203 protein-coding genes and 6 pseudogenes (2 of these 209 running past the window's edge) are annotated in these 226,481 nt (G+C 70.8%); 80 read left to right on the forward strand and 129 right to left on the reverse strand.

The features are described 5' to 3' along the window. The 10 genes and pseudogenes from ACWIYF_RS18640 to cysN form a co-directional block, all read left to right on the forward strand. A protein-coding gene (locus tag ACWIYF_RS18640) for a glycosyl hydrolase family 28-related protein (protein WP_448624323.1) crosses the window boundary here: on the forward strand, positions 1–1,166 show its 3' portion. It extends 487 nt beyond the left edge of the window; only the last 1,166 of its 1,653 coding nucleotides appear in the window; its start codon lies off the left edge, out of view; it ends in the stop codon at positions 1,164–1,166. 181 nt (positions 1,167–1,347) lie between these two features. Then, entirely contained in the window at positions 1,348–2,904 is a 1,557-nt protein-coding gene (locus ACWIYF_RS18645) for a glycosyl hydrolase family 28-related protein (RefSeq protein WP_448624324.1), read from the forward strand. Between the two features lie 474 nt (positions 2,905–3,378). Then, positions 3,379–3,426: pseudogene (locus tag ACWIYF_RS18650) on the forward strand (hypothetical protein); the annotation flags it as partial. Between the two features lie 15 nt (positions 3,427–3,441). After that, positions 3,442–5,307, forward strand: a complete 1,866-nt coding sequence (locus tag ACWIYF_RS18655; protein WP_448628768.1) for a multicopper oxidase family protein — start codon at positions 3,442–3,444, stop codon at positions 5,305–5,307. Further along, on the forward strand, positions 5,304–5,969 hold the full coding sequence (locus ACWIYF_RS18660; RefSeq protein WP_448624325.1) for a hypothetical protein: 666 nt from the start codon (positions 5,304–5,306) through the stop codon (positions 5,967–5,969). The genes ACWIYF_RS18655 and ACWIYF_RS18660 overlap by 4 nt, the downstream gene beginning before the upstream one ends. Before the next feature lie 147 nt (positions 5,970–6,116). Beyond that, entirely contained in the window at positions 6,117–7,739 is a 1,623-nt protein-coding gene (locus ACWIYF_RS18665; RefSeq protein ID WP_448624326.1) for a fibronectin type III domain-containing protein, read from the forward strand. A gap of 132 nt (positions 7,740–7,871) precedes the next feature. Then, positions 7,872–8,828 (forward strand): sulfite exporter TauE/SafE family protein, encoded by a 957-nt coding sequence (locus ACWIYF_RS18670; protein ID WP_448624327.1) that lies wholly within the window; start codon positions 7,872–7,874, stop codon positions 8,826–8,828. A gap of 52 nt (positions 8,829–8,880) precedes the next feature. Continuing rightward, the gene (locus tag ACWIYF_RS18675) at positions 8,881–9,684 is read left to right on the forward strand and encodes a 3'(2'),5'-bisphosphate nucleotidase CysQ (RefSeq protein ID WP_448624328.1); all 804 of its coding nucleotides are present in this window, start codon (positions 8,881–8,883) and stop codon (positions 9,682–9,684) included. After that, positions 9,681–10,586 (forward strand): sulfate adenylyltransferase subunit CysD, encoded by a 906-nt coding sequence (gene cysD / locus ACWIYF_RS18680; RefSeq protein ID WP_448624329.1) that lies wholly within the window; start codon positions 9,681–9,683, stop codon positions 10,584–10,586. Before ACWIYF_RS18675 ends, cysD begins: the two co-directional genes overlap by 4 nt. Next, on the forward strand, positions 10,586–12,502 hold the full coding sequence (cysN, locus tag ACWIYF_RS18685; RefSeq protein WP_448624330.1) for a sulfate adenylyltransferase subunit CysN: 1,917 nt from the start codon (positions 10,586–10,588) through the stop codon (positions 12,500–12,502). The genes cysD and cysN overlap by 1 nt, the downstream gene beginning before the upstream one ends. A gap of 16 nt (positions 12,503–12,518) precedes the next feature. Here cysN and ACWIYF_RS18690 read toward each other — a convergent pair whose 3' ends face one another. Then, entirely contained in the window at positions 12,519–12,722 is a 204-nt protein-coding gene (locus ACWIYF_RS18690; protein ID WP_448624331.1) for a hypothetical protein, read from the reverse strand. 286 nt (positions 12,723–13,008) lie between these two features. Between ACWIYF_RS18690 and ACWIYF_RS18695 the strand changes: the two genes are divergently transcribed. Next, the gene (locus tag ACWIYF_RS18695) at positions 13,009–13,269 is read left to right on the forward strand and encodes a hypothetical protein (RefSeq protein ID WP_448624332.1); all 261 of its coding nucleotides are present in this window, start codon (positions 13,009–13,011) and stop codon (positions 13,267–13,269) included. 12 nt (positions 13,270–13,281) lie between these two features. Here ACWIYF_RS18695 and ACWIYF_RS18700 read toward each other — a convergent pair whose 3' ends face one another. Beyond that, complete coding sequence (locus ACWIYF_RS18700; protein WP_448624333.1) at positions 13,282–14,037, reverse strand: helical backbone metal receptor; 756 nt, start codon at positions 14,035–14,037, stop codon at positions 13,282–13,284. Further along, entirely contained in the window at positions 14,034–17,276 is a 3,243-nt protein-coding gene (gene icmF / locus ACWIYF_RS18705) for a fused isobutyryl-CoA mutase/GTPase IcmF (RefSeq protein ID WP_448624334.1), read from the reverse strand. The genes ACWIYF_RS18700 and icmF overlap by 4 nt, the downstream gene beginning before the upstream one ends. A 101-nt stretch (positions 17,277–17,377) precedes the next feature. Between icmF and ACWIYF_RS18710 the strand changes: the two genes are divergently transcribed. After that, entirely contained in the window at positions 17,378–18,229 is an 852-nt protein-coding gene (locus tag ACWIYF_RS18710; protein WP_448624335.1) for a 3-hydroxybutyryl-CoA dehydrogenase, read from the forward strand. Then, positions 18,229–18,714, forward strand: coding sequence for a PaaI family thioesterase (locus ACWIYF_RS18715; protein ID WP_448624336.1), 486 nt, complete (start codon positions 18,229–18,231; stop codon positions 18,712–18,714). Before ACWIYF_RS18710 ends, ACWIYF_RS18715 begins: the two co-directional genes overlap by 1 nt. On the opposite strand, the gene ACWIYF_RS18720 is transcribed toward ACWIYF_RS18715, so the two are convergent. From ACWIYF_RS18720 to ACWIYF_RS18730, 3 genes are all read right to left on the reverse strand, one after another. After that, positions 18,690–19,967: an acyl-CoA dehydrogenase family protein gene (locus tag ACWIYF_RS18720; RefSeq protein ID WP_448624337.1), complete on the reverse strand. Its 1,278-nt coding sequence runs from the start codon at positions 19,965–19,967 to the stop codon at positions 18,690–18,692. The genes ACWIYF_RS18715 and ACWIYF_RS18720 overlap by 25 nt on opposite strands. A 52-nt stretch (positions 19,968–20,019) precedes the next feature. Next, positions 20,020–20,763, reverse strand: a complete 744-nt coding sequence (locus tag ACWIYF_RS18725; RefSeq protein WP_448624338.1) for an SDR family NAD(P)-dependent oxidoreductase — start codon at positions 20,761–20,763, stop codon at positions 20,020–20,022. 98 nt (positions 20,764–20,861) lie between these two features. Next, on the reverse strand, positions 20,862–21,467 hold the full coding sequence (locus ACWIYF_RS18730; RefSeq protein ID WP_448624339.1) for a TOPRIM nucleotidyl transferase/hydrolase domain-containing protein: 606 nt from the start codon (positions 21,465–21,467) through the stop codon (positions 20,862–20,864). 93 nt (positions 21,468–21,560) lie between these two features. On the opposite strand from ACWIYF_RS18730, the gene ACWIYF_RS18735 reads away from it, so the two are divergent. Continuing rightward, entirely contained in the window at positions 21,561–21,947 is a 387-nt protein-coding gene (locus tag ACWIYF_RS18735) for an ArsR/SmtB family transcription factor (protein WP_448624340.1), read from the forward strand. Continuing rightward, complete coding sequence (locus ACWIYF_RS18740) at positions 21,944–22,420, forward strand: SRPBCC family protein (protein ID WP_448624341.1); 477 nt, start codon at positions 21,944–21,946, stop codon at positions 22,418–22,420. The genes ACWIYF_RS18735 and ACWIYF_RS18740 overlap by 4 nt, the downstream gene beginning before the upstream one ends. A gap of 8 nt (positions 22,421–22,428) precedes the next feature. Here the strand turns inward: ACWIYF_RS18740 and acnA are convergent, their stop codons facing one another. Next, the gene (gene acnA, locus ACWIYF_RS18745) at positions 22,429–25,251 is read right to left on the reverse strand and encodes an aconitate hydratase AcnA (protein ID WP_448624342.1); all 2,823 of its coding nucleotides are present in this window, start codon (positions 25,249–25,251) and stop codon (positions 22,429–22,431) included. 264 nt (positions 25,252–25,515) lie between these two features. Between acnA and ACWIYF_RS18750 the strand changes: the two genes are divergently transcribed. Genes ACWIYF_RS18750 through rraA form a run of 3 tightly spaced genes read left to right on the forward strand, consistent with a single transcriptional unit; the run spans position 25,516 to position 27,925 of the window. Further along, the gene (locus ACWIYF_RS18750; RefSeq protein ID WP_448624343.1) at positions 25,516–26,205 is read left to right on the forward strand and encodes a GntR family transcriptional regulator; all 690 of its coding nucleotides are present in this window, start codon (positions 25,516–25,518) and stop codon (positions 26,203–26,205) included. Continuing rightward, positions 26,202–27,407 (forward strand): MFS transporter, encoded by a 1,206-nt coding sequence (locus ACWIYF_RS18755; RefSeq protein ID WP_448624344.1) that lies wholly within the window; start codon positions 26,202–26,204, stop codon positions 27,405–27,407. Before ACWIYF_RS18750 ends, ACWIYF_RS18755 begins: the two co-directional genes overlap by 4 nt. A 41-nt stretch (positions 27,408–27,448) precedes the next feature. Further along, a complete protein-coding gene (gene rraA, locus ACWIYF_RS18760) occupies positions 27,449–27,925 on the forward strand; it encodes a ribonuclease E activity regulator RraA (RefSeq protein WP_448624345.1) in 477 nt (158 codons plus the stop codon). Positions 27,926–27,930: 5 nt separating this feature from the next. On the opposite strand, the gene ACWIYF_RS18765 is transcribed toward rraA, so the two are convergent. The 6 genes from ACWIYF_RS18765 to ACWIYF_RS18790 all read right to left on the reverse strand — a co-directional run bounded on the left by ACWIYF_RS18765 (position 27,931) and on the right by ACWIYF_RS18790 (position 33,894). Continuing rightward, the gene (locus ACWIYF_RS18765; RefSeq protein ID WP_448624346.1) at positions 27,931–28,464 is read right to left on the reverse strand and encodes a TIGR03086 family metal-binding protein; all 534 of its coding nucleotides are present in this window, start codon (positions 28,462–28,464) and stop codon (positions 27,931–27,933) included. 59 nt (positions 28,465–28,523) lie between these two features. Then, positions 28,524–29,549, reverse strand: a complete 1,026-nt coding sequence (locus ACWIYF_RS18770) for an NAD(P)-dependent alcohol dehydrogenase (RefSeq protein WP_448624347.1) — start codon at positions 29,547–29,549, stop codon at positions 28,524–28,526. Then, a complete protein-coding gene (locus ACWIYF_RS18775) occupies positions 29,546–30,289 on the reverse strand; it encodes a DUF4386 domain-containing protein (protein ID WP_448624348.1) in 744 nt (247 codons plus the stop codon). The genes ACWIYF_RS18770 and ACWIYF_RS18775 overlap by 4 nt, the downstream gene beginning before the upstream one ends. A gap of 19 nt (positions 30,290–30,308) precedes the next feature. Then, positions 30,309–30,578, reverse strand: coding sequence for a hypothetical protein (locus ACWIYF_RS18780; protein WP_448624349.1), 270 nt, complete (start codon positions 30,576–30,578; stop codon positions 30,309–30,311). 76 nt (positions 30,579–30,654) lie between these two features. After that, on the reverse strand, positions 30,655–33,357 hold the full coding sequence (locus ACWIYF_RS18785; RefSeq protein WP_448624350.1) for a LuxR C-terminal-related transcriptional regulator: 2,703 nt from the start codon (positions 33,355–33,357) through the stop codon (positions 30,655–30,657). A 156-nt stretch (positions 33,358–33,513) separates the two neighbouring features. Further along, positions 33,514–33,894, reverse strand: a complete 381-nt coding sequence (locus tag ACWIYF_RS18790; protein ID WP_448624351.1) for a hypothetical protein — start codon at positions 33,892–33,894, stop codon at positions 33,514–33,516. A 315-nt stretch (positions 33,895–34,209) separates the two neighbouring features. On the opposite strand from ACWIYF_RS18790, the gene ACWIYF_RS18795 reads away from it, so the two are divergent. The 5 genes from ACWIYF_RS18795 to ACWIYF_RS18815 all read left to right on the forward strand — a co-directional run bounded on the left by ACWIYF_RS18795 (position 34,210) and on the right by ACWIYF_RS18815 (position 38,411). After that, the gene (locus ACWIYF_RS18795; protein WP_448624352.1) at positions 34,210–35,055 is read left to right on the forward strand and encodes a mycofactocin-coupled SDR family oxidoreductase; all 846 of its coding nucleotides are present in this window, start codon (positions 34,210–34,212) and stop codon (positions 35,053–35,055) included. Positions 35,056–35,375: 320 nt separating this feature from the next. Continuing rightward, positions 35,376–35,699: a TraR/DksA family transcriptional regulator gene (locus ACWIYF_RS18800; protein ID WP_448624353.1), complete on the forward strand. Its 324-nt coding sequence runs from the start codon at positions 35,376–35,378 to the stop codon at positions 35,697–35,699. Positions 35,700–35,714: 15 nt separating this feature from the next. Beyond that, positions 35,715–36,992, forward strand: a complete 1,278-nt coding sequence (locus ACWIYF_RS18805) for an NAD(P)/FAD-dependent oxidoreductase (RefSeq protein WP_448624354.1) — start codon at positions 35,715–35,717, stop codon at positions 36,990–36,992. 37 nt (positions 36,993–37,029) lie between these two features. Continuing rightward, the gene (locus ACWIYF_RS18810; RefSeq protein ID WP_448624355.1) at positions 37,030–37,509 is read left to right on the forward strand and encodes an STAS domain-containing protein; all 480 of its coding nucleotides are present in this window, start codon (positions 37,030–37,032) and stop codon (positions 37,507–37,509) included. Positions 37,510–37,760: 251 nt separating this feature from the next. After that, the gene (locus tag ACWIYF_RS18815; RefSeq protein WP_448624356.1) at positions 37,761–38,411 is read left to right on the forward strand and encodes a trimeric intracellular cation channel family protein; all 651 of its coding nucleotides are present in this window, start codon (positions 37,761–37,763) and stop codon (positions 38,409–38,411) included. On the opposite strand, the gene ACWIYF_RS18820 is transcribed toward ACWIYF_RS18815, so the two are convergent. Beyond that, a complete protein-coding gene (locus ACWIYF_RS18820; protein WP_448624357.1) occupies positions 38,408–39,721 on the reverse strand; it encodes an amidohydrolase in 1,314 nt (437 codons plus the stop codon). The genes ACWIYF_RS18815 and ACWIYF_RS18820 overlap by 4 nt on opposite strands. A gap of 69 nt (positions 39,722–39,790) precedes the next feature. Here ACWIYF_RS18820 and ACWIYF_RS18825 point away from each other — a divergent pair, with 69 nt between their 5' ends. Both ACWIYF_RS18825 and ACWIYF_RS18830 read left to right on the forward strand, forming a co-directional pair. After that, the gene (locus ACWIYF_RS18825) at positions 39,791–40,708 is read left to right on the forward strand and encodes a patatin-like phospholipase family protein (RefSeq protein WP_448624358.1); all 918 of its coding nucleotides are present in this window, start codon (positions 39,791–39,793) and stop codon (positions 40,706–40,708) included. Further along, positions 40,705–41,406 (forward strand): hypothetical protein, encoded by a 702-nt coding sequence (locus ACWIYF_RS18830; protein ID WP_448624359.1) that lies wholly within the window; start codon positions 40,705–40,707, stop codon positions 41,404–41,406. Before ACWIYF_RS18825 ends, ACWIYF_RS18830 begins: the two co-directional genes overlap by 4 nt. Before the next feature lie 67 nt (positions 41,407–41,473). Here the strand turns inward: ACWIYF_RS18830 and ACWIYF_RS18835 are convergent, their stop codons facing one another. Both ACWIYF_RS18835 and ACWIYF_RS18840 read right to left on the reverse strand, forming a co-directional pair. After that, complete coding sequence (locus ACWIYF_RS18835) at positions 41,474–42,436, reverse strand: SMP-30/gluconolactonase/LRE family protein (protein WP_448624360.1); 963 nt, start codon at positions 42,434–42,436, stop codon at positions 41,474–41,476. Positions 42,437–42,528: 92 nt separating this feature from the next. Beyond that, positions 42,529–43,617 carry an SDR family oxidoreductase gene (locus tag ACWIYF_RS18840; protein WP_448624361.1) on the reverse strand — a complete coding sequence of 363 codons (1,089 nt, stop codon included), beginning with the start codon at positions 43,615–43,617 and terminating at the stop codon, positions 42,529–42,531. Positions 43,618–43,979: 362 nt separating this feature from the next. On the opposite strand from ACWIYF_RS18840, the gene ACWIYF_RS18845 reads away from it, so the two are divergent. Then, a complete protein-coding gene (locus ACWIYF_RS18845) occupies positions 43,980–45,791 on the forward strand; it encodes an acyclic terpene utilization AtuA family protein (protein ID WP_448624362.1) in 1,812 nt (603 codons plus the stop codon). On the opposite strand, the gene ACWIYF_RS18850 is transcribed toward ACWIYF_RS18845, so the two are convergent. Beyond that, a complete protein-coding gene (locus ACWIYF_RS18850) occupies positions 45,760–47,484 on the reverse strand; it encodes an N-acyl-D-amino-acid deacylase family protein (protein WP_448624363.1) in 1,725 nt (574 codons plus the stop codon). The genes ACWIYF_RS18845 and ACWIYF_RS18850 overlap by 32 nt on opposite strands. A gap of 123 nt (positions 47,485–47,607) precedes the next feature. Continuing rightward, entirely contained in the window at positions 47,608–49,107 is a 1,500-nt protein-coding gene (locus tag ACWIYF_RS18855; RefSeq protein WP_448624364.1) for a flavin-containing monooxygenase, read from the reverse strand. A 261-nt stretch (positions 49,108–49,368) separates the two neighbouring features. Here ACWIYF_RS18855 and ACWIYF_RS18860 point away from each other — a divergent pair, with 261 nt between their 5' ends. Continuing rightward, on the forward strand, positions 49,369–50,256 hold the full coding sequence (locus ACWIYF_RS18860) for a helix-turn-helix domain-containing protein (RefSeq protein ID WP_448624365.1): 888 nt from the start codon (positions 49,369–49,371) through the stop codon (positions 50,254–50,256). Between the two features lie 29 nt (positions 50,257–50,285). Here ACWIYF_RS18860 and ACWIYF_RS18865 read toward each other — a convergent pair whose 3' ends face one another. From ACWIYF_RS18865 to serA, 5 genes are all read right to left on the reverse strand, one after another. Beyond that, the gene (locus ACWIYF_RS18865; protein ID WP_448624366.1) at positions 50,286–51,431 is read right to left on the reverse strand and encodes an iron-containing alcohol dehydrogenase; all 1,146 of its coding nucleotides are present in this window, start codon (positions 51,429–51,431) and stop codon (positions 50,286–50,288) included. After that, on the reverse strand, positions 51,428–51,733 hold the full coding sequence (locus tag ACWIYF_RS18870; RefSeq protein ID WP_448624367.1) for a putative quinol monooxygenase: 306 nt from the start codon (positions 51,731–51,733) through the stop codon (positions 51,428–51,430). Before ACWIYF_RS18870 ends, ACWIYF_RS18865 begins: the two co-directional genes overlap by 4 nt. Before the next feature lie 10 nt (positions 51,734–51,743). Then, positions 51,744–52,256, reverse strand: coding sequence for a DinB family protein (locus ACWIYF_RS18875; protein WP_448624368.1), 513 nt, complete (start codon positions 52,254–52,256; stop codon positions 51,744–51,746). A gap of 90 nt (positions 52,257–52,346) precedes the next feature. Beyond that, positions 52,347–54,071 (reverse strand): SpoIIE family protein phosphatase, encoded by a 1,725-nt coding sequence (locus ACWIYF_RS18880; RefSeq protein WP_448624369.1) that lies wholly within the window; start codon positions 54,069–54,071, stop codon positions 52,347–52,349. 87 nt (positions 54,072–54,158) lie between these two features. Beyond that, the gene (gene serA / locus ACWIYF_RS18885; RefSeq protein WP_448624370.1) at positions 54,159–55,364 is read right to left on the reverse strand and encodes a phosphoglycerate dehydrogenase; all 1,206 of its coding nucleotides are present in this window, start codon (positions 55,362–55,364) and stop codon (positions 54,159–54,161) included. A 76-nt stretch (positions 55,365–55,440) separates the two neighbouring features. Here serA and ACWIYF_RS18890 point away from each other — a divergent pair, with 76 nt between their 5' ends. After that, complete coding sequence (locus ACWIYF_RS18890) at positions 55,441–56,325, forward strand: TIGR03854 family LLM class F420-dependent oxidoreductase (RefSeq protein WP_448624371.1); 885 nt, start codon at positions 55,441–55,443, stop codon at positions 56,323–56,325. Positions 56,326–56,332: 7 nt separating this feature from the next. On the opposite strand, the gene ACWIYF_RS18895 is transcribed toward ACWIYF_RS18890, so the two are convergent. Continuing rightward, the gene (locus ACWIYF_RS18895) at positions 56,333–56,758 is read right to left on the reverse strand and encodes a TIGR03668 family PPOX class F420-dependent oxidoreductase (RefSeq protein ID WP_448624372.1); all 426 of its coding nucleotides are present in this window, start codon (positions 56,756–56,758) and stop codon (positions 56,333–56,335) included. A gap of 67 nt (positions 56,759–56,825) precedes the next feature. Between ACWIYF_RS18895 and ACWIYF_RS18900 the strand changes: the two genes are divergently transcribed. Beyond that, complete coding sequence (locus ACWIYF_RS18900; protein WP_448624373.1) at positions 56,826–58,364, forward strand: AMP-binding protein; 1,539 nt, start codon at positions 56,826–56,828, stop codon at positions 58,362–58,364. 127 nt (positions 58,365–58,491) lie between these two features. Further along, on the forward strand, positions 58,492–59,481 hold the full coding sequence (locus tag ACWIYF_RS18905) for an LLM class flavin-dependent oxidoreductase (protein WP_448624374.1): 990 nt from the start codon (positions 58,492–58,494) through the stop codon (positions 59,479–59,481). Here ACWIYF_RS18905 and ACWIYF_RS18910 read toward each other — a convergent pair. Further along, a complete protein-coding gene (locus ACWIYF_RS18910; RefSeq protein ID WP_448624375.1) occupies positions 59,456–60,403 on the reverse strand; it encodes a TIGR03619 family F420-dependent LLM class oxidoreductase in 948 nt (315 codons plus the stop codon). The genes ACWIYF_RS18905 and ACWIYF_RS18910 overlap by 26 nt on opposite strands. 205 nt (positions 60,404–60,608) lie before the next feature. On the opposite strand from ACWIYF_RS18910, the gene ACWIYF_RS18915 reads away from it, so the two are divergent. Continuing rightward, positions 60,609–62,441, forward strand: a complete 1,833-nt coding sequence (locus ACWIYF_RS18915; RefSeq protein ID WP_448624376.1) for a S8 family serine peptidase — start codon at positions 60,609–60,611, stop codon at positions 62,439–62,441. A 39-nt stretch (positions 62,442–62,480) separates the two neighbouring features. Beyond that, entirely contained in the window at positions 62,481–62,726 is a 246-nt protein-coding gene (locus ACWIYF_RS18920) for a hypothetical protein (protein WP_448624377.1), read from the forward strand. Positions 62,727–62,744: 18 nt separating this feature from the next. Here the strand turns inward: ACWIYF_RS18920 and ACWIYF_RS18925 are convergent, their stop codons facing one another. The 9 genes from ACWIYF_RS18925 to ACWIYF_RS18965 all read right to left on the reverse strand — a co-directional run bounded on the left by ACWIYF_RS18925 (position 62,745) and on the right by ACWIYF_RS18965 (position 73,551). Next, entirely contained in the window at positions 62,745–63,482 is a 738-nt protein-coding gene (locus ACWIYF_RS18925) for a hypothetical protein (protein WP_448624378.1), read from the reverse strand. 149 nt (positions 63,483–63,631) lie between these two features. After that, positions 63,632–64,396: an SDR family NAD(P)-dependent oxidoreductase gene (locus ACWIYF_RS18930; RefSeq protein ID WP_448624379.1), complete on the reverse strand. Its 765-nt coding sequence runs from the start codon at positions 64,394–64,396 to the stop codon at positions 63,632–63,634. Positions 64,397–64,500: 104 nt separating this feature from the next. After that, positions 64,501–66,237, reverse strand: a complete 1,737-nt coding sequence (locus tag ACWIYF_RS18935) for an AMP-binding protein (protein WP_448624380.1) — start codon at positions 66,235–66,237, stop codon at positions 64,501–64,503. Between the two features lie 156 nt (positions 66,238–66,393). After that, positions 66,394–66,855 (reverse strand): PaaI family thioesterase, encoded by a 462-nt coding sequence (locus ACWIYF_RS18940; RefSeq protein ID WP_448624381.1) that lies wholly within the window; start codon positions 66,853–66,855, stop codon positions 66,394–66,396. Then, on the reverse strand, positions 66,839–68,041 hold the full coding sequence (gene fahA, locus ACWIYF_RS18945) for a fumarylacetoacetase (protein WP_448624382.1): 1,203 nt from the start codon (positions 68,039–68,041) through the stop codon (positions 66,839–66,841). Before fahA ends, ACWIYF_RS18940 begins: the two co-directional genes overlap by 17 nt. Then, positions 68,038–69,255, reverse strand: coding sequence for a homogentisate 1,2-dioxygenase domain-containing protein (locus ACWIYF_RS18950; RefSeq protein WP_448624383.1), 1,218 nt, complete (start codon positions 69,253–69,255; stop codon positions 68,038–68,040). The genes fahA and ACWIYF_RS18950 overlap by 4 nt, the downstream gene beginning before the upstream one ends. A 14-nt stretch (positions 69,256–69,269) precedes the next feature. Then, positions 69,270–71,153 carry an FAD-dependent monooxygenase gene (locus ACWIYF_RS18955; RefSeq protein WP_448624384.1) on the reverse strand — a complete coding sequence of 628 codons (1,884 nt, stop codon included), beginning with the start codon at positions 71,151–71,153 and terminating at the stop codon, positions 69,270–69,272. A 1-nt stretch (position 71,154) separates the two neighbouring features. Next, entirely contained in the window at positions 71,155–72,501 is a 1,347-nt protein-coding gene (locus tag ACWIYF_RS18960) for an MFS transporter (protein WP_448624385.1), read from the reverse strand. A gap of 99 nt (positions 72,502–72,600) precedes the next feature. After that, a complete protein-coding gene (locus ACWIYF_RS18965; protein ID WP_448624386.1) occupies positions 72,601–73,551 on the reverse strand; it encodes a LysR substrate-binding domain-containing protein in 951 nt (316 codons plus the stop codon). A gap of 64 nt (positions 73,552–73,615) precedes the next feature. Here ACWIYF_RS18965 and ACWIYF_RS18970 point away from each other — a divergent pair, with 64 nt between their 5' ends. The 7 genes from ACWIYF_RS18970 (at position 73,616) to ACWIYF_RS19000 (ending at position 82,530) form a co-directional block, all read left to right on the forward strand. Next, complete coding sequence (locus tag ACWIYF_RS18970; RefSeq protein WP_448624387.1) at positions 73,616–74,542, forward strand: LysR family transcriptional regulator; 927 nt, start codon at positions 73,616–73,618, stop codon at positions 74,540–74,542. 223 nt (positions 74,543–74,765) lie between these two features. After that, positions 74,766–75,956 carry an acyl-CoA dehydrogenase family protein gene (locus ACWIYF_RS18975; RefSeq protein WP_448624388.1) on the forward strand — a complete coding sequence of 397 codons (1,191 nt, stop codon included), beginning with the start codon at positions 74,766–74,768 and terminating at the stop codon, positions 75,954–75,956. Then, entirely contained in the window at positions 75,953–77,212 is a 1,260-nt protein-coding gene (locus ACWIYF_RS18980; protein ID WP_448624389.1) for a CaiB/BaiF CoA transferase family protein, read from the forward strand. Before ACWIYF_RS18975 ends, ACWIYF_RS18980 begins: the two co-directional genes overlap by 4 nt. Then, on the forward strand, positions 77,209–78,375 hold the full coding sequence (locus ACWIYF_RS18985; RefSeq protein WP_448624390.1) for a mandelate racemase/muconate lactonizing enzyme family protein: 1,167 nt from the start codon (positions 77,209–77,211) through the stop codon (positions 78,373–78,375). Before ACWIYF_RS18980 ends, ACWIYF_RS18985 begins: the two co-directional genes overlap by 4 nt. A gap of 1 nt (position 78,376) precedes the next feature. Further along, the gene (locus tag ACWIYF_RS18990; RefSeq protein WP_448624391.1) at positions 78,377–79,549 is read left to right on the forward strand and encodes a CaiB/BaiF CoA transferase family protein; all 1,173 of its coding nucleotides are present in this window, start codon (positions 78,377–78,379) and stop codon (positions 79,547–79,549) included. A gap of 115 nt (positions 79,550–79,664) precedes the next feature. After that, complete coding sequence (locus tag ACWIYF_RS18995) at positions 79,665–80,939, forward strand: MFS transporter (RefSeq protein ID WP_448624392.1); 1,275 nt, start codon at positions 79,665–79,667, stop codon at positions 80,937–80,939. A 580-nt stretch (positions 80,940–81,519) separates the two neighbouring features. Then, positions 81,520–82,530: an Ldh family oxidoreductase gene (locus ACWIYF_RS19000; protein WP_448624393.1), complete on the forward strand. Its 1,011-nt coding sequence runs from the start codon at positions 81,520–81,522 to the stop codon at positions 82,528–82,530. Here ACWIYF_RS19000 and ACWIYF_RS19005 read toward each other — a convergent pair. The 15 genes from ACWIYF_RS19005 to ACWIYF_RS19075 form a co-directional block, all read right to left on the reverse strand. Further along, positions 82,503–82,946 (reverse strand): Zn-ribbon domain-containing OB-fold protein, encoded by a 444-nt coding sequence (locus ACWIYF_RS19005; protein WP_448624394.1) that lies wholly within the window; start codon positions 82,944–82,946, stop codon positions 82,503–82,505. The two genes, ACWIYF_RS19000 and ACWIYF_RS19005, sit on opposite strands and share 28 nt — an antisense overlap. After that, positions 82,943–84,157, reverse strand: a complete 1,215-nt coding sequence (locus tag ACWIYF_RS19010; protein WP_448624395.1) for a thiolase family protein — start codon at positions 84,155–84,157, stop codon at positions 82,943–82,945. Before ACWIYF_RS19010 ends, ACWIYF_RS19005 begins: the two co-directional genes overlap by 4 nt. Positions 84,158–84,216: 59 nt before the next feature. Continuing rightward, entirely contained in the window at positions 84,217–84,621 is a 405-nt protein-coding gene (locus tag ACWIYF_RS19015; protein WP_448624396.1) for a Zn-ribbon domain-containing OB-fold protein, read from the reverse strand. Next, positions 84,618–85,730, reverse strand: coding sequence for a thiolase family protein (locus ACWIYF_RS19020; protein WP_448624397.1), 1,113 nt, complete (start codon positions 85,728–85,730; stop codon positions 84,618–84,620). Before ACWIYF_RS19020 ends, ACWIYF_RS19015 begins: the two co-directional genes overlap by 4 nt. A gap of 86 nt (positions 85,731–85,816) precedes the next feature. Further along, positions 85,817–87,400 (reverse strand): class I adenylate-forming enzyme family protein, encoded by a 1,584-nt coding sequence (locus tag ACWIYF_RS19025; RefSeq protein WP_448624398.1) that lies wholly within the window; start codon positions 87,398–87,400, stop codon positions 85,817–85,819. Between the two features lie 64 nt (positions 87,401–87,464). After that, positions 87,465–88,184 (reverse strand): ABC transporter ATP-binding protein, encoded by a 720-nt coding sequence (locus ACWIYF_RS19030; protein ID WP_448624399.1) that lies wholly within the window; start codon positions 88,182–88,184, stop codon positions 87,465–87,467. Next, on the reverse strand, positions 88,168–88,941 hold the full coding sequence (locus ACWIYF_RS19035) for an ABC transporter ATP-binding protein (protein WP_448624400.1): 774 nt from the start codon (positions 88,939–88,941) through the stop codon (positions 88,168–88,170). Before ACWIYF_RS19035 ends, ACWIYF_RS19030 begins: the two co-directional genes overlap by 17 nt. Before the next feature lie 2 nt (positions 88,942–88,943). Beyond that, positions 88,944–90,017 carry a branched-chain amino acid ABC transporter permease gene (locus tag ACWIYF_RS19040; RefSeq protein ID WP_448624401.1) on the reverse strand — a complete coding sequence of 358 codons (1,074 nt, stop codon included), beginning with the start codon at positions 90,015–90,017 and terminating at the stop codon, positions 88,944–88,946. Between the two features lie 47 nt (positions 90,018–90,064). Further along, complete coding sequence (locus ACWIYF_RS19045) at positions 90,065–90,943, reverse strand: branched-chain amino acid ABC transporter permease (RefSeq protein WP_448624402.1); 879 nt, start codon at positions 90,941–90,943, stop codon at positions 90,065–90,067. 87 nt (positions 90,944–91,030) lie between these two features. Continuing rightward, positions 91,031–92,224, reverse strand: coding sequence for an ABC transporter substrate-binding protein (locus ACWIYF_RS19050; protein WP_448624403.1), 1,194 nt, complete (start codon positions 92,222–92,224; stop codon positions 91,031–91,033). Positions 92,225–92,735: 511 nt separating this feature from the next. Next, complete coding sequence (locus ACWIYF_RS19055) at positions 92,736–93,986, reverse strand: CaiB/BaiF CoA transferase family protein (protein WP_448624404.1); 1,251 nt, start codon at positions 93,984–93,986, stop codon at positions 92,736–92,738. Next, positions 93,973–95,253 carry a CaiB/BaiF CoA transferase family protein gene (locus ACWIYF_RS19060; protein WP_448624405.1) on the reverse strand — a complete coding sequence of 427 codons (1,281 nt, stop codon included), beginning with the start codon at positions 95,251–95,253 and terminating at the stop codon, positions 93,973–93,975. Before ACWIYF_RS19060 ends, ACWIYF_RS19055 begins: the two co-directional genes overlap by 14 nt. Before the next feature lie 3 nt (positions 95,254–95,256). Next, entirely contained in the window at positions 95,257–96,498 is a 1,242-nt protein-coding gene (locus tag ACWIYF_RS19065; protein WP_448624406.1) for an acyl-CoA dehydrogenase family protein, read from the reverse strand. After that, positions 96,495–97,238, reverse strand: a complete 744-nt coding sequence (locus tag ACWIYF_RS19070; protein WP_448624407.1) for a GntR family transcriptional regulator — start codon at positions 97,236–97,238, stop codon at positions 96,495–96,497. The genes ACWIYF_RS19065 and ACWIYF_RS19070 overlap by 4 nt, the downstream gene beginning before the upstream one ends. A 38-nt stretch (positions 97,239–97,276) precedes the next feature. Then, positions 97,277–98,287, reverse strand: coding sequence for an alcohol dehydrogenase catalytic domain-containing protein (locus ACWIYF_RS19075; RefSeq protein WP_448624408.1), 1,011 nt, complete (start codon positions 98,285–98,287; stop codon positions 97,277–97,279). A gap of 104 nt (positions 98,288–98,391) precedes the next feature. Here ACWIYF_RS19075 and ACWIYF_RS19080 point away from each other — a divergent pair, with 104 nt between their 5' ends. Further along, positions 98,392–99,636 (forward strand): MFS transporter, encoded by a 1,245-nt coding sequence (locus tag ACWIYF_RS19080; protein WP_448624409.1) that lies wholly within the window; start codon positions 98,392–98,394, stop codon positions 99,634–99,636. A gap of 42 nt (positions 99,637–99,678) precedes the next feature. Here ACWIYF_RS19080 and ACWIYF_RS19085 read toward each other — a convergent pair whose 3' ends face one another. From ACWIYF_RS19085 to ACWIYF_RS19110, 6 genes are all read right to left on the reverse strand, one after another. Beyond that, complete coding sequence (locus ACWIYF_RS19085) at positions 99,679–100,698, reverse strand: MaoC family dehydratase (RefSeq protein WP_448624410.1); 1,020 nt, start codon at positions 100,696–100,698, stop codon at positions 99,679–99,681. Continuing rightward, positions 100,695–101,573, reverse strand: a complete 879-nt coding sequence (locus tag ACWIYF_RS19090) for an HpcH/HpaI aldolase/citrate lyase family protein (protein WP_448624411.1) — start codon at positions 101,571–101,573, stop codon at positions 100,695–100,697. Before ACWIYF_RS19090 ends, ACWIYF_RS19085 begins: the two co-directional genes overlap by 4 nt. A 34-nt stretch (positions 101,574–101,607) precedes the next feature. Continuing rightward, on the reverse strand, positions 101,608–102,570 hold the full coding sequence (locus ACWIYF_RS19095; RefSeq protein WP_448624412.1) for a cyclase family protein: 963 nt from the start codon (positions 102,568–102,570) through the stop codon (positions 101,608–101,610). Next, complete coding sequence (locus ACWIYF_RS19100) at positions 102,567–103,004, reverse strand: Zn-ribbon domain-containing OB-fold protein (protein WP_448624413.1); 438 nt, start codon at positions 103,002–103,004, stop codon at positions 102,567–102,569. The genes ACWIYF_RS19095 and ACWIYF_RS19100 overlap by 4 nt, the downstream gene beginning before the upstream one ends. Before the next feature lie 79 nt (positions 103,005–103,083). Next, positions 103,084–104,271, reverse strand: a complete 1,188-nt coding sequence (locus ACWIYF_RS19105; protein WP_448624414.1) for a thiolase family protein — start codon at positions 104,269–104,271, stop codon at positions 103,084–103,086. Positions 104,272–105,475: 1,204 nt separating this feature from the next. Further along, the gene (locus tag ACWIYF_RS19110; protein ID WP_448624415.1) at positions 105,476–106,489 is read right to left on the reverse strand and encodes a LacI family DNA-binding transcriptional regulator; all 1,014 of its coding nucleotides are present in this window, start codon (positions 106,487–106,489) and stop codon (positions 105,476–105,478) included. A 147-nt stretch (positions 106,490–106,636) separates the two neighbouring features. Between ACWIYF_RS19110 and ACWIYF_RS19115 the strand changes: the two genes are divergently transcribed. Genes ACWIYF_RS19115 through ACWIYF_RS19140 form a run of 6 tightly spaced genes read left to right on the forward strand, consistent with a single transcriptional unit; the run spans position 106,637 to position 115,078 of the window. Then, complete coding sequence (locus ACWIYF_RS19115; protein ID WP_448624416.1) at positions 106,637–107,953, forward strand: ABC transporter substrate-binding protein; 1,317 nt, start codon at positions 106,637–106,639, stop codon at positions 107,951–107,953. Next, positions 107,950–108,867, forward strand: a complete 918-nt coding sequence (locus ACWIYF_RS19120; protein ID WP_448624417.1) for a carbohydrate ABC transporter permease — start codon at positions 107,950–107,952, stop codon at positions 108,865–108,867. The genes ACWIYF_RS19115 and ACWIYF_RS19120 overlap by 4 nt, the downstream gene beginning before the upstream one ends. Continuing rightward, positions 108,864–109,769 carry a carbohydrate ABC transporter permease gene (locus tag ACWIYF_RS19125; protein WP_448624418.1) on the forward strand — a complete coding sequence of 302 codons (906 nt, stop codon included), beginning with the start codon at positions 108,864–108,866 and terminating at the stop codon, positions 109,767–109,769. Before ACWIYF_RS19120 ends, ACWIYF_RS19125 begins: the two co-directional genes overlap by 4 nt. A gap of 31 nt (positions 109,770–109,800) precedes the next feature. Continuing rightward, positions 109,801–112,065, forward strand: a complete 2,265-nt coding sequence (locus ACWIYF_RS19130) for a hypothetical protein (RefSeq protein WP_448624419.1) — start codon at positions 109,801–109,803, stop codon at positions 112,063–112,065. After that, a complete protein-coding gene (locus ACWIYF_RS19135; RefSeq protein ID WP_448624420.1) occupies positions 112,058–113,962 on the forward strand; it encodes a glycoside hydrolase family 127 protein in 1,905 nt (634 codons plus the stop codon). Before ACWIYF_RS19130 ends, ACWIYF_RS19135 begins: the two co-directional genes overlap by 8 nt. 12 nt (positions 113,963–113,974) lie before the next feature. Continuing rightward, positions 113,975–115,078, forward strand: a complete 1,104-nt coding sequence (locus ACWIYF_RS19140; protein ID WP_448624421.1) for a LacI family DNA-binding transcriptional regulator — start codon at positions 113,975–113,977, stop codon at positions 115,076–115,078. A 29-nt stretch (positions 115,079–115,107) separates the two neighbouring features. On the opposite strand, the gene ACWIYF_RS19145 is transcribed toward ACWIYF_RS19140, so the two are convergent. Then, entirely contained in the window at positions 115,108–116,526 is a 1,419-nt protein-coding gene (locus ACWIYF_RS19145; protein WP_448624422.1) for a serine/threonine protein kinase, read from the reverse strand. 251 nt (positions 116,527–116,777) lie between these two features. Between ACWIYF_RS19145 and ACWIYF_RS19150 the strand changes: the two genes are divergently transcribed. From ACWIYF_RS19150 to ACWIYF_RS19160, 3 genes are all read left to right on the forward strand, one after another. Further along, positions 116,778–117,902 carry an endonuclease/exonuclease/phosphatase family protein gene (locus ACWIYF_RS19150; RefSeq protein WP_448624423.1) on the forward strand — a complete coding sequence of 375 codons (1,125 nt, stop codon included), beginning with the start codon at positions 116,778–116,780 and terminating at the stop codon, positions 117,900–117,902. Positions 117,903–119,084: 1,182 nt separating this feature from the next. Then, positions 119,085–119,369 (forward strand): type II toxin-antitoxin system Phd/YefM family antitoxin, encoded by a 285-nt coding sequence (locus ACWIYF_RS19155; protein ID WP_448624424.1) that lies wholly within the window; start codon positions 119,085–119,087, stop codon positions 119,367–119,369. Then, positions 119,366–119,653, forward strand: a complete 288-nt coding sequence (locus ACWIYF_RS19160; protein WP_448624425.1) for a type II toxin-antitoxin system RelE family toxin — start codon at positions 119,366–119,368, stop codon at positions 119,651–119,653. The genes ACWIYF_RS19155 and ACWIYF_RS19160 overlap by 4 nt, the downstream gene beginning before the upstream one ends. 209 nt (positions 119,654–119,862) lie before the next feature. On the opposite strand, the gene ACWIYF_RS19165 is transcribed toward ACWIYF_RS19160, so the two are convergent. The 12 genes from ACWIYF_RS19165 to ACWIYF_RS19220 all read right to left on the reverse strand — a co-directional run bounded on the left by ACWIYF_RS19165 (position 119,863) and on the right by ACWIYF_RS19220 (position 131,052). Then, the gene (locus tag ACWIYF_RS19165; RefSeq protein ID WP_448624426.1) at positions 119,863–120,222 is read right to left on the reverse strand and encodes a DUF202 domain-containing protein; all 360 of its coding nucleotides are present in this window, start codon (positions 120,220–120,222) and stop codon (positions 119,863–119,865) included. After that, positions 120,219–120,545 carry a YidH family protein gene (locus ACWIYF_RS19170; RefSeq protein WP_448624427.1) on the reverse strand — a complete coding sequence of 109 codons (327 nt, stop codon included), beginning with the start codon at positions 120,543–120,545 and terminating at the stop codon, positions 120,219–120,221. Before ACWIYF_RS19170 ends, ACWIYF_RS19165 begins: the two co-directional genes overlap by 4 nt. Before the next feature lie 125 nt (positions 120,546–120,670). Continuing rightward, positions 120,671–120,859 (reverse strand): hypothetical protein, encoded by a 189-nt coding sequence (locus tag ACWIYF_RS19175; protein WP_448624428.1) that lies wholly within the window; start codon positions 120,857–120,859, stop codon positions 120,671–120,673. A 74-nt stretch (positions 120,860–120,933) separates the two neighbouring features. Then, the gene (locus tag ACWIYF_RS19180) at positions 120,934–121,707 is read right to left on the reverse strand and encodes an SDR family NAD(P)-dependent oxidoreductase (RefSeq protein ID WP_448624429.1); all 774 of its coding nucleotides are present in this window, start codon (positions 121,705–121,707) and stop codon (positions 120,934–120,936) included. Then, the gene (locus ACWIYF_RS19185) at positions 121,704–122,624 is read right to left on the reverse strand and encodes a formylglycine-generating enzyme family protein (RefSeq protein ID WP_448624430.1); all 921 of its coding nucleotides are present in this window, start codon (positions 122,622–122,624) and stop codon (positions 121,704–121,706) included. Before ACWIYF_RS19185 ends, ACWIYF_RS19180 begins: the two co-directional genes overlap by 4 nt. Position 122,625: 1 nt before the next feature. After that, the gene (locus tag ACWIYF_RS19190; RefSeq protein ID WP_448624431.1) at positions 122,626–124,947 is read right to left on the reverse strand and encodes an arylsulfatase; all 2,322 of its coding nucleotides are present in this window, start codon (positions 124,945–124,947) and stop codon (positions 122,626–122,628) included. A 37-nt stretch (positions 124,948–124,984) separates the two neighbouring features. Then, positions 124,985–126,406, reverse strand: a complete 1,422-nt coding sequence (locus ACWIYF_RS19195; RefSeq protein WP_448624432.1) for a DUF1254 domain-containing protein — start codon at positions 126,404–126,406, stop codon at positions 124,985–124,987. Positions 126,407–126,480: 74 nt separating this feature from the next. Beyond that, positions 126,481–127,635: a phosphotransferase gene (locus ACWIYF_RS19200; protein ID WP_448624433.1), complete on the reverse strand. Its 1,155-nt coding sequence runs from the start codon at positions 127,633–127,635 to the stop codon at positions 126,481–126,483. Then, on the reverse strand, positions 127,632–128,315 hold the full coding sequence (locus ACWIYF_RS19205) for a TetR/AcrR family transcriptional regulator (protein ID WP_448624434.1): 684 nt from the start codon (positions 128,313–128,315) through the stop codon (positions 127,632–127,634). The genes ACWIYF_RS19200 and ACWIYF_RS19205 overlap by 4 nt, the downstream gene beginning before the upstream one ends. Then, positions 128,312–129,196 carry an ABC transporter permease gene (locus tag ACWIYF_RS19210; RefSeq protein WP_448624435.1) on the reverse strand — a complete coding sequence of 295 codons (885 nt, stop codon included), beginning with the start codon at positions 129,194–129,196 and terminating at the stop codon, positions 128,312–128,314. Before ACWIYF_RS19210 ends, ACWIYF_RS19205 begins: the two co-directional genes overlap by 4 nt. Continuing rightward, positions 129,183–130,013: an ABC transporter ATP-binding protein gene (locus tag ACWIYF_RS19215; protein WP_448624436.1), complete on the reverse strand. Its 831-nt coding sequence runs from the start codon at positions 130,011–130,013 to the stop codon at positions 129,183–129,185. The genes ACWIYF_RS19210 and ACWIYF_RS19215 overlap by 14 nt, the downstream gene beginning before the upstream one ends. Before the next feature lies 1 nt (position 130,014). After that, on the reverse strand, positions 130,015–131,052 hold the full coding sequence (locus ACWIYF_RS19220) for an ABC transporter substrate-binding protein (RefSeq protein ID WP_448624437.1): 1,038 nt from the start codon (positions 131,050–131,052) through the stop codon (positions 130,015–130,017). Between the two features lie 271 nt (positions 131,053–131,323). On the opposite strand from ACWIYF_RS19220, the gene ACWIYF_RS19225 reads away from it, so the two are divergent. Then, positions 131,324–132,673 carry a DUF1254 domain-containing protein gene (locus ACWIYF_RS19225; protein ID WP_448624438.1) on the forward strand — a complete coding sequence of 450 codons (1,350 nt, stop codon included), beginning with the start codon at positions 131,324–131,326 and terminating at the stop codon, positions 132,671–132,673. A 695-nt stretch (positions 132,674–133,368) separates the two neighbouring features. Here the strand turns inward: ACWIYF_RS19225 and ACWIYF_RS19230 are convergent. After that, the gene (locus ACWIYF_RS19230; RefSeq protein WP_448624439.1) at positions 133,369–134,037 is read right to left on the reverse strand and encodes an acyl-CoA-like ligand-binding transcription factor; all 669 of its coding nucleotides are present in this window, start codon (positions 134,035–134,037) and stop codon (positions 133,369–133,371) included. 56 nt (positions 134,038–134,093) lie between these two features. Between ACWIYF_RS19230 and ACWIYF_RS19235 the strand changes: the two genes are divergently transcribed. After that, on the forward strand, positions 134,094–134,921 hold the full coding sequence (locus ACWIYF_RS19235; protein WP_448624440.1) for a mycofactocin-coupled SDR family oxidoreductase: 828 nt from the start codon (positions 134,094–134,096) through the stop codon (positions 134,919–134,921). Between the two features lie 14 nt (positions 134,922–134,935). Beyond that, entirely contained in the window at positions 134,936–135,790 is an 855-nt protein-coding gene (locus ACWIYF_RS19240; protein ID WP_448624441.1) for a mycofactocin-coupled SDR family oxidoreductase, read from the forward strand. A gap of 322 nt (positions 135,791–136,112) precedes the next feature. On the opposite strand, the gene ACWIYF_RS19245 is transcribed toward ACWIYF_RS19240, so the two are convergent. Together ACWIYF_RS19245 and ACWIYF_RS19250 are read right to left on the reverse strand one after the other, a co-directional pair. Beyond that, on the reverse strand, positions 136,113–137,279 hold the full coding sequence (locus tag ACWIYF_RS19245) for an acyl-CoA dehydrogenase family protein (RefSeq protein ID WP_448624442.1): 1,167 nt from the start codon (positions 137,277–137,279) through the stop codon (positions 136,113–136,115). A 182-nt stretch (positions 137,280–137,461) separates the two neighbouring features. Then, positions 137,462–137,641 (reverse strand): hypothetical protein, encoded by a 180-nt coding sequence (locus tag ACWIYF_RS19250; RefSeq protein WP_448624443.1) that lies wholly within the window; start codon positions 137,639–137,641, stop codon positions 137,462–137,464. Positions 137,642–138,216: 575 nt separating this feature from the next. Between ACWIYF_RS19250 and ACWIYF_RS19255 the strand changes: the two genes are divergently transcribed. After that, entirely contained in the window at positions 138,217–138,417 is a 201-nt protein-coding gene (locus tag ACWIYF_RS19255) for a hypothetical protein (RefSeq protein WP_448624444.1), read from the forward strand. A 100-nt stretch (positions 138,418–138,517) separates the two neighbouring features. Here the strand turns inward: ACWIYF_RS19255 and ACWIYF_RS19260 are convergent, their stop codons facing one another. Next, positions 138,518–139,999: a PucR family transcriptional regulator gene (locus tag ACWIYF_RS19260; RefSeq protein WP_448628769.1), complete on the reverse strand. Its 1,482-nt coding sequence runs from the start codon at positions 139,997–139,999 to the stop codon at positions 138,518–138,520. A 159-nt stretch (positions 140,000–140,158) separates the two neighbouring features. On the opposite strand from ACWIYF_RS19260, the gene ACWIYF_RS19265 reads away from it, so the two are divergent. The 4 genes from ACWIYF_RS19265 to ACWIYF_RS19280 all read left to right on the forward strand — a co-directional run bounded on the left by ACWIYF_RS19265 (position 140,159) and on the right by ACWIYF_RS19280 (position 145,442). Beyond that, positions 140,159–141,058 carry an FAD binding domain-containing protein gene (locus ACWIYF_RS19265; RefSeq protein WP_448624445.1) on the forward strand — a complete coding sequence of 300 codons (900 nt, stop codon included), beginning with the start codon at positions 140,159–140,161 and terminating at the stop codon, positions 141,056–141,058. Between the two features lie 140 nt (positions 141,059–141,198). Beyond that, positions 141,199–141,663 carry a (2Fe-2S)-binding protein gene (locus tag ACWIYF_RS19270; RefSeq protein WP_448624446.1) on the forward strand — a complete coding sequence of 155 codons (465 nt, stop codon included), beginning with the start codon at positions 141,199–141,201 and terminating at the stop codon, positions 141,661–141,663. Between the two features lies 1 nt (position 141,664). After that, a complete protein-coding gene (locus ACWIYF_RS19275; protein ID WP_448624447.1) occupies positions 141,665–144,010 on the forward strand; it encodes a xanthine dehydrogenase family protein molybdopterin-binding subunit in 2,346 nt (781 codons plus the stop codon). 37 nt (positions 144,011–144,047) lie between these two features. Then, complete coding sequence (locus ACWIYF_RS19280; protein ID WP_448624448.1) at positions 144,048–145,442, forward strand: amidohydrolase family protein; 1,395 nt, start codon at positions 144,048–144,050, stop codon at positions 145,440–145,442. A 163-nt stretch (positions 145,443–145,605) separates the two neighbouring features. Here the strand turns inward: ACWIYF_RS19280 and ACWIYF_RS19285 are convergent, their stop codons facing one another. The 5 genes from ACWIYF_RS19285 to ACWIYF_RS19305 form a co-directional block, all read right to left on the reverse strand. Further along, the gene (locus ACWIYF_RS19285) at positions 145,606–145,944 is read right to left on the reverse strand and encodes a histone-like nucleoid-structuring protein Lsr2 (protein WP_448624449.1); all 339 of its coding nucleotides are present in this window, start codon (positions 145,942–145,944) and stop codon (positions 145,606–145,608) included. A gap of 635 nt (positions 145,945–146,579) precedes the next feature. Next, entirely contained in the window at positions 146,580–147,443 is an 864-nt protein-coding gene (locus tag ACWIYF_RS19290; protein ID WP_448624450.1) for a diguanylate cyclase domain-containing protein, read from the reverse strand. Between the two features lie 1,449 nt (positions 147,444–148,892). Next, positions 148,893–149,411 (reverse strand): hemerythrin domain-containing protein, encoded by a 519-nt coding sequence (locus ACWIYF_RS19295; protein ID WP_448624082.1) that lies wholly within the window; start codon positions 149,409–149,411, stop codon positions 148,893–148,895. A 397-nt stretch (positions 149,412–149,808) separates the two neighbouring features. Next, entirely contained in the window at positions 149,809–150,552 is a 744-nt protein-coding gene (locus ACWIYF_RS19300) for an SDR family NAD(P)-dependent oxidoreductase (protein WP_448624451.1), read from the reverse strand. Positions 150,553–150,603: 51 nt separating this feature from the next. Further along, positions 150,604–151,371, reverse strand: coding sequence for an SDR family NAD(P)-dependent oxidoreductase (locus ACWIYF_RS19305; RefSeq protein WP_448624452.1), 768 nt, complete (start codon positions 151,369–151,371; stop codon positions 150,604–150,606). Between the two features lie 172 nt (positions 151,372–151,543). Here ACWIYF_RS19305 and ACWIYF_RS19310 point away from each other — a divergent pair, with 172 nt between their 5' ends. The 4 genes and pseudogenes from ACWIYF_RS19310 to ACWIYF_RS19325 all read left to right on the forward strand — a co-directional run. After that, a complete protein-coding gene (locus tag ACWIYF_RS19310) occupies positions 151,544–152,317 on the forward strand; it encodes a GntR family transcriptional regulator (RefSeq protein WP_448624453.1) in 774 nt (257 codons plus the stop codon). 150 nt (positions 152,318–152,467) lie between these two features. Next, positions 152,468–153,592, forward strand: coding sequence for an aromatic ring-hydroxylating oxygenase subunit alpha (locus ACWIYF_RS19315; protein WP_448624454.1), 1,125 nt, complete (start codon positions 152,468–152,470; stop codon positions 153,590–153,592). 90 nt (positions 153,593–153,682) lie between these two features. Then, complete coding sequence (locus ACWIYF_RS19320; protein WP_448624455.1) at positions 153,683–154,135, forward strand: nuclear transport factor 2 family protein; 453 nt, start codon at positions 153,683–153,685, stop codon at positions 154,133–154,135. Positions 154,136–154,355: 220 nt separating this feature from the next. Continuing rightward, positions 154,356–154,526 (forward strand): annotated as a pseudogene (locus tag ACWIYF_RS19325) (site-specific integrase); the annotation flags it as partial. 422 nt (positions 154,527–154,948) lie between these two features. Here ACWIYF_RS19325 and ACWIYF_RS19330 read toward each other — a convergent pair. Both ACWIYF_RS19330 and ACWIYF_RS19335 read right to left on the reverse strand, forming a co-directional pair. Beyond that, entirely contained in the window at positions 154,949–155,200 is a 252-nt protein-coding gene (locus ACWIYF_RS19330) for a Txe/YoeB family addiction module toxin (protein ID WP_448624456.1), read from the reverse strand. Continuing rightward, positions 155,197–155,436, reverse strand: coding sequence for a type II toxin-antitoxin system Phd/YefM family antitoxin (locus ACWIYF_RS19335; protein WP_448624457.1), 240 nt, complete (start codon positions 155,434–155,436; stop codon positions 155,197–155,199). The genes ACWIYF_RS19330 and ACWIYF_RS19335 overlap by 4 nt, the downstream gene beginning before the upstream one ends. Positions 155,437–155,511: 75 nt before the next feature. On the opposite strand from ACWIYF_RS19335, the gene ACWIYF_RS19340 reads away from it, so the two are divergent. Next, positions 155,512–155,877, forward strand: coding sequence for a hypothetical protein (locus ACWIYF_RS19340; protein ID WP_448628805.1), 366 nt, complete (start codon positions 155,512–155,514; stop codon positions 155,875–155,877). Next, positions 155,790–156,365, forward strand: a complete 576-nt coding sequence (locus ACWIYF_RS19345) for an acyl-CoA dehydrogenase family protein (RefSeq protein ID WP_448624458.1) — start codon at positions 155,790–155,792, stop codon at positions 156,363–156,365. Before ACWIYF_RS19340 ends, ACWIYF_RS19345 begins: the two co-directional genes overlap by 88 nt. 259 nt (positions 156,366–156,624) lie before the next feature. Here the strand turns inward: ACWIYF_RS19345 and fdxA are convergent, their stop codons facing one another. The 4 genes from fdxA to ACWIYF_RS19365 all read right to left on the reverse strand — a co-directional run bounded on the left by fdxA (position 156,625) and on the right by ACWIYF_RS19365 (position 159,739). Continuing rightward, positions 156,625–156,951: a ferredoxin gene (fdxA, locus tag ACWIYF_RS19350; RefSeq protein WP_448624459.1), complete on the reverse strand. Its 327-nt coding sequence runs from the start codon at positions 156,949–156,951 to the stop codon at positions 156,625–156,627. A 445-nt stretch (positions 156,952–157,396) separates the two neighbouring features. After that, on the reverse strand, positions 157,397–158,647 hold the full coding sequence (gene mftD / locus ACWIYF_RS19355) for a pre-mycofactocin synthase MftD (protein ID WP_448624460.1): 1,251 nt from the start codon (positions 158,645–158,647) through the stop codon (positions 157,397–157,399). A 212-nt stretch (positions 158,648–158,859) separates the two neighbouring features. Next, on the reverse strand, positions 158,860–159,396 hold the full coding sequence (locus ACWIYF_RS19360) for an NADPH-dependent FMN reductase (RefSeq protein WP_448624461.1): 537 nt from the start codon (positions 159,394–159,396) through the stop codon (positions 158,860–158,862). Between the two features lie 145 nt (positions 159,397–159,541). Beyond that, complete coding sequence (locus ACWIYF_RS19365) at positions 159,542–159,739, reverse strand: ferredoxin (protein WP_448624462.1); 198 nt, start codon at positions 159,737–159,739, stop codon at positions 159,542–159,544. 669 nt (positions 159,740–160,408) lie between these two features. Between ACWIYF_RS19365 and ACWIYF_RS19370 the strand changes: the two genes are divergently transcribed. The 3 genes from ACWIYF_RS19370 to ACWIYF_RS19380 all read left to right on the forward strand — a co-directional run bounded on the left by ACWIYF_RS19370 (position 160,409) and on the right by ACWIYF_RS19380 (position 163,586). Beyond that, positions 160,409–161,665, forward strand: a complete 1,257-nt coding sequence (locus ACWIYF_RS19370) for a cytochrome P450 (protein ID WP_448624463.1) — start codon at positions 160,409–160,411, stop codon at positions 161,663–161,665. A gap of 145 nt (positions 161,666–161,810) precedes the next feature. Beyond that, positions 161,811–162,317: a cupin domain-containing protein gene (locus ACWIYF_RS19375; RefSeq protein ID WP_448624464.1), complete on the forward strand. Its 507-nt coding sequence runs from the start codon at positions 161,811–161,813 to the stop codon at positions 162,315–162,317. Positions 162,318–162,725: 408 nt separating this feature from the next. Continuing rightward, a complete protein-coding gene (locus tag ACWIYF_RS19380; RefSeq protein WP_448624465.1) occupies positions 162,726–163,586 on the forward strand; it encodes a hypothetical protein in 861 nt (286 codons plus the stop codon). Between the two features lie 536 nt (positions 163,587–164,122). Here the strand turns inward: ACWIYF_RS19380 and ACWIYF_RS19385 are convergent. From ACWIYF_RS19385 to ACWIYF_RS19435, 11 genes are all read right to left on the reverse strand, one after another. Next, positions 164,123–164,290, reverse strand: coding sequence for a hypothetical protein (locus ACWIYF_RS19385; RefSeq protein ID WP_448624466.1), 168 nt, complete (start codon positions 164,288–164,290; stop codon positions 164,123–164,125). A gap of 209 nt (positions 164,291–164,499) precedes the next feature. Then, entirely contained in the window at positions 164,500–165,456 is a 957-nt protein-coding gene (locus ACWIYF_RS19390) for an SDR family NAD(P)-dependent oxidoreductase (RefSeq protein ID WP_448624467.1), read from the reverse strand. A gap of 107 nt (positions 165,457–165,563) precedes the next feature. Continuing rightward, the gene (locus ACWIYF_RS19395; RefSeq protein WP_448628770.1) at positions 165,564–166,484 is read right to left on the reverse strand and encodes a 2-hydroxyacid dehydrogenase; all 921 of its coding nucleotides are present in this window, start codon (positions 166,482–166,484) and stop codon (positions 165,564–165,566) included. Between the two features lie 328 nt (positions 166,485–166,812). After that, entirely contained in the window at positions 166,813–167,598 is a 786-nt protein-coding gene (locus tag ACWIYF_RS19400; protein ID WP_448624468.1) for an SDR family NAD(P)-dependent oxidoreductase, read from the reverse strand. A 260-nt stretch (positions 167,599–167,858) separates the two neighbouring features. Beyond that, the gene (locus tag ACWIYF_RS19405; RefSeq protein ID WP_448624469.1) at positions 167,859–168,710 is read right to left on the reverse strand and encodes an isocitrate lyase/PEP mutase family protein; all 852 of its coding nucleotides are present in this window, start codon (positions 168,708–168,710) and stop codon (positions 167,859–167,861) included. Between the two features lie 66 nt (positions 168,711–168,776). Next, positions 168,777–169,865 carry an LLM class flavin-dependent oxidoreductase gene (locus ACWIYF_RS19410; RefSeq protein ID WP_448624470.1) on the reverse strand — a complete coding sequence of 363 codons (1,089 nt, stop codon included), beginning with the start codon at positions 169,863–169,865 and terminating at the stop codon, positions 168,777–168,779. Positions 169,866–170,112: 247 nt separating this feature from the next. Continuing rightward, entirely contained in the window at positions 170,113–171,255 is a 1,143-nt protein-coding gene (locus tag ACWIYF_RS19415) for a sugar ABC transporter substrate-binding protein (protein ID WP_448624471.1), read from the reverse strand. A 158-nt stretch (positions 171,256–171,413) separates the two neighbouring features. After that, the gene (locus ACWIYF_RS19420) at positions 171,414–172,508 is read right to left on the reverse strand and encodes an ABC transporter permease (RefSeq protein WP_448624472.1); all 1,095 of its coding nucleotides are present in this window, start codon (positions 172,506–172,508) and stop codon (positions 171,414–171,416) included. Then, positions 172,474–174,063 (reverse strand): sugar ABC transporter ATP-binding protein, encoded by a 1,590-nt coding sequence (locus ACWIYF_RS19425; RefSeq protein WP_448624473.1) that lies wholly within the window; start codon positions 174,061–174,063, stop codon positions 172,474–172,476. Before ACWIYF_RS19425 ends, ACWIYF_RS19420 begins: the two co-directional genes overlap by 35 nt. Before the next feature lie 1,125 nt (positions 174,064–175,188). Beyond that, positions 175,189–175,704, reverse strand: coding sequence for a pyridoxamine 5'-phosphate oxidase family protein (locus tag ACWIYF_RS19430; RefSeq protein WP_448624474.1), 516 nt, complete (start codon positions 175,702–175,704; stop codon positions 175,189–175,191). Positions 175,705–175,899: 195 nt separating this feature from the next. Then, the gene (locus ACWIYF_RS19435) at positions 175,900–177,039 is read right to left on the reverse strand and encodes an ABC transporter permease (protein ID WP_448624475.1); all 1,140 of its coding nucleotides are present in this window, start codon (positions 177,037–177,039) and stop codon (positions 175,900–175,902) included. Between the two features lie 640 nt (positions 177,040–177,679). On the opposite strand from ACWIYF_RS19435, the gene ACWIYF_RS19440 reads away from it, so the two are divergent. Next, the gene (locus tag ACWIYF_RS19440) at positions 177,680–178,234 is read left to right on the forward strand and encodes a nuclear transport factor 2 family protein (protein WP_448624476.1); all 555 of its coding nucleotides are present in this window, start codon (positions 177,680–177,682) and stop codon (positions 178,232–178,234) included. A gap of 443 nt (positions 178,235–178,677) precedes the next feature. Further along, entirely contained in the window at positions 178,678–179,853 is a 1,176-nt protein-coding gene (locus tag ACWIYF_RS19445) for a flavin reductase family protein (protein WP_448624477.1), read from the forward strand. A 717-nt stretch (positions 179,854–180,570) separates the two neighbouring features. On the opposite strand, the gene ACWIYF_RS19450 is transcribed toward ACWIYF_RS19445, so the two are convergent. After that, on the reverse strand, positions 180,571–181,389 hold the full coding sequence (locus tag ACWIYF_RS19450; protein WP_448624478.1) for a FadR/GntR family transcriptional regulator: 819 nt from the start codon (positions 181,387–181,389) through the stop codon (positions 180,571–180,573). A gap of 949 nt (positions 181,390–182,338) precedes the next feature. After that, a complete protein-coding gene (locus ACWIYF_RS19455; protein WP_448624479.1) occupies positions 182,339–182,806 on the reverse strand; it encodes an acyl-CoA dehydrogenase family protein in 468 nt (155 codons plus the stop codon). Between ACWIYF_RS19455 and ACWIYF_RS19460 the strand changes: the two genes are divergently transcribed. Beyond that, entirely contained in the window at positions 182,762–183,223 is a 462-nt protein-coding gene (locus tag ACWIYF_RS19460) for a hypothetical protein (RefSeq protein WP_448624480.1), read from the forward strand. The genes ACWIYF_RS19455 and ACWIYF_RS19460 overlap by 45 nt on opposite strands. Before the next feature lie 8 nt (positions 183,224–183,231). Here ACWIYF_RS19460 and ACWIYF_RS19465 read toward each other — a convergent pair whose 3' ends face one another. Both ACWIYF_RS19465 and ACWIYF_RS19470 read right to left on the reverse strand, forming a co-directional pair. Then, positions 183,232–183,687, reverse strand: a complete 456-nt coding sequence (locus ACWIYF_RS19465) for an SRPBCC family protein (protein WP_448624481.1) — start codon at positions 183,685–183,687, stop codon at positions 183,232–183,234. 280 nt (positions 183,688–183,967) lie between these two features. Then, positions 183,968–185,143 (reverse strand): amidohydrolase family protein, encoded by a 1,176-nt coding sequence (locus ACWIYF_RS19470; protein ID WP_448624482.1) that lies wholly within the window; start codon positions 185,141–185,143, stop codon positions 183,968–183,970. Between the two features lie 285 nt (positions 185,144–185,428). Between ACWIYF_RS19470 and ACWIYF_RS19475 the strand changes: the two are divergent. From ACWIYF_RS19475 to ACWIYF_RS19485, 3 genes and pseudogenes are all read left to right on the forward strand, one after another. Further along, positions 185,429–186,246 (forward strand): annotated as a pseudogene (locus tag ACWIYF_RS19475) (3-hydroxybutyryl-CoA dehydrogenase). 11 nt (positions 186,247–186,257) lie between these two features. Next, positions 186,258–186,524, forward strand: a pseudogene (locus ACWIYF_RS19480) (acyl-CoA dehydrogenase family protein). 148 nt (positions 186,525–186,672) lie between these two features. After that, on the forward strand, positions 186,673–187,161 hold the full coding sequence (locus tag ACWIYF_RS19485) for an acyl-CoA dehydrogenase family protein (protein WP_448628771.1): 489 nt from the start codon (positions 186,673–186,675) through the stop codon (positions 187,159–187,161). A 243-nt stretch (positions 187,162–187,404) separates the two neighbouring features. On the opposite strand, the gene ACWIYF_RS19490 is transcribed toward ACWIYF_RS19485, so the two are convergent. From ACWIYF_RS19490 to ACWIYF_RS19575, 18 genes and pseudogenes are all read right to left on the reverse strand, one after another. After that, complete coding sequence (locus ACWIYF_RS19490) at positions 187,405–187,875, reverse strand: nuclear transport factor 2 family protein (protein ID WP_448624483.1); 471 nt, start codon at positions 187,873–187,875, stop codon at positions 187,405–187,407. Positions 187,876–187,967: 92 nt separating this feature from the next. Continuing rightward, positions 187,968–188,855, reverse strand: a complete 888-nt coding sequence (locus ACWIYF_RS19495) for an LLM class F420-dependent oxidoreductase (RefSeq protein ID WP_448624484.1) — start codon at positions 188,853–188,855, stop codon at positions 187,968–187,970. Positions 188,856–189,012: 157 nt separating this feature from the next. Further along, entirely contained in the window at positions 189,013–189,483 is a 471-nt protein-coding gene (locus ACWIYF_RS19500; RefSeq protein ID WP_448624485.1) for a nuclear transport factor 2 family protein, read from the reverse strand. A gap of 315 nt (positions 189,484–189,798) precedes the next feature. Further along, positions 189,799–190,755: a sugar ABC transporter substrate-binding protein gene (locus ACWIYF_RS19505; RefSeq protein WP_448624486.1), complete on the reverse strand. Its 957-nt coding sequence runs from the start codon at positions 190,753–190,755 to the stop codon at positions 189,799–189,801. Between the two features lie 874 nt (positions 190,756–191,629). Next, a complete protein-coding gene (locus ACWIYF_RS19510) occupies positions 191,630–192,388 on the reverse strand; it encodes an enoyl-CoA hydratase/isomerase family protein (RefSeq protein WP_448624487.1) in 759 nt (252 codons plus the stop codon). Positions 192,389–192,432: 44 nt separating this feature from the next. Further along, positions 192,433–193,167: an SDR family NAD(P)-dependent oxidoreductase gene (locus tag ACWIYF_RS19515; RefSeq protein WP_448624488.1), complete on the reverse strand. Its 735-nt coding sequence runs from the start codon at positions 193,165–193,167 to the stop codon at positions 192,433–192,435. Positions 193,168–193,309: 142 nt separating this feature from the next. Then, the gene (locus tag ACWIYF_RS19520; RefSeq protein ID WP_448624489.1) at positions 193,310–194,293 is read right to left on the reverse strand and encodes an IS481 family transposase; all 984 of its coding nucleotides are present in this window, start codon (positions 194,291–194,293) and stop codon (positions 193,310–193,312) included. Positions 194,294–194,675: 382 nt separating this feature from the next. Continuing rightward, a complete protein-coding gene (locus ACWIYF_RS19525; protein WP_448624490.1) occupies positions 194,676–195,701 on the reverse strand; it encodes a Gfo/Idh/MocA family protein in 1,026 nt (341 codons plus the stop codon). A 660-nt stretch (positions 195,702–196,361) separates the two neighbouring features. Then, on the reverse strand, positions 196,362–196,829 hold the full coding sequence (locus ACWIYF_RS19530; RefSeq protein WP_448624491.1) for an amidohydrolase family protein: 468 nt from the start codon (positions 196,827–196,829) through the stop codon (positions 196,362–196,364). A gap of 47 nt (positions 196,830–196,876) precedes the next feature. Further along, a pseudogene (locus ACWIYF_RS19535) lies at positions 196,877–197,326 on the reverse strand (hypothetical protein); the annotation flags it as partial. A 175-nt stretch (positions 197,327–197,501) separates the two neighbouring features. Then, positions 197,502–198,320: a mycofactocin-coupled SDR family oxidoreductase gene (locus ACWIYF_RS19540; protein WP_448624492.1), complete on the reverse strand. Its 819-nt coding sequence runs from the start codon at positions 198,318–198,320 to the stop codon at positions 197,502–197,504. Between the two features lie 33 nt (positions 198,321–198,353). Then, positions 198,354–198,767 (reverse strand): Zn-ribbon domain-containing OB-fold protein, encoded by a 414-nt coding sequence (locus tag ACWIYF_RS19545; RefSeq protein WP_448624493.1) that lies wholly within the window; start codon positions 198,765–198,767, stop codon positions 198,354–198,356. After that, on the reverse strand, positions 198,767–199,969 hold the full coding sequence (locus ACWIYF_RS19550; RefSeq protein WP_448624494.1) for a thiolase C-terminal domain-containing protein: 1,203 nt from the start codon (positions 199,967–199,969) through the stop codon (positions 198,767–198,769). Before ACWIYF_RS19550 ends, ACWIYF_RS19545 begins: the two co-directional genes overlap by 1 nt. An 82-nt stretch (positions 199,970–200,051) precedes the next feature. Then, the gene (locus ACWIYF_RS19555) at positions 200,052–201,257 is read right to left on the reverse strand and encodes a CaiB/BaiF CoA transferase family protein (RefSeq protein ID WP_448624495.1); all 1,206 of its coding nucleotides are present in this window, start codon (positions 201,255–201,257) and stop codon (positions 200,052–200,054) included. Positions 201,258–201,292: 35 nt separating this feature from the next. Further along, a complete protein-coding gene (locus tag ACWIYF_RS19560) occupies positions 201,293–201,433 on the reverse strand; it encodes a hypothetical protein (protein ID WP_448624496.1) in 141 nt (46 codons plus the stop codon). A gap of 445 nt (positions 201,434–201,878) precedes the next feature. After that, on the reverse strand, positions 201,879–203,384 hold the full coding sequence (locus tag ACWIYF_RS19565; RefSeq protein ID WP_448624497.1) for a class I adenylate-forming enzyme family protein: 1,506 nt from the start codon (positions 203,382–203,384) through the stop codon (positions 201,879–201,881). Positions 203,385–203,397: 13 nt separating this feature from the next. After that, complete coding sequence (locus ACWIYF_RS19570) at positions 203,398–203,706, reverse strand: hypothetical protein (RefSeq protein WP_448624498.1); 309 nt, start codon at positions 203,704–203,706, stop codon at positions 203,398–203,400. Between the two features lie 568 nt (positions 203,707–204,274). After that, complete coding sequence (locus ACWIYF_RS19575; RefSeq protein WP_448624499.1) at positions 204,275–204,541, reverse strand: hypothetical protein; 267 nt, start codon at positions 204,539–204,541, stop codon at positions 204,275–204,277. 249 nt (positions 204,542–204,790) lie between these two features. Here ACWIYF_RS19575 and ACWIYF_RS19580 point away from each other — a divergent pair, with 249 nt between their 5' ends. From ACWIYF_RS19580 to ACWIYF_RS19590, 3 genes and pseudogenes are all read left to right on the forward strand, one after another. Then, positions 204,791–205,672, forward strand: coding sequence for an enoyl-CoA hydratase-related protein (locus tag ACWIYF_RS19580; protein WP_448624500.1), 882 nt, complete (start codon positions 204,791–204,793; stop codon positions 205,670–205,672). Between the two features lie 73 nt (positions 205,673–205,745). Further along, positions 205,746–206,639 carry an IS982 family transposase gene (locus tag ACWIYF_RS19585; RefSeq protein WP_448624501.1) on the forward strand — a complete coding sequence of 298 codons (894 nt, stop codon included), beginning with the start codon at positions 205,746–205,748 and terminating at the stop codon, positions 206,637–206,639. A 133-nt stretch (positions 206,640–206,772) separates the two neighbouring features. After that, positions 206,773–206,868, forward strand: a pseudogene (locus ACWIYF_RS19590) (IS982 family transposase); the annotation flags it as partial. Positions 206,869–207,197: 329 nt separating this feature from the next. On the opposite strand, the gene ACWIYF_RS19595 reads toward ACWIYF_RS19590, so the two are convergent. Continuing rightward, positions 207,198–208,709: an aldehyde dehydrogenase family protein gene (locus ACWIYF_RS19595; RefSeq protein ID WP_448624502.1), complete on the reverse strand. Its 1,512-nt coding sequence runs from the start codon at positions 208,707–208,709 to the stop codon at positions 207,198–207,200. 329 nt (positions 208,710–209,038) lie between these two features. Here ACWIYF_RS19595 and ACWIYF_RS19600 point away from each other — a divergent pair, with 329 nt between their 5' ends. After that, positions 209,039–209,986 (forward strand): enoyl-CoA hydratase-related protein, encoded by a 948-nt coding sequence (locus ACWIYF_RS19600; protein WP_448624503.1) that lies wholly within the window; start codon positions 209,039–209,041, stop codon positions 209,984–209,986. 231 nt (positions 209,987–210,217) lie between these two features. Here the strand turns inward: ACWIYF_RS19600 and ACWIYF_RS19605 are convergent, their stop codons facing one another. After that, positions 210,218–211,216, reverse strand: coding sequence for an amidohydrolase family protein (locus ACWIYF_RS19605; protein ID WP_448624504.1), 999 nt, complete (start codon positions 211,214–211,216; stop codon positions 210,218–210,220). A 149-nt stretch (positions 211,217–211,365) separates the two neighbouring features. On the opposite strand from ACWIYF_RS19605, the gene ACWIYF_RS19610 reads away from it, so the two are divergent. After that, positions 211,366–211,878, forward strand: a complete 513-nt coding sequence (locus ACWIYF_RS19610) for an enoyl-CoA hydratase/isomerase family protein (RefSeq protein ID WP_448628772.1) — start codon at positions 211,366–211,368, stop codon at positions 211,876–211,878. A gap of 718 nt (positions 211,879–212,596) precedes the next feature. Here the strand turns inward: ACWIYF_RS19610 and ACWIYF_RS19615 are convergent. From ACWIYF_RS19615 to ACWIYF_RS19665, 11 genes are all read right to left on the reverse strand, one after another. Next, positions 212,597–213,511, reverse strand: a complete 915-nt coding sequence (locus ACWIYF_RS19615; protein WP_448624505.1) for an SDR family oxidoreductase — start codon at positions 213,509–213,511, stop codon at positions 212,597–212,599. A 193-nt stretch (positions 213,512–213,704) separates the two neighbouring features. Further along, positions 213,705–214,469 carry an SDR family NAD(P)-dependent oxidoreductase gene (locus tag ACWIYF_RS19620; protein ID WP_448624506.1) on the reverse strand — a complete coding sequence of 255 codons (765 nt, stop codon included), beginning with the start codon at positions 214,467–214,469 and terminating at the stop codon, positions 213,705–213,707. Between the two features lies 1 nt (position 214,470). Further along, the gene (locus tag ACWIYF_RS19625) at positions 214,471–215,001 is read right to left on the reverse strand and encodes a GNAT family N-acetyltransferase (protein ID WP_448624507.1); all 531 of its coding nucleotides are present in this window, start codon (positions 214,999–215,001) and stop codon (positions 214,471–214,473) included. Then, positions 214,998–216,071 (reverse strand): alpha/beta fold hydrolase, encoded by a 1,074-nt coding sequence (locus tag ACWIYF_RS19630; protein ID WP_448624508.1) that lies wholly within the window; start codon positions 216,069–216,071, stop codon positions 214,998–215,000. The genes ACWIYF_RS19625 and ACWIYF_RS19630 overlap by 4 nt, the downstream gene beginning before the upstream one ends. Continuing rightward, the gene (locus ACWIYF_RS19635; RefSeq protein ID WP_448624509.1) at positions 216,040–216,363 is read right to left on the reverse strand and encodes a hypothetical protein; all 324 of its coding nucleotides are present in this window, start codon (positions 216,361–216,363) and stop codon (positions 216,040–216,042) included. Before ACWIYF_RS19635 ends, ACWIYF_RS19630 begins: the two co-directional genes overlap by 32 nt. Further along, positions 216,363–217,451: an alpha/beta fold hydrolase gene (locus ACWIYF_RS19640; protein WP_448624510.1), complete on the reverse strand. Its 1,089-nt coding sequence runs from the start codon at positions 217,449–217,451 to the stop codon at positions 216,363–216,365. The genes ACWIYF_RS19635 and ACWIYF_RS19640 overlap by 1 nt, the downstream gene beginning before the upstream one ends. Continuing rightward, positions 217,448–219,055, reverse strand: a complete 1,608-nt coding sequence (locus tag ACWIYF_RS19645; RefSeq protein WP_448624511.1) for an AMP-binding protein — start codon at positions 219,053–219,055, stop codon at positions 217,448–217,450. Before ACWIYF_RS19645 ends, ACWIYF_RS19640 begins: the two co-directional genes overlap by 4 nt. A gap of 413 nt (positions 219,056–219,468) precedes the next feature. Continuing rightward, positions 219,469–220,047: a GTP cyclohydrolase I FolE gene (folE, locus tag ACWIYF_RS19650; RefSeq protein ID WP_448624512.1), complete on the reverse strand. Its 579-nt coding sequence runs from the start codon at positions 220,045–220,047 to the stop codon at positions 219,469–219,471. Between the two features lie 113 nt (positions 220,048–220,160). After that, entirely contained in the window at positions 220,161–220,469 is a 309-nt protein-coding gene (locus tag ACWIYF_RS19655; protein WP_448624513.1) for a hypothetical protein, read from the reverse strand. Between the two features lie 248 nt (positions 220,470–220,717). Beyond that, positions 220,718–221,755 carry an NADPH-dependent F420 reductase gene (locus ACWIYF_RS19660; protein ID WP_448628773.1) on the reverse strand — a complete coding sequence of 346 codons (1,038 nt, stop codon included), beginning with the start codon at positions 221,753–221,755 and terminating at the stop codon, positions 220,718–220,720. 55 nt (positions 221,756–221,810) lie between these two features. Next, on the reverse strand, positions 221,811–222,257 hold the full coding sequence (locus ACWIYF_RS19665; RefSeq protein WP_448624514.1) for a riboflavin kinase: 447 nt from the start codon (positions 222,255–222,257) through the stop codon (positions 221,811–221,813). A gap of 145 nt (positions 222,258–222,402) precedes the next feature. Between ACWIYF_RS19665 and ACWIYF_RS19670 the strand changes: the two genes are divergently transcribed. The 3 genes from ACWIYF_RS19670 to ACWIYF_RS19680 form a co-directional block, all read left to right on the forward strand. Continuing rightward, the gene (locus tag ACWIYF_RS19670) at positions 222,403–223,251 is read left to right on the forward strand and encodes a mycofactocin-coupled SDR family oxidoreductase (RefSeq protein WP_448624515.1); all 849 of its coding nucleotides are present in this window, start codon (positions 222,403–222,405) and stop codon (positions 223,249–223,251) included. A gap of 758 nt (positions 223,252–224,009) precedes the next feature. Next, a complete protein-coding gene (locus ACWIYF_RS19675) occupies positions 224,010–225,458 on the forward strand; it encodes a CoA transferase (RefSeq protein ID WP_448624516.1) in 1,449 nt (482 codons plus the stop codon). A 408-nt stretch (positions 225,459–225,866) separates the two neighbouring features. Next, a protein-coding gene (locus ACWIYF_RS19680; protein ID WP_448624517.1) for a 2-oxoacid:acceptor oxidoreductase subunit alpha crosses the window boundary here: on the forward strand, positions 225,867–226,481 show its 5' end (the start). The gene runs 1,266 nt beyond the window's last position; the window shows 615 of its 1,881 coding nt (coding positions 1–615); it begins with the start codon at positions 225,867–225,869; the stop codon falls past the right edge of the window.

Raw genomic sequence — 226,481 nt, forward strand, 5'->3', positions numbered from 1 at the left:
GGAACGCCGACTTCGCGGCGAAGTCCGACGGGGTGCAGATCAGCGGCGCAGGCACCATCGGTGCGGCCGACCACGGCCGCACCGGCGTGATCCTCGGCCTCTACGGGGACGACGTGGCGATCCGGGACATCACGGTCGACACCTACGCCGGCGGCCAGGCGGTCATGTTCGCCGGCGACCGCGGGCGCATCGAGCGCGTCACCGTCCGCAACAGCGCCGCGAAGACCGGGACCGGCGGCATCCGGGTCATCGGCGGCACGGACTTCCTCGGCACCGACTGCCACGTCGAGTCCGGCGACGACTGCTTCCAGTTCGTCCCGATCGGCAACCCGGAGGCCGAGCCCACCCTCTACAACCAGAGCATCTCCGGGGGCAGGTTCACCGGGTGCACCGGCGTCAGCGCGGTCAGCCGGTTCATGGTCGCGCTGCTCGAGTTCACCGGCGGCGACCCCGGCACCACGGACATGGACGCCTCGGTGTCCGACTGCTCCTTCGTCGACTGCCACGGTGCCGGGGCCAACCGGGGCATCGTCGTCAAGAACACCCACAGCAGCGGAGCCATCCAGCGTCTGACGTTCACCGACTGCTCGGTCGACATGTCCGCCGCCGCGGACGAGTCCACCCAGGAGATCCGGGTGCAGACCGCCCCGGAGTCCCGGGGGGCGATCCGTGACGTGACCTTCACCCGCACCGACATGACCCATGCCGTGAACAGCACGCTGCGGGCCGGCGGCCCGAACATCAGCGGCCTGACGTTCGACGACTGCACGTTCACCGCGCCGACCGGGGCCGCCCCGCTCACCGCCGTCGTCGACGGCACCGACCGACCGACCTTCCGCGGGTGCACCTTCGTGGGCGCTCCCGGCAAGCGGATGCTCGTCGCCGGGCCCGCGACCCCCGTGACGGCGCTGTCGGTCGAGGACTGCACGTTCACCGAGATCAGCGACCGCGCGTTCGGGGTGGACGTGCTCAAGGTGACCGGGGCCCGGGTGACCGGCTCGACCTTCCGGTCGGCCGCCGGGACGACGACCGCGCGGGCGATCCGGGTCGCACCCGGGGCGAGCGGGGTCGTGATCGAGGGCAACGACTTCACCGGCATCTCCCACGCCCAGCCGATCGCCGACCGCGCCGTCGACACCACCCTGGGCAGCAACCGGGGCCGGTGAGCCCCCCGCCACCGGTACCGCGCGGTCCGTCGCCCGGCTACTGGTCACGGCCGTAGTTCGGGTTCATCCTGACCCGCACGGCGCCGGGCCCAGGCCGCCGTCGGGTCCGCCGACCGCTCAGCCAGCGCGGCGCCGGCCTCGCGACCCGCGCACGCCGGTGCGCCCCGGAATCGAGGTCCCGATGGACGATCGACCGCCTGCCGACCCCGCGCGCCACGACACCGGGACCGAGCCCGGCCGGGTGGCCGCGCTGTTCAGCCGCCGCACCGCCCTACGCCTGGGCGGCGTCGGGCTGGCCGTCGTCCCGCTGGCCGACTGGCTCTTCCCTGCCGAGGCGCCCGCGGCCGTGGCCCTCAACGCCAAGGACTTCGGCGCCACCGGGAACGGGACCACCGACGACACGGCCGCGGTGCAGCGGCTCCTCGACGCGACGGCGCAGCAGGCGACCGTGGGGGTGTTCCCCTCGGGCACGTACCGCTGCACGCGCAGCCTGCTCCTGCCGGCCGGCGCGCAGCTGCAGCTCAACAGCGGCGCGCGGCTGCTCAAGGACTGGGCCACGACCCCCGGCCTCGCGAACGCCTTCCTGCGCAACAAGGACTTCGCCGTGCGGTCCGACGGCGTGCGCATCACGGGCCCGGGGACGATCGGGGCGCGGAACAGCACCCGGACCGGTGTGATCGTCGCCCTGTACGGCAACGACGTCCTGCTGCGGGACCTCACCATCGACACCTACGCCGGCGGGCAAGCGGTGCTGTACGCCGGCGACCGGGGGCGCATGGACCGGGTGCGCATCCGCAACAGCGCGGCGGCCACCGGCACCGGCGGCATCCGGGTGATCGGCGGCGCGGACTTCCTCGCCACCGACTGCGACGTCCAGTCCGGCGACGACTGCCTGCAGTTCGTCCCGATCGGCGACCCGACCGCGCTGCTGTTCGACATGAGCATCACCCGCGGCAGCTTCTCCGGGTGCACCGGCACCAGCACGGTCAGCCGGTTCATGGTCGCCCTGCTGGAGTGGACCAGCGGGGACGGCGGCATGACCGCGTCGGTCACGGACTGCTCCTTCAGCAACTGCCGCGGCTCCGGCACCAACCGGGGCATCGTCGTCAAGAACACGCACAGCAGCGGAACGATCCAGCGGCTCGCGTTCACCGACTGCTCCGTCGACATGGCGCGGGCCGCCAACGCGGAGACGCAGGAGATCCGCGTCCAGACCGACCCGACCTCGGGCGGGTCCATCCGCGATGTGACGTTCCTGCGCACGAACATCACCCGGCCGGTCAACAGCGTCCTGCGCGTCGGCGGACCCAACATCAGCGGGCTCACCTTCGACAGCTGCACCTTCGCCAAGCCGTCCGGAACGGCGAACGTCCTCGCCGTGGTCGAGCAGGCCGACAGCGTGCGGATGCTCCGGTCGTCGTTCACGGGTGCAGCCGGCAAGCGGCTGCTCGTGGCCGGGCCGACCGCACCGGTGACGAACTTCTCCGTGGAGGGGTGCCAGTTCACCGAGATCGGGAACGGGTTCTGGGGGGTCGACCTGGTCGGCGCGAGGGGGGCCCGCGTGGCCGGGTCCACCTTCCGGCAGGCCGCGGGGGCGACGACCGCCCGCGCGGTCCGGGTGTCGGCGGCCTGCAGCGGGGTGGTCATCGAGGGCAATGACCTCACCGGTCTGACCAACGCCACGAAGATCACCAACAGCGCGACGGACACGATCATCCGGGACAACCGCGGCGGCTGACCGCGCCGCACCCGGCTCCATGAGCGCCGCTCCCCTCGCGGCGAATGAGTCCGTCCGCCATTCCATCGGTGCGGGCGGTGCCACGAGCGTCGGCTCGATATTCCGGCTCAGCCTTTCACCCAGCCGAATACCCACCGGAGGCCACTGCGCCTTCGAATTGATTCCGGGTCGGATTCACCGGCACATTTCTCCGCCGTGCGGCTCGCCGAACCACGGCTTCCGTCCGGGGACGAGGCGGGGGATGTCGCACAGACCGTCCCGGGCGCCCGTGATGAGGCTGACCAGCGATCCCGGCGGTAAACCTGAACGCAGCGGCATGGGATGACAACGGTCAGTGAGCCAACGTGGCCGACGGAGTCCCTCACCCCCCAAATTTCGGGATCACCCTCCCCCCTCGCTTCGGCTGTGACGCGTGGGTCGCGGCCAGCAGTCTTTTGCCTAGTCAGTGCGGGGATCGCTCGAGGGAGCCGGTAAATGGAATCGCCCAGTTTGTCGCGACGTGACGTCCTGAAGATCTCGGCGGCGGGGACGGCAGCAATGGCCCTTCCCCTGTCGGGGGTCCTGAAGGCGGCGACGGCGTCCCAGCTGCCGGCGAGCCAAATGCCCACGCCGTTCACGGCGAACTTCAAGGCGCCGTCCGTGCTGGAGCCGGTCAGGCGGGACGACATCCGCAGCAACGTCTACGGATATGTCCCCGCCGACTACGTCCCCGCGCCGGGCGATGACCACTTCCCGGGAGAGCCGATCACGGGCTCCGACTATCTCGGCACCGACTACTACCGGATCACCGAAGGCAACGTCCAGGTCCAGCTGATCCCGGGCATCTGGACGAAGATGTGGGGCTACAACCGCTCGGTCCCGGGCCCCACCATCCGGACCTACCTGCAGCCCGACCCGGACAACCCCGGCCAGAAGATCCCCCGCCGGACCGTCGTGCAGGTCATCAACGACCTGCCGAAGCGCCACCCGACGCTCGGCTACATCCCGTGGACGTCCCTGCACCTGCACGGCTCGCCGTCCAAGCCGCAGTACGACGGGTACGCCGCCGACCTGACCAACCCGGGCGAGTGGAAGAACTACCAGTACCCGAACAACGCCACCCCGCGGACCCTCTGGTACCACGACCACGGCGTCCACCACACCGCCGAGAACGTCTACATGGGCCTGGCCGCCCAGTACCACCTCGTGGACGAGGAGCTGGAGAAGGCGCTCGGTATCCCCAGGTGGGACCGGGACAAGGCCGCGGCGGGCAAGCCGCAGTACGAGTTCCCGCTCATCCTCGGCAACGTCTCGTTCACCGCCGAGGGCCAGCTGCTGTTCGACGACAGCAGCCAGTCAGGCGTCTACGGCGACGTGAACCTGGTCAACGGGGTGGCGTGGCCGAACATGAAGGTCGAGCCGCGCAAGTACCGGTTCCGGATCCTCAACGGCACCCTCGCGCGCGGCTACAAGCTCCGGTTCAGCAACAACATGTCGTTCAAGGTGATCGCGACCGACGGCGGCTTCATGCAGACCGCGCAGGAGGTCACCACCCTCACCATCGGCATGGCGGAACGCTACGAGATCATCGTGGACTTCGCGCCGCTGAAGGGCACCAAGGTCCAGTTGCTCAACGACGGCGTCGCCAACGCCGTGGACTTCGAGCACACCGGCAAGGTGATGCAGTTCGAGGTCGGCAAGGGTGTCACGAGCTTCGAGGGCAACCAGTGGCCCAGCGCCCTGGGCCCGGCGCACCCGGTCATGACGCTCAAGGCCGCCGACCGGACCGCGGTCCGCAGCATGCGGCTGCACCGGAGCAACAGCATGTGGAAGATCAACGACCTCACCTGGGACGACGTCGTCCAGTCCAAGTACGAGTACGTCTTCGCCAACCCCAAGCGCGACGACATCGAGATCTGGGACGTGACGAACGACTCGGGCGGCTGGTTCCACCCGCTGCACATCCACCTGATCGACTTCCGGGTGCTCACCCGCAACGGCGCGCCGCCGCGGCCCGAGGAGAAGGGCCCGAAGGACGTCGTCTACGTCGGCGAGAACGAGACCGTCCGCCTGCTCATGCGCTTCGAGCACGAGGAGGGGCGCTACATGATCCACTGCCACAACCTCTCGCACGAAGACCACGACATGATGTTCCAGTACCAGGTGGGCGATCACAGCATCGACTGCGACTCGATCAACAGCGCCCCGCCGCAGCCGCTGCCCGCCCCGGAGCTGACCGGGGAGCTGCCGGCAGACGTCCAGCCGGTCCCGCCGGCGGCAGCGCCCGTCGCTCCCGAGGGCACGAGCACCTCGACGTCGTCCGAGAGCACGAGCACCTCGACGACGGGCACCGGCACGACGAGCGAGCCGGTCACCCCGCCCGTGTCGGACACCACGACGACCACCTCCGGCGGTACGGCGTGACCGCGTCGGTGATCACCCCGGAGCGGACGCCGTCCGCTCCGGGGACCGAGGCAGGCGACGGCGCGGCCCTGTCCCGGTGGCTGCGGATCGGCGCGCTCGGCGCCGGGGCCGCGGGCGGTCTGCACGTCGCCGTGGCGGTCGACCACCTGGGCGCCGGGGAGCTGGCGGTCGGTTTCTTCCTGCTCACGGCGGCCGCCCAGCTCGGTCTGGCGGGCTGGCTGCTCATGACCAGCTGGACCGGCTTCCGGCCCGACCGCCGGCTGGTCACCCTCGCCCTGGTCGCCACCGTGGCGCTGATCGGCCTCTACCTCGTGGCCTACACGACCAGCCTGCTCGACGCCTTCGCGGTCACCGACGCCGCCGGTGGACACGGCAGCGCCCACGCCGCCTCCAACCACGACCCGGGGATCGATCCGGTCACCGGGGTCGACTACTCGACCGGCATCGCGGTCCGGTCCGGTCCGGTCGCCATGGCCGGCGAGGTCGCGCCGGTTCGGCACGCGCCAGGGCTCCTCGGCCCGGTGACCGTCGCCGCCGAGGCGCTCCTGATCGCCGCGCTCACCGCCCTCCAGCCGGCCAGGTGGCGGCGGTACACGGTCAACGGGCTGCTCGCCCTCGGTGGCCTCGCCTGGGCGCTGTGGTTCACCGGCGTCCTCGGCTAGCCGGACCGCGCCACCGACCCCACGGATCGGGCGGCCGCGCCACCCCCACGCGCGGCTGCCCCGCACCTCTCCCTGCGCACGACAGTCGTTCCAAGATCCGTCACTGCTTCGGTGACGGGGGCCGCACCAGCTGATACGGAGCATCCGATGCCATCCCACGCACGACGCCGGAGCTGGATCTCCGCGCGGTACCGCCGCCTCGTCGTCCTCCTCCTGGCCGCGACCCTGCTGCCGCTGGGCCTGGCGACGACGTCGAACGCGGCCACGGAGATCACCGTGACCAACCCCGGTGGGCTCACGGAGGCCGGCCCGGTGAACCCCGCGTACGGGTTCCCGGCGTGGTACCAGGACAACAAGGGCCTGCGGCTGGAGGCCTGCGTCGACCACCTGAACCCGCTCTGCGGCATCCCGGTGGCCGAGGTGCCCAACCCGAGCGCGCCCGTGTCGTTCCCCGCCAACTTCCCCGCCGAGTTCTTCTACCAGCTGGTCGAGGCCGACGTGACCCTGCGCGGCGGCGGTACGGCCACGCTGGTCCTCGGCCTGGAGGGCGCGTGGCTCAACGAGGCGGTCCGCGCCGGCGACCAGACCGTCTTCGCCCGCGTCCGTGTCGACGTCCGGAACGCCGCCCCCGGTACGACCTACAAGTTCAAGCACCCGTTCGGCGAGCTGACCGTCGACACCGACGGGGACGGCCGCGGCCGTTTCGTCGAGGACAAGACGCCGGCCCTGAACAACTTCGACACCCCGCTCGCCGGCAACCTCGGGCCGTTCCTGCGCTGGCGGCCCACCGTGCTGCCCAACCCGCCGGCCGGCTACGTCGGTGACCCGGCCGTGCCGCACCAGGTCACCGGCAGCCCGTTCAGCTACAACCGGTTCACCGCCTGGCAGGGCGACCTGCAGGAGGGCACCACCGACCTGTTCAGCATCTCCGGCAAGATCGCGACCAACACCGGCCTGACCGTCGACCGGGCCGCCGTCAACGGCGGCTTCCTGGACGTGTTCGCCACCAGCAAGGGCACGCAGCTCGAGGTGGCCGGTCAGGACGGGCGCTTCCCCACCACCCCGATGAAGAACGACCCCGGCAGCGACCGGTTCTACGCCCGCGTCCCGCTGCAGGCCGGCGCGGCCCTCCCCACGGAGGTCACCGTGCGCAACACCGGGGACAGCCCGGTCAGCTCGAAGACCTACAAGATCAGCGGCATCACGGTGAACCAGGCCACCTACGACGGCACGAACCTCACCGTGGCGGCCACGGCCGTCGCGCCGGCCAGCTACCCCCTCGAGGTCGTGGGCCTCAAGAACGCCGGTACCGCGGTGAAGCTGACCTCGGCCGCGCCGGTGAGCACCCCGGTGCTCGCCCCGCCGGCCACGGTGACGGTCAAGGACGCCGCCGGCACCACGGCCAGCCTGCCGGTGACCATCCTGGCCGGTCCGGCCACCCCGGGCGGCGGTTCCGGCGGCACCACGCCGGACCCGGCCTCGCTGCCCGGCGCCCCGACCGGTGTCCAGGCCACCGTCGAGGACGGGCAGACCAGCGTCACCTGGGTGGCACCTGCCAGCACCGGCACCTCGCCGCTGATCCGCTACCTGGTGACCGCGGTCGACCCGGCCGGCACGGTCTTCCGGGCCACGGCCACCCCGGACACCTTGAAGGCGGTGGTGACGGACCTGATCAACGGCACCCGGTACACGGTGCGGGTCCGCGCGGTGAACAGCTCCGGCACCGGACCGTCGTCCGCGCCGGTGACCGTCACCCCCGCGGCGCCGTAGCCGCACAGACCGACCGGTCCACCCCGTCACGGGGCGGACCGGACGGACCGAGGGCCCGCCATGACCCCCCGCATGGCGGGCCCTCGGCGCACCCGGACGCTGTAACGTCCCGGCGCGTTCCGAGGAGGGCGCGTGGACTGTTGCGATCCGGCGGTCGCGACCGCCGGCCTGTTCGTGGGCGTCGTCGTGGGGTTGACCGGCATGGGCGGCGGGGCGCTGATGACGCCCGTCCTCATCATGTTCTTCGGCGTCAACCCGCTGGCGGCGGTGTCCAGCGACGTCGTCGCCAGCTTCTTCATGAAGCCGATCGGCGGGCTCGTGCACCTGCGGCGGGGCACGGTGCACCTGGGACTGGTCCGCTGGCTGTGCGTGGGCTCGGTCCCCGGCGCCTTCTGCGGAGTGCTCCTGCTGCGCACGCTCGGCTCCGGGGAGCAGCTCACGGAGATCCTGCTGCTCGTGATCGGCGGCGTCCTCGTCCTGGCGTCGGCCGGCATGGTCGCCAAGGCCTACCTCCACCTGCTGCTCCGGCAGCGCCTGCGCCGGGCGGGCGGGCAGCCGGAGCCCGAGCAGGCGATCGCCACGGTGCCGGTGCGCCGGTTGGCCACCGTGCTGGTCGGCGCCGGTGGCGGGCTGGTGGTGGGCATGACCTCGGTCGGCGCCGGATCGCTGATGATCGTCGCGCTCCTGCTGCTCTACCCGAGGCTGAGGGCGGGACAGCTGGTCGGCACCGACCTGGTCCAGGCCGTGCCCCTGGTCGCGTCCGCCTCGGTGGGTCACCTCCTGTTCGGCGACTTCACGCTGGGCCTGACCGTGAGCGTCCTGGTCGGGGCGATCCCGGGGGTCTGGCTGGGCGCACGGCTCTCGTCCCGATCGCGCGGGGGTCTGGTCCGCAGGGCGCTCGCGGTCGTGCTGCTGGCGTCGGGGCTCAAGCTGCTCGGCGTCCCGACCGGCCTGGTGCTCGTCATCGTCGGCACGGCGGTGGTCGCCGGCACACTCGCCTGGGCGTGGCTGCGCGGCCGCCTCGGGGAACCGCCGCGCCCCTGGCAGCGCCGGCTCCGGGGTGGCCCCGCGCGCACCCGGCTCCGATGACCGGCGCACCGCGGCCTTCAGCATCCGCCGGGACTTCCGTACCTTCGGTCGCATGAGCGCCCGACCGGCGGCCGACGACGCGGCGTGCGTGCCCGCGCTCTCCGACGTGCAGGTGGCCGCCGCGCTCGCCCGCGACGCGGGGAGCCGGCTGCAGCACCTGCGCCGTGACCCGGCCGGCCTGACACCGGACGAGCTGAGGAAGCGGGGCGACGCCGAGGCGCAGGCCCTCCTCGCCGCGGGCCTGGCGGCGGCTCGCCCCGGGGACGCCGTGCTGTCGGAAGAGGCGGCCGACGACCGCGCCCGGCTCGAGGCGGCCCGGGTGTGGATCGTCGACCCGCTGGACGGCACCCGCGAGTTCTCCGAGGGTCGGGCCGACTGGGCCGTGCACGTCGCTCTGTGGGAGCGGGGCGACCTGGTCGCCGGCGCCGTCGCGCTGCCGGGGCTGGAGATGGTGCTCGCCTCGGACCCGCCGCCGGCGGTCCCGGAGCGTGACGAGCGCCGCCCTCTGCGCCTGGCGGTGAGCCGCAGTCGGCCGCCGGCCGTCGCCACGGCCGTGGCCCGGGCGCTGGGCGCCGACCTGGTCGAGATGGGCTCCGCCGGCTTCAAGGTGGCGGCGGTGATCCGGGGCGAGGTCGACCTGTACGTCCACGGCGGCGGGCAGTACGAGTGGGACTCCGCGGCTCCGGTCGCCGTCGCTCGGGCAGCCGGGCTGCACACCTCCCGGCTGGACGGGGCGCCGCTGCGTTACAACCAGGCCGACCCCTACCTGCCCGACCTCCTCGTCTGTCGGCCGGAGCTGGCGGATCGGGTCCTGACCGTTCTCGGCGACCAGCAGCAGGCCCGGGAGGAGTCGTGACCGGCACGCTCACGCACTTGCAGCGGCTGGAGGCCGAGAGCATCCACATCCTGCGGGAGGCGGTCGCCGAGAGCGAGCGCCCGGTGATGCTCTATTCCATCGGCAAGGACAGCTCGGTGATGCTGCACCTGGCGCGGAAGGCCTTCCACCCCTCTCCCCCGCCGTTCCCGCTGCTGCACGTGGACACCACGTGGAAGTTCCGCGAGATGTACGAGTTCCGGGACAAGACGGCGGCCCGGCTGGGCCTCGAGCTGCTGGTGCACCAGAACCCGGAGTGCCTCGAGCTCGGCATCAATCCGTTCACCCACGGGTCGGCCGTGCACACCGACATGTGGAAGACCCAGGGGCTCAAGCAGGCGCTGGACAAGTGGGGCTTCGACCTCGCGTTCGGCGGCGCCCGCCGGGACGAGGAGAAGTCCCGGGCGAAGGAGCGCATCTTCTCCGTCCGGACGGCGCAGCACCGCTGGGACCCGAAGCAGCAGCGCCCGGAGCTCTGGCGCACCTACAACGTGCGGCACGGCAACGGCCAGAACATCCGGGTGTTCCCGCTGTCGAACTGGACCGAGCTCGACGTCTGGCAGTACATCCTGCTCGAGCAGATCCCGATCGTGCCCCTGTACCTGGGGGCGCCCCGCCCGGTCGTCGAGCGGGACGGCGCGCTGATCATGGTCGACGACGACCGGATGCCGCTGTTCCCCGGCGAGGAGCCGCAGCTGCGCAGCGTCCGCTTCCGCACCCTGGGCTGCTACCCCCTCTCCGGCGCCGTGGAGAGCACCGCCGACACCCTGCCCGCGGTGATCCAGGAGATGCTGCTGACCACGACGTCGGAGCGGCAGGGCCGGGTGATCGACCACGACTCCAGCGGCTCGATGGAGAAGAAGAAGCAGGAGGGCTACTTCTGATGACAGCTGGGGGGGTGGGGGGAGACACCGCGCTGATCGCGGCGGACGTCGACGCGTACCTCCGCGCTCACCAGCACAAGAGCATGCTGCGGTTCATCACCTGCGGCAGCGTCGACGACGGCAAGTCCACGCTGATCGGCCGGCTGCTCTACGAGTCGCACCTGGTGTTCGAGGACCACCTGGCCGCGCTGGAGGCGGACTCGAAGAAGGTGGGCACCCAGGGCGGCGAGCTGGACTTCGCCCTGCTGGTCGACGGCCTGGCCGCCGAGCGCGAGCAGGGCATCACCATCGACGTCGCCTACCGGTTCTTCGCGACCGAGAAGCGCAAGTTCATCGTCGCCGACACCCCGGGTCACGAGCAGTACACCCGCAACATGGTGACCGGGGCGTCGACGGCCGAGGCGGCGGTGATCCTCATCGACGCGCGCAAGGGCGTGCTGACCCAGACCCGCCGGCACAGCTACCTCGTCTCGCTGCTCGGCATCCGGCAGGTCGTGGTCGCGGTCAACAAGCTCGACCTGGTCGACTACTCGCAGCGGGTCTTCGAGTCCATCGAGGCCGACTACCGCGCCTTCGCCGCCCAGCTCGGGCTGACCGACGTCGTCTGCATCCCGATGTCGGCCCTGCGCGGCGACAACATCACCGAGCCCAGCCCGCACACCCCCTGGTACCACGGGCCGACGCTCATCGGCTGTCTGGAGACCCTGCCGGTGGGCCGCTCCGCGCAGGACGGCCCGTTCCGGATGCCGGTGCAGTGGGTGAACCGGCCCCATCTCGACTTCCGCGGGTTCGCGGGGCTCGTCGTGGGCGGCCGGGTGGCGGTCGGCGACCGGGTGCGGGTGGTTCCGTCCGGTCAGGAGAGCACCGTCGCTCGGATCGTCACGATGGACGGCGACCTCGAGGAGGCGATCGCCGAACAGGCCGTGACCATCACGCTGACCGACGAGATCGACGTCAGCCGGGGCGATCTGCTCTGCGCCGCCGAGTCACCGGCCGCCGCCGCCGACCAGTTCGAGGCGCACGTCGTCTGGATGGCCGAGCAGGAGATGCTCCCCGGCCGCCCCTACCTGCTCAAGCTCGGCACGGCCACCGTGCCGGTCTCGATCGGGCGGCCGAAGTACCGCGTCGACGTCAACACGCTGGAGCACGCCGCGGCGCCCACCCTGGCGCTCAACGAGATCGGCGTCTGCAACCTCAACCTCGACCGGCCGATCCCCTTCGACCCCTACGCCGAGAACCGGGACACCGGCGGCTTCATCCTCATCGACCGGCTCACCGACGCCACCGTCGGCGCCGGGATGCTGCACTTCGCGCTGCGCCGCGCGCAGAACATCCACTGGCAGGCGCTGGACGTGAACAAGGAGGCGCACACCGCGCTCAAGGGCCACCGGCCCTGCGTGGTCTGGTTCACCGGCCTCTCCGGCGCCGGGAAGTCCTCCATCGCCAACCTGCTGGAGAAGCGGCTGCACGCCTTGGGCGTGCACACCACGCTGCTGGACGGCGACAACGTGCGGCACGGGCTGAACAAGGACCTCGGCTTCACCGCTGCCGACCGCGTCGAGAACATCCGCCGGGTCGCGGAGGTCGCCCGCCTGATGGTCGACGCCGGGCTGGTCGTGCTCGTGTCCTTCATCTCCCCGTTCCGTCTCGAGCGCCGCATGGCCCGCGATCTCGTCGGCCCGGGCGAGTTCTGCGAGGTCTTCGTCGACACCCCGCTGGCAGTGGCCGAGCAGCGCGACGTCAAGGGGCTCTACGGCAAGGCCCGCCGCGGGGAGCTGACGAACTTCACCGGCATCGACTCGCCGTACGAGCCGCCCGAGCACCCGGAGATCCGGATCGACACCACGACGACGACGCAGGAGCAGGCGGCGGAGGAGATCGTGGCCCGGCTGCGCGCGATGAACGTCCTGCCCTGACCGCCGTGTCCGCGGGTCAGGCCTCCTCGGGGGCGATCAACCAGGCCCGGGCCGATTCGTAGTCCTCCGCGACGCCGAGGACCCGGTAGCCGGTGCCGGTCTGCTCGAGCAGTAGCCATGCGTCGTCGAACGCCTCGACGACCGTGTCGTCGCACCGGTCCGGCAGCCCCTGGGGAAAGCGGGCCGAGCGGATCTCGCGGCGCGAGATGGGCGGGGTCACGGGACGCCGGCCCCGACGCGCCGCGGGCAGGCGAGCATCCTCTCGTCAGACAGACCGTCCATCGGGAGTCCTCACGCCGGGGCGAGAACCGATTCTGTCCCGGATCTCACGCTCGGTCACCCAACGACCGGACGCCCAGGACGGTTCGGCGACCCGGCCACGCCCGGACCCCCAGTTGTGGGCGCGTGCCATCCCCCGCATCAGGTCTGCTTTCTGTCGTACCCGAGGGCCACGCTGTGCCTGTCCGGATCTCACCGGCGGATCAGGGGAGAAGGGCGAGGACGAGATGAGGACCTACGACCCCGCGGACGGCATCCTCTACGTCCACCTGGCGCAGGACGTCGACGCTCCGGCAGCCCCGCCACAGCCCCGCGACGAGTGCACCCGGTTGCCCGCCGACTACGCGAACGCGTCCCTGCGGCCCAGGCTCGGCGACTCCCCCACGACCGGCGCCCGTCCCGCACTCGTCCTCCTGCCTGGAGGCGCGGCGGCCGCCGACCGCCCGGCCGCCGCCCCCGCCGCGCCGGCGCTGCGCCTGGCCCGGTAGCGGCAGGGCGCCTCAGCCGCCGCGGATCTGCCGCAGCAGGTCGGTCCGGGCGGTCGCCAGCGACGGGCCGTACCAGGTCAGCTGCCGGCCGGAGACCAGGACGGTGCGCTGGCCGGGGAACGCCTCCGGACCGTCCTCGGCGGTGAAGACGTAGGGCTCGTCCGGGAGCAGCACCAGGTCGGCCCCCGCCCCCTGCAGTCTCTCGAGCTCCACCCGCGGATAGCGCTCCTCCCCCGAGCCGAAGACGTTGACCAGGCCGAGCCGGGTCAGCAGGTCGCCGGTGAACGTGCGGGCGCCGACCACCATCCAGGGATCCCGCCAGATGGGGACGGCGACCCGCAGCTCCGGCCGCGGCGCCGGCCGGCTCCACTCGGCGGACGCGGTCGCCAGCCAGCCGGGTTCGCCGACGTCGAGGACGTCGGCGAACAGCCGCCGCATCGATCGCAGCGCCTCGTCCACGGACTCGATGACGGTCACCCAGACCGGCACGCCGGCGGCCCGCAGCCGCTCGACGTCCAGGCGCCGGTTCTCCTCGCGGTTGGCCACCACGAGGTCCGGGCGGAGGTCGAGGATCGCCGTCCGGTCGGGGTTCTTCGTGCCCCGGACCCGGACGACGTCCAGCCCGGCCGGGTGGGTGCACCAGTCGGTCGCGCCCACCAGCCGCTCGGGCACCGTGACCGCGAGCGCCTCGGTCAGCGACGGCACGAGTGACACGATTCGCCGCGGCGGGCCCCCGAGGACGACCGGGTGGCCGAGGTCGTCGATCACACGTTGCGGCGGTACTGGCCCCCGACCTCGAAGAACGCGTCGGAGATCTGTCCCAGCGAACAGACCCGGACGGCGTTCATCAGCTCGGCGAAGACGTTCCCGCCCTCCATCGCGACCGCCTGCAGGCGGGCCAGCGCGGCGGGCGCCTCGTCCGCGTGCCGGGCGTGGAAGTCGGCGAGCCGGTCGAGCTGGGACTGCTTCTCCGCCTCGGTCGCGCGGGCCAGCTCCACCGTCCGCGGCTCCTCGTCCTGGTCCGGGGCGAGGAAGGTGTTGACGCCGACGATGGGCAGGCTGCCGTCGTGCTTGCGGTGCTCGTAGAGCATCGACTCGTCCTGGATGCGGCCGCGCTGGTAGCCGGTCTCCATCGCACCGAGGACGCCGCCCCGCTCGGCGATGCGGTCGAACTCGGCCAGCACCGCCTCCTCCACCAGGTCGGTGAGCTCCTCGATGACGAACGAGCCCTGCAGCGGGTTCTCGTTGCCCGCCAGGCCCCACTCCTTGTCGATGATCATCTGGATGGCCAGCGCCCGGCGCACGGACTGGGCGCTGGGCGTGGTCACCGCCTCGTCGTAGGCGTTGGTGTGCAGGCTGTTGGCGTTGTCGTAGATCGCGCAGAGGGCCTGCAGCGTCGTCCGGATGTCGTTGAAGTCCATCTCCTGGGCGTGCAGCGACCGGCCCGACGTCTGCACGTGGTACTTCAGCTTCTGCGACCGCTCCCCCGCCCCGTACTTCTCCTTCATCGCCACGGCCCAGATGCGCCGGGCCACCCGGCCGATCACCGAGTACTCGGCGTCCATGCCGTTGGAGAAGAAGAAGGACAGGTTGGGCGCGAAGTCGTCGATGTCCATGCCGCGGGCCAGGTAGGACTCGACGTAGGTGAAGCCGTTGGCCAGCGTGAACGCCAGCTGGCTGATCGGGTTCGCCCCGGCCTCGGCGATGTGGTAGCCGGAGATGGAGACCGAGTAGAAGTTGCGCACCTGGTGGTCGATGAACCACTGCTGGATGTCGCCCATGGCCCGCAGCGCGAACTCGGTGGAGAAGATGCAGGTGTTCTGGCCCTGGTCCTCCTTGAGGATGTCGGCCTGCACCGTGCCGCGGACGTTGGCCAGCACCCAGGCGCGGATCTCCTCGGCCTCGGCCGCGTCGGGCTCCCGGCCCTCCTCCGCGCGGAAGGCGTCGAGGCGCTGGTCGATCGCGGTGTTGAGGAACATCGCGAGGATCGCCGGCGCCGGGCCGTTGATGGTCATCGACACCGAGGTGGTCGGCGAGCAGAGGTCGAAGCCCGAGTAGAGGACCTTCATGTCGTCGAGCGTCGCGATGGACACACCCGAGGTGCCGACCTTGCCGTAGATGTCCGGCCGCAGGTCCGGGTTGCGGCCGTAGAGCGTCACCGAGTCGAACGCCGTCGACAGGCGGGTGGCCTCGCCGCCGGCGGAGAGCAGCTTGAAGCGGCGGTTGGTGCGGAAGGCGTCGCCCTCGCCGGCGAACATCCGCGCCGGCGCCTCGCCCTCCCGCTTGAACGGGAACACCCCGGCGGTGAACGGGAAGAAGCCCGGCAGGTTCTCCCGGCGCAGGAACCGCAGCAGGTCGCCCTCGTCGCGGGTGCGCGGCAGCGCCACCCGGCGGACCTTGTTGCCCGAGAGGGTCTCGCGGGTCAGCGGGGTGCGGATCTCCTTGTCCCGCACCCGGTAGACGTACTCGTCGCCGGAGTAGTCCTCGACCCGGGCCGGCCAGGACTCCAGCAGCTCGCGCACCTCGGGCAGCAGCTCGCCGTGCGCCTGCGCCTCGAGCTCGCGCACGCGGGCGGCCGCCGGCTCGTCCCCCAGCAGCCCGGCCGCGGTGCGCAGCGACTGCCGCCGGTGCACGACGTCGGCCTGCGCCTCCGTCGTCCGGTGGTAGCCGCGGACGGCATCGGAGATCTCCGCCAGGTACCGCGACCGCGCCGACGGGACGACGCTGGTGAGGCCCGAGGAGGCGCGGACGTCGACCCGCGGCAGCACGCCCGCCCCGGCCGGCAGCCCCTTGGCCACCAGCAGGTCCTTGAGCTGCTGGTAGAGCGCGGTGACGCCGTCGTCGTTGAACCGCGCGGCGCTGGTGCCGAACACCGGCATCCGGTCCCACGGGACGCCGAACTCCTGCCGGTTGCGGACCAGCTGGCGGGCGACGTCGCGGCGGGCGTCCTCGGCCCCACGGCGCTCGTACTTGTTGATCGCCACGACGTCGGCGAAGTCGAGCATGTCGATCTTCTCCAGCTGCGACGCGGCACCGAACTCCGGCGTCATGACGTAGAGCGCCACGTCCGAGAACGGCACGATGCCGGCGTCGCCCTGGCCGATGCCCGGGGTCTCGACGACCACCAGGTCGAAGCCGGCGGCCTTGACCGCGCAGAGGATGTCGTCGAGGTGCTCGGGCACCTGCGCACCGGCGGTGCGGGTGGCCAGCGAGCGGAAGAACGTCCGGGCGCGGTCGCCGGTCTCCAGCGCGTTCATCCGGATCCGGTCGCCCAGCAGCGCGCCGCCGCCGCGGCGCCGGGTCGGGTCGATCGCCAGGACGGCGACCCGCAGCTTGTCCTCCTGGTCCAGCCGCAGTCGCCGCAGCAGCTCGTCGGTCAATGACGACTTGCCCGAGCCGCCGGTCCCGGTGATGCCCAGCACGGGCACGGTGCGCCCGGCGGCCGCCTCCCGCAGCCGCGCCGCCAGCTCCGGCGAGCGCCCCGACTCCAGCACGGTGAGCGCCCGGGCCAGCGCGGCGGGGTCGCCGGCGAGCAGCGCCTCGACGTCGGGCTGCGCCTGCGTGAGGTCCGCGTCGCACTCCCGGATCAGCTGGTTGATCATCCCGGGCAGGCCGAGCCGCTGGCCGTCCTCCGGCGAGAAGATGGTGACGCCGCGCTCGCGCAACAGCGCGATCTCCTCGGGGACGATGACGCCCCCGCCGCCGCCGAACACCTTCACGTGGCCGGCACCGGCCGCGGCGAGCCGGTCCACCAGGTAGCTGAAGTACTCGACGTGCCCGCCCTGGTACGAGGAGATCGCGACGCCCTGGACGTCCTCCTCGATCGCCGCGCGCACCATCGTGTCGACGCCCCGGTCGTGGCCGAGGTGGATGACCTCGGCGCCCTGCGCCTGCAGCAGCCGCCGCATCACGTTGATCGCGGCGTCGTGCCCGTCGAACAGGCTGGCCGCGGTGACGAACCGGACCGGGTGGACGGGGACGTGCAGGTCGGACGGCGCGCCGGTCATGCCACTCCCTGGCGGAGAACTAGTAGGACGTCCATGTAAGTTACGGGAGAACTGCTAGGACGTCCAACTACCCGGCTGGGCGGCGCAGAGAGAGGAACGGCATGGACCGGATCGCGGTCATCGGCGGGGGCACCATGGGCGCGGGCATCGCGGAGGTGTGCGCCCGGGCCGGCTCGGCGGTCGTCGTCGTCGAGGCCGATCCGGACGGCGTGGACCGCTGCCGGTCGCGGATCGAGACCTCGCTGCAGCGCGCCGTCCGCGCGGACCGGCTCACCGCGGTCGAGGCCGAGGCGGCGCTGGCCCGCATCGACGTGGCCACCGAGCTCGAGGCCGCGGCGGCGGCCGACATGGTCATCGAGGCGGTTCCCGAGGTCGAGTCGCTCAAGCTCGACCTGTTCCGCCGGCTCGACGCCATCCTCGGGCCGGACGCGATCCTGGCCTCGAACACCTCCTCCATCCCGCTGGTGAAGATGGCCAGCGTCACCGGCCGGGCCGACCGGGTCGTGGGCGTGCACTTCTTCAACCCCGCCCCGGTCCTGCCGCTGGTGGAGATCGTGGCCAGCCTGCTGACCTCGGACGAGACGCTGCTCGCGGTCACGGACTTCGCCGAGAAGCGGCTGGGCAAGACGACGATCCGCTCCCAGGACCGGGCCGGCTTCATCGTCAACGCGCTGCTGATCCCCTATCTCCTCTCCGCCATCCGGATGCTGGAGTCCGGGTTCGCCAGCGCGCAGGACATCGACGCCGGCATGGTCCAGGGCTGCGCGCACCCGCAGGGCCCGCTCGCGCTGGCCGACCTGATCGGCCTGGACACCACCGCCGCCGTGGCGCAGTCGATGTACGAGGAGTTCAAGGAGCCGCTCTACGCGCCGCCCCCGCTGCTGCTGCGGATGGTCGACGCCGGCCTGCTGGGCCGCAAGACCGGGCGCGGCTTCTTCCCCTACGCCCGCTGATGGACGACGACGTCCTGAGCATCCAGGAGCGGCTCTACCCCGAGCTCACCTGCTTCGGCTGCGGTCAGAAGAACGCGTCAGGGCTCCGGCTGCGCAGCTACCCGGCGGCGGACGGCGTGACCGCCACCTTCACGCCGTGGCCGGAGCACGACAACGGCCTCGGCTACCTCAACGGCGGGATCATCTCCACGCTGCTCGACTGCCACAGCGCCGCCGCCGTCGTCCTCGAGGCGCACCGGCGCGGCTGGGTGAGCACCGCGGACGCCGCGCTGCCCTACGTCACCGCCGGGCTCGACGTCCGCTTCCTCCGGCCGACCCCGCTGACCGAGCCGCTGCACCTCGTCGCGACCGTCACCGAGGCGCGGGAGGACGAGATGGCCGCCGCCGTCGAGATCGTCTGGGACGGCAAGCCCCGGGCCGGGGCGGTGGCGCACTGGAAGCGCTGGCGTCCCCGCCCGGGTCAGGGGGCCGGCGGCGCCCCGTAGAGCTCCCGCGCCCGGCGCTCCTGCTCGTGGCGGATGTAGGACGGGAACATCGCGGGCTCCGGCTCGAACTCCTTGAGCACCTCGCGGGCCACGACCGTCTTGTGCACCTCGGTCGGGCCGTCGGCGAGGCCGACGTGGAAGGAGTTGATGACCCACTCCGCGAACGGCATCTCGTGGGAGAGGCCCAAGGAGCCGTGCAGGTGCAGCGCGGTGGCGGCGATGTCGTGCAGCACCGTGGGCATGGTCGCCTTGACCGCCGAGACGTTCTTGCGGATCGCCTTCCAGTCGTGGCCCTGGTCGGCCAGCCAGGCTGTCTCGAGGACGAGCAACCGGAACTGGCGCAGCTGGATCCAGCCGTCGGCGATCTTCTCCTGGACCATCTGCAGATCGGCCAGGCGCCGGCCCTTGGTGGTGCGGGACAGCACCCGCTCGCAGGTCATCTCGAACGCGCGGGTGGCCTGGGCCAGGGTGCGCATCGCGTGGTGCATGCGGCCGCCGCCGAGCCGGGTCTGCGCGACGGCGAAGGCCTCGCCGCGCCCGCCGAGCATGTTCTCGGCCGGCACGCGGACGTCGGTCAGCCGCAGGTGCGCGTGGGTGTCCTCGGGCTCGCCGTAGAAGCCGTAGTTGCGGACGATCTCGATGCCCGGGGTGTCGGTCGGGATGATGAACATCGACGCCCGCCGGTAGGGGTTCGGCGCCTCCGGGTCGGTGACCACCATCATGATGTAGAACGCCGCCGTCTCGGCCTCCGAGGCGAACCACTTCTCGCCGTTGATCACCCACGTGTCGCCGTCGAGGACGGCGGAGGTCCGGAACCCGAGCGGGTCGGCGCCGCCCTGCGGCTCGGTCATCGAGAAGCAGGAGACGACCTCGTTGGCCAGCAGCGGCTCGAGGTACTTCTTCTTCTGCTCGGGCGTGCCGAAGTGCGCCAGGATCTCGGAGTTGCCCGTGTCGGGTGCCTGGGCGCCGAAGACGATCGGCCCGAACCGCGACATCCCGAACTTCTCGTTCATCAGCGCGAGCTTGAGCTGGCCGTACCCCTTGCCGCCCAGCTCGGGACCGAGGTGGCAGGCCCAGAGGCCGCGCGCCCTGACCTCCGCCTGCAGCGGCCGGACCAGCCGCACGAACTCCGGGTCGTGGATGTTCCACTGGCTGCCCAGGAGGAAGTCCAGCGGCTGGACCTTCTCCCGGACGAAGGTGTCGATCCAGTCCAGTTCCCGCTGGAACCCGGGATCGGTCTCGAAGCTCCACATCGCGGTCAGCCTCTCTGCTGGGGACGGGTGGACGCCGTCGGCGGGGTCGTGGTCAGCGCCAGCCGCCGTCGAGGCGGAGCAGGGCGCCGGTGGCGTAGGAGGAGGCCGAGGTCGCGAAGAACAGCGCCGCGCCGACGATCTCGCCGGCCTCGCCGCAGCGGCCCAGCGCGACCGTCTGCTCCATCTCCTCGCGCATGCCCTCCGGCCAGTGGGTGGCGATGTCGGTGAGGAAGGGGCCGGCCTGGATGGTGTTCACCCGGACCTTGGGGCCGTAGGCCTGCGCGAAGCCCTCGGTGAGCACGTGCAGGCCCGCCTTGGCGGCGGCGTACGGGAGCGCGAGGCCGCGCGGCCGGATCGCCTCGATGGAGCCGATGTTGATGATCGAGCCGCCGTCCCCCTCGGCCATCCGGGCCCCGATGACGGCGGTGAGCCGGAACGGCCCGCGCAGGTTGACCCCGATGACCTTGTCGAACAGCTCCTGGCCGACCTCGGCGAGGCTCGGGTAGTGCGGGGACAGCCCGGCGTTGTTGATCAGGACGTCGACGCGGCCGAACTCGCCGTAGACGGTCTCGATGAGCTCGTCGCACTGCTCCCAGGAGCTGACGTTGACCGCCACGGGCAGCGCCGTGGCGCCGTACGCCTGCCGGGCCTCCTCGGCCACCGCCTGGCAGTTCGCCAGTTTCCGGCTGGCGATCACGACCCGGGCCCCCTGCTCGGCGAAGGCCAGCACCATCTCCCGGCCCATGCCCCGGCTGCCGCCGGTGACGACGACGACCTTGTCCTTCAGTTCGTCCATGCCGCGCTCCTCGACTCCGGTGGCGGTGCTGGGGCGTGCCTCACCTTGCCAGCATCGAGGAGCCGGGCCGGACGGGTGTCGTCGGCCCGGGGACACCCCTACGACGACGTTGCCGCCAGGAGCCGCTCGAGCGGGCGGGGCACGCGGTCGGGCTCGACGGCGAGGGTGAGGGCCCGGGCGTACGTGGCCTTGCGACCGCTCGTGGTGCCCAGGAAGCGGTGCAACTGCCGCTCGATGCCCCGTGCCCGCTGCGCCGGCTGGATCTGGAAGCGGCGGAACCGCTCCAGGTCTCCCTCGGTCGCGAGCACGCCCAGGGCGGCCTCGACGCCGAGTGCGCGGATGAGCTCGTCCTCGAGGTCCGTGACGCAGACGAAGAACCCGAGCGACTCCATGGCGGAGCGGGTCAGGCCTTCGCCGAAGCCCGCCTGCTGCAGACCGCGACGGAAGTACCCCTCCTCGGCCTCGTCGCAGAGCCCTCGCACGGGAACGGCCGGCCCCTGGGATCGGAGCACCCGCAGGTACCGGGCGGCGCCCATCGCACCGCCCATCGCCACCACGGCCACGCCCTCCGCGGTCAGGTCTCGGCGCTGCCGCGCAGCGAGAGCCGCCACCGCCGCCTGGTCGCTGACGCCTTCGACCAGCACGACCATGCGCACCTTCCTGCTGGGCAGTCCCTCGGTCACCGGACTCGGCAGGACGCGCACGGCGGGAGTCTCGCAGCACGCCCGCGCGCGGTCATCCCGGTTCCGCCAGGCCGCTCTTGACCGCGCGGCTTCGTTCGTCCACGCTTACCGTTCGTGGGCGCTTACGGAGCGGACGAGGCGTGGAGCGCGCTCGGCGACCCGACCCGGCGGGCGATCGTCGCCTGCCTGGCCGAACGGCCGCGGGCCGTCGGCGAGCTGGCCGACGCGCTGCCCATCAGCCGCCCGGCGGTCTCCCAGGCGCTCGCCGTCCTGAAGGCCGCGGGCCTCGTCACCGATCGCGCGGCGGGGACCCGCCGCATCTACCGGCTCGACCCCGCTGGGGTGGCCGCCTTGCGCGACCAGCTCGACACCTACTGGAACAGGGCGCTGGCCGGCTACCAGGACGCCGTCGCTTCCCCCGACGCCGCCGACCCCGACGACGCACCGGGCGCCGGCGGGGAGCACGACGTTCCCGGAGCACCAGGACAGGAGAGGCCATGACCCAGGCAGCCACCGCCGCCGTGCGCAAGCAGATCGTCGTCGCCGCGTCCCAGCAGCGGGCGTTCGAGGTGTTCACCGCGGGCTTCGGGGACTTCAAGCCGCGCGAGCACAACATCATGTCCTCCCCGATCGCGCGGACGGTGTTCGAGCCGCGGGTCGGCGGGCACATCGTCGACATCGCCGAGGACGGCAGCGAGTGCCGCTGGGCGCGGATCCTGGCCTACGAGCCGCACGACCGGGTCGTGTTCAGCTGGGACATCGGACCGGACTGGCAGCTGGTGGCCGACCCGGAGAACGCCAGCGAGGTGGAGGTCCGGTTCATCGCGGAGTCCGCGGACCGCACCCGGGTGGAGCTCGAGCACCGCCACCTCGACCGGCACGGCCCGGGCTGGGAGGCCGTTCGCGCGGGCGTCGACGACGAGGCGGGCTGGCCGCTGTACCTGGACCGCTACGCCGCCCTGTTCGGCCGCTGACGTGCCGCTCAGGGGGCCGGGCTCTCCGGCTGCGTTCCGAGCAGGTCCCGCACGACGAAGCGCATGATCCCGCCGTGCCGGTAGTAGTCGGCCTCCCGCGCGGTGTCCAGGCGGACCCGGGCGCGGAAGGGACGCCCGTCGGCGAGCACGGTCACGGTGGCCGGTCCCCCTCGCCGGGCCACCGCCTCGGCCAGCCCGTGGACGTCGAAGACCTCGGTGCCGGTGAGCCCGAGGGTGTCCGCGTTCTCGCCGTCGAGGAACTGCAGCGGCAGCACCCCCATGCCGACCAGGTTCGACCGGTGGATACGCTCGAAGGACTCGGCGAGGACCGCGCCCACGCCCAGCAGGGCGGGGCCCTTGGCGGCCCAGTCCCGGGACGAGCCGCTGCCGTACTCCTTGCCGGCCAGCACCAGCAGCGGGACGTGGGGCTCGCGGTAGGCCAGCGCGGCGTCGTAGACGGAGGTGACCTCGCCTGTGAACAGGTTCTGCGTCCAGCCGCCGACTGTGCCCGGCACCAGCTGGTTGCGCAGCCGGACGTTGGCGAAGCAACCGCGCATCATCACCTCGTGGTTGCCCCGACGGGAGGCGTAGGTGTTCAGCTCGAACCGGGGCACCCCGAGGCCGGTCAGGTACTGCCCCGCGGGAGTGTGCGGCGGGATCGCCCCGGCCGGGGAGATGTGGTCGGTGGTCACCGAGTCGCCCAGCTTGACCAGCACCCGCGCACCGGTGAGGTCCCGCACCTGGGTCGGCTCGGGCGACATGCCGTCCAGGTAGGGCGGGCGGCGCATGTACGTGGAGCCGGCGTCCCAGGCGAAGGTCTCCCCCACCGGCGCGTCCAGCCCCCGCCACCGGTCGTCGCCGGAGAACACGTCGGCGTAGGCGCGGGTGAACATGTCCGCGTCCAGGGTGGCCTCGATGACCTCCTGGACCTCCCGCGAGCTGGGCCAGACGTCCCGCAGGTACACCGGCCGCCCGTCCGAGCCGGAGCCGAGCGGTTCGGTCATCAGGTCGACGTCCATGGTGCCGGTCAGGGCATAGGCGATGACCAGCGGTGGTGAGGCCAGGTAGTTCATCCGCACGTCGGGGTTGATCCGCCCGTCGAAGTTCCGGTTGCCCGACAGCACGGAGACCACGTTCAGGTCGTGCTCGTTCACCGCGGCCGACACCTCCTCGATGAGCGGGCCCGACGCGCCGATGCAGGTCATGCAGCCGTAGCCGGCCAGGTGGAAGCCGAGCTGCTCGAGGTAGGGCGTGAGTCCGGCGTCGTCGAAGTAGTCGGTGACGGTCCGCGAGCCCGGCGACAGGCTGGTCTTCACCCAGGGCTTGCTGCGCAGCCCTCGTTCGACGGCCTTCTTCGCCAGCAGGCCGGCGGCGACCATCACCGAGGGGTTGGAGGTGTTCGTGCAGGAGGTGATGGCGGCGATGGCGACGCTGCCGTGGCGCAGCTCCTCGCGACCGCCGGCGAGGGTGGCCGGCACGGGCCGGTTCGCCGTGGACGACGGCGGGGCCGGCTCGGCGACGGTCGCAGGCGCCGCCGGGGTCTCGCTGTCGACGGCCGGCGGGTCGCTCGCGGGGAACGACTCCTGGGACGCCTCGTCCACCCAGGAGGCGGGCACCGCCGCGCCGGCGTCCAGCGCCAGCGCCGCGCCGAGCGCCGACCGGAACGCGGTCTTCGCCGCGTCGAGGGGCACTCGCTGCTGGGGCCGGCTCGGGCCGGCCAGCGACGGCACCACGCCGGCCAGGTCCAGCTCCAGGAGCTCGGTGTAGCGGGGCACGACCGCGGGATCGTGCCAGAGTCCCTGCTCCTTGGCGTAGGCCTCCACCAGGTCCACCCGCTCCGCCGGCCGGCCGGTGAAGCGCAGGTACCGCAGGGTCTCCTCGTCGATCGGCCAGAACGCGCAGGTGGAGCCGAACTCCGGGCTCATGTTCGAGATGGTCACGCGGTCGGCGAGCGAGGTCTGCGCGACCCCGGGGCCGTAGAACTCGACGAATTTGCCGACCACGCCGTGGGCACGGAGCATCTCGGTGATCGTCAGCACGAGGTCGGTGGCCGTCGCGCCCTCGGGGAGCGCCCCGTGCAGGCGGACCCCGACGACCGGGGGCAGCAGCATCGACAGCGACTGGCCGAGCATCGCCGCCTCGGCCTCGATGCCGCCGATGCCCCAGCCGAGCACGCCCAGCCCGTTGACCATCGTGGTGTGCGAGTCGGTGCCCAGGCACACGTCGGGGAACGCCCAGCCGTCGTCGTCCATGACGACCCGGGCCAGGTACTCGACGTTGACCTGGTGCATGATCCCGGTGCCCGGCGGGACGACGGCGAAGTTGCGCAGCGTCGACTGCCCCCAGCGCAGGAACCGGTAGCGCTCGCTGTTGCGGGCGTACTCGATCTCGACGTTGTGGGCGAAGGCGTCCGCCCTGCCGAAGACGTCGGCGATCACGGAGTGGTCGACGACGAGCTCCGACGGGATGACCGGGTTGATCAGCTCGGCGCGGCCGCGCAGCGCGGAGGCGGCGTCGCGCATGGCGGCCAGGTCGACCAGCGTCGGGACGCCGTTGGTGTCGTGCAGGAAGATCCGCGACGGGCTCAGGTCGACGGCCGCACCCGCGGCTCCGTCCAGCCCCCAGGCCAGCAGCGCCTGCACCTGCTCGGCGGTGACCCGCACGCCGTCCTCGTGGCGCAGCAGGTTCTCCAGCACGATCTTGAGGCTGATCGGCAGCCCCGCCGGGGCGATGTCGCCGAGCCGGTGGATCGCGAAGCGCCGCTCCCCCACCGCGAGCTCCCCTGCGGTGCCGAAGCTGTTGCGCTCGACGACGGCGCCGTGCGTGCTCACCGGACTTCTTCCCCCTCGGACGTGACGTGCGGCCAGCAGCCGGCAGCCGGTGTTGACGTGGCTGCCCGGTACCACGCACCGGGCGGTCACCTCTTGCAGACCGCGTAGTGCGGCGCCGAGCGACGCACCCTGCACTCTATAACCTATGAGGAAGATCCAATGGTGTGCTGCCCCCCAAGCCGTCAGGGTCCTTCTCGGTCCGGTGTGGCGATCCGACCCTCGCCGGGTGGGTAGGTTATAACCTGTTCACCGACAGGGGGTCCGATGACGCAACCGGCAGAGCTCTACGCGACGAAGAGCGACTTCGCCTACACGCGCGTGCGTGAGCTCATCCTTTCCGGCCGGCTCGAGCCCGGCTCCGTCATCAACCAGGCCCTGCTGGCCAGGGAGATCGGCATCAGCACGACGCCGCTGCGCGAGGCGCTGCGCCGGCTGATGCAGCAGGGCCTGGTCGAGCTGGACGCCCACCGCGACGCGCGGGTCACCCAGCTCGACGCCGAGGAGGCCCGCGATCTGCTCGAGGTGCGCCGCTCCCTCGACCCGATGGCCGCCTCGCTGGCCGCCGAACGCCGCACGAAGCAGGATCTCGCCGAGATGCGAGCCGGCCTGGAGGGGCTCGACGCACTGCCGAGCAACCCCTCCATGGCCCAGCTGATCGCCCATCGCCGGTTCCACACCGCGGTCTACCGCGCGTCGCACAACGCGCTGCTCATCGAGATGCTCGACGGCCTCTGGGACACCGCCGACCGCTACCGGCGACACGGCCTGCAGATCGAGCGCAGCCCGGAGGAGCGGGCCATGAAGGCCAACGAGCACACCCTGCTCTTCCAGGCCATCGCGGAAGGTGACGGCGAGACCGCCGCCGACGTGATGCGCGCCCACATCCGGACCAGCCTGGGGGCGAAGTCGGCCTGGCGTCTGGCGAAGCCGGCTGCCTCGTCGGACGAGTCTTGACCGGTGAGGACGTCGTCCGGGCCGGCCGGCCGGGGCGTCGCCTGCTGGCACTGCTGCTCGTCCACTCGGTGCTCACGCAGGTCATCACGTTCGTCGTCCGCCCGGCGGTGACCTACCGGGCCATCGAGCTCGACGTCCCCGGCGGATGGCTGGGCGCCCTCGCCGCCTCCTTCGCGGTCGTCCCTTTGCTGCTCGCGGTGCCCTCCGGTCAGGCCACCGACCGGTTCGGGGAGCGCCGAGTGATGCTGGTCGGCGCGTTGCTGCTGACCGCCTCGGCCGCCGTCCTGCTGTCCGCCGGCTCGACCCCGGCCGGGCTGATCGCCGGGATCGTCGTGCTCGGCACCGGGCATCTGCTCTGCGTCGTCGGGCAGCAGGCCGCGGTCGCGAATGCCGCGCCCGCCGGCACCTTCGACGCCGCCTTCGGCTACTACACCTTCGCCGCGTCGCTGGGCCAGGCCGTCGGCCCGGGCCTGATCATCGTCGCCGGGGGACGGCAGGCGGTGCCCGACACCGCCGCCCTGTTCCTGGTCTCGGTCGGGATCGGGATCGTCCTCACGCTCAGCGCCGTGTTCCTCCGAATGCCGCCCCGGCTGGCCTCGTCGCGGGAGCAGGAGGCCGGTGGGATGCGGACGCTGGTCCGCCTGCCCGGCCTGCTCCGAGCGCTGATGGTCAGCTGCATCGTGCTCGCCGCGGTCGACATCACGCTGGTCTACCTGCCCGCGCTCGGCGCCGACCGCGAGCTGGCCGCCGGCTTCATCGGGCTGCTCCTGACCCTGCGTGCCGTCGCCTCGATGACCTCGCGCCTCTTCCTGGGCCGGCTGGTGACCCTGCTCGGCAGGCGCCGCCTGCTGATCGGCACCGCGGTCCTGTCGGCGCTGTCGATGGCCGCCCTCGGCCTGCCGCTGCCGCCGGCCGCCATGGGCTGCCTCGTGGTCCTGCTGGGCCTGGGCCTCGGGGTCGGTCAGCCGCTGACGATGGCGTGGCTGGCGACGTCGGCACCGCCCGGGCTGCGCGGCCGGGCGATGTCGCTGCGCCTGACCGGCAACCGCCTGGGCCAGGTGGTCATCCCGTCCGCGGTCGGCGCGGTCGCCGCCGGCGTCGGCGCGGCCGGCGTCCTCTGGGCCACCGCCGCCGCGCTGGGCGTCGTCGCCACCCTCTCCCGCGGCCTGGCCGGGGACGCTCGCCCCCCGACCACGACCTGACCCTCCCCCGTCCCGCATCCACGCCGGCAGGAGGAACCCCCATGAGCTTCACGACCGCCGACCTGTACGACGAGCACGGCGACGAGCTCGGCTCGTGCGACCTGCAGTTCCGCCAGTTCGGCGGGCACCGCAGCTTCACCGGCCCGGTGACGACGGTCCGGTGCTTCGAGGACAACGCGCTGCTGAAGTCGACGGTCGAGCAGCCGGGCGAGGGCCGCGTCCTGGTCGTCGACGGCGGCGGGTCGGTGCACCGAGCCCTCATGGGGGACAGCATCGCCACGATCGCGGCCGACAACGGCTGGGCGGGAGTGGTCATCAACGGCGTGGTCCGGGACTCCGCGGTCCTGCCGAGCATCGCCGTGGGCATCAAGGCCCTGGGCTCGAACCCCCGCAGGAGCACCAAGAACGGCACCGGTGAGCGCGACGTCCCGGTGAGCTTCGGCGGGGTCACCTTCAACCCGGGCGATCAGGTGTGGTCCGACGACGACGGCGTCGTCGTCCTGCCCGTCACTCGCTGACGTCGTCAGACCGACCGGCCGGCGAACGCGGCCGCCCGCTGGTAGGCGTCCGCACCGTCGGGCGCCGGCTGCTCGGGACCGAACGCAACGCTCCGGTTGTCCTCCGTGAGGTTGGCCTGCATGAACGCCAGGCCGCGTTCGGCCACCTCCGCGTCGAGCGCGCCCGTCGAGCGGCCCGTGGCCTCGGCGAGGTCCCACGTGTGCACCGCGAACTCCGCGCACAGCCAGTCGAGGGCGACGGGTGCGTTCCCGGCATCGCGATCGCGCCACGCCCGGACGAGCTCGTCGGCGTGCGAGCGGAACGCGGCGGCGGGGTCGTCACCGGCCGAGGGCGTCGGTGCCGACCAGTCGATCGGCTCGCCCCGCACCATGCGGGTGAACCTCGTCGGCGCGGCGACGATGTGGTCGACCAGGTCCCGGACGGTCCACTGCTCGCACGGTGTCCCGTCGCCCAGCGCTGCGCGCGGGACGTCGTCGAGCAGGACGGCCAGCTGGTCCAGCGCCCGGCGCAGCACCGCCGGGTCGTCGTCGGAGGTCACCGATCCACGCTAGCGACGCCCCGGCCTGCGGAGAACAGCGAAGCGAACGGGGCGCCGGGTCACGACGACGCCTCCCCCGCCGACTGCCCGGTGGACGACGGCGCGGGACCGTCGCCGGGGATCCGGAGGACGACGTTGCCCCGCTTGCGCCCGGTGTCGACGAAGCGGTGCGCCTCGGCGACGTCGGCGAGGTCGTAGGTCCGGTCGCGGACCGCCCGGTACCGGCCGGCCTCGGCGAGGTCGACCAGGAAGCGCAGGTCGTCGCTGGTGGTCGTGCCGACGCGGCCGGTGACCAGGTGCCCGGTCCGCCGGCTGCGCAGGGGCGCCCGCAGCAGCCCGGGCAGGTCGGCGATCACGAGCAGCAGCGCGCCGCCCGGCTTCAGCAGGTGCCGGACGCGCTCGAACGGCGCGTTGCCGACGCAGTCGACGATCACGTCGTAGGTGGCCGCGTCGGCGGTGACGTCCTCGGTCGTGTGGTCGATCACCCGGTCGGCGCCGAGCGAGGTCACCAGCTCCCGGTTGGCGCCGCTGCAGACGCCGGTCACGTGCGCGCCGGCGTCCTTGGCCAGCTGCACCGCCGCGGTCCCGACGGCGCCCGACGCCCCGTTGACCAGGACCGCCGTCCCGGGTGCCAGGTGCGCCTGCCTCAGGAAGCCGCGGGCGGTGAGCCCGCCGAAGACCAGGGTGACGGCGTCCTCGAAGCCCATGTTCCGCGGCTTGCGCGCGATCGCGTCGCCCTTCCGGACTCGGGCGTACTCGGCGTGCCCGCCGAACCGGGCGTCCAGCATGGCGATCACCTCGTCGCCCGGCGCGAACCCCGTGACGCCCGCGCCGACGGCCTCGACGACGCCGGCGACGTCCATGCCCAGCACGCGACGCTTCGGCCGGAAGGCGCCGATGCCGAACGCGGCGAGCAGCCAGAGCCCGCGGGGCACCTCGCGGCTGCGGGCGCGGTGGTCGGCGGCGCTGACGGTGCTCGCGTGCACCCGGACGAGGACGTCGTCCCGGCCCACCGACGGCGTGGGGACCTGCTCGACGTGCACCTGCTCCGGTCCGCCGAAGCGGCGGTAGACCGCGGCCCTCACCGGGGGGCCCGAGCGGAGGGGAGGGCGGCGACGGCGGACGGCCGGAAGCCCTTGACGGTCAGGTAGACGCCGAGCGAGAACTCCCACACGGCGATCGGGAGCGCGGCCAGCGCAATCGGGCCCATCCTGTCGAAGACGCCGAAGAAGATCGCGATGTCGGCGGCGAGGAGCAGCGGGGCGCCGATGAGCCCCAGCGTGGGGAGGATGCGGGGCACGAGCCCCGAGCGGTACAGCACGTAGCCGAGGCACAGCGCGTTGAAGACCGGCATCAGGCTCTGCGAGAGCAGGAACGTCCAGTCGTAGACCGCGAGCAGGGTGGAGCCCGTGGTGACCAGCGACGCCGGGTCCGCGCCGGCGGTTCCGGCGACGTCGTTCCGCAGGGTGACGATCGACAGCATGCTGACGACCCCGACGATGATGAGGCTGCCCTCCACCACGCGGGAGGCGACGAATCCGAGGGCGGCCGTCTCGCTGACGCGCCGTGTCACCGGGAACAGCACGACGGCCGTGCCGATGCCGGCCAAAGCGACGACGACCTCGGAGAACGAACCCCACAGCACGCCGGTGTCGCTGCCGGCGCCCAGGACGAAGTCGGCGCCGTCCCGCGCGGGCTGGAACACGATCAGCGTGGGCACCGACACGAACGTGATCAGGTACAGGACGCCGGCGGCCAGGGAGGTCCGGCGCATCGGGTCGGCCGGCACCGTCGTCGACGGTGCGGGCGGGGTGGTGGTCGTCATGGCGGTCTCCTGAGTGGCTTCAGTGGGGTCGGCCAGGGGCCGGAGCGGGGTGGTCGGCGTCGAGCCGGGTGACCGAGACCAGAGGAAGGCCCAGGTCGCGGATCCGGGTCAGCACGCCGTGCAGGGCTGCCTGGTCGGCCACCGGGCCTGACAGGACGGTGGTGCCGTCGCCGGCGGGGCTGACGGTCATCCCGTCGAACCAGGCCGCCCAGCGGGGGTCGAGGCGGCCCCCGAGGCGGATCTCGTAGCGGCTCGAGTCGGCACGTCGGCCGCTCGTGCTCTCCGTCATGGAGGGAACGTAGGAAGAGGGGGGTGAGAACGGATCACCATGTGTGGTGATCCGGGTGGTGAGCGACGGCCGGTGCCTACCGGTCGGAAGCCAGCAGGTCGAGTTCCTCGCCCCGGCGGACGGCCGCGCGGCGGCTGGTCACGCCCAGCTTGGCGTAGATGTTCTTGGTGTGGGTGCGGACGGTGTTCACCGACACGAACAGCTGCCGGGCGATGTCCGGGCCGTCGAGATCGGTGCCGAGCAGCCGCAGCACCTCCAGCTCGCGCGCGCTCAGCGGATCGACCAGACGCGGTGACGCCGGCGCGGCCTCCGGGGAGGGCAGGAGCCGGCGGGCGTAGCCGGCGGCGGTGCCCCCCGAGGCGGCCGCGGTCAACAGACCGGTCATGGGCCGCCCTTCGTCGAGGAGGATCCGGGCGTAGCCCTGCGGTTCGGCCAGCGTCAGCGCCCGCCGCAGCGCCGCCAGCGCTGCGACCATGTCGCCGCGGGCCTGCTCGGCGAGGGCCTGCACCACCAGCACCTCGAGGACGCTGCCGGTCCGCCCGCCCTCTTCCGCCGCCTGCAGCAGCCGGGCCAGCAGCCGCGCCGCCCCGGCGATCGAGCGCTCGTCGCCGTCGGCCGCGAACCGGGCGACCAGCGCGCGGGCCAGGGCGACGTGCTCGAACTCGCGCAGGTAGTCCGGGTCGTCGTCGACGGACAATCCCCGCTCCCCCGCCCAGGCCAGCGCGTCGGCCCACCGGCCCTGTCGGGCGTACAGCCGTGCCCGCAGCGCGGGGATCGGGCGCACCTCGGGGAAGAAGTCGCCGACGTAGCGGCGCTCGGCGTCGTCGAGGAGGGCGAGCGCGCCGTCGGGGTCGCCCCCGGCCTCGTGGACGCGGGCCATGGCGACCCGCCGGCGGTACGGATTCTGCGGCATGCCCACGTGCTCGCCCAGGTCCTCGGCGGCGGCGAGGTGGCCCCGGGCGGCGTCGAGCTCGCCGCGTTCGGTCAGCACCCCGGCGATGCCGACGTGCATGTCCGCCGCTCCGCGCAGCACCTGCCCGGTCTCCGGGGTCACCAGGCGCAGCGCCCGCTCGTAGGTGGCCATCGCGGCGCCGAGCCGGCCCTGCGCGAGGCGGATGTCGGCCAGCGCGATCGAGCAGCCGGCCACGTCCGACAGGTGCCCGGCCCGCTCCAGGTGCACCGCGGCGTCGGCGTACCAGCGGTAGCCGCCATCCAGGTCCCCGCTCCCCCAGTACGCGAGCCCGAGGAGGCCGGCGGCGGCTCCGCGGCCGAGGTGGTCGTCCGCGCCGGCGCGGTCGAGCGCCTGCCCGGCATGGGTGATCGTGCCGGCCGCGTCGCCGGACAGGAGGGCCTGACCGGCGCGGTACATCGAGATCGCGGTGGGGATGCGACGGAACGCCTCGTGGTCCACGACGACCATCTCCGCCGACGGCGCGGGAGGGTCTTGGCCGCCGGCCAGCCACCGCTCGGCGTCCCGCAGCCGCGCCTCGACCCCCTCGATCTCGCCGTGGATCATCAGCGCGCCGGCGTATCCGACGCTGAGCACCGGCCGGGACCGGAGCACCTCGTCCGGCAGGGCCTCCAGCCAGCGGCGCATGGTGGCCTCCTGCCGGCCCTGCTGCAGTGCCGGCAGCGTCAGCTCGACGAGGTCCGCCGCCCGTGCGACGTCCCCGCCGGCCAGCGCGTGACCGATGGCCTCGGCCCGGTCGCCGTTGCGCTCGTGCCAGTCGCCCGCCCGCCGGTGCAGCTCGGCCACGGCGTCGGGTTGCTCGTCGAGCAGGTGCGCCTGCAGGACGTCGGCGAACAGGTGGTGGTAGCGGTACCACCGGCGGCGGTCGTCGAGCGGCACCAGGAACAGGTTGCCCCGCTCCAGGGCGGCCAGCATCGCCTTGCCGTCGTCCCGGCCGGTGACCGCGTCGCACAGCGGGCCGGTCAGCCGGCCGAGGATCGAGGTCTGCAGCAGGAAGCCGCGGATCCGCTCCGGCTGGCGCGCCAGGACCTCGTCGACCAGGTAGTCGACGATGTAGCGGTCGTCCCCGGCGAAGCCCGCGACGAAGCCGCTGACGTCGTCGCGGCCCTGCATCGACAGCGCCGCGAGCTGCAGCGCGGCGATCCATCCCTCGGTGCGCCCGTCCAGCGCGGCGACGTCACCGGCGGTCAGGGCCAGCCCCATGACGCCGGTCAGGTACTCCGCGGCCTCCTCGGGCGTGAACCGCAGATCGGCGGCCCGCAACTCGACCAGCTCACCGCGCCCGCGCCACCGGGCCAGCGGCAGCGGCGGGTCGGCGCGGCCGGCGAGCACGAGGTGGACCTGCGCCGGCAGGTGCTCCACCAGGAACGCCGTCCCGTCGTGGATCTGGGGCGACTCGATGACGTGGTAGTCGTCGAGCACGAGGACGACGTCGTCCGGGAGGGTGGCGAGGTCGTTGACCAGCGCGCCCAGGACCGCCTCCGCCGACGACTGCGGCGACGACAGGAGCCCCAGCGCGCCCACCCCGACATCGGGCGCCGCCGTCCGGAGCGCGGCGATCAGGTAGGCCCAGAACAGCGCCGGGTCGTTGTCCCGCGGGTCGAGCGAGAGCCACGCCACCGACCGCCCGTCCGCGGAGCCCAGCCACTCGGTCAGCACGGTGGTCTTACCGAAACCGGCCGGCGCGGAGACAAGCGTGAGGGGCGCGTCGTCCGCCCGGCGCAGGCGCTCGATCAGTCGCGCCCGCGCCACCAGGCCGCGGCGCCGCCGGGGGACGTGGAGCTTCGTCTCGAGCAGTGGTCCCGCCATGTCCCCATCTTCGCGGGGGCCGTCCTCGTCGTCGGCACCGCTCGTCCTCGACCAGCCGGGACGGGCGGACCGTCACCACCGGGCACCGGCCGAGCCGTCGACACCCACGACCTCCCGCAGCCGCACGGTCCCGTCGACCGACGCTGCTCCGCAGGCTCAGTCCGCCTCCGGCCTGCGCCGCGGGCGGCCGGGCGACGCGTCGTCCCCCGGCTCCTGCCCCGTCCCGCCGGTTTCCGGGAGCCCGCCGACCATCGGCAGGCAGGTCGTCGTGCACGCCCTGCCCAGCTCCGGCCAGTAGCGCCACAGCAGCCATCCCAGCGCCGCGGCGGCGCCGATCCCCAGCCCCGCGACCGGCGCCCCGACGAGGACGAACATGATCGCGATGCAGACACCGCCGATCGCGAGGGCGCGCACCCCGTCGCCTCCGCGGGACCTCCGGGTCCACGGCTGACCGCCGGTCCCGTCGCGCTCCCCCGCCTCGGCCGCGTACGACCGCTCGATCTCCTTCCAGGCCCGCTGTTCCTGATCACTGAGCACGGTCCACCTCCTCCTGCCCCCACCATGCGGGAGCCGACGGCACCCCGGCCAGGGCCGCCGCCGGTCACCTCGCCCGGGTCGTCCTTACCGGCTACCGGCAACGAAGCCGGCCGATCGCAGTCCGAGCAGTCGCGGGGGCCATGCGGAGCGGCGTCCGTCGCCACCTTGCCGACGACCGGCAAGGTGGCGGTGCCGGAATCGGCCGGTCGCTGCCCTGATCCGGCGACCTGCGGGCGAGCACAGTGAGGCCAGGTCGCGGGAGCCGCGGTTCCCGCAGAGCGGTGTCGTCCGGACACCAGGAGGAGAGGAAGCGCCATGGCAGGGCGAGCAGAAGGCAAGGTCGTGCTCATCACCGGGGCCGCCCGCGGCCAGGGGCGGTCGCACGCGGTCCGGCTCGCCGAGGAGGGCGCGGACATCATCGCGGTGGACATCGCCGCCCCCATCGGCAGCGTCACCCCGGAGTTCTACCCGGCAGCGACGCCGGAGGACCTGGCCGAGACCGTGCGGCAGGTGGAGAAGCTGGACCGGCGGATCGTCGCCAAGCAGGCCGACGTCCGCGACATCGAGGGCCTCACGGCCGCGATCGACGACGGCGTCGCGCAGCTGGGCCGGCTGGACGCGGTGATCGCCAACGCCGGGATCTTCACGTTCGGCACCGAGACCCACAAGGTGCCCGAGCAGGCGTGGCAGGACCTGATGGACGTCAACCTGACCGGGGTCTGGCACACCGTCAAGGCGGCGACGCCGCACCTGCTGGCGGCCGGCGGCGGCAGCTCCGTCACCCTCATCAGCTCGCTGGCGGGCTTCAAGGGGCTGGCCAACGTCGCGGCCTACACGACCACCAAGCACGGCGTCGTCGGGCTGATGAAGGTCCTGGCCAACGAGCTGGGGCAGCACGGCATCCGGGTGAACACCGTCCACCCGAACGCCGTCGACACGCCCATGGTGAAGAACGAGACGACCTACCGGCTGTTCCGGCCGGACCTGGAGCACCCGACGCTCGAGGACGCCGAGCCGGCCTTCGGCGGGCTCAATCCCTTCGGGATCGGGTTCATCGACCCGCTGCACGTGTCCCACGCCGTCCTGTTCCTGACCTCCGACGAGGCCCGGTACATCTCCGGCACGCAGCTGTCGGTCGACGCCGGCGCCGCGATCCGGTGAGCGGACGTGGGTGGCGGGGGGCCTGCCGGCCGTCGGCAAGGACCAGGGGTGCCAGTTGACCGGCGGCCGACCTATGTGGCGACCGCTGCGGCGGTGGAGGGTCGGGTTCCGCGACGGCGGTCAGGCGGCGAGGAGGTGACCGGGGTGGACACAGGGACGTCGGCACCGGTGCGCTCGACGGTCCTTCTGGATGTGCTCCGACGCAGTCAGGACCGGGCGCCGCCGGGAGCGGACCGACCTCACCGAGGTCGCACACCACGTCCCGACGCGCGCTTCCACCGACCGGTGGGCGCGCTTTTCGTTTCTGGAGGAGAGCACACATGTCCGTTCCCATGATCACGCCGACGCCGACCGCGACGCGGTGGGACTCCTTCCGGGTCCTGCTCGAGGAGCAGCGCGCCGACTGCGTCCGGCAGCGCGAGCTGGCGCTGGCGGAGGCGGCCACCGCGATGCCGGATCCGGTCGCGATGAGCCGCGCCGCGAGCCTGCTGCACACCATCGACGAAATCGATGCGGCGCTCGACCGGATCGCCGACGGCACCTACGGCGTGTGCGCGCACTGCCGGGTCGACATCCCCCTCGAGCGGCTGGAGTTCCGGCCCTTCGCGGCCGGCTGCGTGGCCTGCCAGGCCTCGGTGCGCTGATCGGCCGGCGCGGACATGTCCCACATCCCCCAGGGGCCGGCGTTCGTGGCCGGCCCACCGAAACGCGTGGCGGTGATCGGCGCCGGCATGGTCGGCCTGTCCTGCGCCTGGTTCCTGCAGGAGGCCGGCGTGCAGGTCACCGTCTACGAACGTGACCACGTGGCCGCCGGCGCCTCCTGGGGCAACGCCGGCTGGCTGACCCCGGCCCTGACCGCCCCCCTGCCCGAGCCGGCGGTGCTGCGCTACGGCCTGCGTGCGGTGCTCAGCCCGCGCTCCCCGGTGTACCTGCCGCTGCGCGCCGACACCACGCTGGTGCGCTTTCTCACCGGCTTCGTCGCGCACAGCACCGCGCGGGCGTGGCGGCGGGGCATGGCCGCCTACGTGCCGCTCAACGAGCGCGCCCTGGAGGCGTTCGACGTGCTCGCCGCCGGCGGGGTGCTGGCGCCCACCCACCGCGCCGAGTCGTTCCTGGCCTGCTTCCGCACCGAACGCGAGGCCGAGCGGCTGTGCGTCGAACTCGAGCAGATCCGCGCCGCCGGGCAGCACGCCGGCTTCCACCCGGTGACCGGCTGGCGGGTGCGCACGGTGGAGCCGACGCTGACCGAGAGCGTGGGCGCGGCCGTGCAGATCCACGGACAGCGGTACCTCCACCCACCGGAGTTCCTCACCAGCCTCGCCTTCGCGGTGCAGGCCCGCGGCGGCGAGGTCGTCCAGGGCACCGACGTGGCGCATCTGCAGCACCGCCCCGGCGGCGTCACCGTCGTCACGGACGCCGGGGACCGGCTGCGGCACGACGCCGTCGTCCTCGCCACCGGCGCGGAGCTGGCGCGACTGGCCGCCCCGTTCGGGGTGCGGTGGCCGGTGCAGGCCGGGCGCGGCTACAGCTTCAGCGTGCCCGTCGAGCGGATGCCGCACGGCCCGCTGTACTTCCCGACCCAGCGGGTTGCGTGCACGCCGCTGGGTGAGCGGCTGCGGGTGGCCGGGATGATGGAGTTCCGCCGTCCCGGCGATCCGCTCGACCCGCGCCGCATCGCCGCGATCGTCGACGCCGTCCGCCCCTTCCTGCGGGGCGTGGACCTGGACGACCGGCGCAACGAGTGGGTCGGCTCCCGCCCCTGCACTCCCGACGGGCTGCCGCTGCTCGGGCCCACCGCCTCGCCGCGGGTGTTCGTCGCCGGCGGCCACGGCATGTGGGGCATCTCGCTCGGCCCGATCACCGGCCAGTTGATGGCGCAGGCGGTGCTCAAGGGTGAGACCCCGCCCGAGCTGGCCCCGTTCGATCCGCTGCGCTGACCGGCCCGGCATTCCTCTTCCGCAAGGAGCAACCCCCGTGCTGCACCCCACCGCCCGCCGCTCCGCTCCCGGCCCCGGTCCGCTGCTGTCGGTGACCACCCTTCCCGACCCGCGGCCGGGTCGGGTGGTCGTCGAGGTCGTCGGCGAGGTCGACGCCTACACCGCCCCCGCGCTGGACGTCTGCCTGCAGTCCCAGGCGCGCCAGCCCGGCGTCCGTGAACTGGTCGTCCACCTGGGGCAGGTGACGTTCCTCGGCGCGGCCGGGGTCACGGTGCTGGCGCAGGCGGACCGCCGCTGCCGGATGCGCGGCGCCCGGCTGGTGATCCGCACCGGCGGCCGGCGCGCCGTGCTCCGCCCGCTGCGCCTCAGCGGTCTGACCGATGTCGTGGCCGTCGACCCGGCCGAGCGCGACCGCCCGCAGCCGCGGACCCCGCGGACGACCGGGCGGCCACGAACCGGCCCACGTCGCCCGTCGGCGCGCCGCCCCGGGGGGCGGCTGCTCAGCAGCGGCCAGTAGCGGGACCTGCGGCTCCGAATCGTTCAGCACGGCCACTCCTTGCCGACTCACCATGCCGACGACAGCGCCTCCGGCCACGTGCCTGCCCGGTCGGATGGGGCAGGCTGGCCTTGCCGATCCCCGGCAATTCCACGGGAAGGAGCGCAGATGCCGCACAACGCCGGACGTCGGCCTCCCGGCCGGCGCGCGACAGCGTCGGAGGACGCTCGGAGGAGGGCGGTCCGGCCGCCGAGCCCTGGTAGAACCGCGGGATGGGTTCGGAGGCGCTGCTGCTCCTCGCGCTGGACCTCGCCGGCACGTTCGCGTTCGCCCTCAACGGCGCGCTGACCGCACTGCGGGTGACCCGGCTGGACATCGTCGGCGTCGTCACCCTCGGCATGATCACCGCGCTCGGTGGCGGGATCATCCGCGACGTCCTGCTCGACAGCCTCCCGCCGGCCACCTTCAGCGACTGGCGCTACCTCGCCGTCGCGGCCGGCGGCGGTCTCGTCGCCTTCCTCTTCGGCCGCCACCTGGAGCGGCTGAACACCCCGATCACCGTGCTGGACGCCGCGGGCCTGAGCCTGTTCGCGGTCACCGGCGCCAGCAAGGCGCTCGACCTGGGGCTGGGCCCCGCGCAGGCGGTCATCCTGGGCGCGGTCACCGGCGTGGGCGGTGGAACCCTCCGCGACGTCCTGGTCCGGGAGATCCCCTCGGTGCTGCGCAGCGGCCTCTACGCCATCCCGGCCCTGGTCGGCGCCACGGCCACGGTGGTGGTCACGGTGCTCGACGGCTACGGCCTGGCCTCCGCGCTGGCCGCGGCCGCGCTCTGCTTCGGCATCCGGATGGTCGGCGTCCGTTTCGACCTCAACGCGCCGACGCCCCGGAGACCGCCCGGAACTGGGCCCGGCGGCGATCCCTAGGGGGCCAGCCAGGCCAGCGCGCCGACGACGAGCGCCTGGGTGCCGGTGTCCAGCGTCGGCTGGAGGACCGGGGCGAAGCGGGCGGAGTGGTTGACCGGGATGTCCTGGGCGATCCGGCCCGCCTGCTCGGCGGCGTCGTAGACCGCGGCGTCGATCCCGCCGACGAACCAGTAGGTGTAGGGCACGCCCAGCGCGTCCGGGATGTCGCTGAAGTCCTCGCTGGCCGACTGCGGGCCGGCCGGGGCGGCCCGCTCGCCGAAGAAGTCCGCGAACGCCTCGGCCACCCGCTCGGTGGTCGGCGGGTCGTTGTCGGTCAGCGGGAAGTGGTCGAACAGCTCGAACTCCGGCTCCTTCGGGCAGCCGGAGGCCTGGCACTCCGCGGTCACGATCCGCCGGACGGCCATCAGGATCGTCGTGCGGGTCGAGTCGCTGAACGTGCGGATGTTGAGCTGCAGCGTGGCGGAGTCGGGGATGACGTTGCTCTTCGTCCCGGCCTGGAGGCTGCCGACCGTCAGCACGGCCGTCTCCCCGGGGGCGACCTCGCGGGAGACGACGGTCTGCAGCCGGACGACGATCATCGCGGCCAGGACCACGGGGTCGATCGCGGCCTGGGGCATCGAGCCGTGCGCCCCACGCCCGTGCACGACGATGCGCATGCTGTCCGCGGTGCTCAGCGCCGGGCCGGCGAGCGTGCCCACCCGCCCGGCCGGCAGCGGCAGCACGTGCTGTCCCAGGGCCACCTGCGGAGCCGGGATCAGCTCGGCGAGCCCGGACCCGACCATCCGCCGCGCGCCGTCACCGACCTCCTCGGCCGGCTGGAACAACGCGATCAGCGTTCCGCTCCAGTGCTCCCGGGCGTCGGCGAACAGCTGCGCGGCCCCGGCCAGGCACGCCACGTGCATGTCGTGGGCGCAGGCGTGCATCACGGGCAGCTCGTTGCCGTCGGCGTCGGTGGCGGTGACCTCGCTGGCGTAGGCCAGACCGGTCTGCTCGCGCACCGGCAGCGCGTCCATGTCCGCCCGCAGCAGCACCGTCGCGCCGTCCCCGTTGCGCAGGACGCCGACGACGCCGGTCCCGCCCACCCGCTCGTGCACCTCGAACCCCGCACTCCGGAGCCGACCGGCCACCAGGCCTGCCGTCCGTGTCTCCTGGTGCGAGAGCTCGGGGTGCTCGTGGACGTCGCGGTACAGCTCTTCCTGCCACGGCCTCGTGGTGCGCAGACCGGCGAGGACGGCGGACACGGCTGATTCGGAGACCATGGCGCCCTCCACGACGACAGGGCGGATCTGCCCGCCTCCGGGGGGTTCCACGCGCGCGGGGTAAGAAGTCCGCCCGCGCCGACACCAATCAGACGTGGGAGCGCGAGCAGGTCACCGGCGATGACGACGGCGTTCGTCCTGTCCGGCGGCGGCAGCCTCGGCGCGGTCCAGGTCGGCATGCTGCGGGCGCTGGCCGAGCGGAGGATCACCCCGGACCTGCTCGTGGGCACGTCCGCCGGGGCGCTCAACGCCGTCTTCGTCGCGGCGCACGGAACCGGGCCTGCCGCGCTCGACCGGCTCGCCGCCACCTGGGTCGGGCTGCGGCGGGACGACGTCTTCCCGGTGCGGGCGCCGCAGATGCTGCTCGCGCTGGCCGGCGCCCGCGACTCGCTGTGCGCGCACGACGGCCTGGAACGCCTGGTGCGGCGGCACGTGGCGCTGGCGAGCCTGCAGGACGCCCCCATCCCGGTGCACCTCGTGGCCACCGACCTGCTGTCCGGCGAGGAGGTGCTGCTCTCCGACGGGGACGTGCTCAGCGCCGTCCTGGCCAGCAGCGCCGTCCCTGCCGTCCTGCCGCCGGTGCAGCGGGACGGGCGGACCCTCATCGACGGCGGACTGGCCGACAACGCGGCCATCTCGCAGGCGGTCGCCCTCGGCGCCGACCGGGTCTACGTGCTGCCGACCGGCTACGCCTGCGCGCTCCCGTCACCGCCCACCCGGCCGCTCGCGGTCGCCGTCCAGGCCCTGACCCTGCTCGTGCAGCAGCGGCTCATCGCCGACGTCGCGCTGTACGCCGACCGGGTCGACCTCGTCGTCCTCCCGCCGCTGTGCCCGCTGCGCATCTCGGCGGTCGACTTCCGCCACGCGGCCGTGCTGGCCCGGCGGGCCCACGCCTCCGCCGCTGCCTGGCTGGACAGCGGCGCGGCCTCGCTGCCGAGGCCGGAACGGATCCTGGGCCTGCACGGCCACCCGTCCGAGGACGAGCACCGCCGACGCCCGGCACCCGGTTCCGGCCTCGACCGAAAGGACGTGTCATGACGACCCTCCCGGTGTCCCGCCGCCGCCCCGTGGCGATCACCCTGCTCATCGCGGCGCTGCTGTGCGGACTGCTGGTCGCGCTCACCGCCGGCCGGCAGGCGGACGCCGCGCCGGGGCCCGGTCACGGCCACGACCACGCCTCCGGGCTGCCGACGGCGGCGCAGGTCGCCTTCCACGACCAGATGCGCACGCTCTGGGAGGACCACATCACCTGGACACGGCTGGCGATCGTCACCTTCGCCGACGGGTCGGCCGGCTTCGACGCCACGGCTGCCCGGCTGCTGCAGAACCAGGTGGACATCGGTGACGCCGTCGAGCCGTTCTACGGCCCGGCCGCCGCCGACCAGCTGACCGCGCTGCTGCACGACCACATCACCATCGCCGTGGAACTCCTGACGGCCGCGAAGGCGGGCGACACCGCGGCGTTCGACGACGCCAACGCCCGCTGGTACGCCAACGCCGATCAGATCGCGGAGTTCCTGGCCGCCGCCAACCCCCGCTTCTGGGCCGCCGACCTGCTGCGCGACGCCATGAAGACCCACCTCGACCAGACGCTGGTCGAGGCGTCGGCGGAGCTGACGGGCGACTACGCGGGCAGCGTCGCCGGCTACGAGGAGATCCACCACCACATCCTCGAGATGGCCGACCTGCTCAGCTCGGGGATCATGAGCCAGTTCCCCGACCGCTTCCGTCACTGAGCACGGACGCGGCGCCGGCCCGGCCGGGTGCTGTCACCCGGCCCGGCCGTGCCGCGACCCGCCCGGCTCACCAGGGCAGCCGCTGGGCGACCACCTCGAACGGGGCGGTGGGTGCCTGCTCGTCGAACCGGCTGTCGACCAGCAGCAGGCGCCCGCGGGCCTCCTTGCCGGTGGTGAAGACGCGGTCCGGGTCGGTAGGGGTCTCGCGCAGGAGCCGGGCGGCGTCGGCGTCCCGGTCGAGGTGCAGCGTGGTGATCACACGGGCCTGGTTGCGGATCACGATCAGCGTCGATCCCCGCAGCACGAGGCCGTCGGCGTCGGTCAGGTCGACGTCACCGGTGTCGATCCGGGTGGCCTCCCGCGTGCGCAGGTCGAAGCGCCACAGGATTCCGGTGTTCCCCTGGGCGACGACGAGGGCACACTCGTCGGGCGACACCACGATGCCGCCGAGGTTGAACCCCTCCTGCGTGGCGATGGTGGCGGTGGCGTCCGCCCACAGGCTCACCTGCCACTCGCCGTGCTCGCGGCCGACCCGGAAGATCTGCGGGGCGTTGGAGTTGGTGAAGTACGCCGCGCCGTCGGGGCCGATGGTCACGTCGTTGAGGAAGGCGTTCTCCACGCCGACGTCGAGGGCCGCGAGGAGGTCGCCGTCGGCGGCGTAGATCCACAGGTCGGGTCGGTCGGTGTCGATCCCGTTGGGCCCGCCGGCGATGTAGACCCGGCCGCGGTGGTCGGTGGTGATGCCGCGGGCGGTGGTGCGCCCGTCCGCGCCCTCGTCCAGCCACACCTCGGTCTCCCCGGTGCGGACGTCGCCGCGGTGGATCTCGCCGCCGGTGGTCTCGCTGACGTAGAAGGTCCGCTCGGCCGGGTCCACGCCGATGCCCTCGAACTTCGACACGCCCTCGTCGCCGTCCAGCAGGTAGACGTCGGGCCGGTCGCCGTGCCGGTCGTCGGCGGCGGCCGCGGGCACGCCGAGCAGCGACACGCCGAGCGACAGCGCGACGGTGGCAGGGACGAGTGGACGGCGCATGGGAACTCCCGGGGTCGATGGATGCGGGTCCGCGCTCCGCAGGGTTACCCCGGGGGCCCGTCGGTCGATCGGCGCGCGTCGAGGAGTTCCGGTCACTGCGCCGGCGGCAGCACCTTGCGCTCCTGCAGCACCCGCAGCCAGTAGCAGAACGACTCCTCGGTGTCGTACGTCTCGCAGAACCCGGCCTGCTTGATCTTCACCGTGCTGACGAAGGCCGGCGGCGGTAGCTCGGTGGCGCCGTAGGCGAAGCAGAAGTCGGCGTAGTGGTGCGATTCGCCGAGCAGTTCCGGCATCGAGATCGGGCGCAGCTCGTGCCGCTGCACGATCCGGTCCCACACCTCGGCCCGAGCCGGGAGGAACTCGGCGAGGCTGAGCGGCTCGTCCGGACCCACCTCGACACCGAGCACCTCGGCCATCGCCGGCCACAGGTCCCGCCACGAGAAGACCTCACCGTTGGTGAGGTTGAAGTGCTGGGCATCGGCCTGCGGAGCGGTGGCCGCCCAGCGGATGGCGTGCGCGACCAGCCGGGTGTCCACCGCCTCCCACACGTAGGGCACCCCGCCGGGGAAGCTGAACGGGCGTCCCTCCTCCCGGCAGATGGCCGCGTAGGCGCCGATGACCGGCGGGAGGTTCATCACCACGCCGTAGTTCGGCCCCACGATCAGCTGCGGCCGGAAGATCGTGTACCGCAGGCCCCGCTCGGTGGCCTTCTCCTTGAGGTAGTCCTCCTGCAGCCAGTAGAAGTTCTCGTGCTGGTCGCGCGGCTGCCGTTCCCTGGCGGGGATGCGCATCGGGTGCAGGTGGATCCCGTAGGCCTTCGTCCCCTGCAGCAGCGTCACGTGCTCCAGCGCCGAGTCACCGGCCAGCGGCTCGATGAGGTGCTCCAGCATCGCCAGGTTCGTCTGCATCTGGTCCTGCTCGGTCCAGCCGGCGATCAGGCCGGGCTTCTCGAAGACCGCGGCATAGACCACATGGCTGACGTCGCCGATGCCGGCGAAGGCCGCCTTGCACGCCGCCTCGTCCTGTAGATCGACGGGCAGATGCGTGAACGGACGGTCGGAGAACACCTCGGGCCGGCGTCGCGAGACGGCGACGACGTCCCAGTCCTCCTCCAGGAAGGCGTCCACGGTGGCCGCACCCACCAGTCCGCTCGCCCCGGCGATCAGCACCCGCTTGACCATGATCTCCCCCTGCGGCTCGGCATCGGCTTCCCACCGGAGACGCTGTCAGCGGGCAGGACCGGGCACAAGAGCCGCGCGTAGCAGGGTTCGTCCCGGCCCGGACGACGTCGCGTCCGTAGTGGCAGCCCGCCTGCAGGACGACGATCTCGTCGCCGTCTACCCGTGTGGGGCAACCGGTTTTTCAGCCGGATGCGGGGCAGCCGTCCCGGTGACCGCCGTCGGCGTCGTCGTCGCCATGCCTCGGTTGGCTCGGATCCTGATCCGACATTGACGTCAACGGCAAAGCGGGCCACTCTGCGGCGACGGGCCCGCACCGCCGCGGCCCTTGCTCGACCACCGCCCGGTTGACCAGGGAGGCACTCGTGAGCGACCGCGCCGTCCGGATCGCCAACTTCTCCGGCTACCTCGGCGACCGGTTCACCGCGATCGAGGAGGCCCTCGCCGGGGATCCGGTCGACGTCCTCATGGGTGACTACCTGGCCGAGGTCACGCTGGCCGGGCTGGCGACCGGCTTCCGGCAGCATCCGGAGCGCGGTGGCTACGTGGGCTACTTCCTCCGGCAACTCCAGCCGCACCTGACCACGATCGCCGAGCGCGGGATCAAGGTGATCAGCAACGCCGGCGGTTTCGCGCCCGATCGCATGGCGGGGGCGGTGCGGGCCATGGTCGCCGAGGCGGGGCTGTCGCTGCGGGTGGCGCACGTGGAGGGCGACAACCTCATCGACCGGCTCGGCGAGCTGCACGCCGAGGGCCACGCGCTGGAGAACCTCGACACCGACGCCCCGTTGAAGGACTGGGGCGAGGAGCCGATCGCGGCCAACGCCTACCTCGGCGGGTTCGGCATCGCGGAGGCGCTGCGGGCCGGCGCCGACATCGTCATCACCGGGCGGGTCACCGACGCCTCGCTGACCGTGGGCCCGGCTGCCTGGTGGCACGGCTGGACCCCGGACGACGTCGACGCGCTCGCCGGCGCGGTCGTCGCAGGGCACGTGATCGAGTGCGGCGCCCACGCCACCGGCGGCAACTTCTCCGGCTTCCTCACCGTCCCCGGGATGGCCCGCCCGGGCTTCCCGATCGCCGAGGTGGCCGCCGACGGCAGCAGCGCGATCACCAAGCACGCCCGCGACGGCGGCATGGTCACGGTCGACACGGTCACCGCCCAGCTGCTGTACGAGATCCAGGGGCCGCGCTACCTCAACCCCGACGCCACCGTGCACCTCGACACCGTGCGGCTGACCCAGGTCGGGCCCGATCGGGTCGCGATCGGCCCGGTCACCGGATCACCGCCGCCGCCGACGGCGAAGGTGGCGGTGTTCGCCCAGATCGGCTACGAGATCTCGACGATGCTCTTCTGCACCTCGCCACAGGTCGCGGAGAAGGTGGCGCTGCTCCGCGAGCAGTTGGGCCTGCACCTCGACGGGGTGGTCGACCAGCTCGACGTCACACCGCTGGGCACCGCGGCGGTCGACCCGGCGACGCAGTGGGAGGCCACGGTCCCGATCCGCGTGATCGCGACCGGCCGCAGCCCCGAGCAGCTGCGGGGCTTCGCACCGGCGGTCGCCGGCCTGTACCTGCAGGGGTTTCCCGGCTTCCACCACGACGGCCATGCCCAGCAGGCGCGGGAACCCTGGCCGCGGATCGACTACTGGCCGGCGCTGCTGGAGGCGGAGGTGCTCGCCCACCGCGCCGTCCTCGACGACGGCACCGTGCGCGCCGCTCCGCTCCCCTCCCGCTGGGCCACACCCGAGGAGCTGGCGCAGGCCCCGTGCCCGGAACCGTCCCCCGCCCGGTCGACCAGCGGGCAGCGGATCGAACTCGGCACGCTCGTCCATGCGCGCGCCGGCGACAAGGGCGGCAACTCCAACGTCGGACTCTGGGTGCCGGACCCGGCCCACTGGGAGTGGCTACGCAGCACGCTGTCGACCGACGGACTGCTCGCACTGATGCCGGAGGCCAAGGACTGCACCGTCGTCCGCCACGAGTTCCCGCACCTGCGTGCCGTCCACTTCGTCCTCAAGGGGCTGCTGGGCACGGGCGGGTCGTCCAACCTCCGCGTGGATCAGATCGGCAAGTCGGTCGGCGAGTACCTGCGCGCCAAGCACGTCCCGGCGCCGGAGGGTGCGGCCGGTCGAGCCGGCACGCTCACGCCGGGACCGCCTGCGGGCCGCGGATGAGCCGGCCGGGCAGCTCGCCGGTCTCCTCCCCGTCGGTGTAGGTCTCGACGCCCCGGACGAACGTGTGCCGGTAGCCCTCGGCCCGCTGCAGCAGCCGCCGTCCCCCGCCGGGCAGATCGTGGTGCACCTCCGGCCGCCGCAGCCGCAGCCGCTCGAGGTCGATGACGGTGAGGTCGGCGCGGTAGCCCGGGGCGAGCACGCCGCGGTCGGCCAGCCCGACAGCGGCGGCCGTGTCGCGGCACTGCCGCTGGACGAGGAACTCCAGGCCCAGGGTGCCGGTCCCGCGGTCCCGGGCCCAGTGCTGCAGCAGCGTCGTCGGGAACGAGCCGTCGCAGATCGAGCCGACGTGGGCGCCACCATCGGACAGGCCGGGCAGCGTGCACGGGTGCTCGAGCATCTCGCGCACCGGCTCGAGGCTGCGGTCCTCCCAGTTGGCCGTCATGACGTAGATCAGGCCGCGACCGCCGTCGGCCAGCAGCACGTCGTAGGCGAGGTCGGCGGGCTCGCGGCCCTCGCGGCGGGCCCGCTCGGCGAGCGAGTCGGCCGGGTCCGGCTCGTAGTCCGGCGGATCGGACAGCTCGTACATCAGGTGGTACTTGTCGATCAGCCGGCCGCCGATCAGGGCGGTCTTCTTCTCCCGCGTCTGGGCGGCCAGCACGGCCGCCTTCGTCTCCGGCCGGGCCAGCCGGGCGGCCTGCTCGGCGAGCGGGAGGCCGGCCAGCTCCTGCCAGACCGGGTTGGTCATGAACGGGTGCAGGGTGAGCTCCAGACCCATGACCAGCCCGACACCGCGCGCGGCCACCTGCGCCCGCATCGGCAGGCCGGCGGCCTGGGCCTCGGCGAGACGCTCGAGCACCGTGCGGTAGCCGGACGGGTCGAAGTGGGTCTGCACCAGCGACGCCGACAGCGGCCGGCCGGACGCCTGCACCATCCGCCGCATGATGTCGAGGTCCACGTCGACGTCGAGGAAGTCGGTGACCAGCTGCAGTACGCCACGGCCGGTGGCGCCCACCGCGGTCGCGATCGCGACCAGCTCGTCGAGGCCCGCGTCGTAGGACGGCGTCAGCTCGCCGTCCACGCTCTTGTGGTTCAGCGTCCGCGAGGTGGAGAAGCCCAGCGCGCCGGCCTCGACCGCGGCCGCCGCGAGGCGGCTCATCTCGGCGACCTCCTCCCCCGTCGCCGCGCCGCCGGCCACCGCCCGCTCGCCCATGACGTGCACGCGCAGCGCGGCGTGCGGCACCTGGGTGCCGATGTCCAGGTCGAACCGCCGTCCGCCGAGGACGTCGAGGTACTCCTCGTAGGACTCCCAGTTCCAGGGCAGCCCCTCGTGCAGGGCGGTGCCGGGGATGTCCTCGATGCCCTCCATGAGGTCGATCAGCCGCTGGTGGTGGGCCGGCACGACCGGGGCGAACCCGACTCCGCAGTTGCCGGCCACCACCGAGGTGACCCCGTGCCAGGCCGAGGGCTGCAGCCGCGAGTCCCAGGTCGCCTGGCCGTCGTAGTGGGTGTGGATGTCGACGAAGCCCGGTGCGACCACGGCGCCCTCGGCGTCGATCTCCCGCCGCCCGCGGCCGGCGACCCGCCCTACCTCGGTGATGCGGTCGCCGGTGATCGCGACGTCCGCCGTCCGGCGCGGCGCCCCGGTCCCGTCCACCACCGTGCCGCCCCGGACCACCACGTCGTGCTCGGGCATGCGCCGTCCTCTCCCCGTGACCGGGCCACCCCGACGATGCGGGCTCCGGTCTCGGACAGTAGGGCCGCGGGGCGGCGCCGCGGTAGCGATCCGGAGCCCGGCTCCGGCACGGCCCCCGGGTCCTCAGCCGGCGGCGGGCACCAGTTCGTAGTCCTCGACGGCGAGCTCCGCGGTGCGCTTCCGGTAGTCCTCGACACTGCCCGACCAGTTGTTGGTGATGCGGCCGTCCGGGGTCTTGTACCAGCTGTTGCAGTTGCCGGCGAAGGAGCTCTGCCGCAGCTCGTCCTGCAGCTGCGCGTTGTAGTGCTCGAGGACCTCGGGGCGCAGGTCCAGCGCCGCGCTCTTCTGCTTGCCCACCTCGAGCGCCCGGAGCACGTAGTCGAACTGGCACTCGAGCATCGCGATGATCGAGTTGTGTCCGAGGTTGGTGTTCGGTCCGTAGAGGATGAACAGGTTGGGGAACCCGGACACCGTCATCCCCAGGTAGGCCTCCGGGGCCTCCCGCCACGCGTCCCGGAGCGAGACGCCCTCGCCGCGCCGGGGCGGCCAGCTCTTCGGGGAGCGGCCGATGATCTCGACGTGGCCGATGAACGACAGCGTCTCGAACCCGGTGGCGTAGATGATCACGTCCATGTCGTGCAGCCGGCCGTCCGCCGTCCGGACGCCCTGGGGTTCGATGCGCTCGATCCCCTCGGTGACTAGCTCCACGTCGTCCCGCATGAGCGCCGGGTAGAAGGTGTCGGCGATCAGCAGCCGCTTGCAGCCGATCGGGTACTTCGGCCAGAGCTTCTCCCGTAGCTCCGGGTCGGGGATCTGCGCCTCCAGGTGCTCGCGGGCGACCCGGGTGAACTCCTCGGCCACCGGGTTGTCCTCGAGCTTCATGGCGCCGATCCAGCCCTCGTGCTCCCAGTAGAAGGCGTCGCGGCTCTCGCGCAGCTTCGCCGGGTCGTCCAGGAACTCCCGCCGCTCCTCCTCGGTGTAGGGCCGGTCCAGGCGGGGGACGACGTAGTTGGGCGTGCGCTGGAACACCGTCAGGTGGCCGGCGGCCTCGGCGACCTCGGGGATGAACTGCACGGCGCTGGCCCCGTTGCCGATGCTGGCGACCCGCTTGCCGGTCAGGTCGACGTCGTGCCGCCAGCGGGCGGAGTGCCAGGAGACGCCGTCGAAGTGCTCTCGCCCCTCGATGCCCTTGAAGCTCGGGCGGTTGAGCTGCCCCCAGGCCGCGACGAAGGCGCGGGCGCGGACCTGCTCACCGCTGAGCGTGGTGATCAGCCACAGCCCGCTGTCCTCCAGCCACACCGCCTCGGTGACCTCGGCGTTCAACCTGATGTGGTGGTTGAGGCCCTGCCGGGCCACGAGCCGCTCGATGTTGGCCTGGATCTCCGGCTGCATCGCGTAGACCTGGCTCCAGTCCGGCTGCTCGTCGAAGGAGAACCAGTACAGGTGCGACTGCACGTCGCAGCTGGCGCCGGGATAGCTGTTGTCCCGCCAGGTGCCGCCGACCCGGTCCTCCTTCTCCAGGATGACGAAGGACTCCTCGCCGGCCATCTTCAGCTTCATGCCCATCCCCAGCCCGGCCAGGCCGGCGCCCAGGATGGCGACCTCGTAGACCTCGGTGTGCACGGCTCCCCCTTCGGTGGTCCGCGACCGCCGCCGGCCGCGGTTGGCTCGATCGAGTGCCCGGGAGGAGCCGGCGGTACCGACCCGCTCCGGCGGCATACCGAGACGATGACGGCCGAGGGGCCGCGCGGGCTTGAACGCAGCGAGCACGGCGTTGAACAAACGTGCGGAGGCCCGGCCGGGCCGCGTCTGCGCGCCGCCGTCCCCGGCCCTACGCTCGAAAGGCATCGGCGTCGACGCGGACGCGCATCCGGAGGCCTACCGATGACCCAGCGGTTGATCGCCCCCGACGAGGTCCCCTCCTGGGTACCCGGGCAGCTCACCGTGCACAGCCCCGACGTGGGATGGGACCGGCTGTCGGTCCGCGGGTACCGCTACGGGCCGTCCGACGTCCTCGTGCCCGGGCTCCGGGACTACACGATCGTCGCCTACCGGCGGGGATCCACCCCCATGCGCCGGTGCATCGATGGCAGGTGGACGGCGGAGGACGTCGTCCCGGGCGACGTCTCCCTGCTCACCCGCGCCACGGAGTCCCACTGGGTGTGGCCACGGGACATCGAGGTCGTCCACGCCTACCTGACCCGGGACGAGCTCGCCACGACGTGCCGGCAGATGTACGAACGGGAGGTCGAGGACGTCGAGCTGCACGATGCCGTCAAGGCCTCCGACCCGGCCGTCCACCGCACGGTCATGCAGATCGCGCACGAGGCCGCGGAGGGCGCTGCCGGCAGCAAGCTCATGGTCGACTCCCTGTCCTGCCAGCTCGCCGTGCACGTCCTGAGGAACCACGCGCACGTGCTGTTCCGCGAGTGCAGCGGGACCGGCGGCCTCAGCCTCGGACAGGAACGTGCGGTTCGCGACTACGTCCACGAGCACCTCGCCGAGACGATCTCCCTCGACGATCTGGCCGGGGTCACCGGGTTGAGCCGGTTCTCCTTCGCCCGCAAGTTCCGGGAGACCAGCGGCACGACGCCGCACGGGTTCGTCCTCCGACAGCGAGTGGAGCGGGCCCGCACGATGCTGGAACGCACCGACATCCCGCTCCCCGACGTCGCTGCCGGGTGCGGCTTCGCGGATCAGTCGCACATGACCCGCGAGTTCAAGAAGCGGCTGGGCGTCACGCCGGGCCGGTACCGGAGCCGGCAGCGCTGACGACGGGGCCTCATCTGCCGCCGACGGGGTCACGCCGCTGCGTCGAGCACCCGGACCAGCTCCTCCGCGGTGAGCCGCACGGGGTTGCCCTGCATGCTGCTGGAGCGGGCCGCCTTCTCGGCGACCTCGGCGTGGTGCGCCGGCCGCAGGCCCACCGCCGCCAGGGGTGGCACGTCCAGCGCGGCGACGGTCTCGCGCAGCCAGGCCACGGCGTCCTCGACGGTGGCGTCGTCCCGTCCGGTCAGCATCCGGGCGACCTCGGCGTAGCGGCGGAGTCCGGCGGAGCCCGGCTCCCGCTCGCGCAGCGCTCGCAGGTTCGCCTCGACCACCGGTGCCAGGAGGACCGCGCAGACCGCGCCGTGCGGTGCGTCGACCATGCCGCCGACGACGCCCGCGACGCCGTGCACCGCCCCCAGCTTGGCGTTGGCCAGCGCGATGCCGCCGAAGAGGCTGCACAGCGCCATCTCCTCGCGCGCCGAGGGGTCGTCGCCGTGCTCGTAGGCGCGCCGCAGCGCCCGCGCACCGCGCCGCAGCCCCTCGGCCGCCACGGCGTCGGTCGCCGGGTTGGCCCGTGGCGAGACGTACGGTTCCAGGCACTGGGTCAGCGCGTCGAGCCCGCTGCCGGCGGTCACTGCCGGCGGGCAGGTGAGCGTGAGCAGCGGGTCGACCAGGGCGACCGCCGCCAGCAGGTGCGGGCTGCGGATGCTCGCCTTGAGGCCGTGCTCCGGCGAGCTGAGCACGGCGTTGGCGGTCGCCTCGGCCCCGGTGCCCGCCGTGGTGGGCACCGCGACGAAGGGCACGGCCGGCCGCCCGATGGGCCTGCCGCGGCCCACCACCTCCAGGTGGTCGAGCGGATCGGTCCCGTTGCCGAGCAGCACCGCGACCGCCTTGCCCAGGTCCAGCACGCTGCCCCCGCCGATCGCGACGACCACGTCGGTGTCGGCGCTGCGCGCCTCGCCGGTCGCGGCCCGGACGTCGCCGACCGTCGGCTCGTGCGCGACGGTCACCACGGCGACCGGGTCGACCTCGCCCAGCAGGTGGCGGTGGCGTGCCGGGTTCGCGCCCGTGCACAGCAGCACCCGCCGCCCCAGGCCGGCCAGCAGCTCCGGGAGCTCGGCGGCGCGGCCCGGCCCGAACAGCACCCGTCGCGGAACGGCCAGGTCGAAGCTGCTCACCAGCCGTCGTCCCCGGGAAAGGCGGTGGTGAAGCGCGCCGAGGTGCGCGGCGCGGCCATCATCCCGGCGACCGCGTCGCGCCAGCGCGCGTAGTGCGCCGTCTGCTTGTGCGCGTCGGCCGCCGACTGGTCCACGTACACCTCGTTGAGGACCACGTGCCCGGCGTCGGCCTCGTCGCGCAACACGTCGAAGCGGCGGACGCCGGGCTCCTGCAGCGAGGCCGACGCGTTGCGCCGGGACTCCTCCAGGAACGCCTCGAGGTGCTCCGGCCTGACCCGCACGTGCACGTGGACGACGAGCATCAGACCGGTGTCAGCCCATCGTCTTCTGGCCGTCGATCGATTCCCGCAGGATGTCGGCGTGACCGGCGTGCTGAGCGGTCTCGGCGATGACGTGCAGGAAGACCCGTCGGGCCGACCAGCGGGCGCCCGGCTCGAACCACGGTGCCTCTGGCAGCACGTGCTCGGCGTCGAGGTCCGGGAGGGTGGCGACGAGCTCATCGGTGTGCCTGGCCACCGCCTCGTAGTCGGACAGCACCCCTGCCAGCGTCTCCCCGGGCGCGAGGTGCCAGTGCCGGGCCACGGCGTCGGGACCCCAGTTGCGGTGCATCGCCTCGGCGCCGCCCTCGGCGAACCGCACCCAGCCGGACTCCGTGGCTGCCACGTGCTTGATCAGCCCGGCCAGGTTGAGTGCGCTGGCGGTCGGCCGCCGCAGCGCCTGCTCGTCGGTCAGGTCGCGGACCGTGAAGCGCAGGAAGGCCCGGTGCCGCCGCAGCGACTCGATCAGGTCGGCCCGCTCGCGCGTGAGTGTGGTCGTACCGGTCATGGGATCTCCCCTTCCCGTCGTCCTCCGGTAGGTCGGTGCCGACGCTAGGGGCAGGGAGTGCCGGATGGGACGAGGATCGGCGTCCGCGGGTCAACCGCTCGCGTCGTGCGGGTGCAGGCGGACGGCGAGCACGGCGACGTCGTCGACCGGGTGGCCCGGGACGAGCCGTCGCAGGAGCTCGTCGCACAGCTGCGTCGGCGGCCGGTCGGCGAGCCCGGACAGCGCCTCCTGCAGCCGGGCCAGCCCGGCGTCCAGACCGACGTGACGGCGCTCGACGAGCCCGTCGGTGTAGAGCAGCACGGTGCTGCCGGGCTCGACCTCCGCGACGGCGTCGTGCCGGGGATGCCCCAGGCCGAGGCCGAGCATCGGTCCGGGGACGCCGGTCAGCCAGCGGGAGTCGCCGGCCGGGCTCAGGACGGCGGGTGGCAGGTGCCCGGCCGACGACCACCGCAGCACGGACCCGCCGTCCGGGGCTCGCTCGAGCCGCACGACGGCCGCGGTGGCCAGCGTGTCAATGTCCAGCAGCCGCATCGCCCGGTCGAGCTTGGTCAGCACCGCGGCCGGCGTGGCCTCGTCGAGCGTGGTGGCGATCCCGCGCAGCAGGCTGCGCAGCTGCCCCATCGTGGCCGCCGCGGCGGTGTCGTGACCCGTGACATCCCCGATGACGAGCATCGTGGAGCCATCGGCCAGCGGGAACGCGTCGTACCAGTCCCCGCCGACGGCGGCGGCCTCGGTCGCCGGCAGATACCGGACGGCGATCTCGGCGCCCTTGGGCTGCTGCGGAGCCGTGAGCATGCTGCGCTGGAGCTGCTCCGCGACCTGGTGCTGCTGGTCGTACAGCCGGGCCTGGCCCAGCGACAGCCCGGCGCGGTCGGCGATCTCCTGCGCTGTCGCCGTGCCCTCGGCGTCCGGTTCGCCGGAGTCGTAGAACAGGGTCAGCACGCCCAGGATGCGACCGCCCGCGCGCATCGGCACGACCATTACCGAGGCCGGGGCCAGCGCCGCGAACAGCTCCCGCGCCCGGCCCTGCGGGAGGTCCTCGAGCGCCTCGGCTCCGCTCGTCACGGCGCGGGCGCCGGTGTGCCACGACGGCTGCAGCCCCGAGATGCCCGCCAGGACACCGCGGCGCTCCCTCGCGTACTCGGCCAGCGGGGCGCGGCGGGCAGGGTCGGCGTGCCAGCTGCCCACAGCGTCGGGGACGCCCCGGGCGTCGATGACGGTCACGACGCAGCCGTCGGCGAGCGCGGGGACGACGAGGCGCGGCAGCCGTTCGGCAACCACGGTGGCGTCCATCGTGCCGGCGAGCTCGGCGCCGACCTGCAGTATCAGGCGCAGCCGGGCGGTCGCGGCATCGACGGCGATGCTCCCTGGCACGCGCCCGATGGTGGGCTCGCGGGTGCGCTCGGCCGTGACGTCCCGGGCCGCGGCGAGCAGCCGCGTCGCCCCGCCGTGAGCGCCGCACACGGCCCGCCCGCGCGCCGAGATCCACCGTGTCTCGCCGTGCACTCCCCGGATCCGGCACAGCGCGTCGAAGTCGCCGCACGTGTCGATCGCCGTCCGCACCAGCCGCCGGAGCCGGGTGAGATCCTCGGGATGCAGGCGGGACTCGAAGGCTGCGACGTCCTGCGACCCGTGGATCCGCCGGTCGTAGCCGAACAGAGCGAGCAGCCGGTCGTCCCAGTCGAACGCACCGGTGTCGAGGTCCCAGGTGAAGGTTCCGACGCCGGCCGAGGTGGCCGCCAGCTCCGCGGCCAGCGAGGTGGCCTGCCGCCCGGCCTCGCCGCTGCCGTCGGGCTCGGGCGTCCGGCCTCCCACCTGGCCTCCCCCACGGGTGCGATGCGCGACTGCGACGTGTCAGTGACACGCTACGGCGCGATGCCGGCCGACCGCGCGTAGCCTGCCTCAGCGGCTCCCCGCGAACGTCGTGAGGCGGACGGTCTCGGGCAGCGCCCGGAGCGCCGTCAGCAGGGCCGGGGGCGGCTCGCCGTTGACGTCGGTCACGACGTAGCCCAGCTGTCCGCGGGTGGCCAGCACCTGACCGTCCACGTTGAGCCCGTGCTCGCCGATCAGCGCGTCGGCCCGGGCCAGCACGCCCGGCACGTTGTGGTGCAGCAGCGCGAACCGGGCCGCCGAGGATCCGTGCAGCGCGACCGCGGGCAGGTTGACGCTCAGCGTCGTCGTCCCCGTGCGGGCGTAGTCGACCAGCTTGCCGGCGACGAACCGCCCGATGTCGTACTGCGCCTCCTTGGTCGATCCGCCGACGTGCGGGGTGAGGATGACGTTGGGCAGCCCGCGGAGCACGGAGTGGAACGCGTCGCCCTGCTCCTTCGGTTCGTCGGGGAACACGTCGATGGCCGCGCCCGCGATGTGACCGCTCTCGATGTGCTCGCGCAGCGCCTCGTGGTCGACGACGAACCCGCGGGAGAGGTTGAGGAACAGGCTGCGCCGGCGCATCCTCGCGAACTGCTCGGCGCCGAACAGACCCGCGTTCCCGGCGCGGCCGTCGACGTGCAGCGTCACCGTCTCCGCGCGTTCCAGCAGCTCCTCCAGGCTGCCGCAGGCCTCGGCGTTGCCCAGGGCGAGCTTGTCCTCCAGGTCGTAGAACAGCACGCGCATGCCCAGGGCCTCGGCCACCACCGACAGCTGGCTGCCGATGTTGCCGTAGCCGACGATGCCCAGCGTCCGGCCCCGGATCTCGTGGCTGCCGGTCGCCGACTTGTCCCAGATCCCTGCGTGCAGCGCGCGGTCCCGGTCGTTGAGCCGCCGGGCCAGGCTGATGATCTCCGCGATCGCCAGCTCGACGACGCTGCGGGTGTTGGAGTACGGCGCGTTGAACACCGCCACCCCGGCCGCCGCCGCCGCGACCAGGTCGATCTGGTTCGTGCCGATGCAGAAGGCGCCCACCGCCGCCAGCCCCGGATTCCGCTTCACGACGTCCGCGGTCACCTGCGTCTTCGACCGGATGCCCAGCAGCTCGACACCGTCCAGCGCGGCGGCCAGGTCGGCCTCGTCCAGCGCTCCCCGGCGGCAGTCCACCTCGTAGCCGGCCGAGGACAGCAGCTCCACCGCCACCGGGTCGACGTTCTCCAGCAACAGAGCTCGGCGCATGTCGGACGATTCTCCTCACGACCTCTGGCGGTCGCGCCATCGGTCCCGAGTCCATGGGCAGCGAAACGGAGACGACATGAAGATCCGGATCGGGCTCGGCCTGAGCCCGCTGCACCCGGACGACGACTTCGCCACCGTGGTGGAACGGGTCGAGGACGCCGGGATCGACTCCCTGTGGCTCTCCGAGCAGATTCAGTCGGCGCAGGTGGAGCCGATGATCGGGCTCGCGCACGCCGCAGCCCGGACCACCCGCTTGAAGGTCGGGACCTCGGTGACCGTCCTCCCGGGCCGGCACCCCGCCCTGGTGGCCAAGCAGGTCGCGTCGCTCGCGTGGCTGGCGCCGCGCCGGATCCTGCCGGTCTTCGGGCTGCAGCCGTTCCGCCCCGCGGACCGGGTCCTGTTCCCCGTTCCGGGCGGGCGTCGCGGCGCCGTCCTCGACGAAGCGATGCTGCTCGTCCGGCTCCTGCTGGAGCAGCCCACCGTGACCTTCCACGGCGAGTTCTTCGCCGTCGACGAGATGAGCATCGGGCCGCTGCCGTCGCGCCCGCTGGACCTCTGGCTCGGCGGGTCGGCCGCCGGTGCGCTGCGCCGGGTGGGGCGGCTCGCGGACGGATGGCTCGGCAGCATGCTCACCCCGGATGAGTCCTCGGCCGCCGTCTCGACCATCGCCGCGGCGGCCGCGGAAGCGGGCCGGGCCATCGAGCCCGACCACTACGGGATGTCGCTGCGCGTCGTCCTCGACGACGCCGCCGAGAAGGTGCTCGCGGAGACGGTCGCCCGACGCCCCGACGTCGATCCCCTCGAGTTGGTCGCGCTCGGATGGGCCGGCGCACGCGAGCTGGTGTCCCGCTACGTGGAAGCGGGCGTCAGCAAGTTCGTGGTGCGGCCGGCCTCCCATCCCGGCTCGTGGGAGCGCTTCGCGACCGACTTCTCCGCGGAGTTGTCAGGCCTCGAGAACTGACCGACGGTCACTGGCCGCCGGCCCATCCCGTCACGCCGACGACACGGAGCACCAGCACCCGCGAGAAGGGCTGGTCCCGGTACTGCGGGTAGGCGTGCTCCAGCCTGGCGGCGAGATCCGCCGCCCGGGCGGCCACGGCGTCACCCTGCCAGCGCAGCTCGGCTCGCACCCACCACAGCCGTGACCAGTCGTCGGGGTCCCAGTGCTCCACCAGCAGCGCGGCCCGCGGGTCGGTCTCCAGGTTCCGCTCCCGCTGCAGCCGCGACGACGACTTCGGCTTGACCCGATCGACGGGCACGCCCACCCAGCCGTCGTCGTCCACCACGTACACGACGGGCACCGCGTCGACGCCGCGCTCGGAATGCACCGTGCACAGGACCCCGTGGTCGTGCGCGGCGAGCCGCGTCCGCGCCTCGGTCTCGGTGAGCCTCATCGGGCCTACGCTTACCCGGGCGCCTGGGCGCCCGCGACTCGCTGTCACTCAGCAGTTGGGTGGTGCGATGAACGTAGCCGTGTGGGTGGAGCGGCAGGGCCGGCGTCGGCCGGACGCCCCGGCCCTGGCAGACGGTGACCGGGTGCACGCGAGCTGGCGGGCGTTCGCCGCCCGGACGGCCGGCGCGGCCGCCGGCCTGCGGGAGAGCTTCGGGCTGTCACCGGGCGACCGGGTCGCCATCGTGATGCGCAACCGGCCCGAGTACCTCGAGGCGCTGTTCGCCATCTGGCACGCCGGTCTCGTCGCCGTGCCGGTCAACGCCCGGCTCCACCGCGACGAGATCGGCTACATCCTCGGCCACAGCGGGTCGGCGGTCGTCGTGACCGACGACGAGCACGCCGAGGACGTCGAGCCGCTGGTCGGCACCGTGGATGCGCTGCGGGCGGCGGTGCCGGCGCCCGGACCGCGGTGGGACCGGCTCACGGGGTCGCCGCCGACGCCGCTCGTCGACCGGCAGCCGGCAGATGCGGCCTGGCTCTTCTACACCAGCGGCACCACGGGACGGCCCAAGGGAGCGACGCTCACGCACCGCAACCTGCTCTTGGCGTCGCTCAGCTACTTCGCCGACATCGACCAGGTGATGCCGCAGGACTGCATCCTGCACGCCGCACCGCTGTCGCACGGCTCGGGTCTGTACGGGCTGCCGCACGTGGCCCGGGGAGCGGTGAGCGTCGTGCCGCACTCCGGTGGTGTCGACGGCGACGAGATCGCCGCCCTCCTGGACCGGTGGCCGGGCATGTCGCTGTTCGCCGCTCCCACCATGGTGAAGCGCCTGGCGGGCGACCGCGCCGTCGCCGCCGCTGACCTGTCCCACCTCAAGACGATCATCTACGGCGGCGCGCCGATGTACCTGGCCGACCTGGAGGACGCCCTCGGCGTCTTCGGTCCCCGCCTGGCCCAGATCTACGGGCAGGGCGAGTCGCCGATGACGATCACCGGCCTGTCCAAGGCCGACCACGCCGAGCGGGACCACCCCCGGTGGCGGGAGCGCCTGCAGAGCGTCGGCTTTCCCCGCACCGACGTCGAGGTCCGCGTCGTCGACGGCGCGGACCGGGAGCTCCCCGCCGGCGAGCTCGGCGAGGTGGTGGTCCGGGGCGACGTCGTCATGGCCGGCTACTGGAACCAGCCCGACGCCACGGCCGAGACGCTGCGCGGCGGCTGGCTGCACACCGGCGACGTCGGCAGCTTCGACGCCGACGGGTACCTCACGCTCCGGGACCGGTCCAAGGACCTGATCATCAGCGGCGGGATGAACATCTACCCCCGCGAGGTGGAGGAGGCACTGCTCCGCCACCCCGGCGTCCGGGCCGCCGCCGTCGTCGGCCGGCCCGACCCGGACTGGGGCGAGGCGGTGGTCGCCTTCCTGGTGGCCACTGACGGCACCGCGCCGCCGCCGGTCGAGGACCTCGACCGGACGTGCCTGCAGCACATCGCCCGGTACAAGCGCCCCAAGGACTACCGGTTCGTCGACGCACTCCCGATGAACAACTACGGCAAGGTCCTCAAGCGGGAGCTGCGCGATCGGCTCCTGGCGGCCGACGCCTGAGGAGGGCGACCCCCGTCCCAGGAGCTGTTACGGTCCGCCTCGGCAGGCGAGTCGGATGGCTCGGAGGTGCCACCCGACGCAGCGTCGGCCGTCGAGGTCCGCGACCGCTCGGGAAGGACATCCCGCCATGAAGCTCGCCCTCTACCTGCCGAATTTCCGGGACAAGGTGACTGTCCAGGAGCTCGAGGACCTCACCAGCCTGGCCGAGGAGCTCGACTTCGACTCGGTCTGGACCCTGGACCGGATCGTCGTCCCCGAGGCCTCCGACCGCGGGGAGCTGCAGTACTCGTTCGGCATGATGGTGGAGTTCCCGAAGGCGCTGCCGGTGTCGTCCCGCGGTCAGTGGTACCAGGGCTGGCCGCTGATCCCGTGGCTCGCGGCCAAGACGACGAAGGTGCGGATCGGGATGAGCATCACCGACACGCCGTACCGCGCGCCCGGCGTCCTCGCCGCGGAGCTCGCCACCGTCGACCACCTCTGCAACGGCCGGCTCAACGTCGGCGTGGGGGCGGGCTGGATGCCCGAGGAGTTCGCCGCGGCCAGCGCCTCGCACATCTTCCCGAAGCGGCACGCGCACGTGCGGGAAACGATCGAGATCATGCAGGGCATCTGGACGAACGACCTGTTCGAGTACCACGGGGAGTTCGCCGACTTCGACCGCTGCGGCTTCGGCGTCAAGCCGCTGCAGAAGCCGACCCCGCCGATCTACTTCAGCGGGCTCCGGGACCCCAAGCGTGCGGCCAACCGCGTCGCGAAGTACGGCCTGGCGGGCTGGATCGGCATCCAGGACACGCCCGAGGAGCTCCAGGAGTGGCGGGGTGCCATCGCGCGCGAGCTGGAGGAGCAGCACGGGAGGTCGATCGACGACCTCGAGATCTCCAGCATGATCTGGTTCGTCATCACCGACGAGGAGACCGACCAGACGCCGCGGGGCAAGGGGACGAACCTGCTGGCCGGGACCGTCGCGCAGATCACCGACATGCTCAAGCGCTACCAGGAGGCGGGGCTGACGATGCCCCTCCTCTGGCCGCCGTTCCAGGACGTGCCGGTCTCCAAGACGCTCGACGACCTCAAGCGTCTCAAGGAGGAGATCATGCCGAAGGTGGACGCCGGGTAACGGGCGCGAACGCGTCGAGGACGCGGTCCGCGTACGCGAGTGCCGCGTCCGGGTCGACGTCGGGGGCGACGACCCGGGGCGAGAAGTTGAGGTCGAGGAAGACCTCGGTGACGCCCTGCGCGTGCAGCGCGGCGAGGTCGTCGAGCACCTGCTCGCGCGTCCCCTGGAGTGGCCGCCGCTGCCCGCCGGGGTCGTCGTCGAGGAGGTCGACGAGGCCGCGGACGACGAAGCGCAGGGCCTCCGGGTCGCGGCCGGCCTCGCGGGCGCCGTCGCGCACCGTCTCGATGTCCGCGCCGATGCGGGTGAGGTCGTGCCGGCTGCTGCTGATCCAGCCCTGGGCGAGCCGCCCGGCGCGGCGCAGTGCCGGCTCGGCCGCGCCGCCGAGCAGCACCGGGGGATGCGGTCGCTGCACGGGCGGGGGGCTCTGGTGCGAGCGCGGGACGGTGTAGAACTCGCCGGCGAACTCGACCGGGTCCTGCGTCCAGAGGGCGGTGAGGCAGCGCAGGTACTCGTCCATCCGTGCGCCGCGGCGCTCGAAAGGCACGCCGGCGGCGGCGTACTCCTGCCGCAGCCAGCCGATCCCGAGCCCCACGGTGAGCCGGCCCCCGGAGAGCACGTCGATCGACGTCAGCGCCTTCGCGAGCAGCGCGGGTGCGGTGTACGGCGCGCAGATGGTCGCCGTCCCCAGCCGGATCCGGTCGGTGTGCCCGGCGACGTGCGCGAGCGAGATGAGCGGGTCGTGCACCGTGCGGTACGCCGCGTCGAGCTTGCCGCTGGCGGGGTAGAGCACGCGCTGGAAGCTCCACAGCGACGCGTACCCGAGCTCCTCGGCGCGACGGGCGGTGCGACGCATGTTCGCCGGCGTGGCCCAGTCCCCGGACACCGGCAGGCCGAATCCGAGCAGGGGCAGGTCATCCGTCACGGCGCACGACTCTGCCAGGTCACGGCCCAGTCCTCCCGCTCTGCGGCACCCACGCGAGGAGACGCGGGGGTGATGCCCACGTGACGCCCGGCTGCCTAGCGTGCCGGGACGACGGGCGCTCCTTGCTTGGGAGATGCGCGGCCGGCGCAGGGCCGGCCGGCGCCATCCGGACCGCGGCGCACCGTGACCGAGGGGATGTCACGCGATGACCACGGACCTGCCGGGCCCGACCGACCGCACCGCTGCCGATGGCTTCACCTTCACACCGCTGACCGGCCCGGGAGGCGCGGAGCCCGCGACCATGGACGTCCGGCTGCAGCGGCTGCTGGCCTGGCGCCAGCACGGCAACTCCAAGCCCGCGACCTCCAGCACGGCGGCCGACGAGGTCGCCGTGGTCGCGAAGGTGACGGCGGTGGACGACTTCGTGGCGATGTCGGAGGTGACACCCGGCGTTCAGGTGGGTGCCACGGCCGACGACGGGACGACGATCGTCACGGCGCGGGTGCCCCTGGCGCGGGTCGACCATGTCCGCAGGCAGCCCTTCGTCGTCAGCCTCAAGGCCGCTCAGCGGCTGTCGAAACAACTCCACGCCACGGTCGGGGAGATCGGTGCGCGACCGCAGGACCTGCCGCCCGGCTCCGCGCAGGGTGCAGGAGCCGTGATCGGCATCGTCGACATCGGCTGCGATTTCGCACACCACAACTTCCTGGACGTCGACGGCCACACCCGGCTGCGCAAGCTCTGGAACCAGAACGGCACCGGCTCCGGTGAGCCGGGGTTCGCCTACGGCGACGTGCATCTGGCGGCCGACATCAACGCCGCGCTCGACAGCGGCGACCCGTACGCGGCACTGAACTACTCCCCCGAGCCGAACGCGCACGGGACCCACGTCATGGACATCGCTGCGGGCAATGGAGCGGGAACCGGCGTCCCCGGCGTCGCGCCCTTCGCCGAGCTGCTCTTCGTCGACGTGGCGAACACCGACATCCCCTGGGAGGGGGCGTCGGTCGTGGGCAGCAACTTCGGTGACTCGGTCCAGCTGCTGGAGGCGCTGGTCTACATCTTCCAGGAGGTCGGGACCCAGCCCTGCGTGGTCAACATCAGCCTGGGCACCAACGGCGGACCGCACGATGGCACCACGCTCGTGGAGCAGGGCATCGACCGCCTGCTCACCCAGGCACCTGATCGGGCGGTCTGCATCGCCGCGTCCAACTCGTTCGCCGACGGCATCCACGCCGCCGGCACGGTGCCGGCCGGGGGTTCGCTCGACCTCGCGTGGCTGATCGCGCCGGGTGACCAGACCGAGAACGAGCTGGAGTTGTGGTACCCCGGGGATCGCCGGCTCGCCCTGGAGATCGTCGCCCCGGACGGCCAGAGCGTGGGCAGCCTCGCGCCCGGCCAGAGCAGCACGGCCTCCCAGGGCGGCCAGGTGGTGCTGTTCGCGGCGAACCGCCTCGGGGACCCGAACAACGGGGACAACACCATCGGGGTCTTCCTCGCCCCGGTCGTGTCGTCCGGGCGGTGGGTGCTCCGACTGACCAGCGCGGACGGAACGGAGGTTCCCTTCCACGCCTGGGCGGAGCGGGACGACGACGGCCAGTCCACGTTCGAGGAGCCGCTGGACAACTCGCACACGATCGGCTCGATCTCGTGCGGGCAGAAATCGATCGTGGTCGGCTCGTACGACGCGCACAAGCCGGCGAGACCGCTCTCCTGGTTCTCCAGCGCCGGCCCGACCCGGGACGGGCGGGAGAAGCCGGAGGTCTCGGCCCCCGGACACGATGTCGTCGCGGCCGCTTCCCTGTCGAAGACCGGAACGACGCGGAAATCCGGCACCAGCATGGCGAGCCCGGCCGTGACCGGGTGCGTGGCACTCCTGCTGGCCGAGGCCGCGGCGCAGAACCGGTCGCTGGACGTCGACGAGATCCGCAGCATCGTCGTGGAGACCGCCCGGTCGGCGCCACCTCCGGCCGGCGTGTGGGACGACCGGTACGGCGCCGGCCGGGTCAGCGCGTCGGGGATGATCGCGCGACTCTGACCCGTCGCCAAGGCGACAGCCCGGTCGTAGCCTGACCGTGTGCCCGAACCGCTGCGATTCGACGAGGGCTCGGCCGGCCGGCCGCGGAATGCCCCGGGCGCCGGTCGGAGCCGGGTCATCGTCAAGGTGCGGAAGCCCGGCTACGTACCGGAGGGCTTCGCGCTGCGGACCCGCGTGGACGACCTCATGTTCACCGCCGACGCCGGGGAGGCCGACCTCGCCTCCGCTGCGGCCGATCCCGACGTGGAGTCGGTCGAGCAGGGGCGCCCGCTGCACCTCTCCTGAGGCACGTCTCGTCCACGGTCAGGAGGTCCCCAGGGCCTGCTGGACGAGGAGCCTGACCACCTGCCGCGTCTTGGGTTCCTGATCCCGCGCCGGCGCGAGGCCCAGCGAGGCGAGGTGGGCCGCGAGCGCCTCCTGCGTGCCCACGGCCTCGTCCAGGTCGGCGACGGCGGAGAGCTCCAGGAAGTCGAGCGCCCCGACGGTCCACCTCTCGGCCCGCAGGTCGAGCCCGGGCGGTGCGCCGTCCACCGAGCCCCACCGCGTCGCCAGGACCGGTGGCAGCACCGTGAGCGCTCCGACGTTGATCCGCACCGGGGCGCAGTCCCGGAGGAAGTCCAGCTGGTCGGCCAGGAAGAGGTCCTCGACGTCGCGCCGTCCCGCAGCCACCTCGGCGACGAGGCCCTCGTGGCGGTCGGCGGAGTGCGACACCGCCAACGTCCGGTGATCCCCGGCCCAGTCCGCCTCGATCTTGAGGTCCCAGTCCTCGCCCTTGGTCGCGGCGAGCCAGTGGTCGGTCAGCTGGGACCGGCGGCCCGGCCGGAGCTTGACGGTCACGTCATCCTTGCCGTCCGGCTTGTCCCGCGCCCGGAGGATCACGCCCGCGTCCAGCAGCGGTGTGGCGGGCGACGTGCCCGCCGCGACGTCCTCGCAGAAGTGGATCCGCCACTGCGGCCGGCCGGACGGCAGGCCCAGAGCGGCGACGGCGGCCTCGATCCCCTCACCGAGGGTCACCTTGATCTCGACGCGGTCGAGTCGCATGTCGCCCACCCCGTCCGTCGGTGCTCCGTCGCGGCGGCCCGGTCGGCGTCGCGACGTGCGCGGGACGATAGGCGGGAGCCGTCACCGGCCTGTCACGGCTCCCGCCTCCGTGCCCGACGCGACCGGCAACCGAACACCTCGGTCCCGGCTCAGTAGTGGATCGCCCGAGGCTGCCCGCCGCCGCAGGCGATGGCATCGCCGGTGATCGAGCCGGCTCGAGGCGAGGCCAGGAACGTGACGACGTCGGCCACCTCGTCGGCGTCGACCACCCGACGGATGCTGTTGCCGGCCAGCGTGCGCTCGACCTCGTGCGGCGTCGTGCCCTGGGCTGCGGCGAGGCGAGCGACGACGCCGGGCGTCGCCTCGGTGCGGGTCAGACCGGGGTGGACCACGGTGACGGTGATGCCGTGCGGGCCGAGCTCGTCGGCGAGGTTCTTCGTCATGGCCGCGACCGCGACGTTGCGCATCGAGCCGATGAGGGAGCCGGTGCTCCGGGCCGCGAGGCCGGAGATGTTGACGATGCGCCCCCACCCTCGGTCGACCATGCCGGGCGCGACGGCCTGCGCGCAGCGCAGGTAACCGAGGACCTTCACGTTCACGTCGTCCCAGAACAGCGCGCCCGTGACGTCGGCCAACGCCGGAGGTGTCGTCTGCCCACCCGGCGTGGCGGCGCTGTTGACCAGGATGTCGACACCGCCGAGGGCGTCGACGGCGGCGGCGACCATCGCGTCGACGGACTCGTCGACGCCCGTGTCGGCCACGACCGGCACCACTGTGTGACCGGTTGCCGCCCGTATCTCGGCAGCCGCCTCGTCGAGAGCCGGCTGCGTGCGGGCGACGATGACCACGTCGCAGCCCTCGCCGGCCAGCGACCGCGCCACCGCCTTGCCGATGCCGCGGCTACCGCCGGTCACGATCGCTCGCTTGCCCCTCAGCTGAAGGTCCACTCTCCGCCCTCCGATCGGTGGTCAGATCGTCGGACTGTTCCACGCCGCGCCCGGCCGGATCGCAGGACCGCCTACGGATCAGGCTGGTGCTGCCGGAGCACGGCCAGCTCCCGAAGTGCGGCCGCTCGGATCTTCGTCCCGTTGGTCCCCGACGTCGTCGGCATGTGGTCGATGACATGCACACGCGTCGGAACCTTGAACGTCGCCAGGCTCGCCGCACACCACCGCTTCAACTCCTCCTCGCCCGGTTCGGACGAAGGCTCCGGGACGACGAAGGCGACTGCGACGGTTCCACCCCCTCCGGGGCCCGGCACACCCACGACCTTCGCGAGCCGGACAGCCGGATGGCTCACGAGCCGACCCTCGATCTCCGCGGGATCGACGAGGAAGCCTCGCAGCCGCAGGACGTCGCCCATCCGGCAGATGAACTGGAAGGCGCCGGGCCCGACGATCCGACCCAGGTCGCCGCTGCGGAACCAGCCGTCCGTGGTGAAGGCCGTCGCGGCGACGCCGGGGTCGCCCAGGTAGTCGTCCACGACGTTCGGGCCGCGGAACTGCAGCTCGCCGTCCTCCCCTCGGGGCAGCACCCGACCGGTGGCCGGATCGACCACCCGGACGTCGATCGCCGGCATGACGACGCGCCCGCCGCCGGTCCAGCGCAACGCGGAGGGGCATTCGGCCGGCCAGAACGCGGTGAGGGCGAACAGCTCCGACGAGCCGTACAGCCCGGTCACCGTCGCGCCCAGTTCCTCCTCGGCCCAGGCGCACAGTTCCTGGGAACGCCCTTCGAAGTCCGCGATGCCGATCCACCGGACGGCGAGCGTCGGCCGGTCCGCCCTCCAGGCGTCGGCCACCCGGCCGAGGAGGTCGTCGCCCGCCGCCACGTGCGTCACGCCGTGGTGAGCCATGTCGGCGAGCACCCCGCCGGCATCGAACGTCGGCTCCAGGAGCACCGCGGCGCCGGCGAGCAGGCCCGCCATCGCGGCGTTGAAGCCGAAGACCCCGGAGAGCGGTAGTGCCCCGAGCACGAGGTCTCCCGCTTCCATTCCCGTGCGTCGGCCCACGGCCAGGGCGTGCTCGACGAGCGCTGTCTCGCTGTGGGCGGCGAGCTTGGGGCGACCGGTGGAGCCGGACGTGGTGAACGCGGTGGCGAGCCCAGCGATCTCCGAAGGATCCAGCCGACCGTCCGGGGACGCCGATGGGAACCGGGCAGCGCCTCCTCCCATGTCGTATGCCGATACGTCGCCGAGGGGCTCGGATCCGGGGGCGGAGACGACGAGCGTGCTGGGGGCGTCGGCAGCGACGGCGTCGACGGCGGCCCGGTAGCGGCCGAGCAGGTCCAGACCGTGGAAGCCGTGCGCGATCACGACCACCCGGGGCCGGGACATCTCCAGGACGTGCGCCACCTCGTCGACGTTGTAGCGGGTGTTGATGCCGATCACGTGCGCCCCGACCGAGAGGGCAGCGAGCTGGACCGCCACCGACGAGGACCAGTTCGGCAGCCAGACGGCGACACAGTCGCCCGCTCCGACTCCCCGTGCGCGGAGACCCTCTGCGGCGCCTGCGGCGAGATCCCGCAGCTCCCGCCGGGTGACCGGCAGGGCAGGGGCGCGGCCGGCGTGAGCGTCCAGGAGCACGGTGGCGGCCGGATCGGCGTCGACCAGCTCGTCGAAGATGGCCAGCAGACGTCCAGCGGTCATGGTCCCGTCCTCTCGGCCCGACGAAGAGCCCCGCCTGTGCAGTGTGGCAACAAGGGCCTTCGACCGGGTGGCGTGGCCGGTCTTCGCCGCCCTCCTCGCCACCGGCATCTGGAACGTCCTCTCGATCGGGGACGGCGGGCGGGCGTACCGGACCACCCTGATCGTCAAGCTGGTCCCCGTCGCGGTCTCCGGAGTCACCCAGCGCCGTGAGTGCCCTGTTCATCGGGGTGCTCCTCGCCGGCTGACCAACTCTGCGCACACCGACTACGCGTCGCGATGGACCATCTGGCCACGCACCAGCGCGATGACCGTGCCGAGGCCATCGGTGACCCGGACGTCGTGCACCTCGCGTCTGCCCTGCCGGTGCACGCACCGGCTCTCGGCGATCAGCAGGGTCCCCAGGGCGGCCGGCCGCGAGAAGACGACGTCGGCTGCCGTGGTGACGCCGGCAGCACCCCCCGGCCGGATGGATGCGTAGGCCATGGCGGTGTCGGCCAGGAAGAACAGCAGACCGCCGTGGGCGAGTCCGTGCCCGTTCGTGTGGTCGCGCTGGACCACCATCTCGACCACGGCGTGCCCGTCGCCGACGACCGTGACCTCGGCGCCGATCGCGCGAACCGCGTGGTCCTCGTCCATCATCGCCGCGGCGCTCCGCCGCACCTCCTCGGCGGGGCCGGTCGTGGTGCCGGCGGACGTCCCGGAGTGGCGGTCACTGCCGGTCAGCACCCGGGCCGCCTCCGATCGCGGGCAGGATCCGGCCCCGGGCCTCGCCGAAGCCGAGCCGGGTGCCGTTCGGCCCCGGAGCCGTCCCGGTGAGGACGATCTCGTCGCCGTCCTCGAGAAAGGTGCGCCGCTCCCCGCCGACGTCCACCGGCTCCGCACCGCCCCAGGTGAGTTCGATGAACGCGCCGCGGCTCTCCTTGGCCGGCCCGGAGATCGTGCCGGAGGCGAAGACGTCGCCGGTGCGCGACGGGGCGCCGTTGACGGTGAGGTGGGCCAGCATCTGCGCCGGCGACCAGTACATCTCCCGGTAGGGCGGGCGGCTGACCTCCTGGCCGTTCCACTCCACCGCCAGCTCGACGTCCAGCCCCCAGGGGCGCGGCATCGCCAGGTAGGGCAGCGGCGTCGGCTCCTGGGCGGGCGTGGGCACCTTGGCCGGCTGCAGCGCCAGCAACGGCACCACCCACGGCGAGATGGTCGAGGCGAACGACTTGCCGAGGTTGGGGCCGAGCGGGACGTACTCCCAGGCCTGGATGTCACGGGCCGACCAGTCGTTGAACAGCACCACTCCGAAGATGTGCCGCTCGGCCTCCTCGACGGGGACGGTCTCACCCATCGCCGTCCCGGTCCCGACGACGAAGCCCAGCTCCGCCTCGATGTCGAGCCGGACCGACGGGCCGAACACGGGCGCGGGGTCGTCCTTGCCCTTGCGCTGGCCGCACGGCCGGACGATGTCGGTGCCCGAGACGACGATCGAGCTCGCCCGCCCGTGGTAGCCGACCGGCAGGTGCTTCCAGTTCGGCATCAGCGGGTCGGGGTTGTCCGGCCGGAACAGCCGGCCGAGGTTGGCCGCGTGGTGCTCGGAGGCGTAGAAGTCGACGTAGTCGGCGACCTCCACCGGCAGGTGGAGCGTGACGTCGCCGACCGCGTGCACGGCCTCGTCGGGGATCTCCCCCGCCACCCGCTCGGCGATCTCCCGGCGGACGGCGACCCACCGGTCGTACCCCTGCGCCATGAAGGCGTTGAGCGACGGCTGCGCGAACACCTCGTCGCCGAGCAGGACGGCGAGGTCGATCACGGTGTCACCGAGCCGGGTGGCCACGCGGGGCCGGGATCCCTCCACGGAGAACACGCCGTAGGGCAGGTTGTCCGGTCCGAACAGGGAGTCGGCGGGCACGGTCACGACGGTCACCGCTGCGCCTCCGCCCGCGCCGGCCGGCGTCCGCCGGACCACGACCAGGCGTAGCGCCCGTCGTCCGTCGCGCGCGCCGCCTCCCCGAGGTCGAGCGGCCGGAAGGTGTCGACCATGACGGCGAGCTCGTCGAAGAACTCCGCGCCGAGCGAGCGCTCCACCGCGCCCGGCTGCGGCCCGTGCGGGTGGCCACCGGGGTGCAGGCTGATCGAGCCCTGCCCGATGCCCGAGCCCTTGCGGGCCTCGTAGTCGCCGCCGCAGTAGAACATCACCTCGTCGGAGTCGACGTTGGAGTGGTAGTAGGGCACCGGCACGGCGAGCGGGTGGTAGTCGACCTTGCGGGGCACGAAGTTGCAGATGACGAAGTTCTGCCCCTCGAACACCTGGTGCGCCGGCGGCGGCTGGTGGATGCGCCCGGTGATCGGCTCGTAGTCGGCGATGTTGAAGACGTACGGGTACAGGCAGCCGTCCCAGCCGACGACGTCGAACGGGTGCCGGGGGTAGGTGTGCACCGTTCCGGCGATGCCGCCGGGCCCCGGGCCGCGGTGCTTGATGTGGACGTCGACGTCCTCGCCCTCGACCACCCGCGGCTGCCCTGGTCCGCGCAGGTCCCGCTCGCAGTACGGCGCGTGCTCGAGGAACTGGCCGTACTTCGACAGGTAGCGCTTCGGCGGCGCGATGTGCGAATTGGCCTCGATCGCGTAGAGGCGCACCGGCCCGCCGTCGGGCACGACGTCGTAGGTGGTGGCGCGCGGGAGGACGACGTAGTCGCCCTCGCCCACCGTCAGGTCACCGAAGACGGTCCGGACCTCCGCCCGGCCGGACTCGACGTAGAGGCACTCGTCCCCGATGGCGTTGCGGTACAGCGGGCTCGGTGCGTCGGCGACCACGTAGGACAGCCGCACGTCGCCGTTGCCCAGGAGCAGCCGGCGGCCGGTGACCGCGTCGGCCCCCGCGGCGTCGCCGTCGAACAGCGCGTGGGTGGAGAAGTGCCGCGGGGTCAGCGGGTGGTTGGGCGTCAGCGTCTGGTCGGGCAGCTCCCAGACGCGCACGTCGACCACCGCCGACGGGATGTTGACGTGGTAGAGCAGCGAGGAGTCGGAGGAGAAGCCCTCCTCCCCCATGAGCTCCTCGAAGTAGAGGCCGCCCTGCGGCGTGCGGTGCTGCGTGTGCCGCTTGGGTGGCACGCACCCGGCAGATCGGTAGTGGGGCATCGCCAGCTCTCCTCTCAGCGGACGGCGGCCGCGGTCGCGACCGCCGCCCGGAAGTCGTCGGTGTCGACCCGGTCGCCCAGCAGCAGGGCCAGCCGGGTCAGGAATCCCTCGCGGTCGTCGGCGGGCACCGCGTCGAGGCCCTCGGACAGCCCGAGCCAGGCCGCCTCACGCCGGGCCAGCCCGGCCGGCGGCGCCTCGGCCGCCCCGCCGGCCTCCCGGGCATCCCCGGCGGCGCCTCCGGCGCGCAGATGCGCCGGCAGGCCGGCGAGATCGGTGGCCTGCCCCCGGGCGAGCAGCAGCCCGTCGGGCCGGACGACGAACAGCTCGCCGGGCCGGGCACCCCACACGGCCGCCAGGTCGACCGACTCGGCATCGACGGCGCACACGCCCGGCTGCCGGTCGGCCGCGCCGCCCACCAGCGCGACCGTCACCTGCTCCGCCGGCAGCGCGGCGGCCAGGTCCTCGCGCAGCCGCTCGGCGGCCGCGACCGCGGCGGCGTCCGGAGCGAACCCGACGACCGCGAAGCCGGGACCCCGGATCTCGTTGAGCGAGGTCTCCTTGCCGCCGACGAGCCGGATCCGGCGGTCCTCCACCGGGTCGCCGGGCAGCAGCCCCGCGGCGCCCGGGGCCGCCACCGTCAGCGCCGAGAGGCGGGCGTGCGTGGCGCTGCTCTGCCGCGGGTTGATCAGCGCCCCGAACTCCGGGCGCACGGTGGCCAGCGCCAGCAGGGCGTCGCGGGTGGTCCGGTACCCGTGGCTGCCCGGCGTCATGATCAGCGTGGACTTGCCGGCGTTGGCGACGTTCTGCTCCCAGGCGTGGTGCCGCTCCGCGGAGTAGGTGTCCAGGATCGCGCGGTCGGCCGCCCCGCCGATCACGGCCGCCAGCATCCACGCCAGGGTCTCGGCGTCCTCCATGCCCGAGTTCAGGCCACGGACCCCGAAGATCGGGACCAGGTGCGCGGCGTCGCCGGCGAAGAGCACCCGGTCGTGGACGAACCGGTCCAGCGCCAGGGCGTGCGCCTTGTAGAACCCGTGCCACTCCAGCGTCCACGGCCGGTCGTTGCGCAGCCACTGCAGGTGGCTGGCGATCCGGTCCCGGATCCGGTGCTCCTGCGTCTCGACGTCGGCGTCCTCGGCCGGGTCGAGTTGGTAGTCGATCCGCCAGATGTCGTTGGGCTGGCGGTGCATGATCACCGTGGAACCGGGGTTGCTGGGCGGGTCGAACCAGACCATCCGCTCGGCCGGCAGGTCGGACTGCCAGTGGATGTCGGCGATGACGTAGCGGCCCTCGTAGCTCGTCCCCTGCAGCCGGACGCCGGTGAGCTCGCGCATCCGGCTGCGACCGCCGTCGGCGGCGACCACCCAGGACGCCCGCAGGCGCCGGGTGCCGTCGGCGGTGTCGACGGTGAGCTCGACCTCGTCCCCGGCGGTGCTGCAGCCCGCGACGCGGGCGCCCCAGTGCAGGGTGACCAGCGGGTGCGCGGCCAGCGCGTCGACCATGAGCTGCTCGAACTCGGACTGCGAGACGTTGACCATGGGGCCGCGGACGGTGTGCGGCTCGTTCGGCATGAGGAACCGCAGCACCTCGACGTCGCGGTAGAAGCTGCGGCCGCCGACCCACGGCAGGGCCAGCCGGGAGAGCTCCTCGCCGAAGCCCAGCCGGTCGGCGACCTCGAGGCTGTGCCGGGAGATGCAGATCGCCCGGCTGCCGAAGGACACCTGCGTGGCGGCCTCCAGCACGGTGACCGCGATGCCGCGCTGGGCGAGGCCGAGCGCGACCGCCATGCCGACCGGGCCGGCGCCGACCACGGCGACGGGCAGCGCGGGATCGGTGGCGGTCGTCGACGCGAACCGCGCGGGCGGGTGGGTGCGGGGAACGTGGTACGGGGAAGTGGTCATGTCAGCGCACCGCCTCGGCGAGCAGGGACGGGGAAACGGCGGAGGTCCTGCGGGGGGCCGGCTCCTCCGCCTCGTGCGGCCGGCGGAGCAGGACGAGCGTGCTGGCGAGGCTGATCAGGCTCACGGTGACGAAGTAGGCCGAGATGGCCACCGTCGTGCCGAACTGCGCGTACAGCCACGTCGCGAGGAAGGGAGCGATCCCGCCACCGAGGATCGCGCCGACCTGGTAGCCCAGGGACGCGCCGCTGTAGCGGACGTGGGCGGGGAACAGCTCGGCGAACAGGGCCGACTGCGGGCCGACCGTGCAGCCGAGGACGAAGGCCAGCGCCAGCATCGCGGCGAGCATCACCGGCAGGGCCCCGGTGTCGAGCAGCGTGAAGAAGACCGCGGAGACGACGAGCAACGCGACGCTGGAGGCGACGTAGACCCGGCGGCGGCCGACGACGTCGGACAGGTAGGCCGACAGGCCCATGCCCAGCATCCACACCGGGCAGGCGGCGATGAGCAGCGCCAGCATGGTGCCGCGGCCGAAGCCGAGCTCGGTGGAGCCGTAGCTCAGCACGTAGACCATGAAGACGTAGGCGATGCCGTTGGTGGCGATGAACGTTCCGCCGGCCAGCAGGACGGTCCGCCAGCTGCTGGTCAGCACCTCGAGGAGCGGCACGGACCGGACCCGGTCCTCCTGCGCCACCTTCTGGAACGCGGGGGTCTCCACGACCCCGAGGCGGATCCACAGCGCGACGGCGATGAGGACGACGCTGAGCAGGAACGGCACGCGCCACCCCCAGCTCAGGAACTGCTGCTCGGACATCGTCTGGGTGCACAGGAGAAAGACGACGTTGGCGAGGACGACCCCGGCGGGGACGCCCATCTGCGGGGCCGCGCCGTAGAGGCCGGCCTTGCCCCTGGGCGCGTGCTCGGTGGCCATGAGAACGGCACCGCCCCACTCGCCGCCGACGCCGATGCCCTGGATGAAGCGGAGGGCGACCAGGAGGATCGGCGCCCACCCGCCGATGGCGTCGTAGGTGGGCAGCAGACCGATGCCGACGGTCGCCGTCCCCATGAGCAGCATGGAGACGACCAGCATCGACTTGCGTCCGGTCCGGTCGCCGAAGTGGCCCATGACCGCGCCGCCCACGGGCCGGGCGACGAAGCCGACGGCCAGCGTGGCGAACGCGGCGAGCGTGCCGGCGAGGTGGGAGTCGCTGGGGAAGAACTGCGGACCGAGGACGAGCGCGGCCGCCGTCCCGTAGATGAAGAAGTCGTACCACTCGATCGCCGTGCCGATGAAGCTGCCGGCGACGGCTCGCCGAACGCTCCGCCGGGCCGGGGAGACCGCTGTCGCCATCGAATCGACCTTCCGCTCTGGGATGCGACTGCTCCGCCGCGCACCCCAGAGTGGGCACCGTCACCTCAGCGGAAAAGCGGCGGTTTTGACGGTGATACCTCAGGGTTTCCGCGGTAGCCCGAGCCGGCCCTCCTGCGCCATGCGCACCGCATGGGTGATGAAGGTCCGGGACGCCCTGCTCAGCAGGGACTCCGGGGACCAGACCACGGCGACCGCGACATCGGGCAGCACGGGCGCCGCGATGTCCTTGACCACCACCGGCCGGCCCTCGTAGGTGACGTCGGCGCCGGGGCGCTGGAGCAGCAGCGTCCAGCCCAGCCCGCGGCCGACGAAGGAGCGGGCGGTTTCGTAGGTGCGGGCCCGGTAGACGACCCGCGGGCTGAACCCGGCCGCCGCACAGCAGGCGAAGGCGTGGCCGGAGCTCGGCGGGGCATCGAGCAGCACCATGGGGTCCTCGCGCAGATCCCCGAGCGCGACGGGGCCCTCGGTTCCGGCGAGCCGGTGGTCGGCGGCCAGGACGATGCGCGGCGACAGGCGCGCGAGGGCGGCCACCTGCCAGCCCGGGTCGAGGTCCAGGTCGTAGACGATCGCGAGGTCGAGCTCCCCGCTGTCGAGCCCCTTGCTCAGCTGGTCCTGCGTGTTCTCGTGCACCTCGAGGCGTGCGTCAGGGTGCGCCCGCGTGAAATCGCTGATCAGCGCGGGGAGCGCGGTCGGCGCGAGGGACGGGTAGCAGCCGAGCCGGACCAGGCCCGTGACACCGCGCTCCTCGCCCCGGGCGTCGGCCTCCAGCTCGGAGGCCTGGTGCAGGAGGACGCGGGCGCGTGGCAGCACCGCCTCACCGGTCGGCGTCAGGCTGACACCCTTCGCCTTGCGCCGTCGCAGCAGCTGCGACTGCAGCGCCCGCTCCAGCTCGCTGACCGCCGCCGAGAGTGCCGACGGGGAGACGTGCAACCGCTCGGCGGCAGCGCTGATCGTCCCGGCCTCCGCCACGGCGACGAAGGCGGCCAGCTGGTTCATCGTGAACGCGGGCGCGCCCTCGGCCTTGGCCACGCGTTCGACGCTACTGGTCCGGTGACCCGGTCCCGGGCCGCGGACGGCGATCTAGCCTCGCCCCATGAGGCCTCTGGACCGCGTGCCGGCGTTCACGATGCGTCAGCTCGTGGCCTTCGTCGCGGTGGCCGAGGCCGGCACCATCAGCGGCGCCGCGGAACGGCTGCTCGTGTCGCAGTCGGCCGTGTCCATGGCGATCACCGAGCTCGAACGGGCCCTGCAGGCGCAGCTGTGCGTCCGCCGGCGGGCGCACGGGGTCCAGCTGACCCCGACCGGTCAGATGATGCTGGGGCGGGCGCGGGTCCTCCTCCAGCAGGCCGACGAGATGGAACGGGAGACGACGGGAGCCGGCGGCGAGCTCAGCGGACCACTGTCGGTGGGCTGCTACCCCACCATCGGTCCCACCGTCCTGCCGCCGCTGCTGCGCGAGTTCACCGGCAAGCACCCCGCCGTCCACGTGCACTTCCTGGAGGCGATGAACGACCGGCTCGCCGCCGGGCTCGGGTCCGGGGAGCTGGACGCGGTGATCCTCTACGACCTGTGGATCCCGGAGAGCTGGCGGACGACGACGCTGCTGACCCGGCACCCCGCGCTCGTCGTGCACGCGGAGCACCCGATGGCCGCCGACCGCGGACCGGTGGACCTCTCGGCCGTGGCCGAGGAGCCGATGGTCCTGCTGGAGAGCCAGCCCAGCGCCGAGCACGCCATGCACGTGTGCGCCCGGGCCGGCTTCACGCCGCGGATCGGGTACCGCTCGGCCAATCCCGAGACCGTCCGCGCCCTGGTCGGCCACGGCCTCGGCTGGACGATCATGCTCGCCCCCACCCGGCTGAGCCGGACATACGGTGGCCTGGAGACGGTGTCCCGGCCGATCGGGACGCCCGAGCTCGACCCCGTCCGGCTGGTGATCGCGTGGCGGGCCGACGTCCGCCCGAGCCGCGTGGTGCGGGCGTTCATCGAGCACGCCGGCCGCTCTGTCCGGTCGATCTGAGCGAGCTCGCGTTCTTCAGCTGAGTCGAGGAAGCACCGCGGCTTCTTGTCCTTTTTCGATGCTGTGACCGCAGCCATACTCGGTTGCACCGCCTCGGACCGGGGTCTTCGCAGGACCCGGTGAGGCGCCCCGGTGACCGGACACCGGGCTCTCCCACTCCACACCACACCGTGTCGTCGGTCGCGCCTGCCTGCGCGCGCCCGGCCGGCCACAGGAGACCGCCATGCCAGAACCCGCCCAGCTCCCCCCGCCGCCCGTCCTGTTCGCCCCCGAGTACGAGGAGTTCGCGGCCTGGGTCCGCGACTTCGCCGCCCCGTTCAGCGACGGCTACCTCGAGCGGGCGCACGGCGAGGACTTCCCGTGGGACCTCGCCGGGAAGATGGCCGCGCAGGGCCTGCTCGGCCTCGGCGTCTCCGAGGAACTGGGCGGTCAGGGCCGCATCGGCGAGGTGCTGACGAAGGTGCACCTCGGCATCGCGCACGAGGAGCTGGCCTACGCCGACTTCTACCTCAGCCAGCTCGCCTACACGACCAACCTGACCGGCCCGCTGCTCGAGCGCTTCCTGGCGCCCGACGTCGCGGAGCCGTGGGTCCGCGGCATCGTGGAGGGCCGGCACGTCGTCGCCCTCGGTCTCACCGAGCCGGGCAGCGGCTCCGACGCCGCCGCGATGCGGATGAAGGCGACGCGGGTGGACGGCGGCTGGCGGCTCAGCGGGGAGAAGACGTCGATCACCTTCGCCCCGCACGCCAAGGCGATGATCACGTTCGCCCGCGCCGTCGACGAGAGCACGGGCGCCGGCGGGGTGACCGCGTTCCTCGTGCCGCTGGACGCCCCGGGCGTGAGCATGCAGAGGTTCGTCGACCCGGGGTGGAAGCCGCTCGGGCGTGCCGGGGTCTTCCTCGACGACGTGCTCGTCCCCGACGAGCTCGTCATCGGCGGGGTCGGCGACGGCTTCCGCCTGGTGATGGCCGAGTTCGACTACACCCGCTCCGTCATGGGCCTGATGACGACGGGCGTCGCCCGCAAGGCCCTCGACATGACCATCGCCTACGTCACCCAGCGCCAGGCGTTCGGCCGGCCGGTCAGCACCTACCAGGGCGTCAGCTTCCCCATCGCCGAGGACGCGACCCGGCTGGAGGCGGCCCGGTGGCTGACCTACCGGGCGCTGTCGCTGGCCGACGCCGGCCGGCCGTTCGGCAAGGAAGCGGCGATGACCAAGTGGATGGCCACCGACGTCTCCCTGCAGGCCATCCGCAACTGCATCATCGCCCACGGGCACGTCGGCTTCTCCGAGGAGCTGCCGCTGCAGGCGATGCTCCGCGACATCTCCGGCATGGAGATCGGAGAAGGCACGCCGCAGATCCAGAAGGTCGTCGTCGCCCGCGCGCTGCTGGGCCGGGAGGCCACGACATGAGCGGCGGGCATGCGGCCGGCCGCCGCGCACTGGACGGCGTCCGCGTCCTCGATCTGACCCAGGCCCTGGCCGGGCCGTTCTGCACGGCCCTGCTCGCCGACCAGGGCGCGGACGTCGTCAAGGTCGAGCCGCCGCGCGGCGACTTCCTCCGCGGCGCCGGCCCGTTCGCCGACGACGACCCGGTCCGTGCGTACGGCGGGGTGTTCCAGTCGGCCAACCGCGGCAAGCGCAGCGTCGTCCTCGACCTCAAGCAACCCGCGGCCCGGGAGGTCCTGCTGCGGCTGGCCGACTCCGCGGACGTGCTCGTCGAGAACTTCAGCGAGGGCGTGATGGAGCGGCTCGGACTCGGCTACGACGTCCTGGCCGCCCGGAACCCGCGCCTGGTGTACACGTCGATCCGCGGCTTCGGGGACGCCGCCGGCGGCAAGAGCCCCTACAGCTCCTGGCCGGCGTTCGACATCGTCGCGCAGGCGATGGGCGGCCTGATGAGCATCACCGGACCTGACGCCGCCACGCCCGTCCGTGCCGGTTCCGGCCTCGGCGACACGGTGCCCGGCCTGTTCGCCGCCTTCGGCACGCTCGCGGCCCTGCGCGAGGCCGAGCGGTCCGGGCGCGGGCAGTACGTCGACGTCGCGATGGTCGACAGCGTGCTGGCCGTCTCCGAGGTCGTGGTCAACGCCTTCGCGCACACCGGGCAGGTGCCGGCGCCGATCGGCAACCAGCTGCCGGGCTTCGCCCCCTTCGACACCGTGCGCGCCAAGGACGGCGTGGTGGCGCTGGGCGCACCGCACCGGCCGCAGTGGGTGGCGCTGTGCGCCGCCATGGACCGCCCCGACCTGGTCGACGACCCCCGCTTCGCCACCGACCGCGACCGCTGGCGGCACCGGGAGGCGGTCTACGAGGAGGTCAACGCCTGGACCTCGGGGCACACGGTCGCCGAGCTGATCGAGCTGCTGGGCGGGAAGGTGCCGCTCGGGCCGATCCTGGACGCGGCCGACATCTTCGCCGATCCGCACTTCGCCGCGCGGGACATGCTGCCGACCGTCGAGCAGCCCGGCACCGGCCGGCAGGTCGCCGTCCCCGGGGTGCCCGCCAAGCTCTCCCGCACCCCCGGCGCGGTCGTGCGCCGCGCACCGCTCCTCGGTGAGCACACCGAGGAGATCCTCCGCGAGGCCGGCCTGGACGAGGCCGCCCTCGACGACCTCTGCGCCGCCGGAGCCACGGGGCGCACCACTTCCCAGGAGCTCACCCGATGAAGATCGTCAAGGTCGAGGCGCTGCCCGTCTCCACCCCGCTCACGCGCCCGTTCGTCATGCCGGGCACCCGCATCACGCACATCCACAGCGTCGTCCTGAAGATCACCACCGACGACGGGACCGTCGGCATCGGCGACGCCGGCGACACCTCGACCTGGTACCGGGGCGAGACGCAGGACTCGATCATCTCGATGATCTGCGAGCACATCGCGCCGCGGTTCCTCATCGGGCAGGACCCGCTCAACATCGAGCTGATCGTCGGCCAGATGGACACCTTCGTCCGCGACAACAACCAGGCCAAGGCGCTCGTCGACTTCGCGCTGCACGACCTCAAGGGGAAGGCCTTCGACGTTCCGGTCTACCAGCTGCTCGGCGGCAAGTGCGCCGAGGCCTCCGTGCAGGGCTGGGTCGTCTCCGCCGGTCCTCCCGAGCAGGTGGTGCAGGAGGCGGTGACCGCTCGCGGGAAGGGCTTCGCCCTGATCAAGCTGAAGTCGGACGGGAACGTCGAGAACGACGTGACCAACGTCCGCGAGGTGCGCCGCGCGCTCGGCGACGACGCGCGGATCGTCGTCGACGCCAACGGCTTCTGGAACTACGACCAGGCCGTCAAGGCCATGCGCCGGCTCGACGCCTTCGGCATGGAGTGCATCGAGCAGCCGCTGCCGCACTGGGACATCGAGGGCCTGGCCCGGCTGCGGACCCGCATCGAGACGCCGATCTTCGCCGACGAGTCGGCCCAGGAGCTGCACCACATCCGGGAGATCATCGAGCGCCGGGCGGCCGACGGCCTGTTCATCAAGATGCAGAAGGTCGGCGGGCTGGTGAAGGCGCAGCGCTGGCTCACCCTGGCGCGGCTGGCCGACCTGCCGGTGATGAGCGGCTGCATGATCGGCTCGGGTCTCGAGGCCAGCCCCTCGGCGCACCTGATGATCGCCAACCAGTGGGCCTCGCAGTTCACCCACGAGAACCTCGGCCCGCTGATCATCCACGGCCGGTGGGAGAACGAGGCCGAACCGATCACCCAGGACATCGCACTCAACGTGCCGGTCTTCCGGGACGGCAAGCTGTACCCGAACGAGGGCCCGGGCTTCGGCATCACGCTGAACGAGGAGTTCGTCGCCGGTCACCTCACCGCCGGCAAGCAGATCCGCGTGGTGCAGTGACATGACCATGCGCCACGGCGGGCCGCTCGCGGGGCTGCGTGTGGTCGAGCTCGCCGGCCTGGGCCCGGCCCCGTTCGCCGCGATGTTCCTCGCGGACCTGGGCGCCGACGTCGTCCGGGTCGACCGCGCCGGCGCCGGCTTCACGATGCCCATCGACCCGCGGCTGGACACGCTGCAGCGCGGCAAGCGACCGCTGTGCGTCGACCTCAAGCACCCGCAGGGGCCGGCCGTGGTGCTCGGCCTCGTCGAACAGGCCGACGTCCTGCTGGAGGGGTACCGGCCCGGGGTCACCGAACGGCTGGGCATCGGCCCGGAGGACTGCTGGGCTCGCAACCCGCGGTTGGTGTACGGCCGCATGACCGGCTGGGGGCAGGAGGGCCCGCTCGCCCAGCGGGCCGGCCACGACCCGACCTACCAGGCGATCACCGGCTCGCTGCACGCCATCGGCCGCGCCGGTGGGCCGCCGCAACTGCCGCTCAGCCTGGTCGGGGACTTCGGCGGCGGGGCGATGTACCTGGTCGCCGGGGTGCTGGCCGCGCTCTGGGAGGCGGGCCGCTCCGGGCGCGGACAGGTCGTGGACGCGGCCATCGTCGACGGGGTGGCCCACCTGATGGCCAACCCCTACTCGATGCTGGCCGGCGGCGCGTGGAACGACGAGCGCGGCACGAACCTCATCGATTCGGGTGCGCCGTTCGTCGACGTGTACGAGACGGCGGACGGCCGGCACGTGGCCGTGGCCGCGCTGGAGCCGCCGTTCTACGCCCTGCTGCTGGAGCGCCTCGGCCTGGCCGGCGCCGACCTGCCGTCGCAGTGGGAGCGCAACGGCTGGCCCGAGCTGCGGGAGCGGCTGGCCCGGGTGTTCGCGACTCGGTCCCGCGACGAGTGGGCCGAGATCTTCGCCGGCTCCGACGCCTGCGTGGCACCGGTCCTGTCGATGGCCGAGGCACCGGACCATCCGCACCTGGTGGCCCGCCGCACCTTCCTGCGACGGGACGGGCACGCGGAGCCGGCGCCGGCGCCCCGGTTCAGTCGCACGCCGCCGGCCGTGCCGCACCCCCCAGTGCCGCCCGGAGCCGAGGACCCGGCCCGGGCCCTCGGCGACTGGGGTGTCCCCGACGCGGCCGCCCTGGTCCACAGCGGGGCCGTCGCCCTCCCGGCCGAGACCACCGTCTGAACCCACGCCTGCCCGCTCGCTCCGCCCCCACCACCCCCACGACCCCACTGGAGAGGTCATGACCGTCACCACAGAACGATCCGCACCGCTCAGCCCGCCCCAACGCCGGAAGGAGGTGCGGCGGGTTCTCCTGTCGAGCTACCTCGGCAGCACGGTGGAGTTCTACGACTTCATCCTCTACGCCACCGCCTCGGCTGTGGTGTTCGGCCCGGTCTTCTTCGCCGACCTCAGCCCGGCCGCGGCCACCGTCGCGTCGTACTCGCTGTTCGCGATCGGCTACGTCTCGCGCCCGCTCGGCGGCATCCTGTTCGGCCACTTCGGCGACCTCCTCGGTCGCAAGCGGATGCTGATCCTGTCCATGACCATCATGGGCGTCGCCTCGTTCCTCGTCGGCCTGGTGCCCGCCGTCCCCACGTGGGGAGCCGTCGCGCTCATCCTGTTGCGCGCCGCGCAGGGCGTCGCCGTCGGCGGCGAGTGGGGCGGCGCCACCCTCATGTCGCTGGAGCACGTCAAGGGCAGGAACAGGGGCCTGGCCGCGTCGGTCGCGAACGCCGGCGCTCCGACCGGTGCAGTGCTCGGCACGGTGGCGCTCGCCCTGGTGGCGCTCCTGCCGTCCGAGCAGTTCCTGCAGTGGGGCTGGCGCATCCCGTTCCTGCTGTCCGCCGTCCTGCTGGCGATCGGCCTCTTCGTGCGCTCGCGCGTCCAGGAGAGCCCGCTGTTCCTCGAGGCAGCGGCCCGGCAGGCGGTCCAGCCGACCGGGAAGCGGCCCATCCCGCTCGTCGCGGTCCTGCGCCGTCCGAAGAACCTGCTGCTGGCCGGGCTGGCGACCACGGCCGCGTTCGTGATCCAGGGGCTGTTCTCGACGTTCGGAGTCACCTACGCCACCGCGCACGGGGTGACCCGATCGGAAGGGCTGACGGCGTTCGCGATCAGCCAGTTCCTCGCGATCTTCGCGATCCTCGGCGCGGCCCGGCTGTCGGACGTGTACGGACGGCGTCCGGTGATGCTGTCCGGGCTTGTCGGCATGGCGCTGCTCGCCTATCCGGTGTTCCAGCTGCTGGGCTCCGGCAGCCTGCCGCTGGTGGTGCTCGGCTTCGTCGTCAGCCTGTCGGTCTGCCAGTCGCTCACGTTCGGCCCGATGGCCGCGTTCGTCTCCGAGCAGTTCAGCACCCGGGCCCGCTACACCGGCGCATCGCTCGGCTACCAGCTCGCCAGCCTGCTGGGCGCGGGCTTCACGCCCGTGATCGTCGCGTCGCTCACCGCCGTGTGGGGATCGGTCACCCCGGTGATCGGCTACCTGGCCGCCCTCTGCGTCGTCAGTGCCCTCGTGCTCGCCCTGTTCGTGAAGGAGAGCAAGGACAACGACCTGACGACCGAGCAGCCCGCCTGACCGCACCGCCCGCTCCCTCGGGCCGGGGGCGGGGGCCACGTGGCCCCCGTCCCCGGCCCGTGCGGCGGTTCGACCTCGACGGCGGTGCGTTCCGATGAGCGCCGATCGACGCGACTCCGTCAGGCCCGGTGCGAGCCCGAGAGCTGTGCGCTGGGGATGTGTGAGCGCGACACTGCATCGCCACGGAGCAGCACAACAGGCCGCTGAGCCGGAGTTTTGCTCGCCCGATCGGAGTCGGACCACTGAGTCTGCGATTGATCTCGGCGTGGTGGACTTTCGTCGGCCATCACCGACTGAGCAGGCCAAACGGCGCTTCCGTCGTTGATAGTCGCGGTTCGGCGTCGGTCATCCACGGCAATATTCGATGCATGAGGAGTGCACGCTGGTCCCTTGGGTGCCACGCCCGCACCGCGACCTGACCAGGCCCATGGGCGAACCGTGTTGGATGCATCCGCGGGACGCCTAATCTCGCCCCGCCACGCCGGACAGGCCATGACCCGCGAGCTTGCCCGCGGTTGGACTCGAACCGATGGGCTGCAAGAGCTCCCTCCACGAAGGGGCCCTGATGGAGGACCGACACATGACGAGCATCGGCGATCCGGGTCCCGAGGCAGATGTCGTGGTCCTGGGTGCAGACGATGCCCACTCGCTGGCCGTCCGCTGCTTGGGTGCTCTTGGCCTGAGCGACTCGGATGCCCGCGCCACGGCTGCTCACCTGCTGGACGCGTCACTGAGCGGCTACGAGTTCACGGGGCTGTCGAAGATCGTGAGCATTGCCGGGGAGTTGGGTCGCCGGCCGGCGCCCCGGCCGCCGCAGGTCGTCCGGGAGACCCCCGCGTCGGCGATCATCGACGGCGGCGGCACCATCGGCTATGTCGTTCTCGACCGGGCCACCGATCTGGTCATCGCCAAGGCTCGTGCCACCGGCTTCGGCGTCGTCGCGGTGCGCAACAGTTTCCTGAGCGGGCGTGGCGCGTACTACCTGGAGCGGATCTGCCGGGCCGGCCTGGCCGGCTTCCACGTTGCGGCCGCGCCTCCCATGGTGGCTCCCTTCCGCGGGACACGACCGGCCCTCGGCACCAATCCGATCGCGATCGGCGTCCCCACGTCGGGCGATCCGGTGATCTTCGACGGGGGTACGTCCGCCCTGATGTGGGGCGAGGTCCAGCTCAAGGCTCAATTGGGCGTCGAACTGCCCCCGGACAGCGCGATCGACGCGCACGGATCACCCACGACCGATGCCGCGCAGGCGCTGGCCGGGGCGCTTCTTCCCGTCGCCGGGCACAAGGGCTACGGGCTTGGGTTCATGGTGCAGGCCCTCGCTTTGCTCTCCGGGTCGTTCGACCAGTCGGGAACGAGCCAGGATTTCGGGTTCCTGCACGTCGCCTGGGACCCGGAGCTCCTGATCGGCCGGACTTCCTTCGAGGCCGCCGTGGACGACCTCGTCCGCCGGGTGAGCTCCGTGCCCGCCGGGGAAGGAGAAGAGGTGCGCGTACCGGGTGAGCGCGGATTTCGCGAGCGGGCTCTCGCCAAGGAGACCGGCATTCGGCTGGCTCGCGAGGTCTACGACGCGTTGCTCGCACTCTGCTGACCAGCACCCGCGACGTCGGGCTCCCAGTGGTAGAGCAGGAACTCCCCGCCGTCCGCCGTCTCGGTAGGCCGGTAGGTCAGGCGCACCGGCATCCCCATGAACAGCTGCTCCGGCGGGGCCGCGACGTCGGTGAGCAGGATCGGCCCCTCCTCGAGCTCGGCAGCCACGACGGTGTACGGCGGCGGCATCGACTCGAAGTACCCGCGGTGGAAGATCACCCAGCTCAGCACCGAGCCGCGGCCGGAAATCGCCTCCCACGCCCAGTCCGAGGACAGGCAGCGCGGGCAGGCGGGTCCGGGCGGGTACCAGAACTGCCCGCAGCTGGAGCAGCGCTGAAGACGCAATTGTCGAGCCTGGACGTACTCCCAGAACGGACGCTCGTAGACACCCCGGCGGGGCGCGGGCCTGGCCGTCATCCCACCGACCCGCGCCCGTTCGGGCCTTCGTAGACGAGGCTGACGACCTTGCCCGCGACGTCGGAGACGTACTGCACGAGGCGGGCATCGGTCACTTGCCGGTCGCCGGCCTCACCCCGCAACTGCCGTACCGCCTCGACCTGGTGGTTCCAGCCCTGCATGTAGCTCTCCGACAGGTGCCCGCCCGAGGTGTTGACCGGCAGCCGGCCGCCCGGACGGATCGCTCCGCTGCGGAGATAGGTCTCGACGTCGTCGTCGGAGCAGAAGCCGAAGCCGGTCAGCGCCAGCGGCACATGGGAGCTGAAGCTGTCGTAGACCTGCAGCGCGTCGATGTCCTCCGGACCACAGGACGCCACCTCGTAGACCGTCGCCGCGGCCTCCGCGTGCCCGCGGTGGTAGAAGTCGATCAGCCGTGGCCGGAGGCTCGTCGCGTCGACGTTCAGGTCGCTGCGGCCGAGCCCCCGGATGGTGACCGCCCGGCCGGTGGCCCGTGCGCGTGCCCGATCGCTGGACATGAGGATGAGCGCGACCCCTCCGTCGTTGATGATCGTGTAGTCGTAGAGGTGGAGCGGCTCGACGATGTAGCGCGATGCCAGGTAGTCCTCGATGTCGAGGCGCTTGCGCATCACCGCGTTGCCGTTGAGCGAGGCGAACATGCGCTGCGCCACCGCCACCTCGCCCAGCCCGCGCTCGGTCAGGCCGGTCACCGCCATGTAGCGCTGCGTGAGCAAGGCGTAGAGCCCGCCCTGCGAGGTGAAACCCCACGGCGCGTAGTAGACGTAGGAGAGGAAGCTGTCCCCGCCCATCGCCTCTGGACCGCCGTACTGGACGGCGGCCGACTTCTGGTCGTTGCCGTAGACCAGCGCGATGCAGTCGGCGAGCCCGGTCACGATGGCGGACGCCGCAGAGATGATCGACATCGCCGCGTCCGCCTGCCCGGCCCAGTTGACGTCCAGGCCCAGCACCTCGGCCGTTCGCTCGTAGGCGAGCGTCGGCCCCACGATCAGCCCGTCGACGTCCTGTTTGGTCAGCCCCGCATCGGCGAGGGCGCGGACGAAAGCACGCTGCGCGTAGCCGTAGGAGTCGTCACAGACCTGTCCGTCGCGGGCTCTCCTCCAGTCATCGGCGTAGTCGGTGTCGCCCACGCCGACGACGGACACCTGACCGGACAGCGCCTGCGTCAGTCGTTCGACCCTGTTCGTCGCGGTCACCTCCTCGCGCGTCCACCAGGGGGGAGCCGGCGTCGCCGAGGCGACGCCGGCTCCCGGAATCAGGCCGGGGTGAAGCGGGGAACGGCGTGGCCGGACTCCACGTCGTCGAAGACCACCGTGACGGGCATCCCGATCCGGATCTCGTCATTGGCGACACCGACCACGTTGCTGATGAACCGGAGGCCTTCCTCCAGACGGATCAGCACGACGTTGTATGGCACCGCCTCCGACAGACCGGGGTAGTAGACCTGATGGAAGACCACCCAGGACTGGACCTCGCCACGGCCGGACAGGCCCACCCATTCGGTGTCGCTGGACAGGCACTGGGGGCAGCTCGGCCCGGCCGGGTAGCGCAGCTCCTGGCAGGAGGTGCACCGCTGCACGGAGAGCCGGTGCTCGGCGGCCGCATCCCAGAAGGGTCGGTTCCAGACGTCCAGCGTCGGACCGGGCCAGGTCAGCGTCACTTGTCTCCTCCATAGATCACCGAGCTCGTGATGGGCGCCACTGCCATGAACTGTGCGGTCCGGCAACCCTCGACCTGCCGGGCGCCGGCCTGGCCGCGCACCTGCAGCACCGCCTCGACGTTGAGCGCCCAGCCCTGCATGTAGCTCTCCGAGAGGTGCCCGCCGCTGGTGTTGGTCGGATACTCCCCGCCCAGGCCGATCCGGCCGTCCTGCACCCACTCACCGCTCTCCCCCGGCGCGCAGAAGCCGAAGCCCTCCAGAGTGAACAGCACCGTCGGAGAGAAGTTGTCGTAGATCTGGAGAGTGTCGACGTCCTCGCGCGAGACACCCGAGGAGCCATAGACCTGCTCAGCGCAGCGCTGTGCGGAGGCGTGGAAGAAGTCGTCCGGGTAGACGGGGCCGGTCGTCAGGGAGCTGCTCTGGCCGGTACCGAGGATGTGCACCGGCGGCTGGCGCAGATCGCGGGCGACGTCCTCGCCGGTGATGATCAGACACACCGCCCCGTCGTTGATCAGGCAGTAGTCGAACAGGTGCAGCGGCTCAACGATCCAGCGGGAGGCGTGGTAGTCCTCACGCGTGATCGGCTTCTGCATCACCGCCTGCGGGTTGAGCGCCGCGTGCTTGCGGAAGGTGATCGGCACCTCGGCCAGCTGGTCCTGCGTGGTGCCGTAGCGGTGCATGTGCTGCCGGAAGAGCAGCGCGTGCATGGCACCGAGGGAGGTGAAGCCCCACGGGTCGAAGGCGCCCTCGCCCTCGCCGCCGTAGAAGACTCGCTGGGAACGGCCGTTGTTGCCATAGACCAGAGCCACGGTCCGGCACCGGCCGTCGCGCACCAAGCTGTTGGCCACGTTGACGGCGACCCCGGACTGCCTCCCCTCGGCGGGCAGGGCCACCATGAACGCCGGGTCGAGCCCGACCGCCTCGCCGAACCGGTTGTAGCTCGGGATGCGGCTCGTGATCAATCCGTCGATGTCGTCGACCGTGAGGCCGGCGTCGTCGAGGGCGGCCTTGAACGCCTGGACGCCGAGGCCGAGGGCGTCGGTCTCCGGGAAGTTGCCCCACGCCGTCGTACCCACGCCGACGACGGACGCTCGCTTCTGAGCTGACATGTACTCACCTTCTGGACAGCGTTCGGAGCTTCCCGGATACGGCGCGCGCGTCGCCCGGGCGGACTGGAAGATGGCGGAGCGATGCGTTACGCGCCGTCGAACTGCTGCTTGAGCAGCATCTTGCTGACCTTTCCGGTCGCCGTGGTCGGCAACTGGTCGTTCCCGACGATCGAGAACTGCGCCGGCACCTTGTAGCTGGCCGCCCGCTCACGCACGTACGCCCGCAGCTCGGCGACGAACGCGTCCCGGTCGTCGACGGGATCGCGTGGGACGACGACGCACGCGATGACGTCCTCGCCGGAGGCGTCGGCGACGCTGAACACGTAGACCTGGTCCACGCGGGCGTGGCCGGCAACGACCTCCTCGACCTCGGCCGGGGAGATGTTGATCCCCTTGATCTTCATGACCTCCTTGAGCCGGCCGACGAAGTGCAGCCGCTGTTCCTCGTCGAGCCAGCCCAGGTCGCCGGTCCGGAACCAGCCGTCGTCGGTGAATGCGGCCTCGTTGAGCTCCGGCGAGTCGAGGTATCCCGTCGTCACGCAGCCGCGCAACTGGATCTCGCCGCTCTGGCCCGGCGGGAGCACAGCCCCGGTCTCGTCGACCGTGCGGATCTCCTGGGTCGGCAGCACGCGGCCTTGCGTGGTGAGGACGACGTCGAGCGGGTCGCCCGCTTCCGTCATGGTGGAGTGCCCGTAGGCCTCGGTCATCCCGTAGACGCTGCAGACCTCGCGCACCCCGAGGGTCTCGATGACCAGCCGCTTGTCCTCGGCCGTGAAGCCGGTGGTCCCCGTGCGCAGTGAGGAGATGTCGCGCCGGCCGAACGACGGTGCGCTCAGCAGCATCCTGGTGGCGGTGGCGAGGCCGTAGTAGACCGTGCACCGCTCCCGCTCGATGAATGCCAGAGACTCGTCCCCGGATACCCGTTCCTCGATGCAGATGGTCGCCGCGTGGGCGAGTGCGACCGGGAGCGCGTTCGAGCAGCCGTAGCCGAAGAACAGCGGTGCGGCGAACCAGATGCGGTCCCCCGGCTGGATGTGCTGCCGCGCCCCCAGCTCCCGCCCGCTGCGGACCAGCGCACCCTGCCGAAGCGGCACAGGCTTGGGGTTGGCGGTGCTGCCGCTGGTGAAGAGGATCAGAGCGATGTCGTCGGGTTCGGCACCCGGCAGCGGGTCGCCGCCGTCCTCTGCGTCGTCGATCTCCTCCGGCAGTTCGCTGTCGGATGGCCAGTAGAGGGTGCCCAGCGAGCCGTCCGCTCCCGCCCGGAACGACGGGTCCACCCCGGCGGCCTCGAGGTCCTCGCTCACGCCACGACCGAAGAGCTTGGCGTCGGTGACGAACAGCCGGATCCGCGCCTTGTGCGCGACGTAGCCCAGCTCCGACGAGCGGTACCAGGTGTTGATCGGGACGACATGCAGGCCGGCCAGGTGCCCGGCCAGCATCGCCACCACCCAGCGCAGCCCGTTGGGTAGGTAGACGCCGATCCGGTCTCCGGGCCGCAGGCCCCATCCGACCAGCGCCCGGGCGAGCCGTTCGCACCGGGCATGGAGCTCGGCGTAGGTGACCCGCCCCTCGGGCCCCACGACCGCCTCCGTGTCACCGGCATGCCGGCTCAGTGCCGCCAGCAACTCCGGAACGGTGTACTTCTGGAGGGTCTCGTATGCCTGCACCATTGCCTTCTTCTCTGCGCGCAGTTCTTCCGGATGACGGACGGTCGGGCGAGCGGCGGCGGTCAGCTCATGGGGCAGTCATGCCGAGGAATGCCTGCTCCACCGCCGAACTGCTCTCCAGTTCCGCCCCGGAGCCCTCGACCACGATCGAGCCCCGTTCCAGCACGTAGCCGCGGTGGCAGAGGGCCACGGTGTCGGCGACCGACTGCTCGACGATGAGGATGGCCATCTCGGGGTTCTTCTCGTGCACGAGCGCGAGTCGCTCGAACACCTCGTCGACGAGCTTGGGCGCCAGGCCGATCGACGGCTCGTCGAGCAGGAGCAACCGGGGAGACGCCATCAGGCCGCGTCCGATGGCCAGCATCTGCTGCTCGCCGCCGCTCATCGTGCCTGCCTGCTGGCGAAGGCGAGCCTTCAGCTTCGGGAAGACCTCGAAGACGAACTCGAGGTCCTCTTCCTGGTTCCCGCGTGAAGAGTCCGCGTAGACGGGGACCATCAGGTTTTCCATGACGGTCATCCCGTAGAAGAGCCCGCGCCCCTCCGGTACATGGATCAGGCCGCTGCGGGCAGTCTTGAAGGCCGACGTCCGGCGCAGGTCGAGGTCTCCGAAGGCCAGCTGCCCCTCGTAGACGTCCACCATCCCGAAGAGGGCCTTGAACAGCGTCGTCTTGCCCGCGCCGTTGGACCCCAGGATGGCCACGATCTCGCCGGGCTCCACTCGCACGGTGATGCCGTGCAACACCCGCACCTGGCCGTAGCCGGCGTGCAGGTCACGCACCTCGAGCATGGCTCCTCCACTTCGAACCCAGGTAGGCGTCGATGACGGCCTCGTCGTGCGCGACGTCCTCTGCCGCGCCGTCGGCGATGACCCTTCCTTCGTTCATCACGATGAGCCGGCTGCAGAACCGCATGACCGCCCCGACGAGGTGCTCGATCATCACGACTGCCCAGTTGTGCCGGGCGGCCAGCGACTCCACGACGTCCAGGACGTCCGAGATCTCTGTGGGACGGAGGCCGGCGAGGACTTCGTCGAGGAAGACCAGCGCGGGGCGGCTGGCCACGATCCGCGCGAGTTCGACCTCTTTCATCTCGACGATGTTCAGCTCGCGCATCGGGGTCGAGAGGGTGTGCGAGAGCTGCAGCATGTCCAGCGCCTCGGCGCCGGCGGCCTCTGCCTCCTTGACGTTCCTGGTGTGTACGAGCGCACCGAGCGTCGCACTTTCCAGGGCGGTCATCGCCGGGAACGGGTTGGCCACCTGATAGGTGCGGGCCAGCCCCCGCCGGAACCGGTCATGGGGCCGCGATTTCCGGAGCGCCTCACCGCGCAGCAGGATGTCACCGACCGAGACCCTCAGGTCGCCGGCGACCAGGTTGGTGAGCGTCGTCTTGCCGGCCCCATTGGGGCCGAGCAGGCCCACCCGCTCCCCCTCGCCGACGGTCACGTTCACGTCCCGCACGGCGTGCAGACCACCGAAGCTCTTGCCGACCCCCCTCAATTCGAGCAGCGGGGTCTCGGACGTCGTCGGGGAAACAGAGTTGGCCATCGCTACAGTCCTCCGTCGTTCGCTCGCGAATTGCGGTGAATCGCGAGTTCCTGTTCTTCTGCGCGGCTCTCCTCCGACTCGGCCGGAACCGCGGCCTCGGAGGCCTTCGCTGAGCGCCGCTCTCTCGGGCGCAGGCGGCGCAGCAGCGCGGAGAAGAGATCGGCGAGGAAGGGGTAGAGCCCTCGACGGGACAGGAAAGCCACGATCAGCAGCAGTGCTGCGTAGGCGAGGTTGTTCAGACCCGGCAGCTGGGAGAAATAGGTGTCCGCGAGTTCGCCGCCGGGAATGACGATGATCGCGCCGATCACCGGGCCGAGCACGGTGCCGGGGCCACCGATGAGGCAGATGAGCAGAGCCTGCACGGAGACCAGAGGGCTGTAGACGTCGTTGGGGTCGAACACGAACGCCAACTGGCTGTAGATGCCACCTGCGAGCGCGGAGAAGACGGCGCCGATCATGAATGCGTAGAACTTGTAGCGGAACGTCGGCACGCCTGAGGCCTCGGCGGCGCGCTCGTTCTCGCGGATGGAGACGAAGTAGCGACCCATCCTGGTCGTGGTCAGTTTGGCGGTGAAGAACAGCGCGAACGCCACCAGGATCGCGGCAGCGATGTAGTAGGGAACGCTGCTGTTGAACTGGAAGTAGCCGAGCGAGACCCCGATGAAGGGGCGCGGGATCTCGTGGTATCCGAAGTACCGGGTCAACGTGCTCAGGATGAGCGGGATCGTGAGCGTGGCCAACCCGAAGTACAGCCCGGACAGCCGCAGCGTCGTCAGGCCGATCACCGCCGCGAGGACGAGCGAGGCGGCGACGCCAGCAAGGATCCCGTAATAGGGACTCCAGTTGAACTCGGCGAAGAGGATGCTCACCGAGAAGGCCGTCAGCCCGAAGAAGGCACCCTGGCCGAGGGACAGGGGCCCGGCGTAGCCGGACACGATGTTCCACCCGCAGGCCATGAGGGCCCAGACGGCTGTGAGCGCCATGATGCTGGCGGACTGTTCGGAACGGAGCGCGAGCAGCCCTCCGATGATCAGCAGCCCGCATCCGATGAATGCCGGGTAATAGGTCCGGGACATGGACCTCTTCTTGCCGTCGGCAGAAGCCGTGATCCGACTGCTGGCCATTAGACGCTGACCTTTCGCTGGTCGGTTGCCTTGCCCAGGATTCCCTGCGGGCGGAGCACGAGGAAGACGAGGAACAATGCGTACACCAGTGCGTTCTGCAGCTGGATGTCGAGGAAGTTGGTGCTGAGCACCTGGACGATGCCCACGACGATGCCCGCGATCATGGTTCCCGGAATGCTGCCCAGGCCGCCCAGCACGGGCACGACGAACATGAGGATCAGGAACGTCCAAGCCGTATTCGGGTCCACGGGGTTGGAGACGATGAAAACGGCGCCGACCACACCGGCCAGAGCGATCGACAGGGCGAATGCGTAGCCGTAGACGCGGCCGACATTGATGCCCATGTACTGCGCCGCATCCCGATTCTGCGACGTGGCGCGGATCATGACGCCGAGGGCCGTGTGGCGGATCAACCACCACGTGGCCGCGAAGGCGACGAGGGCAACTCCGGCGGCCATGAGCTGCCCGTAGTTGATGAAGACGCCGCCGATCTCCAGCGCCGAGTTCGCCCACCAGGTCGAGATCGACTGGGGCTGCGGCGAGAAGATGAGCAGAGCGGCGTTTTCGATGATGAGTGCGACCGCGATGGTCGCGATCATCTGGGAGCGTTCACCGAGTTTCACCAGTCGCGGAACCATCAAGCGGTCGACCAGGAAGCCGACCGCCGCCATGATGACGACCACGACGGGCAGCAGGAGGAACGGGTCCGCCTGCGTCACCGTCCAGAGAACCAGTGCGACGTACATCGCCAGCAGCACGAAATGGCCGTGGGCGAAGTTCACGAAGTGGATCACGCCCAGGACGATCTGCTTGCCCAAGCCGAGAATGACCCACACCGCGCCGACGAGAATGCCGTTGACGAGAGCCTGTACCAGCACTTCTGACCTCCTGTGAGAAAGGGACGCCGCTGCGGTCCGTGGGCGGCACCGCAGCGGCGTCCCCTCATGGCCTCGGCTGTTCGCCGGCTACTGCTCCAAGGTGGGCCAGATCGGCTCACCTTCGGCCAGCTCCGTGGGGTAGACCGTGACGGTCTTGTCTCCCTGCCACTGGACGAGGACGGCGACCCGGTCGACGGCGCGACCGGTCTCGTCGAACCGCACTCGCTGGGCGGGCCACGGGATCGCCGCGGGGTCGGGCGCCGACACGTCGGTCTGCGCCATCTCGTCCCGGACCTTCTCCGGCTCGCTGCTCTTTGCCCGGTCCATCGCCTCGGCGAGGAGGTACACCTCCGAGTACGGGGCGAAGTGGTACTCCTGCGGGTAGTTGTCGCCGGCCGCCCGCACCTTGTCGGCCAGCTCCTCCTGCCCGGCGAAGGGTGCCGCCGACGCCACCGCGAAGGTGCCGTTCACAGCATCCGGTCCGAGGGCGTCAACGAAAGCACCGCTCAGGTACGGCGCGCCCGACAGGACCCAGGGAACTGGCGTCTGGCCCCGCTCGACCATCTTGCGGGAGATCTTCTGGATGTCGCTGATGGCTGCCCCGACCGTGAGCAGTTGCGGGTCGGCAGCGCTGATCGCGTCGACGACCGGCGTCGCGTCCTGCAGCGACCCCTCTTCGATGGTCTGGTCCATCGCGATTTCCCAGCCGTACTTCGGGGCATAGGTGTCGCGCAGCTGCTCCGCCGCTGTCACCGCCACCGCATTCGTGCCGGCGATGATGCCGATCCGGTCGACGGAGATGCCGGCGTCGCCGGCCAGCTCCTCGATCGCGCCGGCCCAGAGATCGGTGAACTCGGAGGTCTTCGGGCTGGTCATGAACACGTACTTGAACCCGCGTTCGGTGATCTGGTCCTCGAACGACACATCCGTCCACGGGATCTGGCGCCGCTCGGCGATCTCGGTGACCGCCAGGGTTGTGGAACTGATCCCCGTGCCGATACCGGCGACGATGCCCTTGCCGATGGCACGGTTGGCTGCCGCGACCGCCGTCTCGACGGTTCCTCCGGCGTCCTCGATGACGAGTTCGATCTGGGCGCCGTCGAGACCTTCGATACCGCCCGACTCGTTGATCTCGTCGACTGCGATCCGCGCACCGATCTCCTGCATCCGGCCGGTGTCGGCGAAGGGGCCCGTCTGTGGGACGACCAGCCCGATTTTCACGGTGTCGCCGTCGCCGCCGCCAGAGGATCCCGAGCCGCAGCCAGCGGCGACCAGGGCCACTCCGACGAAAGCGATCAGGGCCCGCGGGCGCCGTCTCCTGGAACCACTTCTAAACATCATCCACACTCCTGAATCGGAAAAGGCCGCCGTTCTGTGGAACGGCCATTGACGGAAGTGCTGCAGCGGCCGGCTCTCCGGCCGGATCATGAGCAGTTGTGGGCACACGTAAGGTGCGCGCCCACGGGGCCTGGCACCCGTTCCCCCGGGAGGCACTGCGGGTGTCGCGGATCACTTCCGCTCCTTTAGCCCTGGTCTTCATCGTGGGATATTCTGTGCTCGGCCGTTCTTCTCGCGCAGCTGTGTCGTCGTTCCTCTGCCGAGTCAGGCCTTTCCACGGAGATCGAGCACCGCAATTCCTGTGAGGGCGAAGCCAGACGATGGCCGGCCGTGCGGAAAGGATGTGCGGAACTCTTCCGGCGGTGGGTCGCCGCTCGTTCCGGTGGCGAGCGCCCGGGTGCCGGAGGCGCCTTCCACGGGCTGCCGGCACGGCGCGGGGTTCGTCTGTTGCCCATCACCGACGGTCCTCGGGTGTGGCGTCGTCAGTGGGGGCACCGGCCTGGTGGACCACGCCGGCGGCCGCGAGCTCCGACACCTCCGCCTCGGCGAAGCCGCAGGCGCGAAGGAACTGGACGGTGTGCGTTCCGACCGCGACGGTCGGGCCGGTGACCGGCTCGAACTCCTCCCCCTGTCGCCGCCACGGTAGGGACAGCGTCTCGACGCCTGCCGCCGGCCGGACCTGCGCCATGGCCTCGATCTGTGGGTGGTCCCGCAATGTCGCGTAGTCGTGGACGGGCACCCCGATGCCATCGCTGCGGACGATCAGCTCCATCAGCTCGTCCGTGGGGAACCTGACGAAGTAGGGCTCCAGTTCCCGACGAAGGTCGGCCATGTTGGGCATCCGCAGCTCCCGGGTGCTGAAGCGGGGATCCTCCAGGAGCGCCTCGGCCCCGATCGCCTTGCAGAAGTCCCGCCACGCCTCTTCCGAGCGCAACGGCTGCCCGTAGTACAGCCGGCTGTCGGCCGTGGCGATCCCACGGTCGGGCGGGTACGTCGCCGCATTGCAGTGGAAGCCTTCCCAGACGTCGGGCTCGTCGAGGGCGGCGATCATCACGTTGTTCGTTCCCATGACGGCCCCGAGCTGGGAGACGGCAGCGTGCTGGCCACCGGTCATGTCCCGCGCGAGCAGGCCCGCCAGAACTGCGTGGACGGCCGTGCAGCCACCCAGGATTCCTCCGACGTCCGCACCGAGTCGCACGGGGGGCTCATTGATCTGCCCGAGGTACCGGAAGACCCCCGAGAGGCTCTGCACCTCCAGTTCGGTTGCCGGCAGGTCTGCCCATGGGCCGATCTCTCCGAGCGGCGTCACGGAGACGTCCAGCAGGTCGGGGTTGGTGCGCCGGAGGTCGTCCGGCGTCAGTCCGACGTCGGTCGCCGCCGTCGCGGTCAGGTCGTGCAGGAAGACGTCGGCATTTCGGAGCATCCGCAGCAGCACCGTCGATCCGCGTGGCGACGTCCAGTCCAGCGCGACGCTGGCCTTGCCCCGGTTGAGCTGGTAGGCCGCCGCTCCCATCCCGTCGATCCAGGGCGGCCCGGCGGCACGGAGCCAGTCGCCGCCAAGGGGTTCCACTTTCACGACCTCGGCGCCGAGTCCAGCCAGAAGGGAGCTCGCATACGGGCCGGAGATCCCTTGGGTGGCGTCGAGGACGCGGACTCCGCCCAACGGTGCCATTGCCGCCTCCGGACGTGGCTCAGTCGTCGTCATCGCTGGCCGCCCTCCACTCGACGATCTCCCTGGTGTGGGCACCGGGCAGCGCGGCCTGCCGTTGCTCGACGCGCGACTTCTCGAAGCTCCACATCGGACCGGCGACCGCCATCTCCCCGGCGATCGGGTGGGGGACGCGGTTGACGAAGCGGTTGAGCCGGAAGTGCTCGTTGAGGTCCGGCGCGTCCTCCAGCGTCCTCAGTCGCACACAGGGCACTCCCGCCCGCGCCAGCCGCTTGGACCACCAGAGGGCTGGACGTGTTCGCAGCGCCGCGGCCAGTGCGGCATCCACCTCATCTCGGTGCTCGATGCGGCCCTGATTGCTCCGCAGCCGCTCGTCCGCCGCCAGATCCGGGCGTTCCACGGCGGCGCAGAGCACCTGCCACAGTGCGTCGGTGTGCGCCGTGACGCTGACGTAGGTCCCGTCCTGGCACTGGAAGGCCCGCGAGGGCACCAGCACGGCAGATCCACTGCCCAAAGCGCCGGGCGACTGCCCGTTCGCGAAGAACTCGGCGAACCGTGTGGTCTGCAGCGCGATAGCGGCCTCCATCTGCGAGGTCCGGATGTATTGGCTCTGACCGGTCCGCCGGCGTGCGTACAGCCCGATGAGGACGGCCTGGAGCAGGTACATCGACGTGGCCAGGTCGATCTGCGCGACGTAGCGGAAGACCTCGGGCCCCTCGCCGGGGTGGCCGGTGATGCTCGCGAAGCCACTGAAGGCCTGGCCCTGTGGATCGGTGCTGCCCATGTTCTGCAGCGGGCCGGCATCACCGAAGGAACTCGACGAGCAGTAGACGAGACCCGGGTTGACGGCGCGCAGCTGCTCGTAGCCCATGCCCAGCCGGTCCATCGTGCCGGCGCGGGCATTCTCGACCACGACGTCGGCAGCGGAAGCGAGCCGGACCGCGACCTCGCGGTCGGCCGGGTCCTTGAGGTCGAGGATGACGCTGCGCTTGCCCAGGTTGCTGGAGCAGTACGTGGTCGGCTCCCCCTCCCTTGTCGGCATGACCGCGCGGATGGGGTCGCCGTACGGCGGGTCGACGCGGATCACGTCGGCGCCCATCTGGGCCAGCAGGGACGCCGCCCACGGACCGACGGCGTAGGCGGTCAGATCGAGCACGCGGACGCCGGCCAGGGGCCCTTTCCGATCGGCGTCGACACGACTCGGCCAGGTGGTCGTGCTGTCCGTCGTCCTCACCGCGGCCTCAGTTCCCGGGTGCACGGCATCCCTCCGCTGGTTCTCCTGGGCGATCTCGGATCGGGTCATGACTCAGTACGACTTCGGCATCCGCAGGACGTGCTGGCCGAGGTAGGCCAGCACCAGGTTGTTCGCGACGGGGGCGGTCTTGTAGAGCCGGGTCTCGCGGAACTTGCGCTCGACGTCGAACTCGGCGGCAAAGCCGTAGCCACCGTGCGCGTCCAAGCAGGCGTTCGCCGCCTCCCAGGCGGCCTCGCTCGCCAGCAGCTTGGCCATGTTGGCGTACTCCGCACACGGCAGCCCGGCGTCGAAGAGCTCGGCCGCGCGCCGTCGGACGAGATCGGCCGCCGTGACCGAGGCGTACGCGCGGGCGATCGGGAACTGCACCCCCTGGTTGGCCCCGATCGGCTTGCCGAAGACGACCCGCTCCGAGGCGTATTTCGCGGCCCGCGCGCTGAACCACCTGCCGTCGCCGACGCACTCGGCGGCGATGAGGATCCGCTCGGCGTTCATGCCGTCGAAGACCTGCCGCAGCCCGTTGCCCTCGACCCCGACCAGCGCATCGGCGGGAAGCCGGAGGTCGTGGAAGAAGACCTCGTTGGTCTCGTGGTTCATCATCGTGCGGATCGGCCGCACCTCGATCGAGTCGGCAGCCTCGCGAAGGTCGACCAGGAAGAGACTCAGTCCGTCGGTCCGCCGGGTGACCTCCTCCGTCGGCGTCGTCCTGGCCAGCAGCAGCAGCAGATCGGAGTGCTGGACCCGCGAGGTCCAGATCTTCTGCCCGTTGACCAGCCAACCGTCGGCCGTCCGTCGCGCACTGGTGCGGATCATGGTGGAGTCCGAGCCGGCGTCCGGTTCCGTGACCCCGAAGGACTGCAACCGCAACCGCCCGGCCGCGATCTCGGGCAGGTACCGCTCCTTCTGCTCCGGAGACCCGTGCCGCAGGACGGCGGCCATCACGTACATCCCCGCGTGGCACGCCGCCGAGCTGCCGCCGCTGGCGTTGATCTCCTCCAGCACGACCGCGGCCTCACGGAGTCCGAGACCGCCACCCCCGTACTCCTCCGGGATGAGCATCGCCATCCATCCGGCGTCGGTGAGGGCGGTGACGAAGTCGTCGGGATAGGCGTCCTGCTCGTCGAGCTTGCGCCAGTACTCGTCCGGGAACCGGGAGCACAGGTCGCGGACACCCTGGCGGATCTCGTCGAGGAACTGCTCGTCGCCGTCCAGTGCAGAGGCCCTCGTTACGTCACCCGAGGCCGCGGCCGACCCGGTGATCGACGCCGGCGCGAGCGGCTGCTTCGAGCTGGTCATGCGGTTCTCCCCCGGGTCTGGCTCCGCTGTTCCTCCGCCGCTTCCAGATGCGAGAGGAGCAGGTTCTTCGCATGCTCGATGTGCGCCACCATGGCTCGGCGGGCCCGCTCGGGATCGCGGTCGCGGAAGGCTTCCAAGATCTCGTTGTGGTCGTGCGCGGTGGCGTCCGCCCAGCCTTCGATCTTGACGTCCTGGGCATTGGGCACGTAGCGCAGTGCGATGCCGAGGAAGAGAGCCAGCTTGGATGAGTTCCCCCCGGCGTAGATCAGCCGATGGAACTCCTCGTTGGCCCGGTCCACGGCCTCGTGACGACCGCTCTCGAAGGCGCTGGTGATCTCCGCCTGCAGGTCTTCCAGGCGCGCCACCACCTCATCGCTGCGGTTGAGCGCCGAGCGGGCCGCCAGCTCGCCGGCCACGAACTCGTGCACCAGATAGGCGTCCTCGATGTCCTGACGCGACAGGGCGCTGACCCGGAACCCGCGATTGGGCAGCAGCTCGACGAACCCGTCCCCGCGAAGCGTCACCAGCGCCTCCCGAATGGGCGTCGCACTGACCCCCAGCGCCTCGGCGGCCGCACCGATCCGGATGAACTCCCCCGGCCGCAGCCGCCCGGAGATGATGGCGGACCGCAGCGTCTGGACGACCTGGTGCGTCAGGTCCCTCTGATTGACCGGCAGGGCTCCCTCGAGGACCGGAAATCCCCCACCGTCGCCCCGATACGCGGACAGCTCGTCAGTCACGTCATCACTCTCGCTCAGCCCGAACAACGCAGATCCGCTCAGGGGACGAGGACAGCTCGCCCCGCGACGCGCCGGTCGTCGACCGCCGCGGCCGCTTCCACGACGCTGTCGAGGGGGAACCTCTCCACCGCTGCCTTGACGCGGCCGTCGGCGACCATCTCCATGGACTCGACGAACGTCGCCATGGACGTGGACGCCGACCCCGTGATGACCGCTTCCTTGCCGAAGACGAAGGCCGGGAAGAAGGAGACTCGCTCACCGGTCATCTGCCCGGTCAGCACGTAGCGCCCGCCCCGGGCGAGGCCGCGGAAACAGCCGGAGAACACGTCGGGGTGTCCGACGTTGTCGAGCACCACCTCGGCGCCCCGCCCGTTGGTGATGTCGAGGATCTGGCGCCAGTAGTTCTTGTCATCCGTGGTGACGACGTGCGCGGCACCGAGGGACAGCAGTTGCTTCTCCTTGGCCGGCGAGCTGGTCACCGCGACGGGGATCCCGCCCAGTGCGGCCACCACCTGCATGCCGTGGATGCCGAGGCCACCGCCGGCCCCCGTGACCAGGACCGTCTCCCCCGCGCGCAGCTTCGCGATCCGCTTGAGTGCCTGCAGACAGGTTCCGACGGCACAGGCGACCACGGTGGCGTCGGCCAGATCCAGCCCGTCGGGCACCGGGAGGAGTGCGGAGTCCTCGACCGCGACGTACTCGGCGTATCCGCCGTAGTTGAACGACTTGTCGGGGCACTCGAGCTCACGGCCGGAGAGGCAGAACGCGCAGTGGCCGCAGGTGGTGAACTGCTTGGCCGCGACCCGGTCGCCGACCGAGAAGTGCCGCACCTTGCTGCCGACCTCGACGACCGTTCCCGCGAACTCGTGCCCGAGCACCTCGGGCAGCGGGATCTTGGTGAGGCCGAGCCGGTCGGCCTGGTCGTGCCCGCAGATCCCGCAGGCGGCCACCTCGACGACGACCTGCGTCGGGCTTGGTGTGGGTCGGTCGATCTCCTCGAGCTGCAGAACCGAGGGACCGCCCGTCTCGTGCACGACGGCTGCTCGCATGGCCTGTTCCTCTCCGGGTGGGGCTCTGGCGCCTCATTGCCGCGTCAACTCGGTCATCACCGGGAGTGCCGTTGACCACGGATGCAATGTGATACACATATATAGTGTGGCGTACGCAACATCGTCAAGAGGCTCGAGCCGACGATTCGCGGTCCCGCGCCTCACGTGACGCGGGGTCCTCGCCGGCCCCTCGCCGCACCATCTGGGGACTGCTGATCCTCACGCTGATCTCGCTCAATCTGCGTCCGTCTCTGACCAGCGTCCCGGCGCTGGTCGACGCGCTGAGATCGGATCTGCACCTCTCCGCAGGCTTCCTGGCCCTGCTCACGGCGCTGCCGCTCCTCGTCTTCGGGCTCTTGTCGACCAGCGTGCCCGGCATCGCCCGGGCGCTCACACCCGAGCGGACGTTGGCCTGCGCCCTCGGGCTACTGACCGTGACGCTGTCGCTCCGCGTGATCGGTGGGCCGACGACGCTGCTGATCGGCACCGCCCTTGCCGCCACGGCGATCACCGTGACCAACGTGCTCATACCCGGATTGATCCGGCGTGACCACAGCGACCGCGCCGGACTTGCCACCGGTCTGTACGCGATGGCGCTCGGCATGGGCGCGTCCGCCGGAGCGGCCACGGCGGTCCCGCTGCAGGATCTGTTCGGCGGACGCTGGCAGCCGGCCCTGGCCGCGTGGGCCCTGCCCGCCCTGCTCGCGCTGGCCGGCTGGCAGCTGGTCACCCGGGCCGGCCGCCGGTCCTCCGCTGTCGATGTGCGGCCACATACCGACGGAAGGATGCTCCGCCAGCCGATCGCCTGGGCGGTCCTCCTGTTCCTCGGACTGCAGTCGCTGATCTTCTTCACCCTGATCGCCTGGTTGCCGGCGTTCTTCCAGGATCTCGGCTACAGCCCTGGCCGAGCGGGCTTCCTGCTCGCCCTGGCGCAGCTCGCGGGCATCCCAGGCGGGCTGATCGTTCCTCAGCTCGCCATGCGCAGCCGCCATCAGGTCGGGTACGTGGTGGCGACGACGCTGCTCAACGTCGTCGGGTTGCTCGGCCTGGTCCTCGCCCCGACGGCGGCTCCGGACCTGTGGGCGGTGTCCGTGGGCGTCGGTAGCACCGCCTTCCCGCTCGGCCTCACCCTGATCGTCCTGCGGACCCGCGTCCCCACGGCGACCGACGCCCTCTCGGGCTTCGCGCAGGGCGGCGCCTACCTGATCGCCGCCCTGGGACCGCTGCTCGCCGGCACGCTGCACGACGCGACCAGCAGCTGGCGGGTGCCGATGGTCGTGCTTCTCCTGCTGTGCCTGCCGCAGCTGGTGGCGGGCATGTCGGCCGGACGAGCCCGACTGATCGCCTGACCCCAACTACCGGAACACGCGGTGGGCGCCCGGCCGGCGGGGTCAGGGCAGGAGGGCCAGGAAGCGCCAGTCGAGCACGTCGCGGGGAGCCTCGCCTGCGGTGCTGCGGGCCTGCACCCGGGAACGGAGGTGCACCAGGCGGCCGTCATCGACCCCGACCACATCGGTGACCGACACGCTGCTGCTGAGCGTGTCCCCCTCGCGGACCGGCGCCACATGGTCGCAGCCGTGCCAGCCCACGACGGTCACCAGCTCCGGGATGGCGCGGACCGCCTGAGAGAGGGCGATGCCGATGGTGTGCCCGCCGTAGACCAACCGCCCGGCGGGTCCGGCCGCGTCGTCGTGATGGGTCCGGGCGATGTTGAGGGTCAGGCGCGCCAGTTCGGGCGCCGAGGAGACGACGTCGCCACCGGCCACCCGCCAGCTGTCCCCGGGGACCAGGTCGCGCCCGGCCGACCGGGGCAGCGCCGCGCGGAAGGCATCCAGACGCCATGAACGAGCGAGGTCGGCGACGGCCGAATCGTCGACCGGGGCGCCGATGGCCCCCACGTCGTCCCGGTGTCCCGTCTGTACGGCCGGGTCGCGGAGCGGGAGCATGGCGCAGCGCCAGAAGTCCAGGACCGTCCGATCGTCCTGGTCGGTGGTCGTGATCCGCAGGACGGCCAGCCCCGTGGCCGGCCGGTCAGGGCGTGGGGTGTTCTGACGCAGGGCCACCACCTCCGTGCGCGTCCGCAGCACGTCGTCGACGGCCGGCGCGCGCCGGAAGTAGAGGCCCCGATAGAAGAGGTTGGCGACCACGTGGTGGGTGACCTCCGTCGACTGGCCGATGGCGACGTCCCACACGAGGGCCGGTGAGACGAACGCCGGGTCCCGGCCGGTGACCGCCCGGCTGAGCGCGCGGTCGAGCGCGAGCCGCAGCCGGTTGCCCACGACGGACTGGTGGGCCGCGGCCAGGCCGGAGGTCAGGGTGACGGCTGGGGCGCCGTCGAAGACGTCGCCCCGGCGCAGCTCCTCGAACCAGGGGCCCTCGGCGACGAGCGAGGCGGGGGCGCGCACGGTCATGGCCGCGGCGCCCTGGCCAGGACCCGGCGGGCGGCCACGGCCACGGCTTCGTCGAGCATCTGCCCGTCGAGCCGCGCCGCGCCGGCGCCGCGGCCGTGCGCCTCGGTCAGGGCCGCGAGCACCCGGGTTGCGTGGTCCACCTCGTCCTGCGTCGGGGTGAAGGCGGCATTGAGGACGTCGACCTGCCGGGGGTGGATGGCCCACTTCCCGTCGAAGCCCAGATCGCGAGCGCGCTGGACTCCGGCGGCGAGCCCGTCGTCGACCTCGACTCCGAGGTGCGGCCCGTCGATGGCCTGGACCCCCGCCGCGCGAGCGGCGACGAGCACGGCCTGCTGGGCGGGCAGCCAGAGGTCGAGCCGTCGCTCTGGCGGGGAGCAGGCACCCAGTGATGCGGCCAGGTCCGCGTAGCCGAGGATCAGCGCCTCCAGTCGCTCCCCCGCCGCGGCGATCGCCAGGACGTTGGCCAGGCCCGTCGCCGTCTCCACCAGAGCCTGCACGCCGACGGGTTGCCCCCGCCCGGCCGCCGCCTCGACACCGTCGAGCAGCCGATCGACGAAGGCCATGTCGCCGGCACACTCCACCTTGGGGACGACGACCGAGGTGACACCGGGCAGGTCCGCCACCGCCTCGAGGTCCCGATGGCACCACGGCGAGCGCGCCGCATTCACCCGCACGGCCATCCGGCGGCCGGCACCGCCAAGCTCTTCCCGCAAGGCGGATCCCAGCCGGTGGCGGGCGTCGTCCTTGGCGTCTGCGGGCACCGAGTCCTCGAGGTCGAACACGATCTCGTCCGCCGGCCCGGCGAGCGCTCGGGCGATCTTGCGCTCGTCCGCGGCCGGCACGGACAGGCAGGAGCGACGACGCGCGACGTCCATGCTTCCTCTTTCTTGTCTCCTCCCGCGGCGACGCTCAGACGATCGCGTAGGCGTTGGCCGGACTCCCCACCCCGCGGGGGACCTTGAGCGCCGCAGAGACGAGCAGGAAGTCGTACCTGCCGGTCTCGGCACAGACGGCCGACAGCTCCTCGAGGTGCCAGAACTCGCCGAGGGCCATGCCCTGCAACGGAATGATCCGCCGGTGCAGGAACCCCTTCTCCCGGTCCACCGGGAGACGTTCGACCGCCACGTTGTCGCCGGCGACGGACGCGAACTCGTGATCCCACAGGAACGCGGCGGTGTCCTGGGAGGACTCGAGGCCGGGACAGGCGAAGCCATGGCCCACCGATCCCCGCATGGCCGCGCGTTCCTCGGCGGGCCGGGTCCGGTACCACTCCGTCCATCCGGTCCGCAGCACCAGGAAGTCGCCCGAGCGGAACTCCACCTGCTCAGCGGCCGCGATCTCGCTGATCAGGTCACCCGTGATCTCGAAGCCCTCCGTCATCACCAGCGGGGTGCCACGGTCGGCCATGTGACGGGCGACGTCGATGAGCACGCCCCGCCCCATCAACCCGTGATCCGACCAGCGGTCGATGCCCAAGTCATCACCGGCGTCCAGGTCGGTGTCCTGCCGCCCGCCCCAATAGCCGTACTGCCGGAAGCGCACGTGGCGAAGGCCGTCCCACTGGCTGGAGAACTGCAGGTAGAAGTTGTCGACCTTGTCGTCCCGGCCACCGCGGTCGACGTCCACGGTGTGCTCGTACGGGTGCCGATCGGGAAAGAGTCCCGGGTCAGGCTCGTTGAGGGGCAGGGTCAGCGAGACCACCCGGCCGTCGCGGACCAGCCCGCAGGCATGGGCGACCTGCTCGCGACCGACGAGGTTGAGCGAACCGATCTCGTCATCCCGCCCCCACACGTCCCAGGCGTGGCGCTCGGTCGAGTCGGGCAGGAAGGGCAGCTCCTTGAACAGCGGCGTCCGCCGCTGGGCGGCCGTCACTGGCGGCACCCGTGCACGAAGCACAGGACGCCGTAGCCGTCCTCCGTCGAGAAGCGCGCGGCCTGGACCGGGGCGCCGTGCCGCCCGCCTTCCCCGCAGTCGCAGAGCACCCGGCCTGGCAGCCGCAGACCCGCGGGCAGGTCGACCATGCCGGTCAGGTAGGGCACCTCGTCCGCCCAGATCGGATCACCCGTCGCCCGCTGCACGACGACCGCCGCCGACACCGTGCCCTCCCCCTCGACGTCGGTCCACTGGGAGTCGAGTGAGCCGCAGGAGTGGCAGACCGGTGCGATGGGCCATCGCACCCGCTCGCAGGAGGCGCATCGTTGGAGCCGCAGCCGCCCCTCGCCGAGCCCCCGCCAGAACGGTTCCGACTCCGGGTGGATGACCGGCTCGGGGCCCGCATAGGTGCCCACCTCCGCCAGCGTTGACATGACGCCTGCCCTTCTTCCTCTTCTGCTCGTCCGGCTCTTCCGCACCAAGGCCGTGGTTCGTCCGGGAGGACGACCGCGGTCAGGCCGTGAGAATCAACGAGTCGCCCCAGGGTGTGACCCACTGCAGCACCGAGGCGTCGGCGATCTGGCGTTCGCCCGCGGTGCCGCGAAGCTGGCGCACCATCTCGATGAGGTGCGCGTATCCGGTGAAGTCACCCTCGGCCATCAGTCCCCCGTTGGTGTTCACCGGCAGCTCGCTGGCCACGCCCACGCCGGACTTCTCGACCCAGGCCGGCGCCTCGCCCTCGCCGCAGAACCCGAACCGTTCGAGCACCATCCACAGGTTGCTGGCGAAGGAGTCGTAGACGTAGAGGCCGTCGAGATCATCGCGCGTGACGCCGGCCATGTCGTAGACCGGCTGCGGCCGAGCGCGGAACGCGTACTCCTCACCGAAGCCGACCCCCAGCCCGGGACGGGAGAACATCACGTAGTCGTCGCGGCTGGACTGGATGCTCTGCACTCCTGCCACCAGTGCAGGACGCTGAGGCAGATCGCGGGCTCGCTCGGTCGTGGTGACGATCAGACACGTCGCGCCCTCGTTGAGCAGCGCGTAGTCGGACCGACGGAAGGGCCCGGCGATGACGGGCTCGTCGAAGTAAGTCTCCATGGTGAGCGGCTTGGCGCGCAGGCCCGCCATGGGGTTCTTCGAGGCGTTCTCCCGGTAGCCGACGCTGATCCGGGCCAGGTCGGTCGAGGTTGCTCCGTACTTCTCCATGTAGCGCTGCGCCACGAGCGAGGTCCCCACGCCCGGTGTGTCGATGCCGTGCACGGTCCACTCGCCGTGGCCGCCGCCGGTGTCCCGCAACCCCTCACGGGTTCCGGACCCGCCGAGCCCGGTGAGGTACCGGCCGTAGCCGCGACGGGTGACGCCGGTGTTCGCGATCGCGACGAAGTCGGCAAGACCGGCCATGACCGCCAGTCCCGCCTGGGCCACCAAGCCGGTGGCCCACCGCCCGTGCGCCCACGCCTGGTCGACGAACCGGCAGGTGAGTCCCATCGCGGCCGTGAACTCTTCGTAGTCCACTCCCGAGGGCGACCCGTGAGCTGTTGCGAAGCCGTCGATGTCCTCCCGCCGCAGACCCGCATCGCGCAACGCGCTGGTGAAGGCCTCGACCTGGAGCCGCATGGGGCTCTTGCCGAGGTCGAACCCGAACTGGTCGCTGGTCCCTACGCCGACGATGCACGCCTGCTGGTCGCCGAGCTTCACGGTGGCACCTACCTCCTCTTCTGCTTGTCCATGGCCTCCGGCGAGGGCGTCGGTAGGGGTAGGCCGCGATCACCGCGCCCTGGGACCCGGGCCCGAAGACTTCTGGAACCGCGGTCCGAGGCCTCTCCGACGGCGCAATCGAAGGTGCAGCGACCCCCGACACCCCACAGGGCCGTCTGTCCGAGCGTCTGTGAGGGCATCGCAGGCTCCGACGCCGACCCAGTAGGTCGCGGGAACAGGACTCCGCGAGCGGGTCCACCCATCAGGGGCATAGGGCTGTGTATCATATATCTATTCCGAGGGACAAGGCTTCCTTGTCGGCGACACGCGTGGTCTTGCCACCGGTGTCGAGGTGCCGCAGCGGGGCCAAGGCGTCGAGATCGTCGGTATCGGCGGAGATCCACCAGGCAGAGGGCCTCGGGGCCGGTCAGGTCCAGGCCCTCAGGCGCGGGGCCGGTGTCGAAGCGCGCGCAGCAGGCGACCTACCGGTCAAGCGCCAGAACGAGCTCACCGGTAGGTAATGGAACGCCGTTGGGTCTCATCCGCGACGGAATCCGGCGGGTGGTGGGGACGCCGGCTACCGCATCCGGTGGGGTGACCGTCCGAGCGGTGCAGAGACACAGCGGCGATTGGTTCCCAACAGAGTCCTGGGGCAGGGCGCCAAACCCGTTTCGACCTGACCGAGGTCGCGTGCTCGGGCACGGCTCGGTCGAGCTGCTGATGGCTCGCGCCTGCATCCGCGGCGTGACCGGCCGTCCGCGCTGGCGGCCCCGCCGCCAGCGCAACAAGAGAGCGGTCCCGGCGCTCGTCGAACGTGCTCGAGATCCGGTGCACGACCGGCAGCTCGTCGACCCGGCCGAATCATGTGGATCGATCTCCTCGACAACGCACGAGCGCAGGACCCGTGCGCACTCCTCATCGAGTCGGTCGTTGATCGGCGCGATCCGCGGCGGCGGGCAGCCAGGGCATCGCATCGTTCCTCGGCCAGCTGTTGCAGCACGTCCATCGGATCGACCGTCCCGACCGCGAGCAGCGTGTAACCCGCGCCAAACACGGCGGCATCCCGTCGCTACGCCTATGCCTGCGGCCGCAAGCTGCGGCGTACAGGGGTCCGCGTAGAGACCGGCGGGCCAGCAGGCCGCTGACTTCGGATGCCGTCGTCACCCACGGCCGGCAGACATGCCGGCATGTCGCGGCACGGGGGTCATCCCGCCACGGTTGACCCTCGGATCACGAGACGACAGGGCAGCGTATCCACGCCGCTGTGGGCCTCTCCGTTCATCATCTTGAACAGGCGCTGCGCGGCCATTCGGCCCAACGCCTCGAAGTTCATGTCGACCGATGTCAGGGGCGGTCGCGACTCCGCGGCCAGGATCTCCCAGTTGTCGAAGCTGACCACCGCGACGGCGCTCGGGACGTCGAGGGAACGGTCCCGCAGCACCTCCAGCGCCCCGCGCGCGATCTGATCCGACCCGCACACGATCGCGTCCACGTCCAGCGCCTGGTCGAGCAGCGTGGCCGTGGCTGCCCGGCCCCACGCCTCCGACCAGTGCCCGTACAGCACCTGGTCCCCCGCCAGCGAGAGGCCCGCGGAGGTCAGCGCCGACTGCACGCCGTCCGCGCGGTCGCGCGCCGCCGCGTACCCCACGTCGCCGGAGATGTGCGCGATCCGCCGCCGGCCGATCGAGATCAGGTGCTGCGCCGCCATCGCCCCGGCCGCCGTGTTGTCCGGCACCAGCGAGACGTCGGCGGGGTCGGACGACGGCGCGTAGGCGTAGACCACTGGCACCGGCAGATCGCCGAGCGACGGCCGTGGGTCCGTCCGCGATCCCACCACGATCAGCCCGTCCACCCGCCGCGCCAGCAGCGCCTCGAGGTGGAACGACTCCCTGATCGCGTCGCCCCGCGCGTCGCAGAGGAACACCGACATCCGCCCGGCCCCGAAAGCGTCTTCGGCGCCCATCAGGATCGGGATCGAGAACCGGCCCTCGAGGTCGTTGGTCAGCAGCCCGACCGTGCCCGACTGCCCGACCAGCAGCCCCCGCGCCAAGGGGTTGGGCGTGAACGCGATCCGCTGCGCGGTCTCCATCACCCGCTGCCGCGTCTCCGGGTGCACTTGGTCCCGCCCGTTCAGCGCCTTCGACGCCGTGGCGATGGAGACACCCGCGAGCCGCGCGACGTCCTTGAGCGTCGGGCGCCGGCCCTCGACCTCCGTCATCCAGACCCTCCGTAGATCCCGAAACCGTTTCGCACCGACGATCCTTGACGCCGTGCGGAGCATCACTCTAACGTGACGAAAAGCATTTCGGCAGAGTTTCGGTCCTGCCTGAGGTCCGAACTCGTGAACCCGGCTTTCGGAGGATCCATGACCAGCGCAAAGATGCGGTGGCGGCGCCCCTCGGCTCTCGCCCCCTTCGCCGTCCTCGCCCTCGCCCTCACCGCCTGCGCCCCCGGCGGAGGCGGCGGCAGCAGCGGCGGCTCGAACGACGGCGACGGCAGCATCACCGTCGGCGTCGAGGCCGGCTCCCCGTGGGAGGCGTTCTACAAGGAGCACGCGCCCGAGTTCACCGAGGAGACCGGCGTCGACGTCGAGATCCTCGCCGTCCCCCACGCCAACATGCGCCAGCAGTTCCTCTCCGACGCCGTCTCCGGCGAGGGCGCCTTCGACGTCTACACCGTCGACCAGCCGTGGGTGCCCGAGTTCGCCGAGAAGGGCTACCTTGTCGACGTCAGCGACAGGCTCTCCGACGAGGACCGCGCCGACTTCCTGCCGCACACCCTCGACACCGAGAGCTACGACGGCGGCCTCTACGGCCTGCCGTTCATGGTCCACAACCTGGTGCTCTACTACCGCACCGACCTCTTCGCGGCCGCCGGCATCCAGAACCCGCCCACCACGTGGGACGAGTACCGCGCGGACGCCGTCAAGCTCACCGACCCCGCCGCCGGCGTCTTCGGCACGATCATGCCGGGCAAGCAGGACGGCGAGGTGTCCACGCGCTTCCAGAGCTACATCCAGCAGGCCGGCGGCGACATCGTCGGTCCGGACGGCGCTCCGACCATCGACACCCCCGAGGCCCGCGCCGCGTTCGACCTCATGACCGGCGTCCAGTTCGAGGACCGCACCAGCCCTGAGGGCCTGCACGACCTGACCGACATCCAGGGCCAGTTCCTCGAGGGCAAGGTCGCCATGGCGCTGGTCTGGCCGTACCTCTACTCCCTCGCCCAGGACCCGGCGCAGTCCAAGGTCGTCGACAACGTCGCCATCGCGCCGGCCCCGGGCAACCCCGACCAGGTCGCGACGACGTTCTCCTGGGGCTTCGGCATCTCCTCGGCATCGCAGAACCAGGACGCCGCCTGGCAGTGGCTGCAGTGGTCGACCGGCACCGAGATGCTCGAGCAGATCAGCCGCGACCAGACCGTCCCGACGCCGCGCAAGTCGGTCGTCGACGCCCTGGCCGCCGACACCAGCCTCACCGACGCGCAGCGGCAGACCTTCCAGGCCTTCGCCGACTCGGTCGGGGCCAGCACCACGATGCCGATGACGCCGGCCTACCCGCAGTACCAGGAGGCCATGGCGGTCGCCGTCTCGGCGGTCATGTCGCAGGGCTCGGACGTCGACAGCGCGCTGAAGACGGCGCAGGAGGCGATGGACGCGGCCTACGAGGAGTCCGGCAAGTGACGGCGGCGACGACGGCCGGGCGCCGCGGGCGGACCCTGGCCGGCCGGCGCCGGCTCTCCGGCATGCTGCTCACCGCCCCGGCCGTCGTCGCCCTGGCCGTCACCGTGGTCTTCCCGGTGCTGTGGACGGTCTCGCTGAGCTTCCAGGAGTTCAGCCTCTCCCCGTCGGGGCCGCCGGCCACCTTCGCCGGCCTCGACAACTACAGCCGGGTGCTCGGCTCCGCGGCCTTCCGCGACGCCCTGCTGCACTCGATCGGCTTCGTCGCGACGTCGCTCGTGGTCGAACTGGCCCTCGGCCTGGCCATCGCGGTGCTGCTCCACCGGGAGACGAGGGGCCGCAAGGCGATGCGGCTGGTCATCGCCCTGCCGCTCATGGTCGCCCCGGTCGTCGCCTCGCTGGCCTGGAAATTCCTGTTCTCCAACGACTACGGGCTGATCAACCGGGGCCTGGACCTCCTGGGGCTGCCCACCCCGTCGTGGTTCGGCGACGAGTGGCTGTCGCGGATCACCATCCTGGTGACCAACGTCTGGCTGGCACTGCCGTTCGTCGTCCTCGTGCTCCTGGCCGGCCTGGCCAACATCCCCAAGGAGCTCGAGGAGGCCGCCCGCACCGACGGCGCCGGCCCGTGGCGCGCCTTCTGGCACATCACGCTGCCGCTGCTCAAGCCGGCGCTGCTGATCATCCTGGTGATCCGCCTCGCCGACGCCTTCCGCGTCTTCGACTCAGTCTACGTGCTCACCGGCGGTGGCCCGGGCGGCTCCACCGAGGTGATGAGCAGCTACCTCTACCGGCTGCTGTTCACCAACACCGACTTCGCCGGCGGCGCGGCGGCCGCGGTCGTCTTCGTCCTGGTCATCGCCGCCAGCGCGTGGGCCGTGTTCGCCCTGCTGCGCGACAAGGAGGACGTGGCGTGAGCACCCTGCTCAAGAACCGCCCCGAGGTGCGCACCGAGCCGACGAAGCGGGCTCCCCGCCGCTCCAGCGCGCCCCGCAGCAACCCGGCAAAGCCGATCGGCGCCGGCGTCCTCACCGTCGTCGCGACGTTCCTGTTCCTGCTGCCCATCGTCTGGATCTTCACGACGTCGCTGAAGCCGACCGGCGAGATCTTCGCGATCCCGCCGACCGTGCTCCCCCAGAGCCCCACCGTCGAGCACTTCGGCGAGGTCCTGACCGGCACCGACGTGCTCAAGCTGTTCGGCAACAGCCTGATCGTCGCCTCCGGGGCGACGCTGGTCGGCCTGGTGCTGGGCGTCCCGGCGGCCTACGGCTTCGCCCGCTTCCGGTTCCGGCTCAGCGGCCTGCTGCTGGGCGCGGCCCTGGTCACCCGCTTCTTCCCGCCCGTGGTGCTGGCCCTGCCGTTCTTCCTGCAGTTCCGCTCCCTCGGGCTGATCAACAACACCCTGGGCCTGGTCATCGCCTACATCCCGGTGGTGCTGCCCCTGGTCATCTGGATGCTCGAGGGCTTCTTCCGCAAGCTGCCCGAGGAGCTCGCCGAGGCCGCCCGGCTCGACGGCCTGGGCACCCTGGGCATCCTGCTGCGGATCATGCTGCCGATCTCCAAGCCGGCCGTCGGCGTCGCGGCGCTGTTCGGCTTCCTCGCGGCGTGGAACGAGTTCGTCATCGCCCTGGCGCTGACCCGCACCCCCGACGCGCAGACCATGCCGGTCGGGGTCGCCGGCTACATCACCCAGTTCCAGACCTACTGGGGGCAGATGACCGCCGCCTCCGTGGTCTACCTGCTCCCCGTCCTCGTGGTCACCGTCGTGGCGCAGCGCGGCATCATCGCCGGCCTCATGAGCGGCGCCTCGAAGGGCTGACCCGCCCGCACAACCCAGGAGAACCCCACCGATGAAGCTGATTGCTGTCCACCTCGACCCCGGCTCGGGCGTCGAGCTGTGGCAGGACGAGCAGTGCGTCGTCCGCCTGGCCGCGCCCGTGGTCGCCGAGTTCGCCGACGACACCACCGTCGTGCACGCCGCGTACGACGAGCTGGCCGACGACGGCGGCGTCCTGACCGGGACGGCGACCGTGCGGCACGGGGACGGCGAGGTGGTGGTCCGCGACGTGTGGTCGGCCGGGGACGACGGCGTCTCGGTCGAGCGCAGCGTCACCGGCTCGGGCGTGCCCGTGCGGGTGTCGCTGGAGAGCACGCTGGTCGACTCCCGGTTCGACGACGCCACGCTGTTCGCCCCGCCGGCGCTCTACGACCTCAACGACATCGACGGGGACGGCGTCGAGGACTACACCGACAGCCGCTCGCTGACCTTCCGCGACGACCGGCTGACCGGCCTGGCCGTGCTCGCCTACCTGCCGGCGCAGCACCTCGGCATCGCGCTCACCCGCGACGACGTCCCGGAGTTCGACGACGTCCCGGACCGTGAGCGGGGGCAGCAGGAGTTCGTCCAGCGCACCGACATCGGCAGCCTCGGCCTGGTTCCGGACGACGCCGACCGGGTCACCGCGGTCGCCACCTACCCGTTCGTCGAGCGGACCCGCAGCCACGCGCTCACCGCGAAGGGCCGGGAGCCGTGGGGCGCCTACTGGCCGCTGGACGAGGGCGGCTTCGAGGTGCGCTACGGGTTCACCACCGTCGCCGGCGAGACGCCGGTCGACGCGCTGTGGGCGCTGTGGCAGCGGCGCATCGCGCACCTCGCGCCTCAGCGGGTCGAGCTGCCGGAGTCCTTCGACGAGCTGCATCGGCTGCGCATCGAGGCCCTGCTCCCCTACTACGCCGAGCGGGCCGGCGAGGAGCCGGTGCCCGCCGGCTTCGTGACCAACTGCCACCCGCAGAACGGCGAGCAGCTGCGCAACGTGTTGCAGTACGGCTTCACCGGTCAGACCGTGCTCAACGCGCTGCACGTGCTCGAGCACGCCGCCGCGACCGGCGACGGCGACGCCGACGCCAAGGCGCTGAAGACGATCAACTTCTTCGTGCACCAGGTGCGCGACTCGGCGATCGGCCTGTGCCCCACGCTCTACGACCTCGACGACGGGCGAAGCCGGGCCTGGTGGAGCGGCCTCCTGCTGCCGCTGGCCTACGCCGACGAGTCCACCAACCTCGAGGAGCTGATGGGCCCGGTCTACGCGCACATGAGGCACGCCATCGACGCGCTCTCGGGCGTCGAGGGCACCTACCTGCGGTGCATGGCCGAGGAGCACGAGGCGCTGCTGCGGGCGTACTCGGCCGAGGCCGCGCGTGGCCGCGAGCACCCCGAGTGGCTCGCCACCGCACGCCGGTTCGGCGAGTTCCTGCTCGACGTCCAGGAGGACGACGGCACCTGGCGGCGCGCCTACGACTTCGACGGCAAGCCGATCGTCGAGCCGCGCAGTTGGTTCGGGCCGACCGAGCTCAACCAGAAGTCCTCCACCGCGACCGTCGTGCCGCTGCTGCTGCGTCTGCACTCCCTCGACGGCGAGGCCCGCTGGCTGGACGCCGCCCGGCGGGCCACCGGTTTCGTCGTCGAGCACTTCATCGACGGCATCAAGCACAACGGCGGCATCCACGACTCGATCTACGCCCGGCCGCAGCTGGTCGACAGCGAGAGCATCCTGTTCTCGATGCGGGCCACGCTGGGTCTCGCCGAGGTGGACGACGACCCGCGCTGGGCCGCCGGCGCCCGCAACGCCGCCCGGCTGCTGGCGACCTGGGTCTACCTCTGGGACGTACCGCTGCCGCCTGGCAGCACGCTCGCCGGGTACGGCTTCCGCAGCACCGGCTGGAGCGCCTGCGACACCTGCGGCGCCGGCTACATCCACCCCTACGAGGTCCACGCCGTCCCCGACCTGTACTCGATCGCGCTGGCCGCCGACGACCGGGACCTGGCCACCGTCGCCGTCCTCTGCCTGCACGGCTCCAACGAGACCGTCGCCACCGCCGAGAAGACCTGGGGCTACGCCCGCCCCGGCCTGCAGGAGGAGGGGCTGCTGGTCAGCTGGTGGCTGATCGACGACCCGATGTTCCTCGGCACCGGCTTCGGCGGCCGCGGCAAGGGCGAGGGCAACAAGACCTGCCTGCCCTGGATCTCGGCGGTCGCCCTCGACGCCCACGCCGAGCTGCTGCAGCGGTTCGGCACCACCGACCTCGAGGCCCACTGGGCGGCCCGGCGTGCCTGACTCGAACTGCACCTGGGGGCGCCCGGTCGTCCCGGCGAACGGCGTGTGGCGTCCGGTCGGGATCGGCGACGTCCGGATCACCGGCGGCTTCTGGGCCGATCGCCAGGAGCTCAACGCGACGGCGATCATCGAGCACTGCGAGCAGTGGGTCGAGCGGATGGGCTGGACCGGCAACTTCGACGCCGCCGTCGAGGGCCGCCTGCCCGCCGACCGGCGCGGCCGCGAGTTCTCCGACTCCGACGTCTACAAGCTCGTCGAGGCCATGGCCTGGGAGATCGGCCGCACCGGCGACCAGGACATGGACCGGCGGCTGCAGGCGCTCGTGGCGCGGATCGCCGCGGCGCAGGAGCCGGACGGCTACCTGAACACCCGGTTCGGCCGGCCCGGACAGGAGCCGCGGTACAGCGACCTGCAGTGGGGTCACGAGCTGTACTGCTTCGGCCACCTGATCCAGGCGGCGGTCGCCCGCGGCCGCACGCGCGGCGACGACCTGCTCGTCCAGGTCGCGGTCCGCGCCGCCGACCACGTCTGCGACGTCTTCGGCCCCGACGGGATCCGGTCCGTCGACGGGCACCCGGAGATCGAGGTCGCGCTCGTCGAGCTCGCCCGGTACACCGGCGACGAGAAGTACCTCGACCAGGCCCGGCTGTTCGTCGAGCGGCGCGGGCACGGGGTCCTCGGCGACATCGAGTTCGGCGCCGCGTACTACCAGGACGACGTGCCGGTGCGGGAGGCGTCGGTGCACCGCGGGCACGCCGTCCGGGCGCTCTACCTCGCGGCGGGCGCGGTGGACCTCGCCGTCGACACCAAGGACGACGAGCTGCTCACCGCCGTCACCCGGCAGACCCGGAACACCCTCGGAACACGCACCTACCTGACCGGCGGCATGGGTGCGCACCACGAAGGCGAGTCGTTCGGTCTCGACCACGAGCTGCCGCCCGACCGCGCCTACTCCGAGACCTGCGCCGGGGTCGCCTCGGTGATGCTCGGCCACCGGCTGCTGCTGGCCACCGGCGAGGCCACCTGGGCCGACGTGGTCGAGCGGACCCTGTTCAACGTCGTCGCCACCTCGCCGGCGGCGGACGGCCGGGCGTTCTTCTACACCAACCCACTGCATCAGCGAGTTCCCGGCCACGTGCCCGACCCCGACGTGGCCAGCCGCCGCGCGTCGTCGGACCTGCGCGCGCCGTGGTTCAACGTCTCCTGCTGCCCGACCAACGTCGCGCGCACCCTCGCCACGCTCGGGGCGTACGTCGCCACCGTCGACGACGACGGCCTCCAGCTGCACCAGTACGCGGCGTCGGAGACCCGGACGACGCTGACCGGCGGCGAGCGGGTCGCCGTCCGCGTGACGACGGACTACCCCGCCGACGGCGCCGTGCGGATCGAGGTGCTCGAGGGTCCGGCCAGGCCGTGGGCTCTGACGCTGCGGGTGCCGTCGTGGGCGCCGGCGGCGACGCTGCGGACGCCGGACGGGACGCAGACCGCCGGCCCCGGCTACGTGACCGTGCGGCGCGCCTTCGCCCCCGGCGACGTCGTCGAGCTCGACCTGCCGGTGGCGCCGCGGTGGACCTGGCCCCACCCGCGCATCGACGCGGTGCGTGGCTCGGTCGCCGTCGAGCGCGGGCCGGTGGTGCTGTGCCTGGAGTCGGTCGACCTGGGCGAGTCCGTCAACGACGTCCGCGTCGACATCTCGACGCCGCCGCGGGACTGCGACGGGACGACCACCGTCCTCGCCGGAACCGTCCCGGCACCCGAGTCGGAGTGGCCGTACGACGCCTCGCCCGCCGACGCCGCCGGCCCGGAGCTGCGCGAGGTCGCGCTGGTGCCCTACCACTCGTGGGGAAACCGGGGCCCGGCGACGATGCGGGTCTGGCTGCCCGTTGTCGAGGCCTGACAGCGCGCGGCCGTGACCGGACGACGCCCGAGCATCGAGGACGTCGGCCGTCGCGCGAGCGTCTCGCGGCAGACCGTGTCCCGGGTCCTCAACGGCTCGCCGCTGGTGAGCGAGGGTGCCCGGCGGCGGGTGGAAGCGGCGATCGCCGAGCTGCACTACCGGCCGAGCTGGGCCGCTCGCGCGTTGGTCACCGGGCGAGCGGACGTGCTCGGGGTGGTCACCACGCGGCTCACCTCCTACGGTCCCGCCGAAACCCTCGCCGGCTTCGAGCGAGCCGCCGCTCGCGCGGGGCTGGCCGTCCAGGTGGCGAACGTGCCGGCCGGCGACCCGGCGGAGGCGCGGGCGGCGGCGGGGCGGCTGCTCGACTGCGGCGTCGCCGGCCTCGCGGTGCAGGTGCCGCTGGACGAGCTGGACGTCGGCGTGCCGGTCATCGGCCTCGGCGTCCCCGCCGGCCCCTACCCCGCCGTCCGGGTCGACCAGGCGGCGGGGGCCCGCGAGGCGACCGAGCACCTGCTGGCCGCCGGGCACGAGACCGTCTGGCACGTCGCGGGGCCGGCGGACTGCTGGGACGGCTCGGAACGCGCCGCGGGGTGGCGGCTGGCCCTGCAGGAGGCGGGTGCGCAGCCGCCGCCGGTCGTGCCGGCTGCCGACTGGAGCGCTGCGGCCGGCTACGTCGCCGGCCGGGTGCTGCGGGAGCTGCCCGGCGTCACCGCCGTCTTCGCGGCGGGCGACTGCCTCGCCCTGGGCGTGCTGGCCGCGCTGCACGAACACGGCCTCGACGTCCCCGGCCGAGTCGCCGTCATCGGCTTCGACGACGTCCCGGAGGCGGAACACTTCACGCCGCCGCTGACCACGGTGCGGCCGGACTTCGCAGCAGTCGGCCGGGAGGCGCTGCAGCTCCTGCTGCCGCAGCTACGCACCGGTGCGTCCGGAGGCAAGCCGCGGACGATCCGTCCGCGACTCGTGCTGAGGGCAAGCGCCGCCACGGCTGCGAGTGTCCGCGGAACTCCCGGTCGTCAAGGCATCCGTGCGGACGACCGCGCACCCCGTCGTTCGGCCACCACCCCGGCACCACGGAAAGGCCGCCTGAACGACGTCGTCAGGCGGCAGACATGACGACGGCGAGGCCAGTGCGGGACTGCCGGTCAGTCGTCCTCGCCGACACCGCGGCCATTCCCGCGACCGTTCCCACGTGCGTTCCCGTCGCCGTTGCCGTCCTCCCCGTCCGCCTGCACGGCCGGCGCGACGGCGTAGGTCACCGTGACGCTTCCGCCCGGCGCGACCGGACCGACGGGGTCCACGGCGATCACCTGCCCTGCCGGAACGTCCCCGGTCGCGATCGTCCGCGGGTGCACCCGCAGCCCCTGCGCGGTCAGCCGCGTCTGCACCTCGACTAGCGGACGGCCGACGAGCTCCCCGGCCGCCACCTCGACAGCGGTCGGCCCAGCCGACTCCGACGACGGCGCCGAGGACGCCGGCGCCGCAGTCGCGGCCGCCGACTCCTCACCGCTGCCGAACACGCCCAGCAGGACGACGAGGACGACGAGCGTCAGCAGCGCCGACCCGGCGACGATCAGCCACGGTCGGGCGCCTGGCGCCCCCGCTGCGCCGGAGACATGCGGCGCAGCGGGGGCGTTGGCAGGCGCCGTAGCAGCTTCGACCCGCGGTAGCACGGCGGTCGCCGGGGCCGCCGCGCTCGGCAGGACCATCGTCTCCTGGCGCGTCGCGATCGCCGGGGAGCCGAGCGCGTCGACGGCGTCCCGGAAGGCAGCCCCGTCCGGGAAGCGCGTGGCGGGGTCCTTGGCCATCGCCCGTTCCACGAGCCGGCGGACGTCCTCGGGGATGCCCATCGGCAGCGGCGGCGGGGCCTCGCGGATCTGCATCGCCGCGACCTGCACGGAGTTCTCCGCCTCGAACGGGCGCCGTCCGCAGAGGCACTCGTAGGCGACGACCCCCAGCGAGTAGACGTCGCTCGCCGGCGTGGCCTCGGCTCCTTGCGCCTGCTCGGGGGCGAGGTAGTGGGGCGTGCCGATGACCTCGCCGGTCCTGGTCAGCTGCACGCTGGACGCCGACCGGGCGATGCCGAAGTCGGTGATCTTCACGTCGCCGACCGGCGTGATGAGCACGTTGCCCGGCTTGACGTCGCGATGCACCACCCCCGCCGCGTGGGCGGCGCTCAGTGCATCGGCGGTCTGCCGCACGATCCGCAGCGCCATGGGGACGTCGAGGCGTCGCACCCGGGCCAGCAGGTCGGACAGCGACTCTCCCGGGACCAGCTCCAGGACCAGGTACGCCACAGGTGCACCGCTGACGGGGTCGACGGTCTCCCCGTAGTCGTGGACGGCGGCGATCGACGGGTGGTTCAACCGGGCCGCGTGCTGCGCCTCCGCGCGGAACCGGCCCAGCAACGACGGGTCCGCGGTCAGCTCAGCGCGCAGCACCTTCACCGCGACCGGCCGCTGGAGCAGCGTGTCCTGAGCCCGCCAGACCCGGCCCATGCCGCCGGTTGCCAGGACCGACTCCAGCCGGTACCGGTCGCCCAGGAGTCGCCCCCTCTGGTCCATCAGCTCAGCTCCGTCCGTGCGCATTGCCGTGATGCCCTCCTCCTTTCCTCGGCGCCCGAAGCCGCAATGGTGACCGTGAGAGCACCCAACGTGTTCGCCGTCCAGGCCATCGAGCGCCATCTCCGAGCACGCCACCAACACCGCCCGCGCTGGTCGGCCCCGCGCAGGCGCACACGGAACCGGCAGGGAGGCAGCACCGGCCTTTCCTCCGGGTCCCGGCGGGCCTAGGTTCAGCAGCCCTGGAGGCCGCCATGACTTCGGACCGAGCATGTTCGGTCGTCATCCGGTCTCTGCTCGCCATCGGCTCGGTGCTGACTGCGACGCTGACTGCCTGCGTCGCGGTGGCACCTGAGGACCCTCAGGTTGCAGAGAACGTGCAGATCACCGTCATGACGCGCAACTTGTACGTCGGCACGGGCATGGGCGACGTCTTCCGGGCGTCGTCGTGGTCGGAGCTCGTGGCGGCCGGGAGCCAGGCGTGGGCCACCCTGCTCGCGAGCGACTTCCCGACCAGGGCCGGGGCGCTCGCCGACGAGATCACGCAGGCCGGTCCGGATGTCGTCGGTCTGCAGGAGGTCACCCTCTGGCGCGATCAGTCGCCCGGCGACGTCCTGACGCAGCCCATCCCGAATGCGACCGATGTGGCCCTCGACTTCCTCGAGCTCCTCCAGGGTGAGTTGACCGCTCGCGGCGTCCCTTACATCTCGGTGGCCACGTCGACGGGCGTCGACGTCGAGTTTCCGCGACAGGGCCCCGGAGGCGGCCTCGTCGATCTGAGGCTCACCGACCGTGACGTGCTCATGGTGCGGGCCGACCTGGCGGACAGCTTCACCAACCCGCGGCACGGTCACTACACCGCGCAGTTCAGCGAGCCCTTCCTGATCGGACCGGGCACCTCCACCCGCGGCTGGGTCTCGATCGACTACCGGCCCGACCCGGCGACGACGCCGGTTCGGATCTTCGCCACCCACCTCGAGGTGGCTGATCCGGTCACCGGCGGGGCCCAGGAACGGCAGGCGGATGAGTTCCTGGCGATGATCGCCGAGAGCCCTTACCCGGTGATCGCGCTCGGCGACTTCAACGCACCTGCCGATGGCGCCCTCTCGCCCACCTACCAGAACCTGACGGCGGTCCTCGACGACGCGTGGACGTCGGCGCGAAAGACTGACCGCGGGTCGACGTGCTGCCAGGCCCCGTCGCTCGCCGACGCGGTCGGGCGCGACAACATGCGCATCGACCTCGTCCTCACCTCCGAGGACTTGCCCGTCACCGGGGTGGCGCGCACCGGCGACGAGCCGTTCCGGTCCACCCCACCGCCGCTGTGGGCTTCGGACCACTTCGGCGTGACCGCGCGGATAGAGCTCCCTGCGGTTTGATCTTGGACGCTTCCGCCTGGGCGGCCAAGACATCCTGTCGGCGCTTGGGCTGAGCCGGCTGACAAGCGGCGCTGAGGGCCATTTCGGATGCGTCAGACCCCTAGGCGGGAGGGCCCTCCACCTTGCCTGAGGCACAGCCATGACGACGGCAGCCGCACCCTTCTCCGCGGCGGGCAGCCTGCCCTGTCGACTAGGTGAGGGGCAGCGGCGGCCCTTGATCCCTCACTGCCAGAGCGGCTGAGTGTGGCGCGCCAGGATCCCTCAAAGTTCGTTTGCCGAGGCCAGCGGGACTGACGGTCTTCCACGGTCCCCGCGGACGGCCGAGACGGTGTCAAGTATCAGCCGAACCCGATTCGTCAAGGATCAGCCGAGCTCGCACAAAGGTGTTGCTCCCCGATTGGACTCGAACCAACAACCCTGCGAGAACGCGCCAAAGGTGTTGAACAGCGTTGATCCACAACGGAAACTGCAGTTCACAAGGGCATTCGATCTGAACGAATATTGACTGAAAAGTATAGATTGCGGTTGATTATTCGTCGTAAGTTCGTCGCCAGAAAGCACGGGTGTCGCCTGGCCCAGGGGTCGAGATCGAGGCCCCAGACGTTCCACGCTGGCGTCGTCGCCCTTGTTGGCAGGCGTGGGCGCGCCATGGGCAGCCCACGACGCGCTTCTGCCTCGACACGGCTGGGTCCCGTGCAGGAGGTCCACACTGCTAGGCCGTCATGATCGCGTTCATGGCGGTTCGCCGCCGTTCCGTAAGCGGGTTGAAGTGGGCTCATGGACGGCCACGGACATCTGCGCACAACCGCGGACGGCCCGAACTGCAACCACAACTGCAACCACGACAGCTCGCCTTTAGCCACGCTCATCAGTTGCGTTCGCGGCGAGAAGAGGCCGCGCGGTCCAGCCGGCGTCGCCTACTGCCAGGGCGGCTGAGGGGGTCCGAAGCGCTACGCCGACGTTCATCTGCGCAGGTCAGAGGGCTGCGTCGTCTCCGGACCCCTGCGTACGACCCTGAACGGGATCGTGAGGCCACCATCGTGGCACCACACGCCAGCCGCCGGATCGACCCAACGACCGTCCGACGGATCGTCGAGGACCGGGAGGGGGCCGCGCAGTCCCGGGCGGCCCCTCATGGCCTCCTTCTGGACGACGCAGGCTCGTCTGGTCATACTTGTGACCATGACGACGTTGTCGCTGGCTGACGCCAAAGCGCACCTGTCTGCCCTGGTGGCCCGGGTCAGCGGCCAGCACGAGCGGGTCTACGTGACGGTCCACGGAAAGCCGTCGGCCGTCCTGGTGGCGACAGAGGACCTCGAGTCCCTCGAGGAGACGATCGAGATCCTGGCCGACGCCGACACGATGCGCCGACTGCACGCCTCGGACGCCGAGCTGGCCCGCGGCGAAGTAGAGACGCGCGAGGAGCTGGGCGCGGCCATGCGCCGCCGCCTCGGCTCCGGTTCGTGACCGAGGAGCCAGCACCCTACGACCTGGCGATCACGCCGACCGCCCGCCGCCAGCTCACCGAGAACCTGCCCCAGGCAGTCGCCGCGGCCGCGTACGAGTTCATCACCGGCCCGCTACTGCACAACCCTCACCGGGTCGGCAAGCGGCTTCGACCCCCATTGGAGGACCGGCACAGCGCGCGCCGCGGCACTTACCGGGTCATCTACCGCATCGACGGCGACATCCGCACAGTGACCGTCGTCGATGTCGCCCATCGCCGAAATGCGTATCGCTCTGGCCGTTGACCACCTGTCGTTAGTTCCTGCCGAGGGCAGAACCAGTAACTGGCGACTTGATCTTGGAATGATTGGCTGTCATCGGTGAACGTCGACTGAGCAGGTCAAACGGAGAGTCCTCGATTGGTCGAGACGGTTTCCTTTGGCCGTTGACGGCCATATTGGATGCATAAAGGGTGCACGCGCTCCCGCGGTCGAGCTCGCTCTGCGACCGGGACTCAGCCCGGTCCGGTCTGCGAACTGGCCACGAACGCCATGGCCAGCAGGCCGACGAGGACGCCGCTCGTCGCGAGGGACGCCATAGGCAATGCGCCACGGCGGACATCGGTGAGGTCCGAACGCTCGACCAGCGAACGGTGAACGCTCCGATAGCGGCGCCGAGCGGCGACGCTGACCGTCAGGGCCTGCAGAAGGCCTAGGCCGGCGAGCGCGACGGCGAACGCGCCGATTGCCGGCGCGGCCAGCCGGCCGGCGCCCACCGCCGCCACAGCCATGGCGAGGCTGGTCCGCCGCCACGCGAGGGCGGTGCGTTCAGCCTGCAACCCGGCGTCGAAGACGCGGTCCGCGGCGCGGCTCACCGCAGGAGGAAACCCAGCAGCAGAAGCACGCCCGCCGCCAACGTCCCGACGGCGATCAGCGGGCTGAGGAGGGGAGACGGCAACGGTCTCCCCTTCCTCATGGCCCGTTCCGTCGCCGTCCAGCCGGTCCACGCCTGGACCGGCGCGAGGATTCCCAGGCCGACGAGCACCAGGGCGCACGCCAGGCGCAGCCCCGGAGCGACAGGCAGGTCGAGCGCCTCGAGGGCCACTCCGGCCGCGGACAGGGCCAGCGACGTGCGGATCCAGGCCAGGAAGGTGCGTTCGTTGGCCAGGCTGAACCGCGGATCCGGCTCCTCCCCCACCCCATACACGTGCCGCGGAAAGCGGCGATCGCGCAGGTCTTCGCTCGTCGTGCTCGTGGGTTCCTCCCCTGTTCCGGCCGCGCAGTGTCCCTGGGCGGCGTCAGCAGTGTGCCGTCCTGGCCGGCTCAGCCCTCGCGGACCGTCACGCTCACGCGAGGCGTTTCCTCCACCTGCGCATGAACCGCATGGCACAAGGCACCCGAAGGATCGGTGAAGACGACGACGGCCCGACGGCGGTTGACCCGCAGGCTCAGAACACTCGCTGGGTCGTAACCGAGCTGGCGGCACAACTCGGGGAACAGGGTCGCGTTCATGATCAGGTCCCAAGACGTCTCGAGGAGCGATTCCGGGCGGAGAAACGTGGGCGGTCCGCGGTGGTGCGGCGGGCTCAGTAGTGGGCGGTGCCGCCGTCGACGGAGAGCAGCGTGCCGGTGATGCCCGAGGCCGCGTCGGACGCTAGGAACACCGCCGCCGCGGCGACCTCCTCGACGGTCACCGTCCGCTGCAGCGCCGCCTCACGGGTGTACAGGTCGATGACCGCCTGGAAGCTGCCGACGCCGAGGCCCTGACCGTCCCTGGACTTCGGGAGGTCGGTGAGGACCAGGCCCGGGCAGATCGCGTTGACGGTGACGCCGGAAGGTCCCACCTCCTTGGCCACGGCCTTGGTCAGGCCATTGATGGCGTGCTTGTTCGCGACATAGCCCGCGACGCCGGCTTTGGCGTGCTTGCCCTCGATCGAGGACATCGTGATGACCCGGCCGGAGCCCTGCTCGGTCATGTGCCGCAGGGCGGCGCGCATGCCCCAGAAGGTGTGGTTGAGGTTGATGTCCAGCTCGAACCGCCACTCCTCGTCGCTCATCCGCAGGATCGGCGCCGAGGTACCGACCCCGCCGGCGTTGAGCACGGCGATGTCGAGGCCGCCGAGCAGCTCGACGGTGCGGTCGACCAGCGCCTCGACGTCGGCCTGCTGGGTGACGTCGGTCGGCACGAAGTGCAGCGCATCGCCGGCGTCGAGCTCGGCGAGCAGCTTCTGCCCCACCTCGGGGTTGCGGCTGCCGACGACGACGCGGGCACCCTGGGCGAGGTACGCCTCGACGATGGCCCGGCCGATGCCGGCCGAGCCGCCGGTGACGAACGCCGCCTTGTTCTCGAGCAGAGTCATGGGAGGTCCTCCTGGGGATCCGGGTCGGCCGCGCAGCGGAAGCCCACGTTGCTGGCGGAGCTGTCGGCGGCCTGCGGGATGCGGGCGGCCGGTCGGTAACGGCGGCAGTAGTTCTCGGCGCAGAGGAACGAGCCGCCCTTGAGCACCATGAGGGGCGGGCCGAGGTGCAGCGGGTCGACGACAGCCGGTCGGGGTGCGCCGCAGCAGGCGCCGGCGACGCTGTGGCCGGGTTCGTAGCGGTCGGTGGTCCACTCCCAGACGTTGCCGATCAGGTCGAGCAGGCCCCAGGCGTTCGGCGGGAACGAGCCGACCGCCGAGGTGCCCGGCTCGCGGTCGGGATCGGCGACCTCGGGGAACGACGGCCCGGGCCAGGTGTTGGCCATCCACCGTCCGCCGGGGCGCAGCTCGTCGCCCCAGGCGAACTCGGCGTCCGTCCCGGCCCAGGCCGCGCGTTCCCACTCGGCCTCGGTCGGCAGCCGCTTGCCGCACCAGGCCGAGTAGGCCTGCGCGTCGTGCAGGCTCACCTGAACCACCGGGTGGTCGAGCCGGTCGTCGATGTCGCTGCTCGGGCCCTCGGGGGCGTGCCAGCAGGCGCCGGGCACGTACTCCCACCACGTCGGGACGTCGAGGTCGACACCGCCGGAGGGACGGCGGAACACCGCTGACCCCGGGACCAGCAAGGCCGGCGGCACCCCCGGGTAGTCCGCCGCCGAAGGCACCCGCTCGGCGTCGGTCACGTACCCGGTCGCCTCGACGAACCGCCGGAACTCCCGGTTGGTGACCGGCGCGACGTCGAGCAGGAACGCGTCGACGTCGCGCCGGTGGACGGGGGCCTCGTCGGCGTAGTGCGCGTCGGATCCCATGGCGAACGCGCCGCCGGGGACGCGAACCATGCTCTCCGTCTGGGTCGGGCTCATCTCACTCGAGCCCGATGCCGACCCGCCGGGCCTCGTCGATCAGCCGCTGAGCGGCGTCCGGCGAGACCTCGCCCGGCTCGTAGGTGACCGCGGTCAGCGCGCCGGTGAACGGGAAGCTGCGGTGCCGCTGATAGAGCTCCCACGACACCGGCGAACGGCGGTCGAGGCCGACGTCGATGCCCTCGAACGGCAGGAACCCCGACAGCTGCACGAAGCCGCCACCGCGGACCCGGCTTTCGCCGTCGACGGTCAGGTCCACGTCCCAGGCCCCGCCGCCCGGCGCCGTGACGTCGACGACGACGCTGCTGCTCGCCTCGGGCATCGGCACCGCCGGCAGCGCCTTCGGCGTCCCGTGCTGGTTCTGCAGGAAGTGCAGCGCGCCGTCCTCGACGTAGAGCACGTAACCCGCCTCCTGGCCGCCGTGCGCGACGACGATGCCCTGGTCACCTCGCCGGTAGGACCAGTCGACGACAATCCGGAACGAGCGCCCCGTGATCAGCTGCGCGGCCCGCCACCGCTCCAGCGTGGGCACGCCGGGCGTGAGCCGAACAGGTCGGCTGAAGACGTCGAGACCCGGCGGCTTGAGGTAGTACTTCAGCCGGTTGCCCTCGTAGAGCGGGAAGACCTGGTTGTCCCAGGCGGCGTCCTCCCACGCCGAGGAGAGCTCCTTGACCAGCTCCGGGTGGCGCTCGGCGAGGTCCTCGATCTGCGTCGGGTCCTCGGCGGTGTGGAACAGCTGCCAGCGGTCCTCGGCGAACGGCGTGAGCGCCCGGTGGAAGGTCACGACCTCCCAACCGTCCCGGTAGTAGGCCCGGTTGCCGATGCACTCGAAGTACTGCTCGGTGTGCGCGGTGGGCACCGACGGGTCCTCGATGCTCGGCCGCAGGCTGGTGCCGGCGAGCGGCCGAGCGTCGAGCCCGTTGCGCTGGGTGGGCAGGGTCAGGCCGATCATGTCGACGAGCGTGGGGAGCACGTCGGTGATGTGCGCGTACTGGCGACGGACGACCTGCCCGCCGCCGTCGATGCGCCGCGGCCACGAGACGACGAGCGGCACCTGGTGCCCGCCGGCGAACGTGGTGATCTTGTACAGCCGGAACGGGGTGTTGCACGCCATCGCCCAGCCGCGGGGGTAGTGCGGCCAGGTGGTGGGCCCGCCGATGTCGTCGATCTTCTCCAGCGCCTCGTCCAGGACGGCCTCGGTCACCTCCCGCGTGCGGCTGCCGCCGTCGCGGAAGTACGCCGTCGTCCCCGACGACTTGCCCTCGCGGGAGGCACCGTTGTCGCTGGTGAACAGGAAGATCGTGTTCTCCAGCTGGCCGAGCTCCTCCAGCACGCGGCGCAGCCGGCCGACGCTCTGGTCGATGCTGGAGACCATCCCGGCGTAGACCTCCATGTACCGGGCGTAGAGCCGCTTCTCCTTGTTGGAGAGCTCGTCCCAGGGCCGGACGTCCTCCCCCGGCTCGCTGTTGCGCGGGGGCAGCCGGGTGCCGTCGGGGACGATGCCGTTGGCCTGCTGCCGGGTGAAACGCTCCTCGCGCAGGGCGTCCCAGCCCTTCTCGTACCAGCCGCGGAAGGCCTCGATGTCCTCCCGCTTGGCGTGCAGCGGCGCGTGCACGGCGCCGTGCGCGAAGTACATGAAGAAGGGCTTCTCCGGGTTGGCCGCCTTCTGCGCGCGGATCATCCGCTCAGCCCGGTCGGTCAGGTCGTCGGTGAGGTAGTAGCCCTCGGGGTATTCATCGACGTCGACGACGCTGTTGCCGTCGTACATCCGGTGCGGGTGGTGGAAGTTGGTCAGCGCCTCGAGAAATCCGTAGAACTCGTCGAACCCGCGCTGCAGCGGCCATGAGGACCGGTTGCCGGCCTCGGACATGTCCTGCTCCTTGCACAGGTGCCACTTGCCGAGCATGAAGGTGCTGTAGCCGTTGGCCCGCATCACCTCCGCCAGCGACGGCTGGTTCTCCGGCAGCTCCGAGGCGTAGCCGGGGAAGCCGGGGTCGACGTGCGCGACGTAGCCCACGCCGGCCGCATGCGGGTTGCGGCCGGTCATCAGCGCCGCCCGGGTCGGTGAGCACAGCGGCGCGACGTGGAAGTTGGTGTAACGCAGCCCCTCGGCGGCGAACGCGTCGATGTTCGGGGTCGGGATCTCCGAGCCGTAGCAGCCGAGGTCGGAGAAGCCAAGGTCGTCGGCGAGCACGATGACGACGTTCGGGGCGCCCTCCGGCGCCGTCGGCCGCGGCGGCCACCAGGACTCCGACGTCGCGAAGACCCGGCCGACCTTGCCCTGGAAGCCGGCGTACGCGCCGGACTCGGGCTGTGCGTTCATCTGCTGCTGCTCCTTCTCTGCATGGGGTTTCCGGGAGCTACTCGGCGATCGGCAGCCGGCGCACCGGCCGGGGCTGCCACCGCCCCGCGCGGACGTCGTCCAGCGGCAGGTACGCGCGGATGACCACGTAGAAGGGACCGGCCGGGGCCGGTAGCCAGGAGGCCGGGTCGACCGGCCGCTCGGCGGAGACGGTCAGCCGCAGCGACCCTCCGGCGTCGTACCGCAGGCCCGGCGTCGCGCTGTTGACGACGTGGCGGCCCAGCTCGTTCGGGACCAGCGCCTGGGTGCGGGCGTCGTAGACGGTCAGCGACCAGAAGGCGCCGACCGGAGGCGGGGGCGCCAGCTCCACCGCGTAGTCGCCGCGGGTGCCGTCCAGCGGCTCCCCCGCCGCGTCCCGGAACGTGGTGAACGCCTGGTTCTCCACCGGGGTGGTCGCGCCCAGGCCGACGTGGTTGGCGGCTGCGCGCCGCAGGTAGTTGAGCCCGTAGGCGCCCGCCGTGCCGCGGTTCCAGCCGGCGCCGGGGATCGGGTTCCCGAGCTGCGCGCGGCAGCCCTGCACGAGCGCCATGCCGTCGGCGAAGCCCTCCCGCAGCCCCTCCCGGACCTGCTCGTCGAGCGCGTCAGCGTCGAAGGGGCTGCGCCCGCCGATGCCGAGCGAGCGGAAGCGGTAGGTGAGCGCGTCGTCCTGTACGGGCCGGCCGCTCGTGCGCAGGACGGCGTCCAGCGCCGCGAAGAAGATGCGCCAGTCGCTGCGCACGGTTGCTGGAGTGGCGGCCGGGAAGGCCGGGGGCTCGCTGTCGGACGCGTCGTCGTAGATCGGCGTGAGCGTCACCCGGTCCTGCAGCCGATGGGCCTCCGCCAGGTCCGCGTCGGTGCCGTCGACGAAGATCCGCAGCAGGATCCACATGTGCCGGGTCGCGACCCGGAACAGACTGGCGCCGTCCGGGACCTCTCCCGCCCAGTCCGTCGTCGCCACCAGGAAGCGGCCACCGTCCGGACCCACGGTCCGGGTGCTCAGGTTGGTCGCGTTGCTGTACATGTCGAGGAAGTTCGCGGTGTAGTACCGCGCCCCGAACGGCGGAAGATCGAGCAGCACCGGCCCGTCGCCGAGGTCCAGCCAGGCGTTGGAGTACAGGGTGTCCGCGTTCGGCGTCGTGAACGCGACGTAGTCGGGGCCGGCGAGCGCGCGGTCATGCGCGAAGGCGTTGAAGCCGGTGTACCGGTCACCGGTCCGGTCGACGGTCTGGGCGTACATCTCGGCGTACTGCAGCGCGGCCGGCAGCCCGTAGACGACGGCGTCCACGGCGAGCGAACGGCTCCACGCCCGGCGCAGGGCAGGATCGGCCGGCAGGATCTCGACCTGGTCGATCGGCTCCCACTGGTCGACGAGGGACAGCTCGTAGCTCGGCACCGGCTGCTCGGGGTAGCGGCGCACGGGCGGCGGTCGTAGCTGCGTCATCCGTTCCTCCTCCGCGATGTGGGCGCGTGCGGATCCGGCCTCGGCGGTGCCGCCGAGGGATGGTCGTGCAGAGGTCAGGCCAGCCGCAGCTCGTGCAGCAGGCCCATCTGCTCGGCGGCCGCGAGGGCGCGCTCCCCCATGCCGACGGCGAGCTCGTGGACGCGCGCGTCGGTGAGGTCGGCGAGCACGGCGAGCGAGGCCGCGACGGCAAACGACACCGGCAGTGCCTGCCGCAGGGCCTGCGACAACTCGGCGAGCGGGAAGTCGGTGACCCCGTGCCCCTCGAGCTCGGCGTGGTACCCGGCGAGCAGGTCCTCGCCGTGGGCGCGCAGGTCCGCCACGGTCAGGCTCTGCGCCAAGAAGTAGGCGACGTCGGAGGTCGGGGCGCCGCGGGAGACGTTCTGCCAGTCGAGCAGCACGATCGGCGCCCGCGCCGCTCCGGCGTCGAACATCAGGTTGTCCAGCCGGGGGTCGCCGTGCACGAGCGTCTGCGGGTGCGCGTCGAGGGCCGCCAGCCCGCGGGGCAGGAACTCCAGCACCGCCGCCCCGATCCGCCGGGCATCGGGGCCCAGCCGCTCCTCTGCCGCCGTGCAGAGCACGGGCCAGCCCTCGCGCATCAGCCGGCTCAGGTTCGCCAGCCGGTCGGCGCTCGCGAAGGTCGTCAGCCAAGCGTGGTCGTAGAGCTGCTCGCGGCGCCACCAGCTGGCGTGCAGGCGCGCCAGCTCGCGCAGGGTCCGCTCGGCCAGGTCGACGGGGCAGCCGACGAGCTGGTCCACCTCGACGCTGCTGCTGACGTCCTCGAGCACGAGGGCGAAGGTGTCGGTGGCCTCGTCGTAGCCGGCCGCGAAGCACCCGGGGGCCCGCACGTCGGTGTGCGGCGCCAGTTCGGTGAAGAACCGGTACTCCCGCTCGTACAGCCGGCCGCGCTGGGCGGTCGCCCGGGACCCCTCGCCCTCGGCCGGCAGCTTGACGACGACGGACCGCGGTGCCCCCGCCGGCCGGTCGCGGTACTCCAGCTCGGCCCGGTAGGACGAGCCGAGGTGGCCGCGGGTGCTGCCGACCCGCTCCAGGCGCACGCCGGCCAGGGCGCAATCGCCGGTGGCCGGCAGCCCGAGCGCCGCGGTGAACCAGGCCTCGTCGAGGTCGGCGGGGGTGACCGGTGGGCGGAAGGGCAGCGCGACCGGCACCGTGGATCGGGGCCGGGCCGGCGTCGGGTGCGTGGCGTTCATCCGGCACCCGCCGCGGCGTCGTCGTCCACGGCCCGGAGTGCCGGCTTGACCATCTGCTTGAGCAGCACCTCCGCCGCCTCGCGGATGTTCCCGCTCACCGTGTCGTCGTGGAGGTAGTAGTTCTCGATCCCCCATCCCATGATCAGGATCCGCACGGCGGCGACGGCGGTGTTGATGTCCGCGAAGGCCGGCAGCTCGCCGGCGTCGAAGGCGGGTGCCACGATCCGCCGGATCTGCCGCTCCTGGATCTCCGCCCGCTTGTCGAGCAGATGACGCAGTTCCGGGTGCCGCATGGCGTCGAGAGGCACGGTGGTCAGGAACATCTGGGTGGACTGCGTCTCGTCGTCCATGCGGGTAGCGGCCCGCTCGATCGTGTCCACGAGCGCCACGAGGCGGGCGCCCGCCAGCCCCGACTTCGCGGCCTGACTCTCGATGCCGTTCCACAGGATCTCGATGGAGGCGTCGAAGACGGCCTCGTAGAGCGCGGTCTTGTCGTCGAAGTAGTGGTACAGCGCGGCGAGGGTGATGCCGGCGTCCTTGGCGATCGCCGACAGCGTCGTTGCGGCGTACCCCTGCGCGGCGAACCGGCGGCGGGCGGCGACGAGGATGTCGTGCCGGCGGCGGGCGCTGTCGGCAGCGGGGGGACGGCCCCGCTGCGGGGCGCGGCGGGCGCGGCTCACATCGACACCGTCTTCCCGCGCAGATCGGCCGACTTCCACCGGGAGAAGTGGTTCTCCACCGCGGCCAGCCCGATGTTGATCAGCACCGCCAGCAGGGCCAGCACGATCAGCAGCGCGAACGCCGTCGGCATGTCGAACTGGTTGGTCGACGTGATCAGCGCCTGCCCCAGCCCTTGGCGGGAGGAGATGAACTCCCCGAGGACGACGGCGAGCAGCGAGTACACCAGCGCCAGCCGCAGCGCCCCGAACACCGACGGCATGATGCCGGGCAGCACCACCATGCGGAACTTCTGCAGCTCGGTCGCGCCCATCGTGGTGGCGACGGTGTCCAGGTCAGGTTGCACGAGCGAGACCGAGGCCTGGGTCGGCACCTGGACGATGAAGAAGACGATCGTCGCCGCGAGCATCACCTTCGAGGTCTGGTCGATGCCGAACCAGAGGATGAAGAACGGCGCGAGCGCGATCTTCGGGGTGGCGTTCATGAAGATCAGGTACGGATCGAGGACCCGGGCCGCGCGCTGCCACCGTCCCAGCAGGAGTCCCACGATCAGTCCCAGCACGGACCCGAGGGCCCAGCCGACCACGGTCTCCTGCAGGGTGACCCGCAGGTTGTTCCAGAACGCCGGGTCCCCGAGGAGCTCGAACAGTCGCTGGAACGTCTCGGCGGGCGTGGCGGCGTAGAGCTCCAGCACCCAGCCTTCGGTGACCGCGACGTGCCAGACCAGCAGGAGCAGGACCAGGACGACGAGCCGGCCGATCCACACCGGCTTGTCGGCCTTGACGAGCCGCGCCGTGAGGCCGCGGCGCTCGGCCGGGCGGGGGGTGGTCTCCACCGCCGTCTTCGGGTCGGGCACGGTGGCCGTGCCGCTAGACGAGCTCACTGCGCAGCTCCTCCCAGACGGCCCGCTCGATCTTCTCGAGCCGGGCGTCGAACAACTGGTCGGCCGGCCGGCGGGGGCGCTCCACGTCCACCCGCACGTCGACCTTGATCTTGGCGGGCCGGGCGGTCATGACGATGACCCGGTCCGCGAGCATCACGGCCTCGGCGAGGTCGTGGGTCACGAAGATGACCGTCTTCGGGCTGCCCTCCCACAGGGAGAGGAACTCGCTCTGCACCTTGACCCGGGTCTGCGCGTCGAGCGCGCCGAACGGCTCGTCCATCAGCCACAGGTCGGGGTCGATGGCCAGGGTGCGGGCGATGGCGACCCGCTGCTGCATGCCGTGCGAGAGCTGCGACGGGTAGGCGTCGGCGAAGTGGTCGATGCGCAGCAGCCGCAGCAGCTCCATCGCCCGCTCCTTGCGCTCCGCCTTCGGGATCCCGCGGATGTCCAGGCCGAGCTCGACGTTGCGACGCGTGGTGCGCCACGGGGTGAGCGCCGACCGGGCCAGCATGTAGCCGATGTCCCGCGACGGGCCGGTGACGGGGTTGCCGTGCCGCTTCACCGTGCCGGCGCTGGCCTTCATCAGGCCGGCCAGCATGTTGAGCACCGTCGTCTTCCCGCAGCCGCTGGGCCCGACGATGGCGACGAACTCGCCCTGCTGGGCGGTCAGGTCGATGTTGTCGACCGCCAGCAGGTTGCCCTTGCCCGGCACGTGGAACTGGACGCTCACGCCCTTCAGCTCCACGGCCGGCGCACCGGTCGTCCCGTTGGGATGGGTCGCTGGCACGGGGGGCGCCTTCCGGATGGTGTCGGGCATGTCAGCACACCTCCACGGCGTAGTCGTCGGTGGTGTAGGCCTTCTTCGCCGAACCGTTGTCGGCCAGAAGCTTGAACGCCTTGTCCATGCCGGCGTCGTCGAGGGCGGTGCTCTCGGCCAGGAAGTCGACGTCCCGGTCGACCACGTCGGCGGCCACGTTGTCGTCCAGGGACAGCAGCTCGGCGGTGTCGGCGACGACGGCGTCGTGGTTCGACTCGTCGTGCACGTACTCCAGGCCCTGGTCCCACGACTGGGTCAGGCGGCAGAGCGCGTCGGCGCTCTGCTCGGCGTTCGCCCGCGAGGTGACCAGCATCATGTCGGGGTGGTCGAGCTCCTCGGGGCCTTCACCGGCCTGCAGGGAGAACGGGTTGGTGGCGATCCCCTGGTCCACCGCGAGCGTCACGCCGGGCTCGAACACGAGCGCGGCGTCGACGGTGTTCCCGTCCAGAGCCGCGAGGGTGGTGTTCGGCAGGCCGGTCGCGATGAAGGTGACCGACGCCGGATCGACGCCCGCCGCCTTGAACATGGCGGTGGCGATCGTCTCGGCCGCGGCGCCACGAGCCACCACGCCGAACCGGGCGCCTTCCAGGTCCTTCACCACGCCCTCCCAGCCGTCACCGGCGTTCGGCAGGTCGTAGTCCTTGTCGACCAGCAGATCCCAGTAGGTCGCCGAGCGCAGCGCGCCGAATGCGACGAGGTCCTGTCCCTGGTCGAGCAGTGGGGCGAGGTTCGCGGCGTTCATGATGGCGACGTCGAGGTCGCCGGACAGCAGCGCCGCGGACTGCTCCGGGCCGGTGTTGACCTGCACGCACTCGGTGGTCAGGTTCTGCTCGTCGTCGTACCCCTGCTTCTCCGCCTCGAATCGGGGCAGGTGCTCGAAGCCGTTCGCGCAGGCGACCTGCAGCGTCACGGGTTCCCCGGCCGACGCGGTCTCGATGCTGCTGCCCCCGGAGCCGCCGGCGTCGCTACCGCCGCACGCGGCGAGGGCGATGGACAGGGACAAGGCCGAACCGGCGGCCAGGACCCGGGATGACTTCATGGACATCTCCTGGAGGGAGGAGGAGGGATGGAGGTCGTCGTCGGGTGCATCTGAGCGGGCACCCGATCGGCTGGACATGAAAGTTATAGTGGTGTTAATTACTTCGTGTCAAGCCTCACATCCTGGCTCCGTATCGCCAGCTCACGGACCTCCGCATCGTGGGCATCCGCCGGTCGGACGCACTCCGGAAGGGCCCCGCATGAACGACACCACCCCAACCGCCCTGACGACGTCACTCTGGGACGCAGCCTCGAACGAGGAGCTCTTCGGTGTGCCGCGACACGATCCCTACGGGCTCGCCGTCCGCGCTTACGTGTGGGGATTCCCCCTCGTCGCCATGGCCCGGATCCGGCTGCACACCACCAACCCCGACGATCCGTTCGCCCCTCGCCCGCCGACGTCGACGGGAGCGCCGTTGAACCGGTGGGGCCACCAGACCGTCCCCGCCGATCCGAGCTTCCGCGCGGGCGTCGGCCCAAGCGTCGACCTGCTGTACAGCTCCCTGCGCCTGGATCTCGCCGGCGGGCCATTCGTCGTCGAGGTGCCGGACTGCGGATCGCGCTACTACACGGTGCAAATCGCGTTCGCCGACTCCTCCGCCGAGCAGTCCTTCGGCCGGCGGACGCACGGGGCGCACCTGCCCCCGCTCCTCCTTCGCGGGCCCGGTGACGACACGCCGATCCCGGCCGGGATGCTGGCCGTCGACAGCCCCACCCGCTACTGCCTCCTGCCGACCAGGTTCCTGTTCGACCCGGCCGATCCGGCCGATCTCGCCGAGGTTCGTGAGCTGCAGCGGCAGCTGACCGTGCGGACCCTGCCCGATCACCTGGAGGGCAGGGACGCCGTCCCCCCGGTGCCGGACCAGCGCCGGCTGGTCGACCCGGCGACTGCTCCCCCGCCCGAGTTGTCGTTCCTGCACGAGCTGGGAAACGTGCTGCGCGATTGGGCGGTGCAGCCGGCCGACCGGGGGCTGGTCGCCTCATTCGCCGGCATCGGCCTCACCACCAACGCCGGATTCCGCCCGGAGCAACTGTCGCCGTCGGCCCGGGACGACGTCGTGCGGGGACTGGCCGACGGCGCCGAGATCGTCCGGCGCAAGTCACTGAGCCTGGGCGAGGACGTCAACGGGTGGACAACCAACGGCCGTGGACCCCGGTTCGGCGACGACCACCTGCTCCGGGCGGGCGTCGCCAAGGACCAGATCGTGGTCACCGTGCCCGAGGAGGCGCTGTACCCGATCGCTCGCCTCGACAGCGAGGGGCGGCCCCTGCACGGAAGGCAGAGCTACCGGATCAGCTTCCCCGCCGACACCCCGCCGCCCGTCGACGCCTTTTGGTCGGTCACGCTCTACGGCGATGACGGGTTCCTCGTCGAGAACCCGATCGACCGGTACGCGATCAGCGACCGCACGCCCGGACTGGTCCGGCAGACCGACGGCACGATCGCCATCGTTGTCAGCGCCCGCCGGCCGCCGTCCGACGCGGACGTGAACTGGCTTCCCGCACCTGAGTCGGAGTTCTACCTGATGCTGCGCCTCTACATCCCACGGCCGGAGGCGCTGAACGGAGCATGGCAACCTCCGGCCGTCGAACGGGTGAGGCACGAGGCACCGGCTCCCTGAGTGCTTCCGCGGGCGCGGAGAAGGGCCGCAGCGCGCATCTGTGGATCACGGCCTCGTCCGACTGGTGGAACTGAGCGGACTCGACCCGCTGGCCCCCTCTCTGCCAGGCCGTCCGTCCGCACTGGTTCATCGCGGATTCGTCGCCCTCGCGAGGGCGCGTCAGTCTGTCGCCCCGGCCACGGACCGGCCGCTCCGCCACCCGTCAGGAGGGGGGGCCGCCGTCAGCTCCCGAGCACAACCGCGTCCCCGGAGCCGCCCGAACCCTGGACGTCCCTTCGCAGAGCCGACGCAGGTGGATGCACCGCAAGCCCTGAGTTTTGAGTGCATAAAGGATGCACGTGGTTATCGTTGGACGTTGCGATACGCGCACGTCTTGGCCTTGCTGGCTCCCCCGATTGGACTCGAACCAATAACCCTGCGATTTGATCTCGGCACGGTTGATGGGAATTGGCTGCGGACGGTTGACCAGGTCACATGCCAGACGGGCCATTGACTACCCACGACCGTTGTCGGCTCAGTTGGCCATATTGGATGCATAAAGGGTGCACGAGCAACCGACGTAGATGGTGGTCGGCATGCTGGGACTCCGAGGGCCTCGTGGGTCCGCGGACCGCAGCGCACGGCTGCCCCATGCCCGCTGGGTCCGAGCGAGCTGGGCGGGCGCCGACCGGTCGCGCCGAGCTCCTGCGACGCTGTCAGCTCCTGGCCGGCTCCTTCGGCAGCAGCAGGCCGAGGACATCGCGCAGCACGTCCTCGAGTTCTGCCTCCGGGTGCGCGATCCAGAATTCGTGAGCTGCGAGAGTGGCGGCGAGGACGGCGTGCCCGACGGCGCTGGCGAACAGGTCGTCACCGGGAAAGCGTGCGCGGGCATAGTGGGCGGCCGTGCCCCGCCACCTGGCGAAGACAACCGCGGCATGGGCCTGGAGGGCCGGCACGGAGAGAACCAGCTGCGCGCGCTGCAGCGCCCATTCGCGGTCCTCGGGAGCCAGCCGCAATGCGGCCAGGACCGCGCGCATGACGACGTCGCGGTAGGACGCATCGGAGGGCGCCGTCCGCAGGCCCTCGCGCAATCGGGCCAGCTCGGCCTGGGACTCGACGAACAGGACGTCGGCCTTGCTCGGGAAGTAGCGGAAGAACGTGCGGCGGCTGATCCCGGCGGCGCGGGCGATGTCGTCGATGCTCGTCCGGTCGAACCCCTGGCTGATGAACAGCCGTTGGGCGACCGCCGCGACCTCGTGCGCGGTGGTGATCGCAGGACGCCCGCCCCGGTCGCCGCTCCCCTGCATCGGCGCGCGTCCCTCCACGGGCAGATCTTCCCCGATGCCGTCCGACGCCACGTCTTCAGTTATGACACCGAGTGCCATAACGTGCGACCCAGATCACGTCAGCGGGACGGATCGACGGAACGGAGGACCGCACGATGGGCCGAGTCGAGGGCAAGGTCGCCTTCATCACCGGGGCGGCGCGCGGGCAGGGCCGCAGCCACGCGGTACGCCTGGCCGAGGAGGGCGCCGACATCATCGCCGTGGATGTCTGCCGGCAGGTGGAGACGGTTCCCTACGCCACGGCGACCGCGGAGGACCTGGCCGAGACCGTCCGCCAGGTGGAGGCGCTGGACCGGCGGATCGTCGCGACCGAGGTCGACGTCCGCGATCTGGCCGGGTTGACCAAGGCGGTCGACGAGGGCGTGGCCGAGCTGGGCCGCCTCGACATCGTCCTGGCCAACGCCGGCATCTCCACTCCCGCGCCCTCGCTGGAGATGGACGAGGAGACCTGGCAGACGATGATCGACGTCAACCTGACCGGGGTGTGGAAGACGCTGCGAGCCGCCGTTCCCCACATCATCGCCGGTGGACGCGGCGGCTCCGTGGTCATCACCAGCTCGCTGGCCGCGATCTTCGCCAACCCGGGCACCGCGCATTACTCGGCGGCCAAGGCAGGTCTGGTCATGCTGGCGAAGGTGCTGGCCAAGGAACTGGCACCGCAGAACATCCGCGTGAACACGATCCACCCGACCACCGTGGCCACGGACATGATCCTCAACGAGCCCACCTACCGGCTCTTCCGCCCGGATCTGGAGAACCCGACGAAGGCGGACTTCGAGGAGGCGGCGTTGACGCTGAACAAGATGCCCGTCCCCGCCTTGGAGGCGGTCGACATCTCCAACGCCGTCCTCTACCTCGTCTCCGACGACGGCCGCTACGTCACCGGCACCACCCACGTGGTGGACGCCGGCGGCCAGCTCTGAGAGGGGGCACGGCCATGGGTCTGCTCGAGGGCAAGGTCGCGCTGATCACCGGCGGGGCCCGCGGACAGGGACGCGCGCACGCCGTCGCCTCGGCGCGCGAAGGTGCCGACGTGATCGTCGTCGACATCGCCGACCAGGTCGGCACGGTCGACTACAAGATGGCCCGCGAGGAGGACCTCGCCGAGACGGTCCGCCAGGTGGAGGCGCTGGACCGGCGGGCGCTGAGCGTCGTCGCCGACGTCCGGTCACAGCAGCAGATGGACGAGGCTGTCGCCCGTGGCGTCGCGGAGTTCGGCCAGATCGACATCCTCGTCGCCAACGCCGGGATCTGGACCGGGGGCCTGTTCTGGGAGCTCACCGACGAGCAGTGGCAGGACATGCTCGACGTCAACCTGACCGGGGTGTGGCGGTCGGCCAAGGCGGTGGCGCCGCACATGATCGAGCGGCAGACCGGTTCGATGGTGCTGATCTCGTCGGTCAACGGCCTCGAGGGCGGCCCCACCTTCGCCCACTACACGGCGGCCAAGCACGGGGTCGTCGGCCTCATGCGCACCATCGCCCTCGAGCTGGCGCCGTACGGCATCCGGTGCAACAGCATCCATCCCGGCGCCATCCGGACGCCGATGACCGATCACCAGGGGGCCTGGGACATGTTCGCCGGGCATCCCGGCGGCACCGAGGCCGACATGATCGAGGGCGGCTACCACTACGGGGCCCTCAAGGGGACGACGTTCCTGCCCCCGGAGGTGATCGCCAACGCCGCGCTGTGGCTCAACTCCGACCTGGCCGCGGCCGTGACCGGGGTGACCCTGCCCGTGGACGCCGGGCACCTGGTCCTTCCCGGCTTCAATCACGCACCCGTGCGCTGAGGCGCCGCGGGTCCTGCGCGCGACCGCGGGGCACGCGCAGGACCCGCGGACGACGGCTGCACCGGGCCGACGTCTCCCATCAGCCGGCCGCGCCACCCGGACCGGGAGCGGAGCTCCGCCGCAATGCGCTTCAGCGCGCTCTCGCCTGATCCGGCGTCCCCGGTACCCGGCCGCTCGCCCGCGACCGGGTACCGGGGAGGTGCGGTCGCCCGTCGACGAGCGCCCCCGGCTCGGCGCGCGCCTGTACCCACCAGACTCCATCCCCGGCCGGACATAGGGAGTGGGATCGAACATCAGGCGAGGGTCCCGCCGTCGACCGTTCTCAGTAGCTGCGCGGGAGGCCGAGGACGTGGGTGCCGAGGTAGTTCAGCACCATCTCCTGGCTGATCGGCGCGATCCGGGTCAGCCGCGCCTCCCGGAAGTAGCGGGCCACGTGGTACTCCTCCGCATAGCCCATGCCCCCGTGCGTCTGCAGCGCGCGGTCGGCGGCCTGGAAGCCGGCGTCCGCGCAGAGGTACTTCGCGGTGTTGGCCTCGCGGCCGCACGGCAGGCCCTGGTCGTAGAGCCAGGTCGCCTTGCGCAGCATGAGCTCCGCGGCGTCCAGGCGGGCGAGGGAGTCGGCCAGCGGGAACTGGATGCCCTGGTTCATGCCGATCGGCCGGCCGAACACCTCCCGCTCGTTGCCGTACCGGACGGCCCGGCGCAGGGCGGCCCGGCCGATGCCGAGCGCCTCCGCCGCGATCAGGCACCGCTCCGGGTTGAGGCCGTCGAGGAGGTAGGTGAAGCCCTTCCCCTCCTCCCCCACCCGGTGCTCCTGGGGAATCCGCAGGTCGTCGATGAACAGCTCGTTGGAGGTGACCGCGTTGCGGCCCATCTTCGGGATGGGTCGGATGGTGACGTGGTCGCGGTCGAGATCGGTGAAGAACAGCGTCAGGCCGTCGGTCTTGCGCGGGGAGTCCTCGTACCTGGCCGACCGGGTCAGCAGGAGGATCTTCTCGGACTCCATCGCCTTGGAGATCCAGACCTTCGCGCCGTTGACGACGTAGTCGGCGCCGTCCCGGCGGGCGAAGGTGGTGATCCTGGTCGTGTCCAGGCCGGCGCCGGGCTCGGTCACCCCGAAGCACACGTGCAGGTCGCCGCTGGCGATGCGCGGCAGGTTCTCCCGCTTCAGCTGCTCCGAGCCGTGCACGATCACCGGGTGCATGCCGAAGATCGACATGTGGATCGAGCTGGCGCCGTTCATGCCGGCACCTGAGGCGGCGACCTCCTCGAGCAGCAGGGAGGCCTCGGTGATGCCGAACCCGCTCCCGCCGTACTCCTCGGGGGTGGTGATGCCGAGCCAGCCCGCCTGGGCGACGGCGTCGTAGAACTCCGTCGGGAACTCGTGCGCCTGGTCCTTCTGCATCCAGTACTGGTCGTCGAAGCGCGAGGCCAGCTCGGCGACGGCCGTCCGGATGGCCTGCTGGTCCTCCGACAGCGCGAAGTCCACGAGGATCCCTCCGATCGAATCCGCTTGCTCCGAGCTCAGGCCGCCAGCGTCAGGCAGGCTTCGAGCACGAACGCTCCAGGCACACCGAGGCCCTCGGCCCGCGGGGTGTCCGTGACCTACCCGTGTGTTTAGAGCGACGAGTCGCAACCCGACCCGTCGAATCGTCACTCACCGATGACCCATCAGACGATGCGCAACTCGATGTGTGCTTCCTCGGGGGCGATGTGGGCCATCTCGACAATCAGTTCGAGAGCCGCTTCCTTGAGGTCCTCGACGCTGTCAGCCTGAGTGGAACCGACGCCCTGCACGTCGATCACCCAGTGGTCGCCCTCGCTGATCGCGGTCGCGGTGTAGTCGGCCATCCATCCTCCCAAGTGAGGCCACGGCAGGAAGTTGCTGAGGTGACGCGTCCCGGCCCTTGAGTCCAATCGTCTCGAACTCTTCGGCGCCCCCCACTGCCAGGGCGGCTGGTAGGGGTCCGGGGAGGTGCGCTGCTGTACATTTGCCCAGCTCAGGCGGAAGTGCGGTCGGCAACGAACCGCCTCGAACAGTCCTGAACTGCGTGAATTGGCCACCACAGTGGCACCGACCTGAGGCTGTCTAACGACCGACTGAACTGCGCTCACCGATAGCCAGGCTGTCGCGGGCGGCGCTGACCCATCGCCTGCCTCGGACATCTGCGGGCTCACCGCAGTCCAACGCCGATGTCGGCTCGGGCCGACCGCAGCCTGCCAGCTCCCCCTCCATCACACATGCCGGGCTGCGCCAGCCGAAGCGCATGCGCGGCCGGCGGTCGATGCGGTGCTCGACCGGTCACCTCGCTGACACCTGGGTCGCTGAGCTCGCCGTCCTGACGGTCCTCGTCGCGCCCTCCAGCGACGTCCACGGCTGCCGACCCACGGAGTGGGCATTTGCGGCGTTGGGTACTGCAGGGGTCATGCTGATCGACAAGCAGCAGGTCCTGGAGCTTCTGCGCGCCAAGGGCGACGAGGGAAAGGCTGAGCGGGCCGCCCAGGAACTGCCCGACCAGATGGACACGGACGAGCATGCGCAGCTGCTGTCTGACTATGGCCTGGGGCCACAGGAACTCATCGCGAAGCTGGGTGGCGGTCCTCTCGGCGGGTTGACCGGCCGTTGAGCCAGCGGACCGACTCGAGCCCCAGCCGCTGGGGCCGGCCGCCGGAGTGCTCACCGCCGGGAAGAAGGACGACGCCTCACGCGCGATCGCCCTCGGCAGTTCAGCCAGCCAGCTCCTCGAGGGCCAGCGCCAGGACCAGGGCGGTGTGCCGGTGCGGAGCCGAGAAGTCGCCGATGAGCTCCTCGATCCGCTGCAACCGGCCGTAGAGGGTCTGGCGTCGCAGCCGCAGCGCCTGTGCGGTCTGCACCTTCGACGATGAATGGGCCAGGTACAACCGCAGCGTCCGCACGAGCTCGCTGGCGTGGGCCGCGTCGTGCTCGGCGAGCCGGCCGATCTCCTCCTGCACCAGCTGACGGGCCAGCGGCTCCTCGCGGACGCCGGCCAGCAACAGCCGGGCGGTCATGCCCGCCGCCGTCACGACCCGCTCCCCGCCGACGGTGAGCACGAGTGCGGCCCGGGCCCGTGCCATCGACTGGTCGACGTCCTCCAGCCTGCCCACCACCGTCCCGGCCACCACCCGGGCGCAGTCGGCTCCTGCGGCGTCCACGGCGCGCAGCACCGCTCCGGCGGTGGCCGTCACCGCCGACGTCCGGACGACGGCCAGCACGTCCTCGCCCACGTCGGTGACGAGGGCCGTGCCCGGCGCCAGGGCGCCGACCACCGCTCGCACGACGGCGTCGGGATCCGCCGCATTCAGGTCGCTGATCACCAGGGCCACGTACCGGCCGTCGGCCGTGAACGGCAGCCCCAGCACCCGGGCCCGGGCGACCAGCTCGCCGGGCGTACGCCAGCGCCGCTCGATGAGGTCGTCGACCAGCTGGCGCCGGCGGACCTCCAGGTCCGCGCCGGCGGCCGAGCGCAACAGGGCCAGGCCGAGGGCCTCGGCGCCATAACTGCACGCCGCGAGGACGAGCGGGTCGTCGGCGCGCGCAGGCGACAGCACGGCGACGTGCCCCCAGTGGCGGTCGAGCAGGACGACGTCGCGGCGGGCCACCGGGCGTCCGCGTCGTTCCCCCCCATCCGGGTCCGATCCCGCGGCGGCGACCAGCGCGCCTTCTGCGGTGGTCAGAACGACCGGTGCCGACAGCAGATCGGAGAGCACGGCGATGAGCTGCTGCGGCCCGGCACCGTCGAGCAACGCATCGGTCAGCACCTGTCGGAGGTCACGTCCCCTGCGCGCCGTGCCCGCTGTGCGCTCCAGGATCGCCGTCTGCACCTGCTCGGTGATCTCGACGAACGGAACGACCTCGCGCAGAACCAGCAGCGGCAGCCCGTGCTCCGCACACGCATCGACCAACGCCCGCGGCGCCTCGGGAAACGTCCAGCCCAGCTCCAACGCCAGTGCGGCCACCCCCCGCTCGGCCAGCGCCGCGACGTAGGCGGCCTCGCCCACCGCGCCGCGGCCTGTGATGCCGAGGCCGGTCGTCAGCAGCAGCTCCCCGCCCCGCAGCAGGTACGCCGCCTCGGCCAGCTCACTGGTGTGCACCCAGCGCACCGGGCGGTCGAGCAGTCCCTCGCCGACCACCACCTCAGGGCCTGCCCGCCGGAAGACGTCCAGGGCGAGGACCTCGGCCAGCGTCATGGTCACGCCGTCGACCTCAGCAGGCGGCGGACGAAACGTCCAGTCTCCCGCTGTCAACCCGCACCACAACGTCCGTGGCGCTTGCACCGTGAAGTCCCGACGATGACGTCGTCGGGCTCGCGTCAGGACGTCGGCGCCCCGAGAGCAGGAGGATGGTCCGTGAAACCAGCTCCCTTCGACTACCTCGCCCCGACCAGCGTCGAGGAGACGCTCGACGTCCTGCGCGAGCACGGCGACGACGCGAAGGTGCTCGCCGGCGGCCAGAGCCTGGTGCCCATGCTGAACTTCCGGTTGGCGCGGCCGGCCGTGCTGGTCGACATCAATCGGGTCGTCGGGCTGGACGGGATCGACGTCACGGACGGCGAACTGCGCGTGGGTGCGATGACCCGGCAGCGGGCCCTGGAGACCCGCTTGTCCGCCGCGATCCCCGGGTCCGCCGGCGGCTGGGGCCTGCTGCGCGAGGCGGCCGGCCACATCGGGCACCTGCACATCCGGGCCCGCGGGACCATCGGCGGGAGTCTGGCGCATGCCGACCCCGCCGCGGAGCTTCCCGCCGCGGTCAGCGCGCTGGGCGCCACACTCGTGTTGCGCGCCGCGGACGGGGAACGTGAGGTCGGACCGGAGGACTTCTTCGAGGGGTACTTCACCACCTGCCTCGCCCCGGACGAGCTGCTCACCGAGGTGCGGGTCCCGGCCTGGCCGGCCGGGACGCGGAGCTGCCTGGTCGAGGTCAGCCGTCGCCGGGGCGATTTCGCCCAGGTGGCCGTCGCCGCGGTGTTGTCCATGGACGACGGCCGGGTGACTCGGGCCGGCATCGGCCTTGCGGGCGTCGCGCCCAGCACCGTGCAGGCGCCCGCCATCGTCGAGGGGCTGCTCGGTCAGGTACCGCAGCCGGACACCATCGCCGAGCTCGCCGACGACTTCGTCGCCACCCTCGATCCGCTGTCCGACACCCACGGCCCGGCCGAGTACCGCCGTGCACTGGCCCGCCACCTCCTCCGGCGGGCGCTCACCGACGCCACCGGATCGGGTGGCACGGCCGTCACCCCCGCGGCGTGACGCCCGGCGCCTCCTCCATCCGGTCATCCCGACGAGCAGGGCCGGCACTGGCCGGCCGGGAGAGCGAGCACATGATGGACCTGGACGAGCGCACGGCTGCCGGTTCGGGAGGGGCCGCGGCGTCCGCCGGCGTGAGGGAGATGGCGGTCCGGGTGACGGTCAACGGGGCCGTGCACGAACGGACGGTTCCGGTCCGGCACTCGCTCGCCGACTTTCTCCGCGAGGACCTGGGCCTCACGGGCACGCACATCGGCTGCGAGCACGGCGTGTGCGGCGCCTGCACGGTGCTGATGGACGGCGAACCGATCCGGGCCTGCCTGCTGTTCGCCGTCCAGGCCGACGGAGCCGAGCTGACCACGGTCGAGGGCCTGGCCTCTGGCGACGAGCTGCACCCCATCCAACAGGCGTTCTGGGAGCACCACGGCCTGCAGTGCGGGTTCTGCACGCCCGGCTTCCTGCTCACCACCTACGACTTCCTGCGGGAGAAGCGGGGGGTCACTGACCCGGAGATCCGGGAGGCGCTCTCCGGCAACCTCTGCCGGTGCACCGGCTACCAGGGCATCGTGCGCTCGGTCCGGGCCGCCGACGAGACGTGGGAGCGCTGACATGGGCGTGAAGATGGTCGGCGCCAGCGTCCGGCGCATGGAGGACCCGCGGCTGCTGCGCGGGGAGGCCGCCTTCGTCGACGACATCCGCTTTCCCGGGGTGCAGCACATGGCGGTGCTTCGCAGCCCGCACGCGCACGCCCGCATCCGGTCGGTGGACGTGAGCGCGGCGCGGGACATGGCGGGCGTGGTCGACGCCTTCTCCGCGGCCGACCTCGGGCCCCACCCCCCGGGCATCCCGTTCTTCTACTCCCCTGAGTCCTTTCGCCCCGCTCCGCAGTACCCGCTCGCCACCGACACGGTCCGCTATGTCGGCGAGGGCGTGGCGGTCGTCGTCGCGGAGAGCCGGCACATCGCCGAAGACGCCCTGGAGCTGATCGAGGTCGACTACGAACCTCTCGAGGCGGTGGTGGACGCCTACGCCGCCATCCAGCCCGGCGCGCCGATCCTGCACGAGAACGCCCCCGACAACGTCGCGGCGACCATGGTGTACGAGAGCGGCGACGTCGAGGCCGCCTTCGCCGCCGCAGACCGGGTCATCAGCAAGCGGCTGGACATGCAGCGCTACACCGGCATCCCGATGGAGACCCGCGGCGTCGTCGGGCACCGCGACGTCGTCACGGGTGAGATGACGATCTGGGCCTCCACGCAGTGGCCGCACACGATGCGCACCGTGCTGGCCGGCATGCTCGCCGTCCCGGCGCGCTCGATCCGGGTGATCACCCCCGACATCGGTGGCGGCTTCGGGATCAAGGCCGACTTCTACCCCGAGGACTTCCTCGTGCCGTTCGCCGCCGGACGGGTCGGCCGGCCGGTGAAGTGGATCGAGGACCGCAACGAGCATTTTCTGACCATCGCGCACTCGCGTGAGCAGATCCACGAGGTCGAGATAGCCCTCCGGGACGACGGCACGATCCTCGGCCTGCGGGCCCGGCACATCACCGACTGCGGCGCCTACCAGCGACCGCTCGGGCTGGTGAATGCCTCCCTGGCCGGGACCAGCCTCGCCGGCATCTACCGGGTGCCGGCCGTGAAAGTGGAGGCCGTGTGCGCGTCCACGAACAAGGCCCCCGCCTCGGCCTACCGCGGGGCCGGCGCGCCCGAGGCGACCTTCGCCCGGGAACGCTTGCTCGACATCGTTGCCCGCGAGCTCGGCATGGACCGCGCCGAACTGCGCCGGAGAAACCTGATCACGCCCGAGGAGCTGCCCTACGACACCGGCCTGGTGTCCTTGGAGGCGGCCGTGATCTTCGACAGCGGCAGCTTCCCCGCGGGGTTCGAACAGGCGCTGCAGATGATCGACTACGCCGGCTTCGCCGCACGCCAACAGGCGGCCCGAGAGGAGGGGCGGCTCATCGGCCTCGGGATCTGCGTCTACCACCAGCTGACCGGCACCGGCCCGTTCGAGGGCGGCAGCGTGCGGGTGGATCCGACCGGCGAGGTGACGATCAATTCCGGCGCCGCCCCTCAGGGGCAGGGCACCGCCACGATGCTGGCGCAGATCGCCGCCGACGAGCTCCAGGTGCCGCACGACTCGATCAAGGTCGTGTTCGGCGACACCGGACGGCTCGCCCACGGTATGGGCACCTACGCCAGCCGGAACGCGGTCATGGCGGGCACCGCCGTGGTCATGGCCGCGACGAAGGTCCGCGAAAAGGCCCTGGCGCTGGCCGCCCATCTGGTCGAGGCCGACCCGGCCGACATGGTGCTTGAGGACGGCTACGCCCATGTCCGCGGTGTACCGACGACCCGGGTGAGCTGGCCGGAGATCGCGGCGGCGGCCACCCCGGGCGGGAACCGGCCGGAAGGCATGGAGCCCGACCTCGAGTCGGTGCAGTACTTCGAGACCATGGCCGCGCCCTACTCCTACGGCATCCACATCGCCGAGGCGGAGGTGGATCCGGACACCGGCGTCACCGCGGTCACCCGGTACGTCGTCGTCAACGACGCCGGCACGATCGTCAACCCCCGCAACGCCGAGGGGCAGATCGTCGGCGGAGTGGCCCAGGGGCTCGGCGGCGCGCTGATGGAGGAGCTCGTGTACGGCTCGGACGGCCAGCCGACGTCGACGTCCTTCCTGGACTACCTCCTCCCCGGAAGCCTCGACGTTCCCGACGTGGAGATCGGCCACCTGGAGACGAAGTCCCCGTTGAACCCGCTCGGCGTCAAGGGCATGGGCGAGGGCGGTGCGATCGGCGGGCACTCAGCGGTGGCCAACGCCGTGGCGGATGCCATCGAGCACCTCGGCTGCACCGTCACCCGCACGCCCCTCACGCCGGCAGCGGTGTGGGAGCTGATGCGGTCGGCCGGCTCACGGGCCCCATCCGGTAGCGGCGCGACGCGGTGATCGGACGCACGACGGTCATCCCCATCCGGGGCGGCCGATGACCGTCACCGTTCTGTCGGGGGCGACGGTCATCACGATGGACGCCGCCCGACGCGTGGTTGCGGATGGGGCGGTGGCCTTCACCGACTCCGTCCTCGCCGTCGGCCCCACGGCCGAGGTCCTGGCGGCCCACCCCGACGCCGACGTCGTCGACTGCGCGGGGCGGGTGGTGCTCCCAGGCTTCGTCAACACCCACACCCATCTGTTTCAGACGCTGCTCAAGGGGCTGGGCGACGACCGAGTCCTGTCGGACTGGTTCCGGACCATGACCGGCCCGTCAGCGGTGCACCTCACCCCCGAGGACTGCTACGCCGGGGCGCTGCACGGGTGCGCGGAGGCGCTCACCACGGGGACGACGACCCTGCTCGACTTCATGTACGTGCACCCCCGGGCCGGCCTCGGCGACGCGGTCGCGACAGCGATGTCGGACGCCGGCATCCGCGGGGTGATGGCACGGGGCTACATGACGGCGGGAGCCGACGTCGGCGCGCCGCCGGAGCTGATCCAGTCACTCGACGTGGCCCTCACCGACGCCGAGCGGCTCATCGACGAGTGGAACTCCCCCGGCTCACGGGTCACCGTGGGTCTGGCACCGTGCATGAGCTGGACGGTGGACGAGGCGACGCTGAGGGAGACCCGAGCGCTGGCCGAGCACACCGGAGCGCTCGTGACCATGCATCTGTCCGAGTCGCCGTTCGACGTCGAGGAGTCCGTCCGTCGATTCGGCGACCGGGACGTGCCCTTCGCAGCCCGCACCGGGTTGCTCGGCCCGGACCTGTTGGCCGTGCACTGCGTGCAGGTCGATGCGCAGGACCTGGACATGATCCAGAAGTCGGACACCAAGGTGTCGCACAACCCGTGCTCGAACCTCTACCTCGGGTCGGGGTTCGCGCCGGTTCCTGCGATGCACCGACGCGGGATCACGGTGGGCCTGGGCTCCGACGGGCCGGCATCGTCGTCGAACCACTCCATGCTGCAGGCGATCAAGTTTGCCGCCCTCCTGCACAAGGGAGTGCACCGCGACCCGGAGATCATGACGGCGGAGAAGGCGCTGGAGATGGCGACCATCGACGGCGCCCGGGCACTGGGTCTCCACGAGTCGATCGGATCCCTGGAGGTGGGCAAGCGGGCCGACGTCGTGGTGCTGGACATGTCCAACCTCTGCCTCACACCAGTGCACGCAGCGGTCTCCTCGCTGGTCTACAGCCAGCGGGGTGACGAGGTGGATCGGGTCTACGTCGACGGCCGCCTCGCGGTGGACGGCGGGGTACTGGTCACCGTCGACGAAGCAGAAATCCGGTCCCTGTCCTCCACGGCGGCCGCGGGTCTTGCGGCGCGTGCAGGCACCGACCGGCTCGCCGTCCGGGGCTGGCGGTCGCTCGTCGGGGCCTGACGCGAGGGTGGCAACGCCTCGAACAAGGCCACGTGCAACGACAATGTGCTAGCGGGCTCGACGGGGCCGACGGTGTCCAACCTGCGGAAGCCTCCGGGCCTTCACACGACGCAAGCGGCCCGGCGTCACGCCTGGGACCGACCCTCCGTCCCTTCCGGAGAGCTCAGTTTCCGGCGGCGCGGAAGGCCTCCAGGACCTCGGCCTTGATGCGCCCACGTGGGGACACGGTGTAGCCGTTGCTGGCGGCCCAGGCGCGAACCGCGGCCGGGTCGAATCCGCTGAAAGGCTTGGCCGGCTCCCCGGCAGCCCCCGCAGCGCGACTCTTACCAGAGACCTTGCGTGCGACGGCGATGTAGCGAGCGAACGAGTCCCGCAGCTGCGCGGCGTTCGCATCGGTGAGGTCCAGCTCGTACTCGCGGGAATCCAGACCGAAGCGCACCGTGGCGTCGGCCGGCTCCCCGGTCAGGTCATCGACCAAGGTGACGACGGTCTTCTTTGCCATAGCGATCATGATTCACGCAGGAACCGGGATTGCCCATGAGACTGCCGGCACGCTCATCCCATGGTGCAAGACAGGTGGCCAGGACGGCGCCGCGATCAATCGCAGGCGACAGTCCTCCCGGGTCGGCCCGTCACACCTGAAGCCCGCCGACTCCCACGCTGCCCCGACCTCGCCGGCTGGTGCGCTCCGATACGCGCCCTGCTGGCCAAGGAGCCCGAGGGCGACGACGACTGGCACGGCGAGCACGTCCACACCGACAGCCGGGCCCGCCGAGATCACTGATCCTCTGAACGCAGGCGCCGCCGCAGTGGCGGCTGCGTTGTGCCGAGGGGTGACCGCCCACTGGCTGGCGCCTCAACATCCACAACCACGTCAGCCGCCCTCGCCCGCGAGACCGCCGACCGGATGCGGCGCGCTGCTGCTGACAAGTAGGGCGGAGCAACTGCGACCAGCACTGCAACCCCTCGATTCGTCGAGCGCGGGGAGACGAAGAGAGCCCTGCTCAGGCGGGGGGCTGGACGGCGACGGCCGTGCGTGGACCAGGCGAACCACGTCAATGGCAACCGCAATGACGGGTCGGCATCCGGCAGCGGCCGGTCGAGCAACGGTCACGGCACGGCAAACGACAGCCCGCGCTAAGCGACGGCGTAGCGCTTGCGGTTCCTCTTGATCTCGTACATGTCGTCATCGGCGTCGGACAGAGCCTGGGCCGCGCTGCTGCCGTCGGTGGCCACGACCTTCATGCCGACGCTGACGTGAACCGACAGCGTCAGCTCGGCCAGGTGCAGTGGGTCGGCGCAGAGCTTCTCGACGCGAATGCGCATCTCGTCGGCGTCCGCGGCGGTCGGCAGGTGCGCCACCAGTACGAATTCGTCGCCCCCGAGGCGGGCGACGGTGTCCTGCTCGCGCAGCGCGTCCCGCAGCCGGGCGGTCAGCGTGATCAGCACGCGGTCGCCGACGACGTGACCGTGGCGGTCGTTGATGTTCTTGAAGTCATCGACGTCGAGGTAGAGGACGGCGACGACGCCGCCGGCGCTGTCGCGGGCGCGCAGCGCGCGCTCGATGTCCTCGTCGAGCCGCGCCCGGTTGCGCGCACCGGTCAGCGGATCGTGCAGCGCCAGCCGGGACAGTTCGGCGTCCCGCAGGCGCCGCTCGGCGATGTCCTCGATGACCACGGAGGCGCCCAGGGCGGCGCCGTCGGCACCTTTGATCAGGGTGGCGGTGACGCGCGCCCAGATGAAGTGTCCGTCGGCGTGCCGGAACCGCTTCTCCACAGCTGGACCGGGGCCGTTCGCGGCGAGCAGTGCGCTGGCCGCCTGCTCGTCCAACGGCAGGTCCTCGGGGTGGGTGAGCGTGCGGTAGCTGTGGCCCAGCAGCCGGTCCTCCGGGTAGCCCAGCAGATCGCACATGGCCCGGTTGACCCGCACGACCTGACCGTCGAGGGCGGTGACGGCCAGTGCGACCGGAACCGCGTCGAACGCCAGCATCACCAGAGCCATCCCATCGAGTCCGTCCGGCGCCGCGACACCCGGTCGCGGTGGACGGTCTGCGCCGGGCCGCCGTGGGTTCGGCATCAGGAAGGTCATGCTGCAGTGGCTCCGGTGGCGGCAGTGCACCGGCCCCCGTGGCCGTGCACGGCCACAGTAGGGGCCGAGTCGCCCGATCGGAACCGCGCACGGGAGGGTCTGCCCAGGGTTCGGTTGCCTGTCCACCTGTAAGGCTGCCGCCACGAGGCTACCCAGACACGGGTCCTCGGCAGCCGATTCGCCCGTTGCTGGGCGTGACGGCGTCTCCAACTGTCATGCCGTCAGGGCCATGAACCGGGCAATGCCCGTTCGCCCGTGCAAGGGAGCGCACGTCGGCTGGCCACGGAAAGGGAGGTGGCGCTGAGCATGAGCCGTGGACAGTAGGCCGCTGCAGCCCCGACGGCCGGAGCGCCCGCTGGACCGAGCACCGTCGGGCCTGCCGCGAGGAGTTCGTCGACGCCGCGCTGGAAGCGGTCCGGCGCACAGGTCCAGAGCTTGCGGTGGACGACGTCGCCCGTAGTGCAGGAGTTTCCAAGACGGTCATCTACCGCTACTTCGCTGACAAGAACGAGATCGTCGACGCCGTCCTCGAGCGAGTCCTCGGACGGATCCTGCTCCCCCGACTGCTGCACGAACTGGAGCTCGGGCGCAATGACGGGCGGGTCCGGCTGCGCGCGGTCATCACGGCTCTCGTCCGGCTGATCGAGGAGGAGCCCTCGCTGTACCGCTTCGTCTACGCGGGCCGCGACCGACCGGTGGACCCGGTGGCGGCCGCTCAACGGGAGATCGCCGAGGCCCGGGCCGCGATCATGGCCGAGCGGCTGCGCGCGGCCGGACGTCCAGCGGGAGCCCGCGACGATCTGGGCGTACGGCGTCGTCGGCATGGTCCAGCTCGCGGCGCACTGGTTGTATGCCGACCGCAGCCTGCCCGCCGCCGACCTCGTCGACAAGCTCACGGCGCTCGCCAGCGACGGGCTGGCCGCCCTGCTACCCCGAGACGGCCCGCGCGCCCGGCCCCCTGGCCCCCAGCCGTCGGCCGCGAGTCCGCGGCCATTCACGGAAGTCCATCTGCGCAGCTCAAGCGACATACGGAACGACGAAGAACCGCAGGGAGCCGCCCCGGACAGGGCGCAATGGTGGTCAAAATGGTGGTCAAGGATCGCCGGCCCGACCTGCAGGATGCGTCCTCTCCTCCGCCCGAGCTTCCGTTGCCGAGCGTGACGACGTCTCAGAGGTCTGCACGTGCGCGCCTGCGGAGTCCTGGACATCGTCCGCGAAGGCACCCGCGCGAAGTCGCGCTGCTGGCGACCGGGCGAGACCCGTCGGAGTGTCCCTCCTGCTACTTTCTCGTGGACGTCCCCCCGATTTCAGACACCTGCCCGCTGACAGCTGCGCCGACCGCGCGCCCATGGGGCCGCGTCCTCAGAGGGACGGCTCCCCCTCCGGTACCTCGGTCGCCACCACCTCGGATACCTCTGCGTCCTCACCGGACAGCCCGTCGCCCTGCTCGTGATCGTCGTGGAAGGCCAGCCAACGCATCCCGAGGGCCTCCCGCTGCTCCTCGTCGACGGACTCCTTGAACGGTGGAAAGAAGTCCACCTCCTCTTCGGTCATGTGGTCGGCGTTGACCTGCCGCGTGGTGTGCACCGCCTCCCACCAACCCTCGCTGCCGACCTGCTGCTGCACGACGGCGGCCGCGGCGTGCCGGATCTCGTTGTGGTCGTGCACGCCCTCCGCCGTCTCCTGCTCGCCACCCGCCTCCTGGGCGAGCAGTGGGTAGAACAGCTGCTCCTCGGCGACGGCGTGCACCTCGAGCTTGGCGTGCAGCGCCTCCCACGCCGCGGCGAGCTCATGGTCGGGCAAGGTCTCGAGCGCGGCGAAATCCCGCCGGAAGACCTCGTGCTCGGCCAGTACCAGGGCGGTGATCTCGAAGTCGGACATGACAGACCCCTACCCGCGTCCGGTCACCGGTTCACCGCCGACCAGCTCCGCTTCGCACGACATCCGACCCACCCGGACTGCTGCCCCGCCAGCGACGGCGAATTGCAGCACATGGCCGGCCCGCACACTGCCGGCCGTCATGATCGCGTTCATGGCGGTTCGCGGCCGTTCCGGAAGCCGCTTGAAGTGGGCTTATGGACGGCCACGAACGTGAGCGCACAACCGCGGACGACCCGAACTGCAACCACAGCTGCAACCACGGCCGCCAGCCCTTAGCGATGCTTATCGGTTCCCTTCGCGGGCGCAGAGAGGCGACGCGGTCAAGATCGCGTCACCATCGTCGTACTCGAAGACAGCAGTCCGGACGACTCGATGAAGTGGTCCGGTGCCGCGCGGACTACGCATCCAGCCGCGGCGGCGGGAGGGCCTGACCGCTTCCTGCTGTGACGCCCCCGTCGACTGGCAGCGCCACGCCGGTGACGAATGACGCCCCAGGCGAGGTGAGGAAAGCGATGACCTCGGCGACCTCTCGCGGTTCGGCCCACCGTTGCATCGGCACCATTCGCCGCAACGACTCGTAACGCTCGGCGCCTTCGGCGATGTGTGCCGTCATGCCGGTGCGGATCGGCCCGGGCAACACGGCGTTGACCCGGATGTCGCTTGTCGCGAGATCGATGGCTACCGAGCGCACTAGGTTGACGGCGCCGGCCTTGGCCGCGGCATAGGGCCAGCGTCGCGGCTCTCCGCCGAGGCCGGTGACGGAGGCGGTCACCACGACCGAGCCGCCTCCGGCTCGGCGCAGCGCCGGGATCGCGGCACGCAGTCCGAGGACGACCGCGCGCAAGTTGACCGCGATCGAGCGGTCGAAGACCTCGAGGTCGACCGTCTCGATGTCGCCGGTTCCACGCACGCCGGCGTTGTAGACGGCGGCGTCGAGGCGGCCGAACCGCTCCTCCCCGGCGGCCACGGCGGCCGCGTTCGCAGTTTCGTCGGTGACATCGGCCGCGAAAACCACCGCCCTGTCGTGACCGGCCAGCCACTGCATCTGGGCGGCGGACAGGTCGACAGCGACGACGGACCCGCCCCGTTCGAGCAGCAGCTCCACCGTCGCGCGCCCGATGCCGGACGCAGCGCCGGTCACCAGGGCTACTGGTGGCCAGTTCCTCGTCATCTGCGGTATTCCGGCGGCGTTTCAAAACCCGACGCGCTTGGTGTAGCCGCCGTCGACGACGACGTTCTCGCCGGTGACCCAGCTGGCCACTGGGCTCGCCAGGACGGTGACGATGGCGGCGACCTCTTCCGCGGTGCCCATGCGCTTGGCGGGGTGCTGGTCGCGGTCGCGGACGAATATTTCAGGGCGCCGCTCGCGCAGGCTGTCCCACTTTCGTCCCTCGATGAGGATCGGGCCGGGGGAAACGGTGTTTGCTCGGATCCCGTCGGCCCCCCAGCGTTGGGCGAGTTGTGCCATGTAGTTGATCGTGGCGGCCTTCATGGCGCCGTAGCTGGGGTTGATGGGCACGTCATGGTGCTCGATGGCGGTGATCGTTCCGATCTGCACGATGGCCGCCGCGTCCGACCGGTCCAGGTAGGGCTTGCTCGCCTCGCACAGGGCGACGCAGCCGAGCATGTCGACCTTGAAGTTGACCTCCCACGGGGCGGGTCCGCTGCCGTGCTGCCCGCTGGCGCTAGCGTTGCTGACCACGATGTCGATCCCCCCGAGCGCCTCGGCAGCGCCGTCGACCCATCGGCGCACCGCCCGCTCGTCAGCGAAGTCGCACGTGTGACCGACTATCGCGCCGTGGGTGCTGAGCTCCTCGACCGTCGCCTTGACGCCCTGCTCGTCGCGGGCGCAGATGGCGACGCTCACCCCCTCGCAGAGCAGTCGGGACGCCACCGCACGGCCGATCCCGTGGCTGCCACCCGAGATGATGGCGCGCCTGCCGGCGAGACCTAGGTCCATGACGTGCTTCCTGACCGGTTGACGTGGACTTGCTGGATAGCCCGGGTGACAACTGCCCCCCACCCGTCCAGCCGAACCGCGGCGTTGAGGCACGATAGGTCGTATAGATGACTGTGACAAGGGCTGGCGGCTGCGCCCGGGCGCATCCGCGATGCTGCAGTAGCGTGCGCTCATGACCGGGTCCGAGGGCGGACACCTGCCGCTGTACCGGCGGGTGCGCCAGGTCCTGGCCGAACGGATCGCGACCGGCGAGTATCGCGCCGGCGACAAACTTCCCAGCGAGCCCGTGCTCGCCGCCGAGTTGGGCGTGCACCGCTTGACGGTGCGGCGGGCGCTCGAGGAGCTGGCCCGGGAAGGACTGCTGCACGCGCGGCAGGGGGCCGGCACGTTCGTCACTCAGCAGCCCAGCCCGATCGCCGTGACGATTCCTCTGTCGCGCGAAGAGTTCTTCACGAGCCTGCGTTCGCAACTGGAGGCCGAGGGACAGCGCTACCGCGACGTGCTCATTTCCACCGAGCACACCGAGAACGATGCCGTCCGTGGAGAGCTGCGGTATCCGCGCGGTCGGCTGCGCCGGGTCGACAGCAGACTCGAGGTGAACGGTGAGCCGTGGGTGTGCTCGACCGCGTGGGGCCCCGACGCCCAGCTCGAGGACGTGGCGGCGCGATGGAGGGAGACCGACGGCGTCTACGGGCTGCTGCTCGACCGCGCAGACGGGCCGCTGCGCTATGTGTGGCGCTCATTCGGGGCGGAGGCGGCGAGCGCCGAGGACGCGGACCAACTGGGCATCCGGGTCGGCGCGCCGGTATTGGTGCGCGAGGGACTGACCGCCGACGCGCTCGGCACACCGGTCCTGAGAATCCGCAGGCGCGCTCGCGGCGACCGTGTCCGCTACGTGCTCGAGTACTCCACCCATCCATTGAGGGGCTCCGGACCGGCGGGTTGACGGCCCGAGCGACGGACCGCCACACTTACTCGTATAGATGACTAGCGGCCCCACGGGTGCCGCCAGACGCCATGGAGCCCTGTGTCTACGCCGCCGTACATCCCCGCGCTCGACTTCACGCCTGCTCTGCGGGAGGACTCCATCAACGTGATGCGCCGGCTCGTCGGTCACTTTCAGAGCAGCACCACCGATCAGGCACCAGAGCAGTACATCGAGCCGGTCAGCAACTATCGCGACCCGGAGATCTGGCGTCGCGAGGTCGAGGGCATCCACCGCCGGGTGCCGCTGCCGGTAGCGCTGTCGGCGGAGCTCCCCGAGCCGGGAAGCTACAAGGCCGTCGAGATCATCGGAATGCCGGTGCTGATCACCCGGGACCGCTCCGGCGCCGTGCGGGCGATGATCAACGCCTGTCGTCACCGGGGGGCGGAGCTGCTGCCCGAAGGTGTCGGCAAGGCCAGGCGGATCACCTGTCCCTACCACGCCTGGTCCTACGACCTGGCCGGCTGCCTCGTCGGCGTTTACGGCGAGGAAACGTTCGGGCCGGTCGACCGGGACGCGATGGGGCTGCTGTCCCTACCGGCGGTGGAGCGAGCCGGCTTCGTGTTCATCTCCCTCGACCGGACGGCGACCCTAGATCTGGACGAGTGGCTCGGCGACATGGCGCCGCTGCTCGACGGCCTCGGGCTCGATCGCTGCTTCCTCCACGGGACCACGCACCTGCCCGGACCGAACTGGAAGCTGGTCGTCGACGGCTACCTCGAGGGCTACCACTTCGCGTCGCTGCACACCACCACGGTATTCCGGACCAACCACTCCAACATGGCCACCTTCGACGCCTTCGGCCCGCACATGCGGGTCGCCTTCGCGTTGAAGACGATCGGCGGTTCGGTCGACCTCCCCGAGCAGTCCTGGGAGCCGGCCTCGAACGTGGGGCCGATCCTATGGCTCTTCCCCGGTATCGCGATCGCCGGCGGCTGGCGTCGGATCGTCGAGGTGTCGATCGTTCTCCCCGGGACCACGTGGGACACCTCGACCACCGAACAGCACACCCTGCTGCGGCAGCCGCCGCTGGACGACGAGGACATCAAGGTGGCCGACCACGCTCGGGACTGGTTCTACGAGGTCACCCTCGACGAGGACTACCGCACTGGCGAAGGCATTCAGCGCGGTCTCGATGCGATGTCGGGTAGCGACCTCGTCTTCGGCCGCAACGAACCCGGCGTCCAGCACTTCCACCGCACGATCAGCCAGATGCTCGCCCCCGCCCCACGGTGATCCCGGCTGGCCGGATACCACACAGTGGACGGTCGACCCCGCACGAACAAGTTCCACCGGCACGATCCCTGACGGTGGTGGAGGTGCTGGATGCCTGACACGGATCTCGAACCACGCGACGTCCTGGCGATCCACCAGCTGCTCGCGCTGTACGGCCACTGCCTCGACGACGGGGAGTTCGACCGGCTGAGGGATGTGTTCACTCCGGATGCGACGGTGCTCTTCGTCGGGCGCGATCGGCCGCCGATCGAGGGCATCGACGCCATCGTCGAGTTCTTCACCAACGCGGCGGGGTCCTCGGCGCACCACGCCTCGAACATCCTGCTGCGCGAACATTTACCCGGCGAAGTGCACGTGAGAAGCAAGTTCTTCGTGCCCTACACCCGCCCCGAGCACGACGCCCATCGGTGGTACGGCGGGACCTATGACGACGTCGTGGTCGAGACCGACGACGGCTGGCGGATCCGCCGTCGCGTCGTGACCGGGCGCTGGCAGCTGACGACGGACGACCGACCCGTTCGCGAGTACCGCCGCACCTACTAGTCTCCCGCCGGACAGCTCCGGGCAGGCACTACGCACGGGGTCGTAGGCCGCGGCAACCCGCGACACCTCCCAGAACTGCTCGACCGGGGCCTCGACATTGATCCTAGTGCTCTGCCCCACCGGGCCATCCTGCGCCTCATTGCTACTGGAGATGAACCAAGATCAAGTGCTACACACGTTTTTGCATCTCAGGTGAGGATGTTCATCGCCCCGGGCCACCTCGCACACATTCCGCAAGACCGTGGCCACCCGCCTCGACGACGCCGGCCTGTCCGCCCGCCAGATCGCCGACCACCTCGGGCACATCCGGCCCAGCCTCACCCAGGACGTCTACCTCGGCCGCGGCGCCGGCAGCCCGCAGGCCGCGGCAGCCCTCCAGCGCAACCTCTGAGCGCCGGCCCCTGAGCGGCCCGGCTTCACGTGCGGCACCTCGGCCGGGCGTCCACGCCCTGCCGCCTCACCCACCGCCGGTTGCGCGCGGCTGACCTCGATGGACGCGGTCTCGGCAAGCCCGTCGCAGCCCCGCCGCGCTTGTAAGTGATGAGTTTGTGATGCGCGGCCGAATAAATTTATCGCCGAGGAGTAGCCGAACAGGCCGCTGAGCTGGGCCTTTGCTCCCCCGATTGGACTCGAACCAATAACCCTGCGATTTGATCTTGTGGTGATTGGCTGGCGTTGAGACTCGACGACTGAGCAGGTCAAACGCAGTTCGGCTCGTTGAGCAGCGCAGGCTGTTGCTGGCGGTCTGCGGCCATATTGGATGCATAAAGGGTGCACGGCGGCCCAGGGGCGACAGGCTGAGATGGGCCCTGGTCAGTAGTGGTAGCGCGCCTGGAGGATGACGAGCTGATCGCGCTCGACCGTGTACACCAAGCGGTGCTCCTGGTCGATGCGGCGCGACCAGCAGCCCGACAGGTCCCCGCTGAGCCGCTCCGGCTTCCCGGTGCCCGTGGCAGGGTCTCGAGCCGCTTCGCGGATGAGCCGGTTGATCCGTGCGAGCACCTTCCGGTCGTCCGCCCAGCTGGTGTAGTCCTCCCACCCATGGGCGGTGAACGCGATCCTCACTCAGTGAGCTCGTGGGGCTCCACCGAGCCGGCCTTGACGTCGGCCAGGCTCTGCCGAAGGCGCTCGGCGTTGCGCGGCGACTGGAGCAGGTAGACGGTCTCCTTCAGCGACCGGTACTCGTCGGCCGAGACCAGGAAGGCAGTCCCCTTCTTCGAGACGATCTCCACCGCGACCTGATCGGCGTTGACCTCTTCGATCAACGGGAACAGCCGCTGACGCGCCTCGCTGGCAGTCACGGACATGCGGATCCTATCGGCTAGTGGTACGGGAAACTGTACCACTAGGTGTATAGGTCCGCCTAATACACGGTCATGGCCGCCACCGACCAGGAGAAGGGCGCCAACGGCATCTCCGCGTTCGCCGTCCGCCGCGACGACCCGGGCTTCGCCGTCGGGTCCAAGGAAACGAAGACGGGCATCACGGGCTCACCCACCTGCGAGCTGTACTCCACCGACTGCGCCATCCCGGCCGACCGGATCATCGGCGCCGAGGGCACCGGGTCAAAAGCCGCGCTGCGCACGCTGGGGTTCACCCGCCCCACCATCGGCGCGCAGGCCGTCGGATCGCCAAGGGCGCGCTGGACGCCGCGGTGGCCTACGTCAATGACCGCAAGCAGTTCGGCACCAGCATCAGCACCGTCCCGGGCGTGCAGTTCACGCTCGCCGACATGGAGATGAAGATTGAGGCCGCCCGGCACGTGGTCTACGTCGCCGCAGCGGCCGGCGAGGTCGGCCGCCCCGAAGTCACCCGGGTCTCGGGCCTCGGCCAAGGCCTATGCCCCCGACGGCGCGATGGCCGTGACCACCGCCCCACTACCGTGACACCAGGACCCCCGCGGACCTCGCGGTGGCCTGAACCCAGCGTCCGTCAGATCCAGGACGGTTCAGTCGTGGGCACGGCCATGACTACGCAGCCCTCGGTCGAGCGGATCACCCAGCGCGCCTACGGCAGGGCCCCTGATGAGCTCGCCGACCGCATCGAACGCTGGCGGGACGATGGGTGCCTACCGCCCGGGACCGATTCCGAGACTCTCGCGCACGTGCTGTTATCCACGGGGCCAGGTCTCGTCATGCAGGACGCCGTGCTCGGCGACATCGACCTGGACTCGTACACGACTGCGGCGGCCGCGCTCTTACCACCGCAGCGCCCTCGTCTAGAGGCATGAACTCGGCAACTTGATGTTGACATGTACGACTGGTGTTGGGCACCGCTGACTGAGCAGGTCGAATGCCACGTGGGCCTCCGACAAGCCGACGATGTCGCTCCACGGCTCGTGATTCAAGGAAGCGCAAGGCTGGTCATGTCGCAGCGGTCCTCGTCGTGCAGGGGCTGGGCCGCGCGTGGCGTCACCAGTCCACCGCCTGCCTCGTACACCCAACCCGAACGAGGACGTGCCGCCGGCCCGGGCGCGGCTCGAAGAGGCGTCAGTGGTCCCCACCCTGCGGGGGCAGCGCGGCGATCAGCGGGTGGTCCTTGGCGATCTTGCCGGTCTTGGCGGCACCGCCGGGGCTGCCCAGGTCGGAGAAGAACTCCACGTTGGCGTTGTAGAACTCCTTCCACTTGTCCGGGACGTCGTCCTCGTAGTAGATGGCCTCCACCGGGCAGACCGGCTCGCAGGCGCCGCAGTCCACGCACTCGTCGGGGTGGATGTAGAGCATCCGCTCGCCCTCGTAGATGCAGTCCACCGGGCACTCGTCGATACAGGCCTTGTCGAGGACGTCGACACAAGCCTGGGTGATGACGTAGGTCATCGCGCCTTCCTCTCCGTACGCGGGATGCCTGCCCTGGGGCCGGGCGTGCTCAAGGCGGCCGCATCGGGCCGGATCAGTTCGGCGAGCCTCGTGGTCGTACGCGTCGGTGAGTTCGATCTCGTCCCCAGACAGGAGGATGACTGTCGACTGAGCGACGAGAGGGCCCTCCCGTCGCTCGGGATGACCCGGGCACTCGGACCGATCTCAAGGTCCGCGAAGACCTCCGGCCAAGGGGCGGTGTACCGGTAGCGAGGCATGAAACTCCGATCAGGACAGGCAGTCCAATACTGCTGCGCGCATCCGATGGCGAGGAGGGCTGCCGCAGCGCGTCATCGGGGTGGGCGCGGGCCGACCACCGGACCTCGTGCGGCGAGTCTGAGGCGACCCGACCGCCCGCAGCAAGACGTCCAGCCGGGACCACGGCGCTCAGCCGACCAGGAGCGGGTCAGGCCGATGCGGCCACCCCCGGCGTGACAGCCGGCACGTCGGAACCGGCACCGAGGACCTGGTGGAAGCCGTCGGGGACGACGACGTGCTCGGGCCGGAGGTCGCGCACCGAGGGGATGCCCATGCCGAGCAGCGCGGAGTCGATGCCCATCCGCATGATGTCCAGCACGTTCTCCACGCCGGCCTGCCCGTTGGCGGCCAGGCCCCACAGGTAGGCCCGGCCGATGAGCACCGCACGCGCGCCAAGGCAAAGGGCCTTCACGACGTCGGAGCCGCGCCGGATGCCGCCGTCCATGACCACCTCGATCTGGTCCCCTACCGCCTCGACGACGGGCCGGAGCATCCGGATCGCGGCCGGCGTGCCGTCCAGATTGTTGCCGCCGTGGTTGGACACCGAGATGGCGGTGACGCCGGCATCGACCGCCCGCCGGGCGTCGTCGACCCGCGACACGCCCTTGAGCATGAACGGCCCACCCCACTGCTCGCGCATCCACGCGACGTCGTCCCAGGTGGGCGGCGGGGTGTTCATCCACTCGTAGTAGGCGCCGAAGAAGCCCGGCGCCAGCTGGCCCGGCCGGGCCAGGTTGGGCGCGCTGAGGTCGGGCAGGCGCCCGCTGCGGGCGAAGGTCGCCAGCCAGCGGGGCTTGCGCGCGACCTCGGGTGCCATGCGGAGCATGGTGCGCAGGTCGACCTTCTCCGGGATCTCCGGGCTGCCCCAGTCCCGTCCGATGGAGAACGACCAGTCCAGCGTGGCGATGAGCCCGATGGCGCCGGCCGCCCTGGCCCGCTCCATCCGCTCGACCATGACGTCGCGGTCGCCGGTCCAGTACATCTGGAACAGCGTCCGCGGGTTCGCCCCGACGACCTCCTCCACCGGCTTGGAGGCGAAGTTGCTGAGTGCCATGAGCGTGCCGCGCGCGGCTGCCGCGCGGGCCACCGCGACCTCGCCGTCGGGGTGGACCGCCTGCACGCCGGTCGGCGAGATCACCACCGGCAGCGCGATCTCCTGCCCCATGAGCGTGGTGCCCAGTTCGCGCACCGGCGGATTGCCGGCCACGTGCGGGGACACACCCAGTTCGCGGAAGGCCGCTTCGTTGTCCGCCACCGTCTGGCCGCGCTCCGAGCCCGCCACCAGCGCGGCGTACACCGACGCGGGCAGTCGCTTGCGGGCGCGTCGTTGAGCTACGGCGACGGACTCGAACCAGGGGTTCTGCTTCCAGGGGTTGGTCAGCCAGGCGGGCTTGGACATGTCGCTCGTCTCGTGTCGGGGGTCAGATGGTGGGGGTGAATACGGCCAGCGGGTGCTGGGCGCACGCCGTCACCGGCGGCGCCGCCGGGGATCCGGCCAGCTTGTCTCGGCGGGACAGTTGCAGCAGCACCGGCGCTCCCCAGGAGACACCTCGATGGCACTCGAGGCCCGATGCGGCCGGAGCCCGCCGCCGTCGGATGCTGCCGTCCGGATCAGCCAGCGTCCTCGCGAGATCCGGCGGACAGATTCCTGAGAACGTGCTCCTGGTCCCGCACCCACGCATCCACGAGAGCCGGCGCATCGTCCATGGCAGGCGTCAGGAACGACATGCCCTTGGTCGGAACGGAGGCACCCAGCTCGACGAGGAGCGGTCGGAGCGTGAAGTCCACGCTCAGGCTGTGCGCCGGATCCGCCACGGTCATGAGCGGGACAGCAGTCACGCCGGTGAGACCGCCCGTCTGGTAGCGATCGAGGAACGCCTTCAACAGGCCGGTGTAACTCGCCTTGTACGTCGGCGACGCGACGATCAGGATGCTTGCCGACGCCACGTCGGTGGACAGCTGAGCAAGCTCGTCGTCGGGCCAGTGGAACAACCGGTCGGCGTGCTCGCACAGGTCCACGGTGCGGTCGTGCGAAGCCCCGGTCAGTTCCGCCACCCGGCCGGCCAGCAGCTCACCGACGGCCAACGTCCTCGATCGTGGCTTCGGATTGCCCACCAGCACGATGATCCGCGTGGGGGCCCCGCTCACGTCGCCTCCTCGAGTCCCCGTGTCGCCCGCAGCCCGCGGGGCGCACCCGTGCTCGAGGCTGGACCGCAGGGAGCCCAGCGACGAGTCCACCCTCTCACCATCGAACCGCCACCATTCGGACGCGGTGCGACGCCAGCCTCGTGGGTCACTCGTCGTACACGATGGCGAGTGCAGGGCAGCCACGTACCGCGTTCTTCAGCGCTTCCTGCTCGTCCGTGCCCTCCGGGCCGTCCTTGAGGGTGCTCACGACCCCGTCGTCGTCGAATCCGAACAGGCTCGGCGCAACCTCGACGCAGTTTGCTGTCTGGACGCAACGCTCCGGAAGGATCTCGTACTTGGCCATCTCTATCTCCGTTCTTCGGCTTGCGAGGGAGGTCAGCTCCACTCGGCCAACAGTTCTCATACGCCGTCACGATGCGTTTCGTGTCTGATCAAGCTGGACCTCGACCGGCCGAAGGCGGGAAACGCCGGAGAGCCGCTCCAGGGTGATGCACCTCCACTCTTGCCACGTCTGGCTCGAGGCGCTGACGGGCGCCAGGCCCGACGGCGAGATGCTCTCGGGCATTGGTGTCACGTCGAGACGATCCGGGTCAGGGCAGTTGGCTGGATCGCGAGTGGCGGCCATGACCGGAGCGAAGAGTCCCTCGCCGGCACACGTGCAGCCCTTGCCCCGTCCCCCAGCTCCCACCTGCGCGCGACCGGAGGACCCGCGTGACGGCGCGACCTCGAGGAGAGCGCCGGAGGGCACCAGCGCATCCGAGCAGAGAGAGCCCATGTGGGCGCACGGACGTCTGTCAGAGCCATGGGAACCCTCTCCAGGAACCGGCAGCCGAGCCGGACGGGCGGATGGACGTCGATGGGGATCTAGCGCAGGATCCTCATGACCAATATAGTGACCCACGCCGCTTGTGGTTCACAACACCAGGCCCGCACGCATCGACGAGCGTCCCCGGGTCCCCGGAGCAGCGACGCGTCGCCGGGGCAACCATCGAGAGACAGGGAACTGCACGACATGACCACTCACGACCTGGCGAAGTCCGCGAACGACTTCAAGATCTACGACCCGGAGACCCTGGCGGAGCCGAACCCGTTCTGGACCGTGCTCCGCGAAACCGCGCCGGTGCACCGGGTCGACGAGGGCTTCACGCTGGTCTCGCGGTACGACGACGTGCAGCAGGTGTTGCGGGACCCGGACACCTTTCGTAATGGCATCAGCGCGCACTTCGCGTCCGCGGGCTCGCCCCACCAGGACTCCCCTGCCGTGGCGGCGATCATGGCCGACGCCGCTCCCTACCGCGAGGTCCTCGCATTCGGCGACGGCGAGGCCCACGCGCGCCACCGGCGCATGGTGCGCAGCGGGTTCACCACACGACGGATTCGCCAGCTCGAGGACTTCATCTCGACGGTCGTCGACGAGTTGCTCGACGAGCTCGTGACCGGCGAGCCCGTGGACTTCATGAAGCAGTATTGCAAGCGCCTGCCGATCCTGCTGATCGGCGAGATCATGGGCGTCGAGAGGGAGCGTGAGCACGACGTCTACCGCTGGGCCACCTCCCTGATGGCCCGGGCCGCGGCGCCGCCGGAGACGGAGGACGACGCTCTGCGCGTCGCCAGGGACGTCGTGGAGTTCCACCAGTACGTGTACAAGGCGGTGGCCGAGCGCCGGGAGAACCCGCGGGACGACTTCCTGTCCGAGCTGGTCGCGAACTCCGAAGGCATCGAAGAGCACGAGCTGGTCCACATCTGCGCGCAGCTCATCCTCGCCGGGGCCGACACCACCATCGCCTGGCTGGGCAGCATCTTCAATCTGCTGCTCGAGCACCCCGACCAGCTGGCAGAGCTCTACGCGGACCGCTCGCTCATCCCCAACGCGATGGAGGAGGCTCTGCGACTGGAGTCGGTCATCAAGACCATCTACCGGGCCGTGAGTCGCGACACGGAGGTGGGCGGCCAGGCCATCCCGGCCAACACGCTCCTGATCCCGCTGCTGCCCTCGGCCGACCGGGACGAGTCCGTCTTCCCCGACGCGACGCGGTTCGACATCCACCGCCCCAATGTTCGTAAGCACATGGCCTTCGGCTTCGGCACCCACCTCTGCGCCGGCATCGAGCTCGCTCGCGCCGAGGCACGCATCACTCTCACGAAGGTCCTGGAGCGCACGAGTGCGATCTCCCGGGTCGAGGGCGAGCCGCTGCCGAAGTACGTGCCTGACTTCACCGTCCGGGTGATCGATCGGCTCCCGATCATCCTCCACCCCGCGGAGCGCTGAGCGTCTCCGGGCGACGACCTGGGGCGGTGATGCCGGCCACCGCCGAAATCACCGCCCCAGGCGCCGGCAGTTCACGGGCGAGGGCGACATCGCGCCTGCCTGCGCCACGGCGCACGCCTCACGCACCCGAGCCGATGGAGAGACGATGACATTCCCGAACCCGCAGGACTGGAACCTCGTTGTCGCGAAGCTGAACGACGCCGGCGAGCCGGACTTCTTCATCGGCGCGAAGCCCGAAGCGACACTCGACATGCCCGGCGTCGTGGCAGGCGCCTGGTACTGGCGCGTGGACGACGGGCATTCGCGAGAGAAGCCCGGCTCGGTGACGAAGGTCTTCGACATCGCGGGCCCGAACGGATCCACGTTCGGCGTGACGCGATTCGCCGCGAACTCAGCCGGGAAGCTGGACGTGGCCGAGGTCGGCATGGACGCGGACACCGGCCACGGCGGCGACGCAGCGATGCACGCGAGCGACACCATCGACTACGAGGTCGTGCTGTCCGGGAAGATCGACCTGGAGCTCCCCGGCGGGAAGGTCCACACCCTCGTCCCCGGCGACCTCCTCGTCATGGCGGGCGTCGCGCACGCCTGGAAGAACCCCTACGACGAGGACTGCCTCTTCCTCATGGTGACCATCGGCTACAACGTCTAGCTTCCGAGCGGGTGTGGCTTGCCTCGAGGCCCACACCCGCTCGGGATCTTCGTGCCCCTCGCCGATCGCCTGCACGACGCTCCATTGCCACGAGCGTGATCGTCTCTCATCTGTGGACCGGCTGGCAGCAGGCGCACATTCCGCAGCGATGAGGATCTGCCGGACCCGGGCTGCCGGCCCGCACCGACTCCGCGGCTGGTCCGCGTGCATGCTGCGGCCCCGATCGACGGCGGCTGGGAGTGGCAGTCACGGGTGTGTGCCGCCTGCTCGACCCGGTGCGAGCGGGAGCTCCCTGCTCGATCAGGGCGGCGCTATGTCTCGGCCTCCATCGACGCCGACGTCATCCAGGACATGGGTCCATGAGACGTCCGGTGCCGACCACACACCACTCCCACAAAGGACAGACCCATGACCGACTCTGAGAACTCGACACCCGGCGGGGCCGATCCCATGGCGGGGATCGTGGCGATGATGGCCGCCCGAGCGGCCGCCATCGACGAAGCCCTCAATGAGGCGCCGAAGAATCACCGGTTCCGGCACAACCCCCGGTTCGACTACCCGAAGCTGGTCGAGCCCCCGGCCTTCATGGGGGCGAAGGTGGTCGTGGCCAACTTCTCCGACTTCTACGTCTCGGACGCCGAGCACGTGCGCCGGCTCGATGTCGAGTGGGAGCGCGAGACACAGGGTCGCCGGACCGGCGTGCGCTGCCTGCGGGTCTTCGACGAGGACCGTCCCGGGCGTCATCTCAGCTTCAACATGTTCGCGACGGTCGAGGACTGGCTGAAGAACACCTTCCTGCCCTCCGGCCACGCGAACATGCTGCAGTACCACCCCTACGTGCGGAACTACGCCGCCACCCAGCTCTACTTCACCGACATCTGGGACAGCTTCGCCCCGCTGGACCCGAACGTCAGCTTCCTGCAGACGTTCGCGCTGGTCGTCGAGGTCGACATCGCCGACGTCGACGACATGGGCGCTTTCGACGAGGAATGGCGCGGGGCGGTGGAGGCGGGGCGCTTCGGCCAGCGCGTCCTGAAGGGCCGTCTCGCAGCCCCATGGGTCGGGCCCGGCCCGATGGCCGCCGAGCGGAACGACGACCGACCAGAGGAGAACCACCCGGGCGCCCACGTCTATCTCGGCCTGTTCGCCTCGCGCGGCGAAGCCGAGGACCAGAAGGCATGGGACTTCTTGGAGACCCTCAAGGCCAACCACGACTCGATCGTGGAGGCCATGGAGGTCGTGAACACCTGGGTGATCCAGGACGCGTGAGACTGGCTTCGGACCATCCGCCAGGGACGTCCACCGCCCTCGGCCGGGATGGCTGCCAGTTCCCGGTCGAGGCGGTGCCGTGGGCCCTCCGAATCGCTGAGCTTCCGGGCGTTGGGGCGACCAGGCTGTCGGCGACCCAGACCTGATCCGGGGCCGGCGCGGTGCAGTTGCCGTCGAGCAGGTCACCGGCCCGCCGCCCGTCCTTGCCTGGCAGCGTGGTGCGGACTTGGCCCGGCGCACTCCGTTCATGCCCAGGTCGCGCATCAGCCGGTCGACCGTGCAGTGCGCCACCGGCAGACCCTGGCGGCGCAGATGGGTCATCTTGCGCCGCCCGTGGAGCGATTCGGGCTGGCCGGCGGTGGCCCGCAGCGCGTCGATGAACAGCGCATCGCTGTGGGTGCGGGACCCCCGACCGCGGTCCGGTCCGCCAAGGGAGGTAGGTCCTCGCGGCGATCTGGCAGCCCTGCTCGCGCAACACCGCGCAGACCGACTCGACGCCAATCTCCGCTCGCGCATCGCGTCGATGAACGCGCAAATCAGCGATGGTGCGGGGCGAGTTCCCGCGCGAAGAAAATCGACGCCTGGCGCAAGACCTCGTTCGCCTCGCGCAGCCGCTTGTTCTCCGCCTTGAGCGCCCGAACCTTTTCAGACTCCGCGGTGCTCACCCCCGGCCGGGCGCCGGCATCGACCTGGGCCTGGTTCACCCCAGCGACGCAAGGCCTCCCGGGAGATGCCCAACTGCGCGCTGACGGCCTTGCAGGCCGCGGTCAGAGAGCCGTAGTCCTCGGCATGATCGAGAACCATCCGAACCGCCCGCTCCCGGAACTGGTGCAAGTAGTACCTCTTGGGCATGGCGCCATCCTCCTGGCTCACAAGGAGGCGGCATCAAACCGTGACGCTTTAATCGTCCCCATCACGAGTGGCCCTCATGAGTGTCATACACATAGTTGTAGGCCGGGTTCAGCTGTCCGATGCCATGAGGTTGAGTCTTGTGAGACCGCAGTAGTGCGGGTAGTTCCCGCGAGATGGCATCGACGTCCCAGTACGGCTCGTGCCACAAGACGTGCGCCGGGGATGCGACCTCCCACAGCGCAATCTTCGGACCGTCCACTCCGATGAATCGTCCGGTGACATCCGAAGCCTCGTCCGAGGCCAACCAGACGACCAGTCCCGCAGCCTCGCTCGGTGGGAAGACACCCAGGTCGCGGGGATCCTGAGGAACGTCCCGTCCTGCCGCGATCAAGGCCTCTCTCGCCCTGTTCACCAGGTCCGCTGCCCCTGGAGTGTCCACGCCCGCACGCACCGCATTGACAGTGATGCCGTGGTCTGCCAACTCCAGGGCCCAGCTGAACGTCGCGGCAAGAACCGCACCCTTGGCTGCAGCGGTGGCCGCCCCGTCCGCAATTCCGTAGACGCCGCTGCTCGCCGCCATGTTGATGATGCGACCACCGGTTCCCTGACGCCGGAAGACCCTGGCAGCAGCGCGGGCGCCGAAGAACACGGCGTCCACGGTCGCCGCGAACGTGGCGCGCCAGGCCTCATCGGTCTGGTCGACGACCGAAACGGGGACCAATGGGCCGGCCGCATTGTTGATCATGATATCCAGGCGGCCGAGCTGATCGGTCGTCGTGGCCACGAGTCGATCGACGTCCTCCCTGGTCGACACATCCGCGACCACTCCGATCGCTTCACCACCCGCCTGCGCGATTTCGGCCACCGCGACGTCGACCGTCGCTCGGTTGCGCCCGTTCACGCACACCGCCGCCCCCCGGCGGGCGAGCTCGTCAGCGACGCCTCTCCCCCAGCCGGCCGATGAGCCCGTGACGATCGCGACCTTTCCATCCAACCTGACCTGAGTGTTCTGCTCCATCGCCTTCCTCCGTGAGTCCTGACATCGTGCAAATGCGAATCCGCCCATAGGTGGTGATGGTTCCGAGCTCGCATCACCATGTGGCCGACGCACTCAGGAGAGACGCCCTAGGTGCGGAGGACGACGTTGACTGCCTCCTGACCTGCACGCAGGTGGCTGATCTGCGTGTGGACGAGGCGGGCCATCCGCGGAACCATGGCCGAGGACGCTCCACCGACGTGCGGTGTGACGAGCACGTTCGGCAGGTGGAGCAGGGGATGGTCGTCAGGCAGCGGTTCCGGCTCGGTGACGTCGAGGGCGAACCGCAGGCGTCCCCGCTCGGCGTGCCGCGCCAGGGCCGCAGTGTCGGCGACCCTGCCCCGCGCGACGTTGACCAGGAGCGCGTCGTCGGGCATCGCCGCGAGGAACGCCTCGTCGACGAGGCCGGTGGTGCTGTCGTTCAGCGGCACACAGACGATGACGATGTCTGCGTCCGGGAGCAGTCCGGGCAGGTCCGCAACGCCGTGCACCACACCCGTGTCCGTCTGGCGCCGGCGGCCGGCGACCCGGGTGAGCCGCACCTCGAACGGCGCCAGCCTGCTCTCAATGGCGCGTCCCACCCCGCCGTAGCCGATCAGCAGCACCGACCGGTCGGCCAGGGAAGGGTGCCAGCGGCGTGCCCGGTTCGGTCCCACGCGGACGATCTCGAGCAGCCCCCGCTGGGATGCGAGGACCAAGGCCAGGGCGAACTCGGCGGTGGACGCCTCGTGCACGGAACTCGCATTGGCGACCACGTGCCCGGGGGCCAGCGCCGCACCGAAGCCGTCGTAGCCGATCGTCTGTGTCTGGACCAGCCGTGGCCGGAGATCGTGCAGATGCGGCAGGCTCGCGAGCTCACGCTGGTACGGCAGCACGACGATGTCCGGGACTTCATCGCGATGCCAACCGCTCTGCATCTCCCAGACGACGACATCGACGTCAGGAGGGAGCGGGCCGAGCGCCTCTCGGAAGGCCTCGTCGGGAACGCTCAGAAGCAATGCGGACGGCATGGTGATCACTCCCTGGTGACCTGGCAGGCGCTCGGCCGTGTACCGAGCCGTGCGCACATCCCGGATCGCGGCAGCCAGGACGGCGGACGGTTGGCGCCCCCGACCCTCCGCGACGGTGTGCGGTGGCGACGTGAGTAGGGGCGGCGATCCTCTGCACCCACCTCCAGGCGCTTCCGACAAACGTCCCGCCCTAGCCCCGAGGACCAGCAGAGAAACGTCACAGCAGAAACGCCGGGCGCGTGCCATACGGCTTGCTCACCGTCACATCGGCGGGCCGTGACACGCGCCCGGCGCTCTGGAAGTCAGGCGCAACGCTGCCTGGACGACATCAGCGGCTGGGGCAGAGGCCTCCATCGACGCCGTAGATCTGCGACGTGATGAACTTGGCGGCGGGCGAGATCAGGAACTGGAACACGGGTGCCAGTTCGGTCTCGACGTCGCCGAAGTGCCCGAGCGGGATGTTGTTGCGAACCTGGCTCTCGAACGTCTTCCGATCCTCCGGGGTCATCTCTTCCATGAGCTCGACGTCGCGCTGGGTCTGCACAACCGGGTTCACGCAGTTAGCGCGGATGTTGTACTTCGCCCACTCGAACGCGATCGTCCTGGTGTAGCTGATGATCGCGCCCTTGGAGGCGGAGTACGAGGCGGTTCGGATCGGACCGTCCTTCAGTGCGCCGCCGGCGGCGACGTTGACGATGGACCCACCCTTCTCCTTGAGGTGCGGGAAGACGGCCTGGCAGAGCAGGCCGGTGCCCCTGGAATTGACCTGCAGCTGCCAGTCCCAGTCGGCCAGGGGGGTCTCCTCAGCAGCGGAGAGGAGCGGCCCTCCGTGACTGGTGATCATCGCATCCAGCCCGCCGAGCTCTCCGACGGCGTACTCGACGCCGGCGGTGATCTCATCGGGGTTCAGGATGTCCACGTGCCGGTAGGTGACCCGACCCGGCCCGGCCTCGGTCGCCTCCTTCGCAGTCTGCGACCCCTCCTCGTCCCTGACGTCGAAGGTGACGATCTGAGCGCCCTGTCGCGCCAGGTACCGAGCGGTACCTCCACCGATCCCGCGGGCACCGCCGGTGATCAGGACTCGCTTTCCCTCGATCGAGAAGAGCTCGTTCATCTCTTTACTGCCTCCTTCTGGACGACTGCGTCTCTGTCATGGTGTGTGAGCCCGCGCGGCGCGCGAGATAGAGCGTTCTCGTTCCTGCTCACCTGGGCGAGCACGAACCGTGGTGCCTCGTGGTGTGCGTCCACAGATCCCTGCCTGTGGAGGCACCCGCGAAGTTCTCGAGCGTTCCCTACGGCGACTCGCTGCTGGAGTCCTTCGGCGGTCGGTCGACGTCGACCTCAAGACGCTGCGAATCCGCAGCCGACCGCATCTCAGATCTGCGGGATGAGACCCATCTTGCGGGCCTTCGCCGCGTATTCGTCGATACCGAGGAACTGGTCGAACTCTTCGAAGGTCTTGTAGTCGTCGTCGATCTGCACCGTGGATTGGTCGGCTGCCAGGACCTCCAGCGCCCTTCTCATGCTCGACTCTGCAGCAAGGTAGGTCGTCGTGGCGTACAGCACGACGTCCGCACCCTGCGCACCCAGGTCTGCGGCGCTCCAGCCGGGTGCGTTCGTCATCACGATGGGCACCCGACTTTCCTCACTCAGTCGCTTGTTCTGGACCTCACCCGGCTTCTGGGCGCGGGCGAGGAACAGAGCATCCGCCCCTGCCTCCTGATAGGCGAGCAAACGGTCGATCGTGGCCTCTTCGCCTTCACCCACCAGCGCATCCGATCGAGCGATGATGAGGAAGTCGTCCGACGATCGCGCGTCCAGGGCCGCCTTGATCTTGTCCACCGCCTGCTCGACCGGGATGACCTGAGGAACCCCGATGTGCTTGCCGAACGTGTGGTCCTCGATGTGCGTCGCACTCGCGCCGGCTTGCTCCAGGACCTGAACCGTGCGGGCGACGTGGATTGCGTTGCCGAACCCACCTTCTCCGTCGACGATCAGCGGAACCTCGACGATCGGTGCGATACGACGGACCATGTCGGCCATGTCGTCGAGCCCCACGAAGCCGATGTCCGGCAGACCGTACTTCGCCGCGGTGACCGCGAAGCTGCCGATGTACGCGGCCTTGAAGTCCAGCGTTCGGACGAGACGGGCCGAGATCCCGTCGTAGGCAAGAGGAGCGATCAGTGGTGCGTTCTCACTGATCAGTGTCTTGAGGGAACGGACCATGGGTCGGAACTCCTTCAGTGGTGGGATTCCAGTGGATCGGACGGCGGGGTGGAGGGACCCGCACGATCAGCTGTCGAGGGGCTTCTCGGCGCGCAGTCCGGCCTCGGCCATCAACGGGAGCACGTCGGAGATGAACAGCTCGAGGCCTTGGGGGTACTCGTGGAAGGTCATGGTGGTGCCGTCCATGCCGACATCCGAGAGCTCCTGGAGCGTCTCGACGACCATCTCCGGAGTGCCGACCACGAGCTTGTTGCCGCCCGCCATCGCAATCGAGTTCCAGATGTCGGGGTTGGCCATCAGCGCGGCGTGCGTGCCGGCGTCGCCCCCCGCCATCAGGCCGACGAACTTGTCGACCGCCTCGGTGTCGACAGCCTCCATCCACGCATCGGCGAAGTCACGCGCCTCCTGCTCGGTGCGCTTGACGAGGACGTCGAGGTTGGACCAGATCGAGACCGGTTTGCCCAGCTTCTCCGCCTCCGCGCGGATCTTCGCGTTGTTGGTCTTGAGAACCTCCCAGTTGACCGTGTTCACGAAGATCATGTCCGCGTTGTTGAGTGCGAAGCTCAAACCCTCCGCGCTCTGGCCGGCGTTCATCACCAACGGCCGCGGCGACTGCACCGGCTTGGGGTTCGAGACAGCACCCTTGGCCTTGAAGAACTCGCCCTCGAAGTCGATCTCCTCGGTCTCCGTCCACAGCCGGTTGACCAGGGTGAACCACTCCTGCGACATCCGGTAGCGCGCTGCGCGGTCCCCCATCTCCATCCCGAACTGCTCGAACTCCGCGCCGAACCACCCGGGCACGATGTTCACACCCCACCGACCGCCGGAGATGTGGTCCAGGGTCGCGCCCATCTTGGCCACCATCACCGGGTGGTACAGCGGGACCGCACACGTGGTGAAGACCTGGATCCGCTCGGTGATCGCAGCCATGGCGCCTGCCCACGTCCACGTCTCGTAGGTGCGGTCCCAGTAACCGCTCTCGGTGTCGAACCCCTTCCACCGAGACGCTGATACCAGCGCCTCGATACCCGCCCGGTCCGCCATGATCGCGAGCCTCTTCTGCTCGTCCCAGTTCGCGATGGTGATCGAGCCGCCCAGCTTGCTGATGCCGGAGGACGTGCCGGAGAGGTTCGTCGAGAAGACCCCCAGCTTCATCTTGTTAGGACTGCTGAAGATCGGGGAGTCGGAAAGCTGGACTGTTCCGTCAGCGAACGGGGTGGACTCGGACAGTTCTCGCGCCATGGGGGTCATACCTTCTTCGGTGATAGGAGTTGTTGATGGCGGTCCCGTGCACCCGCTGTGGCGAGCCGTCCGGCGCCGGCTCGTAGGGAGCTGACGGTTGTCGGGGACGACGCCTCCGCGCCACGCCGTCCCTGCGCGCTGTGCCGGTCGAGTGGTGCTGTCAGGAGACCTGCCACAGTTCCTTGTACTTCTCCTGGAAGTCCGGCGGGTCCCATGTGGTCTCCCCCTTCGGCATGTCCTCGGTCGTCCAGAGCTGCATGTTGAGGGTTCCGTGCTCCTCCGGGAGCGGGTCCATCCCGACGCTCACCCGGGCGATCTGGTCGAAGAGCGCCCACGCGAAGCTCTCCCTCGGGGTCAGGATCGCAGCGTCGTAGTCCCCGCTCTCGACCAGTGCCACGGAGGCCTCATCAGGGAGGGAGAGGTAGATCTGGACGTCGTCCAGACCGGCGGCCGCCAGTGCCTGGGGCAGCCCGCGGGCCAGGTCGGGGAAGGCCGCGATCACGTACTTGACGTCGGGGTGCTGGCGGATGGCCGCGACGATGTTGGACGCGATGTCCCCACCGAGATCCGCAGCGGAGATGCCCAGGGTCTCGAGGGTGCACTGGGGGCACTCGTCGGCGATCCGTTCCGCCAGCGCGTCATCGATGGGTGCCAGGGTGGGGAAGTCCGGCGCGTTCACGTGCAGGACGGTTCCGGTGCCCCCACTGTCGACGATCACCTGGTCCGCCATAGCGAGGTTCCCCAGCACCGTGTTCTCGCCCATGGTGTTGCCGTAGAGGCCGTTCGCCTCACCCTCCGGCTCGCCGACCCCGGCCGCCAGGAAGACAGGGATGCCTGCCTCCTTGGCCGCCTCCAGGCTCGGTCCTATGGCTTGGAGCGAGGATCCCTGGACGACGATGTAGTCCACGTCCTCGCTCACCGCGCGGAGCACGCCGTTGGAGATCGCCTGCGGGTCGGTCCCCTCGACGGCATAGATGTCGACGTCCCACCCCAGGGCCTCCCCCGGGTCCGCGTAATTGCGTGCGAAGTCCTCGGCCGCCGGGTTGTTGTAGCGGACGATGGCGACGCGTTGCCCCTCCTCAGGCTTCTGCGTGAGGGGGACGTCCACCTCGATGTCGTCGGCCGGAGTCAGATACGGGTCGAGACGCTCCTGCGCCGCCGCGACGGCCGCGTCGTCGGTCTCCCCCGACGAACCGCCGCTGCCACCGGCGTCGTCGCTCCCGCACGCCGCGAGAAGGGACAGCAGAACCGCGGACGAGACGGCGACGATTCCTCGCGCTCCGCGGTTGGTTGAGCCGAACAAAGCTGTGCCTCCTGGACGAAATAGATGAGGAAGACCGCGAAACGGGTTGGACCGCCTCGAGACAAGGAGTGGTACGTCGTCGTCGGTTAGAACAGCACCCCACCGTCGACGAGGAACCCCGGCCCTGTCATGGAGAACGTCTCGTTCGAGATGCCTGGTCATCGGCTGACAGCCTGGGGGTTTTTGCCGGTGGTGGTCGGGTTGTCGGCCGCCAGGACCGATGGCTGCGGGCCGGCGGGGTCGGTGGGTTCGACCTGCGTGGTGGTGCGGGCGTTCTGTCGGCGGCTGAACATCACCGCGGCCACGAGGGCGATGCCGTTGAACAGCGGCGTGATCCAGAATCCCGAGCCCGACGAGGACAGCTGCAGCCCCTGCACGCCCAAGGCCAGGGTGAAGATCGCCAGCAGCGTGCCCCAGACGTTGGGCCGCAGGTTGAACTGGGTGGCGCCGAGGAAGACCGCGGCGTAGGCGGGGAAGAGGAACGGCATGCCGATGGAGTTGGTGAACGTCCCCACCTGAGCGATGAACACGACCCCGGCGAGGCCGGCGATCGCCCCGCCCGCGACGAACGAGCCGATGACGACCCGCTCGGTGCGCACACCCGACAGGCGCGCGGCCTCGCGGTTGAACCCCGAGGCGTAGAGGTGCCGACCGACCTTGGTCCACTGCAGGACGTACCACACCAGCAGAGCCAGGGCCACGGTCACGAACAGGCCGTTGGGAACCCCGAAGGTGCGCCCCTGGCCCAGGTCCATGAAGCTCTGCGGGAGCGAGGCCAGCACCTGTTCGTTGTTGGAGATCTTGAGCGCGATCGCCGCCAGGATCTGACTGGTGCCCAGGGTCGCGATGAAGGAGTTGATCCCCAGCCGGCCGACCAGGAGCCCGTTGACCAGGCCGACGAACGCCGACACCAGGACGGCGATCAGACACATCGTCCACACTCCGAGGCCGGGATGGTTGTTGCTCATCCAGGCCATGAGGATCACCGACAGCGCAAGATTGGTCCCCAGGCTGATGTCGAACTCGCCGGCGACGAACGGCAGCAGCGCGGCCAACGCGAGGATGCCGACGACCGCCTGACTGCGGGCGACGCTCTGGAAGGTGATCTCCGAGAGAAACAGATCAGGAATCGTGATGCTGAAGATCACGATGATCAGGACCAGCAGATACAACACGCTGACCCGCCTGGGGCTCAGCGCGCCCAGAACACCCGACACGTTACGCATGGGAGATCTCGCCTTCCGGGAACGCACCGGCGGCGGCCCCGTTCGCTGGTCCTGCCTCCGTCGGCCGCAACTGCTCCTCTTCGATGCGTTCGACGGTCAGGTCAGGACCGGTCAGCTCTGCACCCAGACGCCCTCGGCGGAACACCAGGACCCGGGTGGACACCTGGACCAGTTCCTCGACATCGGAGGAGCAGACGATCACGGCCGCTCCCCCGGTCGCCGCGCCGACGACCAGGTCGTGGATGGTGGCCTTGGCACCGACGTCCACCCCTTGGGTGGGTTCGTCCAGCACCAGCACCTTGGGGTCGGTCCGAAGGAGCCGACCCAGGACCACCTTCTGCTGGTTGCCACCGGAGAACTGGTCGATGACGCGCTCGGACATCGGCGGTCGGACGTCCAGTGTCTTCATCCACTTCTGCGCGTCCTTGCGCTCCAGACGCCGGCTGAGACGACCACGCCGCGAGATCGACCGGATGTGGGCGATGGTGAGGTTCTCGCGGAGGGTCGCGGTGCTGAGCAGGGCATCGCGACGCCGTTCGGCCGGCGCAAACGCCAGGCCTCGCGCCAGAGAAGCGGCCGGGTCTCCCGGCCGGATGGACCGCCCGTCGATCGCGACAGTGCCCGACAAGTGCAACTGCCCGGCGATCGCGCCGGCGATGCTCTCGCGACCCGAACCCGTCAGGCCGGCGATGCCCAACACCTCGCCGGGCAGCACGTCGAGGTCCACGCCATGCAGGCCTGCGCCGTGGACATTCCGGACGGTGAGCCGCGGGGCGAGGCCGGAGTTGCTCTTCGCCGTCGGCGCGTCCGACTGGGCGCGAGGCGTCAGGGCGCGGCCGAGCATCAGCTCGACGAGTCGGTCATGGGACAGATCGTGAGAAGAGACCGTCGTGACCTTGCGGCCATCTCGGAGGATGGTGACCGTCTCAGCCAGTTCCATCACCTCGTCCAAGTGATGACTGATGAACAGCACCGAGCCGCCCGTCTGGGTCAACCGCCGCAGCGCGTCGAAGAGCAACTGGGCATCAGGACCGGGCAGGGAGGCGGTCGGCTCGTCGAGGATCAGCAGCGCCGGCGGCGTCTCGCCATGCAGCGCTCGCACGATGGCGACCACCGTGCGCTGCGCCGCCGACAACGAACCGACCAGGGCCCGCGGGTCGATGTCGTAACCGAAGTCCTTCAGAGCCCGGCCTGCGCGGGACCGCTCATCACCCTTGGAGATCGGGTTCACCCAACCCCGGTGCGACGCCATGAAGAAGTTCTCCGCCACGCTCAGGTCCTCGATCAGACCCAGGTCCTGGTGGACGAACCGCAGACCGGCATCGTTGGCAGCCGCCGCAGACCCCAACTCGAACGGCTCACCGGCAACCGTCGCCTCACTACCGGCGTCCGGGCCGTGGTAGCCGCCGAGCAGCTTCACCAGCGTGGACTTTCCACACCCGTTCTGACCCACAACCGCGTGGATCTCACCCCTGCGGATCTCCAGATCGACCGAGTCCAGAGCACGCTGAGCACCGAACGACTTCGAGACCCCCCGCAGCCACAGGACAATCTCGCGATCAGAACTCGCGACAGCAGTCATCGGCCTCGTCCTTCGAAGGTGGCGGGGTCAGGGTTTCGGCGCACTCGCCCCACCACACGCACGTGGTGGGCGTCACTCCTGTCTGCGGAGTCTGGCACCCGGCCACGCGCCCCGTCAACGGTTCCTCATGACAATTGGCGCAGCGTTTCGAGACGAGCGCCGATGGCGGAAGCGGCGGTCTGTCTCGTGCGACCAGGCAACCCTCGTGGAGGAGCGACCGCGACCCAATGCGTCGCCCCACTCGGCGAAGCGGCCGGTCAGCAGCCAGCGGTGATCTCGACAGGCAGCGGAAGGACGCTGGTCGGGAGTTGAACGGGCGGCCGCCGGGACGGCCTACGTGCTGGCCATCCGGCACCCGGGACGCCCCTGTGTTGACGGCCGGAGGGACGCCGTTCCAGCCACGGGGAGGGGACGGGGCGCGGGTCCGGCCACCCGGTTCGGCGGACCGGCGCGGGCGCTTACCGGACCGCCCCACGGTCGACCCAGCGCGATGCGGTGGAGGTCGCCGCGGCCGGCTCGGGGACCAGGCCCGGCCAACCGGCGGCACCCTCGCCCCCGGTCACTGGTGCAGGTGAAGGCCACCTGGTGCGCCAGGACACCACCGAGTAAATCGGCGGCGCAGGGCGTCATGGAGCAGCTGGGCGGGCTACTGGTCGGCTGACTGGCCGAGGCTGCGGACACCGGCACCCAGGCCGACCCAGGGCCAGCGACGCCGTCGACAGGCGGGGACATAGGTCGTGGGCCAGCTCACCGTCGGTGAGGCCGCGACGGAGCAGCAGTCAGATCGTCCCGGCTCCGGTACTGGCCGGATCGACGCCCGGACCCAGCCATGGTCGGACGGACTTCCAGCCTCCTGCTGAGAGCTGCACTCCCTGCATCCGGCCTACCTGCCGTTCGCGATCGTGTGCCGGGAGCTGGGACCGGCCGTACCGGCCGGCCCCGCGATGCAGGGAGGTCGGCGCGGCGCTCGGCGGAGGACCTCCGGAGCTCGTGGACTGGGTACCTTCGACAGTTCCACGCCACGCCCCCGAGGTCCTTCCCCGGACAAGGTCAGCCAGATCGTGGCCCTGCCGCTGTCGGCCCCGACCAGAGGCCGTGCAGGTCAGGGCCTCGGTCGTCGGAGCCCTAGTCGAGCGCGTTCACGATGTACTGCTTGGCGTAGGGCAGCCCGAGACGCTCGTCCCCCTCCTCGGGGAGGGCGTTGCGCCACGTCCTCAGGCGGGTCGTCGGAGCATCGAGGTCGATCTGGAGCCAGGGCCGTTCGACCCCTGCCTCGAACTGCGCGTTGATGTACTTCTCGATGTATTCCGCTTCGTGCGTCTTGGACAGCATCCGGCGGTGCAGATGCACCCACTTGTCCTCCTCGCCGGGCTCGAAGACGACCTCGGCACGACCCTGGACGATGACGCGACGCATGGGCTCCGCCGTCTCGTCGATGGCGATCGCGACGCGGCCGTCTCGGCGGACGTTCTTCTGCGGTGCGGAGTTGGGCCGCAGCGTGAACTTGATCTTCCCCTCGTCGAACAGGAAGACGATCGGGATGACTCGCGGGTAGCCGTCCTCGTCCACGGTCGCGATCCGGGCGTAGAAGCCCGGAGCGGTCATGAACTCCTCGAACTCCTGCTGGGTCAATTTCGGCATCTGAGTTCCTTTACATCAGGCGCCAGAAGTCCGGTCAGAACTGTCGACACCGAAGATCGCGGTGCGGCAGTGCCGTGTAAACCGTCGTTCCGACAGTGAGTTGTGGGTTGTACGTAGGGCGATCATTCGCAGTGCCCGGCGTCGGAGATATCGGCGTTCTACCCGAATGCCTCCTCCTGTGCCGCGAGGAATTGCCTACGGGCCGACGGCCTGTGGGTCTTTGCCGGTGGTGGTCGGGTTGTCGGCCGCCAGGACCGATGGCTGCGGGCCGGCGGGGTCGGTGGGTTCGACCTGCGTGGTGGTGCGGGCGTTCTGTCGGCGGCTGAACATCACCGCGGCCACGAGGGCGATGCCGTTGAACAGCGGCGTGATCCAGAATCCCGAGCCCGACGAGGACAGCTGCAGCCCCTGCACGCCCAAGGCCAGGGTGAAGATCGCCAGCAGCGTGCCCCAGACGTTGGGCCGCAGGTTGAACTGGGTGGCGCCGAGGAAGACCGCGGCGTAGGCGGGGAAGAGGAACGGCATGCCGATGGAGTTGGTGAACGTCCCCACCTGAGCGATGAACACGACCCCGGCGAGGCCGGCGATCGCCCCGCCCGCGACGAACGAGCCGATGACGACCCGCTCGGTGCGCACACCCGACAGGCGCGCGGCCTCGCGGTTGAACCCCGAGGCGTAGAGGTGCCGACCGACCTTGGTCCACTGCAGGACGTACCACACCAGCAGAGCCAGGGCCACGGTCACGAACAGGCCGTTGGGAACCCCGAAGGTGCGCCCCTGGCCCAGGTCCATGAAGCTCTGCGGGAGCGAGGCCAGCACCTGTTCGTTGTTGGAGATCTTGAGCGCGATCGCCGCCAGGATCTGACTGGTGCCCAGGGTCGCGATGAAGGAGTTGATCCCCAGCCGGCCGACCAGGAGCCCGTTGACCAGGCCGACGAACGCCGACACCAGGACGGCGATCAGACACATCGTCCACACTCCGAGGCCGGGATGGTTGTTGCTCATCCAGGCCATGAGGATCACCGACAGCGCAAGATTGGTCCCCAGGCTGATGTCGAACTCGCCGGCGACGAACGGCAGCAGCGCGGCCAACGCGAGGATGCCGACGACCGCCTGACTGCGGGCGACGCTCTGGAAGGTGATCTCCGAGAGAAACAGATCAGGAATCGTGATGCTGAAGATCACGATGATCAGGACCAGCAGATACAACACGCTGACCCGCCTGGGGCTCAGCGCGCCCAGAACACCCGACACGTTACGCATGGGAGATCTCGCCTTCCGGGAACGCACCGGCGGCGGCGTTTGGTCGCGCTCGGGACTCGCGGTCGCAGTCATCGGCCTCGTCCTTCGAAGGTGGCGGGGTCAGGATCTCGGCGTACTCGCCCACCTCGCGCACGTGGCGCGGGTCACTCCTACCGCGGTGAGTCTGACACCCGTCCACACGCCCGGTCAACGGTTCCTCATGACCAATTGACACCCGGAGGTGGCCCTTCCATCAGGACCTCGTTGCTTCGCCCCGCGAGACGTCAGATGCGCCGGGTCCTCGCGACTCGAGCCGCTACCTCCGCGCTACTGCGGTCGCTGCCGGCAAAGCTGGTGGTGGTGCGGATCACCCAGCCAGCGAGCCACACCAGAGACGGGGAGGTCCGCCGCTGTTGCCGTGACAGCCGGCACATGCCGGACCGCCTCGGCCGATCGCGTGGTCGCCCAACCCCGGGGAAGCCGGGACGTGCGCCGCGGCGTCGCCCACCGCCTGCACCGTGAGCCCGAGATGCTCTACCGCACACGCGGTCGAAGTGCCCGATCGTCCCGGCTGGTCCGCGTCGGGAGTTCGCGTCGCTCAGCGTCGTCACCCTCCCGAGCGCAGATCACGCTCACCCTCGGCTGTGCAGGCGCGCAACTGGCGGTCCTCCACAACGCATCCGGCTCAGCGGCGGTGGGCGGCACTAGCCGCCGGCCTGCCCGAGGGTTCATGATGAGGAATGTGACGAATGAATCCGCTCCTCTGACGGCGGCAGAACTGGGTCAGCTGCGTGCGCTCCTCGAGCGCGACGCAATCCGGCGAGTGGTCGAGGGCTACGCCCGCGGCATGGACCGTTGCGAGGAGTCGAACGCGCGCGCGGCGTACTGGGAAGACGGGCACGACGACCACGGCGGATTCAAGGGCAATGCCCAGGAGTTCGTGACCTGGGGCCTGGCCGGCGCCAAGGAGACCTCTGGCCACCAGCACGTGCTCGGGCAGTCCAACATCGCCGTCGACGGTGACCGGGCATCCGCCGAGACCTACTTCGTGTACTACGCCGAGCTAGGGCGCGCACCTCTCCCCAACGTGGTCAACGCGCTCGCCGGCCGCTACGTCGACTCGCTCGAACGACGGGGTGGCCAGTGGAAGATCTCCGATCGGGTCGTCGTCATCGACTGGAGCACCGTGTGGCGCTCGGATGAGCGGTTCCCCGGGGTGGACGCCTTCGTCCGCGGCGACTGGTATCCGGACGACCGGATTTTCAAGAAGCCGCATTCCCTGTCCTGAGGGACTGGATCTGAGGGACTGGATCGACATAAGATCGCCGGCATCCGCCGAGCCGCTGACCGCGGGCATGGTCCGGTGTGCGCGACCAGCACTCCCCCGCGAGAACTCGAGCATCGAGCGGTAGCCGGAGCCTCCGAACCGGCGTCGCGCACGGCCCGCCCATCGATCGGCGGGCCTCTCCTCCGAATGTCGCCCCGGCGCGACTCCCTGGCGCGTGGCACGTCGACCTGTCCCGGGCGCCGCAGATGAGCTTCAATGCGGTCGGGCTCCTGGCGGTGCGGGAACCGGTCCGGTGGTGACCGGCTGCCGGAGCCCCACGGTCGAGGAGATCGACGCGGCTGAACTCCTGGACCGGCGTCGATGCTAGTTGTTCGCGGTGTCGCGCATGTAGAGATCCACGCATTGCTCGGCGAACTCTTCATTACACAACGGTAGGAGCTGACATGGACGTCGACACGGCCTTCGACGACAAGCGCTTTCGCGAGGTCCTGGGTCACCTCCCCACGGGCGTGGTGGTCATCACGGCGATGAGGCCGGACGGCCGACCCGCGGGAATGGTCGTCGGGTCGTTCACGTCGGTCTCCCTGGACCCGCCTCTCGTCGCCTTCCTGCCCGCCCGCACGTCCTCGTCCTTCAAAGCCCTTCGTGAGGCACGCACCTTCTGCGTCAACATCCTGTCGGCGAAGCAGGAGCCGATCTGCCGTCAGTTCGCTGTCAGTGGCGATGACAAGTTCGCCGGTGTCGACTGGTCTCCGGCGCCCTCGGGCGCTCCCGTCATCGACGGAGTAGTCGCCTGGATCGACTGCGAGTTCGAGCGCATCGACGAGGCCGGTGATCATTACATAGTGCTCGGGCGCGTCAAGCACCTGGACACCGGAGTGCCGACCATTCCACTTCTCTTCTTCCAAGGCGGATATGGCGGATTCGCCACGACGTCCCTCGTGATGGGCGCGAGCGCTGACATGCTGCACAGCTTGTCGATCGCTGACCGAGCACGCGCGGAGATCGAGGCCTTGGCTGCTGACGTGGGTTTCGAGTGTTATGCGCAGGTGTTGAAGGGTGACCAGATCGTGGTGGTCGCGTCAGTGTTCCCGCCCCTGGACGCGGTTCCACCTTGGCGCATAGGAATGAGCTTCCCTGTGGTGCCGCCCTGGGGCGAGGCGTTCATGGCATGGCTCCCTGGGCACGAGCAGGCCGAGTGGATGGAAAGGATCAGGACGCCTGCTGAAGATCGCCAGCGCATCCTCGACGAGATGACGAACATCCGGAGCACGGGATGGTCGATGACCGTGTGGCGATCCATGGCAGACATCGACGAGATTTCCAAGATCATCGCGGAGCATGGAAACACTCCCGCCACGGAGCGTCGAATCGCTCAACACATGACCCGAGCCGGCTCGGTCGCAGCGATCAGGTCGCAGCAGGATGTCGCCCGGTTGGACGACTATCCGATCGAGTCCATCGCGTCCATCAGCGCACCCGTATTCGGCCCCGACGGTGAGCTGGCGCTCATGGTGAACATCCACAACATGGCGCTCACCACTCCCAAGCCGGAGGTCCAGCGATGCATCCAGCGACTCCTCGAGGCGACTGCACGCATCACCGCGCGCCTCGCCTAGCTGCGTTGCCGGACCAACCCTCGGCGTTGTACAGCATGCCGATGGCAGTCTCGCCGCTCGCGGATCTCCGAATGGGCCGCGTGGTTGCGGATCGTCGGGTCGGGTCGCTCGACGAGCGTGGCCTGCCCGACCCGAGACGGCGCGCATGAGCGCCAACCGGTGGAGTGCGTTCCTTTCGCGCCATGGCGCTGGGGCGGCCTCGATGAGTGTGCGGTCGTGGCCGGGCGAACCGACGAGGTTGGCGGTGACACCCAGGGCTTGCAGCAGCGCCCATGGTCCTGATCGTGCGGCTGACGAGTGCTCGCGAACAGGTCCGCTGGGATGCCCGGTTAGGGTGACTCCTCGCCTGTGAGGTCGCGGCCTCGCTGGAAGGACCGGCGTCGTGGCCGAGCCGCTCCCGGAGGATTTCCGACGTGACATGATCGCGGTGGCCTGCGAGGCCGTTCCGTCGATCGCACGGTCGCGCGGAGCTTCGTGGTCGCTGGTGCTCATCTCCGCTCAGCAGCGAGCGCGGTCCCGCCCGCTCTCGACCCGAGCACGAGCGCCGTCGAGCGCAGCCGCCCGAAGACATTGATCACGCGCGAGGGCGGCGCGTCACCGAGCACCTCGACGAGGCAGCTGGTTCTCTTGTAGTCGCGCTCAAGCGCCCCTCATCCTCGGTTCAGTCCGAGGGTTCCTCCGTCCTGACCTTCTCGTGCAGCGTCGTTGCAGTCGCGGTCACAGCCAGCCGACCGGTCCCTCGAGCAGGGCGCCCAGCTCGCCCCGGTTGATCGAGATGACCTCCGAGAGGTGCTCGTCCATGAGTGTCGAGGCAACCTCGCCGTCGCCGTCGACGATGGCCTGAGCCAGCTTGAGGTGGTCCTCGACCAATTGCTTGTGGAGCTTGCGGACGTCCCCGAAGGTGGAGAGGTGGTGGGCGACCAGCTGGCCGTAGGCGCGGAACGTGAGCTGGAAGACCCGGTTGCCGGCCAGCCCGGACACCGCACCGTGGAAACCCTCATGGCCGGTCACGTAGACGTCGAGGTCGACGTGCTCGTCCGCCTCGACGTCACCGGACAGATACGGGGCCATCACCTGCTCGCGCAGCGCAGCGTCGGGATTCATCGCGGCCATCCGGGCGAGCGTCGACTCCGCGAACACCCACGCCTCGAACAGCTCGTCATACGTCGCCCCCGCGAGGTGGAAGAACAGCGCCTCCATCCTGCCCAGATTGGCGGAGTCGACGGTGCCGACCACCGGGCCGCCGCCGGGGCCACGACGGATGCTGATCATCCCCTGGACCTCCAGGAGTCGCAGCCCCTCGCGCAGGGACTCGCGGCTGACGCCGTACTGCTGGAGCATCTGGGCTTCCGAGGGCAAGCTGTCCCCAGGCTGGAGCTGGGCGGCGGTGATGCTGCGCACGACGTCCCGAGCCACGACCTCCGCGGCCTTGAGCGGCCGGAGAACCGAACCTCCGGCGGCAATGGGGATGCCTTTCGCCGGAGTCGCCGACTCCGGGGTCTGCGCCTCGGTCTGCTTCTTCCTCGCCACGTGCACCCTTACTCTTCCGTGATGGGCCTGGAAAGGCCCGCTTCGTAAGGCGGCCACCCAGTTCTCAGGCCGCCATTTCTTTATACCGAATAAATGTCGTAACTGCCGGGATGATGACGCGGTGTGCCGAAGGCTTCCTCCGCCTTCTGCACATCCGCCGGCGTCGCCAGGACTTCCACCGCCTCGTCTCAGGCATCCGCCACGTGAAGAGCGTCGTCTCCAGGTTCTGCGCCGCCGGTCTCGCCGGAACCGAGCAAGACGAGTTCGCTCTGCTGACCCACCACCTCGGCGCCCAGAGTGCCAGCGCGCTCGCCTTTCATGGTAGGTCGTCACCCGACGGTGTCGCGGACGGCTCGGCCACCGGCCCCCGCGCACGGTGCACGGCTTGTCGAGGAGCAGCACGATGTCCGGCTCGGGGCAGGCATACCCAGGTGGGTTCTTCGGCCGATCGCCGGGCCGGCCTGGGACGACATCTCGCCGCCGGCGCGACCGCCACTCCCCGCACTGGTGCAGTCAACCTGCGGCGCGGGTTCCGACGTGCGCACGGCGTGTCCCTCGGCGCATATGCGACGGCACTGGAGACCGCGTTGTGGCAGTGCGGCCTGTCGAGATCTACGAGCAGCTCGCCACCGGGGAGCGGACACCCGCACGGCACTCCACGCGCGAGGCCGGGCGTACTGCCCTGGCCGCCCCCGACATGCGGTCTGCTCGGCGCTGCGACGATTATCGGAAAGCGGGCGAATCAACGATGACGGCCTCCGACGCCGACCGGAGCCCCGGTCCGTCACCGGACGCAACATCGCCAGCGTCGTCGCCACCGTAGGTGTGCCTGCAACCCGGCGGCCGATCCAGTCCAGTCCCTCTTCGGCGTGGATCTGTGTTCGGCCAGGACCGCCTGGAGGAAGCGCGCCGCCAGCAGTGGAGCCGCCGGCAGCGGCGTCGGTTGGCCGGCAGCTCAGATCAAAAGGGGTGCCTGACGCGCGAGCATCGCGCCGACCCGACTCGCAGACGAGACGTGTCCGAGTGGCGCTCGGTGCACCGCACCGACACCAGCTCGTCGTCGCGCGGCCGTGGCGCCGGTGGCGAAGGCCTCCTCGGTGACACCTCGCTCCCCATGCCTGGCACGTCGCGCAGGCTCAGGAGGCGCGGCGAGCGGCGTGCCGGCCGAGCTCGGCTTCGCTATGGCGTTCTTGTGGACCTCGTCGGGACCGTCGGCGAAGCGCAGGGTGCGGATGCCGGCGGCCATGTTGGCCAGCGGAAAGTCCTGCGAGAGACCACCGGGGCCGTGCACCTGGATGGACTTGTCGAGATCTCGCGCGAGGGTCACCAGGCCGCGCTGGACGTCCTCCGGGACGCCCGGGCGACGACCACGGACCTTGTGGACCAGTTGGCCGCAGCGGCCCCGGCCTTCGCCGACTTCCATGCGCACCACCACACGGTCGCGCGGATCCTCAACTACGAGCTCGCTGCCCTCAGCGACGAGCAGCGCGCAGAGATCGATGCGCTTCGCAAGGGCATCGACGACGAGCTGCGCGACCTCGTCGGTGCCGGGGTCGCCGCCAGCGTCTTCCACACCTCGGACCCCGCGCTCGCGGCGACGTCGCTGGCCGCGATGGGTATCGACATCGCGCGGTGTATCGCGAGGACGGCGCCTGGACCCCGAGCAGATCGGCGACCACCACGCCGAGCTGGCCCTTCGGATGATGGGTGCGCGGGTGTCCTGACCGCTCCCGGGGCCTGCTTCGTCCGCCTCGAGCCGGCATGTGCGGCGACATGGGAGCGTCGTCGGAGACGTCGGTATCCCCGGCCGCGCCGCGACCGGGGATACCGACCACGCTGACCGGGCGACTACGAGCTCGCCGGAGTCCTCGTGACGTGTGCGGCCAGGTCGCGGAGGAGGACGTCGTACGTCGCAGTGATCATCTCCGCGGCGACCGGTTCGTCAGCTGCATCGGCGTCGAACTCCACAGCCCAGCGAACGAAGGTCTGACCGGTCGACGTGACCGCCCAGGCCCCGGCCTGGACGTGGTAACTCCGCACCGGGAACCGGTTGGCCCCTACGATCTCGTAGCTGACACTGCGTCGGACCTCGTCGTGTGCGAGCAGGCGTTCCCGCACGACTGCTCCGCTTCGGACCGTGACCGCGCGGACCGCGCCGACAGGTCCCCGGCCGACTGCTCCGTCTTCCAGCTGACAGTCCACGACGGCAGTCAGGCAGTTCGGCATCGCGCCGAAGTCCCCAAGGACACGCCAGACGTCCTCCACGGGCGCATCCACCACCGCCGACACTTCCGTTGTTGCCACGCTCTGCACCTCTTCTGTGAATTGCAATGACGCGGTTGGTAGAACTTCGGTCCCGATGCTGATCTGCGGGTGTCGGCCGGCTCGACCGTGTCCCTGCTCGCAGGAGGCCGGACAGTCTTCCCGGACGTGGTCGACTCTCGTCAGGGGCTGCGCGTACTGCCGGCTGATCCCGGTCCTGGCGAGCCGGTCCGGCCTGTCCAGGCAGCCGGCCGGCGATCACCGCCCCTGACAACGGAGTGCGCCCCGGAGCAAGACTCCGGGGCGCACTCCGTTCACCACGTCACCTGCGCGGGAAGCGGTACAGCTCGCGCGCGTTGGTCTCGACGATCTGGCGGACCTCGTCGTCAGGGACGTCGTGGAGCATCTCCGAGACGATCTTGCGGCTGTTCGGCCAGTAGGAGTCCGAGTGCGGGTAATCGGCCTCCCAGGTGATCTTGTGGACGCCGATCTTGTGCCGGTTCTCGACGCCGTAGTGGTCGGTGATGAAGCAGCCCCAGATGTGCTTCTCGAACAGCTCCGCCGGACGAACGGTCTGGTGGATGTTCTGATAGAAGCGGTGCCGCTCCCAGGTGTACTCCATCCGCTCGAGCAGCCACGGCATCCAGCCGATGCCACCCTCGGCGACCGCGACCTTGAAGTTGGGGTGCCGGTGGAAGACGGGCGAGAACACCAGATCGCAGACGGTGTACATGGAGTTGGTCCCCATGAGCGCCGACATCACGGCCATGGGCGCTTCTGGCGCGGTCAGTCGGACCTGGCCGGAGGTGCCGAAGTGCATGGTCGCGACCGCGTCGACCTCTTCGAACACGTCGAACAGTCGGTCCCAGTGGTCGGTGTGGAACGAGGGGTGGCCGAGCGGCACCGGGTTCTCGGGGAAGGAGATGGCGCGGACCCCACGGTCGGCGAGCCGGCGCAGCTCGACGATGGAGGCCTCGACGTCCCAGTACGGGAGGATCCCGACCGGGATGAAGCGGTCCGGATAGGGCGTGACCCACTCCTCGTGGACGTAGTCGTTCCAGGCCTTCGTACAGAGCAGCGCGAGCTCGGGATCCTTCACGTTCTGGAACATCGTGCCCGCGAACTTCGGGAAGGACGGGAAGAGCAGCTCGGCCTGGACGCCGTCGATGTCCATGTCGATCACCCGCGCCGCGGGGTCGTAGCAGCCCGGAATCATGTCCTCGAAGCGCAACGGCTCGGTGCCGAGCTCTTCGCGGGACTTACCCGCGACAGCGTTGAGCCCGAGCTGCGCGTAGACCAGACCCTCGAGCTGCCAGACCTGGCTGCCCTTCGGGACGCGCTGGCCGAAGCCGTACTGGTCCATCTCCTCACCCGTGGCCTCGATGATGCGGGGCCCGTTCTCCTGGTGCTTCTTGGGGAGGCGGCTGGACCACACCTGAGGACGCTCGATCAGGTGATCGTCCACCGAGATCAACTGCATGTCATCGGTCAATGGCATCGCGTGATTACTCCTCGCTCGTGTCATCCGCGGCGCTCTCGATGAGGTGGCCGCACGGAACCAGGGTCCTGGCTCAGCCCGCGGCGGGCGGCCGGCGTCGGGCTACTCCGAGCCGGGACACGCTCGTCGGTGGATAACGAGATGATACAAACATCAGTAGGAATTCGGAAGGGTCAGTCGGCCGGATGCGGCGTCACGCCGCCGCCCCGGCGCCCTGGGTCGCGGCCATGTAGTGGGCCGTGGGGAGTTGCTGTGCACCAGGTGGGCGTCGTCGGTGGCGGGACCATGGGCGCGGGCATCGCTGAGGTCTGCGCAGGAGCCGGTGTCGACGTCGTCCTGGTCGAGGCGGACCCGGCCGGCGTCGACCGCTGCCGCTCGCGGATCGAGTCGTCGATGCAGCGTGCGGTCCCGGGGGGCGCCTGGCGTCCGAGCAGGCGGATGCGGCCCTCGCTCGCATCACTGTCCTGGCCGATCTCGAGGGGACGAGCGACGCAGACCTGGTGGTCGAGGCGATCCCGGAGGTCGAGAGCCTCAAGCTGGATCTCTTCCGCCGGCTGGATGCACTGGTGAAGCCGCATGCGATCCTGGCGTCCATCACCTCCTCGATCCCGCTCGTGAAGATCGCCGGCAGCACCGATCGCCCGGAGCGCGTGGTCGGCGTCCACTTCTTCAACCCCGTGCCTGTGCTGCCGCTGGTCGAGATCGTCGGCAGCCTGCTCACGTCTAACGAGACCCTGTCCGCGGTCACCGACTTCACAGAGAAGCGGCTGGGGAAGACGACCATCCGGTCGAGGGACCGTGCCGGTTTCATCGTCAACGCACTGCTGGTCCCCTGCCTGCTGTCGGCGATTCGGATGCTGGAGTCCGGGTTCGCCACCGCCGAGGACATCGACGCCGGGATGGTCAAGGGCTGCGCCCATCCCCTGGGGCCGCTGGTCCTCGCGGACCTGATCGGTCTCGACACCACCGCCGCCATCGCCGACTCGATGTACCACGAGTTCAAGGAACCGCTCTACGCCTCTCCCCCGTTGCTGCTGCGGATGGTCGAGGCCGGCCTGCTCGGCCGCAAGACCGACCGTGGCTTCTTCCCGTACGCGAGCTGACCTGAGGCGACATGCCACAGGCGGGGCTGTACCAGCTGACCGAGGAACAGGACGCGATCCGAGCCGCGGTACGCGAGATCTGCGAGCGGGAGATCGCGCCGTTCGCCGCCGAGGTCGACGCCGAGTCCCGCTTCCCGGTCGAGGCGTAGAAGTCGCTGACGGCGGCGGGTTTCCACGCCACCCACCTCCCCGAGGCCTACGGCCGCGAAGGTTCCGACGCGATCGCGACCTGCATCGTCATCGAGGAGGTCGCGCGCGTCGACGTCGCGCCTCGCTGATCCCGGCAGTAAATAAGCTCGGCTCGATGCCGATTCTCCTGTCCGCGTCCGAGGACGTGAAACAGAAGGTGCTGCCCTCGATCGCCTCGGCGACGCGATGGTCAGCTACGGCCTCTCCGAGCGGGAGGCGGGCTCGGACGCCGCGGCGATGATCACCCGCGCCCGGCTCGAGGGCGAATCCTGGGTGCTCAACGGCACCAAGGCCTGGATCACCAACTCCGGGGGCTCGGAGTGGTACACGGTCATGGCGGTCAACGACCCGGAGCGGGCGCCAACGGCATCTCCGCGTTCGCCGTCCACCGGGACGACCCGGGCATCGCCGTTGGCCCCAAGGAACGCAAGATGGGCATCAAGGGCTCGCCGACATGCGAGCTGTACTTCACCGACTGCGCCATCCCGGCCGACCGGATCATCGGGGCGCCGGGCACTGGCTTCAAGACCGCGCTTCGAACCCTGGACTTCACTCGGCCCACCATCGGCGCGGGGGGCCGTCGGCGTCGCGCAGGGCGCCTTGGACGCCGCGGTCGAGTACACCCGCGAGCGCAAGGAGTTCGGCCGCGCGATCAGCGACAACCAGGGCGTGCAATTCGTGCTCGCCGACATGTCGATCCAGATCGAGGCCGCCCGGTCCTCATGAACGGCACCGATGACGTGGTCGTACATGACCAGGTGATGAAAACCCATGTCCTCGACAGCGCGCGCGAAGTCACGCAAGGCCTGCGGATCACCGTGCAACTCGATCTGGGGGCAGATAGCACCGATTCGCACGCTCAACACATTCCTTCCGTGAAGCCCGGGCGACGACTCCCCCGATGCCGTCGAACCCGAATAAATGGACCACCCTCAGCAGGCAGGTGCTCCGGCAGCACAGACGCTGGCGTCACCAGGGGATCACATCCACCCTGATGCGAACCGTGCGCATCGTCTTGATGCGCCAATCTTCCGCAACGCGCTCATAGGTATCATGGTAGAAGCCGTAACCAATGACTTCTTTGTACGGCGCGCCATCCTTGAATCGAAGCCGATCAATGTGCGGCCAGATCGCCGTACCGGTCGTCGGACTGGCGATCTCGATTTCGGGATTGCTCACATGATGAGTCGCAACGCCATTGTCGAGCGCAGACATCCCGCTGGCGACAGCAGCCTCGATGCCCCGGAACACCAGGTCCGGGTCCGGGTAGAGGTTGAAGCCAGTCGAAGGGTCCGTTGCAATACCGCGACAATCGGCCACCACATCGTCGGTGAAGGCATGGAGGAGCAGGTCACGGTCGTTGGTGTCAACTCCTCTCTGCTGCCTCGCCTTCGCGGCCTTGATGCCTTCGACGGCTTGCAGCCTGACCACTGGATCCATTCCGACCTCCGTGCAGTGACGATCACTCAATGAGTCCTTCGGTACGCAAGCGGCAAGGCGTTGTCTCAGAGGTGTGCGCGGTTGCGGGAGGCTCAGCCCAGACCTCGTGCCTTGGCCACCTTCTCGAGGTGCCGCAGATGGTCATCGAGGGTCGAGTAGCCCAGGCCCATGGTCTTCACGGACGCATGCGTTCCACCGTTCGCCTCCCAGGTGTCGAGTGTCCTGAGCACGTCATCGACACCCAACGACTGGAAGCCGGGGCCCACCGTCTCGAGGTCGACGCGGAACCCGTCGACCTCGCGTCCGTTCTCCTCCATCACCTGACGCACCTCCCGCCACCCCGGCAGGGCCATCTCCTCCAGAGGACCCGTGAAGATGAAACCGTCGCCCAGCTTCGCCCCCCGCCGATACGCCGGCGACGACAGACCGCCACAGACCAACGGAATGGGGCTGACCGGTGCGGGATTGAGCGCGGCACGGTCCACGCGGTGATGCTTCCCCTGGTGATCGACGACCTCGCCGGACCACAGGCGCCGAAGAAGACCGATCTGCTCCGTGAGCCGGTCACCACGGGTTTTGAAGTCCATCCCCAGCGCCTCGTACTCGACAGGGTTCCAGCCCATGCCCACGCCGAGTGACAGTCGACCGCCGGACATCAAGGCGACGTCCGCGGCCTGCCGCGCCACCAGGACGGTCTGCCGCTGAGGAAGGATCAGCACGCCGGAGCTGAACTCCAACCGCTCGGTGAGCGCCGCCAGATGAGCAAAACCGACCAGCGGGTCATGGAACGGATCCGTCTCCCGGTAGGGCCCGGTCAAGGGCGGCTCCCGGTCCTCATGAACGGCACCGATGACGTGGTCGTACATGACCAGGTGATGAAAACCCATGTCCTCGACAGCGCGCGCGAAGTCACGCAAGGCCTGCGGATCACCGTGCAACTCGATCTGGGGGTAGATAGCACCAATTCGCACGCTCAACACATTCCTTCCGTGAAGCCCGAGCGACGACTCCGCCGATGCCGTCGAACCCGAAGAGAAAACCCGCCATCAACGGTCGGGGGCAGAGCCCGGATGCGAGAGAGGACGTACACGCGGCTGGTCATACGACGGCGAGTTGTCCAGGAGGCCCGTCGGCCTCTCACCAGGGGATGAAGTCAAGTCTGGTGCGTTCCATTCGCATCGTCTTGATCTTCCAGTCCTCCCCGACGCGTTCGTAGGTCTCGTGGTAGAAGCCATACCCGACGAACGCCTTGAACGGAGCGTCGACTGTGAACCAGATACGATCGATCTGCGGCCAGATCGCTCTACCTGTGGTCGGGCTGGTGATCTCGATCTCGGGATTGCTCACGTGATGGACCGATACGACACCCGCGAGCGAATCCATGGCGGAGGCGACGGCCTCATCGACGCCATGGAGGATGATGTCCGTCTGCGGGGCGGAGTTCGCGCCGGTGACGGGATCGGTCATGACACCGCGACAATCGACCACGGCGTCGTCGGCCCAGACGCGGCGAAGCAGGTCGCCGTCCTTCGTGTCGACGCCTCTCTGATGTCTTGCTTTCGCGAGCCTGATGCCTTCGATCGCTTCCAACTTCGCAATTGCGTCCATCTCGCCTCATCCGTGTCGACCGATGGTGGATTCGATGCTGCCTCCGAGCCGGGGTGATGCAGCGCGATGCTCGGACCGGTGAGAGGTGCACGGGGAATCCTGACCGTGGCCTTCTCCGCTCAGTCCGAGCGACGTGCGCAGTTCGCGCCGAGGCCGGGTCCGAGCGGTGTCCCCGACCGCCGCCAGCAGTACACGGTGCTGCGTGCACGATCGTGCCCGTGTCACCTGCTTGCCCGACCGGGGCCGGCCCGGCGTCGCCTGGGAGAGACGACGCCGGGCCGATCACGAGACCGGTCAGCAGCGGTCAGCAGGCGGTCAGGAGACCTGCCACAGCTCCTTGTACTGCTCCTGGTAGTCCGCCGGGTCCCAGCTCCTTGTGCCCTTCGGGATGTTCTCGGTCGTGTAGAGCGCCATGCCCAGGTCGGCGTTCTCGGCCTGGAGGGGGTCCATCCCGACGCTCACCCGGGCGATCTGGTCGAAGATCGCCCAGGGGTAGCTCCCACTGGGCAGCAGGATCGTGGCGGCATAGTCGCCCTTCTCGACCTGCTCCACGATGCTCGGCTCCGTGGGGATGGCCACGTAGACCTTGACGTCATCCAGACCGGCGGCCTTGAGAGCCTGCGGCAGTCCGCGGACCACGTTGGCGTAGGACCCGAGCACATACTTCGCATCGGGGTCCTGGCGGAGGGCCGCGACGACGGTCGAGGCGACGTCCCCACCGAGATCCCCGGCGGAGATGTTCAGTGTCTCAAGCTTGCACCCGCTGCAGTTGTCGGCGATGTGTGTCTTGATCGCATCGTTGATGGGCGCCAGGGTGGGGAAGTCAGGAACGTTCACGAACAGCGCGTTCCCGGTGCCGCCACTGTCGACGATCATCTCGTCCGCCATGCGGAGATTTCCCCCGACCGTGTTCTCGGACATGGCATTGCCGTACAGGCCGTTCACCTCACCGCCCGGCTCGTCCGTGGCGGGCCCGGCCCCGAGGAAGACCGGGATCCCCGCATCCTTGGCCGCACCGAGGCTCGGTCCCATGGCGTCGATGGAGGATCCCCCGACCACGATGTAGTCCACGTTCTCGCTGATGGCGCGCAGCACCCCGTTGGGGATTCCCTGCGGGTCCGTGGCTTCGACGGCGTAGACGGTGAACTCCCAGTTCAGGGCCTTGGCAGCCTCCTCGAAGAACGGGTCGTACACCGCCGACGGCTGGTTGTTGTAGCGGACCAGGGCGACGCGCTTTCCTTCGTCAGGCTTCCGGGTCAGCGGGACGTCCACGGGGATCTCGTCGGACGGATGCACGTACGGCTCGAGACGCTGCTGCGCCGCGGCGACGGCCGCGTCGTCCGTCTCTCCGGAGGACCCCCCGCCGCCACCGGTGCTGTCGCTGCCGCTGCCGCACGCCGAGAGACCGATCAGCACAAGTGCGGATGAGATGGCTGCGATTCCTCGCGCTCGCCGACTGGGTCCACCCCTGCGAGTAGTTGAACCTAACACTGCCTGGCCTCCAGATGAGAATGTGTTGACGCAACAGGGACGACGAAACGGAACGGTTGCGACCGCCTCGCCGGGCGGTACCCGACGCTCTCCGTCGGTCAGAGCAGCAGCTTTTCGTGCTCGTGCCTCGCCTCGGATGGGTGGCGGACGTCACCTTGGCACCCGACTTCGCAAGCAGTCAAGAGTTCCTCATAACAAATTCGTTGCACGTCCTTGAGCGGAATCGAGCCCAGCAGACGAGTACTCACCGGAGTCCCGGGATCAGGCCGTTCCGCTCCACACGGCGACCGGGCGAGCTAGCGGGCGGCGCGAGCCCGATCGCAGTGGGTCACCGCCCCGGCGACCGAGGAACGCACCGAACTGACCCGCGCTACGTCGGGGAGGACCAGCACGGGACCGAGCGGGAATCCTGAGAGAAGCGCTGGTCGTCATCGTGTGGGGGTCGACGCCGCGGCGCGCCGGCCGCTGAGGGTCGGCCGCTCGGGCGGCTCGGTGCTTTGCTCTGTCACGAGCAGCCGCTCCACTGACGACCGGTCGGACCGGCCGCGGTCCCCCCGCCCGGCGACCTCGACGGGCCGAGGACTGTCCGGGCGGCATCCGGTTCATCCGCTGGAGCTCGGGGCGGTGGCCACCGGTGGACGAAGGACCGGACGGATCACGTCCGCGGGTCGTCGAGGTACGCGAGCGCCTCGATCGCCAGGCCGTGGTCGAGGTCGTTGCGGATCCGGCGGCGCAGTTCGAACGTCAGCGCCCGCCGCGTCGCCCGGAGCGTGAGGTCCTTTCGCTCCGCGAAACCGTTGGCGAGCTCGAGTGCACGGTCGAGCAGCGCATCGAGCGGGAGCACCTCCCCGACGAGCCCCAGCGACAGGGCCTGCTCCGCGGGGATCCGCTGCCCCGTCAGCAGGAAGTACCGGGACCGGTTCGGTCCCATGAGCATCTCCCAGACGATGTTGTTGCCGTCACCGGGCACGCGTCCGGCCGTGAAGTGGGTCGTGTCCTGGATGACGGCGTGCTCGGCGCACAGCACCACGTCCGCCAGGAAGGGCCAGCACGGGTGGACCGTGATCGGACCGTTGATGGCGGCGATGACGGGGACCTCGACGTCCATCAACCCCGTCAGGATCCGCTCCGCCGTCCAACGGATGTGGTCCCATCCGCTCGGCGATGCCTTGCCTGCGGCCGTGCTCTCGCCGACTCGGTCGTTGAAGGTCTCCCCCGTGCCGGTGATGACGACGACCCGGTTCTCGCGGTCTGCCGCGATGTCGAAGAAGACCTCCGACAGCTCCGTGTGTGCCTGCCGACCCATCACGAACGGGCCACCGTCATCGTGGAGGCGGACGAGCAGCACCCCGTTCGGCGATCTCTCCAGGGAGATCGTGCTGTAGCGGTTCCTGTACTCGTCGAGGCTGGGCACGGCGGTCTCCCGGTGAGGGTGCGCGAGTCGTCGTCGACTCTCGGTCAGCGACTGGGATTCAGTCCTCCGTCGACCGCGGGGTTCTGCGCCGTGATGAACCTCGATGCGTCGGAGATGAGGAACACGAACACCGGAGCCAGGTCGCTGTCGATGTCGCCGTGGCCCGCGAGGGGCACCTTCTCGACCTGGCTCCGGTACACCGCCCGGTCCTCGTCGCTCATCTTCGCGCGCAGCTCGTCGCCCAGCGTCGTCTTCACCACCGGGTTCACCGAGTTGCAGCGGATGCGATACCGCGCCCACTCCACGGCGATCGTCCTGGTGAAGCTGATGACCGCTCCCTTGGAGGCGGAGTACGACGAGGTGAGGATCGGGACGTCCTTCAGCGCGCCACCGGCGGCGACGTTCACGATGGACCCGCCCCGCTCCTTCAGGTGGGGGAAGACCGCCTTGCAGACGAAGGCGGTCCCCTTCGTGTTGATGGCGAACTGCGTGTCCCACTCGGACTCCGGAGTCGCTTCGGCGTGCGACAGGATCGGCAGTCCGGCTGAGTTGACGATTGCGTCGAGTCCGCCGAGCTCCGCGACGGCGAACTCGACACCCGCCTCGATCTCCTCGACCTTCGACACGTCCATGTGCCGGTAGGTGACGCGGCCCGGACCGGTTCCGGTCGCCTCCTCGGCGAGTTGTGCCCCCCTCCGCGTCCCGGATGTCGCACGTGACGATGTGCGCGCCTCGTCGGGCGAAGTAGCGAGCGGACTCCCCGCCGATACCCCGGGCACCCCCGGTGACCAGGATGTTCATGCCTTCGATCGAGAAGGGCATCGTCGCTGACTCCTCTGGGACGACGACGGCTCCGTCATCGGAACGAGCAGACCCAGCTCGCGGGGCCTTCGAGCGGTACTCGTCTCCCCCGAGCAAGGCCTAGGTGTACTGCCCGGAGACGTTGGTGCACCGGCTTATGGGCGGGAGGTTGCCCAGAGCGGTGTGGGGCCGGTGGTGGTTGTAGTGGTGCAGCCAGCCTGACAGGGCGGCTCGCCGGTTGGTCTCGGTGGGGTAGAGCCGCTTGTAGGCCCACTCCTCGAGCAGCGTGCGGTTGAGCCGTTCGACCTTGCCGTTGGTCTGCGGCCGGCGGACTCGGGTGCGGGAGTGCTTGATGCCCAGCTGGGCGTGTGCCTCGCGCCAGGCGTAACTGCGGTAGGCGCTGCCGTTGTCGGTCAGGACGCGTTCGACGGTGATGCCGTGGCCGGCGAAGAACGCTCGTGCGCGGGCCCAGAAGGCCAGCGCGGTGGTGGCGGTCTCGTCGTCGAGGGCCTCGGAGTAGGCCAGCCGGCTGAAGTCGTCGACGGCGGTGTGCACGTAGCAGTAGCCGAGGTTGGGATGCCCTCCGCCGCCCTTCTTGCGGGGGCGAGCGGGATCGCGGTGGGCGCTGCTGTTGCGCTCGCCCTGGTCGCGGCCGAGCTTGCGCCAGCCACCACCGTCGGGAATGTTGCCCAGCTTCTTCACATCGACGTGCACCAGCTCGCCGGGCCGGGTCTTCTCGTAGCGGCGGATCGGTTCGCCGGTGACCCGGTCGACGTGCCAGAGCCGGTTGATCCGGCAGGCGACCAGAATCCGGTGCACCGTCGAGGGCGCCAGCCCGACCCGGGCGGCGATCGCCACCGGCCCGAGTCGCTTCTTCCAGCGCAGATGCACGATCCGCCGGACGACCGGCTGCGGCGTGCGCCGCGGCGAGGAGTGCGGCCGGCTGGAGCGGTCGACCATGCCGGCCGGGCCGAGCTCGAGATAGCGGTCCCGCCACCTCGTGGCGGTGGTGCGGGCGACCTGGAACCGCTCCGCGGCCCGGGCGACCGGCCACCCGTGGTCGACGATGCAGCGGGCCAGGCGAAGCCGGCCGGTCTCAGTCATCGGCGCATTACGTCTCAGTCATCGGCGCATTACGGTGAACCACGAGGGACCTCCTGGGTCTGGCTGGGTGCTTGGCGGCTCCCAAACCAAACCCGGAGGTCCCTCCCTACATCAAGATCCGAATCCCTCGGAATCGGTGCACCAACCTGTCCGATCAGTACACCTAGGCGGCGTCGGTACCGAAACCCGGCGTCGACGCTCCCGCTGGGCCCGTCGCACATGAGAGCTGCCAGCGTGTCCGCATGCCCGACATGGGCCAGTTGGCCGATCTGGAGCTGCGCCACGTCGACCAGCAGCCGGATTGGCGCGCGCGGCGGGGAGTCGCCTCCCCTCCCGCCCGGGCGAGGAAGCGAGGCTCCGCGCGCCGAGCGGGGGGCAGCGATCACCCGACGTAGAGATCCGGCTTCCCGCCGGTCGTCACCTTCTCCGGCCGGCCGGATCGCATGGAGGCGAGGAGCGCGTCCGCAGTGAGTGCCGCCGTGTACCCGTCCCAGGCGGAGGAACCACTAGCAGTGCCTTGCAGTGCCTTGTCCACCCAGTCCTGGAGCTGGAGGTGATAGGACTCGTTGAAGCGGACGAGCCAGTCCTTCTCGATCGCGACACTGATCTGCGAATTACGCAGGGTGACGGGCGACGACGGGCCCGGAAGACTGACTATCCCGTCCTCGCACACAACTTCTGCGGTCGACTCATAACCCAAGAACTTGGTGTTCACGAATTGCTCCACCATGCAGAGAACACCCTTCTTGGTCTTCATGACGCAGACCATGGGATCCTGCAGGCCACCCTTCACGTGCCGGCTCGCCTTGGACGTGAGACTCTGGACTTCCTCCCACTCATCGTCTCCCCCGATGAGCCACGGCAAGTAATCGATCTCGTGGATCATCGCGTCCGTGATCTGCATGTCGTTCGTGTAGTAGGGATAGAGCTCAGAGATGTTCTCGGAGCGCTGCGTGGCCCTCACGATCAGAGGATCACCGAACTCTCCGGATTCGAGAAGTTCCTTGATCTGAGTGAGCGATCGGTCGTAACGCTTCATGAAACCGACCTGCACGAGGCGCTTGCCACCCGCGACCTCCGCGTCGACGATCTGCTTGCACTCTGCTGCAGTATCGGCCAGCGGCTTCTCCGAGAAGACCGGCTTTCCCGCCTTGACTGCCGCAAGAACGATGTCTGTGTGGAGAGCGGCAGGTACCGTCACGACGATCGCATCGACCTCATCGCTGGTGATCAGCTCATGGGCGTCCGTGTACCTCCTCGCGCCCCCGACCAGATCTGAGACCTCGTTCGCGCTCTCGTCACTGACGTCGCAGACAGCCACTACCTCGGCTCCACGGACCGCATGGTGCAGCGTCTGGGCGTGAGCCTTGCCCATCGTGCCGCATCCGACGATGCCGATCCTGAACATCTCTACTCCTGATGAAGATGGATGCTCCCGCTCACGCCTGGAATGCCATGCCTGGCGGGTGATCGGCGGTTGCCTCAAGAGGAACGGACCATCAGCCCGGACAGACCATGGGCTTGTCGCTCGACTCTCCGCGGACCAGAGCATGGGGTGTGATGAGGAGCTCATGTCGGGTGTGAGCTTCCTCCCTCATGAGGTTTGGGGCAACCCTTCCCTCATGAGGATTCGGGCCGGCTCGCGAGGGGAGCAGCCCACGATCGAACGTGGCTCGGGTACCCGGGGCCCCCTCGACCGCTGGCCGTCGACACGAGGCAGCGCGCGGTGCCCATCCCCTGCTGGCTGACGGTCGACCGGCAACCGCTGGCACCTCCGCCTGTGACGGCGGACGGCGCACCCAGGTGCTGGCCGCCGTCGATCGCGAACCGCGACCCCCGTTTCGGAGACGTCATCAGGGCCAGCAGGCGACTCCTCATCTGGCGCGTCGTCGCGAGGCATGGCCGCCGACACGCGCAACGCCGAGACGGCAGGGGGATCGACGCACGTCTCTCCGAGCCTTCTCGTACTCATGGCGAGTGCTCTGGTTCGCCATCCCTCACCCGGCACGCCGCGGACGAGCGCGACCTCCTGGCGATCCCCCACTGGGATGGCGCAGAACCGCAGGGATCACGGCGCCATGTGAGTTGCCGGTCTCGGGTCCGCCGGCCAGCGGAGCAGCGTCTGCGCAGTGCGGCCGAAGCGCCACTCCTTGTCGTCGGCCGTCAACTGGTGACTGTCCCGCAGGTGGAAGAGCGCCTCTGCGTAGGAATGCGGCACGACGCGCGCGCGATCGGGGGACGCCAGCTCCGGCGCGATGCCGTCGCGGTAGGCGAATTCGTCCTCACTGCTGAACTCCGGGAAGCTCCGGAAGCCGATGCGTCCGTAGAACCTCGAGATGTCCGTTCCCCACATCAGCCTGCGGGACCTGAATGCATCGACGATCCGCCGCAGGTCCGGCCACAGGTCCTCGAAGGGGTAGGGCTGCTGCGACATCGAGGGCGCCCCGGAGAACTTGATGGCGACGTTGGGATGCGCCGCCAGCTCGAGCAGGTCCGGCAGCGCCCGAACGGCGGTGAGTCGAGCGTCGACGGCCACTGCGGGAGGGCGAGGTGGTCGATGACGACGGTCAGGTCGGGGAACCGCTGAGCGATCGTCGCGATGCCGGTGAAGTTGCCGCCGAAGCTGCGCGGATCCGCCGACGGCGAGGACGGGAGGACGAAGACCGGCATCCCCTCACGCGCGCACGCAGCCAAGGCGGATGCGCACCGCTCCACGGACGGTCTGGCCAGCCGGATGCCGACCACGCCCGGGGTGCGACTCTTCTCGGCGAGCCAGTCGTCGATCGACGGAATCGGCGCCGAGCCCGCCGCTCCCCCCATCGTCATCGTGCCGTCCCCCGCCGCCACGAGGGGCCCGGCCACGAGCGTGAAGCGGTCAGGCAGCCGGGCGGTCCCGTACTCCCCCCACTCGAGGCCGCCGGTGGGGTGCAACACCGCGCGGTCCACACCGATCGCCCGCATGTAGGCGAGGGTCACCTCGGTCATGAGCTCGAACCTGGTCGCTCGATCAGCGCCGGCCCACTCGAAGGACATCGGTGGCTCGTGCAACTGAGCGTCGATCACGAGCACCGAGGACCTCTCATCTGCTCGAACGGTCGCCTTCCTGGTGGCCCCGGACGGCCCACGCCAAAAGCGCCGTCCACGGGAGCGCTGCAACGCTGCCGTGGGAGGGTGCTGCCGTCCGCCGGCGGCGAGTCCGGCGCCAGGCCTACTTGTTCACCAGGCCCGCATCGACAGGCAGGGTGATGCCGGTGACGTACCGGGCCTCGTCGGACACCAGCCACGCGATCGCGTTGCTCACGTCGATGGGCTGGATCTTGTCCACCGGCATCGGGTTCATCAGGCTCGCGGCGATCGCCGGGTTGGACGCGGCGTCGAGCCCGGAGAACCCGACCAGCATCGGGGTGTCGACCCCCGTCGGGTGCACCGTGTTGACCCGGATGCTCTCCGGCGCGAGGAGGTTGGCGTACATCCGCATGATCCCGACGACGCCGTGCTTCGCCGCGGCGTAGCCGAAGTTCCCCCCGTTGGTGCCGGCCACCATCCCCTTCAGCCCGTTGACCGAGCTGGTGATGACGATGGACCCACCCTGACCCTGCTCGCGCAGCGTGGGGAGGGCTGCCTGGATGGTGTTCCACACCCCGACCAGCATGATGTCGACAGCATCGCGGAACGCCTCGTCGTCACGTCCCGGCGCCAGGCCCTGGAACATCACCCCGGCGTTGGCGAGAACGATGTCGAGGCGCCCGAGGGCGGCGACGCCGTCGGCGACGGCCGCCTTGAGAGCTGCGGCGTCCCGGACGTCGGCGACGTACGACACCATCCGCCGGTCGAGCTTCTCCACCATCGCGACCGTCTCGTCGAGATCCTCACGGGAGGCCATGGGATATGAGACCGTCCCGACCTGGTCACAGATGTCGACGCCGATGATGTCGGCACCCTCCTCGGCCAGCCGGACCGCGTGCGAGCGGCCCTGCCCCCGGGCGGCGCCGGTGATGAGGGCGACCTTGCCGTCCAACTTCCCCATGTCACTTCTCCTTTGTATGAATTGGTCCCGGGCTCACGCCTCGGGCACGGGCTCCCACTGCGGGATGGTGACGCCAGGTTCGACGTCCTCGAACCGGACACGGACGGGCATGCCGTCGTAGAGCTCCGGGGCTCCGGGCAGGTACCCGACGAAGCGCACCGACGGGTCCTCGTCGAGCTGGACGAGGACGACCGTGCACGGCGCCGGGAACGCCTCGTGGATCGAGTGCTGCAGCACCGTCCAGGAGTAGATGGACCCCGTCGGGCGGACGTCCCGCCACCCGACGTCCCACGACCCGCAGTGGTGGCAGTACGACTTCGGCAGGTGCAGCGTCGCGGCGCAGGACTTGCAGATGCGCACCACGAGGCGGTGCTCGGCCGCCGCCGCGAAGAACCCGCCGGTCTCCTCGTCGTCGACGACCGGCAGCGGCCTGTCGATGGCTGCCATCACGCGGCCCTGAGGATCAGCGCGCTGGTGACCGTCGGCGTTCCAGAGGTCACCAGGCAGGTCTGCGCCCCCTGGACCTGCGACGTCGACCGGCCCCTGATCTGCCGGACACCCTCGAGGACGTGGTTCATGCCGTGGATGTAGCCCTCCGAGAGGTTGCCGCCGGCGGTGTTGATCGGGACGGTGCCCCCCATGTCGATCGCCCCGCTGGACGCGAACGCACCGCCCTCGCCCGTGCCGCAGAGCCCGTAGTCCTCGAGCTGGAGGAGGACGGTGATCGTGTAGCAGTCGTACAACTGGGCGACGTCGATGTCCGCGGGACCCAGTCCCGCGCGACGGTAGAGCTCCTTGCCCACTCGCCTCCCCGGGTTGTCGAGCAGGTTCGGCCGCATCAAGGCCGGAAAGACCATCCCGCCCTGCATCTCGGGCATCGCTCCCTGCGTGACCGCGCGGATCAGCACTCCGGGGTGCGGGGAGTCCACCGCGCGCTCCGCGGCGGTCACGACGACGGCGCATGCGCCGTCGGTCTCCAGGCAGTAGTCGAACATCCGGAGGGGGTCGGCGATCATCCGCGACTCGTAGTAGTCCGAGAGCGACATCGTCCGATCGGCCATCTGGGCCGCGGGATTGGCGTTGGCCCGCTTCCGCACCGTCATCGCGATGCTCGCGAGGTCGTCGGAGGTCGACCCGTACTCGATCATGTGACGACGCGCGTACATCGCGAATAACTGGCCGGGCGCCATCAGCCCATAGGGCAGGAAGAACTCGTCCAGAGTGCCGTTGCCGCCGACGTGTCGCGCTCCCCCGGACCGCTGGATCGCCGACCCCCTGCCGAGCCTGAGCCCCGACCGGCCGTTGAGGCCCCTGTAGACGAGGACGTTGGTCGCCTGGCCGGACAGGATGGCTGCCACGGCCTGACCGATCATCCCGCACGGGGCCGAACCACCGGTGCCGGTGATCCCCCAGAAGGTGAGGTCGGACAGGCCGAGCCAATGACCGATGTCGTTGTGGGTCACGGAGTCGTAGTCGGATCGGACGACGCCGTCGATGTCCGCCGGCGTGAGTCCGGCGTCGGAGATGGCCGCCAGGCTCGCCTCGGAGACCAGCGCGGCGACACTCCGGCCGGACTTCTTCGAGAACTCCGTCGCACCGATCCCGACGACGGCGCACTTGTCCCGGTGATCGTGATCCGTGCTCGTCATCTCGCGGGCCCTCTCATTCGGTTCTGCGGACGACATCGACGCGGTCGCGCCGGCCACGCGGCGCTCTTCTGGAGACGACTGCTCACAGGACGGTGCCGGAGATCTTGAGCTTGATGATCTCCTCGTAGTCGAGGCCGAGCTCGAGCAGCACCTCGTCGGTGTGCTCACCGTGCTCGGGCGCCGCCCGCAGCGGGTAGCGGGCCTCTCCGAACTGCCAGGGGGACGCCGCGACGGGCACCTTCCGCCCTCCCGCGTCCACATCGGTCAGGTAGCCGTTGGCCAGGACCTGCGGGTCCTGGCTGACCTCGTAGCTGTTCTGCACCCGCGACCACGGGCCGCCCAGCTCCGCCAGCCGGGACTCGACGTCCGCGAGGGTGAGCCGGCCGAAGACCTCGTCGAGGGCCGCCGTGCACGCCTGCCGGTGGGCGGCGCGCGCCGTCGAGTCGACGAACCGCTCGTCCGCGGCGAGCCCGGGCTCCCCCAGGGACTCGCACAGCCGCGCGAAGTAGCGGTCGGACTGGAACAGCGACAGCTTGACGAAGCGGTCGTCCTTCGTGCGGAAGGACAGCGACAGCGGATTGCGGTTGTCCTCGCGCAGCGTCTTCTGGATCTGCTCGCCGCGCATCGCGGAGGCGGTGATCGCCGGCGAGTTGCCCCAGACGGCGACGCTGAGCAACGACACGTCCACCAGCGGCGCCTCCCCGGTGCGCTCGCGGTGGAACAGGCCCGCCGCGACCGCACCCGCCACCGCCGTGGCACCCGGCAGGTCACCCAGCCCCGGTCGCACCGGCGTCGGCCGCGCGGAGCCGGCCGGCGTGAGGTTGTCCGCGGCGCCGCCACGGGCCCAGTAGGTGGTCCCGTCGAAGCCCGGCATCGAGCGCTCGGGGCCGGCCGGGCCGTAGCCGCTGCCGCGGACGTAGACGATGGAGGGGTTCATCGACCGGATGTCGTCGACGTCCACCCGGAGCCGTTTGCGGCTCTCGGGCAGGAGGTTGGTGAGGAACACGTCTGCCCCGGCGACGAGCTTGCGCAGGATCTCGTACCCCTCCGGGGTGCCGCCGTCCAGCCCGACGCTGCGCTTGCCCCGGTTGGCCTGCTGCATCAAGGGTTCGAACGGCTCACCCCCGACGCTCATGTCCGCGATCACGATGGCGCGCTGGGGGTCCGGGTGCTCCGGGTGCTCGATCTTCACGACGTCGGCGCCCCAGTCCGCGAGGATGGCCCCAGCGGCGGGCACGAACAGGTACGACGCCAGCTCGACCACGCGCACACCTTCGAGGACCTTCATGAACGCCTACCTTTGCTCTGAGGTGCGGCCGGGTGTCAGGAGGACAGCGGGTAGCCGATGACGCGGGTCTCGAGGTTCTCCGCGAAACCCGTCTGGCCCCACTCGCGGCCCGGACCGCTCTGCTTCATGCCGGAGAACGGCGAGTCCCGGGCGAACCGGGTGACGAACCGTCCCATGAGCCGGCGCCTTTTCTCGTCGTGACGCGAATAATTCCTCAGGATGAAACGCTAGGCAGTCGTGGGCCGGGTGTCAATGCGCTGTATCCACTACTCCGAGACAACCTCCTCGTCCACGAGCGCGGCGTCGGCCAGGCGGCATCGCTGCTTCCGCTGGGTCCCGCACCAGGGACGACGCCGACCTGCACGCACACGTGGTGAGCATGGGCCGCCTGATGCTGCCCCGCGCTCCGGCACCGTCACCTCTTGACCGACCGCGACGAGGCGCGCCGCAGCCGGTCGATGCCCCCGTCGGTCGGATCGGCCTCCTCGTGACCGCTCCGCGACAGGGCCCCCCGCTCCCCCGCCACGCCGTCTCCAGCTCCGCGGCGGCGACGCTCATCGGAACCGGTCCCCGGGTGCGCTGCCTAGACCTCGACCCGGCCGCTCCGCTCTCGGAGGTCGATCAAACGGCGGCCTCCTGCAGGCTCGCCCGGAGCAATCTCCGCACGAGCTTGCCGTTGTCGTTGTAGGGCAGCGCCCCGACGAGGGCGATGCTCGACGGGGTCTTGCTGGAGCGCAGCTTCCCGCGTACCCACTCCTGGAGCTCGCCGGGATCCGGTGTCCGCCCCTCGACCGGCACGACGGCGGCCACCACACGCTCGCCCCAGTCGTCGTCCGGCAGACCGACGACCCCGGCATCGGCCACGTCCGGGTGCTCGAGCAGGGCGTCCTCCACCTCACCCGGCGAGATGTTCTCCCCGCCTCGGACGATCACGTCGTCGAGCCGGCCCTCCACGAAGACGTAGCCCTCCTCGTCGATGCGCGCGGCGTCCTTGGTGCGGAACCAGCCTCCCGCCGAGTCCGACTCGGTCCCGACGTAGCGGCCCGAGACCTGCTCACCGCGCACCCACAACTCGCCCGTCTCGCCGGGGGCGACCGGCTCGCCGTCTGCGTCGCGCACCGACAGCTCGACCGTCGGCAGAGCGCGCCCGACCGAGCCGAGCCGCGCGCGCACCGCCGGATCGTCCGACGTGAGCGCCAGCCGATGATCGTCCGGCCCCAGGACGGTGATGCTGGAGCTGGTCTCGGTGAGTCCGTACCCGTTCACGAAGCTGGTCTCCGGGAGAAGCGCCATCGCTCGCTCGAGGACCGGCAGAGGCATGCGCCCGCCGCCGTAGGAGAGATGACGCAGGCTCGGCAGTCCGCCGCCGTCCTCGGCGAGCAGGTCCACGATCCGGGCGACCATGGTCGGGACCACCGTCGCGTGGGTGACCCGGAGAGCTCGAACGGTGTCGATCCACGTCCGCGCGTCGAAGGCAGGCAGCTGCACGATCCGGCGACCGCTGAACAGCGTGCTGAGCAGGTTGGCGATCCCGCCGACGTGGTACGGCGGCAGGCTGCTGAGCTGGGCATCCCCTTCCTCCGCCGCCATCAGCTCGACGCTGCCGAGGATGTAGGAGCTCAGGTTGTCGTGCCCGAGGACCGCCACCTTGGGACTACCCGAGGTGCCACTCGTGAACAGCAGCACCGCCGGGTTCGCCGGCTCCTCGGCCCCGCCCTCGATCGGTGCGGCGTCAGCGACGGCCGCCAGGAACTGCGAACGCGCGACCAACTGCACGCCGGACTCCCCCGTCAGGGACTCGAACCGCGGCAGGAACTCGTCGTCGACCAGGACCACCACCGGGGCGAGCCTGCGAATGGCGGCCGCGAGGTCCGCGTCCGACCAGCGGTAGTTCAACGGGCTGAAGGGAAGGTCCGCCAGGGCAGCCCCGAACAGCGCGACCGGGAACAGCTCCGAGTTCACCCCGATCATGGCGACCGTGTCGGCGGAGGACTCTCGCAGGAGGCGGGCGGCCCGGCGGGCACGGTCGTAGAGCTGTGCGTACGTGACCCCGTGCTCGGGGTCACCGAGCACGACCCGGTCACCGCCGGCGTCGGCGGCGATCTCGGCGATCATGGCGATGTTCATCCGCGGTCTCCGCTCAGTCCGATGCGGGGAGGGGCTTGGCGGACTTGAGCGGCAGCTCCGCCCCGTTCAGCGCGAGGGTCCCCGCCCCGGCCTTGACGCAGAGCAGCTCCAGGCCGGTCTGCGGGTCGGCGTAGCGCTTGCCCAGCGCGGTGCCGCCGGCGTGCCCCTCGCTGATCGTCAGGCCTGGGGTGGGCTCGCTGTCGGCGGGGACCAGGGGGTGGCCGCCGCAGGTGAGCGAGACCTCGCCCTCCGGTGCGCGGACCACGACCACCTGGGTGTCGTCCACTGCACTGCGCCAGCGCGATCCGACACGAAGCTGCATCCTCGACCTCCTCAGGAGTGTGCCCCGATCGGTTCGAGGCAGGATTCCTCATGAGGATATCAGTGGCCTGCCCGAGTCGGAAGCCCTTCCGCGGAAGCATGCGGACAGACCGCTCGCCGTCGCGCTCACATCCCGGGGCGGCGCGCGTCGGGACGGCGCGGCTGCGGCGCAGGCCGCGCGGACCGGCAGCGGTTGCGTGCGCGCCGCTCCGGAGGTTCCGGGACACCGCGCCCCGGGGTCCAGGAACACCCGGGGCAGCGATCCGATGGCCATTCCCCCCCCGGTGTGGACGACGCGCACCTGCCTGGCGGTGGAGCCGCTCGTGCAGGGGCGCGCCGAACCTCCGCGCCCGGGCATTCGCCGCGCGGCGGTCTACGCCGGACCGGCTCCTGTGAGATGGGCAGCCCGCGAGCGGTCTCGTTCGTGCAGCGCGGAGCACCCCACCACGCAGGCGAGGCGCCGATTCCCCACATCCGCGACGACGAGGCCACACATCGCGCTGCCCCCTCCCATGACGTCCTGGTGATGGGGACGAACGACCGTGTACGCGTATTGGTGACCGACCGGCCTAACCCGACGCCGCGTCGCCGCCGATCCTCCGCACGACCCCGAAGCCGTCCGCCAGCGCCCGGTCGCTGGACGCCAGTCGTTCGCGCATCGCCTCCACGCGGGCACGTGACCGCGCCGCTGCGAGCGGTTGCTGCTCGGCCGCAGGCGACTCGAGGAAGGCTAGCTCGGCCTGCACCTCCTCGCGCAGACGCTCACCTGCCTCGTCGTGCGTCAGGAGGTCCTCGTCCTCCCAGTCGGACTCTCCGAGAATGCGGATGTCACTCATGTCGTGACCCTTCGACTCCGTTGACGACACAGCCCGACCCACGTCAGGTCGGGTACTTCCGAACCTACGGCACACCATCGCGAGATTGTCCGCACACCGCAATAAACCTCATGATAGAACTCCCCGCAACGGCCAGGGGCGTGGTAGGACTCCGGTGCTGACGAGGCAGTCGGACAGCGGCGGGGACGAGCGTCCCACCGGCCCTGGTCGGACCGCGTGCGCCGTCCATTCCTGACAAGAGGGGGCATCATGGCAACCGAGACGAACCTCGAGCGCTACAAGAAGTACACCGGACTGATCGTCGAGGCCCTGGACCGGGGCGTCGTGCGGGTCTCCTTCCGCCAAGGGGCACACCTCGCGCACGAGCAGCACGCGCACCTGGGTGAGGTCTGGATCGAGCTCGACCGCGATCCGCAGGTCCGCGTCGTCCTGCTCGGCCCCACGCGTGGCGTGGAAGGGGCCCGCGAGGACATCACGACCTACACCGGTGAGACGGTCGGCCAGATGGAGCGCATGGCCACGCAGTGGGACGTCCTCGCTCAGCTCATGCACGAGGCGCGAGAGCTGGTCCACAACATGCTGGCCTTCACCAAGCCGGTCGTGTCGATGTTCCCGGGCGCGTTCACGCCCGCGGTGATCCTCGCGGACATCTCCATCGCCACCCGTGACTGCAACTTCTTCGAGGCCCACACCAACTACGGGGGGGTCGCCGGCGACCACGTCGTCGCCGCCTGGCCGCTGCACATGTCGATGGCCAAGGTCAAGTACCACGCCCTGACCGGGGAACCTCTGACGGGCGTGGAGGCCGAGCGACTCGGGCTGATCAGCCTGCTCGTCGACGACGAGGAGGAACTCGAGAAGCGCGGACAGGAGATCGCGCAGAAGCTGGCGCGCGGCTCCCAGCGGGCCCTCAGCTGGACGAAGAGGGCGCTGAACTACCACTACAAGCAGCACGCCGCGGCCTTCGACCTCTCCGCCGCCTTCGAGCAGCTCACCTTCCTGGCCCCCGACATGCGCGAAGGCATCAATGCGATGCGGGAAGGGCGCGAGCCAAACTTCCCGGAGTACACCCTCAGTGATGGCGCGTTCGGCGCGCTCGTACCCCAGGACGACCGTCCGTCGGCGGACTAGACGAGTAAGTCCTATCGGCGGCCAGGGCCGAAGGGCGCTGTAGGCGCGGGCGGAGGGTGCTCAGGCTCGGGGTGTGAGAACCGACCTAAACACCCTCCTGACCGCACTGTATGTCTGGATTGATGATCATCTCGCCGGTCGCGTGCGCGCCGGACGCCGCCCGCGGCTGACCGACTCCGAACTGCTCACCCTGGCCGTGGCGCAGGTGCTGCTCGCCGTGCACTCCGAGGCCCGCTGGCTGCGCCTGGTGCCCGAGGCCCTGCCCGGCGCGTTTCCCTACCTGCCCGGCCAGTCCGGCTACAACAAGCGGCTGCGCGCTGCCCTGCCGCTGCTCAACCGGGTCATCCGCGACCTGGCCAGTGACACCGACCTGTGGGCCGATCCGGTCTGGCTGGTCGACTCCACCCCGGTGGAGTGCGCCCGCTCCCGCCCGGCCGCGCTGCGCTCGCAGCTGGCCGGCATCGCCGGTTACGGCTGGTGTCGCTCGCACTCGCGCTACTTCTGGGGGCTGCGGCTGCACCTGGTCTGCACACCGGCCGGGCTACCGATCACCTGGGCGCTGAGCCCGCCCACGCTCGACGAGCGCCAGGTACTCATGGCCATGCTCGATCACGACCAGCCGCTGCTGGCCGCCCGACCGGGGCTGCTGCTCATCGCCGACAAGGGCTACATCTCCGCTGAACTCGACGACTACCTCCACCGGCGCGGCGCCGACCTACTGCGCCCCTCCTTGCGCAGCCAACGGCCTCGCCCGGGCCAGATCCTGCTCCCGCCGATCCGGCAGCTCATCGAGTCGGTCTACGACACCCTCAAAGGCCAACTCGACCTGGAACTCCACGGCGGCCGCACGCTCACCGGAGTCAGCGCCCGTGTCGCGCAGCGGATCCTGGCTCTGACCGCCGCGATCTGGCACAACCGCGCCACCGGCCAGCCGATCACCCGATCCCTGATCGCCTACGACCACTGACGGACTTCGGACTTACTCGTCTAGATGGTCGACGTCAAGGGTTCGAGCGGGTTCGGCGTGCCTTGATCGGTCTGATGGGCGAGGGTGCCCACGCCCGGCGTTTCCGAACCCGACGTCGAACTCGGAGGTCCTCATGGACGCCGATCTGGACACCCTCGCCACGGCACTGCATGTGCGCACCGACGATCTGCTGAAGGCCTCGCTGGGGTCGCAAGCCGATCGGTCAGCGCCTGCTTGGTGCCGGCGAAGCAGCTGTAAGGGCTCGCGGCGACGTCGGCGCCGGACACCTCCGGTCTGGATCGCGGGTACGGGATCGGTGCCCAGGCGTCCTCGCCGATCGCCTCGATCGCCGTCCGAATCGCGCGGTTCTGCCGGACGGTGACGGAGAACCGCACGTCGAATGCGCGCGCGAAGCACTCTCGCTGCCGATCAGCGGCTCGAGCATGACACGTCGGTGGCTCAGCAGCATCGGCCCCACCGAGGCGGACCAGGACGTTCCGGGCCCGAAGGCATTCCCGCGGGCCCGGCCGTCGACGGCTCCGCCGGTTGTGCATGCGGTCAGTAGTTGCGTGACCAGACGCTCTTGCGCCGGGTGTACTCCTCCAGCGCGGGCTGTCCGAGGCTCCGCCCGTAGCCGGAGTCCTTGGTGCCGCCGAAGGACACGGCCGCGTCGGTCACCTGGTAGGAGTTGATCCACACGGTGCCGGCGTCGAGCGCCCTGGTCGCGCGCTCGGCGGTCCCGATGTCGCGTGTGAAGACGCCGGCCGCGAGGCCGTAGCGCGACCCATTGGCGACCCGGAAGGCCTCCGCCTCGTCCTCGAACGGCAGGATCGACATGACCGGACCGAAGATCTCCTCGGACGCGATCGTCATCGTGCTGGTCACGTCCGCGAAGATCACCGGCGCCTGGTAGAACCCGTCGAGGTCCACACTCGCGCTGCCCTCGTAGCGAAGCGTGGCACCCTCGCTCTTGCCGGCCTCGACGAAGCCCTGCACCTTCGACAGCTGCTCGGGCGAGATCAGCGGCCCCAGGTCGGTCCGGCTGTCGAAGGCGTGACCCACCTGCAGCCCCTCCGAGTACCTGACCGCCTCGGCGACGAAGTCGTCGTACACGCTGCGGTGGACCAAGGTGCGGGAACCTGCGGTGCACACCTGCCCGGAGTTGTTCCAGACCGCGCGGGCGGCAGCGGCCGCGGCCGCCGGCACGTCGGCGTCGGCGAACACGAGCACGGGCGACTTCCCCCCGAGCTCGAGATTGACCTTCTTGAAGGTCTGCGCCGCCGCGGTGGCTATCCGCCGACCGGTGTCGACCGAACCGGTGAAAGAGAGCCGACTGATGCCCGGGTGGTCCACCATGGCCGCCCCGACCACCCCGTCACCCTGCACCACGTTGAAGACGCCGCGCGGGATGCCGGCCTCCAGTGCGAGCCGGGCCATGTACGCAGCGGAGATCGGGGTGTGCTCCGCGGGCTTCATGACCACGCAGTTCCCCGCGGCCAAGGCCGGCGCGACCTGGGCGAAGATCGCCGCGGGACCGTTCCACGGCTTGATCACACCCACGACACCGACCGGCTCCAGTCGCTCCTGCACGACGTAGTCGGGCCCCACCGGAGGCACCCGGCCCGCGAGTTTCGTGGGCCAGCCGGCGTAGTAGTGCAATGCGTCGGCGGAGTACTGCGCGATGAAGTCCGAATGCGAGCGCAGCACACCCGCGTTGAGGGAATCCAGGTCCCCGATGATCTGGGCGTGCTCCTGGACCAGGTCGCCCAGCCGGTGCAGGCGCGCCTCGCGGTCGCGGGGCGTGAGGTCGCGCCACCGCCCGTCGTCCCAGGCCGCCTGAGCCGCACGGACAGCGCGGTCGAGGTCGGCCGCGTCGCCGCGCACGACCTCGCCCAGCTTGTGGCCGGTGGACGGGTTGACGATGTCGCGGACGCCACCGGCGGAGGTGGCCACCCACTCTCCGTCGATGACGTGCGGGATGGTGCCCTCGTCGAGGAAGTCCGAGGCCCCGGCTGCGACTTCGGTGCCGTCGACGACCTTCTTGTCCGTCAGTTCCTGCGTGGAGCTCATGGATTCCTACTCTCCGTTCGTGCCGCTCGGGAAGCCGTCTCCGGACGGGACGGTGCTCCTCGCTCACCTCGGCGACCCGGTCCACGTACGCCGTCAGGTCGACCTGACTGCTGTTCTCATCGCCTGTCAGGAGCCGCCCGCGGCAATCCTGCCATCCGAACGACCTATTGAGCGGCTCACGCCAGAAAAATCTCATGAGAAAACTCGTGGCAGCCGCCCGGGGCGTGATAGGACTCCAGTCCTGACGAGGTAGGAGAGCAGCGGGCGAGCGTCCGACCGCCCTCGAGTCGGATCACGTACGGCCGTTCATCCTTGACGAGAGGGGCAACGTGGCAGCCGATACGAACCTCGAGCGCTACCAGAAGTACACCGGGCTCATCGTCCAGGGGCAGGACCGCGGCGTGGTGCGGGTCAGCTTCCGCCCCGGAACGCACCTTGCCCACGAGCAGCACGCGCACATCGGAGAGATCTGGCTCGAGCTCGACCGCGACCCCCAGGTCCGCGTCGTCGTGCTCGGCCCCGCTCGGGGCGCGGAGGGGGCCGATCAGCCAGGTAAGGACATCTCCACCTACGCCAAGGGTGCGGTCGACCAGATGTGGCGCATGGCCACGGAGTACGACCTCAACGCCCAGCTGCTCCACGAGGCGCGCGAGATCGTGCACAACATGCTGAACTTCAGCAAACCGGTCGTGGGGCTCTACCCGGGGTCCTTCCAGCTTTGCGTGGTGCTCTCGGACATCTCCATCGCCACCCGTGACAGCAACTTCTTCGACACGCACACCAGCTACGGCGGGGTCGCCGGCGACCACGTCGTCGCCGCGTGGCCGCTGCACATGTCGATGGCCAAGGCCAAGTGGCACGCCCTGACCGGGGAGCCGATCACCGGCGTGGAGGCCGAGCGGATCGGGCTGATCAGCCTGCTCGTCGACGACGAGGAGGAGCTCGAGCGGCGCGGTGAGGAGATCGCGCAGAGGCTGGCGCGCGGCTCCCAGCGGGCACTGAGCTGGACGAAGCGGTCGCTGAACTACCACTACAAGCAGCACGCCGCGGCCTTCGACCTCTCCGCCGCCTTCGAGCAGCTCACCTTCCTGGGCCCCGACATCCGTGAGGGCATCATCGCGCTGCGGGATCAGCGTGAACCCAACTTCCCGGAGTACACCCTCCCCGACGGCGCGTTCAGCGGGCTCGTCCCCCAGGACGACCCGTCGCCGCTGTACACCCTCCCCGACAGCGCGTACAGCGCGCTCGTCCCCCAGATCGACCCGTCGGCGGACTAGGGCCTGTCCTGGCGGTCGTCCACGGTGTGGTTCAGGCTGGTGGGGAATGGTCGGTCGTCAGAACCCACCGATCCCGCCCGCGGATCGAGCCGTTCGCTGCTAGAGGCCGGAAGACGAGTGGCCGGTGGCGTGATCGCCGCCAGGTGATCCGCCACCGGCGACCGGGATCGTGGTCGAGGACGACTCGACCGGGTTCGTGGTACTCCCCGATGGGGACCGAGCCACCGCTGTTCAGCGGGTGACGACCACCCTGCCTTCGACGAGCGTCCCCCGGACGGCGTCGGACGTCGGCGCGTGGAGGACGTCGGTCAGCGTGCGATCCAGCACCACCAGGTCGGCGGTGCTGCCCACGTGGACCCGTCGCGGCGTCCCGCCGGGGTGTCCCGGGGACCCGAGGTAGCCGGCGAGGGCCTGGGCCGGCGTCATGGTCTCCGCGGCGCCCACGACGGCGCCGGACGCCGTTCGCCGGTGGACGGCGGCGGTCATGACGGCCCAGGGGTCCGGCGGGCCGTACGGGGCGGCGCTGGAGAGGGCCAGCGACACCCCGGCGGCCAGCATGCTCGCGCACCGGTACAGGTCGGCGTGGTCGGCGGCCGGCGGGTCGCGGAGGTAGTCGTCGCCGCGGGCGGAGAGGAACCCGGGCTGCGTGACCGCCCGCAGGTCCGTGGCCGCCAGCTCGTCCAACAGCTCGACCGGGACGAGCGCGGCGTGCTCGACCCGGTCACCCGGCCGCACGCCGGTGATGCCGAGGGCCACGAGCAGCAGGACCAGGGCCTCCCGGGTGACGCAGTGCACGGCCACCGACCGGCCCGCGTCGTGCGCCGCGCGGATCCGGTCGACGAGGTCGTCCAAGGACGGCAGTCCGGAGTCGGCGAGGACGATCTTGTACGACCCGGCGATCAGGCCCGGGAGCAGCTCCCGCCGGCCGAGCGGAACCCCGAGTACCTCGACGCGCTGAGGCAGCACCCCGCGGGCGACGGCGCCGGCGATCGCGGTGACGGCGGCGTCGTCCAGGTCCGGGGTGGCGTCGGTGACCGATGTGATGCCCAGCCGGGCCAGCCGGGCGCCGACGGCGGCCAGGTCCGGCGGCGTCGGGCGCGGGAGCCTGTTCCGCAGCCAGTCGTCGGCCCGCCACAGTCGCCCGGTCGGGGCACCGCGACCATTGCGCTCGCCGCCTGGGTGGACGGCGCCGGCAAGGCCGAGGATCTCGGCGCCGCGGCTGTTGACCATCCACAGCGCACCGCTCCCTCGCTTACTCGACCCTGCTCGGCGGCCCGGAGTTCGCCGCCTGGCTGGCCCGCCGGGCCCGGCCGCTGCCGCCCCCGGCGCGCGAGGAACCGGTACGCCTGCGGCGGGACGGTGACGAACTCCGGCTGACCCTGAACCGGCCGGAGCGCCGCAACGCCTACGGACGGCAGCTGCGCGACGCGCTGATGTCGGCACTCGAACTGGTGGCCTGGGACGACCGCATCGTCCGAGTGGTGCTCGACGGCGCGGGGCCGTCCTTCTGCTCCGGCGGCGACCTCGACGAGTTCGGCACCGCGCCGGACCCGGTCACCGCACACCTGGTGCGCACCCGGACCGGGGCCGCCCTGCCGCTGCACCGCGTGGCCGACCGGGTCGAGGTGCGGCTGCACGGCGCGTGCGTCGGAGCGGGTATCGAGCTGCCGGCCTACGCGCATCGGATCGTCGCCGCGCCGGATACCCGCATCCGCCTGCCGGAGATCGGCATGGGGCTGATCCCCGGGGCCGGCGGCACGGTGAGCATCCCGCGCCGGATCGGCCGGTGGCGGACCCTGTACCTGGCGCTCAGCGACACCTTCATCGACGCACGGACGGCCCTGTCGTGGGGGCTCGTCGATTCGGTCGCCGGTCACCTGCCCTCGGTCTGACAGCCGCCCATTCCCCCCGGACGTGGCCGGGTAGCGCTTCATCTGGTGCCACACCCTGGATGTCGGCCATTCACGCAGGAGGAGGGTCCGTCAAGCTGGAACCGGCCTCCTCGCAGCGGGGCCACCTCGTCGACGGAAGCGTCGATGCCGTCGGCGTCCGTTCTGAGGTGCGGAGGCGAGGGCGATGCAGGTCGAGACCGACGAGCCTGAGGTCATCGAGCGGGTCGCGGCGCTGGATGTGGGCAAGGCCGAGGGTGGTGTGCTGCGCGCCGGTGCCCGGCCCGCGCGGGCAGCGGATGCAGGAGGTCCGCACGACCCCAACGATCACGTCCGCGCTGTTGGCGCCGGGCGACTGGTTGGCCGGCCTCGGAGTGACCCGGGGGGTGATGGAGGCGACCAGCGACTACTGGCACGCCTCGTTCTATCTGCTGGAAGACCGCTTCGAGACTGGCTTGTCAACGCCCATGACGTCATCCAGGTGCCCGGCCGGCCCAAGACCGACCGGCTGGACACGGTGTGGCTGGTGCAACGTCGCCGAGCGGCAGATGCTGCGACCCAGCTTCGTGCCGCCGCCGGCGATCCGGGAACAGCGCGCAGTGTGGCGGGCGCCCACCCCGCCACCCCGGCTCGGGTGGACATGCTGCATCTTCTAGGAATTACTGCGCCGGGTGACTGGGAGGCCAACTTCGTCGAGGAGCCGTGCGGCCGCTCGAGCCGTTCAGCCGTGCGCGGCGATGGACACCGGCTCCCACGCCCGCCAGGTGGCCAGCCGCGACTCGTAGTCCTCCACCGCCAGGGCGAGCGGGCCGTCGCCGAAGAAGATCCGCAGCGGCGGCTCGTCTGCGTCAACGACTTGAAGGACGGCCTTTCTGGTGGCCGCCGGATCGCCGGGGGCAGGGTAAAGAGCCTTCCGCTCCACGTCGACCTCCTTGCGGAATGCGTCGTATGAGGGGTTGACGGCGGCCTGTCTGCGCGAGGAACCGGCAAAGTCGGTGCCGTAATAGCCGGGCTCGATGAGAGTGACCTTGATGCCGAAGCCCGCGACCTCGGCTGCGAGGGACTGGCTCAACCCCTCCAGCGCCCATTTGGACGCACAGTAGACGCCGACTTCCGGGCCCGCGATGATCCCGCCGTTGCTCGACACCTGGAGGAAGTGGCCCGATCGCTGCTCGCGGAGGTACGGGAGGGCGGCCTGCGTGACCCAGAGCGCGCCGAAAAAGTTGGCGTCGAACTGCGCCCGCGCCTCGGCCTCGGAGACCTCCTCGACCATGCCGAAGAGGCCGTAGCCGGCGTTGTTGACAACGACGTCTAGCCGACCGAAGCGGCCGTGTGCATTCGCCACGGCAGAGAACACGGCGTCCCGATCGGTGACGTCGAGTTGTACAGGAAGGAGCTTGTCGCCGAATTGCGCGACCAGATCGTCAAGTGTGGCCGTATCGCGGGCAGTGGCGGCCACGTTGTCGCCGCGCTCCAACGCGGCGATCGTCCACTCACGCCCGAAGCCACGCGACGCGCCGGTGATGAACCACGTCTTGGCCATGTCGTCTCCTTCGTCTCGTCCCAGCCGGTCGCTGGCGTTCGTCTGGGCTTCGGGGGCGGCGAGGCCCGGTGCCGGATGGTTCTGCGTGGCCATGGATGCGTCCTCTGGGTGTCGGGAGGTGCGAGCGGGGATCAGGTCGACCGGTGCGCCGCTCCGGCAAGGCGCGGGTCGAGTCCGTACTGGGGCGCGCCGAGAGAATGGCCGGGCAGGGGTGGCTCCCTCGCAGTCCCGGTCGAACAGGTCCCGCTCCTGCTCGAGGTGACCGGAAGGCGTGACGCGCGGACGATCAGGTGACGAGGACGCCCCCTTCGACCGGCAACGTGATGCCGGTGATGTAGCCGCTGGCGTCGCTGGCCAGGAAGAGCAGCGCGGCGCCGATCTCTTCGGGCTTGCCGACCCGACCCATCAGGGTGCGTGGAACGACCACCGTGTCGACGTAGTCGCCCTCGAACTGGTCGGTCATCTCCGATTCGAAGTAGCCGGGTGCCAGTGCGTTGACGCGAATGCCCTTGCGCGGCGTCCACTGTTGGGCGAGGTCGCGGGTCAGCCCGATCAGGCCGGCCTTGCTCGAGGCGTACGCCGCCTGCGGGAGCCCCAGAGTCGTGAGTCCCACGACGCTGGAGATGTTGACGATCGAGCTGCCCGGCCGCATGACCCGACCGGCGGCCTGGGCCATCCAGTAGCAGGCATTGAGGTTGAGCTCGACGACCGAGCGGAACTGCTCCGGCGTCTCCCGCGTCGCCGGGACCGCCGTGCCGACACCGGCGTTGTTGACGAGCACGTCGACCCGGCCGAACGCCTCCATCGCCGCGTCCACGAGCGCCTGGCAGTCCGATGGGCTGGTGACGTCGGTGCGCACCGCGATCGCCTTGCGGCCCAACGCCTCCACCGTGGCCACCACGTCCGTCAGCCTGTCCTCGCGTCGCGCGCCGAGTGCCAGATCGGCGCCCGCCTCTGCGAAGGCCTTGGCGAAGGTCACGCCCAGGCCGCTGGACGCGCCGGTGACGACAGCGACCTTGCCGTCGAGGCGGAACGAGTCGAGGAATCCCATCTCACTGTCCTTCCAGCAGCTCGACCACACCGACCGCACTCATGGCCTCGAACACCTGCTCAGCCTGGAGAGCGAGCACCAGCAGGTCCTGCAGTTGGCCACTCCGGTCCCGGAAGTGGTCGCGCAACAATGCTTCCGCGGTGAAGCCCATTCCGAGGAACATCTCCGTGACCGGCTGCTGCCTGGCCGGCACCTCGACCACCAACTTGAGCAGGCCGGACCGGACGCCGTGGGCGACCGCGTGCTGGGCCAGTCCGCGGCCGATGCCGCGACCGCGGGTCCGGGGGTCAACGACCAGCCGCAGTTCGGCGACGTGGTTGGACCACCCGGTCAGCGGCAGCAGGGCCGCCATCCCGTTGACGGTGCCGTCGGGGGCCACCTCGACCCAGCGCCAGCCAGGGGCGGTCGGCCAGCCCGCGACAGCGGCGGGTGTGACGTCCTCCTTGACGAAGGTCAGATCGCTGTCGGGCAGCCGGATGAACAGCTCCCCGAGGGCGGTCACTTGGTCCCGCGTGAACTCCTGGATGGTCATGCGAGGACCTCGCTCCGCTGCTTCAGGAAGTCGATGATGAGGGGAAGCGTGTTGCGTGCGGCACTGCGCCCGACCATCAGGCCGACATGGCCGGCGTCGAGCCGCAGCTCCTGCTTGTCGTCGGAGCCGATGAGTCCGACGAGCGGGCCGGCGGCGGGCTCGGGGATGATGTGGTCGCGGAGACCGAGGACGTGCATGAACGGCACACGGATGTCGGAGAGCCGGACCCGGTCGCCACCGAGGAAGATTCGGTCGTGGAGCAGCGCGTTGTCCTCGACCAGTTGCTTGAGCTGGCGCGCGACACCGCCCGGCAGCGGCACCTGGTCGTTCGCCCAGCCACTCATCGCCTGGTATGCCCCGACGAACTCGTCGCTCCACAACTTCTGGATCAGGTCGACGCGCGAGGTGAGCTCACCGACCGGCGCCAGGGTGCGAAAACCTTGCACGATGATCGACGGCGGAACCATGCCGTCGTCCCCGAGGACGGCGTCGAGGTCGGTGCGCGCCATCATGTCCGTCATCGGACCGAGCTTCTGCAGATCGGCCGGCGTGGTGAGGACCGTGAGGCTGCGCAACGGTGCGTCGAGATGGTGCGCGGCATGCAGCACCGACAGCACCCCGCCGAAGCAGTAGCCGAGGAGGTTGACGCTGTCGCTGCCGGAGAGCTCGCGGACACGGTCGATCGCGGCGGGAATGTAGGAGTCGACGTAGTCCTCGAGCTTGTTGTGCGCGTCCCCCTCGTCGGGGACGCCCCAGTCGAGCATGTAGACGTCGAAGCCGGCGGCCACCAACTGCTCGATCACGCTGTTGCCGGGCCGCAGGTCGAGGATGTAGCTGCGGTTGAACAGGCTGTAGATGATCAGCAGTGGCGGCCGCAGGGAGACCTGCTCGCTGCGATAGCGCCAGAGCTCGGTGCGGCCCTGGCTCCAGACGACGTCCTTGGGGCTGAGGCCGACGTCGGTCCGCTGGATGCCGGTCACCATCCGGATGCCGTTGCGCGCGCGCAGCGCGGTGCGCTCGACCTCGCGGCGGATGCGGTCAATCGTGCTCAGGTCCTCGATCGCCGCCACGGCGCGTCCCCTCCTTCCGCGCGCGTTGGAGCTCCATCGACAGCAGTCGGAGGTCGCGGTCGAGGGCGCCGACCTGCTGGCGGAGCCGCTTGACGTCGGTACTGGCAGGAAGGTTGACGGCGTGCCATCCCCGGGCGGCCAGCTTGCCGAGTCCAGCCCGGACGGTCTTGTTGGCGCCGGCGAGAAGCGCGACCGCCTGGGCGAACTCCTTCGAGCGGGTCAGCTCGTCGGCGAGCGGGGTCGCCACCTTCTCGAAGCGGTTGTAGAGGTCGCGGGGACCGGGCAGGCCCATCACACCCCCCCGAGGGCAGAGCCGCGAACGAGGTCGGCCAGCACGTCACCGGCCTCGAGGGGCACGAGGTGCCCTACCGCCGGGATCTCGACGTAACGAGCGCCAGGGATCAGCCGGGCCAGGCGCATTCCGTTGCCCACGGGCGTGAGTGGGTCCACCGCTCCGTGCACCACTGTCGTGGGAACCGTGAGGCTGGCCAGCCGTCGGGGTCCGTGCCAGCCGAGGACGGCCAGCGCCTGATTCATCGCTCCGGCGCGCGGCGTACGCCGCTCCCCCACCTGCTCGACCAGCTCATCGAGCAGAGCCGGCTCGCGTTCGGCGAAGCCCGGAGCGGCCTGAGCGGCCCACCGCGACCGGAGGAACTGCTGGATGGGCTCGCCCGGCGGAGGGCGATCGAACCACCGTTCGGTCAGCTCCGGGGGGCTGGGGATCTGTGCCGGCGTGGGGGGGCGGGTCGCGACGAGGAACAGCTCACCCACGAGAGCCGGATGGCGGAGAGCCAACTCTTGCGCGATCATCCCGCCCATCGAAAGCCCGAGCACTCCGGCCCGCTCCACACCGGCGGCACGCAGGACTGCTGCGGCGTCGTCCCCCAGATCTGACATCGTGAACGGAGCAGGCGCCGTCCGCGATAGCCCACTCCCCCGGGTGTCCATGCGGATCACACGGAAACTGCGCTCCAGGTCCTTCAGCCACGCGGCGGGCCACACACTCCCACCAGCGGTCCATCCGTTGAGCAAGAGCAGCGGCCCGCCTTCGCCGCGCTCTTCCCAGTAGACGCGCGGCCGCCGACCAGCCGGGGAACTCTCGCCGGCGGGACGGCCCCGCGACTGGTTGGACCGGCGCTGCCTGGCCTCCCACTCATCCCGCTCGCGGCGTTCTGCGATGGTACGGCGACCTACCAGTCGTGCGGCCAGCCGCTGGGGCTTGTCGGCAGTGGCCGCGAACACCGACTGCGTTCTCGTCGCCAACTCCACCCACGCCGCGAAGGCCTCGTGGCGCGCCAGAGGCTCCAACCACTGACGTGATCGGCGAGCGAGGGCATCCGCAGCGTCGCCCGGGGTCGGGAGCCGGATGGGGGCGCTCACGCCGACCTCAGCTCCCGCCTGAGCACCTTCCCGGTGGCGTTGCGTGGTAGCTGCTCGAGGAACCGGACGGTGCGCGGGACCTTGAAGCGAGCCAGTCGCTCACGCACGTAGAGCTGTACCGCGTCCTCATCCAGCGCCGTCCCCGGCTTCGTCACCACGAACGCGCGCAGCGCCTGACCGAACCGCGAGTCGGGCACGCCGACGACGGCTACCTCGGCGATCCCCGAATGCTCGGCGAGCAGCTCTTCGACCTCCTGCGGATACACGTTCTCGCCGCCCGAGACGATCATGTCGTCCTCGCGTCCTTCGACGAAGAGCAGCTCGCCCTCGAAGTGCCCGATGTCCCCGGAGGCGAGCAGTCCACGCTGCTCCTCCTTGGCGCCGCCACTCGTGTACCCGTCGAACCGCATCGAACTGCCGACGAAGATGCGACCGGTGTCGCCAGCAGGAACAGGCAGCCCCTGACCGTCGAGGATCTCGACGCGCGCGCCGAGCACACGGCGACCGGCCGTTCCGGGGCGCGAGCGCAAGTCGGCGGGTGTGGCGATGGTCGCGAGCGCGACCTCGGTGGAGCCGTACACGTTGTAGAGCACCGCACCGAACCGGTTGAGCGTCTCCGTCGCCAGAGCAGGCCCGAGTGCGGAGCCGCTCGCCGCGATCACCCTGAGCCGGGTCGTGTCGGACGACAGCAGAGCGGAGGGGCCCAGCGCCAGAATCCGCTGAAGCATGACCGGCACGACCACGAGGACGTGCGCGCGGTGGCCGGAGACGGATCGGAGAGTCTCTCTCGGGTCGAAGTGGCGACTCAGCACGGTGGTGGACGCGCGGGCCAGGCCCAGCAGCAGGTTGGTGAGCCCCCAACCGTGGAACAGCGGAGCGGCAACGACCTGGATGTCGCGCGGCCGGTACGGAATGCGGCTCAGCAGCCCCGCCAGGCCCTCGACGGATTCGGCTGCGGAGCTCCGTGCGGCACCTTTGGGACGTCCAGTCGTCCCCGAGGTGAGCACGATGAGGCGTCCCTGCCGACGCGGCGCGAGGAAGCCCCGACGGAGCGCCATGGCCGCCTGCGCCGCCTCGCCGAACGTGCGCCGAGCGCCGCAGCCGACGACCAGGCCCTCGAATTCGTCCTCGTGCAGCAGGAACTCGATACCTTCGGCGGCCACGACCTCGGCGAGCTGGGGAGCTGCGAACTCCGTGTTGAGGAAGACCAGATCAGCGCCGGTGCGGGCAACGGCGACCAGAGCCAGGACGTACTCCCGAGAGTTGCGGGCGAGGATCCCGACCCGTGTCCCAGGCGCCACGCCCTCGTCCACGAGTCCCCGAGCCAGTTGACCGGCGCGCCGCCATAGCTGGCTGTACGTCAGGGCACCGTATGGGTCGACGACAGCGTGGGCCGCCGGATACCGCGCCGCAGAGGAAGCGACCGCGCCGACGATTCCCCGACCCCACATCCCCACCGCGCCGAAGGCCAGGGGTACGCGATGGGGCTGTCGAAAATCGATGTTCGCGCGCGTCAGGATCGCGTCTGTCCGCAACCGCGATCGGATCGACACCGCGGGTCCCCCTGTTGGATCGTCGTCCTGACTGCCTTGGACGATGTTCATCGTCAGACCTCCCTGGCCGGTGGAGGATGTCCTCCACCCGGTCCTCGCCGTCGGCGCGGTGGGGGGTGGGTCACCACCCGAGGTCGCCCCGATCCAGTCGGGCACCCAGTCGGAGAACTCGAGCGGCGGCGTCGCGCCCGATGAGGGTGGAAGTGTCGACGCGACCGGCCAAGCGGGTCAGCTGTGCGTCGAGGATGCGCCGACGCACCTGGTGTGTGTGCTCCTCCCCGGTCAGGGGCTCGGAGCCCTGATCCACCCTCGCCGAAGCCGCGGTGTGGTCGGCGCGGCCCGCGACACGCACGGGCAGGGCTGCGGGTACGTGACCCGCGCCGGGGACCTGGTCGGGCAGGGCAGTGCTCATGTGGACATCACCTCTCCGGGCCTGGGATCGGCCCACCGCCGGTGTCGGTTGGTCACAGTCGTCCGTGGACGAGGCTCATCGCCTCGTTCCGGGTGGCGGGGTTGTCGCGGAAGATGCCCCGGACCGCCGACGTCACCGTGGTGGAACCGGGCTTGCGGATGCCGCGCATGGCCATGCACAGGTGCTCGGCCTCGATGATCACCAGCACGCCGCGCGGCTTGAGCACCTGGTCGAGCGCGTCGGCGATCTGACTGGTCATCCGTTCCTGCACCTGCGGACGGCGGGCGTAGACCTCGACCAGCCGGGCCAGCTTCGACAACCCGGTCACCCGGCCGTCGAGCCCCGGGATGTAGCCGATGTGCGCGACCCCGTGGAAGGGCACCAGGTGGTGCTCGCAGGTGGAGTACATCGGGATGTCCCTGACCAGCACCAGCTCGTCGTGGTCCTCGTCGAAGGTCGTGGCGAGGACGTCGGAGGGGTCCTGGCCCAGGCCGGCGAAGGTCTCCGCGTAAGCCCGGGCGACCCGCGCCGGAGTGTCCTGGAGCCCCGGACGCTCGGGGTCCTCCCCCACCGCGAACAGCAGCTCGCGGACCGCGGCGGCCGCCCGGGCGGCATCGAAGTCACCAGCCACGACGCCCGATCTCCCCGCGTGCGGCTCCGCTCACGGCCGTCTTCGAGACTCGGTCACCGCCGGCGTCGGCGGCGATCTCGGCGAGCATGGCGATGTTCATCCGGGGTCTCCGCTCAGTCCGAGGCGGGGAGCGGCTTGGCGGACTTGAGCGGCAGCTCCGCCCCGTTCAGCGCGAGGGTCCCCGCCCCGGCCTTGACGCAGAGCAGCTCCAGGCCGGTCTCGGGGTCGGCGTAGCGCTTGCCCAGCGCGGTGCCGCCGGCGTGCCCCTCGCTGATCGTGAGGCCTGGGGTGGGCTCGCTGTCGGCGGGGACCAGGGGGTGGCCGCCGCAGGTGAGCGAGACCTCGCCCTCCGGTGCGCGGACCACGACCACCTGGGTGTCGTCCACTGCACTGCGCCAGCGCGATCCGACACGAAGCTGCATCCCGTCCTCCTCCGGACGCGTGCCCCGATCGGTTCGAGGCGCGATTCCTCATGAGGATATCAGCGGAACGCCCGAGTCGGAAGCCGTTCTGCGAGAGGATGCGGACAGGCCGTTCGCCAGGGGGCGCCACGACGGGGACCGGAGCCAGACGAGGTCCGCCCGGCCGGGCCTCGTACGCCGCCCCGAGATGTGAGCGGCGGACTCCCGGGCGGACATCGTCCGGTCCTGTTCCCGGCCCGACCTCCACGTCACATGTAGAGAACGCGGTTGAGGCGGACGAAGTAGTCGGCGTCGGGGTTCTTCGAGGGGTCCCCCATTCGCTCCGTGACGACGGCGGTGGCCAGCTCGCGCCGTCGGGGCGCCCGTTCGGCATCGGCCGCGGCCAAGGCAGCGGGCAGCTCCTCACGGGTCAGATCCGTGCAGTAGGGCGGTGTACCGGGCTGCTGCCGCCAGGATTCGGCGAGCGTTCCGGCATCGAGGGCGTCGAATCCGGTGTCCTCGACCAGCTGCATCCCGATGCGACGGGCCTCGTCGCCGTCGGCCGCGACCGGCAGCGCGATACGGCCAGGGGTGCCCGCCGGCTGCCCCTTGCTCGCCAGGGAGTCGGACCCGATGGAGTTCCACGCCTTGACGACCGTCCGCCCCAGCAGCTCTGCGACCCACACACTCTCGACCTGTCCACCGTCGAGCGCCTCGATGGCGCCGTCGCGCGTCGGGTAGTAGTTCGAGGTGTCGATGACAACGACGTCGTCCGGCAGGTCGCGCACGAGCGGCGCGATCTCGGGGAGTCGGCCGAGGGGCACCGAGACGATGACCACGTCGACGTCGGCGACAGCGTCCGCCGCGGTGACCGCGCGCGCACCGGTGGCGAGGACGTCCTGCCCGATGGCCTGGGGACCGCGCGAGTTGGCGACCTTGACCTCGTGCCCGGCCTCGGGCAGGCGCAGTGCCAGGGTCTTGCCGATGTGCCCCGTGCCGAGGATGCCTATCTTCATGGGTTTCCGTTCCTGTTGTGTGTGCGGATCAGCCCGAGCTGCCGCCGCCCGATCGACGTCCCGTGGACGGACGACCCCTCCTCCGAGGGGAGGAGGGCGACCATGCTGGCGACGTCGTCGGGCGGGCTGGCACGCCCGACGGCGATGCGAACACTTGCTGGTCGAGCGGGCTGCCGGCTCCAGATCAGCGCGTCCAGCGGTCGCCGGCTCACGCCATGATCTCGGCAGACCGGGGCAACGGAGACGTTCCGAGGGTGCGCAGGCGGAGACGGTCGACCCGGGCGCACCGATGGCGTACGTCTGCTGGCGCTGTCTCGCCCGGACGAGGTCCCGTCGTCTCGTCGCCTCAACTCACGCGACTGCGCTGAGGTGGCACGGTCGCGAACGCCCGCGGATCCACAGCGGCGATGAGTTCCCGGGTCTGCTGCACGTCCCGAGCCATCGCCGACACCAGCTCGGAGACGCCGGCGAAGCGGAGCATTCCCCGTAGGCGTCGCACGGACCGCACAGCCAGGACCGAGTCGTACAGATCACCGTCGAAGTCGAGGAGATACGCCTCGACCGTGCGGTGCTGACCGTCGAAGGTCGGATTGGTGCCCACTGAGATCGCAGCCGCACGGTAGATACCACTGCCGGGCGTCCCACTGGCCAGGCCGGCGTACACACCGTCCGCGGGGAGTTGCACCCCCGCGGGTGTCTCCACGTTGGCCGTCGGATAGCCGATCAGCCGTCCACGCTGCTCACCGCGGACGACGAGACCTTGGACGGTCCAGGCGTGATCTTCCGAGGCCACAAGGACAACTCCTCAGACGGTGTCGGTCCGGGGATCCTGGGGACGCTCGTCGATGCCCGCTGGCTCTCCCCGGTGGACCGCAAGCGGCGTGGGTCACTATATTGCTCATGAGGTTCGGGCGCCAGGTCCCGACCGATCCGCGACTGTGCGGACCCGAGAACTGGAGTTGATGGACGTGAGTGCACGGCTGACCGGCAGGGTCGCCTTCATCACCGGCGCGGCGCGCGGACAGGGCCGGGCGCACGCTCTGCGGCTGGCCAGCGAGGGCGCCGACATCCTCGCCCTGGACCTGGCCGGTCCCCTCCCGGGAGTGCCGTACGAGTCGGCGACCCCCGATGACCTGGCCGAGACGGCCCGCCAGGTCGAGGCCCGCGACCGCCGGATCCTGACCCACCAGGGCGACGTCCGGGACTTCGAGGACATGCAGGCGTTCGTCGAGCGGGGCGTCGCTGAGCTCGGCCGGCTCGACATCGTCGTGGCTAACGCCGCAATCTGTATCGCGGGCACCTGGGACGAGTTCACGCCGACGATGTTCAAGGACACGATGGACATCAACATCACCGGCGTCTGGAACACGGTGATGGCGTGTGTGCCGCACGTGATCGCCGGCGGTAACGGCGGGGCGGTTGTGCTGACCAGCTCCGGCGCAGGTAAGAAGATGCAGCCGTTCGCGCTCCCGTACACGACCAGCAAGCATGCGTTGGTCGGCATGACGCGGGCCTTCGCCGCTGAGCTCGGCAAGCACGACATCCGGGTCAACTCGGTGCACCCCGGTGCTGTGGCCACGCCCATGGCCGGCGATGAGCTGATGGCCGCAATGGAGCGGGCCAGCGCCTCCAACCCGAAGCTCGCGGCCATGGGAACCCCGTTCCTCAACGAGGGCTGGATGGAAGCCGACGACATCGCGAACGCAGTCGCCTTCCTGGTCTCCGACGAGGCCAGGTTCATCACCGCCGAGCATCTGTCGGTCGACGCGGGCGTCCAGCACTTCTGAGCGCCAGGCGCGGAGGTGCCGCCGGGCGCGGATCCCTCAGCGGCCGTCCGGCCGGGTGTCCCGTGTCAGGAAGCCGGCGGCCCATACGCACGCAGAGCGCACGATGGCCGAACTCGCTGTCGGTGAGTCGCACCGCGAACGGGGTCATCGCCGCCCGAGTGGTTCTGGCCACCACGCGGGTAGGCAGGCCGTCGCCGTCAAGTGACGGCTCGGCCGTGGGGCAGACGACCGGCTGTTCAAGCGGTTCACCGGGCGGCGGGGTGCCCCGTCATCCAGGAGGAGTAGGACGATGACGGAGCTGTCCGTCTCTGCCCATGGCCTGCGCCGTGCGCTGGCCCGTTCCGAGCGCGGAGTCTCGCTCGACGCGGCTGAGGGCCGAGGCACTGCTGTCGGCCCGCGGGCTGGGCCAGGGGCGAGCCGCTGGACCGGTTCCTGACGGCGGGCTGCCGGCTCCGCGACGCCGGGTTGGCCTCGGCCGGCCGGCCCGGGGTGGTGACCTACAGCCCCCAAGGCGTTCATCCCGCTGGCCCACCTGTGCCGCGACCGCTGCCACTACTGCACGTTCGTCGCCACCCGAGTCAGCTGCGGGCCGAGGGGAAGGCGCCGCGGAGGCCCGGGCGCGGGAGATCGTCGACGGCGACCGGCCCTCGTTCGTCGAGATCAGAACGGCGCCCGCTCACTCGATGAGACGCGCTGGCCAGAGCGCAGCGACTGGTCGGGCCGCAGGGGTTCACGTCACCGACTTCCCCGTCAGCCTCATGCCCGCCGCCGAGGTCAATCAGCAGCTCCCACGAGCGTCGTACCGTTTGTACTGTTCGCTCGTGCACACTCGCAACGAGCTTGCCGTGGTGTCTGCACTCCTCGGACCACAATTCGATCCGGCTGCCCTCACCGTCGTCGGCCGGGAGCAGGGATTCGCGTCGGCGTTCGACATCACTGCGCTGGCGACTGGCTCGATCGCTGCGGCGCACGTGGCGGCGGCCGAGTTGCTGTCCGCACGAACCGGTGTCACGGCCCGTGGGGTGACGATCGACCGGCTTCAGGCGTGCGCATCGTTCAGAAGTGAGGCGCTCTTCCGCCCGGAGGGCTGGCAGCGCCCGGAGCCAGAAGCGCTCATCAATGCCAACTATCGGTGCGTGGACGGATGGATACGCCTCCACGCCGCTTACAGGTGGCATCGGACGGCCGCACTCGCGGCGCTCGGTATGCCGGACGCCGTCGTCGACAAGTCCGAGATCGCGGCGGTCATCGCTGGGCGTGACGGGGAAGGGCTCGAGTCGGCCGTGATTGCAGCCGGGGGAGCCGCAGCCCTGGTGCGCACCACTGAACAATGGGATGCCCACCCTGCAGGTTTGGCGCTGGCGAGCACGCCCGCGGTGGTGTGGGCCGAGCATCGTGGCGGCGAGGCCCACCTCTCCAGAGTGCCCTCCCGTCCCCTGGAGGGCGTCCGAGTACTCGACCTCACGCGGGTGATCGCCGGACCCACATGCACTCGCTTTCTCGCCGCACAGGGCGCGAGCGTGTTGCGCATCGATCCGCCGGATTTCTCGGAGATGGGTGACCTGGTGACGGTGACGACCGCGGGAAAGAGGTGTGCGGCCGTTGACCTGCGTTCGCCGGAAGGCGCAGCGCGCCTTGCGTCACTCGTCGCCGAGTCGGACGTCCTCGTGTGCGGCTGGCGCCCCGATGCCTTGACCCGGCTCGGCTTCGATGAGGATCGACTCGTCTCGCTCAATCCGGCCCTCGTCGTCGCCCGGGTCAACGCCTACGGTTGGGTCGGCCCGTGGCTCAACCGCCGTGGCTTCGACAGCCTCGTGCAGATGAGCACCGGAATCGCTGCCGAGAGTCAACGGATCGCCGGCACATCGGAACCCATGGAGCTGCCCTGTGCCGCGCTCGACTATGCCACGGGGTACTTCATGGCGGCGTCGGTGTGCCGCGCCCTCACGGGGCTCGTGCAGCGCGGCAGAGTGCTTGAAGCTCGCGTCGCCTTGGGACAGACCGCAACGCTCCTGAAGACCCTCCCGGCGCCCGCTGACTCGATCAACGAGCCACCGCCGCCTCTCGCCGAATACGCATCGGAGGAAGTACTCACGGCGTGGGGGCCTGTGAGAGCGGTTCCCGTGCCGGGGTCGATCGACGGCGTCCCCCTCGCCGAACTCCGACCTGCCGGCCCGTTGGGCCGCGACGCACCGTCATACGCGTGACGGCGGCTGCCCGCAGGCAGCTCACACCACGGGGAAGCGATCACTCTGACGGTTGCGGCGTCGGCGCGCTCGTGCGGTGACCGCCTCCCCTTCCCGTCGGAAGACAAGACGGATGTCGGCAGCGTACGACGGTGACATCGTTTTCCTCATGACTTTCCAGTGCGAGCCACAACCCTCCCCACGACCGCTTGACGGCCGAGTCGCGCCGAAGGTAACGTGCGTCACGGCAGATCCTCATGAGGATCTCCAGCATCACCGCCGGGTTCGTGGCCCACCGGTCCGCCCCGGATGATGTGACGACGACGCGATGAGCCGCACGACATCGAGTAGCGGTCTCGACTGCGCCATGCGCCCCCTGGGCGTGTGAGCCGGGGCGCGGCACAGCCCGTTCACCGCAGGAGGTACGTGATGGCTTCACTCGAATCCGCACCGGTCGCCGGATCGCCGCGAAGGCAGTCCCGCGTCGTCATCAGGTTCGCCGGCGACTCCGGTGACGGCATGCAGCTGACCGGTGACCGGTTCACGGCGGAGGCGGCGGCGTTCGGCAACGACCTGTCGACGCTGCCGAATTTCCCTGCGGAGATCCGCGCGCCGCACGGCACGTTGGCCGGTGTCTCGAGCTTCCAGCTGCACTTTGCCGACTACGACATCCTGACCCCGGGTGACCGGCCGGACGTGCTGGTGGCGATGAACCCGGCCGCGCTGAAGGCGAACCTGGCCGATCTGCCGGCCGGCGGAGTGCTGATCGTGGACACCGACGAGTTCACGAAGCGGAATCTGGCCAAGGTCGGTTTCGAGGTCGACCCGCTCGAGGATGGCTCGCTGGCGTCGTACACGGTGCACCGGGTGGCGATGACCTCGTTGACCACCGCCGCGCTGGCCCCGTTGGGCATCGGCAAGAAGGAGGCCGAGCGCAGCAAGAACATGTTCGCCCTGGGCCTGCTGTCGTGGATGTACTCGCGGCCGACCGAGGGCACCGAACGATGGCTGCGAGACAAGTTCGCGAAGCGCCCGGAGATCGCC

The organism is Geodermatophilus sp. URMC 64, assembly GCF_053502555.1.

Excerpts from the sequence above, each read along its gene's own strand:
- ACWIYF_RS18645 (WP_448624324.1), top strand. The coding sequence starts at position 1,348 with ATGGACGATCGACCGCCTGCCGACCCCGCGCGCCACGACACCGGGACC.
- ACWIYF_RS18655 (WP_448628768.1), top strand. The coding sequence starts at position 3,442 with ATGGCCCTTCCCCTGTCGGGGGTCCTGAAGGCGGCGACGGCGTCCCAG.
- ACWIYF_RS18665 (WP_448624326.1), top strand. The coding sequence starts at position 6,117 with ATGCCATCCCACGCACGACGCCGGAGCTGGATCTCCGCGCGGTACCGC.
- ACWIYF_RS18675 (WP_448624328.1), top strand. The coding sequence starts at position 8,881 with ATGAGCGCCCGACCGGCGGCCGACGACGCGGCGTGCGTGCCCGCGCTC.
- cysN (WP_448624330.1), top strand. The coding sequence starts at position 10,586 with ATGACAGCTGGGGGGGTGGGGGGAGACACCGCGCTGATCGCGGCGGAC.
- ACWIYF_RS18695 (WP_448624332.1), top strand. The coding sequence starts at position 13,009 with ATGAGGACCTACGACCCCGCGGACGGCATCCTCTACGTCCACCTGGCG.
- icmF (WP_448624334.1), bottom strand. The coding sequence starts at position 17,276 with ATGACCGGCGCGCCGTCCGACCTGCACGTCCCCGTCCACCCGGTCCGG.
- ACWIYF_RS18710 (WP_448624335.1), top strand. The coding sequence starts at position 17,378 with ATGGACCGGATCGCGGTCATCGGCGGGGGCACCATGGGCGCGGGCATC.
- ACWIYF_RS18715 (WP_448624336.1), top strand. The coding sequence starts at position 18,229 with ATGGACGACGACGTCCTGAGCATCCAGGAGCGGCTCTACCCCGAGCTC.
- ACWIYF_RS18720 (WP_448624337.1), bottom strand. The coding sequence starts at position 19,967 with ATGTGGAGCTTCGAGACCGATCCCGGGTTCCAGCGGGAACTGGACTGG.
- ACWIYF_RS18725 (WP_448624338.1), bottom strand. The coding sequence starts at position 20,763 with ATGGACGAACTGAAGGACAAGGTCGTCGTCGTCACCGGCGGCAGCCGG.
- ACWIYF_RS18740 (WP_448624341.1), top strand. The coding sequence starts at position 21,944 with ATGACCCAGGCAGCCACCGCCGCCGTGCGCAAGCAGATCGTCGTCGCC.
- ACWIYF_RS18750 (WP_448624343.1), top strand. The coding sequence starts at position 25,516 with ATGACGCAACCGGCAGAGCTCTACGCGACGAAGAGCGACTTCGCCTAC.
- rraA (WP_448624345.1), top strand. The coding sequence starts at position 27,449 with ATGAGCTTCACGACCGCCGACCTGTACGACGAGCACGGCGACGAGCTC.
- ACWIYF_RS18775 (WP_448624348.1), bottom strand. The coding sequence starts at position 30,289 with ATGACGACCACCACCCCGCCCGCACCGTCGACGACGGTGCCGGCCGAC.
- ACWIYF_RS18780 (WP_448624349.1), bottom strand. The coding sequence starts at position 30,578 with ATGACGGAGAGCACGAGCGGCCGACGTGCCGACTCGAGCCGCTACGAG.
- ACWIYF_RS18785 (WP_448624350.1), bottom strand. The coding sequence starts at position 33,357 with ATGGCGGGACCACTGCTCGAGACGAAGCTCCACGTCCCCCGGCGGCGC.
- ACWIYF_RS18795 (WP_448624352.1), top strand. The coding sequence starts at position 34,210 with ATGGCAGGGCGAGCAGAAGGCAAGGTCGTGCTCATCACCGGGGCCGCC.
- ACWIYF_RS18800 (WP_448624353.1), top strand. The coding sequence starts at position 35,376 with ATGTCCGTTCCCATGATCACGCCGACGCCGACCGCGACGCGGTGGGAC.
- ACWIYF_RS18805 (WP_448624354.1), top strand. The coding sequence starts at position 35,715 with ATGTCCCACATCCCCCAGGGGCCGGCGTTCGTGGCCGGCCCACCGAAA.
- ACWIYF_RS18815 (WP_448624356.1), top strand. The coding sequence starts at position 37,761 with ATGGGTTCGGAGGCGCTGCTGCTCCTCGCGCTGGACCTCGCCGGCACG.
- ACWIYF_RS18825 (WP_448624358.1), top strand. The coding sequence starts at position 39,791 with ATGACGACGGCGTTCGTCCTGTCCGGCGGCGGCAGCCTCGGCGCGGTC.
- ACWIYF_RS18830 (WP_448624359.1), top strand. The coding sequence starts at position 40,705 with ATGACGACCCTCCCGGTGTCCCGCCGCCGCCCCGTGGCGATCACCCTG.
- ACWIYF_RS18835 (WP_448624360.1), bottom strand. The coding sequence starts at position 42,436 with ATGCGCCGTCCACTCGTCCCTGCCACCGTCGCGCTGTCGCTCGGCGTG.
- ACWIYF_RS18840 (WP_448624361.1), bottom strand. The coding sequence starts at position 43,617 with ATGGTCAAGCGGGTGCTGATCGCCGGGGCGAGCGGACTGGTGGGTGCG.
- ACWIYF_RS18850 (WP_448624363.1), bottom strand. The coding sequence starts at position 47,484 with ATGCCCGAGCACGACGTGGTGGTCCGGGGCGGCACGGTGGTGGACGGG.
- ACWIYF_RS18860 (WP_448624365.1), top strand. The coding sequence starts at position 49,369 with ATGACCCAGCGGTTGATCGCCCCCGACGAGGTCCCCTCCTGGGTACCC.
- ACWIYF_RS18870 (WP_448624367.1), bottom strand. The coding sequence starts at position 51,733 with ATGCTCGTCGTCCACGTGCACGTGCGGGTCAGGCCGGAGCACCTCGAG.
- ACWIYF_RS18875 (WP_448624368.1), bottom strand. The coding sequence starts at position 52,256 with ATGACCGGTACGACCACACTCACGCGCGAGCGGGCCGACCTGATCGAG.
- serA (WP_448624370.1), bottom strand. The coding sequence starts at position 55,364 with ATGCGCCGAGCTCTGTTGCTGGAGAACGTCGACCCGGTGGCGGTGGAG.
- ACWIYF_RS18890 (WP_448624371.1), top strand. The coding sequence starts at position 55,441 with ATGAAGATCCGGATCGGGCTCGGCCTGAGCCCGCTGCACCCGGACGAC.
- ACWIYF_RS18895 (WP_448624372.1), bottom strand. The coding sequence starts at position 56,758 with ATGAGGCTCACCGAGACCGAGGCGCGGACGCGGCTCGCCGCGCACGAC.
- ACWIYF_RS18900 (WP_448624373.1), top strand. The coding sequence starts at position 56,826 with ATGAACGTAGCCGTGTGGGTGGAGCGGCAGGGCCGGCGTCGGCCGGAC.
- ACWIYF_RS18905 (WP_448624374.1), top strand. The coding sequence starts at position 58,492 with ATGAAGCTCGCCCTCTACCTGCCGAATTTCCGGGACAAGGTGACTGTC.
- ACWIYF_RS18915 (WP_448624376.1), top strand. The coding sequence starts at position 60,609 with ATGACCACGGACCTGCCGGGCCCGACCGACCGCACCGCTGCCGATGGC.
- ACWIYF_RS18925 (WP_448624378.1), bottom strand. The coding sequence starts at position 63,482 with ATGCGACTCGACCGCGTCGAGATCAAGGTGACCCTCGGTGAGGGGATC.
- ACWIYF_RS18935 (WP_448624380.1), bottom strand. The coding sequence starts at position 66,237 with ATGCCGGTGGCGAGGAGGGCGGCGAAGACCGGCCACGCCACCCGGTCG.
- ACWIYF_RS18950 (WP_448624383.1), bottom strand. The coding sequence starts at position 69,255 with ATGCCCCACTACCGATCTGCCGGGTGCGTGCCACCCAAGCGGCACACG.
- ACWIYF_RS18955 (WP_448624384.1), bottom strand. The coding sequence starts at position 71,153 with ATGACCACTTCCCCGTACCACGTTCCCCGCACCCACCCGCCCGCGCGG.
- ACWIYF_RS18960 (WP_448624385.1), bottom strand. The coding sequence starts at position 72,501 with ATGGCGACAGCGGTCTCCCCGGCCCGGCGGAGCGTTCGGCGAGCCGTC.
- ACWIYF_RS18970 (WP_448624387.1), top strand. The coding sequence starts at position 73,616 with ATGAGGCCTCTGGACCGCGTGCCGGCGTTCACGATGCGTCAGCTCGTG.
- ACWIYF_RS18975 (WP_448624388.1), top strand. The coding sequence starts at position 74,766 with ATGCCAGAACCCGCCCAGCTCCCCCCGCCGCCCGTCCTGTTCGCCCCC.
- ACWIYF_RS18980 (WP_448624389.1), top strand. The coding sequence starts at position 75,953 with ATGAGCGGCGGGCATGCGGCCGGCCGCCGCGCACTGGACGGCGTCCGC.
- ACWIYF_RS18985 (WP_448624390.1), top strand. The coding sequence starts at position 77,209 with ATGAAGATCGTCAAGGTCGAGGCGCTGCCCGTCTCCACCCCGCTCACG.
- ACWIYF_RS18990 (WP_448624391.1), top strand. The coding sequence starts at position 78,377 with ATGACCATGCGCCACGGCGGGCCGCTCGCGGGGCTGCGTGTGGTCGAG.
- ACWIYF_RS19000 (WP_448624393.1), top strand. The coding sequence starts at position 81,520 with ATGACGAGCATCGGCGATCCGGGTCCCGAGGCAGATGTCGTGGTCCTG.
- ACWIYF_RS19005 (WP_448624394.1), bottom strand. The coding sequence starts at position 82,946 with ATGACGGCCAGGCCCGCGCCCCGCCGGGGTGTCTACGAGCGTCCGTTC.
- ACWIYF_RS19020 (WP_448624397.1), bottom strand. The coding sequence starts at position 85,730 with ATGTCAGCTCAGAAGCGAGCGTCCGTCGTCGGCGTGGGTACGACGGCG.
- ACWIYF_RS19025 (WP_448624398.1), bottom strand. The coding sequence starts at position 87,400 with ATGGTGCAGGCATACGAGACCCTCCAGAAGTACACCGTTCCGGAGTTG.
- ACWIYF_RS19030 (WP_448624399.1), bottom strand. The coding sequence starts at position 88,184 with ATGCTCGAGGTGCGTGACCTGCACGCCGGCTACGGCCAGGTGCGGGTG.
- ACWIYF_RS19035 (WP_448624400.1), bottom strand. The coding sequence starts at position 88,941 with ATGGCCAACTCTGTTTCCCCGACGACGTCCGAGACCCCGCTGCTCGAA.
- ACWIYF_RS19040 (WP_448624401.1), bottom strand. The coding sequence starts at position 90,017 with ATGTCCCGGACCTATTACCCGGCATTCATCGGATGCGGGCTGCTGATC.
- ACWIYF_RS19055 (WP_448624404.1), bottom strand. The coding sequence starts at position 93,986 with ATGACGACGACTGAGCCACGTCCGGAGGCGGCAATGGCACCGTTGGGC.
- ACWIYF_RS19060 (WP_448624405.1), bottom strand. The coding sequence starts at position 95,253 with ATGACCCGATCCGAGATCGCCCAGGAGAACCAGCGGAGGGATGCCGTG.
- ACWIYF_RS19065 (WP_448624406.1), bottom strand. The coding sequence starts at position 96,498 with ATGACCAGCTCGAAGCAGCCGCTCGCGCCGGCGTCGATCACCGGGTCG.
- ACWIYF_RS19075 (WP_448624408.1), bottom strand. The coding sequence starts at position 98,287 with ATGCGAGCAGCCGTCGTGCACGAGACGGGCGGTCCCTCGGTTCTGCAG.
- ACWIYF_RS19085 (WP_448624410.1), bottom strand. The coding sequence starts at position 100,698 with ATGACCGTGCGCGCCCCCGCCTCGCTCGTCGCCGAGGGCCCCTGGTTC.
- ACWIYF_RS19090 (WP_448624411.1), bottom strand. The coding sequence starts at position 101,573 with ATGGACGTCGCGCGTCGTCGCTCCTGCCTGTCCGTGCCGGCCGCGGAC.
- ACWIYF_RS19100 (WP_448624413.1), bottom strand. The coding sequence starts at position 103,004 with ATGTCAACGCTGGCGGAGGTGGGCACCTATGCGGGCCCCGAGCCGGTC.
- ACWIYF_RS19110 (WP_448624415.1), bottom strand. The coding sequence starts at position 106,489 with ATGACGGAGGTCGAGGGCCGGCGCCCGACGCTCAAGGACGTCGCGCGG.
- ACWIYF_RS19115 (WP_448624416.1), top strand. The coding sequence starts at position 106,637 with ATGACCAGCGCAAAGATGCGGTGGCGGCGCCCCTCGGCTCTCGCCCCC.
- ACWIYF_RS19130 (WP_448624419.1), top strand. The coding sequence starts at position 109,801 with ATGAAGCTGATTGCTGTCCACCTCGACCCCGGCTCGGGCGTCGAGCTG.
- ACWIYF_RS19145 (WP_448624422.1), bottom strand. The coding sequence starts at position 116,526 with ATGGACCAGAGGGGGCGACTCCTGGGCGACCGGTACCGGCTGGAGTCG.
- ACWIYF_RS19150 (WP_448624423.1), top strand. The coding sequence starts at position 116,778 with ATGACTTCGGACCGAGCATGTTCGGTCGTCATCCGGTCTCTGCTCGCC.
- ACWIYF_RS19155 (WP_448624424.1), top strand. The coding sequence starts at position 119,085 with ATGACGACGTTGTCGCTGGCTGACGCCAAAGCGCACCTGTCTGCCCTG.
- ACWIYF_RS19175 (WP_448624428.1), bottom strand. The coding sequence starts at position 120,859 with ATGAACGCGACCCTGTTCCCCGAGTTGTGCCGCCAGCTCGGTTACGAC.
- ACWIYF_RS19180 (WP_448624429.1), bottom strand. The coding sequence starts at position 121,707 with ATGACTCTGCTCGAGAACAAGGCGGCGTTCGTCACCGGCGGCTCGGCC.
- ACWIYF_RS19185 (WP_448624430.1), bottom strand. The coding sequence starts at position 122,624 with ATGAGCCCGACCCAGACGGAGAGCATGGTTCGCGTCCCCGGCGGCGCG.
- ACWIYF_RS19190 (WP_448624431.1), bottom strand. The coding sequence starts at position 124,947 with ATGAACGCACAGCCCGAGTCCGGCGCGTACGCCGGCTTCCAGGGCAAG.
- ACWIYF_RS19195 (WP_448624432.1), bottom strand. The coding sequence starts at position 126,406 with ATGACGCAGCTACGACCGCCGCCCGTGCGCCGCTACCCCGAGCAGCCG.
- ACWIYF_RS19200 (WP_448624433.1), bottom strand. The coding sequence starts at position 127,635 with ATGAACGCCACGCACCCGACGCCGGCCCGGCCCCGATCCACGGTGCCG.
- ACWIYF_RS19215 (WP_448624436.1), bottom strand. The coding sequence starts at position 130,013 with ATGCCCGACACCATCCGGAAGGCGCCCCCCGTGCCAGCGACCCATCCC.
- ACWIYF_RS19220 (WP_448624437.1), bottom strand. The coding sequence starts at position 131,052 with ATGAAGTCATCCCGGGTCCTGGCCGCCGGTTCGGCCTTGTCCCTGTCC.
- ACWIYF_RS19230 (WP_448624439.1), bottom strand. The coding sequence starts at position 134,037 with ATGGCACTCGGTGTCATAACTGAAGACGTGGCGTCGGACGGCATCGGG.
- ACWIYF_RS19235 (WP_448624440.1), top strand. The coding sequence starts at position 134,094 with ATGGGCCGAGTCGAGGGCAAGGTCGCCTTCATCACCGGGGCGGCGCGC.
- ACWIYF_RS19240 (WP_448624441.1), top strand. The coding sequence starts at position 134,936 with ATGGGTCTGCTCGAGGGCAAGGTCGCGCTGATCACCGGCGGGGCCCGC.
- ACWIYF_RS19250 (WP_448624443.1), bottom strand. The coding sequence starts at position 137,641 with ATGGCCGACTACACCGCGACCGCGATCAGCGAGGGCGACCACTGGGTG.
- ACWIYF_RS19255 (WP_448624444.1), top strand. The coding sequence starts at position 138,217 with ATGCTGATCGACAAGCAGCAGGTCCTGGAGCTTCTGCGCGCCAAGGGC.
- ACWIYF_RS19260 (WP_448628769.1), bottom strand. The coding sequence starts at position 139,999 with ATGACGCTGGCCGAGGTCCTCGCCCTGGACGTCTTCCGGCGGGCAGGC.
- ACWIYF_RS19270 (WP_448624446.1), top strand. The coding sequence starts at position 141,199 with ATGGCGGTCCGGGTGACGGTCAACGGGGCCGTGCACGAACGGACGGTT.
- ACWIYF_RS19275 (WP_448624447.1), top strand. The coding sequence starts at position 141,665 with ATGGGCGTGAAGATGGTCGGCGCCAGCGTCCGGCGCATGGAGGACCCG.
- ACWIYF_RS19280 (WP_448624448.1), top strand. The coding sequence starts at position 144,048 with ATGACCGTCACCGTTCTGTCGGGGGCGACGGTCATCACGATGGACGCC.
- ACWIYF_RS19285 (WP_448624449.1), bottom strand. The coding sequence starts at position 145,944 with ATGGCAAAGAAGACCGTCGTCACCTTGGTCGATGACCTGACCGGGGAG.
- ACWIYF_RS19290 (WP_448624450.1), bottom strand. The coding sequence starts at position 147,443 with ATGGCTCTGGTGATGCTGGCGTTCGACGCGGTTCCGGTCGCACTGGCC.
- ACWIYF_RS19295 (WP_448624082.1), bottom strand. The coding sequence starts at position 149,411 with ATGTCCGACTTCGAGATCACCGCCCTGGTACTGGCCGAGCACGAGGTC.
- ACWIYF_RS19305 (WP_448624452.1), bottom strand. The coding sequence starts at position 151,371 with ATGGACCTAGGTCTCGCCGGCAGGCGCGCCATCATCTCGGGTGGCAGC.
- ACWIYF_RS19310 (WP_448624453.1), top strand. The coding sequence starts at position 151,544 with ATGACCGGGTCCGAGGGCGGACACCTGCCGCTGTACCGGCGGGTGCGC.
- ACWIYF_RS19315 (WP_448624454.1), top strand. The coding sequence starts at position 152,468 with ATGCGCCGGCTCGTCGGTCACTTTCAGAGCAGCACCACCGATCAGGCA.
- ACWIYF_RS19320 (WP_448624455.1), top strand. The coding sequence starts at position 153,683 with ATGCCTGACACGGATCTCGAACCACGCGACGTCCTGGCGATCCACCAG.
- ACWIYF_RS19340 (WP_448628805.1), top strand. The coding sequence starts at position 155,512 with ATGGCCGCCACCGACCAGGAGAAGGGCGCCAACGGCATCTCCGCGTTC.
- fdxA (WP_448624459.1), bottom strand. The coding sequence starts at position 156,951 with ATGACCTACGTCATCACCCAGGCTTGTGTCGACGTCCTCGACAAGGCC.
- mftD (WP_448624460.1), bottom strand. The coding sequence starts at position 158,647 with ATGTCCAAGCCCGCCTGGCTGACCAACCCCTGGAAGCAGAACCCCTGG.
- ACWIYF_RS19365 (WP_448624462.1), bottom strand. The coding sequence starts at position 159,739 with ATGGCCAAGTACGAGATCCTTCCGGAGCGTTGCGTCCAGACAGCAAAC.
- ACWIYF_RS19370 (WP_448624463.1), top strand. The coding sequence starts at position 160,409 with ATGACCACTCACGACCTGGCGAAGTCCGCGAACGACTTCAAGATCTAC.
- ACWIYF_RS19375 (WP_448624464.1), top strand. The coding sequence starts at position 161,811 with ATGACATTCCCGAACCCGCAGGACTGGAACCTCGTTGTCGCGAAGCTG.
- ACWIYF_RS19380 (WP_448624465.1), top strand. The coding sequence starts at position 162,726 with ATGACCGACTCTGAGAACTCGACACCCGGCGGGGCCGATCCCATGGCG.
- ACWIYF_RS19390 (WP_448624467.1), bottom strand. The coding sequence starts at position 165,456 with ATGGAGCAGAACACTCAGGTCAGGTTGGATGGAAAGGTCGCGATCGTC.
- ACWIYF_RS19395 (WP_448628770.1), bottom strand. The coding sequence starts at position 166,484 with ATGCCGTCCGCATTGCTTCTGAGCGTTCCCGACGAGGCCTTCCGAGAG.
- ACWIYF_RS19400 (WP_448624468.1), bottom strand. The coding sequence starts at position 167,598 with ATGAACGAGCTCTTCTCGATCGAGGGAAAGCGAGTCCTGATCACCGGC.
- ACWIYF_RS19405 (WP_448624469.1), bottom strand. The coding sequence starts at position 168,710 with ATGGTCCGTTCCCTCAAGACACTGATCAGTGAGAACGCACCACTGATC.
- ACWIYF_RS19410 (WP_448624470.1), bottom strand. The coding sequence starts at position 169,865 with ATGAAGCTGGGGGTCTTCTCGACGAACCTCTCCGGCACGTCCTCCGGC.
- ACWIYF_RS19425 (WP_448624473.1), bottom strand. The coding sequence starts at position 174,063 with ATGACTGCTGTCGCGAGTTCTGATCGCGAGATTGTCCTGTGGCTGCGG.
- ACWIYF_RS19430 (WP_448624474.1), bottom strand. The coding sequence starts at position 175,704 with ATGCCGAAATTGACCCAGCAGGAGTTCGAGGAGTTCATGACCGCTCCG.
- ACWIYF_RS19435 (WP_448624475.1), bottom strand. The coding sequence starts at position 177,039 with ATGACTGCGACCGCGAGTCCCGAGCGCGACCAAACGCCGCCGCCGGTG.
- ACWIYF_RS19440 (WP_448624476.1), top strand. The coding sequence starts at position 177,680 with ATGAGGAATGTGACGAATGAATCCGCTCCTCTGACGGCGGCAGAACTG.
- ACWIYF_RS19445 (WP_448624477.1), top strand. The coding sequence starts at position 178,678 with ATGGACGTCGACACGGCCTTCGACGACAAGCGCTTTCGCGAGGTCCTG.
- ACWIYF_RS19455 (WP_448624479.1), bottom strand. The coding sequence starts at position 182,806 with ATGGAAGTCGGCGAAGGCCGGGGCCGCTGCGGCCAACTGGTCCACAAG.
- ACWIYF_RS19470 (WP_448624482.1), bottom strand. The coding sequence starts at position 185,143 with ATGCCATTGACCGATGACATGCAGTTGATCTCGGTGGACGATCACCTG.
- ACWIYF_RS19485 (WP_448628771.1), top strand. The coding sequence starts at position 186,673 with ATGATCACCCGCGCCCGGCTCGAGGGCGAATCCTGGGTGCTCAACGGC.
- ACWIYF_RS19490 (WP_448624483.1), bottom strand. The coding sequence starts at position 187,875 with ATGGATCCAGTGGTCAGGCTGCAAGCCGTCGAAGGCATCAAGGCCGCG.
- ACWIYF_RS19500 (WP_448624485.1), bottom strand. The coding sequence starts at position 189,483 with ATGGACGCAATTGCGAAGTTGGAAGCGATCGAAGGCATCAGGCTCGCG.
- ACWIYF_RS19520 (WP_448624489.1), bottom strand. The coding sequence starts at position 194,293 with ATGACTGAGACCGGCCGGCTTCGCCTGGCCCGCTGCATCGTCGACCAC.
- ACWIYF_RS19525 (WP_448624490.1), bottom strand. The coding sequence starts at position 195,701 with ATGTTCAGGATCGGCATCGTCGGATGCGGCACGATGGGCAAGGCTCAC.
- ACWIYF_RS19540 (WP_448624492.1), bottom strand. The coding sequence starts at position 198,320 with ATGGGGAAGTTGGACGGCAAGGTCGCCCTCATCACCGGCGCCGCCCGG.
- ACWIYF_RS19545 (WP_448624493.1), bottom strand. The coding sequence starts at position 198,767 with ATGGCAGCCATCGACAGGCCGCTGCCGGTCGTCGACGACGAGGAGACC.
- ACWIYF_RS19550 (WP_448624494.1), bottom strand. The coding sequence starts at position 199,969 with ATGACGAGCACGGATCACGATCACCGGGACAAGTGCGCCGTCGTCGGG.
- ACWIYF_RS19555 (WP_448624495.1), bottom strand. The coding sequence starts at position 201,257 with ATGAAGGTCCTCGAAGGTGTGCGCGTGGTCGAGCTGGCGTCGTACCTG.
- ACWIYF_RS19560 (WP_448624496.1), bottom strand. The coding sequence starts at position 201,433 with ATGGGACGGTTCGTCACCCGGTTCGCCCGGGACTCGCCGTTCTCCGGC.
- ACWIYF_RS19565 (WP_448624497.1), bottom strand. The coding sequence starts at position 203,384 with ATGAACATCGCCATGATCGCCGAGATCGCCGCCGACGCCGGCGGTGAC.
- ACWIYF_RS19570 (WP_448624498.1), bottom strand. The coding sequence starts at position 203,706 with ATGCAGCTTCGTGTCGGATCGCGCTGGCGCAGTGCAGTGGACGACACC.
- ACWIYF_RS19575 (WP_448624499.1), bottom strand. The coding sequence starts at position 204,541 with ATGAGTGACATCCGCATTCTCGGAGAGTCCGACTGGGAGGACGAGGAC.
- ACWIYF_RS19580 (WP_448624500.1), top strand. The coding sequence starts at position 204,791 with ATGGCAACCGAGACGAACCTCGAGCGCTACAAGAAGTACACCGGACTG.
- ACWIYF_RS19595 (WP_448624502.1), bottom strand. The coding sequence starts at position 208,709 with ATGAGCTCCACGCAGGAACTGACGGACAAGAAGGTCGTCGACGGCACC.
- ACWIYF_RS19605 (WP_448624504.1), bottom strand. The coding sequence starts at position 211,216 with ATGGTCAACAGCCGCGGCGCCGAGATCCTCGGCCTTGCCGGCGCCGTC.
- ACWIYF_RS19615 (WP_448624505.1), bottom strand. The coding sequence starts at position 213,511 with ATGGCCACGCAGAACCATCCGGCACCGGGCCTCGCCGCCCCCGAAGCC.
- ACWIYF_RS19620 (WP_448624506.1), bottom strand. The coding sequence starts at position 214,469 with ATGGGATTCCTCGACTCGTTCCGCCTCGACGGCAAGGTCGCTGTCGTC.
- ACWIYF_RS19625 (WP_448624507.1), bottom strand. The coding sequence starts at position 215,001 with ATGACCATCCAGGAGTTCACGCGGGACCAAGTGACCGCCCTCGGGGAG.
- ACWIYF_RS19635 (WP_448624509.1), bottom strand. The coding sequence starts at position 216,363 with ATGGGCCTGCCCGGTCCCCGCGACCTCTACAACCGCTTCGAGAAGGTG.
- ACWIYF_RS19645 (WP_448624511.1), bottom strand. The coding sequence starts at position 219,055 with ATGAACATCGTCCAAGGCAGTCAGGACGACGATCCAACAGGGGGACCC.
- ACWIYF_RS19655 (WP_448624513.1), bottom strand. The coding sequence starts at position 220,469 with ATGCAGCTTCGTGTCGGATCGCGCTGGCGCAGTGCAGTGGACGACACC.
- ACWIYF_RS19675 (WP_448624516.1), top strand. The coding sequence starts at position 224,010 with ATGCCCGCCGCCGAGGTCAATCAGCAGCTCCCACGAGCGTCGTACCGT.